The organism is Bacillus sp. BB081 (assembly GCF_008368895.1).
GTDB classification, from domain to species: domain Bacteria; phylum Bacillota; class Bacilli; order Bacillales; family Bacillaceae_G; genus Bacillus_A; species Bacillus_A wiedmannii.
This window is the reverse complement of the sequence record NZ_QOZX01000018.1, coordinates 1-230,686: the sequence shown is the minus strand read 5'-3', so window position 1 is coordinate 230,686 and position 230,686 is coordinate 1. Positions and strand designations below refer to the sequence as shown.

Genomic DNA, 230,686 nt, shown 5'->3' with positions numbered 1-230,686 from the left:
ATATGGGTAGAATATTACTGGCTTTTCTAAAATACAATAATCCAAGAAAACAGAAGAATAATCTGTTATTAAAATATCAGTAGATTTTAATAATGTTTCCAAATCATCAACGCCAGTAACATTAGTAACACTACCACCATACTTACTTAAATCATTTTTAAGATTCCTTACATTCGGATGTAGTCTAATTAATAAATTTACCTTATCAAATACTCCTTTATTCTGTAAGTCATCTAAATCTATCGGTAAATCAAACGATTCCAGGGTTTCTTGTCGAAAGGTTGGGGCATATAAGATATTTATCTTATTACGATTTTCTTCCTCCTTTTGTACTGCATATAAAGAATCATTACGCGGTAATCCCATATTCAACAACTTTTCCTTACTAACATTTAAGGCTTTCGATAAAATTTCGCCCCAAAAATCATTAGGAACTACAAGATAATCGGTTTGTTCTCCTTCTTTAATCCAGCTATTTACTAATTCCTTATCAATTTGTTGAAGCCCTATATCTAAACCGATTTTCTTTAAAGGAAGCCCATGCCATAATTGAATATAAGTAATTCCTTTTTTCTTCTTTAAAAATGCTTCTTTATTACAGTTATCTATCCAAATCTTAGAAGTATACATATGGTAAAAATATCCTATACTTTTCCTTCTGACAATTGTAATATTCTCATATTCATTTGGAATTTTAGCCTTATCATCTAATACCCAAACATATTTTAAGTCGCTCCTCTTTTTATACATTTCTTCAAAAACATATCGAGGACTACATGAAAAATGCTCTCCTCGATACGATGTATACATTACCTTCTTTTTATTTATAGGGAACATATAAAAAAGAGCATATACAACCGAACTTATCAATCGATAGACTTTATATTTAAAATTAGCTTTCAAATTAATTTCTCCTCATCAACTAATAATCTAATTCACTATCTCATTTCAACCTTCAAATAATTTTAAAAATAATACAAAAAGAGCCTTACAATAATAAAAAGGCCCTTTTTCCACTCTATAATTTATGTTTTATATCAAAATCTTCAACGTAACGTTTCTTAATTAAAAATAACAATACAAGATATACAACAATATCATTATCATAACCTAAATATTGCAAGGACATTATTAATACTAACGGTAAAATAAAAACTATACAAAATTCACCCTTATATCCTCTTAAACCTAATATTAGTTTCCTAAACAATCCCAAAAGGAAAAGAATATATATACACACTCCAATAATTCCTGTTTCCATGGCAATATTTATAATGAAATTATGCATATTAGTATTAACTAAATAATGAGGTACATATTGCATTAAAAAGCCATAACTGGAATATATACCGTTTCCAATCATATAGTGAGTCTCATTAAAATGCTCAAAGAAGGCTTTCCATAATGAAATTCGGGAGGCACCCCCATCTGTACTTGGATCCCCTATTCTTAGAATAACATCTGTAACAACTTCAATAAATCCAAATAACAACATAGGGATTAAACATATAACAAAAAATTTAATATAATTATTCTTTATATATATTTTTTTATAAAAAAGATATATAAACGGAATAATCATCGCCATTTGAGCTGTTCTGGACAACAGAAGCATTACATTAATAACAAATATAGAAAGCATTAGAAACTCCCTAATTTTAATCTTATCATTTAGTATAAAATTAAAATACAACAGTTGTACTAAGAATAATTTTGAGGCCCAAATATTTTTATTACTATGACCAAATATTGGATCTGCCCCTCTACTGATAGCATAAGCATCAATAGAGTTTTGTATATTCAAGAAGTAGCTTAAGGACAGATTTTGACTCATATATACATATATTATTTGTATAAAACTTAAAATAATTATTAACTCTAAACACAATTTAAACCGCTTATTAAATTCGGAATCTATTTTTACCTTCTCAATAAAGTTTGGAACCACTAGTAAAAATGCAAGGTTTACAATAAACTTTATATATAAGTTTATTTCAAAATTATTAAAGTAAAAAACATTTAATAATCCCCCATATAATAGGAAGAACAAAAGGTATATTTGCCATCTATTAACTTGTTTAAAATATGGTAAACACATCAAAGTAATTAAAAGAAATAACGGTATATATATTTTCATTTCCAAAAACAAGCTAAATGTTGCAACCATAATAAGATATATAATTATTTTATCATAATTTTTCATTTTCTTTCCTTCCATAGATTCAATACTTTATTTATATAGTTAGTGCTTATATCATTTATTGATTTTTCCCCAGATATTTTTATAAAATAATATATATATATTATTTTTTATTAAAAATATTGATATCCTATGTTTAAGCGGCAAAAATTCACTATTGTCTTTTAAAGTAATAATATCTTTCCTTAAAGCCTCTATATTTTCTCCGTTATCTATTAAGTAATTTAATTTATAGATTTTTAACCTCAACTCTAAAGCACCCATATATTTCACTAAACTCGGATCTTTTTTAATAAAATCTCCTATTAACCTTATTGTATTAGCCAGTGACTGTTCAATTATCGGATTATAACTCTTAGTAATTGAACCTTTTCTTTGTACATAGTAATATGGGGCAAAATCTATACTATCAATGGATTTTGTATAGTATAAATATCGTGGCATAAAACCTACATCTTCAAAGAAAGCACGATTTTCAAAGTATAGTCCATTTTGTTTAATTATTTCTGTCCTATATAACTTGTTCCAAGCTACAACAAAAGGCTCATCATGTTTACACAGAAAGTTCTCTAGAATATTACCATTTAATAAATCTTTATTAAAATAACATTCTTTCTCACGTATCTTACTTGCATCCTCATCTAACCAAACCTTTTTAAATCCACTAATCACCAAATCAAGACTGTCTGCAATAATTTTTTTATACAAAATCTCATACATAGATTTATCTAAATAGTCATCACCATCTACAAACGCTATAAACTCTCCACTAGCATGATTAATTCCCGTATTTCTTGCGGCACTTAAGCCTCCATTTTCTTGAGAAATTATTCGTACACGTTTATCACACTTTGTAAACCTATTAGCGATATTTACTGTATTGTCACTTGAACCATCATTTATAACTAATATTTCAATTTCCTTAATACTCTGCGCAATAAGACTTTCCAAACACTTTTCAATATAATCCTCAACATTATATGCTGCTACAACTATACTAATCTTAGGCTTCTCCATAGTTTACCTCCTTCCATTGATTATATAATTCAATAAATTCTTTATTATATTTGGAATCATTGGACCAAGGACCCATTAAAATATGATTTTCATATAAAGAGTAATCCACCTGAAAAATATTTGCACTATCTTTAAAATAATTTAAACTTGCAAATTTAATTTCCGTTTCAGTATACATATTCCCTAAGTATTTTACCACTTGACTAGCTGTGTGCCCTGTGTCTACTGAATCATCTACAACCAAAATTTTATTTATATTCTTCATCTCTTGTTTATTCATATCAAAATAAATTTCTCTATCTACATTTTGATTATGAACTCCAGATTGAATTTCTTTACGTCTTAAATATTCTTTAAGGGATTTAGGAATAATTTTTATTACAGGTTTTATAAATTCTTTTAACTTATTTCCCTTACGTACTGCTTGAATTTCTAATAACGGCACTCTTAAGTACTCGCTTATTGTTTGTCCTATTAAAAATGACCCCTTAGCTATAAATATAACTACATCTGGCTGAAAATCCTGTTCAATTTTAGTTGCTAATTTTTTGCTTTCTATTTCCAAATTTCTTATTGATAATTCTACACAATTCACTGTATTTACCTCTTTTTATTAATTTAAAAACTCTAGCAAACTTAGTTATATGATGGGCCACCTGTAGGCATTCTTTTTGAACATATTTTGCCCTTTTCAAATTTTCTTTGAATTTCTGTGGATCACCATTAAATTCTTCCATAACATTGTAATTTCTACCTAATTCTATAAATGTATGCGCATCACTACCTATAGCCTTAGTTGTATTATATCTGTTCGCAATTTCTAACTGAATTTCTGAAAAATACCTCTTTATATTTCTACCATTGTGAACTTCAATGATATCAATTAAATCTAGGTTTTTTTGAATCTCTTCTTCCACCAAAACTGTTTTATATCTTTTTTCATCATACGGATGAGGAATATATACTATTCCTCCTTGTTTTTTTATCTCTAACATTGTATCCCTTGGGGATTTTCCCGGGCTTATCTTTTCATTTATAAATAATCCTATTATTTCACCCTTACTAGAAAATATTTCTTCTCCAATAATTACCCTAATAGAATGTTTCTCAAGAAAAGGTTTGAATTTTAGCGCACCCTCAATTTCATCATGATCCGTAATCGCTACCACATTTATTCTTCTTAATTTTAACATGAGCAAATAGAACCACTTGCCTAAAGTACTATCATGCGAATGGCAAGTATGGGTGTGTAATTCGACATTTATTCCCATATATTTCTCCTACTTTCTAAACAACTTAAAAAATTTAATATGCCCCTTTGCCCACTACAACATCCTTGACAGTTAATAGCAAAATCTTAATATCCAACCATAATGATGCATTATAAGCATAATATAGCTCTAAATCTACCCTCTCTGGATATCCTACATCACTTCTCCCGCTTACTTGCCAATAACCTGTAAGACCTGGCTTTACAGATAAAAACTCATCTTTTCTTTCTCCATACTCTACCAACTCTTCTTGGACCACTGGTCTTGGACCAACAAGGCTCATATCACCTTTTAAAACATTTAAGAATTGTGGAAGTTCGTCTAAGCTAGTCTTCCTTAAAAATTGGCCTACTTTTGTTATGCGTGGATCTTCGCTCGGTTCTAATTTATAATTATTATCTATATATTTTTTATATAATACTTCATTACTTCTTAATTTCTCTTCCGCATTTACAATCATTGATCTGAATTTATAAATGTAGAATTCTTTTCCATTCTTCCCCATACGAATCTGTTTAAAAAAGACAGGACCTTTATTATCCCCTGTCATATATAAAATTGAGATTAAAAGAAAAATTGGAGAAAAGATTATCAATCCAACTATTGCTCCACTTAGGTCCATTACTCTTTTTAAACATAAATATATACCACTAGGTTTTCTTATTTTCAACGTACTTTGTTCTAATGGCTCACTTACTATTTCACGATTCCCCAAATATATCACCTTTCCTTTATACAGTTACCTTTTCTCTTTTTATAACTTCATTCATGTAATTTATTAATTCTTCATTTAAATTTTCATGCTGTAACGCCATCTCAATCGTCGTCTTAATAAACCCAAACTTCTCACCAACATCATAACGAGTACCTTCAAAATCATAAGCAAATACACGTTGAATTTCATTTAATCTTTGAATCGCATCTGTTAACTGAATTTCCCCACCAGCACCTGTTTGTTGATTCTCAAGGAACGTAAAAATTTCTGGTGTTAATACGTAACGACCCATAATCGCTAAATTCGATGGCGCTGTACCTTCTGCCGGCTTTTCCACAAATTGACGTACTTGATAACGACGGTCATCTTGTTCAACTGGATCGATAATACCGTAACGATGTGTTTCATTTTCTGGCACTGTTTGTACACCAATAACTGATGACTGTGTACTTTCATATTGATCCATTAATTGACGTAAACATGGCGTTTCTGCTTGTACAATATCATCACCAAGTAATACCGCAAATGGTTCATTTCCAATAAACTTACGTGCACACCATACTGCATGTCCTAAACCTTTTGGTTCTTTTTGTCTTATGTAATGAATGTTAATTTTTGATGAAGCTTGTACTTTTTCAAGGATTTCTAATTTTCCTTTTTTAAGTAAATTTTGTTCTAACTCAAAAGAATGATCAAAATGATCTTCAATCGCGCGCTTTCCTTTTCCAGTAACAATAATAATATCTTCAATTCCTGATTCTATTGCTTCTTCTACTATGTATTGAATTGTTGGTTTATCGACGATAGGTAACATTTCTTTCGGCATCGCTTTCGTTGCTGGTAAAAATCTTGTTCCAAGACCAGCTGCTGGAATAATCGCTTTTCTTACTTTTTTCAATTGTATTCCCCCTACATCCTTTTATTTGTATGTAACAATAACAAAAACCCTACCTATAGAGTCATATTTATAACTCCATAGGTAGAGTTTCTATCATAAATAAATTATGGGCATCCAACCCATCCTCACGCCATACTCCCGACGACAAGCGTCTAAGGTAGGTTCGAAATAAAAATTTCTACCCACAGCACGACCGAGTGCCTCCGTTGATAACGGTTAGGAGACATCACCAGTTCTTTATTTAAAAAATACCGAACAATTTTTTACGACGAATTTGTTCTGGATCTTCTTTATAAATTGCTTTCCCGCTAATTATTAAATACGGATTCTCTCTTAAATCATTCATAACACTTGCGCCAAATTCTTTCTCTATTAGTTCATAGCTTTCTGCTAGATGAAATCCTCTTGATGTTATGTTATGTGCATCTGATGCAACCATATGAGTTAAATTATGCTCCACAAGCTGCAATGAAAACCTTTTAATTTTTTTACCAAACTTACCTAGTAAACTACCTGCCGTCACCTGTGTTAATGCACCTTTATTGACAAGGTTATATAACTTATCTGGCCGCTCGATTAACTCGGCATTACGTTCGGGATGAACGATAATTGGGATCATTCCTTTTACACGTAGTTCATAAAATAGTTGTTCTGCATAACGAGGTACGTGATTAGATGGAAATTCAATGAATATGTATTTGTTTGTTTCATTTAAGGTAACAATTTTACCAGCTTCATAGTCTTCTAATAAATCACCGTATAACCTGACCTCTTGTCCTGGTAAAATGGTAAGTGGGATATTATGTTGTTGCAGTTCATCATTTAGTTGTTTTACTTGATGAATAATTGAGGTACGTTCATTTATATATTTTCCATTTTGATGATGCGGTGTTGCGACAATTGTATGTATTCCTTCTGCCACTGCTTGCTGTGCCATCGCTAAACTATCCGTTACTGTTTGTGCACCATCATCGATACCAGATAAAATATGGCAATGTAAATCGATCATCTGTTGCATCCTCCCTATCTTCTAATAATCCTTTTTCACGTGATCACGATCATTCAGGACAACGCCTAACAGTTTACCTTTTGCAGACTCTAATAAACCTTTCGCTTTTACTGCTGTTTCTTTCTCTGTCGATTCACTACGAACAACAAGAATAGAAGCATCACATACATTCGCCATAATTTGCGCGTCAGTTACAGCTAAAATTGGTGGTAAATCGAAAATAACCAAATCGTACATACTATACGCTTGCGCAAGCAGTTCTTGCATTGATTTCGAACCTAACAGTTCTGCTGGATTTGGTGGGATTGGACCACAAGCTAAAAAGTGTAAATTATCAACTGAAGTCGTTTGTACACATTTTTCTAAACGTTCACTATGTGTTAATACGTTCGTTAATCCGAAAATATTATCGACTTGAAACATTTGATGCATCGCTGGTTTACGCATATCTGCATCAATTAATAATACTTTCTTTCCTTGTTGGGCAAACACGACTGCCATATTTGCTGTCGTTGTTGTTTTCCCTTCACTTGGGTTCGCAGATGTTACCATTAATGAATGTAAATTCGTATCAACAGCTGCAAACTCAACATTCGTTCGAATATTACGATATTGTTCTGAAATTGGTGATTTCGGTTGTTGATGAGCAATTAATTGACGGCGTTGACGATGATTCTTTTTCTTTTTAAATAAATTAAGAGCCAATTGTTTGTCCCCTCACTTTTCTTGATGATGTAGCGTGTGATTTCACGTTCATTGTTTCTTCATCCATACGAGCTACAATACCTAACACTGGTAAGCCAAGTAAGTTTTCTACATCTTCTTCTTTTTTCACTGTGTTATCTAAGTATTCTAGTAAGAATGCTAGACCAACTGAAGCCATTAAACCAACAACAAAGGCAATTACTACATTTAACATTGGGCGTGGTTTAATTGGAGATTGATTTTCTGCAACTTCTGCTTTAGATAGTACTGTTACGTTGTCCACATTCATAATTTTTGCAACTTCACCTTTAAATACATCTGCAGTTGCATTTGCAATATCGCGAGCTAGTTTTGGATCTTTATCCTCAGCTGTTACAGAAATAACTTGTGAATCTTTTTCATTCGCAACATTAATCTTTCCTGTTAACGCTTGCGCTGTCATATTTAAGTTTAATTTTTCATTCACTTGATCTAAGATTACTGGACTTTTAATAATAACCTTATATGTATTCGTTAATTGAATATTCGTTTGAACTTCACCAGCTTGGATCATTGCACCTTCTTGTTTCTTCTGGTTAACAAGAATTTGCGTCGAAGATTGATAGATTGGTGTCATAAAGAAGAAGCTAATGATAGCACTTACAATAGCTGCACCAAAGGCAATTACGAGGATCATTGCTAAACGTTTTTTTAAAATATGAAATAACTCTTTCAAACTAATTGTTTCTTCCATAAGTTCCTCCAACTTTCTAAAATTTGCACATAAGAAAAATTATAACATATAAATCTTACATTTTTTATTTTGAATAATTTAGTTCTACATTTATTCACATCAAGCACATATAATCTTACAAAATAATCTTAAATATGACAACACATTCCATCAATTTTCCAAAATTTCCATTATATTATGCTTTTTATATAATGCAATGCTAAATTTTATAAAAATTCAAAAAAGCCAATAAAATTATTTATCGGCTTGTAAATTTATTATTCTATACACTATTTTCTAATAATATCCATATTGTTCTTTTTCTGCTCTTTTATCGTTTAGGACGACACCAAGTAATTTACCAGACGCTTTGTCTAATATTTGCTTCGCTTTTACGATTTTTTCTTTTTCTGTTTTTTCACTGCGTACGACAAGTACGATTCCATCGCATTTATTCGCTAGTATTTGTGCATCGGTAACCGCAAGAACGGGTGGTGTGTCGATTAAAATAATATCAAACATGTTATATGCTTCCAGCAATAGCTCGTCCATTCCCCGGCTACCTAGTAGTTCAGCTGGGTTTGGCGGGATTGGACCTGCTGCCATTAAGTATACGTTCTCTATATCTGTTTTTTGAATGCATTGCATTAGTTTCGCTTGTCCTGATAATAGGTTCGTTAACCCATTTGAATTATGAATGGCAAATAAGTTTTGAATCGTCGGCTTGCGCAAGTCAGCTCCGATTAATAAAACTTTCTTTCCTTGTTGGCCGAAAACAACTGCTAAGTTTGCGATTGTTGTTGTTTTTCCGTCACCTGGATCTGCCGAGGTAACAATAATAGAACGAACATGATTATCTACAGATGTAAATTCAATATTTGTACGAATGTTGCGGTATTGTTCTGCAACACGTGATTTAGGCTCTTTATGTGTAATTAATTGTCGTAATGGTTTTCTTTTCTTTCTTCCGAACATATTCATAATCTCCTTTTGTGAAATGCGACATTTCCCCTTTTTCTCTCTATGCTCGATTTCATACGTCTAATTAATATTTTATATTGCTGATTTCCCTACATCTCATCATAATCACTAACATTCTACTTTGTCTTATATAAACGCCTTAACAATATGACAATGGCTTTACTTCTTTTCTATCCTTATCATTTATCCTATTTTTCGTATAAACAATAAAGTAATTATATGGCAATTACCTTCCATATACAAGTAATTTTCTGACTAGTTTGCATTTTAATAATTATAACGATATATAGTGGAAATAAAAAAATCCCCTTGCATTTTCACAAGGAGATTTTTTATTTCTGTTATTCTTTTTTATCACCAATCGCAAATGTAATTTCAGCTTCACATGCAACTTCACCATCTACTGTTGCGATTGCTTTTCCTTTTCCGATTGGACCACGTACACGTGTCATTTCTACTTCTAGACGAAGTTGATCACCTGGACGTACTTGTTTTTTGAAACGACAGTTGTCGATACCTGCGAAGAAAGCAAGTCTTCCTCGGTTTTCTTCTTTCTTTAATACCGCAACTGCTCCGACTTGTGCTAACGCTTCTACAATAAGTACACCGGGCATAACTGCATAATCAGGAAAGTGCCCGTTAAAGAATTCTTCGTTTGCGGATACATTTTTAATTCCAACCGCTCTTTTTCCTTCATCTACTTCTAATATTTTATCAACAAGTAAAAATGGATAGCGGTGAGGAATGATTTCTTTAATTTGTTCTATATTTAGCATACAATAATCGCCCCTTTTATAATATTGGTCTTACCACTTGGACATATTGTTATTATCCCATTTTGTTTATTATTTGTCATTATAAAGTACAACCTTAACATCCATTCAGCTTTATATATAAAAAAATGCACACACTCTATTCTCTTAAAATAGCTGCAAATACTTGCAACTGACACGGAGGTAGAAAAGAGTGTATGCCCAAATTAGGGAAAGGCAATATGTATTTGAACATGATTTGCCTTAATGTCGTATTCGACTCATTATATTATAAACGTTTTCAAATAAGGAAATATTAAATTTAACCATATATATGAATATTTTACCTATTTCCTTCGTTTTTCTTTATTTTTCTTCTATTTTCTCAATAAATCAAAATAAAATAAAAAAATGAAAGAATAAAAAAACAAAAAAGAACTACGGTTAATACCTTAGTTCTTCTCATCTTCCCCGCCTTTTGCGAGCTAATAATAAGCGGGGGATGCCCCCACTTATTAAAGTTTCACTTTATCGTAAAGCACGCTTTGGTAATTTATCGATATTCTCTAACATAATACCTGTACCAACCGCAACACATTGCATTGGGTTTTCAGCAATTAATACTGGTACTTTTAGTTCTTCTGCTAGAAGCATGTCGATACCGTGTAGTAAAGCTCCACCGCCTGTTAGAATAACACCGCGGTCGATAATGTCCGCAGATAGTTCTGGTGGCGTGCGCTCTAGTACGCCTTTTGCAGCTTGTACAATGATAGCCGCGTCTTCTTTTAGTGCTTCTGTAATTTCTTCAGAGCATACTGTAATTGTACGTGGTAAGCCCGTTACCATGTCACGTCCGCGAATTTCAAGCTCTTCGCTACGTGCACCTGGGAATACTGTACCAACTTTAATTTTAATATTTTCTGAAGTACGTTCTCCAATTAATAGCTTATACTTACGTTTAACGTAGTTTAAGATCTCCATATCAAACTTATCGCCAGCCATTTTGATAGAGGAAGAGGTAACAATATCACCCATAGATAGTACAGCGATATCCGTTGTACCTCCACCAATATCAACAACCATGTTACCGCTTGGTTGGAAGATTTCCATACCAGCACCAACCGCGGCTACTTTTGGTTCTTCTTCTAAAAATACTGTTTTACCACCTGAACGTTCAGCAGCCTCACGAATTGCTTTTTGTTCTACTGATGTGATATTTGTTGGACAACAAATTAAAATGCGAGGTTTTGAAAAGAAGCTCTTCACGTCCAATTTGTTAATGAAATACTTTAACATTGCTTCTGTAATTTCGAAATCTGCGATTACACCATCTTTAAGCGGACGAATTGCTACAATATTACCAGGTGTACGTCCCACCATACTTCTTGCTTCTTCACCTACTGCTAATACTTTACCTGTGTTACGATCAATTGCCACAACAGATGGCTCATTTAATACAATACCTTTGCCTTTAACATGAATTAATACATTAGCCGTACCTAGGTCAATTCCGATATCTCGCGCAAACATTCCCGTCATTTCCTCCTCGATATTCAAAATCAGGTTACACCCGAATTCTTTTACACCTAATTTCTGATTTTATCATAAATTTAACAGAAACGTAATATTCGCAAAAAGAATTCTTCTGAAAAATATTACCGAATTGAAACGGAATGTTTGCGATCGCATATTTATTGACGGACCGGCTTTTCTACATCTTCTTTTCTATACTTTTGCTTTGTTGCTTCTCCGCCTCTTAAATGACGAATAGACTTATGATAATCAAGAATTTCTTTCACTTCATTTGCGAGCTCTGGATTAATTTCTGGTAGACGTTCCGTTAAATCTTTATGGACTGTACTCTTTGATACCCCAAATTCCTTTGCAATGACACGCACTGTCTTTCTTGTCTCCACGATATACTTACCAATCTTGATAGTTCTCTCTTTGATGTAATCGTGCACACCACTCGCCTCCCTAAATTGGATGTGAGAAGTGTGAAATGAGCCTCGCTGCATACGACTAAGAAGTAAGTGTGAGTGCTGTTTGTAAGCGTTAAACATTCTTGGATTTATAATGAAATGATTCACGATTTCTCACCTCAAACACTCTCTTTGCTTTGGTTTATACCATTGTATTGCCCGCACTACTGATATATGCTACATGTTCACTATTTTTGCGGACTAAGTTAAGAAAAATTACGTTTTTTTGTGAGAAATACGTTAACATTGACTATTTTGACGAAAAAAAATGACACCTTGTATATAAGGCGTCATTCTTCTCGTTCCAATTCTTCTTCTAACAATTGATGGTGGGGAACCTCTTTCTTACCGGCGATATAATAATATAAAGTGAATAAAACAAACAATAAAATAATAGCAGTCGACAGAACAAACAAAAATGACACAGTATCCCCTCCCTTTTGTAATATATATTCGAGAATCTCGTCATTTTTCCTTGTTATTGCAACTTTTTTCTCGAAATTGAGTATTTTTATATAAAAATAAAAAAATCAGCTCTCCTAGTGAGAACTGATTTTTTCATTTTCTTATTCTTGTGAAGAAGAACTGTTAGATGATTCTGTAGAACCATTTGTTGATTTTTCTTCTTTCTTCGGCTCTTCTTTTTTGTCACTAGTCGCACCGCTTGTTGATTTCTCTTCTTTTTGAGACTTGTCTTCTGTTTTATTTTCTGGTTTCGTGCTCGTTGACTTCTCTTCTTTTTGAGATTTGTCTTCAGCTTTTTTACCAGAAGCGTTCGTTGCCTTTGCAGCACCTGCATCAGCTTTAATTTCTGCTACTGACTTATTTAAGTAGCGCTCAGGGTTCACAGCCACGTTGTCTTTACGTACTTCAAAGTGAACGTGAGAACCTGCTTCTTTATTCATTGCACTTAGACCGGATTTTCCTAATACTTCACCTTGTACAACTCGTGCACCTTTTTCTACTTTCACACTGCCTAAGCTTTGATAAGAAGCTGCTACACCATTTCCACTATCAACTGTTACAACATAACCAAGAAGTGAATCTTTTTCAGCTTTCGTTACTGTACCACTTAAAGCAGCTGTAACATTGAATTCTTTTCCATTCTTCGCAGCAATGTCAATTCCTTTGTTTGGGGAATATGTGTTGTTATAAAAGACAAGTGCTTTTTCTTGTTCCGCCTCAGTTGCTGCATCTTCATAGAATTTCTTCTGTACGACTACTTCCGCATTCGCGGCTGCTGGCATTTTCACTACTTCTGAAGATTTCGTTACTGGTACTGCTGGATCTTCCGATTGTGTATACGGTGTTGCTTGATCTTGGTTCGGAGTCTTCTTCGGATTAGCTCCTTGGAACCATAGCGCAACCATTAAAATTACCGCTGCACAAGCAATGTATAGTGCCGGAAACACCCATCTTTTTTGAAATAAATGTACTACCTTTTGCGACTTTTTATTATTTCTTCCTCGCATTCCATCATCACCTCAGCAATCATTTTGAACAATATTCACGTATCCTATACAACGTATAACTAATTACTTTTCGACAAAATCTGTAAAAATATGTATAGGAATTGTAAGATTTCCGAGGAAATGATAGAAAAAATAAAAAACTGAGCACTTTCGGCTCAGTTTTTAGTCCAATTGTTTCTTTTTATATACGATTAAACATGCAATAAGTGAAATAACTAGCCACACTCCAACATTTAGCATATGCCCACTAATACTACTAAACCCAGCACCCTCCACTAAGATTTTAATCGCTTTTTCAAGATGAGATGTTGGAAGATAACTAATCATCGTCTTAATTACTTTATTTTCAACCATTGGCTCAAATTGTACAGCTAAATACATCGTCATTAATATTGGCATTCCAATTAGTGATGTTTGCGGGACAGACTCAGCTAATAATCCAATCACTGTTCCAATTAAAATGAATAGAATTGTTCCACATAAGAAAATAAATGCTAGCAATAAGAGATTGCCACTTAATTGATCTAAGATGAATAAGTTTACAATGGAAATACCCAACGTTAAACATGCTGTTAATATACTTTTCCCAAGAAGAACTTCAACAGAAGAAGCTGGTGATAGCATTAACACACGTAACGTATGTTTTTCTTTCTCTTCTGCAATTACCATTGATTGAACAAACCCTGCTACAAATAGAAAGGACATTAAAGTAATAATGCCAACTCCTGCCTGCCCTTCTCCAAATCGGCTAAATATAAATGCAAATATAATTGGTAAAGATGCCATTAACAAAACTTGTGAATTTGTCTTAAAATCCTGTACTTCTTTTCTAAAAATAGCTGATACACGTCTCATTGAAAATGTCATTATAATCCCCTCCCAGTAACTTCAATAAAGATATCGCCTAACGTTGGCTCATAAGAATGAATGGATAATAGTTCTCCATTTTTCATCCACTCTGAAATGCGTTTTGCACCTAATTCATCTTTTTGTACCGTTTCTTTCTTCTTATCCTTTAACACGACTTGTATTTGATCTTTCGCGTATTGTAAGCGAAGGTTCTCCGGTGTATCAAGCGCTACAATTTCTCCGCTACATAGAAAGGCAATGCGGTTACAAAGCGTTTCTGCTTCGTCCATGTTGTGCGTCGTTAAAAAAATCGTCGTTCCTTCTTTATTTAAGTCTTTTAAGATTTTATGAATGTTTTGTACGTTTACTGGATCGAGTGCAGATGTTGGTTCGTCTAAGAAGAGGATATCTGGTTTATGAAGAATTGCTCTTGCTAGTGTGACGCGTTGCTTCATTCCTTTTGATAGTTTCTTTACTGGTGTTTTTTTATCATCTAATAGATTCACTTGCGCTAGTACTTCATCGATTCGTTCTTTTTTACAATCGTATAAGTCACAAAATAATAGTAAGTTATCATAAATGCTAAGTCTCTCATATAAACCGCTGTTGTCTGTTAAAATACCAATTCGTTTATAATCGATGCTGCTTGGCCCTGTAATATCTTTGCCTAATACTCTTACTGTTCCAACACTATGAAGCAATTGAGAAGTTAAAATCTTTACTGTTGTTGTTTTTCCAGAACCACTCGGTCCGAGGAATCCGAAAATCTCTCCTTGCTTTACCTCAATATTTACATTTCTAAGTGCCGTTTTTTCGTTGAAACTTTTCATTACATCTTTCATTTCAATTGCCAATGTCATCTCGTCATCCCCTTTGTTTTTCTCTTTTATAAATGAAAGTCGCTTTAGCGCTTTTCGTTTGTTTGTTTCGCTTTTCTTGACTCAATCATATGAAAAACAAAAGGGTTACGCAGTAAAATACCGGTAAAAGGAGTATTTTTACCGGTGAATGAATCGTATTTTGAGCTTATTGGAGTAATTTTTATAGCCCAATCACACCTTTTAATTCATCCATTCGTCCTTTTGAAAGCGGGATTGAACTTTTTCTTTCGTCATCCAAAATTAAACTAAAGCTATTACGAGTCCACGTAATGACTTCTCGTACTCTTTGTAAATTCACAAGGTACGAGCGATGACATCTAAAGAAACCAAAACCTGTTAATCTCGTTTCTAATTCACTTAATGTTAATGCACATACGAAATCACCTTCGCGCACATGGATATGTGTCACTCCGTTTTGCGTTTCAATAAAATGAATTTCCATCGGATCAAGTAAAATGATTTTATCGTTCACTTTCGCTGGAATTCTTTCAAGTTTCATTTGCGGAATCATTTGAACAACCTTTTCTTCATCCACCTCTTCAATTTCTTCTTGTTCGATTTCTATTTTCTTCACACCATCATTGTTTAATATGTATACATCTTCTGTTAACGAAAGGGCGTCCGATAAGAAAGATGACGTAATAAAGATTGCCTTTCCTTGCTCTTTCATTTTCATGATTGCTTTTCGAATAATAATCGTACTCTCTGTATCTACATTTTGCTCTGGCTCTTCCAAAATAACTAAGTCTGGATTATGAATCATAACACGCCCGATATGAAGGCGACGTTTCTCTGAAAATGATAGTTTTTCTATTTTAACGTTTAACTTATCTAAGAGGCCGACATATTGCACTACTTCTTCCGTGCTCATTTTTGATTCATAAAGCCCTATTAAGAACTTAAAGTATTCCTTTACCTTCAAACGGTCGTATGCTTCATCTTTCAAAAAACAAAAACCGATGTGAGAATACTTTTTCTTTCCAATCGATTCTCCCTCAAACAGCACGTTGCCAGTTGAAGCTTCTTCCTCACCAATAATAATGCGGTGCAACACTTTCGCTGTATGGTTATTACATTGCAAAACAACGCATTGTCCCTTCTCAACCTTCAGTTCAACTGCCGGTAACTGGTTCGTCTTCCCTAATTGTCTCAACTCGAGTAACGCCATTCTGTCTCCCCCAAATACTTTTTATCCTATTATACCAAACAGTTAATGGAAGATTTAGATATTTTATGAAGTATCATAAAAAGAAGGCTATCCAAATGAAAGGATAGCCTTCTTCTCTAGTTTTGCTCTATATACGTCTTGAGTTGATCACGCAGCGCTCGTTTTAGAAACTTCCCTGCAGATATTTTCGGAAATTCAGCTTCTAGTAAAGCATACAGTTCTTCTCTTTCTACTCCTTGTCCTTCTTTTAATACGACGCAAGCTTGCCATTTTTCATACGGCACCGCCACAACAGATGCTTCTAACACTGTATCGTGAAACATTAAAGCATTTTCTAAATCTACGGAAGAGATCCATTCGCCTCCGCTTTTAATTCAGTCTTTCGTACGATCAGCAATTTTAATAAATCCTTCCGAATCAACCGTGACAATATCTCCTGTGTAGAGCCAACCGTCTTTCATTGATTCTTCTGTACGCTTATATTTATAATAGCTACCTGCGATCCATGGGCCCCTTAAACAGAGTTCTCCCATCTCTTCTCCATCCCACTTAATTTCACCGCCTTGTCCAATCACTTACATTTGTTTTCTACAAATAATGACAAAAGGAGCTAATTAAAATTAGCTCCTTTTCCCCCTACTTCTTCACCATTAACTTTCCTTCATAATCATTCATCGACTTTATTTCGACACCTTTATAATAATGAGCAACGATATCTGTATATTTCTTACCTTCCGCTGCCATGCCATTTGCTCCGTATTGGCTCATGCCAACGCCGTGACCGAATCCCTTCGTTGTAACGACGATTTTATCCCCTTCTTGTTTCCATGTGAAGTCAGAAGAGCGTAAATCTAACTTTTCACGAACTTGCTTTCCTGTTAATGTTTTCCCTTGAAATGCTACATCTTTTACTCGCTTTCCTTCCGTAAGATCTTTAATATTTCCAACCTTCCCGTCTGCCAACACCTTCACACCGAGACGTTTTTGAAAGTCAGCTACTGTAAAGGCTTGCTCGCTCGTAAATTTTGGAGAGGCTTGATCCCACGGACTATCTACGCTCTTTAAGTACGGATAATCATTTCCCCAATAATCAGCTGCATTTTCTGTCCGGCCATTACTCGTTGAGAAGAAGGATGCTGAGATTGGTTTTCCATCATACGTTAAAACTTGTCCTGCGGTTTTCGAAACGGCTTCTTCGATTTTCTTCAAATTATTTTCGTAGTTATTGCCCCATTGTTTCTTCAATTCTTCTTTACTTTTGTACACTTGATCTTTCACCGTATCGGTCACGTCCGCATTGTTTTTCTTACCTCCGCTTAGCATACGCTGTACCACAAATGTTCTCGCTGCTAATGCCTGCGCCTTTAGCGCCTCTATTTCAAAGCTGGCATTCATCTCAGAAGCTACTACACCGGTCACATACTCCTCCATAGGTAATGTTTCTACCTTCTTTTGCTGATCACGATATACAGCAACTTGAACCGCTGTATCCACTTTCCCTGGAGCTGGTATACTTTCTATCGCTGGAGGAGTTTTAGAAGCTGCTTTTTCTCCTACTTTTGCTTTCGCAAACGGAATAACAAGAGCAGCAGGTACAATGATAACGAGCGCTATTAGAAGCGCTACTGTGATAAAAAGCGGCTTTGAAAATTTCATCTTATTTCCCCCAATATCCAAAAGCTTTACTCCATTCATTCTTATGGAACAACTCTTTCTTTTAGAACATACTTAAGGGGAACCAGCTAAAACAAAAATTTTCTAAATATTTTTACTGGTACGTGCATAAGTATAGAATTTATTGACTATAACAGTAATAACCCAAAAAAATAGTCCCTACGTCAAAAGACGTAGAGACTATTTCAATTAAGCGTGAAGATCAGAAACTTCTTGTTCTTTCACTTCTTCTACTTTTTCGTTTACACGTTCAATAGTTGCACCTAATGCAGCTAATTTCTTATGGAAATCTACATAACCACGGTCAAGATGCTTTAACTCAGTTACACGAGTGTAACCTTCAGATACTAAACCAGCTAAGATTAATGCAGCAGCAGCACGTAAGTCAGTTGCGCCTACTTCAGCACCTTGTAAGCTATTTGGACCGTTCATAATAACAGAACGACCTTCGATTTTAATATCAGCATTCATACGACGGAATTCTTCAACGTGCATAAAGCGGTTTTCGAATACCGTTTCTGTAATCATACTTGTTCCATCAGCTTGTAGTAATAATGCCATCATTTGTGATTGCATGTCTGTTGGGAAACCTGGGTGAGGCATAGTTTTAATATCAACCGCTTTTAACTTATCTGGGCCGATAACACGTACACCTTCATTTTCCTCAATAACTTTAACACCCATTTCTTCCATTTTCGCTGTAATTGAGCGTAAATGTTCAGGTACAGCATTTTCAATTAAGATGTCTCCACCAGTAATTGCCGCTGCAACCATGAATGTTCCCGCTTCAATACGGTCAGGAATAATAGAGTGGTTTCCACCATATAATTTATCAACGCCTTCGATACGAATCGTTCCAGTTCCAGCTCCGCGTACTTTCGCTCCCATCGCATTTAAGAAGTTAGCTAAGTCAACGATTTCTGGTTCTTTCGCTGCGTTTTCAAGGATTGTTGTCCCTTTTGCTAATGTAGCTGCAGACATAATGTTTTCTGTCGCGCCCACGCTTGGGAAGTCTAAATAAATTTTAGCCCCTTTTAGTTCTCCCTCAACGTATGCCTCAACAAAACCATTACCAACCTGTACTTTTGCTCCCATTGCTTCGAAGCCTTTTAAATGTTGGTCAATTGGACGTGAACCAATTGCACATCCACCAGGAAGTGCAATACGAGCACGGCCGTTACGTGCAAGTAATGGTCCCATTACTTGAACAGATGCACGCATTTTACGTACATATTCAAATGGTGCTTCAATGTTTAGTTCTTTAGAAGCATCGATTGTTACTTGGTTATTTTCAAATACGACTTCAGCATTTAAATGACGTAATACCTCATTAATTGTGTATACATCAGACAAAACTGGTACTTCAGATAGTACATTCTTTCCATCACTCGCTAATAGGGCTGCAGCGATTATAGGTAATACAGCATTTTTTGCGCCCTCAACACGCACTGTGCCGCTTAACCGCTTTCCGCCACGGACGATGATCTTTTCCAAATTATTCCCCTCCGTGTCCTTTTTTCAGTATCTATTCACTCAATACTCAGAAGTTATGATCGGTGTGCCAACCACAATTGTATCTTTGTTGTCTGTAGAACGTATTGCTATTTGCACATTTATTTTCTCTCTATTTGTTGAAAGAGCGTCATCCCACTTTTTATTGTATGCGGAGACTGATACAAATGCTCTTTCTTCTATCTGTTCGATCGCTCTTGCTGAAAGATCTTTCAAAAACTGATTGGTTTTATTTTGCAAAACACCTTCAATCTTATCATTCAGTACACCTTGAACACAAGTGTAAATTATAGGTTTTTCACTAAAAATTTTATTTGTTTTCTGAATGTACTTCGGGTCCCATTTCGCCCCGCTTACTTCAAAAATAATGAAAGTGTTTTCTTTAGTATTTTCCTTACTCCATGTTACTACTACTCGTTCTTCATAAGAAGAAAATTTTTTATAGGATGTAGCTTTATATCCATCTGGAGATTGCTCTAATTCCCACTTTTGAATATTCGCCTTGTCCTTCACATCGTTTAACAACTTTTGAAACATATGTATATTAGAAATTGTTTTTTTTTCTCGCGCTAACCATGACCACTTCTCTACTTTAGCATCATTTTTCTCTAAAGTTGCAATCATGCTCTCCATTTTCTGTTCATCGCTGATCGGTTTCATCTCTCTATATCCAACCAAAAATAAAACAACACTTATCACAACAATAAGAATGGCTTTAAGCTTCAATTTCATCCCCTCCTATCCCCATTGTTAACGGAGATATGAGGTTCTATACACTTACTTTACTAAATACGTTAAACTCTTTGAATAGCCTAAATAATCAAGGAAAAAGTTACTTACAGATGTCCCAATTGCAATTGTAATTAGGATGAGTAACACTCGCGTCTGCATCACCTTTCCAGACTTCATTAAACGCTCAATGTGAACACCTTGTAAGGCCCACCACGTAATGGTAATAAACAATAAATGCGAAACAATGGCAATCAGTGCTTGTTGCCCTAAAAGATGTGCCAAAAAATCGACCCCTTTTTACCCAGCTACTACTTACGAAATACTATAAAAACGATACCATAATAAGTAGGAGCCACACTTTTTCAAATACAAATAAGCATCTTACATTTCACATCATAATTCGCTCTCAAAAAACATATACCTACATGCATTTTCAATTGTAATTCACACAAAATAAAAAGCGCAGAGTAACAACTCCACACCTTTTATTTTCACTATTGTACCACGTTCCCTAAGAAGAAGAAATCCTTCATTAATGGAAAATATTCATAAAAGAAATTGTATCCAATCATCGGCATAATCCCTAGTATTACAATCGAGATTGCACAAAGGCTCATAACAACCTTTATATTCAATGGCAAACGAATTTTCTCTTCCACTTCTCCCGTCCGGAAAAACATTTGCTGTAGAATACGGAAATAATATACGAATGAGATGACTGTCGTCCCCATCATAATAGAAGCTAGTACGTAATGAGCTGGCTCTACATGCAGTGCACCTAAAAAGATGTTAATTTTCCCGATGAAACCAGCTGTTCCTGGTATCCCGGCCAACGATAATATAAAAATCGTCATCACTATCGCTGTAAATGGCGACCGCTTATATAATCCGGTAAAAATAGTAATATTTTCTTTGTCGCTTTGTAAGATTAAGCCGTGAATAATTGCAAATGCGCCTATATTCATAAGCATATACGCAAGCATGTAAAACCACATGCTATCCATCGTAAATGGTGATAATGCTACAAGCGGAACGAGTAAATACCCCGCATGCGCGATTCCCGAATAGGCAAATAGGCGTTTTACGTTATATTGCTTTAACGCTACTACGTTTCCAATAATCATCGTAATACTCGCTAGTACCGCAATGTATATGCTCATACGTCCGTATAAAGATTGCATGTCTCCTTGCACCGATACACTTGCAAAAACCATGAGAAACAGACGAATAATGAGTAAGAATCCAGCAATTTTAGAAATCGTCCCGAGAAAAGCAGTAACAGGTGTAGCCGCTCCCTCATACACATCTGGTGCCCACATATGAAACGGCACTGTCGCAATTTTAAACGAGAGTCCAACGAGTAATAGTAAAAATGCGAGAGCTAACAATAACTGAATACCACCAGCAAGCTCCCCTGCGAATACTTTTTGCATATCCACGATATTAGTTGATCCTGTAATACCGTATAAATAACTCATTCCAAAGAGCGTAATTGCCGTTCCAATTCCTCCGTTAATGACATATTTCATGGCCGCTTCGTTTGATGCACGGTTCCTTTTTCGTATTCCTACTAAAATATATGAAGAAAGTGAAAGCAATTCTAAACCGACGAAAAGTGTAATGAAGTCGATACTAGAAGCCATAAACATAGCCCCAAGAAGTGCCATTAAAAATAAGTAATAATATTCTCCCTTATCTTCAATTGGATTCTTCTTATCATCGCTCATGGCGGTGCATAAGATGAGGGCCGCTCCGCCTAATAACAACGTTTTAAACCCTTTTGAAAACCCATCTAACACAAACGATCCATTTAAAATATCTCCTGTCGGTTCACCGTATAGCGTGATTAACGACACGATTGCTAATATGACGGCTGCGATTGCACTAAGCGCTACATATCTATGGTTCAGCTTAAAAAATAAATCACATATGGAAAGAAGGATGGCTGCTCCGAGAATAATGAATTCTGGCACCATGAGATGCCATGATAAGCTAAGTAACGTATTCATATCCATCCTACTTCACCCCCAATGTTTTCAATGTATTTTGAAGCGGATCCCCTAGTATTTCTGGCATTACTCCAATTGCAATAATGCAGAAGATAAGTAGCAATATAGGGACATACTCCCATCCGTGTATATCAGCTTTCGCCTCCCACTCTTTCTTACCAAAAGTTACTTGAAGCGTTGCCCTTAATACGTATACAGCGGTTAAAATGATTCCGAGCACACCGACTGCAGCAATGACTGGCTCCCCTTGGAATAAACCGAGAAAGGCAAGAAACTCGCTAACAAATCCAGACATTCCTGGCAATCCAAGCGATGCCATTCCTCCTGCTAAGAAGAATCCGCTAAGTACCGGGACACTTTTTGCGAGTCCGCCAAGCGCTGTAATGTCCGACGTTCCAAAGCGCTGTTCTATAACGCCAAGTAAGAAGAAGAGTAAGGCCGCAATTAAACCGTGAGAGACAACTTGGAATAGTGCCCCTTGTATACCTGGTGCATTTAACGCCGCAAGACCCATTAATACGATGCCCATATGCGAAATACTAGAGTAAGCAAGCACCTTCCGAAAATCCGTTTGGATGAGCGCTAAGAAGGCTCCGTACAATAAATTGATGACTCCTAAAATCGCAATAAGCGTTGCAAACTCGCGAAAGTATTCCGGGAATAGCCCCTTTCCGAAACGAATCATACCGTATGCCCCAATCTTCAGTAAAACGCCCGCGTGAAGCATAACTACAGCCGGATGCGCTTCAATATGCACATTGACCATCCAGCGATGTAACGGGAAAATGGGTAGTTTAATCGCAAAGGCAATCATTATGGCAAGAAACAATCCGAACTGTAAGCTACTTGAGACAGCCATTCCTCCCCCAGCACCTACGCTCGTTAATATTTCTTTAAGCTCTGTAATATTTGTTGTACCTGTTTTTGCAAATAAAACTGAGAAAACGATGAGTAAAATAGCAGAGCCAATACCGTTATATATTAAATAACTATAAGCAGCCTTTTCACTCGACAATTTCCCCCACTTTCCAATTAATAAAAACATTGGCGGCAACGTAATTTCAAAGAAGATAAAGAACAACATTAAATTTTGAGCAGCGAAGACGCCGAGCATCCCTATTTCTAACATGAGTAGCAGCATATAAAAGGCTTTCAAGTTTCTTTTAATAGTAAATGCCGCAATTGCTGCAAGCATCGCTAGAAGGGCTGTCAGCACCATCATAACGAGCGATAAACCATCAATGCCGAGCTCGTAATAAATGGAAAACCATCTTTTATCCACCGCTGCAAAATCCCCAAATTTAATCCATTTCACTTTTTCATCGAATAGCGACAAACTCTTTCCAGAAGCATATGTACAAGCGAGGACGATAGCGATTCCAAATGGAAGCGCCGTCCCAAATAAACCAAGTGCTCGCACAGTACGCGATTCTTTTTTTGGCGTTAATACAAGTAAGAGAATTCCTAAAAGCGGGGAAAAAATGAAGAACGTTAATAACAAATCATTCATCGTAAATCCCCTCCCGTATAGAGCAAAATAATGACGAGTACTGCAAGCGAAACAGCTGTTACAGTGCCGTACACTTGTACATTTCCGTTTTGGAGTCTAGAACCGAGTCCGCTTATCCCTTTAACTAGACTCCCTATTAAAACGGCAATTCCTTCGACTACATACACCTCAAATAAGCGAAGCACATGAGCGATTCCCTTCGTAATAGGGAGCACCGTCATATTGTATAGTTCATCCACATAATATTTTTCTTTCAAAAGGTTATAAAGAGGTGTTCCATCGCCCCCAGCCCAATCTCTAGAAATAGATTTCTTGCCATATATGAAATATGCAAGAGCAATCCCAGCCAAGGAAACGAGCGTCGCAACAATCATAATCCAAACTGGTCCATGTGCCTCTCGCGCTTTAAATGCTACATCTTTCGTAAGCCAATCCCCGAGAAACGTCCCAAACCACGGTGTATTTATATAACCTGCCACTACTGCAAGGACCCCGAGAACGATCATCGGATACGTCATAATGCGGGGCGATTCATGCACATCTTCCTTTGTCTTTGCTTCCCCAGTAAAGACAAGGAAGTAGAGCCGGAACATGTAGAATGCTGTTAAAAATGCTGCAATTACTGCTAATATGAATAAAACGTAATTGCCATTCATCCAAGTCACCGCTAAAATTTCATCTTTACTAAAGAAACCAGAAAGGAGCGGAACCCCACTAATTGCAAGTGTACCGATTAAAAATAGTGCACCCGTTACTTTCATCTTCTTCTGTAAACCACCCATTTTATTAATGTCTTGCGTATGCACTGCATGAATGACACTTCCTGCTGCCAAAAATAGTAGCGCTTTAAAAAAGGCGTGTGTCGTTAAATGGAAAATACCAGCTACATAACCAGCAGATCCTAATGCGAGCATCATATAACCTAGCTGGCTAACCGTAGAATAAGCAAGCACTCTCTTTATGTCCGTTTGTACAAGACCGATAGAAGCCGCAAAGATCGCAGTGAAAGCTCCAACGATTGCCACCGTCTGCATCGCCACCGCACTTGCTGAAAATAGCGGAAACATCGTCGCCACTAAATATACGCCAGCTGCGACCATCGTCGCCGCATGAATAAGTGCCGAAACAGGCGTCGGCCCTTCCATCGCATCTGGTAACCACGTATGAAGCGGGAACTGACCTGACTTCCCCATCGCCCCGATAAAAATTAATATCGCTGTTATTGTAATCATGGTAGGGGTAAGATCACCCGTACGAATCGCCCTAAATATTGCGTCATATTCAAAACTACCCGCGTGCCAAAAAAGTAAGATCATCCCTATAAATAAACCGACATCTCCAATACGAGTCATAATAAAAGCCTTTTTCGCAGCAGCCTTCGCTTCTTCTTTAAAGAAATAAAAACCGATGAGTAAAAATGAACCAAGGCCGACTAACTCCCAAAATATATAAAGCTGTAATAAATTCGGTGATATAACGAGCCCGAGCATCGCAAATGTGAAGAGCCCTAAATAGGCATAAAAGGTTGGTAATCTTTCATCACCTTTCATATAACCTTTCGAATACACATGTACAAGTAAACTCACAAGTGTAACGATAAACAGCATTAAAGCCCCTAATGCAGTCACTTCAAAGCCAAATGATATATCAATATCTCCCGTTCTAAGCCATACCCACTTATGCTTCAATCCTACTTTCGAAAACCGTTCTATTAATACAAGTACCGCAAATATAAAGGAGAGAAAGACGAGGAAAATACTAAGTACACTGCTTCCTTCTCTAATTTTCTTCCCGAATATAAGTAATAAAAAAAACGAAACAAGCGGGAAAAGCGGTATGAGCCATGCATAATCGATCATTGTTTCCTTCCCCCTTTTCGGTCACAATGTTATCCTTTGAGCGTATCCATTTCATCTACATGAACCGTCGTACGATTACGATACAAAGCAATTAAAATGGCGAGTCCTACCGCCGCCTCCGCTGCTGCTACAGCCATCGTAAACAGAGAGAAAATTTGCCCTGTTAAATTTGGGAACAAACCTAATTTACTAAACGCGACTAAATTTAAATTGGCCGCGTTAAGCATTAATTCAATACAAACTAATACAATCACTGTATTTCGCTTCGTTAAAGCTCCAAACAAACCGATGCAAAACAAAATAATCGCAAGCGTTAAATATGCAGAAGCTGGAACGCTACTCATTGGAATCCTCCTCTTTCTCATCCTTCTTCGCAAGTATAATCGCGCCAACAAGTGCTACAAGTAAAATGACTGAGGTTAACTCAAATGGAATAATATATTTCGAATAGAGAAGTGTACCGATTTGAAGTGTGTTTTTTTCATGGAGAGGTAAACTTCCTTGTGTGCTTTCATTTGCAAAATCAATATTGTTAACAGCGAAATACATAACTGCCCCAAATGCTACAACCGCAAAGAAGATAATCCATTTTCGAAGAGTAAGACGCGATTCATTTTCTGCGTTATGTTGCGTTAACATAATGCCAAAAATCATAATAATTGTAATTGCACCGGAGTAAAGTAAAATTTGTGCAACTCCGATAAATTCGGCCGATAAAAGAAAGTACAAACCTGCGATACTAAGAAATGTCAGAACGAGAGCTAGCATCATATGCATGACTTTCGTTAAGTTCAACATAAGAACACCGCCGATAATTGCAGACAAGGATAGTATAAAGAATGCTACAAACTCGCCATTCATGCTTTATTCTCCTTCCTGACGTTTTCGTCGTTTTCGTCAAGCCACTGCAAATTTTTAAATAAATCATCACGTGAATATTCCGCGAGCTCAAAGTTATTTGTCATAACAATCGCCTCTGTCGGACAAACTTCTGTACATAAATCACACAGAATACAAATTTCAAAATTAATATCGTACGTGTCGATAATTTTTCCTTTTTTCGTAGGATCCGGATGTTTTTTTCCTGTTAACTGAATACAGTCTGTCGGACAAATGTTGGAGCATTGGTTACAAACAATACACTTTTCCGGATAAAACTTTTGAATACCTCGAAAGCGGTCTGGCAACGGCAACGGTTGATTCGGATAATCGTAGGTCACCTTCTTCTTACTCAAATTGCTTAATGTATATTTTAATCCTTTAAATAGTCCTTTCATCTCTTACTGGCACCCCCCTCATAGATTAGAAGAATAACTCCTTAATCAATGCCGTTAAGAAAATATTCGCAAGTGCAATTGGCAATAATACTTTCCAGCCAAACTCCATTAACTGGTCACCTCTTATACGCGGAAACGTAACGCGGAACCAAATTAATAGAAAGACTACACTGCTAAATTTCAAAGCAAACCATACAGCTCCTGGGATAAATCCAAGGAACATAACTGGATTCCATCCGCCTAAAAAGAGCACTGTAATTAAAGATGACATTCCGAAGAAATATACGTACTCTGAAAGCATGAAAAACGCCCATCGAAACCCTGAGTATTCCGTATGATATCCAGAAACAAGTTCCGATTCTGCTTCTGGTAAATCAAACGGCGTCCTATTTAACTCTGCTACCGCCGCGATTAAGAAAACGACGAAACCGATTGGCTGCACGAAAATGTACCAAACATTCTCCTGTGCCGCTACAATTTCATTTAAATTCAGGCTACCAGCTAACAAAACGACGCCAATTACACTCATTACGAGCGGAATTTCATAAGAAATCATTTGCGCCGCCGCACGCATCCCTCCTAAAAGGGAATATTTATTATTTGATGCCCATCCTCCGGTTACGACACCAATCGTCGTAATGCCAGAAACAGCAATGTAATACAGTAAGCCTACGCCAATATCCGCGAACTGAAATTTATCAGTAAACGGGATGACTGCAAGCACCATAAATGCCGGTGCGAATGCAATGACAGGCGCTAATATAAACAACGGTTTATCTGCCGCTTTCGGAATACTATCTTCTTTCAATAATAGTTTTAAAACATCAGCTACCGTTTGCAGTAAACCGAACCGGCCCCCAACTTGGTTTGGTCCAATCCGCCCTTGCATAAAACCCATTACTTTCCGTTCTGCCAAAATACCATATGTAACGAAGCCAAGGACTGCAAATAATAGAAGCACCGCTAATCCGAAAAAAATGAAGAAATTCGTCCAGCTTGAAGGTGATTGTAAGAGCGTTTCAATCATTAGCCATCAACCTCCCCAAGTACAATATCAACTCCACCTAAAATCGTAATTAAATTGGCGATGTTTTCACCTTTCAATAACTTCGGTAAAATTTGCAAATTGTAAAAAGACGGCCTGCGAAACTTCAAGCGATACGGCTCTTTCTTTCCATCACTAGCAATATAGCAACCAATCTCTCCTCGCGGCGATTCTATACGGACGAACGCTTCCCCTTTAGGCGCCTTAATGATTTTCGGCACTTTCGCTAGCACAGCTCCGTCTTTCGGGAACTGCTGGACAGCTTGCTCAACAATTTTTAATGACTCCTCAATCTCTTGCATGCGGCAAACGTAACGATCCCAAGCATCTCCCACACTCCCAACAGGAATATCGAAATCAAAACGATCATAAATGGAGTACGGTTCATCCTTGCGAAGATCCCAGTTTACTCCGGTACACCGCAAATTCGCTCCGCTTAAAGAATACGAAATCGCTTCTTCCGCGCTATATATACCAACGCCTTTTACGCGATTTAAGAAAATCTCATTACCGCTAACGAGATCATGATAACCTGCCAATTGTTCTCGCATATACGGAACAAACTCTTCCACTTTTTCAATCCAACCGTCCGGCGCATCCCACTTTACACCCCCGACTCTCATATAGTTAAAAGTAAGACGGGCACCGCATAATTCGTTTAATAAATTTATAATCATCTCTCGTTCACGAAAAGCGTATAAAAACGGGCTGACCGCTCCTATATCAAGAAGATTTGTCCCCCACCAAACGAGGTGGCTCGCAATCCTTCCAAGCTCCATTGCAAGTACTCGTAAGTATTCGGCCCGCTCCGGGATTTCAAGCCCCATCATCGTCTCTACAGCATGGCAAATGACGTAATTATTCGTCATGGCCGATAAATAGTCCATTCGATCTGTATAAGGGATAATTTGCGTATACTGTAAGCTCTCGGCAATCTTTTCGGTCCCGCGATGCAAATATCCAATAACTGGTGTAGCTTCTTTAATAATTTCCCCGTCAATCTTAATAACAAGCCTGAACACACCATGCGTACTCGGATGCTGAGGCCCTACATTCAAAAGCATTTCTTCCGTACGGATCATAAGCTACACCTCCACATCATACGGTTCATAATCTTTCCGAAGCGGATACCCTATCCAATCATCAGGCATTAAAATACGTGATAAATTCGGATGCCCCTTAAATACAATGCCGAGCAAATCATACGCTTCTCGCTCTGGCCAGTCCGCTCCTTTCCAAAGCGCTGCAACCGACTCTACTTCTGGTGCTTCCCTATCCAACTTCACCTTCACCGCTACTGACTGTTTCTTTCCATATGAAAATAAATGGACATACACTTCCATATGTGTCACAAAATCCGTCGCATGTAGCTCTGACATATAATCAAAAGCAAGTCCCTCATGGAATCGCAGTAACTCCATTACTTCATAATATTTTGAGGGCTCCACCACAAGAGTTGGCACGTCTTTTGAAAGTTTATTAATGTAGGAATCTACTAACGTATCCTCTCCAATTTTCCCCTTAATAACTTCAACATACTGATTTAAATACGGCTGATTCACGGATGGCTCTTCCTGCTTCGGCTCCTCTTCCGCTTTACCTTCAGCGCCCTTTGTCTTCGCCCTTTCTGCCGCTTTTGCCTTCGCTGCTGCAATTGCCTTCGCCTTTTCATCTCCCGATTTCCCATCACCTAGCGAGGCCTTCTGCTTCGCTAAAGCCGCTGCCTTTGCCTTTGCTACCGCCACGGCCTTCGCCTTCGCTTTCGCTTTGGCCTTTTTTTCTTCCGTTACTTCTTCGGTTCCTTCTCTTTTTTGCTTCGCTAACGCTGCCGCTTTTGCTTTTGCGGCTGCTGCTGCCTTCGCTTTCGCTTTGGCCTTTTCTTCTTCCGTTACCTCTTCGGTTCCTTCTCTTTTTTGCTTCGCTAACGCTGCCGCTTTTGCTTTTGCGGCTGCTGCTGCCTTCGCCTTCGCTTTGGCCCTTTCTTCTTCCGTTACTTCTTCGGTTCCTTCTCTTTTTTGCTTCGCTAACGCTGCCACTTTTGCTTTTGCGGCTGCTGCTGCACGTCGTTTTACTTCTTCCACAGTCATACCATCACTTTTTGGTAGCGCTTTCTCTTTTTCTCGATTTTCTTCCTCAAGTTTACTTATTTCCGCATCATGTTTCGCAACGAGACGCTTTCTCGCCTCTTCTTTCGCATGCCTAGCCGCTTCTCTTTTCAAATCCTCTAGATCTTTATTTGGATCACTCATTTATTCGTCACCTGCTTTCCCGTCTTTGCCTCGTAACGAATTTTTTCTTTCAATTTATTAATTCCATAAATTAAAGCAGCAGGATTGGGTGGACAACCAGGAATATACACATCCACTGGTACAATTTGATCCACACCTTTCACAACAGCGTATGAATTTACATATGGGCCACCTGCTGTCGCACAAGATCCCATTGCAATAACCCATTTTGGTTCAGGCATTTGATCGTATAAACGCCGAACAATAGGAGCCATCTTCTTCGTTACTGTTCCCGACACAATCATAACGTCCGATTGCCTTGGCGATGTCCGAAAAAATGACCCAAATCGATCTAAATCGTAATGTGATGAACCTACTCCCATCATTTCAATTGCACAGCATGCCAGTCCGAATGTCATCGGCCATAAAGAATTGCTTCGTGCCCATCCTTTTAACTGCTCCAATGTAGAAAAAAAGATATTTCGTTCTAATTCCGCCCGCTCATTTGGATGTAATTCCTCAAAATTTATAACCATTGTAACACCTTCTTTTTCCAAGCATACGCTAATCCAACTAGCAACATTACAACAAAGATGAGCATTTCAATCAGTGCAAATAAACCGAGCTTGTCATATGCAACAGCCCATGGATATAAAAATAAAGTTTCTACATCAAAGATGACAAACAATAAAGCAAAAATATAATAACGAGCATGAAACCGAATATTTGCATCATGAAAAGGCTCAATCCCACTCTCATACGTCGTCGCTTTCGCTGCACTTGGTTTGTTTGGACGCAGCATCTTTCCTAATGTAAGAGCCACTACCGGCAGCAATATACCTAATAGCAAGAAAATCAAAACGATCATATAACTATTTTCATATACACTTGCCATTGTGAAACCCTCCCCCCTGAATTAAGAACAAGTTCACTTAGTAAACAATATGTCCTAGTTGCAGTAATTATTATTTTTAAATTTTTCTAAATAATGCAACTATTTTAATCATTATAGCAAACTTCAAATTCCTATGTCGATATATTGGGGACCGAAACGAGAATTATTAAAATCTATTTTTATAACTCGCTATATCTGTGTAAAATAAGTATAGAAATTATATATATGTTTCAAGAAACAATAAAAAATAAAAAGAGGAATTTATATGTATATACCGTGGGTGAGATAAATGAAAAAACAAACACATGTAAGTATTCTTATAAGCATTATATTGTTATCTATAGCGATTCATTACGTGGCAATGCCTTTTCTATATGAATACTCATTTCCTTTTCAAATATTAATTGGAATGAGTACCTTATTCATTGATATTATCGCTTGTAGTTATATACTTTATTTTTCAAATAGGAAAGAAGGGTTACCTCGTTTATTTTGGACCATTTTATCTGTTGGAACCCTCTCTTATTTCATTGGTGATATGGTCGTTGCCTATCAACGTTTAATTTTAAAGGACTACTATACATTCGTTGATCCGTCCGATTTTTTTTACTTACTTTTTTTAATTAGCTTTGCATTTGCCTTTCTATATGAAATCATCTATAACCGCGATTTATTAGAAAAGCTTTTTATGATATGTGATATTTGTATTATTGTTACAGCACAATTCACTTTAAGTTACTACTTACTTATTGAACGCACCATTCACGTTTCTTCAACATCCTATATCGACATATTTGTTCAACTTACCTATCCAATGGCCGATTTGCTCTTTCTTCTCATAGGAATCAATCTGTTATTCAAGCCATTATCCTTATTATCCAAAAAAGTTGGTGCGCTTCTTGGCAGTGCTTTAATTTTATATGCTACTACAGATGCGATTTATGCTTATATTAAATACTTCACACCCGAGTATTCTATGTTTACAGTTACTCCTCTCTATCAAGTAACTTTAGTACTAGTAGCAATCGCCTGTATTCTGCATACAAAAGAACCTGAAAGACAAGAGCAAGTACTATTAACACCTAAACTTGGGGAATCGATCAGATTGTCATTACCTTATATTTCTGTAGTAATGCTTATTGTTTTTATACTAGTTGAATATATTTTTGCACCTATTGTAGTAATCGGGCTTATAATAACTTTCTCCTTCGTTCTCATACGCCATAGTTTAGTTCGAAAACAAAATAAAATATTATTACTAGCCCAAATGCAATTCAACTCGGAACTCGAAAAACAAATTGAACTACGTACAGAAGATTTAGTAGAACAAAAAAATGAACTATATCATAACCAACAGATGTTTAAATCTTTATATGAGCATCATCCAGATCCAATCTTCACCTTAGATTTGTACGGTAATTTTCTCAAAGTGAATAACGCTGGTACTACTTTGCTCGGTTATCAAACGAATGAATTATTAAATCAACCTTACTATTCACTTATGTATGAAGAAGATTTGGAAGAAATCATTAGTGCCTTTCATCGGGTAAAAAAGGGGAAATCTATTTCTTTAGAAGTACGGGCATATCATAAAAATAGGGATATTTACTACTTGCATGTTACAGCAGTTCCTATCTTTTTAAAGGATCATATTTCTGGTGTTTATTTAATGATTAAAGATATTACGGAAAGCAAACAACAACAAGAACAAATTAATTTTCTAGCATATCATGATACTTTAACAGAGCTTGCAAATCGCCGTGCATTTCATCAATATGTAGAACAAGCAATTGCTCGATCCGAAATATCAAAAAGGCCTTTTGCTGTTATGTTTCTCGACCTAGACCGCTTTAAGGTTATTAACGATACCCTCGGTCATAGGGTAGGAGACCTTCTATTAATTGCCGTAGCAAAAAGACTAGAAAGACTATCGACACCAAATATGAAGCTCGCCCGGCTAGCTGGGGATGAGTTCACAATCCTTATCGAAAATTATAAAAAAAGACCCGATGTAAAAAAAATGGCTGATACGATTGTAGCAGCCATGAACGAACCATTCGAAATTGAAAGTCAACATTTACAAATCTCACCGAGCATCGGGATTGCAATATATCCTGAAGCAGGTGAAGATCCATTGTCCATTTTACAGCATGCTGATATGGCCATGTACGAAGCAAAAAATAAAGGAAAAAATGGTAGCTCTCTGTACACGAAAGAATTGTATAAAAAAATGGAACGAAAAGCTCGAATTGAAAAAGATTTACCACTCGCTTTAGTAAACGAAGAGTTTTATCTCGTCTATCAACCACAAATTGATATTACGACGAAAAAGATTATTGGTGCTGAAGCATTAATACGCTGGAAACACCCACTCCTAGGTGACATTCCGCCATGTGAGTTCATTCCAATTGTAGAAGAGACGCCTCAAGTCGTTCCACTCGGTCATTGGGTATTAAAAGAATCTTGTCGCCAGTTAAAAATATGGCATACTTTCGGCTACACAGATTTAAAAATAAGTGTGAACTTATCTGCAAAAGAGTTCCAGCAAGATCATTTAATCGAGAACATTTCACAAATACTAACAGACATTAAAGTCGATCCAAAGCATGTAACACTTGAGCTAACAGAACGAATTGCAATGATCAACGAAAAAGAAACATTATCAAGACTAAAACAATTAAAGGAATATGGTATTCAAACGTCCATTGATGACTTCGGTACCGGCTATTCCTCTCTCGCTTATTTATCAATTTTCCCTATCGATACGTTAAAAGTACCGAGAGAATTTACACAACTAGCCGATCATCGGCCTGAGGAACGAGCTATTGTTTCCACTATCCTTTCCCTTGCAAATACTTTAAACCTCTCTGTCGTTGCTGAAGGAATTGAAACAGAAAAACAACTTAAGTTTCTACAAAAGAACAACTGTAAATATATGCAAGGTTACTATTTCAGTAAACCACTTACTAGTCATCAATTTATAAAATTTCTACAAAAAACACCCAGTATGAACCAATAGCTCATACTGGGTGTTTTTATAGTGTCGGAATTGTTTTCTCGTAATACTCCTCTGCAATTTCTTCATAAAAAGCTGCTGACGTCGTATAAAAATATGGAATTAGCCATAGGAATCCAATCCCTAACGTAATACAACTTAATATAAACCAACCAATAAAGCTTAAACATAAAATGAAATACTCCATCTTATGTCCATTCATCATACGACGACTTTCTGTAATAGCTTGATTTATGGAATACTCAGGATGATCATTTATTATAAAGTACGTCATCGCATAAGAAAATGATTTAATAATGCCTGGAATAATAAATAGTAAAAACCATAAGAAAATATAAATGTTCACTACTATATATAATAAAAATGACTTTATAAACTTACTTCCTTCTGTAAACCATCTGAATATATGCCCAATACTCGCTTCTTTTTCACGAATGATATGTAGTGCTAAATGATAACCACCTAGCGTTAATGGACCTACCATCAATATTGTAATAACGTCTACTGAAAGTGAGCTATTTACTTCTTTCCAATCCCAAAATTGAGAGAAAATGAAATCAATACTAAAACTAAAAGCTGAAATAAGAATCGAAATCAGTAATGTTGCCCCGACAGCTAATCCCCATTTCCCTTCTAATGAATCTAGCGCTTCTCCTTTTAAATCACTAATCATATTGTTCCTCCTATACGTAATAACTCTATTAGTATAGCATGTTCCTACTACAATTCGTCTTTTGAAAGATAACGATAAAAATGCGCTGTCGTTGTACTCATATACGGGCTAAGCCAAAGAAAACCAATTCCAAGTGTAAGAATCGCTAAAATACCCCATCCTATAAAACTAAGCCATAAAAGAAACAAATCTAACTTATGTCCCTTCATAAGATGCTTACTTTCTTTCATTGCTCGTGACACACTATACTCTGGATTTTCAATCATTACATAGTACGTCATCGCATAAGAAAAATACATCACAATCATAACAACGATTGAAATAGCTAATAATACAAAGAAAGCGATAGTAAACGACGTATTTCCTTCTTCACCGAAAAATGCGAATAAGGCTACTAGCAACATTGGAATCCATGTACCTGTATATAATAAAATCGCAAGCATTGCCCACATCGTTTTCATCATTCTTTTAAAGCCACGAAATCCTTCGAATAAGTGATCTACTTTAGCACCTTCTCGTTTACTAATCTGTAAAAATACATTTGTATAACCGTATGATGTAATTCCATACGATGCGTTACTCAAAATTATTATGATGCAATAAAAAATACCAAATGTAATACCTGCTCCGATTGACATCGTTTCCTCTTCAACTGATCCAGTTAAGCTAACAACTAAGAAAAATATAATAATTCCTGGAATTAACATTATAAGCATTGCAGCCATTGAAACAACATAACTTAAAATAAAATATAAAATCGTTGATCCAACACCTAGCCCCCATTTTCCCTTTAAAGAGTGCAACGCTTCTCGTTTCATTTCACCGATCATTTCTTCATCCCCTTTATAAATTGTTGTACATTCTCTACTTATACAAGCATCAATATAATTATACCATTTTTGTAAAATTATCCATGAACTGCACAAAAAAAATCCGTAAAGGCAAAGCCTTTACGGATTTTTTATTTCATATCAGAAACGTTTAAACGGTTCACAGCACGTTGTAATGCCATTTCTGCACGTCTAAAGTCAACATGTGCTTGTTTATCTTGCATACGTTGTTCAGCGCGACGCTTCGCTTCATTTGCACGATGGATATCGATATGGTTTGCTTCTTCAGCAGATGATGATAATACAGTTACTTTATCTGGACGAACTTCGATAAAGCCACCGCTTACTGCTACATAATCAGTGTGTCCACCATGTTTCAGACGAACTGCACTAATTTTTAATGGTGCAACAGTTGGAATGTGACCCGGTAAGATCCCCATTTCCCCACTCTCTGCTTTTACGCTTACCATTTCTACTTCTTTTTCGTAAACCGGTCCATCAGGAGTTACAATACTGACTGGAAATGTCTTCATAATTCGTCCCTCCTAAGGCCTTACGCCATCATTTTCTTCGCGTTTTCAATAACTTCTTCAATACCACCTACAAGACGGAATGCATCTTCTGGAAGGTCATCATATTTTCCTTCTAGAATTTCTTTAAATCCGCTAACTGTATTTTTTACAGGTACGTAAGAACCTTTTTGACCTGTAAACTGCTCAGCTACGTGGAAGTTTTGAGATAAGAAGAATTGAATACGACGAGCACGATGTACAACTAACTTATCTTCTTCAGATAACTCATCCATACCTAAGATAGCGATGATATCTTGAAGCTCTTTATAACGCTGTAAAGTTTGCTGTACTTGACGAGCTACTTCATAATGCTCTTCTCCTACGATTTCTGGAGAAAGTGCACGAGATGTAGATGCTAATGGATCTACGGCTGGGTAAATACCCATTTGTGTTAAACGACGCTCTAAGTTTGTTGTTGCATCTAAGTGAGCGAACGTTGTAGCTGGTGCTGGATCCGTATAGTCATCGGCTGGTACATATACCGCTTGGATAGACGTGATAGACCCTTTATTTGTAGATGTAATACGCTCTTGTAATTGACCCATTTCTGTTGCAAGTGTCGGTTGGTAACCTACCGCAGATGGCATACGACCAAGAAGGGCAGATACTTCAGAACCTGCTTGCGTGAAACGGAAGATATTATCGATGAACAATAGTACGTCTTGTCCTTGCTCATCACGGAAATGTTCAGCCATTGTTAAACCTGTTAATGCAACACGTTGACGTGCTCCAGGTGGCTCATTCATTTGTCCGAATACCATCGCAGTTTTCTTAATTACGCCAGAATCGCTCATTTCGTGGTATAAATCGTTACCCTCACGAGTACGCTCACCTACACCAGCGAATACAGAGATACCACCGTGTTCTTGTGCGATGTTGTTAATTAATTCCTGAATTAATACAGTTTTACCTACACCGGCACCACCGAATAGACCGATCTTACCACCCTTAATGTAAGGAGCAAGTAAGTCTACTACTTTAATACCAGTTTCAAGAATTTCTACTTTAGTAGATAATTCTTCGAATGCAGGTGCTTGACGGTGAATTGGATCACGGTGTACATCCGCAGGAACTTCACCATCTAAGTCAATTGCATCACCTAATACGTTAAATACGCGACCAAGTGTTACATCACCAACTGGTACAGAGATTGCTTTACCAGTATCTTCTACTTCTGTGCCACGAACAAGTCCATCTGTGGAAGACATTGCAACTGTACGAACTGTATCATCACCTAAATGAAGTGCAACTTCAAATGTTAAGTTAATGCTTGTTCCGTTTTCGTTGCTTTGTTTTACCGTAAGGGCGTTGTAGATTTCTGGTAGCTTTCCGCCATCAAACTTAACGTCTACAACCGGACCCATGATTTGCGTAACGCGCCCTTTATTCATCGGGTTCCCTCCTAGCTTTCTTTTAATTAGCCAACTTTCTACGAGCAGTTAGCTTTTAATTTTTTATTAGTGTAGCTTTCGCAGTTCTCCTGAAAGAACCGCTTCCGCTTTTTAATACTATTCTAACGCTGCTGCTCCACCAACGATTTCCGTAATCTCTTGCGTAATCGCTGCTTGACGCGCACGGTTGAATGAAAGTGTAAGTGAATCGATAACTTCCATTGCGTTGTCTGTAGCACTCTTCATTGCTGTCATACGCGCTGCGTGTTCACTTGCTTTACCGTCTAGTAATGCACCGTACACTAAGCTTTCTGCGTATTGTGGCAATAATACTTTTAAAATTTCTTCTTCAGAAGGTTCGAATTCATAAGCTGTCGTCGGTTTGTCAGACGCCACATCAGTAAGCGGTAAAATTTTATTTTCCGTTACTTCTTGTGAAATTTTACTTACGTAATGGTTGTAGTAAATATACAGCTCATCATAAGCACCATCTGCGAACATCGCAATTGCTCGAGAAGCAAGGTCTTTAATATCAGTAAATGATGGGTGGTCAGATAATCCAACTACTTCATCAATGATGTTAAAGCCGCGACGTTTTAAATAATCACGTCCTAGTCGGCCAAGCACAATAATTGAATATTGGTTTGAATCCATATTATGACGTTCACGAATTACGTTACTTACTGTACGTAATACGTTACTGTTATAACCACCTGCTAGTCCGCGATCAGATGTAATAACGATGTATCCTGTACGCTTTACAGGGCGCGAATTTAGCATTGGGTGATTAATCCCTTTACTTCCTTGCGCAATGCTCGCTACTACTTCTTGAATCTTTTCCATATACGGAACGAAAGATTTAGCATTTTGCTCTGCACGGTTTAACTTAGATGCAGATACCATCTCCATCGCTTTCGTAATTTGGCTCGTTTTCTTTGTCGAGGTAATCTTCGCTTTTATATCGCGTAAAGATGCCACAGGTTTTCACCACCTTTTTTCCAGAAGTTGGCACGATTAGTAAGAATCCTCTTCCTAATCTACGTTGCAAGATATTCTTGCTCATGATTGAAGGAAAAGAATAGGTGCACCTACTCTTTTCCTTTACATAACCGTCAGCAATCTCAAATCTTGAGATGCCTTTTATATGATCTAGCTAAGCCACAATCGGCTTCACTTTTATTTATTATTCAGAAGCTACGAATACTTTTTTAAATCCGTTAATTGCTGCTGCAAATTTGTCGTCATCCGCAAGTTTCTTAGTTGTGCGGATTTCTTCTAATAAGTCAGTCGCATTAGAATCTAACCAAGCATGGAATTCTTCTTCGAAACGAGTGATATCTACTACTGGGATATCATCTAGGAATCCACGTGTTAAAGCGTAAAGAATGATAACTTGTTTCTCTACACGTAATGGTTTGTGTAATCCTTGTTTTAATACCTCAACAGTACGAGCACCACGGTTTAGTTTCGCTTGAGTTGCTTTATCAAGATCAGAACCGAACTGAGCGAACGCTTCTAACTCACGGTAAGATGCAAGGTCAAGACGAAGTGTACCTGATACTTTACTCATTGCTTTAATCTGAGCAGATCCACCTACACGAGATACAGAAGTACCCGCATCGATCGCTGGACGTACGCCAGAGAAGAATAGGTCAGATTGTAAGAAGATTTGTCCATCCGTAATAGAAATTACGTTTGTTGGGATGTAAGCTGATACGTCCCCTGCTTGTGTTTCGATGAAAGGTAGTGCAGTTAAAGAACCGCCGCCTTTTGCATCACTTAATTTTGCTGCACGCTCTAATAAGCGAGAATGTAAGTAGAACACATCCCCTGGATATGCTTCACGACCTGGAGGACGACGTAATAGTAATGAAAGCTCACGGTAAGCCGCTGCTTGTTTTGATAAGTCATCATATACTACTAATACGTGTTTACCATTGTACATGAACTCTTCACCCATTGTTACACCAGCATAAGCAGCTAAGTATAATAATGGAGCTGGTTGAGAAGCTGATGCAGTTACAACGATTGTGTAATCTAATGCACCGTGCTTACGTAGTGTTTCTACTACGTTACGTACAGTTGATTCTTTTTGTCCGATAGCTACATAGATACAAATCATATCTTCATCTTTTTGGTTAATGATTGTATCAAGTGCAACTGCTGTTTTACCTGTTTGACGGTCACCAATGATTAACTCACGTTGACCACGGCCAATTGGTACAAGAGCATCGATCGCTTTAATACCTGTTTGAAGTGGCTCATGAACAGATTTACGATCCATTACACCTGGTGCTGGACTTTCGATTGGACGAGTGTTTGTTGTATTGATTGGGCCTAAACCATCAACTGGTTGACCTAATGGGTTTACAACACGACCGATTAGTTCTTTTCCTACTGGTACTTGCATGATGCGACCAGTACGACGAACTTCGTCACCTTCACGAATTTCTGTGTAAGGTCCTAAAATAATGATACCTACGTTGTTTTCCTCTAAGTTTTGTGCTAGCCCCATAACGCCGTTAGAGAACTCTACAAGTTCACCAGCCATAACGTTATCAAGACCATGAGCACGCGCAATACCGTCACCAACTTGGATAACTGTACCAACATCACTAACTTCGATTTCAGACTGATAGTTCTCGATTTGTTGCTTTATCAGTGCGCTAATTTCTTCAGCTCTGATGCTCATGTGCTTCACCCCTATCTATTCTTCATTAATTCACGCTGAATACGTGCTAATTTTCCTTGTAAGCTTCCGTCGTAAATGCGATTTCCAATACGTACTTTAATGCCGCCTAGTAAATCTTCATCTACAACATTTTTTACGCGAATTGCATCTTTTCCCGTTCTCTTTGCAAATGCTTCTGCAATGTTAAGCTTCTCTTCTTCTGATAGAAGACGAGTAGAATATACAGTTGCGTCGGCTACGTTACGTTCTTCATTAGCAAGAACAACATATTCATCTGCAATTTCAGGTAAGATATCAATGCGTTTGTTATCAATTAAAATATATAGCGTATTTAAAATAGATTCAGAAACAGATCCGAATACGTTTGCAAGAAACGTTTTCTTTTGTTCCTTTGAAATGTTCGGTTGCGTTAAAAAGCTATGTAGTTCTTCGTTCTTTACATAAACGTTTTGTACAAGGCGTAATTCCTCTTCAAACATTTCTAATACGTGTTTTTCTTTTGCAATTTTAAAAAGAGCGACAGCATAACGTTTTGCTACAATCCCATTGCTCATCGCGCTTCTCCTACTTCTTTAATATAATCGCGAATTAACTTAACTTGATCTTCTTCTTTTAACTCTTTTTCAATTACTTTAGAAGCAATTTGAACAGATAAAGAAGCGACTTGTTCTTGTAAAGCAGCAATCGCTTGCTCTTTTTCGCGTTGAATTTCTTGTACAGCAGATGCTTTAATTGATTCTGCTTCTTCTTTCGCAGCAGCAACAATAACATCCTTTTGATCTACAGCTTGTTTTTTCGCTCTTTCGATTAACTCTTGTGCTTCAACACGCGATTGTTTTAACATTTCACGTTGTTCTTCTACTAATTTCTTCGCTTCAGCATTACTTCTTTCTGCAGCGTCGATTTCATTAGTAACATGCTCTTCACGTTCTTTCATAATTCCCATTAAAGGACCCCACGCGAATTTGCGTAGCATTACTAATAGAAGTAAGAAAATGAACAATGTATAAGCAATCGTTCCAAATGGAATGGAAGCCCCTAATAATAAAGTTGGCACAAGGATTCACTCCCTTCAAAATATCTAAATTGATCATATGAAAAAAAAAGACATACGTTTCGTTCATAAAGCAATGGCGAAGAAAGTTCGGAAAAACACTCTTCGCCATCTATGTAAGGGGAGTCTCCCTTATTTGTTCATTACGATGAATGCAATAACTACACCGATGATTGGAAGTGCCTCAACTAAAGCAACCCCGATGAACATAATTGTTTGAAGTGCGCCTTTTAATTCTGGTTGACGAGCAACACCTTCGATTGTACGTGATACGATAAGACCGTTACCAATACCTGCACCTAATGCTGATAAACCAATTGCAATTGCAGCTGCGATTACACCTAAACTCATTTAATTTGTCCTCCTTTGTATTATAAAAAAATAAATTTTTTCTTACTTAAATTATATTAATGGTCATGGCTTACTTTATGAGCCATATAAACCATCGTTAACATAACGAAAATAAATGACTGGATTGATCCAACGAATACACTGAATCCCATCCATGCTAACATTGGTACAAGCGCACCTAATGCTCCAAGGAATGATGCCCCGCCTAACTTAGCAAGTAATCCTAATAAGATCTCACCTGCATAAATGTTACCGAATAAACGAAGACCTAACGTTAATGTGTTAGCAAACTCCTCAATAACCTTTAATGGGAATAAGAATTTCATAGGTTGGAAATAACCTTTTACGTATTCTTTCGTACCCTTCATCTTAATTCCATAATAATGGGTGAGGGTAACTACCATCACGGCTAATGTTAATGCAACTGCTGGATCAGACGTTGGTGATCTCCACCATGCAATATGTTCGCCAGCCTCAACTGTTGAATACATGAATGGTAAACCAAGGAAGTTCGATACGATGATAAACATGATAAGCGTAACGCCAAGCGTTAAGAAACGTCCACCTGTTTTCCAATCCATCGTACTATTGATAATCCCTTTCACGAAGTCAAACACCCATTCCATGAAGTTTTGCATCCCGGTTGGGCGAAGGGCTAAACTGCGAGTTCCGATAACAGCGATTAAGAAAACAATAACTGCTGCTACAGTAACCATCATAACTGATGACAAATCGAACGTTAAACCTAGAAATTCAACTAATTTACCGTGTTCCACTAGTAATTCACCTCTCTTCCCTGCTCTTATACTCTAAATAAAGAAAATCTATGATCATGACAAGGTATCCTGTCAGCAATCCTACACCTAGGCCCCACATCGCAATTAACTCTTGATATTTGGCTGCAAATAAAATTAATAACCCAATCGTGGCGAATCTCGAATATGTACTTACCGCTGTCGCCTTAAACTTCACGTTTTCTCCATTTGTTACGCGATCCAACAGCTTGTCTGTTCTACGTGCAATGATGCGCAAACTAAGAAAACTGAAAATCGTTCCGATAATCAGTCCAAGAAATACATCCTTGTAAGAGGTGAATCCCCATCCTAGCACTAGAAGCGCAAGCAAGTAGTACATATATTTCTTTTGTCTTTGGACAAGTCCATGTACGTCTATCATCATTGCTCTCCCGAATAGTAATGTCGAATGAGTCGAATCATTGCGTATATCCCTGTTCCTAATCCGAGTAATAACCCTATAATAAGAAACAACGGAAACGTTCCAACCTTACTATCAATCCACTGCCCACCAAAGATTCCAATAAGAATAGAACCGACTAACTGAGCAAGAATACCTGACATTAAAGCATAAGCTTTTATATGGCTGCGATCGTTTTTTTGCAAGGATTCATCCCTCCAATATGTAACCCTCATTCATGATGTGTTAATAATAACTCATTTTTTTGCATAAATCCTATACAAAATAAAAAGTTTACATTTTCGTCACGGAATAGATGTATTTTTGTCACTGAAAGCCCTACCATCTATCCCCGTTGTTAGCATACAATAGGGTATTAACAGTGTCAACGAGAAATCGTAAAAAATCAAAAAATTTGAGTATCAGGTATTTCCTCCCAAAAATGAAAACGTTACCCTTCTAAATACTGGTTATAGATATGCAATTTCTAACAGTTTTCTATTTATAATAGAAGATAATGTTCACAAGTTTGTCACTATTATATTTTTAAAATATAACGCTCCCCTTCCATATATAGTGTTGGCTAGACGTAAGACTTCTATATTATATGTGGTGTGTATACAACTTATGTTGTATATAGCCTGTATATTTATCTCCCTCCCCTACTTACTCGGAACAAAAAAAACGAGAGGGGAATCCCCTCTCGTCAGTTGTCTTACTTCGTTCCGAATAAACGGTCACCAGCATCACCAAGACCTGGTACTACATATCCGTGGTCATTTAATTTCTCATCTAATGCTGCTACATAAATATCAACATCAGGATGTTCTTCTTGTACTACTTTTACTCCTTCTGGAGCTGCAACGATACACATTAATTTAATTTGTTTTGCACCGCGCTTTTTCAGAGAGTTAATTGCTTCAGCTGCAGAACCACCTGTTGCTAGCATCGGATCTAGTACGATAAAGTCACGTTCTTCTACATCCGTTGGAAGTTTCACATAGTATTCTACCGGTTGCAATGTTTTAGGGTCACGGTATAAACCAACGTGTCCTACTTTTGCTGCTGGAATTAATTTCAGAATTCCATCAACCATTCCTAAACCTGCACGTAAAATCGGAATTAAACCAAGCTTTTTACCAGCGATCACTTTTGTTGTCGCTTTGCTTACAGGTGTTTCAATTTCAATGTCTTTAAGTGGAAGATCGCGAGTAATTTCGAAAGCCATTAAACTTGCTACTTCGTCCACTAATTCACGAAAATCTTTCGTACCTGTATTCTTATCGCGAATATATGTAATCTTATGTTGAATTAACGGGTGATCAAATACATACAGTTTTCCCATGTGAATCTCTCCTTTAGATGATATTCATGCGTTTGCACGCTTTTTTACACTATTTACGATTGTAAAGAAAACGCTACTAATATTCAAGGGCAAATTTGGCAAAATCATGATTTTACGATGAATCTATCTAGTATCTTTACCAATTATGGGAGCTGTATCCTTCATTATATCGCCAAAATTTATTCATCATTTGTATACATACTTAAAGAACAATATATGTCCAAAAAAAAACTGCCAAAACAATTACGTCTCAGCAGTCTTCTTTAATCTATTATAGGTCTGTGTACATTGGAAATTTGCTCGTTAACGCTTCTACACGCTTACTTGCTTCTTCTAATGCAGATTCATTTTCATGATTTTTTAATGTGTAAGCAATAAGTGACGCAATTTCATCCATTTCTTCTAAACCGAAACCACGAGATGTTACAGCTGCCGTACCGATACGTACACCGCTTGTTACAAATGGGCTTGCTGTTTCAAATGGAATTGTATTTTTGTTCACTGTAATACCAACTTCATCTAATACGTGCTCTGCTACTTTACCTGTAATTTCTAAGTTACGAACATCAATCAGGATTAAATGATTGTCTGTTCCACCAGAAACAAGTGTAAGTCCTTCTTTTTGAAGACCTTCAGCTAAGCGGTTCGCATTATTAATGATATTTTGTGCATATGTTTTAAAATCATCTTGTAGCGTCTCACCAAATGCAACAGCTTTTGCAGCAATTACGTGCATAAGTGGACCACCTTGAATACCAGGGAAGATTGATTTATCAATTTGTTTTGCAAATTGCTCTTCACATAAAATCATACCACCACGTGGACCACGTAATGTTTTATGTGTTGTCGTTGTAACGAAATGTGCGTGTGGTACTGGGTTTGGATGTAAACCAGCAGCTACTAAACCAGCGATATGTGCCATATCAACCATAAAGTATGCACCCACTTCATCTGCAATCTCACGGAATCGTTTGAAATCGATAACACGAGGATATGCACTTGCACCTGCAACGATTAATTTTGGTTTATGTTCTTTCGCTTTTGCTAATACATCATCGTAATTAATACGGTGAGATTCAGCATCCACGCCATATTCTACGAAATTATATTGTACTCCACTGAAGTTAACAGGGCTTCCGTGTGTTAAGTGACCACCATGAGATAAATTCATACCAAGTACTGTATCGCCTTGCTCTAAAATCGTAAAGTATACTGCCATGTTCGCTTGTGCACCAGAATGTGGTTGAACATTTACATGCTCTGCACCAAAAATTTCTTTCGCGCGATCACGTGCGATATCTTCCACTACGTCTACGTGCTCACAGCCACCATAGTAACGTTTTCCAGGATATCCTTCAGCATACTTATTCGTTAAAACAGAACCTTGCGCCTCCATTACTGCTTCACTTACGAAGTTTTCCGAAGCAATTAACTCAATCTTTGAACGCTGTCTTCCTAGTTCTGCCTCAATTGCAGCAAATACCTTTTCATCTTGACGTTTTAAATGATCCACCAAAATCCCCCTTTTCTGAACGAATTACATCGATTCCCAATAGTTTTTTCTCATTTATTCAGAAAAAACGAAAATTCAGGTTGTAATTCTTTCGAACCTTCATGTTTTCAACTACATTCTAACATGACTTTCTATATCATAAAAGAAAAAAAAGACCGAAAATCGGTCTTTTCTTTCTTCTATTATAAAGTCAGACTACATACCTTTTATCTTTCGATATAAAGCTATTATGCGACTTTATAATTTTTCATGTCTAACGGCAAGTTATAGTCTCTTCCTTCGCCGCATAAACAGCACGTGCTCCACCAATTAGTTTTCCACGTGTCGTTGCCATCGTTACATGCGCACTTCCAATTTCCTTCACACCTGTACGAACCGGAACAGCTACATGCTTTAAATGCATACCGATAAATGTATCACCAATATCCATTCCTGCATCTGCTTTAATAAACTCAATTACTACCGGATCTTTCAAATTGTGATACGCATATGTTGCTAATGCACCACCTGCTGATCTAACAGGCGTAACTGTTACAATTTCAAATTGATATTTCATCGCCAACTCTCTCTCAACTACTAAAGCACGGTTTAAATGCTCACAACATTGAAACGCCAACTCAATACCTGTTTGCTCTTGAAATTGTTTTAACTCAGAAAAAATCGCCTCTGCTACTTCCATCGTTCCTGATGTCCCAATTCTTTCTCCTAGCACTTCGCTCGTGCTACACCCCACTACAAAAATTTGACCACTTTGTAATGAAGCTTGTTCTTGGAAATCAGCAAGCGAAATTTGTAACTGTTCTCTTACCTTTACGATTTCTGTCATTACGCCTCTTCCTTTCACAGGTTGGTTCACCAAATTATATTTCATACTACTTCTAGTTAGAATCTATTACTTTGTTTCGTATGTTTTAATTTTTCCTACGCGGTTTTCATGACGACCACCTTCATAGTCAGTTGTTAACCAAATTTTTGCGATGTCACGTGCTAGACCTGCACCAATTACACGCTCGCCCATTGCTAACATGTTCGTATCATTATGCTCTCTCGTTGCTTTCGCACTGAAAGTATCATGAACTAATGCACAACGAATACCATTTACTTTGTTTGCTGCAATTGACATACCGATGCCTGTCCCACAAACTAAAATACCACGATCTACCTCACCACTCGCTACCATTTCCGCTGCTGGAAACGCAAAATCAGGGTAATCAACAGAACCAGCTTCACATTCACAACCTAAATCAATATATTCAATATTTAACTCTTCTAATAAACTTACAAGTTCTTTACGGATATTCATACCGCCGTGATCAGATGCTACTACTACTTTCATTTTTACCCCTCCAAAGTTTCAATCAATTATCTTCATTTCTCACTCGTTACCTTAACGGAACGAAGTAATCTCCAATATCGTATTATACACGAAACATCAACCTTCTGAATGTTTTTTCAGTAAAGTTTGTACAAGTTTTTCCATCTCTTCTAACGTTTCTTTATAAATAGAAAGTGCCCCGCCAAATGGATCTGAAATATCCTTACTTATCCCCTCAGTTACTCCATATAATGTATCTACTTTCTTTTCAACACTCGGATAATGCCCAAGTACAATTTGCTTATGGTTTTCCGTCATTGTTACTACAATATCTGCCCAATCAATCAAAGCTTCATTTACCTGCTGCGAAGCATGATCGATTGCAATTCCCTTTTCAGCTAAAGCTTCCTTTGCATATATCGACGCATCACTACCAGGATAGGCGAAAACACCAGCAGATTGCACTTCAAACTTACCTTCTCCATGATGACGAAGTAACGCCTCAGCCATCGGGCTACGGCATGTATTTCCAGTACAAATAAATAACACTCGTTTCATCCAAACCCACCCCTTTTCTTTTTTTCCTACCTTTCATCATAACGTACATAAGAATAGAAAAAAAGAAATGTGAATATACAAAAGGCGCATTTCTCTTATATTTTTTCTAAGAAAAATGCGCCTTATCCACATATATGTGAAACCCTATTTCCAAGTGCCTAGAGTATTTTAACATACATAGCAAGCGTACTACAAAACAAAATAAGGAATCCATTTCATATGAAACGGACTCCTCTTATACAATAATTATTTCATTGTAACTTTCATTACTTCTGTTGAACCTTTTGTAGCTGTTACGCCTACAGTTGTTTTAATAGACTCAGCTGCATCTGTGTTTGTAATAACGATTGGGGTAATTGTACTTTTCGCTTTTTCACGGATTAATTCTAAGTCGAATGAGATTAATTTATCTCCAGCTTTTACAGCTTGGCCTTCAGAAACGTGAGCTTCGAAACCTTCGCCTTCCATTTTTACAGTTTCTAATCCAACGTGGATTAAAATTTCTGTACCGTTTTTCGCTTTAATTCCTACAGCATGTTTTGTGTGGAATAACTGTACGATTTCACCATCAACTGGAGATACAACTACACCTTCAGTAGGATCGATTGCAACACCTTCACCCATCATACGACCAGCGAATACTGGATCTGGTACTTCTTCAATATTTTTCACTGCTCCAGTTAATGGAGCTACGATTGTTTCTTCATTTGTTTTTGAACCAAAACCGAATAATTTTTTAAACATAGGATAGTCCTCCTCATAATTTACCTAAAAGTTTATAGGGCAATCCCTAGTAAAACTCGGGATACATGTAAGACTTCATACTTCGAATATTATACTGTAAAAACGCTTTCGAAATAAATTACGTCATTACTAATAGACTCTTATTGTAGCTCTTTGCAAAATTCCAGTCAATTCTGATTGTCTGAATAACAATAAGAAGTTAACTTCTACTTATATTTTCTCTTTTTTTACCCAACTTGTCTAGAGGTCTTTACTACATTTTGTTTTTTGTTTTTAATTTGTAAAATTTTTTTCAAACTTTTTTCAAAATCCGCTTGACTAAAGTAAGTAACTATTTTATTATTACTTACATAAGGTAAGTTAATAACTTTTAGGAGGTTTTCAAAAATGATGGATTTCGGTCTTCTTATTATTCGTCTTATTATAGGTATTACATTCATGGGTCATGGTGCTCAAAAATTATTTGGTTGGTTCGGTGGTTACGGTTTAAAAGGAACAGGTGGCTGGATGGAATCAATCGGTTTACGCCCTGGTGTATTTATGGCATTTATGGCTGGCGCAACTGAATTATTAGGTGGTTTCTTATTCGCATCAGGCATTTTCACTGCAATCGGTTCATTATTTATCGTCGGAACAATGTTAATGGCAATCTTCACTGTTCATGGGAAAAATGGTTACTGGGTAACCCAAAACGGATATGAATACAACTTAATGTTAATCGCCGTTGCTATCGGGGTAGCTTTAATCGGACCTGGTGCATACGTTTTATTATAATTTTTATCTCGAATTCGAGATTATTTAGACGGAACTTACTTCAATCACAATGAAGTAAGTTCTTTTTATGTAATAAAAATATTATTTTCAGCAGGAGTTTTCCACTAACATCTTGTAAACAAACAATAAGTCGTCATATTTAGAAAGGGGATTTTACGCATGTTATCCATTAATCCAAATGAACAAACGGAAAAAGAGAATTACAAATTATTAACGGGAAGTATCATTCCACGCCCTGTCGCATTCGTTACTTCTGTAACAAAAGACGGCGTATTAAACGGAGCACCGTATAGCTATTTCAATATTGTCGCTGCTAATCCACCACTTATCTCAGTTTCTGTACAACGAAAAGCCGGAGAAAGAAAGGACACTTCCCGAAACGCAATTGAAAAAGGTGAATTTGTCGTACATATCTCTGATGAATCTTACGTAGAAGCAATTAACGAAACAGCGGCTAACCTCCCGCCAAATGAGAGCGAAATTGAACTAGCAAAACTAACACCAATTGAAAGTGATGTTATCTCCGTTCCAGGTGTAAAAGAAGCAAATATTCGAATGGAGTGCGTACTAGAACGCGCAATCCCTCTTGGCGGAACAGAAGACTCACCAGCTTGCGATCTACTAATCGGACGCGTCGTTCGTTTCCACGTCGCAGAACACCTATACGAAAACGGCCGCATTCATGCAGAAGGACTAAAACCAGTAAGCCGCCTAGCAGGACACAACTACGCTAAACTAGGCGAACAATTTGAATTGGTGAGGCCAATCTAAAGGCGGAAGCGGCTCGTTCAGAATCGCAGGGCATTGGAGCTCTCGACCTTGAAGCGCTTTTTGCTTCATGCGAGAGAGCGAAATGACCGGAGATTCTAGCCGCTGGAGCTGGATAATATCTAAAAGCAGAAGCGGCTCGCCCAGAATGGGAGGGGGATAGAGCTTCTGACGTAGAGGCGATTTTTGCCTCGTTGGAAGACGCGAAGCCACCGGAGATTCTAGCCGCTGGAACTGGATATATCTAAAAGCGGAAGCGGCTCGATTCCTTCCATCACTTAAACATAAAATCCCCTGCTAAATAGCAGGGGATTTTATCATTGTAATTCTTCCTTCTTTTCTTCTAAAGTAGGCACTTTCTCTTTTTTCGGTTTCCCAAGCTTAATAACTAAGAAATACAGGGAAAGCAATGTAACAAGAAAAACAATCAAAAACGGGTATGGAGAATAAAAAGCACGCGCTGCCTCCGTTTTTCCCGCCACAAACTTCAATGACTCAATATCTAAAAACTCAGCAAACATTTGTACACCGAGCATACTAAACCAAAAAACAAAAAAACTAATAATAATACCAAAAACTTGCTTCAATCTCGTCATTTATCTCATCCTTTCTATATCTATAATTTTTTAGTGTAATCAGTATAGTATAAATAAAACTATGCACAGAAAGGAACTATCTTACCATTCGCGAATTAACTTCATCCAACCTAAAATTGAAATTTGCAAAATAATACCCCAAATAACAAGCCGTCTTAACCACCTAGGGAAAAAAGTTAAAAATCGAATATACCATTCCAATAATTTATTCATAACTCCCTCCTATTTAAAATTATATAGGAAAAAGGAGATATAATCCAAATCCAACCAAAATGATACCACCTACTATCTCACCATATGTACCGAGCATATCTTTCGCATGTCTACCAATTAATAAACCAATCCACGCTAATAACATACTAACAAATCCAAAAAGTAATATCGTAATAATTGTCTGCGCCCCGTAAATACCAAGACTAAGGCCTACTGAAAAACTATCTATACTAACGCCAAATGCAAATACGAATAAACTAATTCCAATAGGGGCCGTTCTAGTCTCTTCATTCTCCAAAATAGATGAATATATAATATAGAATCCTAGTCCAATTAATAAAATAGCACCTGCAAAATGCGCAATTTCTCCATACTGTTCTGATAAAAAGCGACCTAATACCATTCCTATAAATGGCATGATAATATGAAATATCCCTATCGTCATACCGATATACAGAATTTGTCTTACCTTTAAGGTCATCATTCCCATACCAAGACTCACCGAGAACGCATCCATCCCTAAGGCGAATGCCATAATTGTTAAAGGTATTAGCTGTTCAAACGTCATTCATGTCCCTCCTCGGACGTGCTACTTCAAAATATGCTTATCCGAGGAGAAATATTCTGTTTGCTAATCGTACCTTATGATTCAGTAATAATCTGATGTCCTGCTGCTTTCGTTAAGCGATTCATAATGGCATTCCCTATTCCTTCATTTGGGAATGATTCACTAAAAATAACATCCACTTCACTTGCATCAAACGTTCTAAGTACATCATATAATTTAGTCGCAACGCTAGCTAAATCGCTTCGAACACCACAAGATAATACAACATCCGCGCTATATACATGCTGATATTCTTCCGTCGTTAATACACCTACTTTAAATCCTTCTTCCTTTTTCTTATCCACAATAAGCTGAATAAATTCACGTGAGCCCTCAACAATACTAAGCGGCGCTTTCGGTGCATAATGTGTATATTTCATTCCAGGTGATTTCGGTTTTTCCTTCTCGTCCTTTAAAGCCGGATCTAAAGAAACAGTACCGATTACCGCTTCTAATTGTTCTTTCGTAATCCCACCTGGGCGTAATATCGTTGGAACCTCGCTCGTACAATCAATTACAGTCGATTCAACACCTACTCCCGTCGCACCACCATCTACAATACCTGCAATTTTCTCATTTAAATCTTCATATACGTGAGAAGCTAGTGTCGGACTTGGGCGCCCAGAGCGATTCGCACTCGGTGCTGCAACAGGTACATTTGCCTCTTCAATAAGAGCAAGCGCTACTGGATGATCAGGCATTCTTACTCCAACCGTATTAAGTCCTGCCGTCACCTTCTCTGAAATCCCTTCTTTTCTAGGTAAAATAATTGTTAACGGGCCTGGCCAAAAATGCTCCATTAACTTCTCTGCAACTGGCGGGATTTCTTTCACAATCCCATCTAACTGTGATTTTGTACCGATGTGGACAATAAGTGGATTATCACTCGGTCTTCCTTTCGCTTCAAAAATTTTCGCGATTGCTTCATCATTCATCGCGTTTGCACCTAGTCCATATACCGTTTCTGTAGGGAAGGCAATCGCCTCGTTTTCCCTTAATAATTTTGCTGCTTCTTGTAACTGTGGATAATATTTTTTTCTTTCCACAACATTATCCACAACCCACATATTTGTATGCATTTTTTCCCACGTCCTTTTCTACCCTGAAATACTTGTCTATTTTTAGTTTACTATGAGATTTATCCAAAAGACAAACAAGGTTTATCCACAAAATGTGGATAAACCTAATTAATCCGTGGATAACTTTGTGAATAGCTGACAATTTAGTATTATTGCATTTGGCTCTTTTATATTTTTACAAAAGTGTTCTAACTGTCGAATTCCCTCTGGTACGTTTTCTTTCTCTATAGTAACAAAGTCAAAAAACTGAAAGATTGTTATAGATTGTGGATGATTTGTTAGTAAGTACAATTGTCGAATATTTTTTTCGTTCATATACTGCAAAAACATTTCGAAAAAATATAAGAAAGTCTGTTTATCCACATTAGGTGTGAATAAACAAGAACGAATCAGTGCGTGTTCTTCACTTTGTTCATATCCGATGACAGCCCGTATTTCTTCCGCCTCTTCCAAAATCATAAATTGCGCGTACAACTCATTTATTTTATCATCTTTTTTATTAGCTTGTCCGAAAAAAGAATGCAATCTTTCCACATCTGCTTTCGTAGCAAAATATACTTTCTTCATAGTAAATCCCTCCTCTTTGTTATATATGAGAAGGGATTTACGAATAGTACTATTTAGAGAATAAAGATGTAAAAGCTTCTACAATAAATAACTTAACTTCTGGCTTTTCTTCTTCCTCCTCTACTTTTACATACTCATTTTGTTTTTCTTGTTTTTGTTCCACAGGTTTCTCCACTTTTTCCACAGTTTTTGTTTCCTCTTTACTTACAGGTTGTTCTTCTACTTTCGTTTCATTTTTTACTACTTTCTTTTCAGAAGCTGTTACTTTTTTTGCGACTTCCTGCTTTACAGCTTTCTTTTCTTTCACCTCATCCTCTTTTTTCTCTTCTGTATTTACTACTTCTTCATCATCTATTTGTTTTACTTGCTCCTCTTCAGGAGATTCAGCCTTCACAACATGTTCTTCTTTCCTTACAGCTGTACCACTTGAAAAATCTAAGAAACACATCGGTGGAAATAATACACACCACCAGTTTGCCCCTTCCCCTTCCCCAATTGTAATCAATACCGCCTCATATTCCCCTGCTGGATAAATAAAATTACCATATACCTTTGTAGGGAACTTTACATTCTTACTAAATCTCACTTGAAATGAATCTTTACTTCCTTCTTTTTTCAACGTATTTGCCACTGTTTTTTCGATTTCTGGAATATGACTTTGAATGACTTTACGTGCCTCTTCAAATGAAGTTAAATCTGCTACCCATCCATCAATTTGTGCTTTTACTTCATCACGCACTTTGCGCTTTAAAGCCTGATCTTTATCTGAATCACTATTTGCTAAAATCCGTAATCGAACGGCCTCTTTCGGAATAACTGAAGGCCCTTTCGCATCAGCTTTCATATATCCAAACTGCACAAGCAACTGTGCACCAATTAATAATAGAAGAAGATAAGCAATAACTTGTTTTTTCATTTCCTCCACCGTCCCTTCTACAAACAGTGTGGACAGACTTTCATCTTTCTAAACTATTAAATTCAAAATCTATATAAATTTTTCCACAAAAAAATAGAGTAAGGCATAAACCTTACTCCATCTCTGCAAATACCATACGATCTTTTCCATTAATATCAAAAACAACCTCAACATGAGCATGTGGAAAAGCTTGTTGTAACAACCCTTTTACATCCTCACCTTGCCCTACTCCAATTTCAAATGCCACAATTGCTTTCTTCTGCAACACATTCGGCAACTCTTCCATAAAACGGCGATAGAAATCTAATCCGTCTTCACCGCCAACAAGTGCTCTCTTTGGCTCATGCTCTTTCACCACAGGAGAAAGGCCACGCCAATCCTCTTCCGGTATATATGGAGGGTTTGAAACAACAACATCTAACTTTTGACTTGTTTTATAAAATGGTGACAATAAATCACCATGATAGAACGTTACTTCTGCGCCCAAAGTTTTTGCATTTTCTTTTGCAACTTCAATCGACTCTTGTGCAATATCTACCGTATACACATGAAGATTTTTATTTTCTAAAGCAAGCGTAATAGAAATCGCTCCACTACCTGTACCAATGTCCGCCACATGTAGTTTCTCATCGCCAAAATGACGCTCGATTCTTTCTAACACTCCCACTATAAGCTCTTCTGTTTCCGGTCTTGGTATTAATACTTCTTCATTCACAAAGAACGACCGTCCATAAAACATTTCATAACCAATCATATATTGAATAGGAATACCTTCTACATGCTTGTGAATAAACTCCGTAAAACTTGTTTCTTGTTCCACAGTTATTTCTTCACGCATATTCATGAGCATTCCGGTTCTGTTCGTCTTTAATACATGACAAAGGACAAGTTCTCCCGCATTTTCATCTCGTCCATTTTCCTGTAAAAAAGAAGAAGCCCATTTCAGGGCTTCATAGACACGCATTACTCAGCTGCCTCCATCTTTTGAGCCTGATCTTCCATCACTAAGGCATTGATGAAATCATCTAACTTACCTTGTAAGATTTGATCTAGCTTTTGAATCGTTAAACCGATTCGATGGTCTGTAACGCGGTTTTGCGGGAAATTATACGTACGAATACGCTCTGAACGATCACCCGTACCAACAGCTTGTTTACGGTTTTGATCATACTCAGCTTGCGCTTCTTGTCTAAACTTATCATAAACACGTGCGCGTAATACTTTCATCGCTTTTTCTTTATTCTTGATTTGTGATTTCTCATCCTGACACGATACAACTACACCAGTCGGTAAATGCGTTAAACGTACCGCTGACATCGTTGTATTAACACTTTGTCCACCAGGACCACTAGAAGCAAACGTATCAACACGAACATCTTTTTCATGAATACTAATTTCTACTTCTTCTGCCTCTGGTAATACAGCTACAGTTGCTGTAGATGTATGAATACGTCCACCAGATTCCGTTTCAGGAACACGTTGTACACGGTGAGCACCATTCTCGAATTTCAGCTTCGCGAAAGCACCTTTACCGTTAATCATAAAGATAATCTCTTTATATCCACCTAACTCTGTATAGCTCGCTTCGATAATTTCAGTTTTCCAACCTTGTACCTCAGCATAACGGCTATACATACGATATAAATCACCAGCAAATAAAGCCGCCTCGTCACCACCAGCAGCACCACGAACCTCAACGATAACGTTTTTATCATCATTAGGGTCTTTTGGAACAAGTAAAATTTTCAGACGCTCTGACAATTCTTTATCTTGTCCTTCTAATTCAGAAACCTCTTCTTTTACCATGTCACGCATATCAGCGTCTAACTTATCTTCTAACATTGCTTTTGCATCTCTTAATTGCTCACGAACATCTTTATACTCACGGTACACCTCTACCGTTTCCTGCATATCAGATTGTTCCTTTGAATACTCACGAAGCTTATTCGTATCGCTAATAACCTCTGGATCACTTAACAATTCATTTAACTTCTCATAACGATCTTCTACAGCCTGCAAACGATCTAACACACCATTCACCTCTACATCCTAGTATCTAATACAAATAGTATATGGTACTTAATCAAAAAAACGCAAATTATATTTAAAAGCGCAAGCGGCTTGCTCAGCTCTGACTGCCTAAAGTTCTTAGCTGTACGAAGAGCCGGCCACCAATCTTCATCTATTTTCGAAAAAAACCCGCTCTACATAGCGAGTTTCATTTATCTTTGTTTTGTAGGTACTGCATGACAATGACGACAACGTGGTTCATATGATTCTGAAGCCCCAACTAAAATAATTGGATCATCAAATGCCGCTGGTTCTCCATCGATTAAACGTTGCGTACGACTTGCAGGAGATCCGCATGCAGAACACACTGCCTGCAACTTAGTTACATGTTCAGCAATCGCCATCAGCTGAGGAACTTGTCCAAATGGTAGACCACGGAAATCTTGGTCTAATCCAGCTACAATGACACGATAGCCACGATTTGCCAATACTTGCACCACTTCCACAATGTCCCCATCAAAAAATTGTACCTCATCGATTGCAATAACATCCATTTCTTCTGCTACATGGTTAAATATATCTTTTGAAGCTGAAACAGGAACTGCTTTAACCTTTAATCCATTATGTGATACAACATCTTCTTCACTATAACGATTATCAATACATGGTTTAAATACAATCGCATGTTGTTTCGCAAATTGCGTACGGCGTATACGGCGGATGAGCTCTTCTGATTTTCCAGAAAACATACTCCCGCAAATCACTTCAATCCAACCATTTTGATTCATTAAGTACATTGAGCTCTCCTTTCATCTACTTTCCTAATCCAAAGTAGGGTAAAGGTTTAATATTTTTGCAAAAAAAACAGACAAGCGAATACATACACTTGCCTGTTTTATGTTCTTTATTACTTGATACCGTATTTCTTATTGAAGCGGTCAACACGTCCGTCTGCAGTAGCAAACTTCTGACGTCCAGTGTAGAATGGGTGAGAATCAGAACTGATCTCAATTTTTAGTAATGGATAAGTGTTACCATCTTCCCACTCAACAGTTTCGCTAGAGCCTTTAGTAGACCCGCTTAAGAATTTGAAGCCTGTGTTCGTGTCCATAAATACAACTTTATTGTAATTTGGATGGATTCCTGCTTTCATTCTTTTCATCTCCTTCCGCCCTGAATCATTTTCGAAACAGAGTTTTTCATCTTCAGCTGCTTACACAACTATATTGATGAAACACATATGATGAAATTATAACAAGGCTAACTCCATTTTGCAACTACCTGTTTTTGTCTTTTTAAAAATTAAAAGCACAAGCGGCTCGTTCAGAATCGCAGGACATTGGAGCTCTCGACCTTGAAGCGCTTTTTGCTTCGAGCGAGAGAGCGAAATGACCGGAGATTCTAGCCGCTGGAGCTGGATATAATTAAAAGCACAAGCGGCTCGTTCAGAATCGCAGGACATTGGAGCTCTCGACCTTGAAGCGCTTTTTGCTTCATGCGAGAGAGCGAAATGACCGGAGATTCTAGCCGCTGGAGCTGGATATAATTAAAAGCGCAAGCGGCTCGTTCAGAATGGGAGGGGGATGGAGCTTCTGACGTAGAGGCGCTTTTTGCCTCGTAGGAAGAAGTGAAGCCACCGACCATTCTAGCCGCTGAAGCTGGATATAATTAAAAGCGCAAGCGGCTCGTTCAGAATCGCAGGACACTTCAAACTCTCGACCCAAATATGATTTTTATCTCAAAAAACAAAATTTTTCCCATATATTACTCTCTCTAATATTCCCTTAAAAAACATAAAAAAACTCGCTTACCACAAAATAAGCGAGTCCCAATCTTTTCCCTTTACTTAGTTGTTACATATCTTTTTGAGTCTGCAACAATGTTTTGTAAAAATTCTTCATTTGTCTTTGTTTGACGAAGTTTACGTAAGAAACCTTCGACAAAGTCTGGTGTATCACGCATTGTTTTACGAATACCCCATAGCTTGTCTAAATGTTCTTTCGGAATTAATAGATCTTCTTTACGTGTACCAGAACGGCGAATATCAATTGCCGGGAAGATACGACGCTCAGCTAATGAACGATCTAAGTGAAGTTCCATATTTCCAGTTCCTTTAAATTCTTCGTAAATTACATCGTCCATACGAGATCCTGTATCAACAAGCGCTGTTGCTAAAATCGTTAAGCTACCGCCTTCTTCAATATTACGTGCAGCTCCAAAGAAACGCTTCGGTCTATGGAAGGCAGCTGGGTCGATACCACCCGATAATGTTCTACCACTTGGTGGAATAACAAGGTTGTAAGCTCGCGCTAAACGGGTAATACTATCCATTAAAATGATAACATCTTTTTTGTGCTCTACAAGACGCATTGCACGTTCTAACACAAGTTCCGCTACTTTAATATGATTTTCTGGTACTTCATCAAAAGTAGAGCTTACAACATCTCCTTTAACAGAACGTTCGATGTCTGTTACTTCCTCTGGACGCTCATCAATTAAAAGTACAATTAATTCAGCTTCCGGGTGATTTGTTGTAACACTGTGTGCGATTTCTTTTAATAGACTTGTTTTACCAGCCTTTGGAGGCGCGACAATTAAACCACGTTGTCCAAATCCAACTGGTGCGATTAAATCCATGATGCGTGTCGGTAACTTTTTCGGTTCCGTTTCCAATTTCATTTGGCGATCTGGGTATAATGGTGTTAATGCAGGGAAATGCACACGCTCTTTTGCTGATTCTGGATCATCTCCGTTTACAGCTTCAACTTGTAATAATCCAAAATAGCGTTCATTTTCTTTCGGAGGTCGTACTTTACCAGAAACCTTGTCTCCATTACGTAAATCGAAACGACGAATTTGCGAAGCTGAGATATAAATATCTTCTGAGCTTGGAGAGTAGTTAATAGGACGTAGGAATCCAAATCCTTCTGATTGAATAATTTCTAATACGCCTTCCATGAAGAAGAAGCCTTCTTTTTCTGCTCGAGCTTTTAAAATGGCGAAGATTAACTCTTTTTTCGTTAATTTGCTATAATACGAAATCTTAAATTCCTTCGCAAGCTCGTATAACTCTTTTAATTTCATGTTTTCTAATGCTGCAATTGACAAATTCATTCAGACACCACACTTTAACGTTATTCTCTTTTCACATGGGTAAAGGGAAAAAATACGGAAGGCAAATAATTAATAATGAAAGGCAATAAGTTCAAGTAGGGTAATATTCACTATTGTAACCCTTTTATCTAGTTTTAATCAATACGTTGAAACACAAATACAAGAAGCGAAGACAAGAAAATTTGTCTTCGCTTTTATTTAACCTAGTTCCAGTAGCTAGAATGGTCAGGAGCTCCATCCCCCTCCCATTCTGAACGAGCTGCTTACGCTTTTTATTTAATCCAGTTCCAGCGGCTAGAATCTCCGGTCATTTCACTCTCTCGCTCGAAGCAAAAAGCGCTTCAAGGTCCAGAGTTCCAATGCCCTGCGATTCTGAACGAGCCGCTTGCACTTTTTATTTAATAACCAAGTTTGGTTTTTTATTCAAGCTATGACGTCCGTCTACGAAGCGTACTGTGCCTGATTTTGCACGCATAACAAGGGATTGTGTTGTTCCTACGCTGCCTTTAAATTGAACGCCGCGTAATAGTTCTCCGTCTGTTACGCCTGTTGCCGCAAAGATTGCATCGTCACCTTTTACTAAGTCTTCCATGCGAAGGATACGATTTATATCTTCAATACCCATTTTTTTACAGCGAGCTAATTCAGCTTCATTTTGAGGCAGAAGCTTTCCATGGATTTCTCCACCTAAACATTTTAATGCAACTGCTGCTAATACACCCTCAGGTGCTCCACCAGAGCCGAATAAAATATCTACACCTGTGCGATCAAATGCGGTGTTAATTGCTCCAGCCACATCTCCATCGTTAATTAATTTAATACGAGCACCAGCTTTACGAATTTCTTCGATAATCGCTTGATGACGTGGACGGTTTAAAACTGTCGCTACAACATCTTCAATATCTTTATTTTTCGCTTTCGCAACCGCACGTAAGTTATCGATAATAGGCGCATCAATATCGACCGCCCCAACCGCTTCTGGGCCAACCGCGATTTTATCCATGTACATGTCAGGAGCATGTAACAAATTACCATGATCTGCAATTGCAATAACAGCAAGAGCATTCCATCCACCAGCTGCTACGATGTTTGTCCCTTCTAAAGGATCAACCGCAACGTCTACACGTGGTCCATACCCTGTACCTAATTTCTCCCCGATATACAGCATTGGTGCTTCGTCCATCTCGCCTTCACCAATTACAACTGTACCTTTCATCGGGATTGTATCAAATACATCACGCATAGCTGATGTTGCTGCACCGTCTGCCTCATCCTTTTTCCCGCGCCCCATCCAACGCGCTGATGATAATGCTGCAGCCTCTGTTACACGTACTAACTCCATAGATAAACTTCTTTCCACGATAATCCCTCTCCTTTAAGTCTTTATATTTCTGCCGTATTTTGTGAACCGTGTTTCTCTACAAAGTATACTTCCGCAAGTAGTGATGCTTCGCTTCCCCCTTGCGGAAGTATCACTTATGCGTTCTTCATCTCTTCAATTTCTTGACTTGTCATTTGTTCTCGCCAAATGTTTGCGCCAAGACCTTTAAGCTTGTCTACTATATTTTCATAACCTCGATCAATATGCTCAAGTCCGGTTACTTCTGTAATTCCATCCGCCATTAACCCTGCAATAACAAGGGCCGCTCCAGCTCGCAAATCACTCGCTTTCACTTTTGCACCTTGTAATAAAACAGGACCAGTTACAATTGCCGAACGACCTTCCACTTTAATTTGTGCATTCATACGACGTAATTCATCAATGTGTTTAAAGCGTGCGCCGTAAATCGTATCCGTTACAACACCCGTTCCGTGCGCCTTTGTTAAAAGCGTTGTAAATGGTTGTTGTAAATCTGTTGGGAATCCTGGATATACAAGCGTTTTTATATCAACTACTTTTAACCTTCTATTACCGTTCACTGTAATTTGGTCATCGTTCGTTTCAACTTGGACACCAGCTTCTCTTAACTTCGCTGTGACTGACTCTAAATGCTGAGGAATCACATTATCAACCGTTATTTCTCCTCCTGATGCAGCTCCTAAAATCATATACGTACCCGCTTCAATACGATCCGGAATGATCGTATGGTGACAACCGTGCAGTGAATCCACACCATCAATTCGGATTACATCTGTGCCCGCACCTTTAATGCGTGCACCCATGCTTGTTAACAATGTAGCTACATCAATAATCTCTGGTTCTTTCGCTGCGTTTTCAATAACAGTTCTACCTTTCGCTCGCACAGCTGCTAGCATAATATTAATTGTAGCTCCTACACTAACAACATCTAAATAAATACGTGCCCCGCGCAATTCATCTGCTCTTAAATAAATCGCACCCTGTTCATTCGTAACATGTGCACCTAACGCTTCAAATCCTTTAATATGCTGATCAATAGGCCTCGGTCCTAGATGACATCCACCTGGAAGCCCAATAACAGCTTTTTTAAAACGGCCAAGCATCGCACCCATTAAATAATAAGAAGCACGCAATTTTTTCACTTTCCCATTCGGTAAAGGCATTGCAACCATGTTAGAAGGATCGACTATCATCTCTTCCTCCTGTCCATAAGCTACTCTTCCTCCAATTTCCTCTAGCAAGTCTCCTAACATTTTCACGTCCGAAATATTAGGGACACCACCAATAGTTACTGGAGTATCTGCTAAAATTGTCGCTGGAATTAGTGCAACGGCGCTGTTCTTTGCACCGCTCACTCGAATTGTTCCATTTAAAGCTCTTCCGCCTTCAATTAGCAATTTTTCCATATTGAGCTCCCTTCTTGTGAATGTATTTACTTTCTATATCCTTATAGAAAGCTCCCCTTAAGAATCTCAATCACTCTTTCCACCCTAACACTCAATAAATAGGAAACCATTATCTTCATTTCTCCCGTAGTACGAATAGATAAAGATGAACTATTCATCGAATTTACTTTATCAATTTAGATACATTATCACATTTATTAATAGGACTATGCACATTATTTTCTATTTCAAAAACAAAATGATAAAAATCTTTAGACTTGTTCACGCTTTCATTATACAACGAAAGGAAACCGTCTAAAAGACTAGACGGTTTCCAAAACGGAATTTTATTCTTACGCTTTACCGTTAGAACCGAATTCACGCATTTTACCAGCAACAGTTGCTTTAATAGCGTCGCGGCCAGGTCCAATATATTTACGAGGATCGTAAACTTCTTGGTCTTTGCTTAATGCTTCACGAACAGCTTTTGTAAACTCAATTTGGTTCTCAGTGTTTACGTTAATTTTTGAAGTACCTAAAGAAATAGCTTTTACGATATCAGCAGTTGGGATACCAGTACCACCGTGTAATACTAAAGGTACGCCAGTGAAGTCACGAACTTGTTCCATTTCAGCGAATCCTAAGTTAGGCTCACCTTTGTAAGGACCGTGTACAGAACCTAAAGCTGGAGCTAGGCAATCGATACCTGTTGCTTCAACAAGGTGCTTACACTCTGCTGGATCAGCGTAAATTACGCCTTCAGCGATGATGTCGTCTTCTTGTCCGCCAACTGTTCCAAGCTCAGCTTCAACAGATACGTTACGAGCGTGTGCGTATTCTACTACTTTTTTAGTAGTTTCAACGTTTTCTTCGAATGGGTGGTGAGAAGCGTCGATCATTACAGATGTGAAACCTGCATCGATTGCTTCTTTACATTTTTCGAAGCTTGAACCATGGTCAAGGTGAATCGCTACAGGAACAGTGATGTTCATTTCTTCGATTAAAGCTTTAACCATAGCTACAACTGTTTTGAAACCAGTCATATGACGAGCTGCACCCTCAGATACACCTAGGATTACAGGAGACTTTTCTTCTTCCGCAGCAGCTAAGATAGCTTGAGTCCACTCTAAGTTGTTCATGTTGAATTGACCAACTGCGTATTTTCCTTCTAGTGCTGTGTTTAGCATTTCTTTCATAGAAACTAAAGGCATGGTGAATCCTCCTAAAAAACGTTTTTTGTATCCGATAAGTTCTTATCGCTGGTAGTATGACCAGAATAAGGTAAAATATGTATATTTACATACCGGACTTTTTTCTACACTCAATAGGATAACAACTTGTACTCAAAAACTCAACCGTATTCACCTGCTCATTAGTCCATGTAAACGCTTTTTTCCATATTTTTTATAAAAAATTCATTTTTTACGCCTCTACAGCAAGCTGTTCTCTCACCGCTTGACGAATCTCATCAATATCAAACGGTTTAGCAAAGTGCATTAAAGCTCCTAAATCTTTCGCTTCTTGGATCATATCAAGCTCTCCATAAGCAGTCATTAAAATTACTTTAATACTCTCATCAATTTCCTTTACATGTTTTAAAATCTCTATACCATCCATACCTGGAATTTTCATATCTAACACTACTAAATCTGGATTATCTTTTTTCACGATATCTAAAGCTTGAAATCCATTCGCTGCTTGGAATGTCTGATAACCTTCTTTTTGGAACACTTCATGTAATAACACACGAATGCCATATTGATCATCAACGATTAAAATTTTACCTTCCATAACTCCCAACCTTTCTGTATAAATACAAGATTTAAAGCTTCTTATATCTTAACGATTAATTTTCGCTATTCTTTGGCAAATCCCTTCCTATTCTTTCTTATTTTACCGTTTCCTATTTTGTTATGCTACCCTTCGATTTCACCTTTCTAAAAAAATAAACTATAATGAAAGCCGGTAAACACGTACGAAAGGGAGTAACATTATGTTAAAAATTTTTTCAACTCAATTAAGTGGTTATTTCTCCAGAGTTTCTCAAAAAGAAGAAATGAATATAGAAGATAGCGCCCGTCTACTTGCTCAAGCATTAGTTGGCGACGGTTTCATTTATTTACATGGTACAAATGAAATGGAGGGCGTTGTTGCTGAAGCATTATTCGGTGCTGAGCCAATGAAGCAAGCAAAACGATTATTTGAAAATGGTAAAGAAGTAGAAGTAACTTCTGCAGACCGCGTACTTCTTATTAGCCGTTTTTCAACAGATGAAGAAGTTGTAGCAATGGCAAAAAAACTTCAAGCTGATGGACACTCTATTGTCGGCATCTCTGCTATTCAAGAAGGTACTGAATCACTAGAACAATATACAGATGTACATATTGATACTAAGCTGTTAAAAGGCCTTATTCCAGACGATGAAGGCAATCGCTACGGATTCCCAAGTTTAATGATAGCTTTATTTGCATATCATGGAATCAAATTTACAATCGATGAAATGTTAAATGAATATTAAAAAAAGCGCCCTATTTCAGGCGCTTTTTTTATTACTTGCTCTCTTTATTCGTAATAGAAGCACTTACGAAGTCATGGAACAATGGTTGTGGACGATTTGGACGAGATACAAGTTCTGGATGGAACTGTGCTGCCACGAACCAAGGGTGGTCTTTTAATTCAATGATTTCAACTAGACGACCGTCTGGGCTTGTACCAGAGAATACAAATCCTGCTTTTTCCATATCCGGACGGAATTGATTGTTGAACTCATAACGATGACGATGACGCTCATATACAACCGGCTCGTTGTAAGCATTGTAAGCATTTGTTTCTTCAGCAAGCTTACATGGGTATAGACCAAGACGAAGTGTGCCACCTAAGTCTTCTACATCTTTTTGTTCTGGTAATAAGTCAATGATTGCATAAGGTGTATCAGGATTAATTTCAGAAGAGTTAGCTCCTTCTAATCCTAATACGTTACGTGCAAATTCGATTGATGCAAGTTGCATACCTAAGCAAATTCCTAAGAATGGTACTTTGTTTTCACGAGCATATTGAATTGCAACGATTTTACCTTCTACACCACGATCGCCGAATCCACCAGGTACAAGGATACCATCTGTATCACCAACTAATTCTTGTACGTTCTCTGATGTTACGTGCTCAGCGTTTACCCATTTCACTTCTACATCTGTGTCGAATGAATAACCCGCATGACGAAGTGCTTCTACAACAGAAATGTATGCATCTTGAAGCTCTACGTATTTACCAACAAGAGCAATTTTTGTTTTCTTAGAAAGGTTACGTACTTTATTAACTAGCGCAGTCCACTCTGTCATATCTGCAGCTGGATTGTCTAATTTTAAGTGATCGCAAACGATTTGGTCCATATTTTGCTCTTGGAGAGATAATGGAACCGCATATAAAGTATCTGCATCGCGTGCTTCGATAACTGCTTTTGTATCAATGTCACAGAATAATGCAAGCTTGTCTTTCATATCTTGAGAAACAGGCAATTCTGTACGAACAACGATAATATTTGGTTGAATACCTAAACTGCGAAGCTCTTTAACGCTATGTTGCGTTGGTTTTGTTTTCATTTCACCCGCTGCTTTTAAGTACGGGATTAACGTACAGTGAATGTACATTACATTGTCACGACCGATGTCGCTCTTAATTTGACGGATTGCTTCTAAGAATGGTAGAGACTCGATGTCACCAACAGTTCCACCAATTTCTGTAATAACAACGTCCGCGTTTGTTTCGCGACCAGAACGGTATACACGCTCTTTAATTTCGTTAGTAATGTGAGGAATAACTTGAACTGTTCCTCCTAGGTATTCACCACGACGCTCTTTTTGAAGAACTGAAGAGTAAATTTTACCTGTTGTTACGTTGCTGTATTTGTTTAAGTTGATGTCGATGAAACGCTCATAGTGACCAAGGTCTAAATCAGTTTCTGCACCATCATCTGTTACGAATACCTCACCGTGTTGGTATGGGCTCATAGTCCCTGGGTCTACGTTAATGTATGGATCAAACTTTTGAATCGTTACGTTTAAACCACGATTTTTTAAAAGTCTTCCAAGAGATGCTGCTGTAATACCTTTTCCTAGAGACGATACTACACCGCCTGTTACAAAAATATACTTAGTCATGAAAAAGCTCCCTCCTATTTTGCTGTTATATAATCACCGTTGCAAAGCGCAACGTATGTAGATAACACTGTATCCATCTTATTGTTAGACTCTTTTTATTTTCTAAACAAAAAACAAAAAAGAAAATTGCTCCCCTCATCACATAAAGTAATAAGTAGGGAGCAATTTTCTTTTATATTTACACTTTAAAAGTATTATCGTCCTTTTTTAAAGAGCCCAAAAATGATTCTACATGGACGATAATGAAAAGTCAAGAACTACAGTTCTTCCTCTTCTTCTTCTTCAGCTTCATCGTACTCAAGTTCTTCTTCGGCGAAGTCATCTTCATCATCTTCATCTAAATCATCAAGATCATCGTCATCTCCGTCTTCTTCTTCAAGAACCTTGTCCAAATCTTCTACCTCTTCTTCACTTGCGTCTGCATCGTCGAAATCTTCATCTTCTTCGATGTAGTCGTCAAAACCGTCCTCTTCAACTTTACGTTTCTTCTTCGGTTTTGGCTGAGGTAAGATTTCTTCATCAATTTGCTCATATGGGTACCAGCTACGTAGTCCCCAACGATTTTCTCCTAAATTAATGAAACGTCCGTCGATGTTTAAATCTGTATAAAATTGTGCGAGTTTCGCATTAACTTGCTCTTGAGATAGTCCCAGCACTTGAGCGATTTCTCGAACCAACTCGTTGAATGTCGTTGCTTGTCTTTTATCCCCTAAAACGCTATGTACAACTTCAATCATTGAACATTCTTTTAGCTCTTCTGGTGAATATTGCTTAAAATTCACTTATGCGGCACTTCCTTTCTTCAAATATAACCTTATATATAACGGTCTGCTTAAAAAAATCCATACTATTCATTATAAACAAAAGTCGCACAAATATGCTACAAAAAAAACGGGAAACTTTAATATGGTAATAAAATTATAATTTGTCTATTCCTTATTTCGGAAACATATGCGCTCCTTGCAGTACATACCTAATTTGCATTTCTGTATATTCTTCAAGCGTATACAGTTTTTGCAGGGCCCAACGTCTAAATCCCCACATTTGTCCTTGTATGAAAATGTTATGTGCAAGAAGCTGTATCTCTTTTTTATTTAATGTAAATGTCCCATTTTCTGTACACTGCTCTAAAATATTCTCAAACATCCCGACCATTTGAAACTCTTTTTCTAATACATATGGGAGTGATTCTTTCGGTAAAAAACGTACCTCTTGATACATAATTAATACTTCTTCTTGCAATTCATCCATCACTTTAAAATAATTCGTTATCGCTATCTTTAAGCTTTCTATACTTCCCTTCTCTGTACACACTACTTCCTCTAATCTTTCTTTTACATGTTCATAAATACTATCACAAACTAAATATAAAACATCATCTTTTGTACGAATGTACTCATAAAGTGTTCCAATACTAAACCCAGCCGCCTTCGCAATCTCTCTCGTTGTTGTACGTGGGAACCCTTTTTGCTTAAACAATTGCACCGCACCTTTAATCATTTGTTCACGTCTTAACGCAACTAATTTTTCATCTTTCACGGACGCATGTACATTGTGTTTAACCATCCCCTTCACCTCTCCCTATTATTTTTTGGAAGGAAAAAGCGTAGGAAAATACCTACGCCTTTGATCCTACTTCGTTAACATACGAGAAATTACAAGCCTTTGAATCTCTTGTGTTCCCTCATATATTTGTGTAATCTTTGCATCGCGCATATAACGCTCTACTGGATAATCTTTCGTATAACCGTAACCACCAAATACTTGTACCGCTTCAGTCGTCACCTTCATCGCTGTATCCCCTGCAAATACTTTTGACATCGCTGACTCTTTCCCATACGGAAGCCCTTCCGATTCAAGCCAAGCCGCTTGGTATGTTAGAAGACGTGCCGCCTCCACATCCGTTGCCATATCTGCAAGTTTAAAGCCAATTCCTTGCTGCGCCGCAATTGGTTTCCCAAACTGATGACGCTCTCTTGCATATTCTACAGAAGCATCTAAAGCCCCTTGCGCAATACCGACTGCTTGCGCGGCAATACCATTACGGCCGCCATCTAATGTTTGCATCGCAACTTTAAATCCTTGGCCCTCTTCCCCGAGTAGGTTCTCTACAGGAATACGACAATCTTCGAACATAATTTCAGTTGTTGGTGAAGAGCGAATCCCTAACTTGCTTTCCTTCTTCCCAACTGAAAATCCTGGTGTATCACTCTCCACAATAAACGCGCTCGTACCACGCTGCTTCGATTCGGGATCAGTTAACGCAAAAACAACATAAATATCAGCAATACCGCCATTTGTAATAAAGATTTTCGATCCATTTAAAATGTAATGGTCTCCATCTCGTTTCGCAGTTGTCCTCATTCCGCCAGCATCTGAACCAGAACTTGGTTCCGTTAAACCGTATGCGCCAATTTTCGTTCCTTCCGCCATCGGTCGTAAAAACTTTTGCTTTTGTTCTTCCGTTCCAAATTTAAAAATTGGCCAACCAGCAAGTGAAGTGTGTGCAGACAGCGTTACACCTGTTGAAGCACAAACACGAGATAATTCTTCGATAGCAATCACATACGCTAAGTAATCGCTTCCAATTCCACCGTATTCTTCAGGCCACGGAATGCCGGTTAAACCAAGCTCTGCCATTTGATCAAATAATGCACGATCAAATCTCTCTTCTTCATCACGCTCAGCTGCCGTCGGTGCTACTTCGTTCTTAGCAAAATCCCGAACCATTTTTCTTATCATTTCATGTTCTTCTGATAGTTTAAAATGCATTCCCGTCTCCCCCTTGTCCTTTTATAAAGCTCGACTAATAACAAGTTTCTGTATCTCACTCGTTCCTTCATATATTTGCGTGATTTTCGCATCACGGAAAAATCGTTCTACTGGATAGTCTTTCGTATAACCATAACCGCCAAATACTTGCACCGCTTCAATCGCAACTTCAACAGCCGTCTTAGAAGCGAATAATTTCGCAATAGAAGCTTCTTTACCGCATGGTAATCCTTGCGCTCTTAGCGATGCCGCTCTGTATACAAGTAATCGCGCCGCTTCCACACTAGTCGCCATATCTGCAAGTTTGAATCCGATTCCTTGCTGCGCCGCAATTGGCTTGCCGAATTGCTCACGCTCTTTCGCATAATCAATCGCACATGCAAGCGCCGCTTCCGCGATTCCTAATGCCTGCGCTCCGATTCCAATTCGTCCAACATCTAAATTCGCCATTGCCACCTTAAATCCTTGTCCTTCTTCACCAAGTAAATTCTCGGCCGGCACTTTCATATCTTCAAATGTAAGTTGTACCGTGCGAGAACCAAGAAGTCCCATTTTATGCTCATCTTTGCCGATAATTAAGCCTGGTGTATCTTTCTCTACTATAAATGCAGAAATCCCACTTTTTCCTGCCTCTGGATTTGTAGAAGCGAATACAATGTATGTACTTGCTTCACCGCCATTTGTAATAAATACTTTCGATCCATTAATAATGTAGTGATCGCCTTTCTTTACAGCTCTTGATTTCAAACTCCCTGCATCTGATCCTGCACTTGGTTCTGTTAATGCAAATGCACCTAAATATTCACCAGTCGCAAGTTTAGAAACATATTTCTGCTTCTGTTCTTCTGTTCCAAAATATAAAATCGGGTTCATTCCAACTGACGTATGTACAGCTAAAATTACACCAACCGTTGCACTTACCTTTGAAATTTCCTCAATTGCTAAAATGTAAGAAATAAAATCCATTTCTGCCCCGCCATATTTTGCAGGCGCTGGAATACCCATTAGTCCAAGCTCACCCATCTTCTGCAAAATCTCTTTTGGGAACACCCCTTGTTCCATACTAGGAACAAAGGGAGCTATTTCCTTCTGCGCAAAATCTCGAACCATTTTCCTCATCATTTGTTGCTCTTCAGTAAAATGAAAATTCATGTACTCCGCCTCCGTTTGCTATATATCTTTTTAATAATTTGGTAAGACCACTATTTTAATAAAAGGAGGACTTTATTCGTAAACGTAGAAACCACGGCCTGTTTTACGTCCTAACCATCCTGCGTTCACATACTTGCGTAATAATGGACATGGGCGATATTTACTATCTCCTAATCCTTCATGCAACACTTCCATAATGTATAAACATGTATCTAAACCGATAAAATCAGCTAATGTAAGTGGTCCCATCGGATGATTCATACCTAGTTTCATTACTTCATCAATCGCTTCTTTCGTCGCTACACCTTCATATAACGTATAGATCGCTTCGTTAATCATCGGTAATAAAATACGGTTCGATACAAATCCTGGGAAATCATTTACTTCAACTGGCACTTTCCCGATTTTTTTCGTAATATCTTCAATTGTTTCGTACACCTCATCATCTGTAGCCAAACCACGAATAATTTCAACAAGCTTCATAACCGGAACGGGATTCATAAAGTGCATACCGATTACTTTCTCCGGACGTTTCGTTACCGCTGCAATTTCTGTAATTGGTAGAGATGACGTATTCGTCGCTAAAATTGCGTGATCTGGAGCAATTTCATCTAAATTCGCAAAGATTTTCTTTTTTATATCCATTTTCTCAACAGCCGCTTCAATAACAAGATCCGCTTCCTTCACACAATCTAAATCAAGCGTTACTGTAAGGCGATTTAACGTCGCTTCCTTCTCTTCTTCCTTCATGCGTCCTTTTTCTACTTGGCGCGCTAAGTTTTTCGTAATAATAGCCAATCCTCTGTCTAATTGCTCTTGTTTTAAATCTTGTACCTCCACATCATATCCTGCCATTGCACATACTTGTGCGATTCCCGAACCCATTTGTCCTGCACCAATTACAACTATTTTTTGTACACCCATTATTTCTTCCCCCTTAATATAAATTGTTAATAAATCAAAAATCACCTACACGTAAATTAACGAACTTCAATCATAATTGCGTCACCTTGACCGCCACCGCTACAAATAGAAGCAATTCCAATTCCGCCGCCACGCTGCTTCAGTGCGTGGATAAGTGTAACGATAATACGCGCTCCACTTGCTCCAATTGGATGCCCCATTGCTACAGCGCCGCCATTTACATTCAATTTGTCTGGGTCAATTCCTGCAATCTCTGTACTTGCAATTGCTACCGCTGCAAATGCTTCATTAATCTCGAATAAATCGATATCTTCAATTGTCTTGCCTGTTTTTTTCAACAATTCGTTAATTGCATAACCTGGCGTTCTTGGGAAATCTTTAGACTCCACTGCAATTGCTGTATGTGCCAAAATTGTTGCTAATGGCTTTCTTCCTTCTTGCTTCGCTCTGTCTTCGCTCATTAATACGAGCGCAGCACCGCCATCATTTAGTCCAGGAGCATTACCCGCTGTCACTGCCGACGTCTTATCAAATACAGGTTTTAATTTCGCTAATTTTTCAATCGTTGTATCCGCGCGTGGCGCCTCATCTTTTGCAACGACGATAGGATCGCCTTTTCTTTGCGGAATCGTTACTGGCACGATTTCCTCTTCAAAACGTCCTTCTTTATGCGCTGAAACCGCACGCTGATGGCTACGATATGCCCATTCATCCTGCGCTTCGCGAGAGATTCCATCTTCCTTCGCAACTTCTCCGCCATAAACACCCATGTGTATACCTGAAAATGCGCATGTTAAGCCGTCAGCAACGTTTAAATCGATGATTTCGTTGTTCCCCATTCTGTATCCCCATCTTGCACCTCGTAAAATGTAAGGACTGTTACTCATCGACTCCATACCGCCAGCTACAATTAGTGATTGATCGCCAGTACGAATAATTTGATCCGCTAACGTAACCGCACGAAGCCCTGATGCACAAACTTTATTCACTGTTTCCGTCTGTACTTCCCAAGGGATTCCAGCAGCCCTCGCAGCTTGGCGCGATGGAATTTGCCCCTGTCCCCCTTGAATAACTGTTCCAAATATAACTTCCTCAACATCACTAGCAGAAACATTTGCTCTCTCAAGCGCTGCTTTAATTGCAATTCCCCCAAGTTCTGTCGCCTTCACGTCTTTTAAAGATCCTCCAAATTTCCCAACCGGTGTTCTTGCAGCACTTAAAATAACTGTTTTACTCATATCTATTTCCCCCATCTCTTTTTTTAGCACCGAGCGCTCGCTCGGTGTTCTTACGTTGAGAAGAGGTGCAATGATTGCACCTCTCTCTAAAGTTGTATTCATGCTTGCAGATTACATCGCTTCTTTCTTCTGTCCGATAACAGAGCGTTCTAAAATCTCTGTTACATCAAGAGTTTGAACCTTCTCTTCTACTTCTTTCGCTTTCGTCCCATCGCTAATCATCGTTAAGCAATATGGACAACCTGTACCGATAATGGATGGTTGCACAGCTAGTGCTTGTTCTGTACGAGCAACGTTAATACGTGAACCTGCTGTCTCTTCCATCCACATTAAGCCACCACCTGCGCCACAGCACATTCCGGTTTCACGGTTACGTGCCATTTCTACAAGATTCACACCAGGAATTGCTTTCAAAATATCGCGTGGCGCTTCGTATACTTCGTTGTATCTTCCTAAGTAACAGGAATCATGGTACGTAACTGTTTCCTCAATAGCGTGAACAGGTTTTAAGCGTCCTTCTTTCACCCACTGAGCTAACAATTCTGTATGATGATAGACTTCTGCTTGCAAGCCAAAGTCTGGATACTCATTTTTAAATGTGTTATAAGCGTGAGGATCAATCGTAACGATTTTCTTCACTCCTGCTTTTTCAAATTCCTCGATATTCTTTGTCGCCATCTCTTGGAAGACAAATTCATTTCCAAGACGTCGCGGTGTATCTCCAGAATTCTTTTCTTTATTACCAAGTATCGCGAATGAAATGCCTGCTTCGTTCATTAACTTCGCAAACGATATCGCAATCTTCTGACTACGATTATCATATGATCCCATTGAACCAACCCAGAATAAATATTCGAACTCCTCGCCAGCTTTCGATTTTTCTTTTACAGTTGGAACCGTTACTTCATCATCACCTTGACGCCAAGTTTCACGCTCTTTACGGTTCAGTCCCCACGGATTCCCTTGACGCTCGATATTTGTCATCGCACGCTGCGCTTCCGCGTCCATCTTTCCTTCTGTTAAAACGAGATAGCGGCGTAAATCAATAATTTTGTCAACATGCTCATTCATAACCGGACACTGATCTTCACAGTTACGGCACGTTGTACAAGCCCAAATCTCTTCCTCTGTAATAACATCTCCGATTAAACTCGGATCGTAAGCAAGCGTTGTAGCCGCTGATTCTTGTTGCCCTTTCCCAGCTGCCATCATCGCTAACTGATTTCCTTGTGTATTATTAAAAGCAACTACTGGAACCCACGGTGCTTTTGATGTCACTGCTGCTCCTTTATCAGTTAAATGATCGCGAAGTTTTAAAATTAAATCCATCGGCGATAACATTTTCCCTGTCCCTGTTGCCGGGCACATATTTGTACAGCGACCACACTCTACGCAAGCGTATAAATCAATAAGCTGATTTTGTCTAAAGTCTTCGATTTTACCAACACCAAATGTTTCTTGCGTTTCATCTTCAAAGTCAATCTTTTCAAGTTTCCCTGGATTTGAAAGACGTCCGAAGAAAACGTTAACTGGTCCCGCAATTAAATGCGCGTGTTTTGATTGTGGAACATACACTAAAAACGTTAACAAAATTAGTAGATGCACCCACCAAGAGAAATAGAACACAGAAATGGCTGCGGTTTCATTTATTCCCGAGAAAACGTAAGCGATTGCAGAAGCGATCGGTTCACTCCATGAAAGCTCCTCGCCGTGCCATATAATTCCCATCCCATTACCGAGTAGCACAGAAATCATTAAGCCACCAATAAAGATAAGAACAAGGCCTGATTTGAAATTACGTTTTAAACGAACTAGCTTCTCAACATAACGTCTATGAAAAGCCCAAAAGACTGCAATTAAAATAACAAGTGTGACAATTTCCTGGAAGAATGTAAATGCAGGGTATAGTGGTCCAAGTGGAAGATGTGATCCTGGTGCGAGTCCTTTCCAAACGAAGTCAATTGCTCCAAATTGGACAAGAATAAATCCGTAAAAGAACATAACGTGAATAATGCCGCTCTTCTTATCTTTCAGCAGCTTTTTCTGACCGAAAACATTGACCTTAAGGAGATCCCAACGCTCTTTAAAACGACGGTCAAATTCAATCTTTTTTCCTAACTGTATGTAGGCCATCCTCGTCCGTATAAGATACACAAACAAATATCCTGCATAAGCAATAACAGCAATGGCAGCCAGCCAATTAATGATCAGTAAGCTATTCATTTTTATGCTACCCCTCTCTTTGTAAGCCCTCTTTCTTTTTTAGAATCTTCAAAAACATATAATTTTCTGAATTTTATCCCCTGTCTTCATTATATAATGAGTGAGCATTCAGTCAACAGTTTTTTGTTATACAACAACATATTTTTTAATAAAGCTGTTTATTTCGGTGAAACTATAAAGTGAAACTTTAATCCGTAGGGGGTTGTTTCCTCTCGCCTGATCCCTTTAAGTAAGCCTAATTTTTAAGTAGGAGGCTTACCGCCCCTTAATATGGGATAAGGTGAAGCCAATCGGGATTTTCCGGGCAGCCAGTAAAATGAAGGCGAAAAGAATGCAAAGGAGGGAATTCACTTATGTTCTTCTTATCTCTCTTGTTAATATGCGTTACTCTTTGGATCACAATTGACCTTTTATATGGGAGGATTCTTCATTTAAAGCGTGTGCGCTCTCGTACTTTGCCTTTACGTCAAAGTAATTTTCAACTTTATACATACGGGCAAGATTTATATGATGCTTTATTTACTGATATACAACAAGCAAGGCACCATGTGCACGTTTTATTCTTCATTGTAAAAAACGATAAAATCAGTCGTGAATTTTTAAAGTTACTTATCGATAAGGCACAGGAAGGAATTGAAGTAAGACTTTTACTCGATCGATTGGGAAGCCATTATTTATCAAACGAGGCAATTCGTTCCCTACAAAAACATGGCGTCTCTTTTTCATTTTGTCATAAAGTGAAATTTCCTTTTCCGTTCTTTTCTGCAAATCAAAGAAACCATAGAAAAATTACAGTTATTGACGGGAAAATTGGTTATATTGGTGGGTTTAATATTGGAGAAGAATATTTAGGGCATAATCAAAAATTAGGATTATGGCGCGATTATCATTTACGCCTTACAGGAGAAGGAATACAAGATTTACAAAAGCAATTTTTACATGATTGGCTCGACGATACGAAGCAAAATTTATTAGATTCACCTCTTTATTTTCCTAAGCAACAACCAGGAATCATTCTACATCGTTTTATCCCTACTGATGGTGCCTATTTGCAAAATACATTTTTACATTTAATCGAAAGTGCGGAAAAAGAACTCTTTATCGGTACACCATATTTCATTCCTGGGAAGAAAATTATGAATGCATTATTAAAAGCGCGAAAACGTGGGGTTCAAATCACGGTTCTCGTTCCAGAAAAAGCGGATCACGCCCTTGTTCGCGAAGCAAAATTCCCATATTGCCGAAAGTTAATACAAGCTGGGTGTAATATTTACGCATTTCAACAAGGGTTTTTTCACGCTAAAGTTATTATAGTCGATGATTATATTTGTGATATTGGAACTGCAAACTTTGATATGAGAAGTTTATATATTAACCATGAAATCAACTGCCTTTTATATGATAAACATTTTATACAAACAGTAAAAAACAAATTCCATGAAGATCTAGAAAATGCGTCATTACTTTCCTTTAAAGATGTTAGCCCCCTTTCTCTTATTGATAGAGGGAAAGAATGGGTAGGAACGATACTTGCTTTCTTTCTATAGGAAAGATAATGGATAAAGGAGATGTATTCATTATGATTATGCGTTTCGGATATGTCTCACATGCAATGGCACTCTGGGACTGTTCTCCGGCTAAAACGATGACATTTACAAGCTTTCAAAAGCTTAGTAAACAAGAACGAGAAGATAAATTATACGATGTTACACGGCAAAATCTTGAGCATACAATACGTATTCTTCATTACAATATAGCTCATGAAATTCCGTTATATCGTTTATCCTCTTCCATCGTCCCACTTGCAACGCATCCCGAAGTCGAGTTTGATTATATCGGGTTGTTCACACCGCTTTGGCGTAAAATTGGGGCATTAATTAAAGAACACAATTTACGAGTAAGTTTTCATCCAAATCAATTTACGCTATTTACAAGCGACAAGCCACATATTACAACTAACGCTATTACAGATATGGCCTATCATTATAAAGTATTAGATGCAATAGGAATTGCAGATTCTTCTTATATTAACATCCATGTAGGTGGTGCCTATGGAAATAAAGAACAGGCAGTTGGACGTTTCCATGAAAACATAAAAAAACTTCCTACACATATAAAAGAGCAAATGACGCTTGAGAATGATGATAAAACATATACAACTGCTGAAACTTTATCGATTTGCCAAAAAGAAAAGATTCCATTCGTATTTGATTATCATCATCACATGGCAAACCTTTGCGAGGAACCGCTAGAAGTATTACTCCCTGCAATTTTTGAAACTTGGTCACATACAAATGTCCCTCCTAAAGTTCACATTTCCTCCCCTAAATCAAAAAAAGAATTTAGGGCTCACTCTGAATATATTGATTTAGAGTTTATTAAGCCTTTCTTACACATTGCAAAAAAAATCAACCATAATTTCGATATTATGATTGAAAGTAAACAGAAAGATTTAGCAATGCTGCAATTAATACATGAATTATCCTCTATAAGAGGGATAAAAAGAATAAATAGCTCAACATTACAATGGTAAATTGTAATGTTGAGCTATTTTTTTCAAAAAAAGTAATTTTTATAGTAAAAAACAACCTATTGTATATGCTATGATTGGAATTAGCATTTTCCACCTGCGATTCAACTTTATTGAAACGGAGCCATAATATGATTAATCAAAAAAAATATGTACACTTTGTCACGATGTATATAATTATATTTTCCCTTTGGATATTTCTTATCCCTAAGGACTTGAATATAAAAGAAATTGGAATTCTCTTCTTATTTTGTTTTGCTGCACTCTTTTCTTGCTATTGCTTATATAAAGCTATTAAGAAAATGAAGCGTAGTGATAAATTATTTTGGGTTTTATTACTCTGCACTTGCATATGCGGACTAACTATGGAAATAACTTTATTCCTTCATTCACTTTCTATATATGATCAAGTCATATTCTCATATAAGGCACTACCTTTTTTCATCATACAATATATTTTGCTCTTTTCTGGGTTTGCTATCAAATTCATAAAACATTATTCTATTAGAGGCCTTGCTCAATTTTCATTCGATAGTATCTTTATTGTTATTATGAATATTTATTTTACCTTAACTTTTATTTTGGACCTCTCAAGCTTTCGTATGTTAACAACAGATCACTGGGTTTTAATTGGATACTTTATTGCACAAGCATTAGTAATTTACGCCGTTATTAGCCTATATAGACGAGAACAATATTCTGCTAGCAGAATTTCATTAATTATCGGTTTTACTATCATACTTGTGTACGGGTATATACATCTGTTCCAACTAAACATGGGGATGAAAACTTCTTCTGAAGTCTCTTATTTAGTACATACTGCTTCAATTTTATTAATTGGTTTATCTTCCATACTATACATTTTGGACAAACCAATGCAGCATGAAACGAAAACAAAGTATTATCGATTTGATTATGTGCGCTTTATATTACCCTATTTCAGTATAATCATTACTTTTTCCTTTATTCTTATTCAACCTTGGGATGATAAGTTCATGCTAATCGGTCTAGTATTATCACTCATCTTATTATTCCTACGACAACTTTACATGTGGAAAGATAATCAAGCACTAATCGATACATATGAACAGTTGACTACACAACTAGAAGGCAAAGTAGAAGAGGGTGCATCTGCGTTATCAAAGAGTGAACAACGCTATAAATCGTTATTCGAAGATCATCCTGATGCCGTTTTCTCTTTAAATATGGATGGTATTTTCCAACAATCTAATACAGCTTGTGAAAGCTTATTTACTGCCTACTATTGTGAAGTAGAAAGCTATTCTCTTCTACACTTTATTGACTCAAAAGACCATGATCTACTAAAGAAAGCTTTACAAATAACAAAAGAAGGTAGACCACAAACTTTAGAAGTTCGCACAAAAGAAAAAGAAGGCTATTACTATTATCTTCACGTTACACTCATCCCTACTTTCATAAACAAAGAAGTTGTTGGGATGTTCGGCATAGCACGTGATATTACAACTTTATATGAAAAACAAAAACAAGTAGAACATTTAGCCTTTCATGATGCACTGACTGGATTACCAAATCGCCGAAAGTTTGAAAAAGATTTAAAAAACATTTTAAATACAGCTCAAACTAGCGTGAATGATGTTGCCGTTATGTTCCTTGATTTAGATCGATTCAAAAAAATTAACGATAGACTTGGTCACGATGTCGGAGATCTATTATTAATTGAAGTAGCAAAAAGATTACGTGGTTGCTTGCGTTCAAAAGATATCGTTGCTCGCCAAGGTGGAGATGAGTTTACAATTCTATTACCAGATATGTACTCAGAAAAAAGTGCGGCTTTTATAGCTGAACAAATTTTAACCGTTTTAAACAAACCATTCTCCATTAAAGACGAAGAACTGTCTATTACACCGAGTATCGGAATTGCCATGTATCCTGATTACGGGACCGATGTTACTGAATTAATGAAAAATGCTGATATGGCTATGTATCGCGCGAAAGCAAATGGAAAAAACAGATTTGTTTTCTTCTCAAAAGAAATAAGTATCGCCCAAAATGAAATCCAATTCTTAGAAGGTGAACTTACAAAAGCATTACAACAAAATGAATTTTTCCTAGAATATCAGCCACAAGTAAGCACAAAAACAAAACAAATTATCGGTTTTGAAGCATTAATTCGTTGGAAGCACCCAAAACTCGGCATCGTGTCTCCTGCCCAATTCATTCCTCTAGCGGAGGAAACCGGATTTATTATTGAACTTGGAAATTGGATTTTACGTACCGCTTGCTTAGAGGCAAAAAGATGGCATAATCAAGGGTTTTCTCACTTAAAAGTTGGTGTGAATTTATCTGTTGTTCAATTTAACCATGCAGATTTAATCCCTACTATTTCAAAAGTGTTAGAAGAAACCGAACTAAAATCAGAAGCACTAGATATCGAAATCACAGAAAGTATCGCAATTAATCAAAATCAATCTGTCATTTCCAAACTAGAACAGCTTCAAAATCTCGGTATTCAAATTTCAATCGATGACTTTGGAACTGGTTATAGTTCTTTAGCTTATTTAACAAAATACCCAATCAACACATTAAAAATTGCTCGAGAGTTTATTTGCGGAATTACAAATAGTCCTTTAGAGGAAGCGATTATCTCCTCCATCATTACACTATCTAAAGAACTAAACTTAGAAGTTATTGCAGAAGGTGTAGAGACGGAAGAACAATGGACGTTTTTATATGAACAAAACTGTGACCACATTCAAGGATTCCTTATTAGCAAGCCCGTTTCTAGTAAAGACGTTTGGATGTTACTACACAAAAAAACAACCGTCTAAGTAAGACGGTTGTTTTTTAATATTCAAAAGGTAGATCTCCAGCTAATTGTACCTCTTGATCATTATGAGAAATTACTTGGCTTTTCTCTAATGCTGTATCACCTAATGAAATACCCCATGCCATTGCTAACGTTAATAGGCTACCAATAAGTAGTTTCTTCATATTCCATCACCCACATTTTTTATTTTAATATATCATGAAATTTTATCCATATCCTATGCAATTATGCATATCCATTTTTTGGTTATCTATCTACTGATTTTATCTGCGAGCGCTTCTTTATATGCATGCATTTCTAATATATCAAAAAAGAAACTTGCCTTTTTATATGCATCTTCAATCTCTGGCTCATCATACCCCAATTTTCCTAGGCATTCGCCTCTTTGATAATATAGCTGTCCAATTAATGCCATACTATTAATTCGGCATGATATTTCAATTGCTTTATTTACTTGATAAAGTGACCCTTCATATTGCTCGTCTAAGTATAATGCTTTTGCATGATTATATCTTACCTTCACGTCGAATTCTTCATTATCATGCAATGTCTCTAATTGTTTTAATATATCTTCAAATAACTCAATACTTTTCTTAAAATAATTATTTTCAGCATAAATATTTGCAATTGCATTCTCTATATAGAGATTTTGGTATACGTCTATTCCAGCTAATTGTTGGTTTAACAATTTTTTTAATTCTAAAATACAATATTCGTAATCGATTTTCTTCAATATGTAAGCTGCTACATGATATTGCCATTGAAGAAACTGCTGGAATTCAGGATGATATTCTTCCTTTTTTAGCTCATTCCATACTCTATTATAAATCTCTTTATATTTTTTTTGCTTACACAGCATAATGACTTGATCTTTAAACTGTTTTTTTCTTTCAATATCAGAATAAATAAGTACCTCATAAAAGTGAATAATGGGAACTTGTAACTTTGCTGCGATACCTTGTAATATATCCATACTTGGGTATACCGCGCCCGATTCAATTCGACTCACTTCCGATTGATGACATATGTTATCGGATAACTGTTTTTGTGTTAATCCCCTCATTACCCTAATCTTCTTAATTTCACTTCCTAATTTTTCTGCGTGCATACTTACTCACCATCCCATTATAACAATCTAATTTGTTAAGTTGTCATACCACTACAATAATGTGCATTCGACAATTTTTGATATGAAATAATGCATAATATATATAAAATTCGGCAAATTGTTCATACAATCCATCTCACATACAATAATAGATTAGTAGTTTTATAGATAAATTATAGAAAATTTGCCCGTGCCTTCGTTACATTCGGTCTTCTTTATCCTTTATCAGCAGAAGCTATTTACACCCAAGAACTAGATAAAAATGAAGTGAAAATTGAAATTGCTTAGCCTAGTTTAACGCTTTAAAAATGACACAACCTCAAAATGATACGAAAAAATATGGCGAAAAAGTATTTAAGGGGTGAGATAAATGAGGCTAAAGCTCAACAAGGGTGAATGACAACTGAAATGAATGTAGATTCCCAACCTACAAATAAAGAAATAAAAGAAAATTAAACCGAAGTTCGCCTTGCACAAACTTACAAAAACTATAAAATATATAGTCAAGATTTCATTGTAAAAGTAGATAAAAATGGAGTAATTACAACTGTTAGTGGCAAGGTTGTCCAAAATTCAGACCAATAACCTAATCTAACTATAACAAATTTTTTGTCGAAAAATGAAGTAAAATCTAAATTACGCGATATACTTCAAATTCTGAGCGATGCGACTGCGACGAAACTCTCTATTGAAATACTTGTTTATAAGAAAAAAGAAGCTTACCACTCATAGGTAAACTTCTTTTTCATATCCATCCCTTTTCTTCCGCAATTGTAATTGCCTCAATTCTATTTTTCGCATCGAGCTTCGTTAATACTTCAGAAATGTAATTACGTACTGTGCCGGGTGAAAGATAAAGTGCCTTCGCAATTTCATTTGCCGTCTTTCCTTCTTTCGCAAGTAACAATACTTCTTTTTCGCGATCTGATAACGGATTTTGCTCCTGCCATAAGCCGAACATTAAATCTTGAGAGATCTCTCGCTTTCCTTTCATTACATTACGAATCGCTGCAGCTAAATCTTCACTTGGACTATCTTTTAATAAATATCCGTGCACGCCAGCTTTCATTGCTCGTTCAAAATATCCAGGGCGCGCAAATGTTGTTAAAATCATTACTTTGCATGCTGATTTTTCTTTCTGTAACGTTTCCGCAACATCTAATCCGCTTTGAATTGGCATTTCAATATCCATAATGCTTACATCCGGTTTTAACGATTCAATTAGTTTTAGCGCCTCTTCCCCGTTCGCAGCTTGCCCAATTACTTCAATATCATCTTCTAGATCAAGCAGGGCCCCTAATGCACCACGAAGCATCCGCTGATCTTCTGCAATAATAATTCGAATCATGCCCTCACCTCATCTTTTCCTGTTCGAATAACAACTGGAACTTTTACTGTTAATAGTGTCCCTGGATTAATCGTACCCAGTTCAACAAATCCATCAATAAGAGCGATACGCTCTTTCATACCACGAATGCCATTTCCATCGTGGTTTTGATCCGCTAAACCAATTCCATTATCTTCTACTGTCAAAATTAATTCACCTTGTGATTCTAGTACAGAAACTGTACAACGCGTCGCCTTACTATGCTTTACAACATTTGTCACAGCCTCACGTAAACACATTCCTAAAATATTTTGTTCAATGGGTGATAACGAACTTGCACTCGTTTCTTGTTTTATTTCTAATTCAATAGTAGCAGCTTGTAATATCGCTTTTATTTGCTCAAGCTCTTCTTCTACTGTAATCATACGCATATCAGAAATTAGTTCCCTTAGCTGCTTTAAAGCGGTACGAGATGTTTGCGTAATTTCCTTTGCTTCCACACTTGCACGCTCCGGATTTTTTACAATTAACTTTTCCACGAGCTGACTTTTTAAAGTAATGAGTGATAACGTATGCCCTAACGTATCATGAAGATCCCTTGCAATCCGTTGCCGCTCTTCACGTTTTACTAAGTCCTTAATTTGTTCGTTTGCTTCGTCTAATTGATTTCTTAACATCTTTTTCTGATTAAAATTACGCATTCCAAATGGCGTAAGAAGCATTAAAATAAACATCGGAACAATATTTACTAAACTTGTAGTTGTTAGTTGATTCATATTTACAAATAAAAATGCCCCAAGCATTATAACTAACAAACATAATAGCACTCGAAACACTTTCTTATTTGGCGCAAATCCCATCGCACTTGCAGTGAAAAAGCCAAAGAATATCATGAAAGGATTGTAAAATAAAGCAAATAAAAAGATAAGTACCATTTGAATACATGCCCAAAAAACGAACGTCCTCTGCACAAAATAAAGCTGACGGTATGTGATAATAAAAACTATCAACATACCGCTTCCAATTACAAGCTTCCACCCTGACGCCTGCACTAAATGGTAAATTGGAAATAACAGATACACGAACCACATATACGGGAAGAAACCCATATGTTTCGGAAAAATCTCAATCCTCTTCTTCTCTATCATTTATACCGCTTCCTGTCTTTTTCTTATATATATTGATATTACAACAAACATAAGGAAATAACCTCCTAGTACCGCGATATTTTCCCAACCAACTGATTTTCCAGCTACAATATCCCATGCACCGCTTCCGAAGTGATATGTTGGTGTCCATTCACCAATAGATCTTAATATTTTCGGAAATACTTCGATTGGCATCCATAACCCGCCAAGAATTGCTAAACACATATTTAAAATATTGGCTAAACCAGCAGCAGCATCAACCTTTTTAATAGAACCGACTATCGATCCAAGCGCTAAAAACGGTGTTACACCTAGTAATAACCATAAACCAGCGCCCATCCATTGACCGAACGTTAACTGAACATCATTAATTAAAATACCTGCTATAAAAATAACTACGATTGAAAACACATTTACTACTGTTTGTGAAACAATTTTCGCAGAAATATATGCCCCTTCTGGCAAAGGTGTAATTCTCAACAGTTGTGCCCACCCTTTTTGTCTTTCCTCAGAAAGACGAACACCAAAGCTAAAAAGTGCTGTTCCAATAATACTGAATGAAGTCATAGAAATTAAATAGTGAGCTTTCCATTCATTCCCGTTCTGTGGCACTTGAACAACATTTGTGAAAATGTAGTAAAACATAACTGGCATTAGTAATGAGAAAAAGATAAATAATTTATTGCGAAACGTACGTAATATCTCCATCTTACATTGCATCAAAAACGCTCTCATGCGATTTCCCCCTTCTGATTTGCGACAAACTGTTCAAATGCTTCATCAAGACTTCCACGTTCGACTGAAACATCTGTTACAGGTAAGTTCTTTTGATAAATTGCTTTTAAAGTTGCATCTGTATCTTCAGTTGTTAAAGTGAAGTGCCCTTCGTTTGACTGTACTTCTGTTACGTTTGGTAATTCTTTTAGTAATTTTGCAGGAATACTTTCCTTCGAATAAAACGTAATAGTTTTTCGCGAAATCGTCGCCTTCATCGCATCTGGTGTACCATCTGCGATAATCTTTCCGTTTGCAAACAATAAAATACGATCCGCCAACGCATCCGCTTCTTCTAAATAGTGTGTCGTTAAAATAATTGTTTTCCCTTCACTTGCTAACTTTCGAATTGTTTCCCAAAACGTTCTTCGAGACGTAATATCCATTCCAACTGTCGGCTCATCTAAAAATAACAAATCTGGATTACCTGCAAGTGCGAGTGCAAAGTTTAACCTTCTTTTTTGCCCACCTGATAATTTCTCACACCTTTGCTTTCGCTCCGATTCTAAATTTGATAACTGTAGCAACGTTTCTTTCGCTACCGGATTCGTATAATAACTACGGAATAACTCAATTGCCTCTTCCACTGTAATGCTATCAATGACACTTACTTCTTGTAACATCGCACCGAGGCTATTACGAACATCTCTATGTTTGGGACTCTTTCCAAATATAGAAACAGTTCCTTCCGTCGGATCCTTTAATCCAAGCATCATCGACATCGTCGTCGTTTTTCCTGCACCGTTCGGTCCAAGTAGTGCTACTATTTCTCCTTTATTCACATGAAATGAAACGTTATTTACTGCCCTTTTATATTTAAATGTTTTAGAAACACCATTTACTTCTATAATCTTTTCCATCTCTCCACCCCCGCTGTTTCTTATATTTACATTGTATGTGTTGGAAAACTTAGGAAACAGTATGATGCGTCATGACATCGATATGACAATTGTCATGTATTCCTTATGAGAGGAATCAACCTACATACCGCAAGCGAGTAGCAGGACGAAAATAAACATGATACAATCGGGTAAGATATATATTCGAGGAAGGACAGTGGTTTTCATGATTATTCGTAATGAACAAGATTTAGAAGGCTTACGAAAAATCGGCCGCATCGTTGCACTTGCACGTGAAGAAATGAAAAAAGAAGCGAAGCCAGGTATGACAACGAAAGAGCTTGATTTGATCGGTAAAAAAGTATTAGATGAGCATGGTGCTATTTCTGCACCTGAAAAAGAATATGATTTCCCAGGTGTAACTTGTATTAGTGTAAACGAAGAAGTTGCTCACGGTATTCCAGGAGATCGCGTATTAAAAGACGGCGACTTAGTAAACGTCGACGTATCTGCTGCACTTGATGGCTATTATGCAGATACAGGTATTTCATTTGTACTTGGAGAAGATGAAGCAAAAGAAAAGCTTTGCCAAGCAGCTGTTGATGCATTTTGGGCAGCAATGAAAAAGGTTAAAGCTGGTTCAAAGCAAAATCAAATTGGTCGTGCTGTTTCAAATTTCGCACATAAAAATGGATACAATGTGATTCAAAACTTAACTGGTCACGGTATTGGTCTTAGCTTACATGAAGCACCAAATCACATTTTAAGCTACTTTGACCCAATGGATAATGCACTTCTAAAAGACGGTCTTGTTATCGCTGTAGAGCCATTCATTTCTATGAAAGCTGATCACATTATTGAGCGCGGCGATGATGGTTGGACATTCGTTACACCTGATAAAAGCCTTGTTGCACAATGTGAACATACAGTTGTCGTAACACGCGGCGAACCGATTATTTTAACAGAAATATAAAAAATAGCCGTTTGGTAGCAGAAACCTACCAAACGGCTATTTTTTATTACTTTTAGGTATGCGTTTGGTAGCAGAAACCTACCAAACGGCTATTTTTTATTACTTTTAGGTATGCAAAAATTTATATAAATAAAAGGTGGTGCATCAAGGCACCACCTTTTTAACGGGGTGAGGCTGCCCAAAAGTACGGAAAACCTTTGAACAGCCTCGTATTTTCATATGGATGCCTTACATATATCACTGATGATAATTATGAAATGCGGAAACATATTTATCATCACATGATTCAAACACGAGAAAAGAAACCCTACAGTGGATTCTTTTCTCTACATAATCTAAAGTTTGGGTACACTAGATTCATGCAATGTAGGAGCTTTCCAAACAGAAAGCGAACCTTCATTTAAAATGATAGCATACATATCTCCACCAAAAATATGCAAATATGCATATAGTATTTTTTATTTCTCAATGTCAGAATATTGAAAAATAAAAAATGTAAAGGTAAAATAAAGTCGTTATCCGTCTTCTTTTGTCAGTCAGAGAGAATAGAAGAATAGGAGAGGAAAAAATGAAAAAATCTTTAAAACAAAAAATAGTAAGCTCTTTGCTTGCTGTATCACTCGCTGTTAGCTTGGCTCCAATTGGACAAGCCAAAGCTGATTCCACGTCAGAAATCACACAGACTTCACCTATCACAAAACAAGTTGATGCAAGCCGCGCCATCGAACACATCCGTTTCTTATCCGAAACAATTGGTCCTCGCCCTGGTGGGACAAAATCAGAAGAATGGGCTTCTCGCTACGTTGGTATGCAACTTAAATCAATGGGCTATGAAGTAGACTATCAACCATTTCAAGTGCCAGATCAGTACGTTGGCTTTATTGAATCCCCATTATCCACAAAGCGTAATTGGCAAGCTGGCGCTGCTCCTAACGCACTAATTTCTACAGAAGCTGTTACAGCTCCTCTTATCTTTGTTCAAGGTGGGACAAAATTAGAGGATATTCCAAATGAAGTAAATGGAAAGATTGTTCTATTTGAAAGGGGAACAACAGTAGCAGACTACAATAAACAAGTTGAAAATGCTGTTAGCAAAGGAGCAAAAGGTGTTCTTTTATACAGTTTAATTGGTGGACGCGGAAATTATGGACAAACCTTCAATCCCCGCCTAACGAAAAAGCAATCTATTCCTGTCTTTGGTCTTGCTTATGCGCAAGGAAATGCATTTAAAGAAGAAATCGCTAAAAAAGGGACAACAATTCTTTCCCTAAAAGCGAGACATGAATCTAATTTAAAATCCTTAAACGTCATCGCTAAAAAGAAACCAAAAAACAGTACAGGTAATGAAAAAGCTGTCGTTGTAAGTTCGCACTATGATAGTGTAGTTGGAGCACCTGGAGCAAACGATAATGCTTCTGGTACAGGATTAGTATTAGAGTTAGCTCGTGCTTTTCAAAATGTAGAAACTGATAAAGAAATTCGTTTTATTGCTTTTGGTTCTGAAGAGACTGGCTTACTTGGCTCCGATTATTACGTTAATAGTTTATCCCAAAAAGAACGCGATCGAATTTTAGGTGTCTTTAACGCAGACATGGTTGCAACAAATTACGATAAAGCAAAGAATTTATATGCTATGACGCCTAACGGTTCTCCAAACCTTGTAACAGACGCAGCCTTACAAGCAGGTAAACAATTAAATAATGACCTCGTACTGCAAGGGAAATTCGGCTCCAGTGATCACGTGCCATTTGCTGAAGTTGGTATTCCTGCCGCCCTATTTATTTGGATGGGTGTCGATAGTTGGAATCCATTAATCTATCATATCGAGAAGGTATATCACACACCTCAAGATAACGTATTTGAGAACATTTCACCTGAACGTATGAAAATGGCATTAGAGGTTATTGGTACAGGCGTCTATAATAGCCTTCATTCCACCGTAAAAACAGGAGAGAAAGCCGCTTAATACTATTTCAAGCCACCGATTAATCGGTGGCTGTTTATTAAGAAAAAATGAATATGCATAAAAGCATATTCATTACATGGTATTATGGTGTATAATTAAAATCGTAATATATAAATAAAGGATATCAATCACATAGCATTATGTAGAATAAAAAATTTAAATACTATTGATTACATCTAATGAGAAGGTTTTTCAATTATAAAAAGGTGCTCTTGCAGTTGTGTTAACTTGAACTTCAGGAACTAATGCCTTCATTCCTAAAATAAACGTTGCATCAGCTACTCAAGAACAAAGCTTTACAATATGCTATTTCTAAATTAGCCATAAAAATGGCTATGCATTCATCCAAAACTTAATGAAACATAGCATTGACCTTAAATTACATGAGATACCACGCTCTAAGCTTATGGTCCAATGATAATGTGCTTCTTAAAAACGGTTTTGTTATCGTTTTAGAGCCACTGATTGAGTCCACCTTGAAATTGTTCCCTTTTTTCTATAAAAAAAAACCCTTCAGGCTGCATTCTTCCCTTCACCTTATTGTGAAGTGTTTTTGAATACTTACCTAAAGGGAGCAATATCAATAGTAATTTTTTAATTTGTCAGCTACTCAGTTTACAGTGTAATCAATAATCTAAAGCTTTTTTATTATTTAATTCGCTGACGAGCGAGTAGGATTCCACCTAAAAGGAACAATACCATACCTCCAAGAATTGAACTCATTCCTGCTGATGTTCCTCCTGTGTTAGGAAGTAATGTTGGCTTATCATTTTCTGTAGTAGGTGGAACTTTTGAATCGCTATTGTTGCCTGTATTTGTGTTTGGATTTTTCGGATCTGTACTTGGATCTTTCGGATCTGTGCTTGGATCTTTCGGATTTGTACTTGGATCTTTTGGATTTGTACTTGGATCTTTTGGATCTACATTTGGCTCGTCCTTGATTTTTGTATTTGTGATGTCATAACCTTTTACTTTGGATTCATACCCAGCTACTGGTTGTTCCTTCACTTCATACTTGTACGCTACTCCATTTTCATCGTATGCTTGGAGCTTTTCAAACGTGTACTTCCATTCTGTTGCCGCTGTTACTTCTTTTGTGTCTACTACTTTACCGTTTTGTAGTAAGTCTACTTTAATCGAACTTGGACGATCTGTTGCATTGTTATCGTTCCACGTTTTTGTTCCTTCTACTTTTGTTTCGCCTACTTTTGTATTCGTGATGTCAGTACCATTTACTTCGGATTCATATCCTGCTAATGGTTGTTCTTTTACTGTATACTCGTAAGCTTTTCCTTCCGCATCATATGCTTCTAAATCTGTGAATGTATATTTCCAACCCATTACTGCGAATACGTCTTGTGTTTGAATCACGTTCCCGTTTTGTAGTAAGTCTACTTTGATCATTGTCGGACGGTCTGTTGCATTTCCGTCTTTCCACGTCTTTATTCCTTCTACTTTTGTTTCGCCTACTTTTGTATTCGTGATGTCATAACCTTTTACTTTGGATTCATATCCTGATACTGGCTGTTCTTTCACTTCATACTTGTATGCCACTCCGTTTGCATCGTATGCTTGGAGCTTTTCAAATGTGTACTTCCATTCTGTTGCCGCTGTTACTTCTTTTGTGTCTACTACTTTACCGTTTTGTAAAAGATCTACTTTAATCATTTCCGGACGATCTTTTGCGTTATCGTCTTTCCATGTTTTCGTTCCTTCTACTTTTGTTTCGCCTACTTTTGTATTTGTGATGTCAGTACCATTTACTTTGGATTCATATCCTGGTACTGCCTGTTCTTTCACTTCATACTTGTACGCTGCTCCGTTTGCATCGTATGCTTGGAGTTTTTCAAACGTATACTTCCAGTTTGTTGCCGCCGTTGCTTCTTTTGTATCTACTACTTTACCGTTTTGTAGTAAGTCTACTTTAATCGAGCTTGGACGATCTGTTGCATTGTTATCGTTCCACGTTTTTGTTCCTTCTACTTTCGTTTCGCCTACTTTTGTATTCGTGATGTCAGTACCATTTACTTTGGATTCATATCCAGCTACTGGCTGTTCTTTCACTCCATACTTATATGCCTTACCTTCTGCATCGTAAGCTTGGAGCTTTTCAAACGTGTACTTCCAGTTTGTTTCTGCTGTTACTTCTTTTGTATCTACTACTTTACCATTTTGTAAAAGGTCTACTTTGATCATTGTCGGACGATCTGTTGCGTTATTATCGTTCCATGTCTTCGTTCCTTCTACTTTTGTTTCGCCTACTTTCGTATTTGTGATGTCATAACCGTGTACGTCAGATCCGTATCCCGTTACCGGCTGTTCCTTCACTTCATACTTGTACGCTACTCCATTTTCATCATATGCTTCTAAATCCGTGAATGCATATTTCCAGTTTGTTGCCGCTGTTACTTCTTTTGTATCTACTACTTTACCATTTTGTAAAAGGTCTACTTTAATCGAGCTTGGACGATCTGTTGCTTGGTTATCGTTCCACGTTTTTGTTCCTTCTACTGTCAATTTCGCTACTTTTGTATTCGTGATATCAGTACCACTTACTTTGGATTCATATCCTGCTACCGGTTGTTCCTTCACTTCATACTTGTATGCCACTCCATTTTCATCGTATGCTTGGAGCTTTTCAAACGTATACTTCCAGTTTGTTTCTGCTGTTACTTCTTTTGTATCTACTACTTTACCATTTTGTAAAAGGTCTACTTTGATCATTGTTGGACGATCTGTTGCGTTATCGTCTTTCCATGTTTTCGTTCCTTCTACTTTTGTTTCGCCTACTTTTGTATTTGTGATGTCAGTACCATTTACTTTGGATTCATATCCTGGTACTGCTTGTTCTTTCACTTCATACTTGTATGCCTTACCTTCTGCATCGTATGCTGCTAAATCTTTGAATTCGTATTTCCAGTCTGTTGCTTTGCTTACTTCTTGCGTCGCAATCACTGTACCATTTTGTAAAAGGTCTACTTTAATCATTTCCGGACGATCTTTCGCGTTATCGTCTTTCCATGTCTTTGTTCCTTCTACTTTTGTTTGACCTACTTTTGTATTTGTGATATCAGTACCACTTACTTTAGATTCATATCCTGGTACTGGCTGTTCTTTCACTTCATACTTGTATACCACTCCGTTTGCATCGTATGCTTGGAGCTTTTCAAATGTGTACTTCCATTCTGTTGCCGCTGTTACTTCTTTTGTATCTACTACTTTACCGTTTTGTAAAAGGTCTACTTTAATCATTTCCGGACGATCTTTCGCGCTATCATCTTTCCATGTTTTCGTTCCTTCTACTTTTGTTTCGCCTACTTTTGTATTTGTGATATCAGTACCACTTACTTTGGATTCATATCCTGCTACCGGTTGTTCCTTCACTTCATACTTGTACGCTACTCCATTTGCATCATATGCTGCTAAATCTTTAAATTCATATTTCCAACCTGTTGCTTTGCTTACCTCTTGCGTCGCAATCACTGTACCATTTTGTAAAAGGTCTACTTTAATCATTTCCGGACGATCTGTTGCGTTATCATCTTTCCATGTCTTCGTTCCTTCTACTTTTGTTTGACCTACTTTTGTATTTGTGATATCAGTACCACTTACTTTGGATTCATATCCTGGTACTGGCTGTTCTTTCACTTCATACTTGTACGCTACTCCGTTTGCATCGTATGCTTGGAGTTTTTCAAACGTGTACTTCCAATTTGTTGCCGCTGTTACTTCTTTTGTATCTACTACTTTACCGTTTTGTAAAAGATCTACTTTGATCATTTCCGGACGATCTTTCGCATTATCGTCTTTCCATGTTTTCGTTCCTTCTACTTTTGTTTCGCCTACTTTTGTATTTGTGATGTCATAACCGTTGACTTTGGATTCATATCCAGCTATCGGTTGTTCCTTCACTTTATACTTGTACGCTACTCCATTTGCATCATACGCTACTAAATCTTTGAATTCATATTTCCAATCTGTTACTTTGCTTACTTCTTGCGTCGCGATCACTGTACCATTTTGTAAAAGGTCTACTTTAATCATTTCTGGACGATCTGTTGCGTTATCGTCTTTCCATGTCTTCGTTCCTTCTACTTTTGTTTGACCTACTTTTGTATTTGTGATATCAGTACCACTTACTTTAGATTCATATCCTGGTACTGGCTGTTCTTTCACTGTATACTCGTAAGCCTTTCCTTCCGCATCATATGCTTCTAGATCTGAGAATATATATTTCCAACCCATTACTGCTAGTACGTCGTGTGTTTGAATCACATTCCCGTTTTGTAGTAAGTCTACTTTGATCATCGTCGGACGGTCTGTTGCATTTCCGTCTTTCCATGTCTTCGTTCCTTCTACTTTTGTTTTGCCTACTTTTGTATTTGTGATATCAGTACCACTTACTTTGGATTCATATCCTGGTACTGCTTGTTCTTTCACTTCATACTTGTACGCTGCTCCGTTTGCATCGTATGCCTGAAGTTTTTCAAACGTGTACTTCCAATTTGTTGCCGCTGTTACTTCTTTTGTATCTACTACTTTACCGTTTTGTAAAAGATCTACTTTGATCATTTCCGGACGATCTTTCGCGTTATCGTCTTTCCACGTTTTCGTTCCTTCTACTTTTGTTTCGCCTACTTTTGTATTTGTGATATCAGTACCACTTACTTTGGATTCATATCCTGGTACTGCTTGTTCTTTCACTTCATACTTGTACGCTGCTCCGTTTGCATCGTATGCCTGAAGTTTTTCAAACGTATACTTCCAATTTGCTGCCGCTGTTACTTCTTTTGTGTCTACTACTTTACCGCTTTGTAAAAGATCTACTTTGATCATTTCCGGACGATCTTTCGCGTTATCGTCTTTCCATGTTTTCGTTCCTTCTACTTTTGTTTCGCCTACTTTTGTATTTGTGATATCATAACCATTGACTTTGGATTCGTATCCATCTACCGGTTGTTCTTTCACTTCATACTTGTATGCTTTTCCATTTGCATCGAACGCTACTAAATCTTTAAATTCATACTTCCAGCCTGTTTCTTTGCTGACTTCTTGTGTCGCAATCACTGTACCGTTTTGTAGTAAGTCTACTTTGATGGCTTTATGCTCTTCCTCTGTGCCACCTTTCCACGTCTTCGTTCCTGCAACTGATGTCTTGCCTACCTTTGTATTCGTGATATCATAACCATTGACTTTGGATTCGTATCCGTCTACTGCTTGTTCTTTCACTTCATACTTATATGCTTTTCCGTCTGCATTGGTTATCGCCAAATCTTTAAATTCATATTTCCAACCTGTTGCTTCGCTTACTTCTTGCGTCGCAATCACTGTACCGCTTTGTAGTAAGTCTACTTTAATCATCGTTGGACGACCTTCCGCATTTCCGTCCTTCCATGTTTTCGTTCCTTCTACTTTGGTTTTTTGTACCACTTTTGTATTTGTAATATCATAACCGTTTACTTCTGTTGTGTATCCATCTATCGGTTGTTCTTTTACTTCATACTTGTACGCTACTCCATTTGCATCATACGTTGCTAGGTTGTCGAATTTGTATTTCCAACCATCTGCCGCTGTTACTTCTTTCGTGTCTACTACTTTCTCATTTTGTAGTAATTCTACTTTGATTGAACTTGGACGATCTTTCTCGTTATCGTTTTTCCACGTCTTCGTCCCTGCAATAGATGTAGTTTTCACCTTATTCGAAATTGGCAACTTAACTCCATTTACAGCATCTGATTTAACTTCAAAAATTACTTTTGCTTGAGGATCGAAATCAACATAGTCTGGAGCTGAAACTTCTTTCACATAATATTTACCTGGTTGTAAATTAGGGATTTCAATTATCCCTTTTTCATCTGTTTTATATACATCTCCAACTTGTTCATCAGGCTCTTTATACAACTTAAACGAAACATTTGGGATTACTTTTTCTTCATCCCCTTCAATATGCTTCACAATTTTTAGTGTTCCTTTTGGAGTCACGTTACCTTCAGCACCACCGCCAGCTGTCATATTTTCGACTGGATGAGTACCCGATTCATTAACTGGTTCCTTGTTTAGAACTTGGTAATCAATCGTATAATCATTCTTAAAAAACTCTTGCTTCTTCCCAGCTTCCGTTATAGTAGATGTATAACCAATCGAAAAGGAGGCAAGACGCGCTTTATCCTTATTAAGCACAACTTTAAATGATTTGTCTCCAGTAAAGGTAATCGTTCCGTAACCTTGCTTTTCAAGCTCTTGTAGCGTTAAAGATCGACGACCTATATAATCATCTACAATTATATAGAAACTATCCTTATTAAGTGTTTGACCTTCCTGTAAATTATCAGTCACAACAATATCACGGCTTAACTCTTCTTTAGCCAAGTTTATATTCAAGAACCAACGTACTTCATCGCTCTTACCTGAGTTCATATCACCAGTTTTATAAAAAAATGGTGGCTTTCCAGGATCTGTACCCCCACCACTGCTTGGGCCGGTAATTGTTACAGATTGCTTATCTACATTTGTACCGAAATTGGTTTCAATCTCTTTCTTTTCATCCGTTCCTACATTAGCAGCTTCCACAAAAAAGTTTAAATACCCTTTAATATTTTGATGTGTACTCACTTTATCATTAAATGTACATACCACAGTACCTGCAGTGACTTTACAAGTACCATAATCATCTAATAGAAACTCTGTATTTAATCCTTTTAATTCTGGAGGCAGTGTTAATGTTAGTGTGTCTCCAGACTTCAGCTTAAGACTATCTTTTTCACTGAAGTTTATAGTTACTTTAGTCCGTTGTCCGATAGAAAGATCTGTTTTATCAATCTTAAAACTATCCACAAGTCCTAATGTATTTAATTCTTGTGCGTTTGCTACTATAGGTAAAAGACTCTGACCTATAGTAAACATGAAAATCATTATAATCGAAAAAATAGAAGTTATTCTCTTTAAATACATACTTTATGTTAGCCTCCTCATAATTTAAAATATAAATAGTTTCTGGTACAAACATGTTATGATGAAAATTCTATTATCCAACTATTTCACCTACGTATTTTTAATAGCTATTATGATTTCTCTTCCCCCTTTCACTACTACTTAACAACTTGAAACTTGATTTTTTATAAGTGTATCTAACATTTTCGACACGCCTACAATTATGTACTTTTGACCTATATTTTTTAATAGGAACATAGATAAACTTTGACAAAAAAGTTTAAATAATAAATACATATAGGCGACAGATACTGGAATACATTTAAAATCAGGAAAAAATGATTTAAAATGCATTCCAGACGAAACTCATGACAACCATTCTTCTTTTTGTGCCTTAGGGATTATAAAATGATTATTCTATGTGTAAAAGATTTTAGTGCGGGCAAATATAGACTAACTACTTCACAGCAAATATGCATCCTATCAACTTCCATACTTATCATTCTGAAAAATAACGAAAATTACGGATTATAGTCGCACTCAGCATACCAGCAAAAAAGCTTATAAATGTGGAACGAGTTAAAATACTCATATTTTACAGGATATCATTAGAAGATAAGCTTTCTGTCATCATAAGTACGGCTGACAATGTCCATGTATTAAAACATTTGATATTTAGTTAAATACCGAAATAAATTGATGCAAAAAACATTTTAACATCAGCGCTATATGATTAAAATATTACGGACGAAGTATTATTTGTCTATGAAGATAAAAGAAATATTCTCCAAATCTGAATAAAGTGAAACAAGTTTGGGGGTAACTAAAAACGATTGTGATTTTCAACTGATTTCATGTGAATTTTGCAGAAATACGGGAATCAGTCTTTTCATTTTTGGAGTATATAAATGGGTGTCGAGAAAAAGGGTTTCTCCTGATGGATCTGATTCTAGAGCTATGTCAAAAAATTAAAATAAACCTACATATCATCTATCCGCTAAAAATTTTTAATTTCTTTACGAATAATAAAATATTTATATATACTTATATACGTTTATGTATTAATATATATATATATAAATGATGTTAAATCAAAAATAAGAGTTGTATATCTCCTCATTATTTTTATCGAATCTAAAAAATCAAGTTGATTAGCACCAAATCCTTGACTCCTTAAATAAGAAGTTTTGAGGATTACCTACTCAGTTGTTAGATAGATTATAATTTTAAGTACACTTACCTTGATTGTAATAACATGATTTAAAGCAATTACAACATTCCCTATTAGCATTTCATCAATAAATAATACAGACATGCCTTTTTTCGTAATTCCCCCAAAAAACAACAAATTTTTTCCATAGTCTATTATTCTAGAATTGTTACCAAAAATCAATAGTTAATTGTTGCTCCCCATTTTTACTTCATTATTATAAGGCATCTTTAGGTTAACCAATTATCCTATTTTACATATCATATTCTGGCTAAGGTTGACCACCCTCATATAATTCTCCTTAATTTACACAACATTATATGTTTAGGTTTTTCAGAAAAAGCCACCTTTCTTTTAAAAGTGATAACATCTATATCCTCATTAAAAATATACAAATAATTCAGGTTGCACTTTTCTATTTCTCAATACAAATTAATTTTTTAAAAAAAACAGATATAAAGCCTTTATCCGTCTTCTTTTGTCAGTCCAAAAGAAAAAAACAATTAGTTATAACAAAAATCACCTACTTTAAAGTGGTGATTTTTTATTGAGAAAATACATATATGCATAAAAGCATATTTTCTCCTACTCCTTATCGTATAAAATATTAACTGTAACAAAAGTGATTACAACTAATAAGGAGGTTTTTTCTACTATGAAAAAAATGATTTTAGCCAGTGCTTTAACTTTAGCAGGAATTACTGGCGCTACCGCTTTTATTCCTGAAACAAAAGTCGCTGCTGCCACTCAAGAACAAAGTTTTACAAAATTTTATTCTTTACAAACTGGAAGTAGTTCTGAACAAGAACCTATTTTCCTTCAAAAAGGACAGGAACTAACAATTCAACCTAACAGTAAAACTCCTAGTTACAGTGTTTATGACTCAAGTCATAACCTTATTGGGCGCTATTCTGATGGTTACGGCCGAATTTTCACTGCAAAAACAGATGGAAATATGTATGTTCAATTTCATGCACCTTTCGTTTACTATAGTCCTGTTAGCTTTTCTGTTACGTATACAATCCAATAAAGTGAAACTTTAATCAGTGGGGGTTTTCTTCATCCCCCACTGATTATTAGTTGAACCAATCGGACTTTTATGGGCAGTTGATCCCCCACCTAAATCCTTTGCTTTCGCTGAATTTTGAGGTGGGGGTCTTACTGCCCATTAAAGCGGGATAAAATAAAGGGCCTTTCTCAAGGCCCTTTATTTTATTTCCCAATTCACTTTTACAAAACCATCTTTCACCAATACACCACTTATATTAAATACATACTTTTCATTTGCCTTTAATGTAGCTTTGAAAGTACCTTTTTTCGATTCACAGATCTCTTTTAACTCTCTTATACCTTCTCCTTGTCTTTCATACAAGCTAAAGCATAAATTCCCACGTTTTGCATCTGTCTCATAAGAAAATGTTACTTCTGTATCTTTCGCATACTCTAGTTCAATATCTTTCCCAGCAATATCCCATGATAAGAATTTTGCCTCGTAGCTGGTCTCCCCTTTCTTCTCATTTTCTAAATATATATCACCAGCTCTCCACATATCATCTAACGTTTGAACGAAAGCAAAGCCGCTCAGTAATACAAACATCGTACTTGCAAATATGACAACTAATGTTATCTTTTGTTTTTTCATAGCCTTCATCGTATGTTCTCCTTCTATTTTCTTGTTACTTCTTCGTATCATATATAACAAAACTCCAATAAAAAATGGTAATACAATCGCTATAACACTCCACCACTTACTTATCCCACGCGTTTTCGCATCTGTATACACCCATGATGCTACACATACTAAAAGTGCTATAAAAGTTAAAAGCATTGTAATCCCAGCTATCTCAAATACTACAAATGGCTTAGCGAACTCTATCATGTAATTTATACTCCTTCTTTAAAAATGACTGTATGACAACATATATAGGAACGTATAGATGCATCATAATCACACTTGCTATCAACATAGGGACTTTATGATTCAAATGAGTGACAAACTGCTCCATAACAATTGTTAATAAAATAATCCAAATCGCATGAATACAAATAACCCATCTTTTCTCTAATTTTCGAGCATTTCGTACGCTCTGTTTCGTATTATTTATCAGCTCTTCGCTTGGAATCATGTCTTCAGCTAAGCTGCTCCTTATCTTCTGATCAAACTTATCTTCCGTCATAAACGAACCCCTCCAAATGTTCCCGCATTTGCTTCTTCGCATAATTAAGGCGGTATTTCACCGTACCAATCGGTATATTTAATATTTCGCTCATTTCTTTATAAGAGTATTGTTCATAATAGTAGAGTACGAGCACGGTTTTATATTTTTCATTCAATAGCTGTATAACTTCCCGTATCATTTCCGCTTCCACTTTTTGAATAAATTCTTCTGATATATTCACTTCATCTGCGAAATCGATTTCTCCACCATCCTCTTTATGAAACAAATCCAATACGCGATCTTTCCACCTTTTCTTCTTACGATAAAAATCATAAAACGCACGAACACAAATTGTAGTAATCCATTTTTTATAATTTTCCACGCAAGAAAGCTGGTGCCGAGAGGAAAAAACTTTTATCCAAGTCTCTTGAAAAATATCTTCTGCATCTTCTTTCGTTTTCGCTAATTTATAGCATAAAGAATATATTTGCTGCTTATATATATCAATTAATTCTTCTACCTTTTCTTCCATCGGAAACCTCCTGTCATTTATATAAGACGACGCAAATTCTCCTTTTGTTTGATAAAATTTTATTTTTTATTATCTCCATACAAAAAGGCAATCACAACATCGTGTGATTGCCTTTTACTGAAAACGAAAAATCGGTTAGAATACTCGGTGGCTTCGCGCCTTCCTATTCTGAACGAGCCGCTTCCGCTTTTTTTATTACATTTTTTCTGGTGCAGATACTCCTACGATTGCTAATGCATTTTGAAGTGTAGTGCGTACTGCTTTCATTAACTCATAGCGAGCTTTACTTAATTCTAAGTTATCTTGGTTTAATACTTTTTCTGCATTATAGAAGCTGTGTAATGCTGCTGCTAATTCAAATGCATAGCTTGTAATGCGGTGTGGCAGACGTTTTTGTGCTGCATCCGCAACTACAGCTGGGAATTCACCAAGTTTTTTCAGTAACTCTACTTCTTTCTCCGAAGTAACAAGCTTGTAATTCACGTCTCCGCCTGCAGCTAGTCCTAACTCTTCACCTTGACGAAGGATACTGCATACGCGAGCATGAGCATACTGTGCATAGTATACTGGGTTTTCATTAGATTTTGATACAGCTAAGTCCATATCGAAGTCTAAATGAGAATCACCGCTACGCATTGCGAAGAAGTAACGCATTGCGTCCACGCCTACTTCTTCCATAAGCTCACGAAGTGTAACTGCTTTACCTGTACGCTTACTCATCTTCATTTTTTCACCATTTTGGTACAGTTGTACCATTTGGATGATTTCTACTTCAAGTGTTTCTTTATCGTAACCTAGCGCTTGAATAGCAGCTTTCATACGAGGAATGTAACCGTGGTGATCAGCACCCCAAATGTTGATTAACTTATCGAAACCACGCTCTAATTTATCACGATGGTAAGCGATATCTGGCGTTAAGTATGTGTAAGAACCGTCGTTTTTAATTAATACACGGTTTTTGTCGTCACCGTAAGTCATAGAACGGAACCAAGTTGCACCGCCTTCTTCAAAGATCTCGTCACGCTCTTTTAATACTGCAAGTGCAGCATCGATTTTTCCGTTTTTGTATAATGATGTTTCTGAGAACCATACATCAAACTTAACACGGAAGCTTTCTAAGTCTTTTTGAAGTTTTGCTAACTCATATTTTAAACCGTATGAACGATAGAACTCATAGCTTTCTTCAGCATCAGCTTTTGCATAACGATCGCCAAACTCTTCAGCTAAACGCTTACCGATTCCAATGATGTCCGCACCATGGTATCCGTCTTCTGGCATTTCTTTCTCTAGACCTAAAGCTTGCATGTAACGAGCTTCAACAGAAAGAGCTAAGTTATGAATTTGGTTACCAGCGTCATTAATGTAGTACTCACGAGATACATCGTATCCTGCTTTTGCTAATACGTTACATAAAGTGTCACCCACTGCCGCACCACGTGCATGTCCTAAGTGAAGGTCACCTGTTGGGTTCGCAGATACGAACTCAATTTGTACTTTTTCACCTTTACCAGTATTCGTTTCACCGTAAGCTTCGCCAGCGTTAACGATTGTTGGGATTAAGTCTGTTAAGTAGCTATTATCCATGTAGAAGTTAATGAAACCAGGTCCTGCGATTTCAATTTTTTCAATAGAAGCTTTTGCTTTATCGAAGTTTGCAACTAATTCTTCTGCAATCATACGAGGTGCTTTTTTCGCAACGCGTGCAAGTTGCATTGCCATATTTGTAGAGAAGTCACCATTTGTTTTATCTTTTGGAGATTCTAATACAACGTTTGGAATCTGTTCTTCTGTCGCTAATTCTGCCTTTAATACAGCAGCTTGAATTTCTTCTTTAATTAATCCTTTTACTTGTTCTAAAGAATTCATTATTTTGCCTCCTTCAAATTAAGTGTAATTGTATATCTGCCAGCTTCTTGTTCACTTAGAAGCAATGCGTACGTTAAGAAAAGTTGTCCTTTTTTCTTTTCATCCGACCATTTAAAAAGAACATTATCAGTTTTCGTTTGCAATGCAAACGTACCAAGTTCACTCGTATACGTACCAGTTGTCCATTCACCTTTCACATGCGTTTGACGCATTGAAACAGCACCTGAACGCATAATGAGAACTTGTTCATCTTGAATTTTAATAATTGTTTTCACTTCGCCCTGTTCGTTCGGCTCTTGGAATGTTACATATGTACCTTGACCTTTTACATAGTATTGACCATTTGCTTCAAAAGCAACGGTTTCCTTCCTCGCCCCTTCACGGATTTCTGTTACGAAATGAACGTGTACCGGCAAGCCTGCAAGTTGTTTCTCCACGTCTTGCACACCCTTCACATGTTATAGATATTAAATAATGTATATAATAAATCACTTTTCCTATCATATCAAAAAAAACCTCTGTCTGTCTGCTGAAAAATCAGGAAAACTCCTTTTCAAAAGATAATTCACTTTCACTTTATTTCATATGATAAAATGTTTTTTAAATCTAAATATTCTTTCATTTGAAGAGGTGAGTTATGTGCTACCAACAAAATTGAAAAAAGGTGATGAAATTAGAGTTATTTCACCATCTTGTAGCTTAAGTATTGTCTCAACTGAAAACAGAAAGCTTGCTGTAAAAAGATTAACTGACATGGGCTTTCAAGTTACATTCTCAACATATGCCGATGAGATAGATCAATTTGCTTCCTCTTCTATTTCTTCACGCGTTCAAGACCTCCACGAGGCATTTAGAGACCCTAATGTAAAAGCCGTTTTGACGACACTTGGCGGATACAACTCTAATGGTTTATTGAAACATCTCGATTATGATTTAATTCGAGAAAACCCGAAGTTTTTCTGTGGCTATTCTGATATTACTGCTTTAAATAATGCAATTTACACAAAAACAGGACTTGTTACATATTCAGGACCCCATTTCTCTTCATTTGGGATGGAGAAAGGTCTCGAATATACGACTAATTACTTTTTACAATGCTTAACTTCTAATAAGCCTATTGAAGTCCTGCCATCTGAAACGTGGAGCGATGATTCTTGGTATATAGATCAGGAAAATCGAGAATTCATTACAAATGAAGGTTATATTTCGATTCATGAAGGCGAAGCAACTGGAGAGATTATCGGTGGTAATATGAGTACATTGAATTTACTACAAGGTACACCATATATGCCAAACTTGCAGGGGAAAATATTATTTCTTGAGGAGGATAGTTTAACTGGAAAAGCTACCCTTAACACTTTTGATCGTTATTTACATTCTCTTATGCAGCAACCTGACTTTGAACATGTAAAAGGCATCGTTATAGGAAAGATGCAAAAAGGTGCAGAATGTACGATAGAAGACATTCAAGAAATGATTGCTTCAAAGCCTGAACTTACACATATACCTATCATTGCAAACGCAAGTTTCGGGCATACAACCCCGATTTTCACTTTCCCAATTGGTGGACGTGCAAAAATCATTTCTAATAAAGAGAATTCAGCTATCACCATTTTAACGCACTAAAAAAGGAGCGAACGATTCGCTCCTTTTACGGTTTTTCTATTTTTTCCAACGCTTTTTGCGGAATTGATTCTTTTGGGATTTCAGCCCATCCTTTTCCTTGCATACCTTTTGCATAAATTTTTATAAACGCCCCCGTATGCAATTCACGGTTCATCATTCTTTTCACAACTTGTAACTTTCCGTCTTCTGTATACCCTTTAAATGTATACAAGTATTCACCGTCTTTTTTCTCACCTTTATTTATAACCGCATAATAATCTTGTATTTCTTTATTTGAAAAGAAGTTGTCTACAAAAGCATGCACACCTTCTGTTTTCGTGTTTAAATAGTACGCTGTTCCACCTAAAATAATGGCGAATACAGCTAAAACTTTAATTACCAATTTCATACATGCGCCTCCTGTTTGCACTTCTTTCTCACTAATCTTATGTCTATACCTGTATTATACGGAAAAAGGCATACTATACTCTATTGAAAAGTCTTACACTTTCCTTACATTATTGTAAGGGTTTTTCAACTTATAGCAATTTCCCAATAAAAAATTTTTCCGTTTCATGAACTTTTATATTATTATTGAATGATACAAATTTTTATTACAAAAATCAAAGGAGACAGTTTTCAAATGGCTATCTTGCAAGGTTTAGCACTATTACTTGTTGTACTTTGTCTATTTACACTTTTTAGTTACCGTGCTCCTTACGGAATGAAAGCAATGGGTGCTTTAGCTAATGCAGCAATCGCAAGTTTTCTTATTGAAGCATTTCACCGTTATATCGGTGGAGAGATGTTTCATAATGACTTTTTACAATCAGTAGGAGAAGCTTCTGGTAGTATGAGCGGTGTCGCAGCGGCAATTTTAGTCGCACTAGCAATCGGTGTTTCACCCGTATATGCTGTTTTAATCGGTATCGCTACTAGCGGATTCGGTATTTTACCAGGATTTTTCGCTGGATACGTTTGCGCTTTCGTCGTGAAATTTCTCGAAAAGAAATTACCGGCTGGTGTAGAGTTTTTAGCAATTTTATTTATTGCCGCACCAATCTCACGCGGAATGGCCATGCTTATGGATCCGCTCGTGAACGCAACGCTCGGTAAAATCGGTTCTATGATTTCAGTTGCAACTACAGAAAGTCCTATCATTATGGGTATTATGCTTGGTGGATTAATAACAGTTATTTCTACCTCTCCATTAAGTTCTATGGCACTAACTGCGATGCTAGGATTAACAGGTTTACCAATGGCAATTGGTAGTCTTGCCGTAGCAGCCTCAGCCCCAATGAACTTTATTTTCTTTAAACGACTAAAAATTTGTTCAAAGAAAGACACAATCGCTGTAGCAATCGAGCCTTTAACACAAGCCGATGTTGTTTCAGCAAATCCAATTCCAATTTATGCGACAAACTTCGTTGGCGGTGCGCTTGCTGGTATTATTACATCTCTGTTCCAGCTCGTTAATAATGCGCCAGGAACAGCATCACCAATCCCAGGACTTCTTGTCTTATTCGGATTTAATGACGTTGTAAAAGTAACAATTGCTGCTGTATTATGTGGAATCGTTACCACTATTGTTGGATACATCGGATCAATCGTATTCCGCAAATATCCAATTCGTTCTGCTGATGAAATTCGCGGCATTACTTCGGAAGAAAAAGTTGCATAAGAAAAAGAGCTATTCTCATTGTTTGAGAGTAGCTCTTTTTCTTGTCATGTAACGGTAAATGAAATTATATTAGCGATTTTTTTAATATATCGACTTACCGACACATAACGACAAAATAAGAACTCCCTATTCATATAGGAGGCTCTTATTTTATCCAACTACAACGGAACGGCCAGAATCTCCGGCCATTTTACACTCTCGGTCGAGCGTTCCAATGACCTACGATTCTGAGCGAGCCACTTCCGCTTTTATTTCACCCAACCGAGCAGCATTTCCCGCACGAATTTGCTTGCTGCGACTGGTGTTTGATCACTATGGTCGTAGACAGGAGCTACTTCTACTAAGTCTGCTCCAACTACATTTATATTTGAATTTGCAATTGCCACGATGGAATCTAATAATTCTTTAGATGTGATACCTCCAGCTTCTAACGTTCCTGTTCCTGGGGCGTGAGCTGGGTCTAATACGTCAATGTCGATTGTGACATAAACTGGGCGTCCAGCAAGCTTCGGTAATACTTCTTTTAACGGTTCTAATACGTCAAATTTATATAAGTTCATACCTACTTCTTTTGCCCATTCGAATTCTTCCTTCATTCCAGAACGAATACCGAAAGAATATACGTTTTCCGGACCAATTAAATCGCACACTTTACGAATAGGTGTAGAGTGGGATAAAGGCTCCCCTTCATACGATTCACGTAAATCAGTATGGGCATCCATATGGATGATTGCTAAATCCGGATATTTTTTTGCCATTGCCTTAAAAATTGGCCAAGACACTAAGTGCTCACCGCCGAGACCTAGTGGAAACTTATCGGCATCTAAAAGTTTTGATACATACTCTTCAATCATGTCTATGCTACGCTGTGGATTTCCAAATGGTAATGGAATATCACCCGCATCAAAATATTTTACCTCTTCTAGTTCACGATCTAAATATGGGCTATATTCTTCAAGACCGATTGACACTTCACGAATACGTGCAGGGCCAAAACGAGAACCTGGACGGTAGCTTACTGTCCAATCCATTGGCATCCCGTAAATAACTGCCTCTGACTCTTCAAAACTTGGATGACTTTTAATAAATACTTTACCTGAATAAGCTTCATCAAAACGCATACTCTTTTCCTCCTTGTGTGGAACTTAAGGTATCCCAACCTTTCATTATTTCTCAAATTTGGAGCCTATAACTCCTCTTTCTCGATTTACCTGTGCCTTCTTCTTACAAGAAGACTACTTCATTTGTAGCAGTGTAAGTAACTAGCATGTTCAAGTCTTCTGGACAAACACCTTAAATGAGCTACCTACACTATATTTGTTCAAACTCGATTTCTTACTTAATTAAATCGCCAACAAATTTCGGTAATGCGAATGCTGCATTGTGTAATTCTTTTGTGTAGTATTTCGTTTCGATTTCGTGGAAACGCTCTTCACTCACTTCTAATGGATCATGTTTTTTAGATCCAATTGTGAACGTCCAAAGACCACTTGGGTAAGTTGGAATGTTCGCTGTGTATAAACGAGTAATTGGGAAGATCTCCTTTACGTCTTTAAACACAGTTGTAATTAGTTCTGGTGTGAACCAAGGGTTGTCCGTTTGTGCAACGAAAATACCATCTTCTTTTAACGCTTTAGAGATTCCAGCGTAGAATCCTTTTGTAAATAGATTTACTGCTGGTCCTACTGGCTCAGTAGAATCTACCATAATTACGTCATATTCATTTTCGCTTTCTGCAATGTGTAGGAAACCGTCTCCTACTTTTACTTCTACACGCTCATTATCTAGTGCGCCTGCAATTGATGGTAAGTATTGTTTAGAGTACTCAATTACTTTTCCATCGATTTCAACAAGAGTTGCTTTCTTTACGCTTGGGTGTTTTAACACTTCACGAATAACACCGCCATCGCCACCACCTACAACTAATACGTTTTCAGGGTTTGGATGTGTAAATAAAGGTACGTGCGCTACCATTTCATGATAAACGAACTCATCTTTTTCTGTTGTCATAACCATGCCATCTAAAATAAGCATGTTTCCGAACTCTTCCGTTTCAACCATATCAAGTTTTTGGAATTCTGTTTGCTCCGTATGTAATGTGCGGTTAATACGCGCCGTAATCCCAAAATGTTTTGTTTGTTTTTCAGTGAACCATAGTTCCATCGTACAATCACGCCTTTCAATGCAAATTTATAATAGGGACATCATTAATGTCCCCTAACAAAAATAAAACAAAACATCCAAAAAGTATAGTTAAAAGTACAAAAATACCGAAAATATATTTTAGTCAGAGGGTTCTAACATATGTACGAAAAGGGATTGCCCTGTAATAGGAAAGAAAACCCTTTCTTAAGAAAGGGCTTTTGTCTCTACTTCTACTGGTTTTCGAACCGGAATTAAAATCATTACACAACCGACTAACACAACAATTCCACCGACTAAAAACGGACTTTGCGGTGAAACAGTGTGGCCGATGATTCCTGATAAGATTGGAGCAATTGCGCCACCTAACCAACGAACGAAGTTATAAACACCTGATGTAACAGATCTTTCATAAGGTGAAATATCCATTACATAACTTGTAAATAATGCATTATTTAATCCAGATGCTAATCCCGATAGAACAATTAATACAATTTGTAACCACATAACTTTCACGAAGAATAGTGCGATTAAGAAAAGCGCAAATACGAGTAAACTACCTTTCAACAATGCTTTCGGTTCATATTTCCCTTCTAGCTTATGGGCCAAAATTGCAGAACCGTAAGCTAACGCTAATCCCCATCCGCAAAATACAAACCCTAATTGAATAGCAGATAAATGCATAATAAGTGGTGAATATGCTAGCACAACGAAAAATCCGTAGTAGTATAACATTCCTGAAATCGCACCTTGCATAAACGGTTTATATTTCACCAGGTTAAGTAATTCCCCTACGCCTGCCGCTTTACGTTTCACTTTTCGCTCCGGTTCTTTTACAAAAAAGAAAACTAAAATAAATGCTAAGAAAATTAAAATACTCGTCGCAAAAAATGGGTAACGCCAAGAATGTCCACCTAATATCCCGCCTAATAACGGTCCGCCTGCCATCCCTAAACCGATAGCTGCTTCATATAGTCCTACTGCTTCATGAACTTCTTTACTTAATGCAATCAATAATGTCATCGCCGTTGCGAAGAACATCGCATTTCCTAATCCCCACCCCGCGCGGAAAATAGATAATTGGGCAATCGTTTGCGATATACCGCATATAAACGCAAATACAGTTACAATCGCAAGACCGATCGTCATCATTCGTTTATCACCAAATCTTGATGCGAATATTCCAGCTGGTAACATCATAATTGCCATCGTTAAAATATATGCTGTAAATAACATCTCTACTTGCCAATGCGATGCACCAATTTGCTCAGCAATACTTGGTAAGATTGGGTCGACTACCCCTATACCCGAAAAGGCAAGGAAGGTAGCCACCACTGTAATCAATCTCCCTAATTTTTGTTTGCTCTCCATTTTGATCATTCTCCTTTTGTACTCTCTAAAAATGTCGCTGCACGATGTAGGCTATCTTCGAGTTCCGCCTTTACACGCTGCATTTGCTCCATTTTCTCGTCTAGCGTTTGCACTTGTTTTTCAAGCATCTCTTTAATTTCTTGAATCACTTCGCGGTCACGAGGATTCTCACTATTTCTTCTTTGCTCCATTCTTTCTTTTAACGATAAAAAATGTTGCATTTCTTGAAGTGTAATCCCTAATACTTCTTTCGCTTCTACAATCCTTTTAATTCTAGCGATGTCCTCGTCCGTATACAGGCGAATGTTCCCCTCACTACGTTCAGGGGGATGAATTAAACCAATTTCCTCATAATAACGAAGTGTACGTTTTGTTAAACCAACTTGCTTTGTGACTTCATCAATTTTATACATGTTTATTCCTCCCTTCACTCGATTATTACATTTTACGTTAACGTTAACTTTTGTGCAACTGTTAGACTTTTGTAAATGTTTATCCCATTCAATTGTATTTTTCCAAAAGCAGTTTCATAATGAAAGAAAAGAAACGATAAGGAGATTTCCGTATGAATAAACCACTTATTTTCGCCCACCGCGGGGTAAAAGGAACACATCCAGAAAATACGATGATTGCCTTCCAAGAAGCAGAACGCATTGGTGCCCACGGAATTGAGCTTGATGTCCACCTATCAAAAGATGGTGAACTTGTCGTGATTCACGATGAAACAGTAGATCGCACAACAAATGGCATAGGTCTTGTTTCTGAAAAAACGGTAGCGGAATTACAAGCTTTAGATGCTGGTAGCCATAAAGAACCTTCTTTCCATGAAGCAAAAATCCCAACGTTACGTGAAGTATTCATTTGGTTATCTACGACAAATTTACAGCTCAATATTGAGTTAAAAACAGATGTTATCCACTATCCAACTATTGAAGAAAAAGCTGTTGCTCTCGTTCGTGAATACCATCTATCTAATCAAATTGTATTCTCATCATTTAACCACGACTCTGTTTCATTATTAGCAGAAATAGCTCCTGAAATCCCGAGAGCAATTTTATATGACACACCACTTGCTGATCCGATTGCTGAAGCAAAAAATAGAAACGCAACTGGTTTACACCCAAACTTTCAATTATTAACAAAAGAATTTGTCCAATTTGCACAAAATCAAGGGTACGTTTTCCGCCCTTATACGATTAACGAATACAAAGATTTACAAACTATGATTGACTATGGCGTAGATGTCATTATTACCGATTGGCCAGCACGTGCCCTTGAGCTCCTTTCTTAATTGAAGGAGCTTTTTGTTTTCGAAATTTCATTGTTTAAAATAACCGAAAACCCTCAATACTAATACAATAATGTTTGTATTAGTATTGAGGGGCTGAAAAAGATGGATCAAACTATGAATCCGAAACTTAAAAAATATAAACGTCTTTTCTTCACCGTAATGTTTTCTTCTGTTCTTTTTTTCGTTTTTTCCTTTTTTGTTATTATTATAGTTGCAAAAATTATGGGACCTCCTCCTGTTGCTGTCCCACAAACGAGTGTCTTTTATGCTAATGATGACACTGTTATCGGACAAAGTAATGAAATGCAAAAACGTTACAATGTATCTCTCAATGAAATCTCTCCTTATGTAAAAGAGGCGACACTATCTATCGAAGATCAACGATTCTACAAACATCATGGCTTTGATATAAAACGTATTGCTGGTGCTATTGTTGCCGATTTAAAAGCGATGGCAAAGGTCCAAGGTGCTAGTACGATTACACAACAGTATGCTCGTAACCTATACTTAGATCATGATAAAACGTGGAAACGTAAACTATTAGAAGCGATGTACACAATTCGCCTTGAAGTGAACTATAATAAAAATCATATTTTAGAAGGATATTTAAATACAATTTATTACGGGCATGGTGCTTACGGAATCGAAGCTGCGTCTCGTCTATATTTCGATAAAACAGCAAAAGAATTAACATTAGCGGAAGCTAGTATGCTCGCAGGTATCCCGAAAGGACCTAGTGTCTACTCTCCCTTTTTAAAAGAGGATCGTGCGAAAGGACGACAATCTCTCATATTAGACGAAATGGTAGAACAAGGTTACATTACGAAGAAACAAGCAACGTCAGCAAAGAAAGAGCCACTAACTTTTTCCTCATTAGATACAAAAAAAGTTGCAGAGATTGCACCTTATTTCCAAGATGCTGTACAAGCTTCTCTTCTTCGTGATATCGGATTAGATGAACAAGCCTTACAAAAGGGTGGTTTGCGTATTTATACAACGCTAGACCCTAAATTACAATCGGTCGCAGAGCAAGCTGTAAAAGATCACATACCTGACACAACAAACATACAAACTGCGCTCGTCTCTATGAATCCAAAAACAGGTGAAGTAGCTGCCCTTGTTGGTGGAACTGATTATAATACGAGTCAATTTAACAGGGCTACACAGGCCGCTCGACAGCCTGGATCTACGTTTAAGCCATTCCTGTATTACGCGGCATTAGAACGAGGATTCACCCCCGCTACGCGCTTAAAAAGCGAATACACTGTGTTCACTTTAGGTGACGGTGTTTCAAAGTATAAACCGAAAAACTATAAAGACTATTATGCAGACGATTTTGTAACAATGGCGCAAGCTCTTGCGGTCTCTGATAACGTATATGCCGTGAAGACCAATTTATTTTTAGGCGAAGACATTCTTACAAAAACAGCGAAGCAATTCGGTATTACTACCGCATTAAAAGATGTTCCGTCTCTCGCTCTCGGTACATCTCCTGTAAAACCAATTGAAATGGTTAACGCTTATAGCATGTTCGCAAACGGCGGAAAAGAAGTAAAACCGATGTTTATTCGCCGCATTATGGACCAGGAAGGAAACATGCTATACGATGCTCATTTGGAGAGTAAACAAGTTCTCGATAAAAGCAAAGCGTTTGTAATGGAAGAAATGATGACAGGTATGTTTAATAAAAACCTAAGTAGTTATGCCGCTGTAACCGGCCAATCAATGTTATCAAAGCTATCAAGAACATATGCCGGAAAGTCTGGTTCTACAGAAACAGATAGTTGGATGATAGGGTTTACCCCGCAACTTGTAACTGGTGTGTGGGTTGGATACGATCAACCTAAATCGATTTCAAACGTAGCAGAACAAGGATATGCGAAAAAAATATGGACCGATACGATGGAAAAAGGCTTAGATGGACAACCTCAAAAAGAGTTTAAACAACCAAGTGACGTCGTTGCAGTCGATATTAACCCTGAAAACGGAAAAATCGCTACAAAAAATTGTCCCATTTCAGTGAAAATGTATTTCGCAAAAGGTACAGAACCGACTGAATATTGTATGGATCATGTTGATGATAAAGAAGAATTTGAAAAGACAACTGAAGAAAAGAAGAAAACAAGTTGGTGGAAAAAATATCTTCCTTGGTAAAAAAAATAGCTGACGGGTATCCGTCAGCTATTTTTTATTCACTTAATAATGCACGGCGCAATTCTTCACTAGATTCGTTCCAAATCGCTTCATTATGTTCTTTCAAGAACGTACCAAGTACTTTTTTAGATGATTCATCCATATGGTCAACCATAATGTGACGCTTCATTGATTTATCCATTTTGTTTACGTGCTCTGGAAGTGATTTATATCCGCGGCGAATTTCACGGTCAACTGTCATTTCACAAGCTGTTACACCTGCATAATAAGCTCCTGTCGCCGTTCTTTCAACCGTTACCCACACAAGCCAAAATGGTTTTCCGTTTGGAACTTCATCTTTATTTGTTAAAAACTTAATACCTTTTTCGACTGTACTACGCGCATGCATCGCACCGATATCAACAAATGCTGTTTTCTCTAGTACATCGACAAATACAGGTGAAATGTTTTCTAGACTTAATGCTCCAACACCAAAACCACCATGTCCATCTGTTGAATCATTTTTCACGATATTAAAACCGATTTTTTTCTTTTTCTCTGTCATATGTAAACTCCTCCTCACTTAATGATTATAAAAGGCCAAAAATAGGCGCAATGATACTGTCTAAAAATACAAATACATATGGAATGACAACATTAAAAATAGGTTGAATTGTATAATTGCTAAGCGGTGTAATAACAAGAATTAATAACGCTATTGCTCCATACTTTTCATACTGTGTCATTTTCGCACGAATATTTGTTGGTGCTAGATCTTCCACAACTCGATACCCATCAAGTGGCGGAATTGGCAATAAGTTAAATACAAGTAATACGATATTAAGCATAATAAAAATTCGGAAGAATTGAGCCAATGTATCCGCTACTGCAAATGGAATTGAGTCTAATACACCAAATGTTAATAGGCTATACCAAATGATTAAACCAATTGCACTTAAAATTAAGTTACTAATTGGGCCTGCAATTGAAACTAATATACCTGCAAGACGCGGCCTTTTAAAGTTATATGGGTTAACAGGAACAGGTCTTGCCCAACCAAAACCAAGAATTAATACAGCGATCATCCCAATAGGATCTAAGTGCGCCATCGGTGATAATGTTAAACGGCCTTGCTTCTTTGCTGTATCGTCTCCAAATTTATATGCAACATATGCATGCGCAAATTCATGCACTGATAACGCAATAATAATGGCCATTGCTACCAACGGAATTTGTTGCAATGGGTATCTAAATAACTGATCCATGATTCATCTCCTCTTCAATCTGTCAAAAAAAGAAATTATTTGTTTTTTCGATTGTTCTTCCCCATAATCCGCTATAATAAGAGTGTAACTTACATAAAAGGAGCGATTATATATGCCATACGTAACAGTGAAAATGCTAGAAGGACGCACAGAGGAACAAAAGAAAGCTCTTGCTGAGAAAGTAACAGCAGCAGTAAGCGAAACAACTGGTGCTCCTGAAGAAAACATCGTTGTTTTCATCGAAGAAATGTCTAAAAACCATTATGCAGTTGGCGGAAAACGCTTAAGCGACAAATAATTTCAAGTTCTTTCATAAGAAGCAGCCCTTAGCTGCTTCTTATTTTTTTCCTTCTAGTAACTCGATGATTCTCTCTTTATATTTTCCTTTTCTTCCATCTTCATAGATTAAATCATGCGGATAGAATAATTTTTGATCCCTTCTCTTCTTACCAGTAATCGCCTCAACGATATCCGATTCACGTGAAAGCTCTCTAAGCTCTCCATTTGGCATAAGAAGTAAGATTGGCAGACGCTCTTCTTCTTCGCCAGCACGGTAAAAGTCATACGGTAAGTCTGATGTTGAATCAACTACTAAATAGTATTCTGGATCAAGTCCAATCTTTTTGAATAAGCTACTTAATTCCATCCAATTATCTAAACCGTGCTTATCTGTAAACTCTACGTATTTAAATAGGTTTCGATTCATAAAACGGCGGCATAAGTCACTTAAAATTGGATCTTCTTCGTCTTGCCATACTTGGAAGTAATAATACATAACGTTCTCGTCTAACTTTAAATAATCCTCTACTGTTACTTCTTCTTCAAATAAAGAATAGAAATGAACCGGATGATTTTTAAATGTATAATACTTCTCGTGCAATGATTTTGCACGGTGTAAAATCTTCGTTAAAATAACTTCGGCACTGCGCGTTACCGGATGGAAATATACTTGCCAATACATTTGATAACGACTCATAATATAATGCTCAACAGCATGCATACCACTATTTTTAATGACTACTTGATTCCCATATGGACGCATGACACGTAGTATACGTTCCATATCAAAGTTTCCATACTTTACGCCAGTGAAATACGCATCTCTTAATAAATAGTCCATACGATCTGCATCAATTTGACTGGAAATCATGCTAATCGCTAATTTATTCGTAGATGTTTTGGCGATTACATCGGCTACCTTTTGCGGAAAGTCTTTATCCACACGACTTAATATGCGATTAATTTCCGTATCTCCAACGATAATCTTTTGCGTAAATTTCTCATGATCTAATGAAAATACTTTTTCAAACGAGTGAGAAAATGGGCCGTGACCGACATCATGAAGTAATGACGCACATAAACATAACAATCTATCTTCAGCATTCCAGTTCGGTCTGCCATCAAACACATCATCAATCATACGACGAATAATTTCATATACACCTAACGAATGAGTAAAGCGACTATGCTCTGCACCGTGAAATGTAAAAAATGTCGTTCCAAGCTGCTTAATACGGCGCAAGCGTTGAAATTCTTTCGTTCCGATTAAATCCCAAATAACACGATCGCGTACGTGCACATATTTATGTACCGGGTCTTTAAACACTTTTGTTTCGCTGAGTTTGTCGTTTAAATATACCACCTTCCGACATCCCCCTTTCTTTACTGCATTCTTACTATATATTATAAACGAAATAGGAAACAGAAAGAAATGAAAGACTATATTAATTGCCCTTATATAAAGAAAAAATCACTTTTACCGAGGTAAAAGTGATTTCTGTTTATACATTATTTCCCTAAAACGAATTCAGCAACTTCATCTAAGATCATTTCTTTACCTAGAGGGAAGTACCCTTTGTTTACGTCTTCGTTTTTAATTGTAAATACGTGGTTGTTTTTAACAGCGTTCATGTTTTTCCAAATTGATTCTTCTTGGAATTCTTTTAGACGTTGAGAACCGTCACCAGTTGTAAATACGAATAAGTAATCCGGGTTGTAATCGATTAAAGCTTCTTTTTGTACTTGTACTAGTGGTTTATCCGTTGGTGTACCTTTAACTGCTGGTAATTTTAAATCATTAAAGATTACGCTACCGTAACCGTAGTCACCGTATACGCGGAAAGCATTTGGATATGCAGCCATTTTCATAAATTTAGCATCGCCAGTTTTCGCAACGATTTTATCATGTAATTTGCTTGCTTTTTCATCATACTGTTTGAACCATTCTTTTGTTTCTTTCTCTTTACCGAAGATTTGACCTACTTCTTCGAATTTTGGACGCCATTGATCTAATGGAGTTTTTAACATAACTGTTGGTGCAATTTTAGATAATTGATCATAAATCTTTTCTTGACGATTGTTTACAAGAATTAAGTCTGGTTTTGCAGCAGCTACTGCTTCGATATTAATTTTATCGCCCCAAGCAGAACCAACTGGTTTTACGTCTTTTAATTTCTTTTCAATATGTGTATCAATTTTTTCTTGAGATGTATTAGCAGTAATAATTGGTTTCATACCAAAAATTAATAATTCTTCTGTTGAACCACTAAGGTCAGCAATTTTCTTTGGATTTGCAGGGATTTTAATTTCCCCTTTTGCATGTTGTACAGTGCGCTCTTCAGTCTTCGCATCCTTCGCATCTGCTTTCTTCTCTTCTTTGTTAGAACAAGCTGCAAATAGTACAGAAGTAACGACTAGTACCATTGCTAATAACACCATTTTAAAATTCTTCATGTTCCCACTCCTTCTAGCTGTATTTCTCTTATAGGTTACAATGAACTATAAGAAACAAGATTAACAATTAATAAATATATATTGATTAATTGTTACTTATGCCCCGTTCTAACGGGTGTTCAACTTCCTATTTACTAATAAGAAGCTCAACGTCCATTAGAAGCCCCCCTCTTTACGAGGGGGATTCTACTTATGCTTTTTTACGCAATTGATTACTAATCATCGCTAAATCATATGTTAAACAAATTGGTTTACAGTTTACTGGACACGGAACGATTTGAGCTTCAATCTCAAATACACTGCGAAGTGTTTCACTTGTCATCACTTCATCTGGCGTTCCTTGTTTCATTAACTTACCTGCTTTTAATGCAATCATATGATCTGAGAAACGAGAAGCATGGTTTAAGTCATGGATAACCATAACAATCGTTCTACCTTCTTCTTCATTTAACTTTTTCAATAAATTTAATACTTCTAATTGATGCGCCATATCTAAGTACGTTGTCGGTTCATCTAATACGAGTAATTCTGTTCCTTGTGCAAGGGCCATCGCAATCCATACACGTTGACGTTGCCCGCCTGATAACGCCTCTGCTGAACGATTTGCAAATTCTGTCATTCCCGTCACTTCAAGTGCCCAATGAATGTAACGATAATCCTCTTCTTTCAACGTTCCAAATCCTTTTTGATGAGGAAAACGTCCATATGAAACAAGTTCAAACACAGTAAGGCCAGTTGGTACTTCTGCAGTCTGTGGTAAAATCGCCATTTTCTTTGCGATTTCTTTCGTTGGTTGTTTCTCGATTGCTTTTCCGTCAAGATAAACAGTACCTTTTTTCGCCTTCAAAATACGAGAAGCCGTTTTTAATAATGTGGACTTCCCACAACCATTTGGTCCAATAATTGTTGTAATTTTCCCTTCCGGAATTTCAACTGTTAATCCATCAATAATTAACCCTTCATTATAGCCAACAGATACCGCATCAACTGCTAAAGTTGCCATACAAAAAGCCTCCCTTTATTTTGTCCTCATAAGTAAATATATGAAATATGGTGCACCAATTACAGAAATAACAAGACCGACCGGTATTTCTGAAGTTGTTAACACACTTCTTGAAATTACGTCTGCGAATAAGAGTAAAAACGTCCCTATTAGTGCAGCGGTAGGCAGCATAATTTGATGTTTACCACCAACAAGGCGCCTCGCTAAATGCGGAGCCATTAAACCGATAAAACCAATTCCTCCGGCAACAGCGACAGATGCACCAGCTAAGCAAACTGCAATAAATAATAATTTACGTCTTTCTTTTTCTACATTTAGACCAAGGCCAACAGCTGTGGAGTCACCTAGATTCATTACATTTAATATGTGTGCCTTACTAATAGCAAGTGGCAAGAAAATAACCATCCATGGAAGTACACTTAGCACGAACTTCCAATCTGTGCCCCATAGACTTCCTGCTAACCAAATCGTAGCAAAGCGGAAATCGTTAGATGTCATCTTCATAGAAAAAATTAAACTAACAGCACCAAACCCGGCTGCAACAGCGATACCAACTAGTATTAATCTCGTTGATGAAACGCCGTCTTTCCATGCTAGTAAATAAATAATAACCGCCGCTAATATTGCACCAACTAACGCGAAGAATGGAAGGATAAATACAGATAAAAATGTACCAGTCCCAACTTTTCCGAAGAAAAAGTAGACGAATATAACAACTGTTAATCCCGCTCCAGCGTTAATACCGATAATACCTGGATCAGCAAGTGGATTTCGTGATAACCCTTGCAAAATCGCACCTGACATCGCTAAAGCGGATCCGACTAATATAGCAATAACCATACGCGGCATACGGAATTCAAATAAAATAACAGACTGATCTTCAGCCCCAAGTCCAACCAATGACTTTAATACGTCCATTGGCGGTATTTTAAATGTCCCTGTATTTAAACTTACTAAAAATACAGTAACGATTAATCCTACTAAGATTGTTAAAACAGAAACGTTCTTTTTTGTTAAGACACTTGTCCTCACATTTTCCCTCTCCCTTCGTTACGTGCTAAGTAGAGGAAGAATGGAACCCCAATTAGCGCTGTAATTGCTCCAATTGGCGTTTCAAACGGCGGATTAATAACGCGAGATAACATATCTGCACATTCAATTAACAGCCCACCTAAGACCGCAGAACATGGAATAACCCATCTATAGTCTGAGCCTACAAGGAAACGAGTCATGTGCGGGATTACAAGACCAACAAATCCAACCGATCCTGCCATAGAAACCGCAGAACCTGTTAACACAAGAACAAGTACTGTTCCGATAAATTTAATTAATGTCGTATTTTGACCAAGTCCAATCGCAATTTCTTCACCGAAGCTTAAAATTGTAATATACCTCGACATCATAATTGCAATAAAGAGACAAACAAGGCCAATTGGTACTAACATATTAATACTTTCCCATTTCACTCCCGCAACTCCGCCTGCATTCCACATACTCACCTCTTGGGCAAGGTTGAAATATAGCGCAATTCCAGATGAAATGGCCCCTAATAAAGCACTAATTGCTGCACCCGCTAAAGCTAACTTCACAGGTGTTAATCCACCTGGTGAAGAAGACCCAATTCCATATACAATGCTCGCTCCAAACGCAGCCCCAATAAAAGATGCGATAACGAACATTAAATAAGGTGAATTAGGGAAGAATGCATACATAATTGCAATTCCAAATACAGCTCCATCTGTAATTCCCATTAACGATGGTGAAGCAAGTGGATTTCGCGTCATACCTTGCATAATTGCCCCTGATACCGCTAAAAAGGCACCTGCAACTACGCCCCCTATTGCTCTAGGCATGCGAAGTTCTTGAATTACGTTATGATGCGTAATAGAACCGTCAAACTGAAACACAGCTTGCCATACAGTCTTTAAACTAATATCTGCAGCACCAAACGAAATAGAAACTGCCATGCTTAAAGCTAACAAAACTGTACCTGCTACTAAAATAATAGAAGCAACGAGCGGTCTGCTCTTAATCTCTTTAACATTCACATCTTGCTGTTCTATACTCCTTGCGCTCGCTTCCATACCTCAACCATCCTAACCAACAACATATATTTAATGAAATGAAATTTATTCTCAAATAGTAATAAAAAAATTAGGTTAATTGACCTTTCCTTGATAATGATTCTCAGAATCAGACACTTTCTATTCTACCTATCGCTTCAAAAGACTGTCAACCATTATTTTGAAATATAAATTTATATTTGAATGAATAGATGATGCCCCTCCTTCATTGAATGTTAATCTACTCAATTGTATTTTCGTAGAATAACTCATTCCTCGTATGGGCATAAAAAAAGAAGAGTAATCTGTTCACTCTTCTTTTTCTTACTTATTTAACTTTGCTTCAATTTTTACAATTAATTCATCTTCTGTTGGAGCCGCGACTGGACGATTATTTACAAATGCGAATGATTTTTTACGACCAGGACCACAGTAAGACTGACATGCAACTTCAATCGTTGCACATGAATCTACTTTTTTTAACTTTGGAATCAACGTTTTAACGTTCGTTGCCTGACAATCATCGCACACACGAAATTCGTTTCCCATTATATATAACACTTCCTCTATTTTAAACTTTTCACAAGTACATTTAAAAATAAACACTAAATGGTATTTTACCGCTCTTTGAAGCTCGTTGCAAGTGTCCTTACAACGCTCTTTCTTCATATAATGTTACATATTTATATGCTCTCCTTCATAAGCTCTCATCATTCATAGCAAAATTTATACCTTTCATCGAAATCTACCATATTTTTAAAAGCTTTGTATAAAAGCTCATTTTTTTGCCCATTATAAAAATAGGAAGTTCATAAAAAGAAAGGGAGTTGAATCTATGAAAGTAAGACAAGATGCTTGGACGGATGAGGATGATTTATTACTTGCTGAAACTGTACTTCGTCACGTTCGAGAAGGAAGTACTCAATTAAATGCATTTGAAGAAGTGGGTGATCAATTAAATCGTACATCGGCTGCCTGTGGTTTCCGTTGGAATGCTGTTGTTCGCTATAGCTATGAACAAGCTCTTCAACTAGCAAAAAAACATCGTAAAGATAAAATGCGTGCTGCAAGCGGTGAACAAGCGAAAAAACGTTTACTTTATACACCACCAGCTTCAGATTCGATAACTGACTATGAAGAATTCGTACAAGAGGAATCAATTGTGCAATATAAAGAAGCTATTCCATATCAAGAACCTACTGTTCCTGCTGCAAAAGGCTCTATGACAATGCAAGATGTTATTTATTTTTTACAAACGGTCGGATCTTCAAATATAAAAGTGACAGCTCTTGAAAACGAGAATACGAGATTGAAACAAGAAATTAAATCACAAATCCTTCGAAATGAAGAACTAGAAAAGAAACTAGAAAAATTAGAAAAACAATCTCATACTGTACAAGAAGATTACGAAACACTTATGAATATTATGAACCGTGCTCGTAAGCTGGCAGTCATGGATGACGAAGAACGTTCTCAAACATCTTTCCGAATGGATCGAAACGGTAATTTAGAAAAAATTGCAGAATAAAAAGGATGCATTGTATGCATCCTTTTTATTATTCACCTTTAAACTTTCCCTTTATATATGAAAAAACCCGTTTCTACATTTTTTGCTATAATAGAGATTGTCATTTTAAAGATAAGGGGTTAGTTATATGAGCAATTCCCGTTCCATTTTATCTCAGCCAGAGTGGCGTATTGTAGATCAGTCTAGTTTGGGACCAACATTCCATGCATTGCAGTCATTCGCAATGGATGACACACTGTGCACAAGCATTGGAAATGGTCAATCAGCTGCAACAATGCGTTCTTGGGTTCATCACAATACAATTGTTCTTGGCATTCAAGATTCACGCCTACCACACTTGGAAGAAGGTATTTCCTTTTTACAAGAAAACAACTTCAATGTTATCGTTCGTAATTCCGGTGGACTTGCAGTCGTACTTGATGAAGGTGTTTTAAACATATCACTTTTATTCCAAGAGACAGAAAAAGGTATCGATATTGATCTTGGATACGATACAATGTGGCATTTAATTAAGGAAATGTTAAACGATTACGATGTTACAATCGAGGCAAAAGAAATTGTTGGCTCTTACTGTCCTGGTAGCTATGACTTAAGTATTCGCAATCAAAAATTTGCTGGCATTTCACAGCGCCGTATTCGCGGTGGTGTCGCTGTCCAAATTTATCTCTGCGCTACAGGAAGTGGCTCTGAGCGTGCCGCACTCGTTCGTGATTTCTACAACCTAGCCATTCAAGGAGAAGAAACACGCTTTACGTATCCTGAAATTGTACCGAGTACGATGGCTTCACTTTCAGAATTACTTGGCGAAACCATTACAGTACAAGATTTAATGATGCGCCTTTTAAAAACACTGCAGCAATTCGCTCCAAAGTTAACACCATCTCAATTAACAATAGATGAAATACCTTTATATGAGACGAATTTACAACGTATTATTGATCGTAACAATAAAGCACTTGGTTTAGAAAAATAAAGACCGTCGCTATAATAGCGACGGTCTTTATTTCGATTCATTATAGAATTAAAGTGCTTGAGCTGCTGTAATTAAAGCTAACTTGTACACTTCTTCTTCGTTACATCCGCGAGATAGGTCATTTACAGGCATATTTAAACCTTGTAAAATTGGTCCTACTGCTTCGAAGTTACCTAAACGTTGAGCGATTTTGTAGCCAATATTACCAGCTTCTAAGCTTGGGAATACGAATACGTTAGCATCACCTTTAATTGTAGAACCTGGAGCTTTTTTCTCAGCTACAGATGGTACGAATGCAGCATCGAATTGGAATTCTCCATCTAAAGTTAATTCTGGAGCCATTTCTTTTGCAATGCGAGTTGCTTCTACAACTTTTTCTGTTTCTGGAGATTTCGCAGAACCTTTTGTAGAGAAGCTTAACATAGCAACGCGTGGATCAATACCGAATAGTTCAGCAGTTTTCGCACTCTCGATACCAATTTCAGCTAAATCTTGGCTGTTTGGTGCAATGTTAATTGCACAATCAGCGAATACATATTTCTCTTCTTCACGTACCATGATGAATACGCCAGAAGTTTTTGTAACGCCTGGTTTTGTTTTAATAATTTGAAGTGCTGGACGAACTGTATCAGCTGTAGAGTGAGCTGCACCACTTACTAAACCGTGTGCTTTGCCCATGTATACAAGCATTGTACCGAAGTAGTTTTCGTCTTTAAGGATTTTGCGAGCGTCTTCTTCAGTTGCTTTACCTTTACGGCGTTCAACGAAAGATGCTACCATTGCATCCATTTCTTCGTATGTAGCTGGGTCATAAATATCAACGCCTGCTAATGTTAAATTCATGCTAGCAGCTTTTGCGCTAATTTCTTCTTTATTACCAACTAAAATTGGTTGTACTAACTCTTCTTTTGCTAAACGCTCTGCAGCGCCTAAAATTCTTTCATCAGTTCCTTCAGGAAGTACGATAGAAATGCCTTTTCCTTGAACTTTTTCTTTTACTGTTGTAAATAAGTTGCTCACGAATAAACCCTCCTACTTATGTTAAAAAAACTCTATCTTTAAGAATACTGCTTTTCCTCTATATTTTAAACTTATAGCTCCCAAAAAATAGATAAAATGAAAATGATTATATTTTCATAAAATTCAGCCTAGAAATAAATCCCCTTTAAGCCTTATCTTCTCCTATTTTCAAGTAAATTTAAATGTGACAATTTTATGCGCTAAGGCTTTATATAGATGATTTTAAAACTATATATGCTATAGTTAACGTGTAAAACTATCATTAACTGAGGTGAATAGAATGAGTGAAGCAACAACAACGTTAGATGGCTGGTATTGTTTACATGATTTACGTTCTATTGATTGGGCTGCATGGAAAACATTATCTAGCGACGAACGCGGACAAGCTGTGTCTGAATTTTTAAATGTCGTTGAAAAATGGAACGAAGTATCTACCGCGAAAAAAGGTAGTCATGCAATGTATACTGTTGTTGGCCAAAAAGCTGATATTATGCTTATGATTTTACGTCCAACAATGGAAGAGTTAAATGAAATTGAGACAGAATTGAATAAAACAACATTAGCTGAATATATGGTTCCTGCATACTCTTACGTATCTGTTGTTGAACTAAGCAACTACCTTCCAGCTGATGAAGATCCATATCAAAACCCACAAATCTTAGCTCGCTTATATCCAGAACTACCAAAAGCAAATCACATTTGCTTCTACCCAATGGATAAGCGTCGCCAAGGTGACGACAACTGGTACATGCTTCCTATGGAAGAACGTAAAAAAATGATGTACAGTCATAGTAAAATCGGTCGCCAGTACGCAGGTAAAGTACGCCAAGTTATTTCAGGATCAGTTGGATTCGACGATTTTGAGTGGGGCGTAACATTATTCGCTGACGATGTTCTTCAATTTAAAAAACTTATATATGAAATGCGCTTCGATGAAGTAAGTGCTCGTTATGGTGAATTCGGAACATTTTTCGTTGGAAACATTTTACCAGACGAAAAGGTAGAGAAGTTTTTACACATATAAATCGTAAAAAAGGAACGAATTTCGTTCCTTTTTTTATTATCCTCTATATTTCTCCTCAAAATACTTCTTTTCTCTGTAAATTTGAACAAAAATCGACAAATTCTTTTCAATTTCCTTACAAAATTGTAACCTTTCTATATCCAAATTTATGCTAAAATGGTACGAGCTACATGCTAATAACGATGCGAAGGTGATAATCTATATGAAGAAAATCTTGTCTATTTTACTAGCGCTTTTATTGTCAATTTCTTCCTTAGTAGTAACAACATCCCATGCGGAAGAAAAAATACACATTGAGGCGGCAGCTGCACTTTTATTTGATGCGGATACAGGAAAAATACTGCATGAACAAAATCCAGATGAATTACTAGCTATTGCTAGTATGTCAAAATTAATTGTTGTTTATGCCGTATTAGAAGCAATTAAAGAAGGAAAAATTACTTGGGATACAAAGGTAAACATTTCTGATTATGCTTATGAAGTTTCACGTAATAATGAATTCTCTAACGTTCCGTTTGAAAAGGGACGTCAATATACTGTAAGAGAATTATATCATTCTATCGTTATCTTCTCTGCAAACGGATCTAGTATTGCCTTAGCAGAACTTCTTGCAGGAAGTGAGAAGAACTTCTTGAATCTTGCAAATGAACATGCAAAAAAACTAGGGTTAAAGAAATATAAATTTGTAAACGCTACTGGGTTAAATAACGCTGACTTAAAAGGAAAACACCCTGAGGGAACGGATCCGAATGGAGAAAATTCCATGTCAGCTCGCGATATGGGTATGCTTTCAAAAGCAATGATTACAAAGTATCCAGAAATGCTAGAGGATACAAAACAAAGATTTAGAAACTTCCCAGATAATCATCCGAAACCAATTCGTATGGAAAACTGGAACTGGATGTTACCAGGTGCTGCTTTCTCTTATGAAGGAACAGATGGTTTAAAAACTGGTAGTTCTGATACCGCTGGATATGGATTCACTATTACTGCTAAACGTGGTGATGTACGTCTTATTTCAGTTATTATTAAAACAAAATCAATGGACGAGCGCTTCACAGAATCTCGTGAATTAATCGAATACGGGTTTAATAACTTCGAAAAACAAAAGCTAAAAGTTGATAAAAATAATACAATCTCTGTAGTAAAAGGTAAAGAAGATCAAGTAACTGTTGTACCGGAAAAAGAAATAACAGTAATCGCGAAAAAAGGTAGCAAAGATCCTTATAAAATTGGGACTGAAGTAGATAAATCTCTTGCTGAAGATGGACATTTAGTTGCTCCTATTAAGAAAGATGCCAAAGTAGGCTCAATTACTTTAGAATCAACTGATAAATATGGTTTCTTAAACGGTAGTAAAAGTATGAAAGTTACTGCAAAAACGACAGAAGAAGTTGAAAAGGCAAATTGGTTCGTATTAACAATGCGCTCTATCGGAGATTTCTTCTCAAACTTATGGTCTAAAGTATTTTAATGATGTAAAGCTAGCTCACGCTAGCTTTTTTTATTTTCCTCTCTCCATGTAAAACTTCGTTTGGTTGTCATATCTGAGTCCTTTTTCTCATACGTATGAACTAGTAATCGTTACACACTTCATCTAGAAATAAACCTCTTTCCACAAGGTATTCCAAAAAGAGAGGTGACACATAATGGGTGTTATTGCTTATAACGAAGAAGATGTAAAGTTATTAGCTAGACTGATGCGTGCTGAAGCCGAAGGAGAAGGACAACAAGGAATGTTAATGGTCGGAAACGTAGGGGTAAATCGTGTCCGCGGAAATTGTTTAGATTTTAAAAAAATACGTAATTTACGTCAAATGGTTTATCAAAATCCTGGCGGTTTTGAGGCAACGCAAAAAGGGTATTTTTATCAGCGTGCAAGAGAACAAGATATCGCATTAGCAAGGCGAACGATTCAAGGACAACGTTTTTGGCCTGCAAATTTCGCCTTATGGTTTTTTAGACCTGAAGGTCCTTGCCCACCAACTTGGTATGACCAACAAAACTCTGGACGTTTTAAAAAGCACTGCTTCTTCCAACCATCTGCCGGGGATTGCCCTAGCGTATATTAAGGAATGAAAACGAGGAGGGATTTTTGAATGGCACAGCAACAAAACCCGTATTATGGAACAGGTTTTTATCAACCATCTGGAACTTATGCACAACAGCAACAAATGACCCCACAGCAACAGCAACAACAGCAAGCGATGCAACAACAAGCTGCGCAAGCTCAATATGCCGTTTCTCAAGGCATGTTACCGTTAGAACAGTCGTATATTGAAAATATTCTTCGCTTGAACAAAGGCAAGCAAGCCACCGTAGTAATGACTTATGAGCGTGGTAGTTCACTCGGTACACAATCTTATACAGGTATTATTGAGGCAGCTGGACGTGATCACATCGTTATTAGTGAACCGCAATCGGGGAAACGTTTTTTACTACTAATGATTTACTTAGATTATGTAGAATTCCCAGAAGAAATTATGTATTTACCTAGTCAACAAGCAACTTATGCTCCAAGACCATAAAAAAAGCTGGCATATGCCAGCTTTTGTTTTTTTATAAACCTTTTACAACTGCAGTTCCGACTAAGATCCATGCCACGATAAACGCTACACCACCAAGAGGTGTAATTGGGCCAAAGAACTTAATACCTGTCGTACTTAATGCATACAAACTACCTGAAAACATAATAATCCCAGCTACCATAAGCCAGCCAGCAGTAGTTAAAAGTGATGATTGAATTTTATCCATTAATAAAGCAACTACGAATAGTCCACCTGCATGAAACATTTGATATGTAACGCCTGTTTTCCAAACTTCTAACATTTTTGCAGAAACTTTATTTTCTAAACCGTGTGCTCCAAAAGCCCCTAGCGCAACAGATAGCCCTGCCGCAATACAACCTAGTAAAAAGAAAATTTTCATCTTAATTCCCCTTTTTTTACCTTTATCATAAGCAATTTTTTCATATAAGCCAAACGATTTATCTTCTAAAAATCAAATAAAGAATTACCGTTTGCGCCTTCTTCTTTTATATACACAGGTTCTCCAGAAACCGGCATAACTGGTTGAACTGTCGTCATAGGCTGAGATCCAATTACTTGTGATGGAATCTCAGGTTCTCTATACATAGAAGGCTCAGCTTGTTCATCTAATAATAAATCACATAACGCTCGCACAACTAATAAATGCGCTTTTGATTGTTGCCCTTCACTGCTTTTTGCCTTTGCAATTTCATTCGCCATTTTATTTAAAATCTTATCGCTCGATATTTGCATTCCTTGTCACCTCTTACTTTGTAGTTCTTTCTCCAATTGTCCTAGCTTCTCTACTGAACCAAACACTATTATCATATCATGTTCTTGTAGTTTTTCCTGCCCCGTTGGATTATGTATAACATCCCCATTTCTCAAAATCGCTAAAATTGTTACATCAAATTGATTTCTCACATCACTCTCTAGTAACGATTTACTAGCTAAAATAGAACCCTTGCCGACTGCAATTTCTTCAATTACAAATGACTGTTCCATGCCATATAGTACTGTATCAATATAATGAACTGTTAGCGGATTCGCAATACCTTTTGCAATATGAATTCCTGCCATGCTAGATGGATTAATCACCTTATTTGCCCCAGCACGCTTTAATTTGTCTTCGGTTTCTGGTTTTTCCGCCCTTGCCACAATTTTAATTGCATCGTTTAGCCCTCTTGCCGTTAATGTAATAAATACATTTTCAGCATCATTTGCTACGATAGCAACTAAACCAGCTGCCTTTGAAATTCCAGCATGATGTAACACTTGGTCTTCCGTTGCATCTCCGTGTACAAATAAAAGCTTTTCCTGTTCCAATATACTCTCATCTTTATCAACAACGACAAATGGGATTTTCTTTTCTTGCAATTCATGTACAACTTGAAGCCCCACTCTACCGCAACCACATACGATAATATGATTTTGTAACTGTGCTATTTGTTTATCCATCTTCTTCCTCCGTACTGCATGAAATAAATTCCCTTCAATAATCATAGCTGCCACTACACCAATTGCATACGTAACAATACCGACACCAACAGGTATAATAAGGAGTGCAAATACTCTCCCCGCTTGCGTTACAGGAACGGCATCTCCATATCCAACAGTCAATACAGTAATCATCGTCATCCAAAATGCTTGAAACAAACTAATCTCTTCAATCATCATAAATCCTAGCGTTCCTAGAATTACAACAAAAGTCATACATATAACTGCTATCCATAATTGCTTACGTGCATTCATATTGCGCTTCAACTCTTTTCTCTATCTACAATCTTTGCCAGTGGAAATGAAATACATATATACTAGATACGGAATCTATGAAAGAGGTTGATATAATGAAAACATTTCTTTCCGCCTTACAATGGGCACTATTTATTTTAGCTGGAAGCCTTATTGTACCAATTAGCGTCGCAACTAATTATGGTCTCGATGGCGCTGAAGCTATTGCATTCGTACAAAGAACATTATTTGTTCTTGGCTTTGCTGGCCTACTGCAAGCTATATTTGGGCATAAACTTCCTATTCAAGAAGGTCCTGCTGGACTTTGGTGGGGTATTTTCTCCCTTTATGCAAGTTTAGGTGTCGTATTATTTGGATCCAGCAATGAAACGCTTAAAGTCCTTCAGTACGCTTTCCTATTAAGTGGTATCATTTGTATTATTCTTAGTGTTTTTGGACTCATCGATAAACTAGTCCGCTATTTTACACCGACAGTCATTGGAACATATTTATTTCTTCTTGTCGCGCAACTTAGCGGGTCCTTCTTAAAGGGAATGTTCGGTCTTGACGGACAACATACAGAAGTACAAGCTGACGTATTTATTCTTTCACTCATTGTTATTTTACTATCCTTTTTCATCATGAAGCTACCTATTATTGGACAATATTCCGTTCTTTTCAGTATCGTCTGCGGCTGGACATTATTCGCATGCTTCGGATTATCTAATCCAGTAACGCCTGTGACAGATATAATCCGTTTTCCGTCTCTATTTGTTTTCGGAATGCCTCGCATTGAATGGAACATGGCAATTACGGTAGTTTTCGTTACACTATTACTTCTAACAAATATGTTAGCAAGTATTCGCGTTGTGCAAAGGATTGTCTCTAAGTATGAAAAGGATGCCGCACCAGATCGCTTCAAACAAGCCGGCATTATAACAGGGATCAATCAATTATTAGGCGGTCTATTCTCAGCTATTGGACCTGTCGCGATTTCTGGATCAGCAGGATTTATTGCAACGACTAATATTTATAAACGACTCCCATTTATGTTAGGGTCAAGCTTTATTATTTTCGTTAGTATATTCCCGAAGATTACTTCATTCTTTGCGGCGATACCTGTCGCAGTCGGATATGCTGCCATTTACCCTGTATTTGCAAGCATGATTGGTCTTGCCTTTCGCGAATACGAAACAGTACAGGATAAAGAACGATTATTTAAAGTAGCGGGTCTTTCGATCTTTACAGGAGTCGGAGTTATGTTTGTTCCAGCAGGAGCATTTTCTACACTCCCGCCGTTTCTAGCATCGTTTTTAAGTAACGGTCTTGTTCTCGGATCTGTAATGGCAATTTTGCTCGAAATACTATTTTCTCGTTCTACAGAAAAACAACCATCGTAAATTGGAAAACTTCCATTATTGCACTCTATCTTTAGAGTTGTTACGATAATGATAAAGTGCAACTTTGATCAATGAGAGCCACTCATCTTTACTAATGATTAGCTCTCATCGATCGGGCATTAGCAGTATAAATTATCATGGGCAACGTGCTCGTGATAATTTATACTAAAAATACAGAACTTCTCCTAGCTTCACATAAAGAAGTTCGATGTCTTACTATATATTCCCCAATATCTTCATAAAACTTTATTTCTATTTCAACAAAGAGAGGAATTTTCAATATGACTTATAAAATGATTGTTTTAGACTTAGATGATACTTTATTACGTGACGACCATACCATTTCACCTCGTACGAAAGAGGCTCTAATGACTGCACAAGAGCAAGGTGTAAAAGTTGTACTTGCTTCTGGACGTCCAACGTTTGGTATGCGCAATGTAGCGAAAGAACTTCGTTTAGAAGAATACGGTAGTTTCATTCTATCTTTTAATGGCGCAAAAATTATTAACTGTAAAACAAACGAAGAAATCTTTAGTAGTACGCTATCTCCTGAAATCGTTCACAACCTATTTAAAATTAGTAAAAATGAAGATGTATGGATTCATACTTACATTGGCGATGATATCGTAACGGAAGAAAATAATCCTTATACTGAAATTGAGGGCGATATTACTGGTATGCCAATTGTTGTAGTAGATGACTTTAAAGCTGCTATTAAAGAGCCTGTAGTAAAAGTATTAATGAATAAAGAAGCTGAACGCCTTGTTGTAGTAGAAAAGAAACTACAAAAACAATTAGAAGGTCAATTAAGCGTTATGCGTTCGAAACCATTCTTCTTAGAATTTACTGAAGCTGGTGTTACAAAAGGAACGAGCTTAAACCAATTAATTCAAAAGCTAGGCATTAAGCGTGAAGAAGTTATCGCAATGGGCGATAGCTATAACGACCAGGCAATGATCGAATTCGCTGGTCTTGGTGTTGCAATGGGCAATGCACCAGATGATATTAAAGAAATTGCAAACTACGTAACAGATACAAATATGAACGATGGTGTTGCAAAAGTTGTAGAGAAATTTGTATTAAAAAGAGAAGCGCTCGTTTAATATTTTCACCCATAAAACCTATTTGAAGTCAAACACTTCAAATAGGTTTTTATTTAAATTCTCATGTTTTTGTGACTATATTTTGAACTTTGCACTATTCTCGTAGTGTAAACTTTCTTTTTGTATATAATGAAACAAAATAGACTATTTTATTTTGAAAAAGAATACAAATTTACTATAAACAAGCATACGTTAAAGGAGGCTACTTTATGTTATCTACACCAATCGGACGATTAAGAGCAATCGGCTTAATTGAGGGGATTTCTTTCCTATTACTATTATTTGTAGCAATGCCATTAAAATATTTTGCAGGATTTGCAACAGCCGTTAAAATTACAGGTATGGCTCATGGTGTTTTATTTATTCTATTTATCTTTGCGGTAATTCAAGTAACAATCGTACACCGCAAATCAATTGCATGGGCACTTGGGGCATTTGTTTCATCAGTTATCCCATTCGGTACTTTTGTACTAGATGCAAAATTAAAGAACGAACAACAATAATAATAAAAAGGTAGTTAACGACTGTTAACTACCTTTTTTATTTACAAATTTGGAATTTCCCAATCAATTTCTCTCTCGCCCATATTAGCTAAAATCGTATTTACTTTAGAGTATGGCTTACTACCAAAGAAACCACGTCTTGCCGATAATGGGCTTGGGTGTACAGATTCGATAATATGATGATTCGGATTCGTAATTAACTTCTTCTTCGCCTGCGCATGGCGCCCCCACAATATGAAAATAACTGGCTTTTCACGTTCATTCAACAGTTCAATCACACGATCTGTGAAGTGTTCCCATCCTTTTCCCTTATGAGAATTTGCTTCACTTTGACGAACTGTTAATACTGTATTTAGTAGTAATACTCCTTGCTCTGCCCACTTTACTAAATAACCGTTATTCGGAATTTCATAACCATATTCATCTCGAAGTTCTTTATACATATTTAACAATGATGGTGGTGTTTTAACACCAGGTTGTACAGAAAAACTTAAACCATGCGCTTGATTCGGTCCATGATATGGATCTTGTCCTAAAATAACAATCTTTGTATTTTCATAACTTGTATACTGAAGAGCGTTAAAAATATCTTCTACCTTCGGATAAACAACATGTGTACTATACTCTTCTTTCAAAAAATCAGCCAACTTGCGATAATATTCTTTCTCAAATTCTGGTGCCAATAATGGTCCCCAATCATTTTTTAAAACATTTTCCATACTTTCACTTCCTGTTCAATTAATTCACCATATCCTGTTTTGTAAATACTACAAATGAAATAATAAGGGATACAACTGCCCAAACCGTTAAATTCATTAAAGAGAACCCCATCGATAAGCCTTGTAATGCAGGTAATTTTCCTGATAAATAATCTGTTAATGATAAATTCACACTAAAAATATATTTCGCGCCCTCCCAAGATGTTGCAAACGAGCTTAAAATGCCACCTGCGATTAATGCGGCTAACATAACGCCCATACCAGCTGGTGTATTTCGAATTAAAACAGACACCATAAATGATATAGTTCCGACAACGATAGCAACGAACCAAGCTAATCCGTACGCCATTAAGATGTATTGCCACTGCGGAATAAGATGCACAAAGTTTGTATTTAACGTTTCCTTATCAATGACGAATCCTGTTAACACAGGTAAATTCCATCCTGAGTATCCAAATACAAGCCCTGATAATACGTAAGCAAACAGACCAACAAGAAACAGTATGAATGAAATGAAAAATAACATCGTCACGTACTTACTAAGAAGTATTTTCCAGCGCCGAATCGGCCGTGTAAGTAGCATCTTCATCGTTCCATCACTTCGCTCTCCTGAAACAATATCAATAGCGACAATCATTACGAGAAGCGGAATAAACAATGTAATTCCTTGCTCAATAAACGCCCTTACAAAAGTGGGTGCGCCCGGTGCCATCGGGTTAATATCATGATCTAAATAATATTGTTGCTGCTCCACTCTTACCTTTAGCCAATCACGCCATTCTTCTGGTAATCTAGAGTTGTTCAAGCGGTTTTGAGAATCAACAATTTGTTGTTGTAATGAAACTTTCCAATCCGTTGTACCGAGCCTTTTTTGTGTCGTTTCTACTTCACGATACTGCGCATACACGAAAAGTGGGATCAAGATTGCTAAAATAAGCATGACAACAACAATCCGTTTCTTACGATAAATCTTTTCTGATTCGTTTAAAACTAGATTCGCAAATTCACGCATGTTGCTCACCCCTTGTGAGTTCAATAAATAAATCTTCTAGCGTAAATACGAGCTCCTTAACGCTATGCACATCTATCCCATTTTGAACAAAATGTTTATTCCAACTGCTTATAGATGCAATATCCATGCGGCATAGTAATCGATCGCCTTCTATACTCACTTCTCTTACTTCCTCAGCATCTTCTAGCATATCTTTCGCTTTAAAAATCGGTGTAACAATCCATTCTACACGATCACTTGCTGTTTTAATTAACTCTTCAACCTTGGCAACTGTTATCATTTTTCCTTTATGAATAATCGCAACCCGATCGCATATCATTTGTACTTCACTTAGCAAGTGACTTGAAATAAACACACTCATGTTTTCTTCTTTTACAAGCTTATGTATAAATTCCCTAAGTTCCCTAATTCCAGCTGGATCTAAACCATTTGTTGGCTCATCTAATATGAGCAATTTTGGATTTCCAAGAAGCGCTTGCGCAATGCCAAGGCGCTGTTTCATACCGAGTGAGTACGTTTTTACCTTATCGTGAATTCTTTCATCTAAATGAACCATTTGAGCAATTTCAATAATACGTTCATCTGATATACCACCTAGCATACGGGCAAATTGCTTTAAATTTTCCCATCCCGTTAAATATGTATACAGTTCTGGGTTTTCAACGATACTCCCAATTTGACGCATCGCTTCTCTGAAATTTTCCTTAATAGAATAACCACCGATAGAAATCGTACCTTCTGTTTCTTTAATCAATCCAACTAACATTCGAATAGTAGTTGTTTTTCCGGCACCATTCGGTCCTAGGAAGCCAAACACTTCTCCTTGTTTTACATCGAAGGAAATATTCTCTACAATTGTCTTCTTTCCAATTACCTTCTTCACGTCTCGTACGGAAAGTATCGTCGTCATTTTACCCCTCCTTGTTCTAGTTTTAATTTACTCGCAACATTTTGAACTAATCGTTCCGCCATATATGTATACCCTACTTCATTCGGATGGAAATGATCGGAGTATAATAAATCTTTCCCGCGGTTTTGGAATAAATCAAATGTCGGTGTAATATATACATTTTTATCATTTAACGCTAATTTTTCTAAAGATGCATTCCAGTCTACAACAATGTTTGAAGAACCTTTTAAATCTTCTACATCTTCAAAAGGATTATATAAACCTAGCCAAAAAATAGGACTATCTGTATTTAACTTACGAATTTCTTCTATAATTTTCTTTGCTTCATTCTGGAATGTTTCTGTATCAGGACGGTATGTTTCTAAATCTACCTTTCCAAGCGATTCCCAACCTGGAAATAAATCATTTCCTCCAATCGTTAAAACGATTACATCTGCTTGCTTAATTGAATATTGAGCGCCACTACTCTCCATTTGTTTTAATAAGTCAGGCATTTTCGCACCACTAACAGCTAAGTTCGTTAAAGCAACCTTTTGCTTATAATCTTTTTGTAAATCTTCTTTCACCCTTCCAATATAGCCAATTCCTTCTTTATCACCAACACCGCGTGTTAATGAATCACCTAAACTAACGATTTTTAACGTTCCCGTTTTCTTTTTCTCTTTTGCCACTACATCGGTCTTTTTAATTAAATTTGAAGCTTTCGGATTTAACACATCATTTACACCTGAAACAAAGCCATATGCAAATAAACAGAAAGATGCAATTGTAATGAGTAGAATTACTTTTACTACTTTTGATCTCATATCAAAACCCCTTTTAGCCCTCATAGATTGTCCATAATTATACCAAACGCAATTTTGAAAAGCGATTTTCACACCTTATCTATTATGTTGTTTCCCTATGTACTAATTCTGGCAATAGCTCTACATGCTTTATATCGATTTTCTCATCATTAATCTTGTCATATAACAATTCAAATGCCTTCACACCAACATTTTTACTACAATACGAAATCGTCGTAATACCTAAAATGTCCGCCACATCTTGATCATCACAACCGATAATCGTAATATCTTCCGGAATACGAATTCCTTGTTTTTCCGCTTCCGTTACCATTCCCGCCGCAATATGGTTGCAAGATACAAGAAACGCGGTTGGTTTTACTGACATATGGACCCATTCCCTAATCACATTACGCCCATCTTCCACTGTAAAACAGCCTTTAAACTTCCAGGCCTCCATCGGTGTTACAGCAATCTGTTGAAGCGAATCCTCATACGCTTGTTTTCTTCGCTGACTATTAATGCTATTACTTCTTCCAATGCAATACCCAATACTTGTATGGCCGGCATCTATTAAGCTCTTCATCCCGCGCGAAAAGACTTTATAGTAATCAATATGCACACTCGAAATGAAATTCGAGTCTATTTCTTCACACATAACAATTGGACCAAATTTCGTATATTCTTCAAGCTTTTCCTTACTATTTGCTCGGGAACATATAATAACCCCATCAAGCTTTTTCATTTTTAACATATTCAAAATTTCTAATTCTCTTTCCTCACTATAATTCGTCTGACAAAGCATCATATTATAGTTATTCTTTGCTGTTTCCTTTGATATTCCCTCGATAATAGCGCTATAATATTGATCATTTACGTGCGGTAATAAAACACCAATGACATTCGTTTTTCCTTTCACTAAATGAATTGCATTCACATTTTGCGTATAATTTAATTCTTCTATAATTGCTAAAATGTCTTTTCGTTTCTGTTCATTCACATATGGATGATTATTCAGTACACGTGAAACAGTTGAAACAGATACCCCAGCAAGTTCAGCAATCTTTCTTATATTCGTCATCTCACTTTCCCCTTCTCACAAAAATTCTCCCTTGACCTGGTAAGCTTTCCACAATATATCCTTTCCTAGCAAATACATTTTGAAAGGATATACAACTATGCTTCGATTCAAACTAGAATATATATTTTTCATTGGCGGTCTACTTATTCTCGCCATCGGTATTAATATGATGACGACAATTACTTCCTTTGGACTTAGCCCTTATGATTCCTTCTTTATTGCACTATATCAAAATTTTGGGATAAGTATCGGTTTTTGGATTTTCATGATTAACTTAGCTTTTACCTTTATCGTACTCTTTTGGAATAAAAGACAAATAACAATTGGTACAATCGTAACGATGGTTCTTATTTCTCTTTTTGTTGACTGGTTCGGTTCCATTACAACTATTATGGACGCTATCCGCTCTCTTCCAAAATATATAACACTTATTTGCGGAAATCTATTCGTTGGAGCTGGGATTGGTCTTTACGTCTCTACAAACCTTTGCGCAGCACCTCAAGAAGCTTTCGTTTTAACCGTTGCTGAGAAAAAGAAATGGACATTTAGAAGAACAGAAATTTCGTTAGCGTTTTTATTTTTAACATTAAGCTTCCTATTAGATGGACCTATCTATTTTGGAACAATCATCTTATCCTTTACAACAGGCTGGATTATCCAAGCATTTATTCAAATTGGTACGAAGATTTTAAATAGAAAAGAGCCTATTAAGCAAGCTGCTTAACAGGCTCTTTCTGTTTTATGATAAGAGATACTACTTAGCATCCCCTTCAATTCGATAGTTTGCTTTCAAACAATCTATTTCTTCATACCCTTGCAACGTATGTAAAATATAATCATAATCAGCAAGAGACGCACGATGCGTCACAATTACAATTTCAGCCTTCCCTTTCTCTTCAAGCGGCATTTGAATAATTTTTTCAAAGCTAACGCCACGCTCAGAGAATAATGAAGTAATTTTTGCAAATACACCAATTTCATCTTTTACATGAAGTCTTAAAAATTTCTTCACAACAATTTCGTCTGGCTCTTTTAATACCTTTTTATACTGCGGGGATACCGCACTATTTCCGTTTACACCTAATCGAATATTTTGCATTACAGCTACTAAATCTGAAACAACAGCTGTTGCTGTCGGTAAACTTCCTGCACCTGGTCCATAAAACATCGTTTCTCCGACCGCTTCACCATACACATATACAGCGTTATATTCGTTTTGTACGGCCGCAAGAGGATGTGTATTTGGAAGTAGTGTCGGTTCAACTGTCACCTCTAATTTTTCACCATCTCGCTTCGCAAGACCGATTAATTTAATCGTGTATCCTAAACTCTTACTGTATTCAATATCTTCTTCTGTAATAGAAGTAATCCCTTTTACCTTCACATCTCCAAGCTCTACATTTGTAGAAAAACCAAGGGTAGCCAAAATCGTCATTTTTCTCGCTGCATCTAAACCTTCCACATCTGATGTTGGATCTGCTTCTGCAAATCCAAGTTGTTGGGCTTCTTTTAACACGTCGTTATATGCTCTCCCTTCATCTGACATTTTCGTCAAAATAAAATTTGTCGTTCCATTTACAATTCCCATTACTTTCGTAATAAGATCTGAAGAAAGTCCTTCTACGATACTTCGTAAAATCGGAATCCCTCCGGCTACACTTGCTTCATAAAACAAATCTGCTTTATTATCTTTTGCTACCGCTAAGAGTTCCGCCCCATGTAACGCCATTAAATCTTTATTGGCAGTTACAACATGCTTTCCACTTTGTAAAGCTTGCAAAATATATGCTTTTGCATCATCAATGCCACCCATCACTTCGATGACAACGTCAATATTTGGATTATCTAAAATTTCATTTACATCTTGTGTTAATAGAGTAGAAGGTACCTCTACCTCTCTCTCTTTTTCAATATTTTGTACTAGTACTTTCGTTACTTTTACAGGACAACCTACTTGGTGGATAAGTCGCTCTTGATGATCTGTAATGATACGAACTACACCACTCCCAACTGTCCCAAGACCTAATAAACCAACTTGAATTTCTTTCATAATACTGTCCACCCCTCAAAAATTGTGTTTAGATGAAATTATATGAGTAAAAAATCTGAAAAACAATGTTTTTTGAACATTCGGAAAAATATAAGTTAATCTTTACAAAGAAAACGTTGCCACGTGTTACACAATCTTTTTTTATAATACATAAGGGGTTTCTTGATACACGTAATAATTCAGCCAATTAGAGAATAATAGATTCCCATGGCTTCTCCACCTTACAAGTGGTTTCTCATCTGGATTATTATGCTTAAAATAATTTTTCGGCACATCAATATTTAACCCTTTTTGGCGGTCCCGTTCGTATTCTTGCTTTAACGTATCACAACTATATTCACTATGCCCGAGCGCAAACACTTGCCTTCCTTCTTGCCCAATGACAAGGTGAACACCCGCTTCCTCAGAATTTGCTAATAATGTTAAGTCTGTCACCTCTCTAATATCACTCTCTCGTACTTCTGTATGACGAGAATGCGGGGCAAAAAACAATTCATCAAACCCTTGTAACAATTTCACATGTTGCTCACGAACTTCATGTTCAAATACACCGAACATTTTTTCCTTAAGAGGATACTTTGGGACACCATAATGATGATACAAGCCAGCCTGTGCCCCCCAGCAAATATGAAGCGTAGATGTTACATTCTTTTTTGAATACTCCATAATACGTTTAAGCTCTTCCCAATAATCTACCTCTTCAAAAGAAAGAGTTTCAACTGGTGCTCCTGTAATAATAAGTCCATCAAATTTCTCATTCTCAATATCACGAAATGTTTTATAGAAACTCGTTAAATGGTCCTGCGCTACATTGCGAGACAAATGTGATTCCATATGAAGTAAGTGAACATCTAATTGCAACGGTGTGTTGCCAATTAAACGAAGTAATTGCGCCTCTGTTTCTTGCTTTGTAGGCATTAAATTTAAGATAGCAATTTTCAATGCCCGGATATCTTGTGTTTCTGCTCGCTCCTTCGTCATTACAAAAATATTTTCCTTCTGCAACACTTTGCGAGCTGGTAAATCTCTATCAATTATGATCGGCATGTTCTTTGCCTCCGACTAGCGCTGCTTCTAAATCTGCAATAATATCAGAAACATCTTCTATACCAACCGATAAACGAATTAAATCTGATGTAACGCCAGCTAGACGCTGATCTTCAGCACTTAATTGTCTATGCGTTGTGCTAGCAGGATGTATAACACAAGTTCGTGCATCCGCTACATGCGTTACGAGAGTTGCTAGTTTTACATTTGCGATAAATTCTTTCGCTGCTTCTAATCCGCCCTTAATGCCGAATGTTAAAACACCACTAGCACCTTTTTTCAAATACGTTTGTGCTAACGAGTAATTTTCATTACTATCTAATCCCGGATAATTCACCCATTCAATACGTTCATGGTTAGCAAGCCACTTAGCAACTGCGAGAGCATTTTCACTATGACGCTCCATTCTTAAATGCAGCGTTTCTAAGCCGATATTGCTAATATACGCATTGAATGGGCTCATACAGTTTCCGTAGTCTCTTAATAATTGAACACGCGCCTTCACAATATAAGCTGCTGCACCAAAATTTTGAACGTAACTTACGCCGTGATAACTTGGATCCGGTTCAACAAGTTCAGGATATTTCCCATTTGTCCAATCGAAGTTCCCTCCGTCAATGACAATACCGCCTAAAGAGCTTGCATGACCATCAATATATTTCGTCGTAGAATGAACGATAATATTTGCTCCGTGCTCAAATGCTTGGCATAAATAAGGAGTTGCTAATGTATTATCCACGATAAAAGGTACTTCTAACTCTTTCGCTGCATCTGAAAATTCTTTGAAATTTAAAACGTTCATCGCTGGATTTCCTAACGACTCTGCATAAACAAGTTTCGTCTTATCATTAGCAAGGGCCACAATTTCATCAGCACTTAAATTCGGATTAAAGAACGTAACGTCAATACCAAGCTTACGCAAACTCACTCCAAATAAATTAAACGTTCCGCCATAAACTGTGGAAGAACAAAGCAAGTGGTCTCCGCTACTACAAATATTTAAAACAGCAAGCATAATAGCAGCCTGCCCAGAAGCCGTTGCAACAGCTCCTACACCACCCTCTAAATCCGCTAACTTTTGCTCAAATGCAGCTAAAGTAGGGTTTCCAATACGCGTATATATATATCCTTCTGCCTCTAAATTAAATAGCGCTGCTAAATCATCTGAAGTATCGTATTTATACGTTGTACTTTGATAAAGTGGTAAAACACGCGGTTCACCATTCTTTGGTGTATAGCCACCTTGCACACAAATTGTTCCTTTTCCCCATGATTCTCCCATCTCTCATTCTCCTTTCTTTTATACAAAATAAAAAAACTGCTCCTTTCCTGAAAACAAGAAAGGAGCAGTTTGAAAACACGCTCTAAAGGCTCTTTCTTATCTTTCAGGATTATTACCTGCAGGATTTGGCACAATTCCGTTATACGGCTGTTGCCAAGGTTTCATCGGGCCTGTCCCTCCACCTTTTCTTGATAAGACTATGCAATTACCGTTGATTTTATAGCAATAATTTCCTAATGTCAATCAGTTTTTCTGAATGTTCTAAATTAAATACAAATAATTTGACATGCATAACAAAAGAAATATATTCCATATCCATTTGAAAAAGACCTTTTAAAACCCACGATTACTATATAAAATTAAGTAAGTAGTTTAACTGTATACATTTCAAATTCTCACGAGACCTCAATATATTGAATAAGCCCACCTCTCAAAAAGATACTATACATATTCATTTCACAGTAGCATATTTAATCCTTTTGACATTAAAACTTACATAACGGAGGTATAACATGACAAACACAAAGGACATGCACTATATACTCATCCTATACGGCATTCTTTTAGGCTCTATAGTAGGAGCTACAGTCTGGCTATTTTTAGTTACAATAAATATCGGCATTCACTTTATTTGGGGATACTTACCTACTATTTTCTCTTCTCCCCCGTATTACACTATTTGTGTAACAACTATCGGTGGTATTCTCGTTGGTTTAACCCAAAAATACTTCGGCACATATCCACGTCTTATGCCGGAAGTGATGAGTGAATATAAAAAAACAGGTAGAATTGAATACCTTTTTGTACATAAAGCTACTTTAACTGCGATTATCGTTTTAATATTTGGAGCTAGCTTAGGTCCCGAAGCAGCACTTGTTGGAATTATCGGTGGACTTTGTACATGGGTAGGGGATCGCTTTACATTCGCCTTAAAAGGAATGAATGAACTAACAGAGGTTGGAATTGGTGCTACTTTAAGTGTAATTTTTAACGCGCCATTATTCGGTTATTTAGCGCCAAATGAAAATGAGGGTGAGCAAATTAACGAATTTTCTAAAGGAAAAAAAGCAATTGTATATTTAGCTACCACTTTCGCTGGCTTTTCTGTTTATTTATTACTTAGTAAATTCGATAATCGCGGATCCTTTATCGTTGATTTTGGGGAAGGTTCCCTTTCTCTTAATGAATGGATCGCCTTTCTACCACTTGCTAGTATTGGTGCTATAGTTGGTTTCTTTTATTTCAAATTTGAATTCACATTAGAGAAGTTAATCCATCCCTTCAGGGAATACAAACTATCACTTGGTATTATCGGTGGTATTTTATTAGGAATTACAGGAACTGTTCTCCCGTACACATTATTCTCAGGAGAACACCAATTAAAAGATTTAGTCGTTGAATGGAGTCATTTATCCTTCTGGGTATTACTTCTTTCAGGTGTTTTAAAATTATGTATTACTGCCGTTTGTTTAAATACAGGTTGGCGCGGTGGACATATTTTCCCAATTATATTTGCTGGATCTAGTATCGGATATGCTATAGCTTCCATTATCCCGATAGATCCAATCGCTTCGGTAGCCATCGTCACGACAGCAATTTCAAGCTATGCATTAAGAAAACCAATTGCTATAACATTACTATTACTCATGTTTTTCCCGCTCAATTTACTATTACCGATGCTTGGAGCGGCAGCGATTGGTAATGCATTTCCACTTCCTAAAAACAACGAAGCTACAAACGAATAAAAATAGGCAGTAGGGACAAAAGTTCCACTGCCTATTTTTATTACACACGTTGCTTCAATAACGCATATAACTCTTCAAAATTTTGCACTTCATATGTTGGCACAATCTCGCTATTATTTGATTTCTTTTCTGGATTAAACCAACAAGTATCAATTCCCGCTACATATCCACCTTTAATATCAGCACTTAACGAATCCCCAATAATGAGTCCTTCTTCAAAGGAAAAATTAGGAATTCGTTCAAAAACATAATCAAAATATTCTTTCATCGGCTTTTGGAATCCCGTATCTTCAGAAACGAAAATATCTTTAAACAAGGCATGTAATCCTGCATTACGTAAACGTTTATCTTGCGTCTTAGAAATACCGTTTGTCACTATATATAAATCGTACTCACTTTGAATTTGATTTATAAATTCAAACGCACCTTGCATAAGTTGGTCTCCTTCTTCTAAGTAGCTACGATAATTATTTTCGAATAATATCCCGTCTACTTCTTCCCCGTATTCTTTAAACAAAATCGAAAACCGTGTACTTACGACTTCATCACGGTTTATTTCACCTTCTTCAAAAGCATCCCAAAGGCTTTTATTAATTTTTTTATACCGCCTTTCAACCTCGCTAGTTAGATGGATCCCTTTCTCTTCAAAAAGCATGCGTAACGCCATTTTCTCCGCCTTCTGAAAATCTAACAATGTATCATCTACATCAAATAGCAATGTTTTATATTTTTTCATAAGCCCTTCACACTCTCTTTTCTACAAAAACAAATTTACGTAAATCGTATCATTCCTTCTTGTAAAAATAATAGGAGATATCTCATACTAAACATGAGGTGAAAATATGAAAGTCAGCAAAAATAGCGAAGAAATCTCTCATTACATGCAAACTTACAACTTCCATACTCTTTTTTCTTTTGATGTCTTACCGTATGCTGAACTACATTCCTTTCAAAAGAGAGAAAGGATATGTAATGAAGGTGTTGATGTCCCCTATCTTTATTACTTAATTTCCGGAAAAGCGAAAATATATATGAGTCACAAAAACGGGAAGGTCTCCTTAATTAACTTTATTCAAGCACCTTCGTTCATTGGAGAATTAGGGTTAATTGGCGTAGAATCCGTTACGAAAACGGTGGAAGTGATTGAAGATTGTATGTGCTTAGCGCTTCCTCTTAAAGATTGTCAGCATCTTTTATTGCAAGATGCTACCTTTCTACAGAAACTATGTAAATTTATCGGCGAAAAAACAATTAGCCGAACAGAAAGTTACGCCAAAAACAATAGTTATCCGTTCGAAAATCGATTAGCGGCTTTTATTCTATTAACAGAACAAAATAACAGTTATACAGAAAAACATACCGAGGCTTCGGAATACTTAAATGTCAGCTACCGCCATCTTTTATACGTATTAAACCAGTTTTGCCAGCAAAATTACTTAAAAAAAGACGGAAGAACCTATTACATACAAGATCGAATTCAATTAGAAAAACTGGCTGATGAACTTAAAATATAAAAAAAGTAGCATTAACGTTTACCTGTTAATGCTACTTTTTTCGAGTGACGATTCTATTTTCAATTAAAATTTGCTTGCTACTTTAGCTGCTTCTTCAAGACCAGCTGTAATAATCTCTTCTGCTTTATCTGGGAATTGGTTATGTCCTTCAATAACTACTGTTTCCATATTTGTTGCACCGAAGAAGCCCATCATGCTTGCTACATATTTAACAGCCATTTCTACTTCAGCTGCTGGACCTTCAGAATATACGCCGCCGCGCGCATTTAATAATGCAATCTTCTTATCTCCAATTAGACCAACTGGACCTTCTGGCGTATATTTAAACGTTTTGCCAGCTCGGTTTAAATAATCAATATATGTGTGTAGTACTGCTGGAATCGTTAAGTTCCATAATGGGAAACCGAAAACGACTTTATCAGCTTCTAAAAATTGATTTAAATACTTATCAGCAACTGCTACTGCTTTTGCTTCCTCTTCAGTTAAATCAAATCCTTTACCTGCTTTAAACGTACCATTAATCATATCTACGCCTACATATGGTAATTCTTCTTTATATAAATCAAGTTCTACTACTGTATCATTTGGATGTGCTTCTTTATAGTTTGCTAAAAATGCCTCGTATAATTTCACACTAACTGCTTGTTCCGCTGGGCGGTTGTTTGCTTTTACAAATAAAACTGTTGCCATTGTTTTTCCTCCTAGTACTCACTCTTCTGTTGTTATATGCTTTCAAAAAAGGTATCCCTTGTAATTGTTGTTTTGTTGCTTACAAACATATTTTATCTTTATATCAAGACAATTTCGTCCTCACATAGACGTATTTTTCCATAAAAAAAGTCCACCTTCTAAAGGCGAACTAGGTCTTACGACTTTTGTCTTATACAATTCCATTTTTCACTGCATATAATGCTGCTTGCGTGCGATCAGATAAATTCAACTTACTCAAAATACTACTTACATGAGCTTTTACCGTTTTTTCTGTAATAACTAAAACAGAAGCGATCTCTTTATTACTCATCCCTTTCGCTAATAGCTGCAACACTTCATTTTCTCTCGCCGTTAGCACATCCACTTGAATAGAAGGTTCTTCTTCCTTTTCTTCCACAGGTAATGTTTGAGAGAGAAGAGTATTTGCTATATCTGGATGTAATTGAATATTACCTTTATATGCGCTTCGAATAGCTTCAACAAGTTGATCCGGTTCTACATCTTTTAAAATATACCCACTTGCCCCCGCCCTTAACGCTGGTAAAACATGCGCCTGATCAGAAAAGCTTGTTAATACAATTACTTTCACATCAGGATATTCTTTTTTGATACACGCTGTCGCCTCAACGCCATCCATCTCGGGCATATATAAATCCATTAGTACAACATCAGGATTTGTTTCTCCTACTTTCACTAATGCTTCTTTCCCGTTATTTGCCTCTCCAACTAACTCTAAATCTTCCTGTGTACTTAAGAAAAATGCTAATCCTTTTAAAACGACTGTATGATCATCAACTAATAATACTTTTATTTTCACAAACTTCCCTCATTTTCACATCATAATGGTACATTTATTTTTATACTTGTTCGTTTTTTTTCACTTACAATTTTAATTGTTCCACCAATTAGTTCTACTCTTTCGCGCATCGTTGTCATGCCAAGTGACTTCTTCTCTTTTATGTCCTTTTCTATAAACCCATTACCTTGATCCACTATTTCTAATGATACATTGTTCTCAGTTACTTTAAAATAAATCGTCGCTTCCTTTACACCTGCATGCTTACTCACATTGTTTAGCGCCTCTTGTCCAATGCGCCACAGTGCTTCTTCTACTACACGAGGTAAGTCACGAACACCAGTAACTTGCTCCCTAATCTTCAATCCTAAGTTTTCACCGTACTGCTTTAGAGCAGGTAATAACCCTTTCTCTAATCCTGCCGGACGAAGCTGCCAAATTAATGTCCTCATTTCTTTTAAAGCTCCTTGTGCTAATTCACGCATCTCATGCAAAGATTGATCTACCTTTTCATTTTGACCTTTTAAAACTGCCTCAGCGCCTTTTGTCATAAAGGTTAACGAAAATAGCTTTTGTGAGACGGAGTCATGTAAATCTCTTGCCAACCGATTCCTTTCTTCCATTCGTACAAGTTCACGGCGCTGCTCATTTAATCTTAAATTCTCGATTATTAACGAGACATGATTCGATAGCGCTTGGATTACATCTATTGTGTTAACATCAAATTCTCCATTATTCAAACTAACACATAAAACACCAAATATATGATTTTGAATATGTATTGGTGTAGCAATAACAGCTCTATTTAGATGTACACTATGCCCAATTTGATGTTTTAGTAGCACCGGCTCATCTTGTTCTAACGCCTTCTTTGCCGCTTCTTTTACATCCTCTTGTAACTCTTCCTGACTATAGGACGCTCGCAAAGATAATTCCTTTTCTTCCCTAATAAAAAAAGCCACTTGATTCCATTGAAATACTTCACCTATATGATTTACCACTTTTTCAGGTAATACATTAAATTTATGAATCGTTTTTAAATCTTGAATAAAACGTTCCAATTTCACATAATAATGTGCTCTTCGCTTTTCATTTTCATATAATTTTGTTCGCTTTAAGGCCGTCCCAATTTGGAAAGCAACCGATTGAAGTAATACTAATTCTTCTTCCGAAAAATGCGTTTTACCAGGACTTGCTACATTTAACACACCAAACTTTTCTCCTCCAGCCTTTAAAGGAACCGTAGCATGATGAAGAATGCCTTCTGTATCTCCCCAATTATATTCAATTGCATTATTAATTCTTTTACATTCAATAATATTAACGGCTCTCTCCAATTTCCCATCCACAAAGCCACGTAAACACCAACATTCCCCTTCACACATCGGACGTTTATTTTCATATGTAAGTGCCTCTGGCAACTGGTAATCAATCAACTTCGTATACTTCCCATTTTCATCCGCAAGAAAAATCCATCCTGTCGTTAAACCTGTTACACTAAGCAATTTTTCTAGCACCGCTTGCAATACATGGTATGTATCATTTGATGTATTTAGTGTTTCTGCAATTTCTTTTAATATAACTAATTCATTTGTGCGATTATCTCGAAACATAATCAGTCTCCTACACGCAAAATTTTAAATAGCTCCTAAAATAAATCATCTACTTTTCACTTTGTACTTATTCGTAACATTGATATAATGGTGAAAACATAGTTTTCATTATATCACTTGAGGGGGCTTTCATAATGACATTAAATAAAGCACTTACTATCGCTGGTTCTGATACAAGTGGCGGTGCTGGTATACAAGCAGATTTAAAAACATTCCAAGAACTTGGCGTATACGGAATGACATCTCTTACGACAATCGTAACGATGGATCCACATAACGGTTGGGCACATAACGTATTCCCAATCCCAGCTTCTACATTAAAACCACAATTAGAAACGACAATTGACGGTGTTGGAGTAGATGCTTTAAAAACAGGTATGCTTGGATCAGTAGAAATTATTGAAATGGTTGCTGAAACAATCGAAAAACATAATTTCAAAAATGTAGTAGTTGACCCTGTTATGGTATGTAAAGGTGCTGATGAAGCATTACATCCTGAAACAAATGACTGCTTACGTGACGTTCTTGTGCCAAAAGCATTAGTTGTAACGCCAAACTTATTTGAAGCTTACCAATTAAGCGGTGTGAAAATTAATTCTCTTGAGGACATGAAAGAAGCAGCGAAGAAAATCCATGCTTTAGGTGCGAAATATGTCCTAATTAAAGGCGGAAGCAAGCTTGGTACGGAAACTGCAATCGACGTCCTATATGATGGAGAAACATTCGATCTTCTAGAATCAGAAAAAATTGATACGACAAATACACACGGCGCAGGTTGTACATATTCTGCTGCTATCACAGCAGAACTTGCAAAAGGAAAATCCGTAAAAGAAGCAGTAAAAACTGCTAAAGAATTTATCACAGCGGCTATCCGCTATTCATTCAAAATTAACGAATACGTGGGCCCAACACATCACGGTGCATATCGTAAATTCGTTGTATCAAAAGAACTTGTCTAACATATGAATAAAAATACCCACAGAGTTCTTACATTGCCTCTGTGGGTATTTTTATGGGGCTTTACATCTTCTGGTCATCTTACCTTTAAGATGCAGAACTGACCTGATTTCTTCCATTTCTTTTAGAGTAATATAATGCATCATCAGCTGCTTGAATAAATTGATTTGGTGATGACTCAAACTCTGAAATCCCTACTGAAACCGTAATTTTTATTTTTGTTCCATCTAACAATTGAAATGAATGTTTTTCAACAGCTGTACGAATTTGCTCCCCCATACAAATTCCATAAGCTATTTCCCTCTTCGGTATCAAAAGTGCAAATTCCTCTCCACCCTTTCGAAAAGTCAAATCCGGAAATGTTGAAATTTCTCTTAAAATACGCCCTACTTGTTTTAATACTTCGTCTCCTGCAGGATGTCCATACGTATCATTTACATGCTTAAAGTGATCAATATCGATAAGTAGTAAACAAAGTGAATCATTTTTCATACGTTTATTACTAATATGACGATTCATCTCTAAATCAAATTGCCTTACGTTTCCTAGACCTGTTAATGCATCTACCGTTGCGTATTGCTTCATCGTTTGAAATAACTCATTAGATTGCAATACGTAATTTGCACTAAAAAATGTGATATATCCTGTAACAATACTAGAAAATAAATATAATCCCACTATGTGGATGTCTTTAATTAACCATATATATAGCGCTGGGATTAGAATAGATAAAATATATGTATGTAACCATGCCCACTTTTCTGCTAAAGAAAGCTTCATACGCGAAATAAAGATACTACCTATCCCTATCGCAATGATTGTATAAAAAGCTACTTGAGAAGCTAATGAATAATCCATAAATAATAATCTAGTTACTAAAATCATACTAACAGCTATAGTACTCGCTATTGGTCCTCCAATTATAACGGCTAGAATGACGGCTAAGTAGCGTAAATCCAATAGGATAGTACCAACATGAACACCGAAATACATTAGTAATATACCTAATATTCCAGTAAAAACACCTACTACACATTTCTGCCAAAAAGAGAACCCTTCTTTTAATGGCTTGTCTCTTAAAAGCTGACCTCCAATAAAAATAAAGGAAAGAATAATTGTTGTGTTTACAAATAAGTCCCTTAACATAAAATAATCTCCCTACTTTTCTATCTATCCCTTTCCTTATTTTATTGTATACGAAATACCTATAATTCCCAAAGATTTTTATTTATTTTTTGCTGTTCCACGTGAAACAGCAAAAAATAAAAAAGGACGAAAATTCGTCCTTTTTGTTAACAGCAACGTGATATCTTTCCGCCTTTTGCATTAAACCTAGCTTCTTGCGCCTCAGCAAAAAATTGTTTTTGACATACAACCTCTTCTTCTGGATGATGCTTTTTCATATGCTCTACATATGTTTCATAGCTTGGTACACCAACAAGCAAACTAATAAAGTGCTTCCTTTTTCCCCATACTTGCCGCAGTCTTTTAAGCATAATAGTTCCTCGACTCACTTTCATCTCTAGAAATATATGGCGCCTCTTTTAACGGCATCGGCCTATTTCTTAATACTTGAATCCAAATTCGAATTGCAGAAATTAATACAGCGATTACAACTATCATAAAAATCCCACAAAGCGCTGCATCAATATAATCATTGAAAATAATTTGTTTCATTTGAGCGACATTTTTAGCTGGTGCTAACACTTTTCCCTCATCTAATGCTCCCTGAAACACCTTTGCATGAGATAGAAATCCTATTTTAGGGTTTTCATGAAATAGCTTTTGATAACCCGCCGTCATCGTTACAATAAGCAATCCGACAGTTGGAATAAGTGTCACCCAAACATATGCCTTTTTCCCCATTTTGAACAAAATTGTCGTTCCAAGTAATAATGCAATACCTGCTAACATTTGATTTGCAATACCGAAAAGTGGCCATAATGTATTAATTCCACCAAGCGGATCAACTACCCCTTGGTATAAGAAATAACCCCATCCTAATACACATAACGTTGTAGCTATCACATTCGCTAATGTAGAATCCGTTTTCCCAAATGGCTTATATACATGTCCTAAAATATCTTGAATCATAAATCGGCCTACACGCGTTCCAGCATCAATTGTCGTTAAAATGAATAGAGCTTCAAAGAGGATTGCAAAATGATACCAAAAGGCCATCATGGCTGTTCCACCTATTACTTGTGAGAAAATATACGCCATACCTATCGCTAACGTTGGTGCACCACCTGTGCGTGATAAAATCGTTTGCTCTCCAACGTTTACAGCGAGATCTTTTAGTTCATTTGGTGTAATAGCAAATCCCCATGAGGAAATAACTTGAGCTGCCTGCGAGACATCCGTACCGATAAGTGCTGCGGGACTATTAATCGCAAAATAAGTTCCTGGTGTTAATACACAAGCTGCAATCATCGCCATCGCGGCTACAAATGATTCCATTAACATTGCCCCATAACCAATTGGCTGTGCGTGTCCCTCTTGTTCAATCATCTTTGGTGTCGTACCTGATGAAACGAGAGCATGGAATCCAGACACCGCACCACATGCAATTGTAATAAATAAGAACGGGAATAAGTTTCCAGAGAAAACAGGACCTGTTCCATCGATAAATTTCGAAACTGCTGGCATTTGTAAATCTGGTGCTACAATTAAAATACCAATTGCTAATCCAACAATTGTTCCGACTTTTAAAAATGTGCTTAAATAATCACGTGGTGCTAAAAGCATCCAAACTGGTAAGGCCGATGCGATAAATCCATATACAATAAGCATAATAGCAATCGTTTCACCGCTAAACGTGAACATGCTTGCAAGCGTTGGATGCTCTGCTACATACTGTCCTCCAATAAGAGACAGTATAAGTAGAATAATTCCGATTACTGACCCTTCTCCAACCCGGCCAGGCCTAATGTAGCGCATGTACACTCCCATTAAAATAGCAATAGGAATCGTTGCTGCTATTGTAAACATTCCCCAAGGACTTCCGACAAGCGCCTTTACTACCACTAATGCTAATACCGCTAATAAAATAATCATAATGCCTAAAATGCCTATCATTGCAATAAGCCCTGTAACAGGACCGATCTCATCTTTAATCATTTCTCCTAAAGATTTACCATTCCGTCTCATCGAAGCAAATAAAATTACAAAATCTTGTACAGCTCCAGCGACAACTACCCCAACAATAATCCATATTGTCCCTGGTAAATATCCCATTTGCGCTGCCAAAATCGGTCCTACTAAAGGGCCTGCCCCAGCAATTGCTGCAAAATGGTGCCCAAATAATACCCACTTATTTGTCGGAACATAATCTTTTCCATCGTTTAATGTATGGGCTGGCGTTTGCCTATTATTATCTAAACCAAATACCTTTCTCGCTATAAATCTACTATAAAAGCGGTAAGCAACTGCATACACACATACCGCAGCTACTAAGAGCCACACGGCATTAATAGTTTCACCTTGTGATAAAGCTATTACACCAAAAGCACCTGCGCCTACTGCTGCAATAACTCCCCATAGTAAAATCGACTTCAATGTTTTCACATACAATCCCCCCAATACTATCGCTTAGTGGGATTGTACTAAATTTTCTGAATATTTAATTTGAATCCTCCTTATCATGAAGGATTTTTAGTTTATCATGTTAAAAAATTCGCATTACCTACTATAATTCAATCTTATTTCGAAGTCGTTTCACATAATTACGACTAACTGGAATCGGTTGCTCATCATATTTATCTAAATACAGATTATATGTGCCATTATAATAAGGTTTTAGTTCTTGTACATATGACATATTAATTAAATAACTTTTATGCACACGTAAAAAATCATATACATTTAGCTTATTTTCCAGCTCCTGAAGTGTATATGTTGAAATATATTGATTATTTGTTGTATAAATTGAAACCGTTTTGTTTTCCTTATTTTTGCTTACATATACAATATCTTCAGGGAAAATATACCGAATTCCCTCTTGACCTTCTATCGGTAGTTTTCGCAAATAACTCTTTGCTTTCTCGCTTTGCTCTTTACACATTCTATATAAAAGGAATTGCAAATCTTCCTCACGAAATGGGCGTAGTAAATAATAAAATGCTTGAAAACGAAATGCCGTAATCGACTCTTCTATATCTTCACCCATAAAAATCAATTTCGTATAACAATTTACTTCCCGTAATAAACTCGCATATTCAAAACCAGTTCCATCTAGTAATTTTGAATTCAAGAAAACAAAATCTGGTGTATGCTTTTTCATGATAAATAATGATTCTGTTCCCGTATTCGCTTCAAAACATTCTATATTCCTTATATTTTCAGTAAATTTTTCAGCTAAACTTCTTCGCTCTTCTGCTTCTTCCATGATCAGTAAAATTTTCATTTCTTCAACCACCTAATTCTTTTGTCCATATGTCTTGTTGTATACATTCGCTTTTATAAGAAACATTCCCTTTTTCTTACTATACCATTATTTATCTAAAAAAACAGAAAAAAGGAAACCACGACGGTTCCCCCTGCCCTTTTATTCCATTATTTGTATGAAGTAACACGCACTGAATGCGAAGAAATGAGTGTTACTTCCCCAAAAACACAATTGGTGCTGGCTAATAATCAGCGAGGGATAAATCCCTCACCGATTAAACTTTCACCTTATACTAATTCTCGTTGCTTCGTTTCTTGCCCAAGTACAATTACAGCAACTACGCCAATTAAAATTGATCCACAGAAAATCGTAAATATTAGTGATAGTGAAGCCTGTGAAGCAACTAAATATCCTACTAATAGCGGCCCAAGAATACCACCAATACGACCGAATGCTGCTGCCATCCCTGCACCTGTACCACGAATAACCGTTGGATACTGTTCCGGTGTATAAGCGTATAATGCACCCCAAGCACCTAAATTAAAGAAGGATAGTAACATGCCTGCTACGATTAATACCGTTAATGACTCCGCCACTCCAAACAAATAAGCACTACATGCTGTACCGATTAAATACGTAACTAAAACGAACTTACGACCAAGTCGTTCAATAAACCAAGCAGCCGTGAAATATCCTGGCAATTGAGCTAACGTCATAATAAGTACGTACTGGAAACTTTTTATTAAACTAAATCCTTTTAATACCATCACACTAGGTAACCAAAGGAACATCCCATAGTACGAAAAGACAACAGAAAACCATAGAATCCATAACATAATTGTTGCCTTACGATATTCCCCAGACCAAACTGACTTTACATTTTCGATAACAGATGGTCTTTTTTCAGCCTTTTGAAATCTCGGAGAATCCGGTAAATTCCATCTTAAATATAAAGCATATAATGCCGGAACCGCGCTCAATACCATTGCAACTTCCCAACCATATTTCGGAATAACAAAATACGAGATAAGGGCTGCAATTAGCCATCCACCTGCCCAAAAGCTTTCTAATAGCACAACTATTTTGCCACGTTCATGCGCTTCAACGCTCTCTGATACTAATGTAGACGCAACTGGAAGCTCTCCGCCAAGCCCCATACCAATTAAAAATCGTAAAACAAGGAACATCGCAAGTGTCGTCGTTAAAGCAGTTAAACCACTACCGATAGAAAATAGTAATAATGTAATAATAAAGACTGATTTCCGCCCTATTTTATCTGATAGTATTCCAAAAACGAGTGCTCCGACTGCCATACCAATCGAATTAATGCTGCCTATCCAGCCCATTTCTTGCGTACTTAATCCCCAATCTTTTTGCAGTGCTACCATTACAAATGAAAGCATTCCAACATCCATTGCATCAAATAACCATCCAAGCCCTGCTATACCAAGTAGCTTTCGCTTCGAAATTTCTTTAACCCTGCCCACAAGAAGTCCTCCTTACACAGCTGTCTTTACACATCATTTTACATGTGTGAATTGTATAAGTAAAATACTTTCGTTCAAAAAATTCTCCTTCATCATTCCCCAAAAATAAAATACTTATCACACTATTTGAGGGCAGTAAGACTCCCACCTCAAAATTCAGCTGAAACAAAAAGGTTAAATTGAAGACCAACTGCCATTAAACGTCCAATTGGTGAGGGTTAACCATCAGTGATGGATGAGCAAAACCTCACTTTATTAAAAATGACCAAATAAAAAAGTAGCGATATTCCGCTACTTTTTCGAACGCATGACTTCTTTTAAAAATTCCGCTAATACTAACTGACGACGCCAGCGCGTTGGATTACTACACAATCTATAAAACCACTCTAAGTTAATTGCTTGAATCCATTTTGGTGCACGTTTTACCTCTCCAGCCCATACATCTAAACTTCCGCCCACTCCAACAGCCATCTTCGTTTCTAAACGATGCTTATTAGTTTGGATAAAGTTCTCTTGTCTTGGGAAACCAAGCGCGACAAGTAATAAATCTGGTTTTGCTTCTTGAATACGAGAAACGATACTCTCTTCTTCTTCTTGTTTAAAGTACCCATCTTGTGTACCCACAATAGATACTGCTGAATATGTCTTCGTTAAATGATCTGCTGCAGCTTGTACAACATGCGGTTTTGCACCAAGTAAGAAAACAGATACCGGTTTATTCTCCTCTGATAACTTTGCAAATAGATTACACATTAAATCAAAACCTGCTACACGTTCCTTTACAGGTGTACCTAACATACCACTTGCTTTTACAACTCCAATACCGTCAGGTGTAATTAAATCTGTATTTAATAATGTTTTATGGAATGTTTCATCCTTTTTTGCACACATAACAATTTCAGGATTTGCTGTTACTACCTGAAAAGTATGAGTTCGCTCCAATTCTAGTTGTCCCTTCAAATATTGGATCGTTTCATCCATTGTCATTGTAGAAAAAGGAACACCTAGAATATCAACCGTTTTTACTTCCATGATTAACTATCCTCTCTATTTCAGTAAAAGTTTTTTATATGCATTATAAGTATCTTCATACAAATTCTTTAGCGAGAAATGAGTAGATGCATGAGTATATAAACGATTTCCCATCGCTTCTAATTCACCATTCAACCATTTTTCATAAGCATTTTCTAACGCGTTTGCTAACGAATCCGCATCACCAATCGGTACAATCCATCCATACGTATCATCAACTATTAACTTCTTCATATCACCTACATTTGTTGCAATAGATGTTAAGCGTTGATTAGCCGCTTCTAATAAAACAAGAGGGAAGCTTTCGCTATAAGAGGTTAACAAATTAATGTGTGCAGATGCATATAATTCTTTTGAATCTGTACGAAAACCTAGAAAAATCACCTTATCCTCTAAGCCCTTTTGTTTCACCATCTCTTTTAATTCTGCTTCTATAGGTCCATCACCAAGCAAGAGCACCTTTATATTTGGAATTTTAATTTTTTGTAACGCTTCAAATAAAATATCATGACCTTTAACAGGATGAAGACGCGCTACTTGAACAGCTGTAAATACTCCTTCATCAATGCCAAATTCACTTTTATCATAAGGTTTTGCTGGAGTATTATCATACTCGATTCCATTATAAACCGTACAAATCTTCTCTTCTGGTACACCTAGTTTTATTATATTTCTCTTAAAGTTTTCCGTAATTGCAAAAAACAAATCTACCTTCCTGAAAGAACGTAAATTTAATTTCGTAAATACCCATCCTTTTAATCCCCCCTTCATAAAATCTAAGGTTGGATCACTATGAACGGTCATTATCCATTTCGCTTTTATGCCTTTTTTCAAGAGGGAGAGGTAGAAATTCGCTCGTGCGCCATGTGTATGCACAATGTCAAATTGATTTTCATTAATAAATGATTTTATTTTTGAAAGAATTGATAGGTCGTACCGAGATGACTGAGTAAAAACATGTACTTGAATACCAAGGTTCCTCGCTTCTCTAGCAATCGCCCCTTCTTCAAATACCATTAATTCCACTTCTTTCTGTGGAAACTGAGATAAAAGTGAAATAATATGTGTTTTTCCTCCGCCCTCTTCTGCACCAGCATTTATATGTAACACTTTCATTTCCTATTTCCTCCACACTTTTTATTTTTACTTACTATAACAAAAATAAAAGCTAACATGCGCTAGCTTTTATTTTTTAATCATTCAATTTCCAAATCAACAAGTAGGTATGCGCTAATAAGGGCTAAATAAAAACTTACACCCGGTGCCATTAAAACATGACCAGCTATAAATGAAATACCTAAGGCTAAACCTATTCCGGTCATTACTAATACATATTTCACAGTGAATAATTGTTTAAATTTAGTCAATGCAAGTCTAATAATTTTAAATCCAAAGTATACAAAAGGTAGTAAAAGTAACACAAGTCCACCAATTCCAAATGAATAGAACCAATCATGGAAATCTCGTTCAATTAATTTCGGCTCACCTTTATAATTACCTGAATAACCCATACCTAATACTTTTTGAGAAAGAGGAGCTTTTTCATAGTACTCTTTATACTGCTGTTCAAATAATTCCCTGCCACTAAAAATAATAGCCTGTGTTTCCTCTTTCTGTTCTTTTTCTTTTTCAATTTCTTTCTCTTTTTCCGTCTCAATAACGTGAGGTTTATGTTCTTTCAATTCTTCTACTTGTTTCGCATTTTCTTCCTTCTTCTCATTTTGCAGCTTCTCAATTACTTGAAAATGTAGCCCCATATTTTTCATAAATGGTGAGAAAGGAGTGTATGCCATTATCCCTAGAAAAACAGTCATTGCAATCATACCATTTAATACATATGCATTTTTCTTTGCATCTTTACGTTGCATAAATGCCTGAATAAAACACATGATGAACGCAATAATCATTGTAGCAAAAATCGCTCCAAATCCAACCTTTGTACCAACGGCAAACAATGAAAAAATAATCAAAATAGAAGGAATCCAGCAATATATTTTAGACATACTAGTTGTTTTTTCAATAGAATATAAAACAACTATTGGACAAATAATCGCCAGAATTGAACCTAATTCATTCCCTGCATAAAACCATCCACGTGAACCAACCTTTAACCAACCATAACTGTTATAATCTGTTCCTGTTACAACCGAAACTACCATTACTATATTTATAATTAATGCTGCATAGGCAATATTGTTTCGCATTTTAAAATGCCTATTTTCTTTAAGTGATTTAAAGACCAAAATATAGCAAGTAAACATGATAAACGGATATAAAGATTTCGCTATAAACTTAATCTCTTCCCCTAATACGATAGGATCCTTAACCAATTTATTATTAATTAGTCCTATAGTGAAAAAAGCACCCATTCCAATTATATACAGCAAGTACTTAAGATTCCCTCTTTTCCTAGCTTGGAATACAATGTATATTCCTCCTAGGCCCATGACAAATAGACGCGCAAGAACTCCAATGGTTGTATCAATTTTTAAAACCATTATACAAAATGCCGTGAGTAAATCTAGAATTGGCTGTAACATTATAAAAATCAGTAAGAAATTTTCAAATTTACTACTTATACTGTTTTCCTTTAACATTTAAAGCCTCCATAACTATTACATAATTTCAACCTATAAAATAAACATTTTTTATTCATCTCAAATGTTTATTATAACATAACCTTATTGTTAAACTATCCGATTTATATACCAATTTTTATAATAGAAAAGGTAATAAATTTGTATTTTCAAACGCTTTCTTTCCTAATTTATTCTTTTTTTTTACACGTAAAGAAAATACATTGTTATTTCCAAAACTTTAGTGTATATTTTTTCTCTGGAACATCTTTATAAGGAAGGAATTAGAGCCATGTTATTAATCGATATATTTACGTTTCTTGGCATTATCGCCGCTGCCATTTCTGGTACATTAGTTGGTTTGAAAAAAGATTTAGATTTATTCGGTGTCCTTTGTTTAGCTGTAGCTACTGCGCTCGGCGGCGGTATTATTCGTGATATTATGATTGGTAACCTGCCTCCTGTCGCATTTGTAAAACCTATTTACTTTTTCGTAAGCGTATTATCAGCATTATTTACTTGTATGTTTTTTGAGCGCATCAATAAACTTCAAGTCGTTATTATGCTTTCTGATGCTGTTGGTTTAGGTGTATTTACAGCTATTGGTGCAAATGCAGCAATGTCACATCACGTTGACGCCTCGTTTTTAGTAGTTTCAATGGGCGTCATTACAGGTATTGGAGGCGGTATTTTGCGTGACATTTGCGCTCAAGATATCCCTTACGTATTCCGAAAAGAAATTTACGCAATCGCTTCTATCTTAGGAGCAATTAGCTTCCTAATCACACATGCAATGGGCGCGCACGTATTAGCCTTCTATGTTTGTTTATTAGTAACATTCGTTATTCGTGTCGTGACTGTAATATATAATGTACATTTCCCAGTTTTCTTTAAAACACACGCTAAGATTAATAAAGGCCATTAAGAGGATTCTACATAGAATTCTCTTAATTTATATACAATTCCATATACTGTAGAGTAATTTTATATAACAATATATAATTACATTAGAATACAAAATTGAAAACGCTTTACAAACAGGGGGAAGAATGATGCTTGGGGTTTTTAAAAAAAATAAAACAAACACCAGTATAATTGAGTTAAGTAAAGGCCAACAAATAATATTTAATGTGCCTGCTAATTCTGAACTAAAAACTCAAATGGATATGCTACATATTTCGAAGGAAGATTTACAAATTGTAAAAGTATTACAGCCGTTTATTTATGAGGAAATAGATTGGATCACTGAAAAATTCTACACCAACATCACAAAACAACCTAATTTAATTGCCGTTATTGAACGCTACAGCTCTATTCCCAAATTAAAACAAACGTTAAAGACACATATTAAAGAATTGTTTAGCGGTAATATGTATGAAGATTTTATTGAACAACGTGCTAAAATTGCAAGAAGACATGTACAAATTGGTTTACATAGAAAATGGTATACTGCAGCCTATCAAGAATTATTCCGTTCCGTCATGAAGATTTTGCAAACTAAAATTTCAACAATAGAGGATTTTTCTTATTCTATAAATGTAATAAACAAATTATTTACATTAGAACAAGAACTTGTTATTGCGGCTTATGAATCCGAATATGAAAGAATTCAAAAAGAACATGAAAAAGAAAAAGAACTGACAGCTATGACGATTACACATATTGCAACAGAACTAGCAGCAGTATCTGAAAAAACAAGTTCTTCTATTCAACAGTTAACATCTAAATCAGAAAATATTGTAGGAATTGCAAAAACAGGTACATCATTAGCCACAACATCAGAAGAAAAGGCTAATAAAGGAAAAGAACAATTAAATCTGCAAAACAAACGTATGGAAAGCATTCAAACAAATATGGAAACTATCATTACTGATACTCGTGAACTTCTCGATACTTCTAATAAAATTAACGAAATCATTGATATCGTAAAATCAATCGCTGAGCAAACAAATTTACTAGCATTAAATGCTGCTATTGAATCTGCACGTGCTGGTGAATTCGGTAAAGGTTTTTCAGTCGTAGCGGGAGAAATTCGAAAGTTATCAGAGCAAACGAAAGAATCTATCTACAACGTTACAAAGCTCGTTGAAAAAACTAATAAACAAATTATCCACGTCTCTTCCTCCGTAGAACAAATTAGCTCTCTCGTATCTGAAGGGACAGATAGTATGCATGCGACAGATCAATATTTCCAAGAAATCGTAAAAGATATGTCTAACTCTAAAGACCAGAATAAAAAAATTGAAAATGAATTAGAAGTTATTTCACAGGTAATGAAGAGTATTCAAGACGACTCCTCAAAAATGGCCTTAACAGCGGATAGTTTGCAGCTAGAACTAAACCGATAAAGCAAACAAATATAAGGGTGGAGATTCTTCATCTCTCCTTTGCATGAACTCTAATCATCCATCTACAAAAAAAGAATCCAAAATGGATTCTTTTTATTTTCTGAAAAATATTTTTTGACAGTAAACATAACTCATATAAACACCAAAGCTTTGTAAAATAAACAAGGCTGGCACAATCATATTGTAATATGCCATATGTACTTGGAAAAGTCTTAACAACACATATCCACTAATTAACAATAAGAACAACATATATCCTTCATTTTGTCTTGTCTTAATAAGGAAATGTAATAATGCTATAGCCATAAATAATGTTACCGTTATATATATAAGTTTTTCACATTTAAATAGAATAGAATTTACTCCCTCATCTGAAAACTGATTAATCACTGGTTTTAAAAGATTAAATCTCTCATCTTCAATCTCTTTTAACTTTTGATTAATGTGCTCTGATACACTTTGATTTTTCGTTATTTTTTCCTCACTTTGATTTTTCCCAATTAAAACAGATTGAACATACATCTCATTCGAAATCGTGTATTGGGACATTCCCATTGCCTTAATTCCGTAATTCACACAAAAATGAGCACTATAAAATAGAATTAGTATGCCTATCATCTTTAATAGCACTTTTTGTTTCGTTGCTGATTGAAAAAATTCAATTAACAACACATATACAGTGATAAAAATAGGAAGAAATAATCCCATTGGGAAAATCATATTGCTAAATGCAAAGAAGATTGCTGAAAACACCCACATATAAGGATGATCTAATCCTTTATATAAAAGTATGTAACAAGCAAAATAAAATAGAAATATTGCGAGCGATTCTTGTGTTAATAAGGAACTCATAAATATATTTGGGATATATAAAGCATAAAATACAGATGCAATACGACCACACTCTTCCCCAAAAATCATTGACGTAATGCGATAAATGAAGAATGCGGTCCCTGTACAAAATAAAACATTAAATAGCTGTAAAGCAAATACCGTATCACCAAATATACGAATAATAATCGATTCATAAATGATAAAAGGTAACTGAGCTACATTCCCTATGTTATTACCAATTGCAACCTGCTTTGCAGATTCATACATTGCTTTCATATCACCAATCATTGGAACATCTATAAATATAACCATACTAAGTCTCACAACTATAGATGTGCCTATAAGAAAAATAAGAAATTGTTTATCTGTAAAACGATATTGTAAAATCGATGTTACTAACAAAATAAGGATAATAAAAATTACTAATATAATTGTTAAACTCATTGTACTTCCTTCAAAAAATTGCTTACTCGTTTCAAATGCTGACCAGCAACTATAAATAAAAAATGCGAGCATCGTACCAACCATTATTTTACTGAAGAAAGATGAAAAATTTGTTTGTATATGATTCATATGTCCATTGCACCTCTATTTCCATTCATAACACAACGATTCTATCATGAATGGGCACACAGCTGATAGGGAATTTATATAACAAATATGTATTCTTCACTTTTCACTTGCAATGTAAGCGAATCCTCTTTTACACTACATTTTAGACAAAATAAATTTTCTTTCAGTTGCATGAATATACTTGCAGAAGTATTCCTCCCCCTCTATCCATACCTTTTACTCATTTGAATATCTGGTAAAATCCAATAGGAACTAATACTCCTTTTATGTCATAAAGAACATGTCACTCTGATTGAAAACGTAACCTAGGGGCTGATTATATGGAAAAGAAATTTATGAGAGAATCAAAAGCAATTAAAACAACACGTGTTTTCCCAAACGATTTGAACAATCATCAAACTTTATTCGGTGGAAAATTATTAGCGGAAATTGATAGTATTGCTTCTATTGCAGCTGCCAGACATAGCAGAAAGCATTGCGTTACAGCATCTATTGATTCTGTTAATTTTTTAACACCAATTCAACAAGCTGATTCTGTTTGTTACGAAGCGTTTGTTTGTTATACTGGTAAATCATCTATGGAAGTATTTGTGAAGGTTATCGCAGAAAGCTTATTATTAGGAGAACGTCGCATCGCTGCTACTTGCTTTATTACATTCGTAGCTCTAAAAGATGGGAAACCTTCTTCGGTTCCGCAAGTACTGCCAGAAACTGAAGAAGAACATTGGTTGCACAAAACTGGTCTAGAACGTGCAGAAGACCGAAAAAAAGGACGTCTAAAAAGTAAAGAAATGGCTGAAGTACTAACTTTAAATAAACCTTGGAGCGTATAAAAAACAATTTCCTTCTGAGCGAATATGTAGTATATATATTCGCTCATTGCTTTGTAAACAATTCAAACATCCACTACGATTTTTATAGTCACCCCTTAATATATATATCTATCTTAACTACGCATATCCATTCTTATTTTCTTTTTTATACAATTTATTTTATATTTATTTCTATACAAGCAATAGTTGATTTACAAAGTTTATGTAAGGTACACTTATACTCGTAATTAACAAATGAAGGTGATGATTTATTGCTCATATAAAAAACTATACCTTCAAAACTGTATATAAAATGTATTTCATTATACTAAAATTATTCACACTTCAAATGTATTTTATATGGAGCCAAATAATTATCTCTAATAAGGGTTCTTAATACGATATAAATGATATTTTGATTAAATCGTATTACTTTAATGAAAAGGTGAAATCATGCAAAAATCAATTGTATCTAATATCTTTTATAAAATACTGCTCAATACATTTAATATTATACTCCCAATCTTAGTTGGTCCTTACGCGTATCGAATGCTAGGAGCCAATTCAATAGGAACTGTTAACTATGCTGAAACTATTTTTAATTATTTTTTCATATTCGCAGTATTTGGTGTATATCAATACGGACTACGTGAAATGAGTTTAATAAAAAATGATAAAAGTAAAGTTTCTAAGTTATTTACAAGTCTTTATGTAATTAACTTTACGACTAGTATTTTGGCCTTACTATCCTTTTTACTCTTTAGTTACATTGGATACGGTAACGAAAACTTATTTCCTGTCCTTCTAATTTTCGGCTTCAATTTCATTTCAAATATATTTTATGTGGAGTGGTTCAATGAAGCTCATGAAAATTATGACTTCATTACAAAAAAAACAGTTGTTGTTCGACTTATCTATGTTGTACTTCTTTTCTCTCTAGTTCATGGAGTGAATGATTATAAAACATTTGCCTGCTTATTAGTACTATCAACATTCTTAAATCATTTTATTAGTTTTATATATGTGAAACGCCAAGTTAAATTTGATTTTTCTAACTTAACGATTATCCCGCATTTAAAACCTTTAGTATTAGTCGTTATTTTTTCAAATGCCAATATTTTATATACACAATTAGATCGACTTGTCTTAGGTGCATACGCAGGAAAAATTGAAGTCGCTTTCTATGTTATGGCTTTCCAAATTATGACTATCATCAATACCCTTATGTTAAGTGTTGTACAAGTCACGATTCCAAGGCTTTCGTATTTATCTGGAAACGCAGCTGAAAATGAATATGAATCTCTATTAAATAAAATTTCAAAGGTATATTTCATTACCTTATTTCCTGCGGCAATCGGTCTAATGCTCATTGCCCATAAGGCCGTCATTATTTATGGTGGAAAGGAATTCGCTCCTGCTGGTAACACCTTAATTATTTTTGCTTTTTATATGATCACAGTAGGTATTGAGTCTATTTTATCGAATCAAATTATTTATGTGAAAAAGAAAGAAAATATTTTGGTGCGCTTTTTATTTATTTGTGGATTCATCAACTTAGCGTCCAATATCGCATTAATATTTTTCGATATACTCACTCCAACAACAGCAATTTTCACAACGACTATTGCAAACATGGGGTTAATTACTCTCGAATATATGTATATAAAAAAGAAATTAAAAGTGAATTATACATTGTTTGATATTCAAAAACTTAAATACCTATTTTATTCTCTAACATTTTTACCAATAGCGTTTATTATAAACAAGTTAGTATCCGGACAAATCATACAATTCACCTTAGTAATATTAATATGCGGATTAACATACATTCTTATCTTATTTGTAACAAAAGATGAGATTCTATTAGCTCTACAAGGAAAGCTACAGGCGCGATTCAAAAAGGAGTAAATGCAACCTCTTAAAGGAGCTGTTAAAATTGAAATTTTCTTTGATTATGGCCACTTGTGGTAGACGTGATGATATTCTAGATCTACTAAAGTCACTTAAACAACAAACTTATAAAAACTTCGAACTTATTGTAGTAGATCAAAATGACATTCCAATCTCTGAGCTCTTTGAGGAATATACCAATAATTTTTCTATTAACTATATTTATACACCTATTAAAGGCCTATCTCGCGCAAGAAATATCGGCTTACAAGTAGCTGATGGCGATGTTATTGCTTTTCCAGATGATGATTGTATTTACGAAACGAATGTCTTAGAGAGCATAGTAGCAACGTTTAACTCAAATGCACATATTCAATTTATATCGACAAACACTACAAACGTTGAAAAAACAGGATCTTTAATACATGCGCCTGATAAAGATATCATTCTAAATAATAAGTATGGATTCATGGGCCCCTCTTTCGCTCTGTTTTTTACAAAACAATTTGTACAAGACGTTGGCACATTTAATGAAGATTTAGGTGTTGGATCTGGAACAATTTATGGCGCCGGTGAAGAGACTGATTTCGTACTACGAGGTATGAAAAAAAATTATATAGGTTTATTTAGAAAAAATCTTTTCGTGTACCATCCTGTAAAAGAGGATACTATAGATGAACAATCATTAAACAGAGCTATTTCTTACGCTGGTGGTTTTGGTAAAGTTATTCGTTTACATTATGGATTTCCTTACCTTGTACGTGCAGTCGTTGCCGCTACATTCCGCATGATGCAAAATATATTTAACAATAAACGTAAATTCCATGCAAATCGGGTAAGAGGCATTATCCGTGGATACTTTAAATAATTTTTATTTCCCCTAAAAAAGGTGCAATCATTTTTAATAAACTGATTGTACCTTCTATTTATCTATCTTTCTATTATAGACAAAATAGTCTTTTCTAACCCTTCACGCTACGACGTTTTTGGTACTTCTCCAATAAATCTCTCATACTTATCACCATCATATATATTTTTTTCAAAATAATGAAACATAATTTTTGAAAAAATATACATTTTGAAATGATAGCATTATACGAAAGAATTTAGTATCATGATTCAAGATACTATTTCAAGTTGGACGGAGGATATTATGAGCTTATTAACAGTCGAAAAACTAGGACATACATTTGGCGATCGTACATTATTTAAAGATGTATCTATGCGATTACTAGCGGGTGAGCACGTTGGATTAGTTGGTGCAAATGGTGTTGGTAAATCAACATTTATGAATATTATTACTGGTCAACTTATCCATGATGAGGGCCGTGTAGAATGGACACCTGGTACAAATTACGGTTACTTAGATCAACATACAATTTTAACACCCGGTCGCACAATTCGTGATGTATTAGCCGATGCATTTCTACCTCTATTTCAAAAAGAAAAAGCTTTAAATGAAGTTACAGAAAAAATGGGCACTGCTACACCAGAAGAATTAGAGGAACTTCTTGAGCAAATGGCAGAAATACAAGATGCTCTTGAAGCAGGTGGTTTCTATTTATTAGATATGAAAATTGAGGAAGCAGCTCGTGGTCTTGGAATTGATGCAATCGGTTTAGATCGTGATGTTGCTGCATTAAGTGGTGGACAACGTACAAAAGTATTACTTGCAAAGTTACTACTTGAACAACCAGAAGTATTACTATTAGACGAACCTACCAACTATCTAGACGTTGAACATATTCATTGGTTAACAAGTTATTTAAAAGAATATCCACATGCCTTCCTATTAATTTCCCATGATACGGAATTTATGAATAAATGTGTTGATGTTATTTTCCATCTAGAATTCACAAAAATGACGCGTTATACAGCGACATATGAAAAATTCCTAGAGCTAGCGGAAATCAATAAAAATCAGCATATAAACGCTTATGAAAAACAACGCGAATTTATTAAAAAGCAAGAAGACTTTATTGCGAAGAACAAAGCTCGTTATTCAACGACGGGTCGTGCAAAGAGTCGTCAAAAACAACTTGATCGCATGGAGCGTATTGATCGTCCTGAAACAGCAATTAAGCCTGAATTCTCTTTCAAAGAGTGTCGCGCAAGTAGTCGTTTCGTCTTTGAAGGTGAAGATGTAGAAATCGGATATACACATCCATTATTACCAAAATTAACGATGACAATTGAACGCGGTGAAAAAATTGCAATTGTTGGATGTAATGGTGTTGGTAAATCAACATTACTAAAAACAATTTTAGGCAAGATTAAACCATTAAGTGGTAAAACAAGCCTTGGTGATTTCCTAACGCCATCATACTTCGAACAAGAAGTAAAAGCTGATAATATAACACCGATTGATGACGTGTGGAATACATTTCCTAGCATGGACCAACATCAAATCCGTGCAATGTTAGCAAAATGTGGTTTGAAAAATGAACATATCTCTCGCCCTCTAAATCAATTAAGTGGTGGTGAACAGGCAAAGGTTCGTTTATGTAAACTAATGGGAGAAGAAAGTAACTGGCTACTATTTGATGAGCCAACAAACCACCTTGATGTTACAGCAAAAGAAGAGCTTAAGAAAGCTATGAAAGCATATAAAGGAACGATTCTACTTGTATGTCACGAACCAGACTTTTATGAAGATTGGATAACAAAAGTTTGGGACGTAGAAGAATGGTCTCAACAAAACTCTTAATTTCTTAAAACAAGCCCTATGCAGACCAAGTTAAGTTTGCATAGGGCCATTTTCATTGAAATAACTTATAAAATTCATTAAGGAGTTTAAACATATAATGCAAAATACATTTTCTCTAAAAGCCAATGCATTTTTTGTAAAGTGTTTATTACTACTATGCCTATTTATTTATGCAGCCATAACATGGTATTCCATATCCATAATCGGAAGTACTTCCGGTTCTCGTTTCCTTGCTATAGTCCCGCCCCTTATTATAGGTTTACTCCTTTTACTTATTGGTTACATTGCGAATAAATATATGTCAAAAATAGTATTTACTATTTCACTTATTACTTTAGCTTTTTCGATTCGATTGATCTGGATTCTCAATATTCCAACCCCTATCGAATCTGACTTTGCAATGATGTACTATAGCGCAGTCCAAGCCGCTAAAGGCGACTTTAGTTTTGCTCAAAATACATACTATACTTCATGGGTGTATCAACTTGGTTTTACAATGTATCAAGCTTTTATTATAAAATTATTCGGAGAATCCCCTACACTGCTGAAGATTCTAAATGTTGCATATTGTACAGGAACAACATTACTGGTTTACATGATTACTTCAAAGGTATTTAATGAATGGTCTGGACGTATTGCAGGTGTAATATACTCGCTATATATCCCAAGCATTATAATGAGCTCTGTATTAACAAATCAACACCTTGCTACCTTCTTCTTTTACCTTGGTTTTTATATATTAATTACAAAGGGATTAAGCCATAAATATATGTGGATTTTTATAGGAATCTTCCTATCTCTAGGAGATATCATCCGTCCACTCGGTGCCTTAATTTTGATTGCCGTAACTATTTATACCTTTTTACAAGGAATATTAGGAAAATCAAAACAGAGTGTTTTCCATTCTATAAAAAAACTTGTTGGTATTTTCATCATTTTTTACCTTGTACATTATATTATTAGCTACATACTTATATCCACCGGTGTTACACAATATCCGCTCTCTAATCGTGATCCGCTCTGGAAATTCACAGTAGGGTTTAATCATGACACAAAAGGCGGTTATTCTGAGGAAGATGCAGAATATATTACATCCATTGAAATTGGTGAGGAACGGACAGTCGCTGAAAAAAAACTTATTCAAGAACGCATAGCTGATCCGAAAAAAGTTTTATTTTTATTTAAAGACAAGTTCATACTTATGTGGGCCGATTACGATTCAGCTCCGATGTGGAGTTTATTTGGATTAGAAAATAAAGACAATGATATAATCACATTAAAAGACAACCTTATAAAATACGAAAGATATATTTATGTTACCACCTTGCTATTTGGTATATTGTCACTTCTTTATCTTATAATAACTAAACAAAATGAAACTCCTTATACATTATTTTTACTACTAATAATTGGTTATGTAGCTATTCATTTCTTAATCGAATATCAAACAAGATATCGTTATTTCATCGTTCCTAGCTTTACGATTATTCAAAGCTATGGATTGTATATATGTCATATCCTAATAACAAAAAGAAACTCAATACAAGGTTTAAAATAAAAAGATTATTGAACTTTATATACACAATACAGATTATCTTATCGAATAATATAAAAGTACACCAAACATGCACAATGCCATATCAGCCCTTTGAAATATTCACGTAATAACACCCTTACATGATTTACAACAATATAAGGAAGCAGTATTCGTTCATTAATAAAAAAGGTAACAATGAAAACTATCATTGTTACCTTTTTATATTGTAATACCCCATAAGTCGTAAGCGAAATTCTTTTAAATTTGGATGTTCCTCTAAATTAGATAACATCCCTTGAATGACTGGAATCCTTGGGTTTGGTAACCTCATTTCTGCCTCTAAAACATCTAGCGTAACAAGTAATTCATCACCTTCTAATTGATCAGCTAATGTACGCTTAAACACAATGATTTCTTTTAAAAAATGTTCCTTAACCTGTTCCTTAATAAGTTCTGATTTACAAAGAAACTCTCCAAGCCTTTCTTCATGTAAAACAGGTTCTTCCAAAGATTCTATGAGCCCATCTACTAAATGATCTACCCTTTTTAAAATAAAAGTTGATACATAAGACAAATCAATTTCTGGTGCTTGTAAAATAATTAATTCTAAATATCCACGGCATATCCCTTCCACCATAATTACTAAATCCAATAAATATGGAATGACCTTTTCACCATAAATAGACAATAAGCTATTTCGATAAAATGCATGGGACTCTAATTTCATCCGCATCATAAATTCTTCCACTTCTTTATTAAAAGGAATCGCATTTTCCCTTGCATGCATAATAATAAATTCCTTATGTTTCTGTATATCATTAAACTGACAGTGCAATTGTTTTTCAAATTTTTCACGCGGTAATAGTGATTCTTTTTCAATATCCATCATTTTATTTTGAATCTTGTCATAATAATATCGAAGTGTTGCTAATAAAAGCTCATCTTTCGATTTAAAATATAAATAAAAAGCTCCCTTAGATATACCACAAGCTGTCACAATTTCCTGCACTGATGTCGCATTTACACCCTTAGTCGCAAATAACTTCATAGCCATCTCTATAATTAAGCGCTCTTTTTCTTTCATGTCTTCTCTCCTACGTTTAATCTCGCATCATATTATAAACTTGAATTTGATTTTATTATACCATCTCTTTTCATTGACTACTGACCAATCAGTCAGTTATATTATGTGTTAGACTGACCAGTTGGTCAATACGATATAAAAGGAGCGCAAACATGAACAAAATCATCAATTTCTCATTAAAAAATAAGTTCGCAGTTTGGCTACTAACCATTATTGTTACCATTGCAGGGATATATTCTGGGCTTAACATGAAACTGGAAACAATTCCTGATATTACAACACCTGTTGTAACGGTAACTACGGTTTATCCTGGTGCTACACCAGAAGAAGTAGCTGACAAAGTTTCAAAACCGATGGAAGAGCAATTGCAAAATTTAAGCGGTGTAAACGTTGTTAGTTCATCATCTTTTCAAAACGCATCTTCTATTCAGGTAGAATATGATTTTGATAAAAATATGGAAAAGGCTGAAACAGAAATTAAAGAAGCTCTCACAAATGTGAAACTCCCAGAAGGTGTAAAAGACCCGAAAGTTTCACGTGTAAACTTCAATGCCTTTCCAGTTATTTCGTTAAGCGTAGCAAGTAAAAATGAATCTTTAGCTACCTTAACTGAAAATGTAGAAAAAAATGTTGTTCCCGGATTAAAAGGACTTGATGGGGTCGCATCTGTTCAAATTTCAGGCCAACAAGTAGATGAAGTACAACTTGTCTTCAAGAAAGATAAGATGAAAGAATTAAGTTTAAGTGAAGATACTGTAAAAAATGTAATTAAAGGATCGGACGTATCTTTACCACTTGGCTTATATACATTTAAAGACACGGAAAAATCAGTTGTTGTAGATGGAAATATTACAACAATGAAAGCATTAAAAGAATTAAAAATCCCGGCTATACCTTCATCACCGAGCGGTCAAGGTAGTCAAAATGCTGGAGCTGGTACACAACAAATGCCGCAAATGAATCCAGCTGCTATGAACGGGATTCCGACAGTTACATTAGACGAAATTGCTGACATTAAAGAAGTCGGAAAAGCAGAGTCTATTTCTCGAACAAATGGAAAAGAAGCAATTGGAATTCAAATTGTAAAAGCTGCTGACGCGAATACAGTTGATGTTGTAAATGCAGTGAAAGATAAAGTAAAAGAACTTGAGAAAAAATATAAAGACTTAGAGATTATTTCAACATTCGACCAAGGTGCACCTATTGAGAAATCAGTAGAAACAATGCTGAGCAAAGCCATTTTTGGTGCTATCTTTGCGATTGTTATTATTATGCTGTTCCTACGCAATATCCGAACAACATTAATCTCTGTCGTTTCCATACCACTTTCTTTATTAATTGCTGTATTAGTCATAAAACAAATGGATATTACGCTTAACATTATGACACTCGGAGCAATGACAGTCGCTATCGGGCGCGTCGTCGATGATTCAATTGTTGTTATTGAAAATATTTACCGACGTATGTCATTATCGGAAGAGAAACTGCGCGGAAAAGATTTAATTCGTGAAGCTACGAAAGAAATGTTTATCCCGATTATGTCTTCTACCATTGTAACAATTGCTGTATTTTTACCGCTTGGACTAGTAAAAGGTATGATTGGTGAAATGTTCTTACCGTTTGCCTTAACTATCGTCTTCGCTTTATTAGCATCGTTAATAGTAGCAGTTACAATCGTGCCGATGTTAGCTCACTCTTTATTTAAAAAAGAGAGCATGAGGGAAAAAGAAGTACATCATGAAGAAAAACCAAGTAAATTAGCAAACGGGTATAAACGCATACTTGCATGGGCTTTAAATCATAAAATCATCACATCAAGCATTGCTGTCCTTCTATTAGTTGGTAGTCTTGCACTTGTGCCAATTATCGGTGTAAGTTTCTTACCATCTGAAGAAGAAAAAATGATCATTACAACGTACAACCCTGAACCAGGTCAAACGTTAGAAGACGTTGAAAAAATTGCAACGAAAGCTGAGAAGCACTTCCAAGATAATAAAGACGTCAAAACAATTCAATTCTCATTAGGTGGCGAAAACCCAATGAGTCCTGGTCAATCAAATCAAGCAATGTTCTTCGTGCAATATGATAACGACACGAAAAACTTCGAAAAAGAAAAAGAGCAAGTCGTTAAAGATTTACAGAAGATGTCTGGAAAAGGCGAATGGAAAAACCAAGACTTCGGAGCGAGTGGCGGTAGTAATGAAATTAAACTATACGTTTACGGAGATAGCTCGGAAGACATTAAACCTGTCGTAAAAGATATTCAAAATATCATGAAGAAAAATAAAGACTTAAAGGATATTGACTCTAGTATTGCAAAAACGTATGCAGAATACACTTTAGTCGCAGATCAGGAAAAACTAAGTAAAATGGGTCTAACAGCTGCACAAATCGGAATGGGACTTTCTAATCAACATGATCGACCTGTTCTGACAACAATTAAAAAAGACGGTAAAGATGTCAACGTATATGTCGAAGCTGAAAAACAAAATTATGCAACAATCGATGACTTAACAAATCGTAAAATTACAACGCCACTTGGTACTGAAGTGGCTGTGAAAGATGTTATGACTGTAAAAGAAGGGGAAACTTCGAATACAGTGAAACACCGCGATGGCCGTGTTTATGCGGAAGTAAGTGCAAAACTAACATCTGATGACGTTTCAAAAGCATCTGCCGCTGTTCAAAAAGAAGTAGATAAAATGGATCTTCCTTCTGGCATAGATGTTTCTATGGGCGGTGTTACAAAAGATATTGAAGAATCATTCAAGCAACTTGGCTTAGCGATGTTAGCTGCGATTGCCATTGTATACTTCGTTCTTGTCGTTACATTTGGCGGTGCCCTTGCACCATTCGCAATTTTATTCTCGCTACCATTCACAATTATCGGAGCTCTTGTTGCCTTATTAATCTCTGGTGAAACGTTAAGTGTCTCTGCGATGATTGGTGCACTTATGTTAATCGGTATCGTTGTAACAAACGCTATCGTACTTATCGACCGCGTTATTCATAAGGAAAATGAAGGGCTATCAACACGTGAAGCCTTATTGGAAGCCGGTGCAACACGCCTTCGTCCTATTTTAATGACTGCAATTGCAACAATCGGGGCTCTTATCCCGCTTGCATTAGGATTTGAAGGTAGCGGCTTAATTTCTAAAGGACTTGGTGTAACAGTAATTGGTGGATTAACAAGTTCAACGCTATTAACACTTCTTATTGTTCCAATCGTTTATGAAGTATTAAGCAAGTTCAAAAAGAAAAAAGTAAAATAAAAAAATAACCTCGCTAATTGCGAGGTTATTTTTTATTCCCAAATACGACTAGAAAATCACCATATCCTTCTTTCTCTAATTCCTCTTTTCGGATAAATCGAAGGGCTGCGGAATTAATACAGTAACGAAGACCATTTGGTCCTGGGCCATCCGGGAATACATGGCCTAGATGTGAATCTCCCTCTTTGCTTCTCACTTCCGTACGCGTCATATTATGACTGACATCCATTTTTTCTTTCACACTTGCTGACATAACTGGCTTCGTAAAGCTAGGCCATCCACACCCGCTATCAAATTTATCTAAAGAAGTAAATAACGGTTCACCTGAGACGATATCTACATAAAGTCCTTCTTCTTTATGATTCCAATATTCATTTTGAAAGGGTGGCTCAGTTCCATTTTCCTGTGTTACATAAAATTGCATCTCATTTAGTTTTTCTTTTAAATGAGCATTATCTTTTTGCCAATGTTGTTTAATAAACGCATCCCGCCCTGACCCTTTACGGTATAACTCATAGCGGAATGTATTTTTCTTATGATATCCTTGGTGATAGTCTTCAGCTGGATAAAACGTAGCTGCTGGTAATATTTTTGTCGCAATTGGTTTTGAAAAGCGTCCACTCTTTGCAAGCTCTTCTTTTGAAGCATTTGCTTTTTTATGTTGTTCTTCATTATGATAAAAAATCACTGTTTCGTAAGACTGTCCGCGGTCGTGAAATTGCCCACCTATATCAGTCGGATCAATTTGTCTCCAATATATATTTAATAACTCCTCATACGGCATTTTATTTGCATCAAATGTAATTTGTACTGCCTCATAATGTCCAGTCGTTTCTGAACATACTTCTTTATATGTTGGACTCTCTTTATGACCACCTGTATAACCAGAAACAACCTTTATAATTTCTTCCATCTCTTCAAATGGCGAAACCATACACCAGAAGCACCCTCCAGCAAATGTAGCTAACTCTACCTTTTCATTTACAGCCATTATTTCACCCCTATTCTATCTTCTGCTTACAGTATGGCATAAAAAACATCATGTTATAAAAGAAAAAGCATCGAACATCGATGCTTTTTCTTTACTTCACCTTATTTTTTCTGGCTTCATTCTCCATTTCATCACTTGTCACATCTAAGACATCTAATAAGAAAATGAAGATTGGAATACCGATAATTAATCCCCATACACCTAAGAAGTGTTCTGAGAAGATTAATACCATAAATGTATAGAAAATCGGTAAGTTTGTTTTTTGCGACATGAACTTCGGATTTAACACGTAACTTTCAAGCGCATGAATTACTGTTACGATAATTAAAATATAAACAACGTACATAATACCGCCAATATTGTAAGCAATCATACAAAGCGGGAATAACGAAATGATAACCCCAGCTACTGGAATTAAACCAAGTAAGAAGATCATTAACGCTAAACCTAATAATTGCGGGAATCCTAATATCCATAGTGCAATAACGGATAAAACACAGTTAACAACTGCAATTAAAAATTGTGCTTCAATTACTTTTCCGAATGAACGTGCAAATTTCTTACCGAAGTACTCAATTTCAGTATAGAAAATTGCAAGTCGGCTTTCTTTAAATTTTGCAGTAAAAGCAACGATACGAGCTTTCTCCAATAAGAAAAATAAACTTAAAATTAAAGAAAGTAATACTTGAAGGCCAAATTTTCCAACATTCGTAATCGATTTATACAAAATGTCAACGCCTTGTCCTACATATTTCGAAAGTTCCATATGATTGACAGCGTTAACTGCATACTTAATTAATTCACTATCTGGTGGGTTTCTTAAAAACACGTTAAATTGATAAATCAATTGTGAAATTTGTATCGTTAATACTGGTAAATATTTGAATAATGTAATAACAATTCCACCTATTAACATTACATATAGAAATGCTATAATGAGCTTTCGATTAATGGGCATGAAGTGATCTAATTTGCGGGAAATAAACTTTTGGAATCGATCCATTAAATACGTGAGAATAAACGTAATTAAAATTAAATTCAACATACTTTGCAGCCCGTATAACACGAGAGCAAGTATTACTAATACGAGAAACCTCTGAAATCCTTTGCTTTGAAACAGGTTTTTTATTTGCATAATCGACGAGTACTCTCTCCTGTCCTATAAAGTAAAACGTTAATAAGTAGATTTTTTCTCTCTTCTCTACCTTTAATTATTTATTCATATAAAGATTTTTATAAACTTATTATAGATCTCTCTTAGCAGATCCTATAGTAGCTTACTTCTTATTTTACAATACAATGACCTAATTCAAAACGTATTCTACACAGTATTAATGAAGATTTAAGGAAACTTACATTTTTTTAAAATAGGTCTTACCAATACTGTAACATAAAAAGCAAGCTATCAGTAGAAATCTGTCCTACAAATAGCTTGCTTTTCTCATTTTTTTAAGTAAGTTTTATTAGCCAATGAATGGCATAAACATCGGTATGACAACTACAGTTACAACCCCTACTACTGTTACAGCAATACTTGCCATAGCTGCCTCTACTTCACCCATTTCAATTCCTACTGCCACTCCTAATGCGTGACCTGCTGTTCCAAGTGCTAAACCTTTTGCAATTGGATGTTTTACTCTAAATGTTTTTAAGAATAATGCTCCTAATGCGTATACAATAACCGCGTTAAAAATAACTGCAAACGATGTAATTGCTGGTATACCACCAATACTTTCAGAGATCGGTAATGCAATTGCTGTTGTTGCTGCTTGTGGTAACATTGAATTCATTACTGCTGTATCTAGACCAATTGCTTTTGCAACAATGAACACGACAATTACTGAGCAAATAGATCCAACCACGATAGCCGATAAAATTTGCCACCAATATTTTTTCAACTTATCCACTTGTTTATATAATGGAATTGCAAACGCGATTGTTGCTGGTTCTAAGAAGAAGCTAATCATTTTTCCGCCAGTATTATATTCTTCAAAAGTAAAGTTACCTACTTTTAGAAAGACAATCCCTAATACCATCGCTACGAATAATGGTGTAAATAAGAAGAATCCTTTTGAATGCTTAAATAATAATGTTCCGATTCCGTATGCGATTAATGAAACGACGATTCCGAAATATGGAGTCATTGTGCTTGCCATGTTCATTCCCTCCTAACAATATACACTAAATTGGTTACGCAACTTTTCCGTGCTTGCGTCCTTTATTTACTACTTTCAATTCTTTCGTATCTTCTATTTCTTTATCGTCTGTTCCTAAAATAAATTGTGCAAATAATCCTGTTACAGCGAGTAAAATAATTGTTGCGACAACAATTACAGTTAAAATTTGTACAAAATATTGTCCCATTACACCGAGAGAATTAATAACCGAAATACCTGATGGAACGAAAAGGAATCCGATAATACCTGTTAAAGCCGTTCCGAGTGATTCAACTTGTTCCAATTTAATAACTTTTAAACATAATAGGCTAAATAAAATAACTAATCCGATCACCGATGAAGGCATCGGAATTGGTAAATGCGTTGCAATAATATTAGAAACTAACATAATAGCTGAAAATATGAATGCTTGTGATAAGAAACTATATACTTTTTTCGTACTCATTTTGGCCACCTCTTTCGATTTGGTACCTTTATTGTATAAGATAAAAACAAAACTGTAAGCGTTTACATAATAGAACGTCAAATATACAAAATTAGTTACAAAAATAGGCAGACGAAATACAAAAAGCTACTTCTTAAATACGAAGTAGCTTTTTGAGTTCTTTTGCATATGTACGGCTAACAGGTACTTTTGATCCTTCTTTCATAATTAAATTATATGTAGAATTGAACCATGGTTGTATTTCCGTAATATGATTAATATTTGCAATAAAACTGCGATGGACACGCATAAAACTTGCTTGCGGCAACTTCTTTTCCAAAATGACAAGTGTATCATGTGTTACATACGTTTCTCTCATCGTTTTTACTGTCACTTTTCCGTCCACAAGTCCTACATATATAATATCTTCAATATTCACGAGTACAATCGATTCTTCAATTGGTAATGCTAATTTATGCATCTCGGTCGTTACGTCTACACTCTTTACTTCTTGTTTTGTTTCTAATTTTATTTGTTTTTGCTTTTTATATTTCTTTAATGTCTGTACGATACGTTCTTCATCAAATGGCTTTAAAATGTAGTCTAACGCATCTACTTCAAATGCTTGCAATGCATATTGATCATAGGCAGTAGCAAACACAATTGCAGGGGGATTTTTCATCTTCTTTAATATATTTGCAATTTCAAATCCGTTATCATCAGATAGCTGAATGTCTAGGAAAACAATATCTGGTTTGTTTTTCATTAATTCCTCTAATGCATCCTCTACACAATCCGCCTCACCAATTATCTCTACTTCTTTCGTTTGCTCTAATAAATATTTCAATTCATCACGCGCTAACATTTCATCATCAACTACTAATACTTTTAACACTCCGTTTTTCCTCCCCTACTTTTTTCGGAATTACAAAGAGGAACTTTGTCCCTTGCTCTAATTCACTTTCAATTTGAAGCATTGTCTCTTTCCCAAATAACCCGATAAGTCGTTCATTAATATTATATAAAGCTGTTCCAGTCCCTTTCTTTGATGGAACTACCATTTTTCCTAATTGTCCTAGACGTTCACTCTCGATTCCTTGTCCATTATCTTGGACTTCAAAATGCACCATCCCCTCTTTTTCAAACACATGTACTTCAACTTCGCACACCGGCTGCTTTTTCGGAAAAGCATGGCGCAATGCATTTTCAACTAATAGCTGCAGTACAAATGGTGGAACTAAGGTCGTCTTTAACTCTTCCTCAATGTACATCTTCACTTCATACTTATTCGGAAACCTCGCTTGTTCTAACGATAAATATGCATGTACATGATTTAACTCTTGTTCTAATGGAATAAGCAATTGGCGTGCCCCTTGCAAATTACAACGAAAATAAACGCTAAGCTGCAATAATAATTTTCTCGCTTTTTCTACATCTGTTCGGCATAAAGCCGATACAGTATTAATTGCATTAAATAAAAAATGCGGATTGATTTGTGCTTGTAACGCTTTTATTTCGGCATCTTGCAATAACTTACTTTGTAACTCTGCTTCACCTAACTCAAGTTGTGTAGAGAATATTTTTGCTAACCCTTCTGCTAATTCCTCTTCCACACGACTTAACTGGCTAGAATTTTTAAAATATAATTTTAATGTCCCAATTGTATTTCCATGTGAAGTTAGTGGAATAACGATTGCCGCCTGCAAAGGGCAGCCTTCATGTTGACAATTAATAACCTCACGCGATTTCGCTTTCATTATTTTTCCTGTGTTCAACACTTCTTTCGATAAACCAGTTATTAAACTATGTGAAGGAATATGGTGATCTGATGCTAATCCAACGTGAGCTAATATTTTCTCTGTATCTGTTAAGGATACCGCATCTGTTCCCGTAAAGCGGTGAATAATTTGTGCCACATGTTTACAAGAATCCTCTGTTAATCCGCGGCGAAAATATGGTAATGTTTTGTCAGCAATTCGTAATACTTTATGCGTTTGTAAAGCTTTCGCATTTTCTTCCTGGCGCAAAATAGCTTGTATCATAGAAAGTAAAATAAAACTTCCGAAACTATTTACAAGTATCATTGGTATCGCAATTGTTTTCACGATACTAATTCCATCCTCTACGATTAATAGGATCATAATCATCTCTAAAGAAACGATAAACACACTTAAAATCGCTGAAAATTTAGGCGTAATTGCACGATTATATTTTTTAAAAATGTATCCAATATACCCCGTTATAACACCTGCTAAAATTGATGAAATTGCACAGCTTAGCGCTGTCGTCCCGCCAAGCATATAACGGTGAATGCCAGCAATCGATCCCACTCCAATGCCGACGATAGGACCACCAAGCAATCCACTAATTCCAACACCCATAATACGTGTATTCGCAATTGTACTAGATGACGAAACACCTTGTAGCCAATTTTCTTTCATAATTGTATTCCCGGCAATTTCAATTCCTGTGTAATTGCTTACAATTGTAAACACTGAAAAAATACAAATAAGCTTAAGCTTATCTACATATCCATCTTGTCTATGAAGAAGGCGCCTGAACGTTTTAATATGAGAAAGTAAAAATCCTAAAATAACAATAAGTCCGACACGTTCAATCATCATAAGTACTAAATTTAGCATCTGTGATTCATTCCTTTTTATATGAGTTAGTTTTATTATGGGAAAATAATGAAGTGGGCGTCAAGGAGAATGAAGTATCTTTTGAAATATTTTACACATAACTATCCCCTCTTTATTTGACAATCTAATAGAAGAGTGCTAAAAATAAAGTAATATAATACAGTCCTTTAACCCAACCCCGTGAGGTTGAGAAGGAAGTCGGAATATACTATACGTATGGTCTTTTTTAGGGATACGTATGCTTTTTTGGCCTTCTCATCATATCAGGTGAGAAGGCCTTTTGTTATTCTTCCATAGCGACTGTAGAAGAAAATAAGGAGGAGTAATGATGAACGTTACTACTGATGTACAATCAACAACAGAGGAAACGAAGGAGAAAAGATATAAAACATTGTTTGGTTCTGCGCTAGGATATGCAGCAGAAGGTTTAGATATGTTGCTCTTATCTTTCGTACTCGTCTACATTTTAAAAGAATTTCATTTGAGCCCTGTTGAAGGTGGAAACTTAACATTAGCTACCACAATAGGAATGCTAATCGGGTCTTATTTATTCGGATTTATTGCTGATTTATTTGGGCGTATCCGTACGATGGCCTTCACAATCTTACTATTTTCACTCGCAACAGCACTTATTTATTTCGCAACAGATTATTGGCAATTATTAATTCTTCGCTTTTTAGTTGGAATGGGAGTTGGTGGTGAATTCGGGATTGGAATGGCCATCGTAACTGAAACATGGTCTAAAGAAATGCGCGCTAAGGCGACATCCGTTGTTGCACTTGGATGGCAATTTGGCGTACTAGTCGCTTCACTCCTTCCAGCATTTATCGTCCCGCATTTCGGATGGAGAGCTGTTTTCTTATTTGGACTCATTCCCGCTCTACTAGCTGTTTACGTCCGCAAAAGTTTAAGTGAACCGAAAATATGGGAACAAAAACAACGATACAAAAAAGAATTGTTACAAAAAGAAGCTGAAGGTCATTTAACAACCGCTGAGGCAGAACAACTAAAGCAAATGAAAAAATTCCCACTTCGAAAGTTATTTGCCAATAAAAAAGTAACGATAACAACAATCGGTCTTATTATTATGTCATTCATCCAGAACTTCGGATATTATGGAATTTTCACATGGATGCCAACTATTTTAGCGAATAAATATAACTACACATTAGCAAAAGCGAGCGGTTGGATGTTCATCTCTACAATCGGCATGCTAATTGGAATTGCAACTTTTGGTATTCTAGCCGATAAAATTGGCCGCCGTAAAACTTTTACAATCTATTATGTCGGTGGTACTATATATTGTCTCATTTACTTCTTCTTATTCACAGACTCAACATCATTGTTATGGGGAAGTGCACTGCTTGGATTCTTTGCCAATGGCATGATGGGGGGATTCGGAGCAGTTTTAGCTGAAAACTACCCTGCTGAAGCTCGCTCGACAGCAGAGAACTTTATTTTCGGTACAGGACGTGGGTTAGCTGGATTTGGACCTGTTATTATCGGCTTACTTGCTGCAGGTGGTAATTTAATGGGAGCACTATCTCTCATCTTCATTATTTATCCAATTGGTTTAGTTACAATGCTATTATGTGTCCCAGAGACGAAAGATAAAGTATTAGAATAGATTGAAACTGTACAGGGTACTATCTCCTTCGAGAAAAGTAGTTAAATAAATAGTAAAGAGGAAGCATTTCATTTGAGATGCTTCCTCTTTTTATATAAATACAATTATTTATTTTGATTTACTAGCTTTTTGGAACAAGAAGGAAGTTTTCTCTTCTTCTTTTACAATACCTTGTTTTAAGGCTAATTCCCCTGCAACTTTAGGCGCTAGCCATAGCATTGGGAATAACAGAATGGATACTGGAACAGCCGTCACTACAATGAAGGATTGTAAGGCGTTAATACTTCCCTCACCCATGTATAAAAGAATCGCTGCAACTGCACCCATAATAAGCGACCAAAAAACTCGCAAGCTAATTCTAGGATCTCCATCTCCAGTCACTGCCATTGAAATCGAATAAGCCATTGAATCTCCTGTTGTTACTACAAATAAAATTGTTAATAAAAGAAATGCAGGTCCAATAATATTAGATAGTGGCAGTTGCTCTGTAATTGCAATCATAGCCGCTGGCATACCAGATTCACTTAATGCCACCGAGATAGAACCAGGATTCATTAACTCATAAAACACACCTGATCCCCCTAGTATAGTAAACCAAAACGTTGTAATAATAGGTGCAATAATTCCAATTGCAACGATGATTTCTCGGATTGTTCTTCCTCTTGAAATTCGGCTCACTAAAATTGCCATCATCGGTCCGTATCCAATAAACCATCCCCAGAAAAAGATTGTCCACGATCCTAACCAAGCCGTATCACCACGATATGTGCTCATTGGAATAAATTCATTTATATAAAATCCAAACGAAGAAACAAATGAATCAATAATAAATCCACCTGGTCCAAACAGTAATACGAATACCATTAATAAAACTGCTAACCTAACATTTAAATTACTTATAATTTGAATCCCTTTATCAATTCCCGTTACCGCAGATATAGTAGAAACAGCTACTACACAAACAATAATGGCTAATTGAGTAGTAAACACATCAGGAATGTTAAACAATGCTTGTAACCCATAACTTGCTTGTAGTCCTAAAAATCCGATTGGACCAATCGTCCCTGCAGCTACCGCAATAATGGCAAACACATCGATCATTGTTCCAAGCCAACTCTTTCGCAATCTCTCCCCAAAGATAGGATATAAAAGCGTTCGAGGTTTTAACGGCATATCTTTATGATAATGCCCGTACATCATAACTACCGCACTAATTGTACCTAAAATCGTCCAAGCCAGGAAACCCCAGTGCATATAACTTTGTGCTAAAGCAGGCATTACCGCTTCTTTCGTCCCAGCCGTTATACCTTCATGTATTGGTGGCACCGTCATCAAATGGTACATCGGCTCTGCTGCTGCCCAAAAAACGCCACCTCCAGCAAGTAATGTAGACATAATAATAGCGAGCCATTTTGTCGTACTAATCTCAGGTTTTTCTAGCCCCCCAAGTTTAACTCTCCCATATTTTGAAAACGCCATACACATTGCAACAACAAATGTACCAATTAATAAAACCTGCCAAAAGGCACCAAAATATTTAATTGAAGCTGCAAAACTGCTATTAATGGCTCCCTCTACGTAACTTTTATTTAAAATAACTGCAATTACAAATAATAAAAGTGAGCCACCACTAATAAGAAATACAGGCCAATCCGTTTTTCGACTCTTCATCCTCATTTACACTTCCTCCTTCCTCAGCAATCTAAAAAAACAACTTTATTATGTTTTCTTGTTTACACCCAAAACACAATGATTATATAAGCATAATAATTCATCAATTTCCTACACACTTATGTTGTCCCTAAAAATATGCTAAATCCCTTATTTAAAAGGAAATTTCTATTCCTATTACATAAAAAAGCAAAACAAAAGACCTTATATTTCTATAAGGTCTTCGAAACAGAAATTTGATTATAACATAAGGAACTCCTTGGTTCAAAAAGCCCTTTCCAAAAATAACCGAGAGTAAAGGCTTCCATTTGCTACGTAACAGTAATTAAAAAAAATTATACTAGCTATTATTTATGAAAGAAATTCGGCTTCAAAATTTCATTTGGATACGGTTTATGATAAATATGAGTGGTAGCTGGCGACAACGGTGGAATGAGCCACACCCAATTACCTGTTACAACCCGTCCACATGCCGCTTCCTGCTTCTCAAATTGTTGAAATTGTTGTGCAGCAGTATGATGGTCAACAATACTAACTCCTTGTTTTTTAAAGGAATGTAACACAGCTACGTTTAATTCAATTAACGCCTTATCTTTCCATAACGTACCGTTTCTCGATGTATCGAGCTTCATCATCTCCGCAACAGCCGGCAGTAAATTATAACGATCATGATCCGCTAAGTTACGCGCCCCAATCTCCGTCCCCATATACCATCCATTGAACGGGGCAGCTGTATAGGAAATACCGCCAATTTCTAAGCGCATATCTGAAATCATTGGAACCCCATACCATTTTGCTCCTAAAGATGAGATTGGGTACTCTGGATGTTCAATTGGTACCTCTTTCACTTCTTTTTTAGGAATTTCTTTATATACAGGTTCTTTTCCATCGACAGAAAAAACAAGTGGCAATACATCGAAATTCGTACCTTCTCCTTGCCAACCAAGTTCCTGGCAAAAATCTGTAAACGCAGTGGAATGAGAGTCACCAATCACTCCCATTTCTGTTTTATATCCTGCATACCGAATCAATTGGTGATTATAAATTCGTATATTATTTTCTTCACCTTGATATTGCTTAAAAATTGTAATTGTCGGTTTAACTTTCCCATCGTTCGTTGCATATTTAATATGATGAATTAATGCATTGTATACACCTTCCTCATCATTTACTTCACGTGCATCTAATATGTGCATCTTACTCCAAAATAGTCTTCCAATACATCGATTACTATTGCGCCATGCCATTCGTGATCCATGAACAAGTTCTTCAAATGTATGCTCATACATCCCCGTCTTCTCTATCTCAACTTGAATTTCTTTTACTCTCTCTTCTATGAATTGTTCTTTATTAAGCTCTTTATAGCAAACCGTAATAAAATGACTCGCTTCCTCTATTAATTGTTTCGTTTTACTCATAAACGATCTCCTTCTATTTCAACAAAACGTTACTACTTTACAGTATAAGCAAAAAGAATGAGAGTCACAAATGAAAGTCGAAGTGTTACTTTTATTGTAATATTTTTCAGAAAATTAAAGAGATTACTATTGACTTGTATAAAAAATAGGTGTATTTTTGACTCAGGTAAATTATTTTTACCTAGACCAACTTTTTAATAAGAAAGGAGGGAATGTTATGTCTTCATTTCAATTGCCAGAGCTTTCATATGACTATGATGAACTAGAGCCATATATCGATAGCAACACGCTTTCTATTCATCATGGAAAGCACCACGCGACATACGTAAATAACTTGAATGCCGCTTTAGAAAACTATACGGAATTACATAATAAATCTTTAGAAGAGTTACTATGTAATTTAGAAACTTTACCAAAAGAAATTGTTACAGCTGTCAGAAATAACGGTGGTGGACATTATTGTCATAGTCTTTTTTGGGAATTAATGAGCCCGCGAGGTGGCGGTGAGCCTAATGGAGACGTTGCAAAAGTAATTGATTATTATTTCAATACCTTTGACAACTTAAAAGATCAACTTTCCAAAGCAGCTATTAGTCGTTTTGGAAGTGGCTATGGATGGCTTGTTCTGGACGGTGAGGAACTTTCCGTTATGAGTACACCCAATCAAGATACACCTTTGCAAGAAGGTAAAGTTCCATTACTCGTCATCGATGTATGGGAACACGCCTATTATTTAAAGTATCAAAATCGGCGTCCAGAATTTGTTGCCAACTGGTGGCATACGGTGAACTGGGACCGGGTAAATGAAAAGTACTTACAAGCAATTCAATCACAAACACATTAGTCGTGCGTATAAGGTAAATTTGGTAATGTAAAATTAGTATTGTCGAAATCCTCCAGAATCCCCCGGATTGCCACCGGGGGATTTATGATTATTTCATTGCATGTATGTAATAACGTAATACTTGTTCTATTTCTATTTTCAATTCTCGGAACGGGAATCCTAATTCACTAGCTTTTCCATTATGTAATGTACAATTAATCACTTCATTATAAGGCGCTACATTATCTCCTACTTCTTGAACGAGTGCTTTTATTCCCGTATTTTCTTCTATGAAATGAATAACTTCTCGAGTAGAAACTACCCCATTGCTACAAGCATTAATTGGCCCTTCTATGTCCTTCATCCCGCACCAAGCTAAAAATTCTCCTGCTTCTTTTTCATGTATAAATGACAACTCTCCATCTAGATCATTCACGGCGACAGGTTCTTGCCTCACAATATGTTCAACGTAAAATTGTAACCTTTTCGTATAATCGTTTTCTCCAATAACAACCGGAAAACGTACTGCAACAACTGGGAATGTTGCTTGTTGAAATGAAACCGCTTCGGCTACTCTCTTTCCTTCACTATAAGTAAAATCCTTCCTACCACCATACGTAATAGCATACTCGTACGGATTAAAGTTCTCTTCTAACAAGCCTATCGCTGGCTCGTAAACAGCCATTGAAGATGTCATAATGTATTTCTTCGTTTTTCCTTGTAACACTTCACATATTATCTTTGCCGCATTCGAGCTATAGCATAAATTATCGTATACGATATCATAACTTTTATCTTCTAGACGCTCAGCTAGTTGTTTTTCGTCTTCTCTATCTACAATCAATCTGTTTACTACACTTCCAAAAGAATCTTCAGTAATGCCTCTCGTCGCAATTGTTACATCGTGTCCAGCTTGCAAAAGTGCTTCTACTAAATGTTTACCAAAAAATCTTGTTCCCCCTAGCACCAATACTTTTTTCAAATTCATCATCCCCATTTTGATAAATTGTAAAATACTACCTCTCTATTATAAATGCTAATATAGAAAAAGCATGGAATTCGTTTACATGATTCCATGCTTCATATACGAATCCCTCTCCCCATACTCCCATAAAATAAAAGAGTGAAGGCAACGTCAATGTTACCCATGATTGTACGAAGGCAATTCTTCCAAGGTATTGATTGATATTCTTCTTTTGTGTATTTAATACAAAGAATAAATACCAAAGTAATGCCCACATAAACCACGTTAATGCATTAACAACATCGTGAAATTGAACAAATGAAACAACCATATAGAATAAAGCAATAATTGCTACCCAAATACAAAACCAACCTAAACCGCTACTATCCATTCCTTTTATAAAGGTAACACCTACATATAAATAGGTTAATCCAAATAAGAAAGTAGCTGCATATGAATACACTGTCCAATTGCTTTGGTCAGAAATCATGATCAAATAGAACGGAATAATAATTTGTAGTGCACCCACAAATAAATTAAAAACACCCGCACTTTTCATCTCTGCTTTCCCTAATATAACAAGACTATTTAAAAATAAAGCTGCACCCGAAAGTAATAATCCTACATACCCCATATATCCTCATGTGAAAACCTTATATTTTCACACTGTACCCTCCCCGTCTTGTAAAAATTATATTATTCCTTATTCTCCTTCTTACTTACAACTACATACAAAGTTTTTTCGAAAATAAGTCAGACTTCCTACCTTAAAAAACGATAGAAAAACCCTTTTCATACAGTAATGATGTCAATCAAAATATATCACGCAATAAAAACGCTTTCAATAATACGTAATTCAAGCAAATAGCCAATAAGATTATTTGATTATAAACGCACTTTAACAATGATACAAGTATTGGAGTACTTTTCAATAGAACCGGTTGCTATTCAAATGCTATGGTCAGTAATATTTTATTACATTCTCTTTCCTAAGTTGAACATATTACTGACCCCAAGCAACATAATAAAGAATACAATTTATTATATACATAAAATATCCTACAAATTAATAAGAGAATGCTTTACTAACTACCTTAAATCATTTGATAGCCGTTTTTATTATTTACCTGCCATCTCCAAGAATCTAAGCACATCTCTTCTAACCCATATTCCGCTTCCCACCCTAATTCTCGTTTCGCTTTAGATACATCAGCAAAACATACCGCTACATCACCAGGACGACGCCCGATAATTTTATAAGGTATTTTTTTGCCCGAAACCTTCTCAAAAGCATTAACCATCTCCAATACACTATACCCTTTCCCTGTACCAAGGTTATATGCATCTATTCCTGTAGTTTCAAGCACTTTCTCAAGTGCCTTTACATGTCCTTTTGCAAGGTCAACAACGTGAATATAATCACGAACACCTGTCCCGTCTTTTGTTGGATAGTCATTTCCAAATATATTTAATTCCTTTAACTTCCCTACCGCTACTTGTGTTACATATGGCATTAAATTATTCGGAATCCCATTTGGATCTTCTCCAATACGACCACTTTGATGCGCCCCAAATGGGTTGAAATAACGAAGTAACGCGATACTCCATTCACCATCAGCTTTTGCAACATCACGCATAATTTGCTCTATCATTAACTTTGTTTGCCCATATGGATTTGTCACGCTTAATGGAAATTCTTCCGTAATTGGTGATGTTTTTGGAATTCCATATACAGTTGCAGACGAACTAAAAATAAATTTTTTCACATGATGTTTTTGCATTACATCACATAATATAATCGTACTTATAATATTATTATAATAATATGTAAGCGGAATTGTAGTAGATTCCCCAACTGCTTTGAAGCCAGCAAAATGAATAACTGCTTCAATGTTATTTTCCAAAAAAATCTCATTCATTTTTTCACGATTTAAAACACTTTCATTATAAAATTTAAATTGTTTCCCTGTTATTTCTTTTACTCGGTTTAAAGACTCTATTGAACTATTTGAAAGATTATCTACGACTATAATTTTATAATTATTATTTAATAATTCTATACACGTATGACTACCAATATATCCTGCTCCACCCGTTATAAGTATCGCCATATATATAGTCCCCCACTTATCATCAATTATAAAATTTTATAATCTCAATACACATCTATCCTATCATATTCCAAGATATAAATTCTAAATATTTTAAATTTTCTTTTATATAAAAAAGCTACATAACCTTTAAGTTATGTAGCTCTTCAACATCTATATTTTTCTATATCATTTTTTATTACCCAAAAATTTTAGTAAAAGCTATCCAAACGTTCTGATTTGTTAAATTACGTAACAATATACACTTAAAAAGTGTGCCAGGCTTCCTAATAATACGAAAACATGAAAAATTTCATGGTGCCCCATATATTTAAACTCCAACCATTTTGGCTTAGCACCGTAAATAAACCCACCAATTGTATAAAAAATACCTCCAAGTACTAAGAAAAGGATACCTCCTGTACTTAAATTCTCAGCTAGCGGTGCAAAGAATAGAACAATTAACCAACCCATCAGAAGATAAATTCCTGTCGATAACCACCTTGGGCAATTAAACCAAAACATTTTAAAAACAATACCACAAATCGCAGTTGCATAAACTAAACAAAATAGTAGTACACCATTTGCCGAACTTAATGTAATTAAGCAAAAGGGTGCATATGTACCTGCAATTAATATAAAAATCATAGAATGATCTAACTTCCTAAAGAAATAAATAACACGTTCACTGGCTACAACACTATGATACACAGCTGATGCCATATAAAGGACCATCATCCCAATACCGAATAAAATAACAGCTGTAATTGCAGCAAAAGATGGCATCTTAACAGAAACTTTCACAAGCATAGCTAATAATGCAATAAATGCTAATACAGCTCCTCCTAAGTGAGTAAATGCATTAACCGGTTCTCTTACATAAGCATTCATATAAACACCCCTCATATAATTACATGTAGTTTTTATAACTACGTGTAATTATATACATATTATTTATACTAGTCAACATTTACAATTCACTTGTTTCGTAATACCATATTTAAAGATATACTAAACATTCAGTTCCACTAAGTTATAAAAGTGAGGGGTTTTACGTGGAAAATATAAATAAATTACTTGAATCATTACATTTAGAAAAAAATATTAAACTTGAGGATATCCCAAATGTCGACTTATATGTAGACCAAGTTGTTCAACTATTTGAGAATACTTATGCGGATTCAACAAGAACTGATGATGAAAAAGTATTAACAAAAACAATGATTAACAATTACGCAAAAGGGAAACTATTCATCCCTATTAAAAATAAAAAGTATTCAAAAGAGCATATGATTCTAATTAGCTTGATTTACCAATTAAAAGGAGCCCTTTCCATTAATGACATAAAAAGCTCCTTAGAAAATATAAATGTACCTTTACTAAACGATGATACATTCGAATTAAATACTCTCTATAAAGATTATCTTGCTCTTACTGAAACCAATGTGGAAACCTTTAAACAGGACGTAAATAACCGTATTAGGGAAGTAAATGAGATTTCCTCCTTAGAAGATCAAAAGCTAGAAAAGTTTTTATTACTAACATCCTTCGTGACGATGAGTAATATGTACAGACGATTGGCAGAGAAGTTAGTGGACGATTTAAAAGAATCGTAAATAAAAAAACTATCCACCTGTTACAGTGGATAGTTTTTTTATTTACTTAATTGCTTCATGGACTTTTAATTGTTTCCCTTTAATCGTTGTAGTTTTCATGGTCTTTAAAACAATTGGTCCTTTTCCATTTAATATTTCAACGTAAGAAACATTGTCCTGTATCGTAATAATTCCTATATCTTCTGCTGTAACACCTTTAATTTTAGCAATTGTGCCGACAAAATCTACCGCTCTAATTTTCTTTTTCTTCCCACCATTAAAGTACAGCTTCATAATCCCTTTGTTTAAGTCTGCACTTTTATCTTTCTTTATAATTGGTTTAGCATGTATTTTTTCCTCAAATACTGCCTTCCCTTTCATAACCTCTTCTTTTGAAGGTGCATATGCCTTTGGAATTTCAAAGCCGATGTACGCCTCAATTTCTTCTAAAAATCTATCTTCATACGGAGTTATGAATGTAATAGCTTTTCCTTTATTGCCAGCTCGTCCCGTTCTTCCCGTACGATGTACATAACTTTCTTTTTCTAACGGAATATCATAGTTAATAACATGTGTAATATTATCAATATCAATTCCTCTAGCAGCTACGTCTGTCGCTACTAAATAACGGAACTTTCCTTTTCTAAAATCGTCCATAACTTCAAAACGATCTTCTTGCACCATACCACCATGTATTTTGTCACAAGGATAGTTAACACGGTTTAACTGTCTAAATACGTGATCTACATTTTCTTGTGTACGGCAAAAAATAATACAACTATCTGGATTCTCAATTGTTGTTACATCTTTAAGAAGTGAAAGCTTCTCCTCTTCTCTCGTCTCAAAAAGTGTATGTTCAATTTTGTCTGTGGTAATCCCGGCAGCCTTAATTTCAATATGCGTTGGCGAATCCATATACGTACGGGATAACTTTTCAACATCTTCTGGAAGTGTTGCCGAAAATAGCATTGTCATTCGCTTTGTAGGTAATTCATCAATAATTGCCTCTACTTGATCAATAAAGCCCATATTTAGCATTTCATCTGCTTCATCAATGACTAAATACTTCAGACATTCTAAAGAAAGGGTACCTTTTTCAATATGATCTAACACACGGCCAGGAGTCCCCACTACGATATGTGTCTTTTGTTTTAACTCTAATTTTTGACGTGCAAATGGAGACTTACCATAAACGGCCGCAGCCTTAATTCTTTTGAAGCGGCCTATATTCGTAATATCTTCTTTCACTTGAACAGCAAGTTCTCTCGTTGGCGTCAAAACTAATGCTTGTGGCTTATTCTCTTCCCATTCCACCATTTCACAAAGTGGAATACCGAATGAAGCTGTTTTTCCACTTCCAGTTTGCGATTTTACAACAAGATCCTTCTTTTTCAATGCAACTGGAATAACCTCTCCTTGCACTTCTGTTGGATTTTCGTAGCCTAAACCAGTAAGTGCTCTTACAATTTCTTTACTTAATGCATAATTGGTAAAGCTTTTTTTATTCATATATTAACCTCATTTTATTCTGTATTATTTTCTTCTTTATCGTTTCCTACCACTGAATTATCATGTAGATACTATCACCTTATTCATTATACTTGAAAGCTCACATAAAAAGGCAAATCGTGCAAGATTCATCTTTTTATATAGGAATAAACAAAAGGTTTCTTTATTCCGAAAAAATTTTTAGAAATATTATTTCAGAATAAAAATAACCTCCGTCATTCCATCTAATGTTCAACTAAATGATAATGCCTTTTCTTTTTAATGTTTGCCTTCAATAAAATAGTTGTTATCACTGACAACACTCCTATCTAGGTTCTAATAAACGAACAATAAGGATAGAAAAATGTTTTAAATTCGCTTTTAACACTATTCCATCATATATATACTCTGTTTTTAAAAAAAATGTTAAGAAATACTTTGACTTCTTCATAAAAATGATGTAAATTATCCTATGGACGAACATTTTTAATTAATAGAAATAAAATATTCGTATTTTAGGGGTGTAAATGATGGAAAACGTATTCGACTATGAAGATATTCAATTAATTCCTGCAAAATGTATTGTGAACAGCCGCTCTGAATGTGATACAACTGTCACTTTAGGTAAACATAAATTTAAATTACCTGTCGTACCTGCAAATATGCAAACGATTATTGATGAAAGAATTGCAACTTATTTAGCTGAAAACAATTACTTCTATATCATGCATCGTTTCCAGCCAGAGAAACGTATCTCATTTATTAGAGATATGCAATCACGTGGATTAATCGCTTCTATTAGCGTTGGTGTAAAAGAGGACGAATATGAATTCGTACAACAATTAGCTGCTGAGCAACTTACACCTGAATACATCACGATTGATATTGCACACGGACATTCTAATGCTGTAATCAACATGATTCAACATATTAAAAAGCATTTACCAGAAAGCTTCGTTATCGCTGGAAACGTTGGAACTCCAGAAGCGGTAAGAGAATTAGAAAACGCTGGTGCTGACGCAACAAAAGTCGGTATTGGACCTGGTAAAGTTTGTATTACTAAAATTAAAACCGGCTTTGGAACTGGCGGTTGGCAACTAGCTGCACTTCGCTGGTGTGCAAAAGCTGCAAGTAAGCCAATTATCGCTGACGGTGGTATTCGTACACACGGCGACGTAGCTAAATCTATTCGATTTGGGGCGACTATGGTTATGATCGGTTCTCTATTCGCTGGCCATGAAGAGTCTCCAGGGGAAACAATCGAAAAAGACGGCAAACTTTATAAAGAGTACTTCGGTTCAGCTTCTGAATTCCAAAAAGGTGAGAAGAAAAACGTTGAAGGTAAGAAAATGTTCGTTGAGCATAAAGGTTCTTTAGAAGATACTTTAATCGAAATGGAACAAGATCTTCAATCTTCTATCTCTTACGCTGGTGGAACAAAATTAGATTCAATTCGTACTGTAGATTATGTAGTCGTGAAAAACTCTATTTTCAACGGGGATAAAGTATATTAATTTTTAAATTTAACTCGAAGGACAAGCATTTTTATGCTTGTCCTTCTTTTTCATATATAGAAATGTAAAATATTTTCATTTTACTGAATTTTCTAGTATCATGTTTTTAGATACTTATAATAAGGGGGATATAACAAATGAAAAATGTAATTGAGAAACGCCATATTCGTGCAGAAGTCCCTACTGAACTAACATGGGACCTCTCTGATTTATTCGAATCCGATAAAGATTGGGAAACTGCATTACGTGTATTAACAGACGATATAAAAAAACTTGATGCGTTTAAAGGACAATTACATACTAGCCCCACTACCTTATTACATTGCCTACTTTTAGAAGAAGAGCTTTTAATGAAGTTAACAAAACTATACTCCTATGCAAATTTAAAAGAATCAACTGATCGTACAAATCCAGTTATTCAAGCGAACTCTTCCAAAATTTCTGCTTTATGGACGAAAGTACATACTGCACTATCCTTTATCCATAATGAAATCCTCTCATTCGATGAAGGAACAATTGAAAAGTATTTACACGAAGAAACAAAACTCGAACCTTTCCGTAAATCATTACTAGACATACTACAAAAAAGGCAGCACACGCTCTCTCCTGAAACAGAAGAAGCTCTTGCTGCACTTGGCGAAGTACATAATTCTCCATACAAAATTTACGGTATGACTAAATTAGCCGATATGGATTTTACCTCCATACAAGACGAACAAGGAAACGAACTCCCTGTATCATTTGCATTATTTGAAAGCAAATATGAGTTCTCTCCAAGCGTAGACATACGCAGAAAGGCATACTCATCATTTGTGTCCACCTTGAAGCGATATAAAAATACAGTGGCAACAACATATGCTACCGAGGTAAAAAAACAAGTAACACTCTCTCGTTTGCGCAAATTTGAATCTGTTACTCATATGCTTTTAGAACCTCAAAAAGTTCCACTTGAAATGTATAACAATCAACTTGATATTATTTATAAAGAATTAGCGCCTCATATGCGCCGTTTTGCAGATTTAAAAAAGAAAGTATTAGGACTCGATCAAATGCTGTTCTGCGACTTACATGCACCTTTAGATCCCGAATTTAATCCAACCATCACATACAAGGAGGCTGGTAAATTAATTCAAGATTCTTTAAAGGTATTAGGCGATGAATATAGTTCCATTATCCAAAAAGGATTCAAAGAAAGATGGGTTGATCTTGCAGATAACGTAGGCAAATCAACCGGAGCATTTTGTTCAAGCCCATATGGCTCTCATCCATACATTTTAATTACATGGCAAAATACGATGCGTGGATGCTTCACATTAGCCCATGAATTTGGGCATGCTAGTCATTTTTATTTAGCAAATAAAAACCAGCGTATTATGAATGTACGTCCATCTATGTACTTTGTTGAAGCACCATCTACAATGAATGAATTACTATTAGCCCAGCATTTATTAGCAACTACTGACGACAAGAGAATGCACAGATGGGTGATTCTGCAACTACTTGGCACATATTATCATAACTTTGTTACTCACTTACTTGAGGGAGAATATCAAAGAAGAGTATATACCCTAGCAGAAGAAGGAGAAGCACTTACAGCTACAACTTTAACTGAAATAAAAACAAATGTACTTTCGACATTCTGGGGAGATTCTGTAGAAATTGACGAAGGTGCTGGCTTAACTTGGATGCGTCAACCTCATTATTATATGGGCTTATATTCTTATACCTATTCCGCAGGCCTCACTGCATCTACTGCGGTAGCTCAAATGATTAAAGAGGAAGGACAACCTGCCGTTGATCGCTGGTTAGATGTACTTCGCGCTGGTGGTACGATGAAACCACTTGAATTAATGAAACATGCCGGAGTCGATATGTCAAAACCAGATGCAATCCGCAGGGCTGTTTCTTACGTCGGTTCCTTAATTGATGAATTAGAACGCTCTTATCAAGAATAAAAAATAAGCCCTCGCTTTATGAGGGCTTGTTTCATATTTATTTTCCAAATCTTTTACGGTATCCACATTTCCTACATAGCTCTTCTACTGCAACTCTTTTCGAAAATCCATCGACAATGTTTGTTGCTCTTTCACCTTCTATAATGTTAGAAAATGAGTCATTATTAATATTCCCGAGGTTAATAATCCCTTCACCATCTAAACAACAAGGAATAACCGTTCCATTCGCTAAAATACCAGCTTGATTTCGAAGACCATGACAGAATCCTTTTCCGTCATCCTCCTCTTCATGTAATGCCGGCCACTGAAATTCATAGTCTTGATTAATAAAGACACGTTCCGCAATTTTTATACCTTTTCCTGGTGTAAGCTTCTCTTCGATTTGATAAGATAGGCCAAACTCATTTTCAATGATGGATAATAAATCTCTATTTTTCTGGATTTCAGCATTTGTTTTATTATCCTGAGTTAAATTCCATAAACGTAGTGAAACAATTAAATCCGATTGACTTGTCGCCTCTCTAATGAAGGAAAGTATACTCCTTACATAACCTTCTTTATCTTGCGAACCTGGATGCCCATCAAAACTGTGCAGTGAAAAATTCATTTGTCTTAAAGCAGGCTTATTTAACAGTCTATGCCTTCTCTTATTAATTAACGTTCCGTTCGTTGTAATATTAACTTTAAACCCTTTTTCATGGCTCAAATCTAACAGTTGATCTATTTTTGGATGGAGCAATGGCTCACCCTTCACGTGCAAATAAATGTAGTCTGTGTGAGGTTTAATTTGGTCTAATCTTTTAGCAAAATCCTCCACAGAAATGAATTGCTTCTGCCTTTCCGTCGGCGGACAAAAGCTGCACGCAAGATTACATACACTCGTAATCTCCAAGTAAAACTTTTTAAACTTCTTCACCTTTAATTCCTCACTTCTATGACTACTTATACTTTTTCCTCTTCATATTACAACACACTTTTTTATAAATAGAAACATACTTATTTTAGGAAACCTTCGTACTACCTATTAATGTTTAAAAGACCATCGGTTTTTTTCCAATGGTCTTTTTATATACAAAAAGTAATTTTATTTATGATACGGTTCTCCACGATTAATACGAAACGCTCTATACACTTGCTCAAGCAATACTAATCGCATTAATTGGTGTGGTAATGTCATCTTTGAAAAAGAAAGAGATTCGTTTGAACGCTTCATTACTTCTGAACTTAGTCCAAGTGATCCACCAATTACAAAGGCAACTTTACTCTTTCCATATGTAGCAAGACGATCTAAGCTTATTGCAAATTCTTCTGATGATTTTTGTTTTCCTTCTATCGCTAACGCAATGACATGCGTATCGTCAGAAATTTTATCCAGTATACGTATACCTTCTTTTTCTTTTACAATTAACATTTCTGCTTCACTTAAATTTTCTGGCGCCTTTTCATCTGGCAATTCAATTACTTCTACTTTTGCGTATGCAGATAATCGTTTTAAGTATTCTGCTATACCTTGTTTTAAATATTTTTCTTTTAATTTCCCAATTGAAATAATCGAGATATTCACACTCATTCCCCACCTTACAAACATGTTATCCACATAACTTATCCACATATCCACAATTGTTACCCACATATTGTGTGAGAATCTGTGTTCGATACAACATATGTCGCCTCGTTTTGACAAAATTCACATGTTTTTTTCTCTTTTTCTGAGTTATCCACATTGTTGATAACTGGTGCAACTTCACACTCATCCACAATAATATCTAAAGCTAATTCAACATGTTCTAAACAACAAGGTAAATTCATATTCTTCACCTCACTTTTCTACAATAGAAAACAGGAGGTAGGCCCTCCTGTTTTTAATACTTTTGAATGCCTAGTTTAACCGTTGTTGTTGCTCGTTTTGTACCACGATAAAACGTAAGAGTCATTTTATCATTAATTTTTTTATCATATAAGGCCGTACGGAATCCGATAATATCGCGAACCGGTTTTCCATCTACTGCTACAATCACATCGTGTTCTCGTAAACCAGCATCTACACCTGGCGAAGGACTCTTCACATCTAAAATGCAAACTCCCTCTGTTACATTGCCTGGTAAATGCAATGTTTTTGACCAATGGTAATTTGGAATCTCATTTAACGATCTAAGTTCAATTCCAACATACGGTCTCCTTACTTTTCCGTACTTCTCTAATTCATTCATAATTGGAACAGCTCTAGTAACTGGAATAGCTAGTCCAATTCCCTCTACTTCTTTTGCTGCAATTTTCATTGAGTTAATGCCTATTAATTGACCTGCCGCGTTTACAAGCGCACCACCACTATTACCTGGATTAATCGCTGCGTCTGTTTGCAAAACTTCTACTTGCCAATCATAATGTCCATCTTGATCTAAATCTACAGGGACAATACGTTCATTAGCCGAAATAATGCCTTGTGTGACAGTTCCAGAAAATTGCAGCCCCAGTGGGTTTCCAATCGCAATGACCGGCTCCCCTCTACGAACAGTATTAGAATCGCCAATTTCAATTATTTTTTTCACATGCTTTGCATCTATTTCTAGTACAGCTAAATCTGTGACTACATCGGTTCCTAATACTTTCCCAGGAACCTTCTTACCGTCACTTAAACTTACTTCAATACGATTTGCTCCAACAACAACATGATTATTCGTTACAATATAAGCTTGGCCATCTGTCTTTTTATAAATTACACCCGATCCTGTACCAACTTCTGAATCTGCCTCTGAAAAATTATCTCTTTGAATATTAATAACGCCAACAACAGCTTCAGACGCACGATCAACAGCATCAACGAAGCTAATCTGTTTAATTCCTTGAGCTTCAGCCATATTACTTCCGCTTGCTTCAGCTTGCGGAAGCGCCCCCGCATCATTTGCAAATAAAGGAGCTCCAAATGCAAATAACGAAGCTCCTACAATTGTTCCTGCTATACTAGAAATAACAATACCTTTATGCTTCTTTTTTCTTGCACGTTTCATACGATAATTCTCTTCATCAATAAAGGACATATTTGTTCACCCATCTTCCTGAAAACAACTATATTCACCTTTATTGTTTACTAAAATGAAGAATTATACGTATTGAATTTTTGTAGGCATTTTCGGATCTGTATCATGAATTTCGAAGGCTTCTCCCACTCCAAATCCTTTTTCCTCTAATACTTGTGATACTGACATACGTGCTAGTTCTTTCATGTTATTATCTAAACTTAAATGGGCTAAATAAATATGTTTTGTCTCATCTGTAATTACATCCGCCATCGCTAATGCAGCGTCCTCATTACAAACGTGACCCACATCACTTAAAATACGTCGCTTAATACTCCATGGATAACGTCCCATACGAAGCATTTCCACGTCATGATTACTTTCAAACACGAAAGCATTAGCACCCTTAATAACACCTTTCATACGGTCACTCACGTATCCCGTATCTGTAATAAGGGCTAACTTTCTATTATTGTTATGAAAAGCATAGAACATCGGCTCTGCCGCGTCATGAGAAACCCCAAATGACTCGACCTCAATATCACCGAATGTTTTCACATCCCCAACTGAGAAAATAAACTTTTGCTCAGTTGGGATATTTCCTATTAAATGTTCCATTGCATTCCATGTTTTCTCATTTGCATAAACAGGTAAATCATATTTACGTGCCAATACACCTAACCCTTTAATATGGTCACTATGTTCATGTGTTACAAGAATACCTGATACATCATTTATATTTAGTTCTGCCTGTTTAAATAAAGCCTCTGTTGCTTTACCACTTAAACCTGCATCGACGAGTAATTTTTTTTCATCTGTTCCTACATATAGCATATTCCCTGTACTTCCACTTGCAAGTACGCTAAAATGCAACCCCATTATTTCTCACTCCAGTATGTTCATCAACCACTTGATTTTCCCTTTCCCCTAATTCCATAACTTGTCCTTCAATTGCATTTACAAAGAAGTCCTGCTTCTGCTCCGTTTTTAAATTCCATGTTGGAGCAAGTACTTGGTTATTAGAAGTAGATGCGGTAAGGGTGGCATAACCAATTTGTGCTTCTTTTACATGTGTATTCCCATGAACTTTATTTTTTAAATACAGATTTTCTAAAGCTGTTTGAGCAGTAATAATTTCTTGCTGTTTCGTTTTTTCACTTTCGCCCATTTCTTTTAAATCAGTTAGCATCGTCTGCGTGTACGACACAAGTTCATTTTTTTCATTTAATTCCACAACAATCATTGCCTGATCGTTATAGAAAATAGGCTTATCTTTATATTTTTGGAAGAAGTAAATTTTAGAGTCTTTCATCGCCCCAAACTCATACTTTTGTCCATCCAATACATAGTTCTTCAAAAAATCACTATACTTATCTTTGGATAATGATTTTGTATTTAAAAAGGGCTCTTTTAGCTTACTTTCTATCTTGTACATATTTTGTATATGCACCGTTTGACTCTTTAAAGATTGTACATCTTCTTCTTTAAATGCCTTGTTTTCCGCCCTAATAAATGACTCTTTTTTCGGTTCTTTAGGGAAATTACCCATAGTAATTTTGTTTGCTTTTAATTCTTGATCTATCTTTGTTTCTGCAATAAGCTCCAATTGATTACTATCTTGCTTTTGAATGAATTGAAAAATGAGAAAGAGGTCCAAAACAAAAAAGGTCACAATAAATATGGTTTTAATCCGATCCCAATCCATTTAGTCCTCCCTCACTCCACTCATATATTTTTTGTTTACCCGCTTCATCTTCAACAAACTTTACATACCAAATTGGCTGTAGTCGAGCTACTTGCCCATCTAGTGATAATTTGTATCCAATACCAATGTCTTTAATGAATCGTTTATCTACCGCGGCATTATTTTCTAAGGATGCTATTACAACGTGACCTGATGGAAGAGTAACCTTCTGTTCTATACCTTTCGTATTTAAAGACAACAACGGTCTTTCATATTCCATTACTTCTTCTGATCCCCATACTTGTCTTAATTCAGCTAATCCATCTGTATTGAATACGGAATATCCATCTTCATGTAAACGGAATACCGTCTGTCCTTTATTCATATAGTCCAAACGATATGAATCCAAACTCCCACTGTGACCATTTACAAAATCAAAGCTTTTTTGTAAAAGCATTAAATTGTCTGTCGTTTTCTCACTTGAAACAGAAGAATTTTTATACTTTAGCATATGACGATCGTTTTCAATCTCCATGGACCTAATACCATCTGTAAATGTTTCTTTCGATTTCTCGGTAATAGGGCTTAAATAACGTGGGTCACTAAAAAGAGCATTCTTAAATGTGTCGACCGCTAAATTAGATGAAATATATGTTATATTACTTAATTCTGTCGTTCCATCTGGTAAAAATAGCTTTTTCATATCATTAATTTGATAGTCAAAATAAGGTTTTGCCGATACTATAAATTGATTTTGTGCATTTACAATATCTTTTAAATACACACCACTTAATTTTGCTTCATATATTCTAGAGTTATCGCCATCAGAAACAAAATTAATTTTAATTTCTTGATCCCTACTTCTAGAAGGGTCAAGAATAATTCGATTAAAATGTTTAGGCTTATCTATACCTTTTTCTTTCATATTAAACATAGATTTAACTGCATCAAATGGGATATTGGTAGGAAAAACAAGTTCCATTTTCCCTTCACCATGCACATAAGAAAGGAAATCAGCCTTAGCAATCGATATCTCTTTGAAATCATGTAATTCCCCTGCTTCCAAAGGTTTATAGATTGATTCTATATCGCCCTCTCTTTTGCTCCCGTAATGATTTTTATCTTTATGCACGATGATAGAAGTAGGACGGACAACATCAGCAATTTTAGTTTGAGTAGTTCCTTCATTCCCCTGCACAAATTTTGCGTTTTGCATAGACGTGGAATCTGGCACATACGTCCATAAGTTAAAAGTAAGAAATAGGCTAATTACAACTAAATTAATTAAAACTATCGTTTTAACATTTTCCATACTCATTCCCAATCGTCCTCTTCATCCGCTGCCATTGGCAATGTGAAGTAAATAGTTGTCCCTTTTCCTTCCTCACTCTTCGCCCAAATCGAGCCACCATGCGCCTCAATCATTTCTTTCGCAATTGCTAATCCAAGTCCTGTACCACCCATTTGTCTTGAACGTGCTTTATCTACGCGATAAAAACGTTCAAAGATTTTATCGACGTTTTCTTTTGGAATACCCATTCCTTGGTCACTTACACTAATCTCTAATAATTCCCCGCGATCACGTAAGCGATATGTTACTGTTCCACCTTCTGGTGAATACTTTAATGCATTCGAAATAATGTTATACAAAACTTGCGTAATTTTATCCGTATCCATATCAATAAATCGGGATTTCTTAGAGAAAGATCGTTTGAAGCTTACGTTTTGCTCTTTAGACATTTCAAAACGATCAATAATGTTATTAAAGAAGTCAGTAAAGTCGACCCATTCTTTCATTAAACGATGTTCTGTACTATCAAGTTTAGAAAGTTGCAATAACGCATTTACAAGTCTAATCATTCTTTCTGTTTCTTCTTGTGTAACTGTTAAAAATTGCGGTGCAATATTCGGATCTTGCCACGCGCCGTCCGTAAGCGCCTCTAAGTAACTGCGCATCGTTGTTAATGGCGTTCTTAATTCATGGGAAACGTTTGCCACAAACTCACGGCGTTCCCTTTCTATACGCTCCTGCTCAGTTACATCATATAATACGGCAATTAAACCATTTGCTTTCCCTGTCTCTTTTTGAATAACAGAGAAACTAGCACGTAAAATATATGGCTCATTTCTCGTACTAAAATCTAATAAAACGGAATCAGGCTCTTCGTATAAATGATCGAGCGTAAATTCTTCTTGTATCCCTAATACTTCTAAAACAGATTGATCGAGCGCCGTTTCACGCGAAACATTTAGCATCTTTTCCGCAGGATCATTTAATAAAATAATGTCCCCTTTTCGGTCAGTAGCAATTACTCCATCTGTCATATGTGATAAAACAGATGATAATTTACGTCTTTCACTTTCCGTTGAAGAACGAGCTTGTTGTAATTTTTTTGATAAATTATTGAAAGATAATGCTAATTGTCCTATTTCATCATGGCTATGCACTTTTACTTTTCTTGAATAGTTTCCTTTTGCCATTTCAATCGCTTGTCTTCGCATATCTGAGATTGGTCTCGTAATCGTTTGAGCTAACAAAATTCCAAGTACAGCTGTTACGAGTAATGCAATAACGGTTCCAGTCGCAAAAATTTGATTAATATCCTTCATCTGTTTATAAACATCTTCCATAGATGCAACAATGTAAATAACACCAAGTGCATCCTTGCCGTTATCATCTAGAATAGGAGTAAGCATAACTTGTACACGATGGCCTGTACGACCATCTTTCTCAATTTTCACTTCTGGCTTTTTTTGTACCAATACCCGCTGAACAGCTATATCAGTTGATGTTCTATTTACCTTATTTTGCTTTGACTCATCTGAAATAGCGAGTAACTTTCTATGCGAATCAAATACACTTACCTCTTGGATATCTTTCTTTCGATCAGAGGCAAATTTTCTAATTGAAGTTTTAATCGTTTCATCTGTTGATTCTGTTTCTGCTTTTGTATAACTTTTTTTAAACTCTTGTTTCAGGTTATATGATAATAAGTTCGTTTGCTGCGTTAAAGAATCTCTAAAGCCTTGTACAAGACTCTTTTCTAACTCTCTTACAAAATATACCCCAATAACCTGCATAGCTATTAATATTAATAGCATATATATGAGTACAAATTTTAAATGAATAGATTGAAAAAAACCAACTTTCTTCATATACTATTCCTGCTCTGGGTCACGCAAGTAATACCCTACTCCACGTCTAGTTACAATTAAAGTAGGATGACTTGGATTATCTTCAATTTTTTCACGTAAACGACGCACTGTTACATCCACTGTACGTACATCTCCAAAATAGTCATAACCCCAAACTGTTTGCAATAAATGTTCCCGAGTCATAACTTGTCCTAAATGTTTGGCTAAATAATGTAGTAGCTCAAATTCACGATGTGTAAGTTCAATATTTTCCTCACGTTTCGTTACACTATACGCATTTGAATTGATAACGATTGGTCCGATAACCATTTCCGTATTTTCTTCTTTTTCTGCAGCACCACCTTGTTGATGGCGACGTAAATTCGCCTTCACACGAGCAAGTAATTCCCTCGTACTAAATGGCTTCGTTACATAATCATCTGCTCCAAGCTCAAGCCCTAATACTTTATCAATTTCAGAGTCCTTTGCTGTAAGCATAATAATCGGCATTTCTGAGCTTTTACGTATTTCACGGCAAACCTCTAAGCCATCCTTACCTGGTAGCATAATATCTAATAAAACCATATCTGGCTGCTCTTCATTCGCTTTTTCAATCGCTTCATCACCATCATGCGCCATTACAATTTCAAAACCTTCTTTTTCTAGGTTGAACTTCAAAATATCCGCAATCGGCTTTTCATCATCAACTACTAAAATTTTCTTTCCCATCATCGTCTATTTCCTCCTTATAAAGTGAAACTTTAATCGGTGGGGTTCTTCATCCCACACCTAACTTCTTTACCTTCGCTGAATTTTTGGGTGGGGTCTTACCGCCCGGCAAATAGCGGGTAAAAATATGGTCAATATCCCTAAACACATTGATGTCTACATAGTATGTCCCTATATGACCGCATCTTTTGCTTAAGTACTTTCTCCTCTATTCTCACAGACTCATGTATGATCCACTTTTACACGGAATCCTATACGATCTATAGAAAAACCTCTAGCTTCAACTGCTAGAGGCTTCTCATTCTATTTTAAAATAACTACTCACTTTTGTAAAATTACACAAATAAAAAGGATATTAAGTGGGCCCACTTAATATCCTGAGAGTGGCTCGGGACGGAATCGAACCGCCGACACGAGGATTTTCAGTCCTCTGCTCTACCGACTGAGCTACCGAGCCAAAACTATATATAAAACCACTAATGGTGGTATAAACAAAAGTGGCGGTCCCGACCGGGGTCGAACCGGCGATCTCCTGCGTGACAGGCAGGCATGTTAACCACTACACCACGGGACCAAAAATGAACATAAAAAAAAACATGACCCGTACGGGATTCGAACCCGTGTTACCGCCGTGAAAGGGCGGTGTCTTAACCACTTGACCAACGGGCCACGAAAAATAAAATGGTGAGCCATGAAGGATTCGAACCTTCGACCCTCTGATTAAAAGTCAGATGCTCTACCAACTGAGCTAATGGCTCATACTCACCAACGTCATATTTTCGTGACGACAAGATGTATCATAACATGTTTTCTTTGTTTTGTGCAATACCTTTTTTTATTTTTTTTATAAAAGATAAGAAAAAACTCATGCGGACATGAGTTTTTTCTCAAAAATATCAATTAAGCTTCGTATACGTTACGAACAATATTTGTTTGGTTACGATCTGGTCCAACTGAGAACATAGATAATTGAATTCCTGTTAACTCAGAAACACGTTCTACGTATTTTCGTGCATTTTCAGGAAGCTCGTCTAATGATTTTACACCAGTAATATCTTCTGTCCAACCTGGAAGCTCTTCGTATACAGGCTCACATTTCGCTAAAATGTTTAAGTTTGCTGGAACTTCATCGATCACTTCGCCATTGTATTTGTAAGCAACGCAAATTTTAAGAGTCGGAATACCTGTTAGAACGTCGATAGAATTTAATGATAAATCTGTTAAACCACTAACACGACGTGCATGTCTTACAACAACGCTATCGAACCAACCTACGCGGCGCGGACGACCAGTTGTCGTTCCATACTCACGACCAACTTCACGAATTTGATGACCAATTTCATCATGAAGCTCAGTAGGGAAAGGACCATCACCTACGCGGCTTGTATATGCTTTACACACACCTACAACGCGAGTAACTTTCGCAGGACCAACTCCAGTTCCAACTGTTACACCACCAGCAATCGGGTTAGAAGATGTAACGAACGGGTACGTACCGTGGTCGATATCAAGCATAACACCTTGTGCACCTTCAAATAATACACGGTGATTGTTATCTAGTGCATCATTTAATACAACAGACGTATCACATACATATTGCGCGATTTGTTGTCCGTACTCGAAGTACTCTTCGAAGATTTCTTCTACACTGAAACCTTCTGTATCGTACATTTTTTCAAATAAACGATTTTTTTCTACTAAATTGCGCTCAAGCTTTTCTTTAAATGCTTCACGGTCTAAAAGATCAGCCATACGAATACCAATACGAGCAGCTTTATCCATATATGCAGGACCGATACCTTTTTTCGTTGTACCGATTTTGTTATCACCTTTACTTGCTTCTTCTAATTCATCTTGTTTTAAGTGATAAGGTAAAATAACGTGCGCACGGTTACTTACACGTAAATTATCAGTACTTACACCACGATCGTGTAAGTATTTTAACTCTTCAAGTAATGCTTTCGGATCTACTACTAAGCCATTTCCGATTACACAAATTTTCTCTTTATAGAAAATACCAGATGGAATTAAGTGTAATTTATATTTAACTCCGCCGAAAACAATTGTATGTCCCGCGTTATTTCCACCTTGATATCTTGCAACTACTTCCGCATGCTCAGAAAGAAAATCAGTGATTTTACCTTTTCCTTCGTCGCCCCATTGTGTTCCTACAACTACTACTGAAGACATTATTAAAGCACCTCCGCGATTTTCAAACGATCTATTCAAACAATATAATTGTACCAAAACCGAAAAAGAAGTCAACCAAAAAGCGAACATTTTTTTATTAAAAAACATTTTCGTTCGTAAGAATTATATTTTCACACTATGAAAGCCTTATCTTTCCTATAAAAAAAAAGAAACACATCTTATTATAAGAAATGCATTTCTTTTTTATACTATCTTTATGCAGGCGGCGCATGTCCATCCTCAAAGCGACGTTCTAAGTTAACGAACTTATTGAACTCTTTAACGAATGCGAGCTCTACTGAGCCTACGGGACCGTTACGCTGCTTTGCAATAATAATTTCAATCGTATTTTTATTTTCCGTTTCTCGGTCATAGTAATCTTCACGATATAAGAAGGCTACAATATCAGCATCCTGCTCGATACTTCCCGATTCACGAATATCAGACATCATCGGACGTTTATCTTGACGAGATTCTACACCACGAGATAACTGCGACAAGGCAATAACAGGCACTTGCAATTCACGCGCAATCCCTTTTAATGTACGAGAAATCTCAGATACTTCCTGCTGACGGTTTTCTCCTGATTTCCCGCTTCCTTGAATAAGCTGTAAATAGTCAATTAAAACCATCCCTAGACCTTGTTCTTGCTTTAATCTACGGCATTTCGCTCGAATCTCATTTACTTTAATCCCTGGTGTATCATCAATATAGATACCAGCATTAGAAAGGCTCCCCATCGCCATTGTTAATTTTGCCCAATCATCAGAAGTTAATGAACCGGTACGCAGTCTTTGCGCATCAATATTTCCTTCTGCACAAAGCATACGCATAACAAGCTGATCAGAGCCCATCTCTAGACTAAAAATCGCTACATTTTCATCAGTTTTCGTCGCTACGTTTTGTGCGATATTTAATGAAAATGCGGTTTTCCCTACTGATGGACGTGCCGCTACGATGATTAAATCATTTCGCTGGAAACCTGCGGTCATCTTATCTAATTCTGTAAATCCAGTTGGTATCCCAGTAACTTCACCTTTTTGATTATGCAAAAGTTCAATTTTATCGTAAGCATCTACAAGAACATCTTTAATGTTTTGGAATGCTTTTGCATTCGTTTGGTGAGATACTTCTAATATTTTTTTCTCAGCCTCATTTAAAAGACCATCCACGTCATCTTCTCTCTCATACCCATCAGACACAATATGAGTCGCTGTTCGAATCAAACGACGTAATAGCGCCTTTTCAGCGATGATTCGTGCATAATATTCTACGTTAGCAGCGGTTGGAACAACTTCTGCTAATTCTGCTAAGTAAGAAACCCCACCAACTTCTTCTAATAATCCTTGATCAGCCATTGCTGACGTCATTATTACTAAGTCAATCGGCTCTCCTTTATCAGATAACCCAAGCATGACTTCAAAAATCTTTTGATGTTTCGTTCGATAAAATGAGTCAGGTACCAATAATTCCGATGCTGACGTTAACGCATCTTGATCAATTAATATGGCCCCTAAAACCGCCTGCTCAGCCTCTATATTATGCGGAGGGGTACGATCAGCCATTACATCACTCATACGCAATCCTCCTTGCTTAACTTATTTTTATTGTTCACTAACATGAACTTTTACTGTTGCTGTTACTTGCGGATGCAACTTCACAGTAACGTTTGTATAGCCTAATGCACGAATTGCATCATCCATTTCAAATTTACGTTTATCAAGTTTAATTTTATGTGATTTTTGCATCGCATCTACGATTTGTTTACTTGTGATTGAACCGAACAGACGGCCACCTTCTCCAGATTTCGCCTTTACTTCTACAGTTAGTTTCTCTAACGTTTCTTTCAACTCTTTTGCATTTTCAACCTCTGCTGCTGCATCTTTTTCTTCTTTTCGCTTTTGAGCTTCTAAAGTTTTCATACTACTATTTGTCGCTTCAGCAGCTAATCCTTGTTTTAGTAAGAAGTTATTTGCATAGCCATCTGGTACGTTTTTTATTTCTCCTTTTTTCCCTTTACCTTTTACGTCTTTTAGAAAAATTACTTTCATGATTGTGTGCCTCCCTGTAAATAGTCATCAATAACAAATCGAAGCTTCTCCTCAGCTTCATCTACTGTAACATTTTTCATTTGTGTGGCTGCATTCGTTAAATGCCCACCACCGCCTAAATTTTCCATAATTAGCTGCACGTTCACTTCACCTAAAGACCTGCCGCTAATTCCAATGAAATTCTCGCCACGTTTTGCAATAACAAATGACGCAATAATTCCTGTCATTGTTAATAATGTGTCCGCTGATTGCGCAATAAGCACTTGATCGTAGTAATCATCACTATCAACTTTTGCAATCGCAATTCCATTTGTATAAATGTACGCATTTTTAATAGCTTTTGCAACCCGTAAATACTGATCCATATCTTCTTTTAAAAGCTCTTGTACAAGTACAGTATCTGCACCATGTGAGCGTAAATAAGAAGCGGCATCAAACGTACGAGCACCCGTCCGGAATGTAAAGCTTTTCGTATCAACAATAATACCTGCTAACAATGCCGTTGCTTCTAACATTGTCATTTTTAAATTTTTCGGTTGGTACTCAAGTAATTCTGTAACAAGTTCTGCCGTGGAAGAAGCGTATGGCTCCATGTAAACAAGCAATGGATCTTCAATAAAATCTTCTCCCCGGCGATGATGGTCAATAACAACTACATTTTCAATTTTATGTAACAGCTTTTCTTCCATCACCATTGAAGGTTTATGTGTATCAACAACAACAAGTAATGAATCATCATTTGCAAATTCCATCGCTTGTCCTGGGGTAATAAAGTGAGACCATAACTCTTCGTTTTGTTTTACTTTATCCATTAAACGCTTAATTCCCTTATCAGAATCATTTTCATCTAACACAATATATCCCTTGCGCTCATTTAATTGCGCTACCTTTAAAATACCAATCGCAGCACCAATTGCGTCCATATCAGGAGCCCTATGCCCCATTATAATGACATTACTACTTTCTAATACTAAATCCTTTAATGCATGCGAAATAACTCTGGCACGTACACGAGTACGCTTTTCAACTGGATTCGTCTTACCACCATAAAACTTAACTTTACCTGTCGCTTGTTTAATAGCTACTTGATCTCCACCACGGCCAAGCGCAAGGTCTAAACCGGACTGAGCCATTGCCCCAAGCTCTGATAAAGGTAAATCACCTGATCCAACACCTACACTTAAGGTGAGTGGTATATTCCTTTTGGATGTTTCTTCACGCACCTGATCTAAAATGCTAAATTTCCCTTTCTCCATCTGCGCTAAAATACTCTCATTTAGTACAACGAAGAATCTTTCTGAAGATGCACGTTTTAAATATGCTCCATACTTAACGGCCCATTCATTTAGTCGTGATGTTACAAGACTTGTGATATTCGTACGTAATTGATCATCTAACCCCTGTGTAACTTCATCATAATTATCTAAATAAATGACAGCCAAAACAGTCCGTTGATCCTCGTACATCTTTTCAATCTCTGTTTGTTCCGTTACATCAAAGAAGTAAATTAACTTTTCTTCTTTCCTTACAAAAACGCGAAACTTTCGGTTATTTAAAGAGACTATATCGTCGGAAGTTTCTCCCTTAATAAAAAGAAGCAACGTTTCTGATACATCATAAAGGTGCCATCCAGCTAACGCATGCTGTCCTAGACATGAAGATAAATAAGGATTCGCCCAATCAATCCCATAATCCTTATTGTATAACAAAATACCAATCGGCATTTGGTTAAATGCTTCATTACTCACTTTCTTTACTCTTGTAATCATATCTGTCGTATACTTTTCGAAATTCCTTTGAAAGGTCAGTTCAAAGCGTATAACAACAAAAAGTACAATGCAAAAAATAAAAAAGGTGGATATCCCCATAATTAAATGAAAATAACAGAGGATGGCAATGAGCACAAACACGAAAAATGCCAATACATAAACAGGATATAAAAACCACTGTTTCTTATAAAATTCAGGCATGTATACAACTCCTATAAAGTAAAACTAACTCACCTTCCAGTTAGTTAAACAGATTAAAATAGTATAAGGAATATTACTTTATCCTCCTATTTTAGAACGCAATGAAATCCCTAAATCAATTATACCTAAGATTGTCACAAGAGGAAACAACATCGGTATAAACATGCAGACAATAAAACTAATAATAGGAATCCCTTTCGTAAAACCTTTGCTATGCGCTAGAAAAGCGATAAATGTCAGACCTTGTATTACTAGTAGTAAAGCAAATATGACATATAGGTTAGAAAATACCATATGTAAATATGATGTCGGTTCTACTTTTATAAACGTTGATAGCAAAATAAATATAACGTAATACCAAACAATACTCTTTGGTAATTGTATATCTTTAAATTTAGGCCAAGGTTTAACGTCATGCTTTAGTTTTCTCAAAACACTACCTGATATCATAACTGTAATCCAAGAAAAACATACCGAGACCATTACAAGCAAACTTGGGAATAACGTTTGTAACACATCATTAAATTGTGCAAATAATTCTTTTTGCTCCTTACTAATAGGCATACCAGCAGCAGTGACTATCTTTTCACTTTGCGCCATACTTTCATTAAGCATATTTTGCATTTGCTTCATTAAATCTATGTTAAAAAACTTTATACTTGCAACATAAATGAGCATAATACCAATTAAGTACGCAAGCGTCCCCGCCATCAAAATTTCTATCGGTTTTTTTTGTTTTTTATACATATATCCTAAAACGATACCTATCAATCCAAACATAGTTGTCTTTACTAGGTTCATCGGTTGACTGACAATAACAGTAATAAAAAGTGCCGCCGTAAAAATTACAAAGTTGTTAGATAATCTATATCTTATCGTTAGCAATATAAACGGCAATGGCAACGCAAACGTTACAACTCTACCTAAAATTGGAACATACATAGATATAAGCAATAACATTGCATATATCGCTAGCAACGTTGCACCCTCAGTAATAAATTTCGTATTCTTCATTATCTAACCTCTCTTTCAAAAAAGAAAAGCATAGCAAAATGCACAGTAGAGTCCGACTCTACTGTGCATTTCATACGCTATTATTCACCAACATATGGTAAAAGTGCCATTTGACGAGCACGTTTAATTGCAACTGTAAGTTTGCGTTGGTATTTTGCGCTTGTTCCTGTTACACGACGAGGTAAAATTTTACCACGCTCAGAAACGAAACGTTTTAATAAATCAACATCTTTATAGTCAATGCGAGTGATGCCGTTAGATGTGAAGAAACACACCTTACGACGTTTCGCACGTCCACCTTTGCGTCCTGCCATGTCTATTCCCTCCATTCTTTGTTAAAACTAACTAATTTACTGTATTAGAACGGTAAATCGTCGTCGGAAATGTCGATCGGTTGACCTACATTTGAAAATGGATCGTCATTCTTCGTAAATCCAGAGTTCCCTTGGTTACCTTGGTTACCTGAATTACTAGATTGACCAAATGGGTTAGAGCTTTGGTTACCGAAACCAGCTCCTGATGGTTGCTGATTAAATGAACCACGTTGCTCCCCACCGCCATTACGCGGCTCTAAAAATTGTACGCTTTCCGCAAGAACTTCTGTTACATATACACGTTTACCATCTTGTCCATCGTAATTACGAGTTTGAAGACGTCCATCTACGCCTGCTAAGCTACCTTTTTTCAAATAATTTGCTACGTTTTCTGCTTGTTTACGCCATATTACACAATTAATAAAGTCAGCTTCACGCTCACCTTGTTGATTCGCAAATGCGCGATTCACAGCTAACGTAAAAGTAGCTACTGCAACACCATTGGGCGTGTAACGTAAGTCAGGGTCCTTAGTTAAACGACCAACGAGGATAACACGATTCATCAATCGAACCACTCTCCCTTATATATCAATTATTTTTCTTCTTCTTTAACAACGATATGACGAAGGATGTCTTCGTTGATCTTAGCTAAACGGTCGAATTCGTTAATCGCTTCTGCGTTAGAGTTCACGTTTAAGATCATGTAGAAACCTTCACGTAAGTCGTTGATTTCGTAAGCTAAACGACGCTTACCCCACTCTTTCGTGTTAATGATTTCTGCACCATTGTTTGTTAAAACACCTGCGAAACGTTCAACTAAAGCTTTTTGAGCTTCTTCTTCAACGCCAGGACGAATGATGTACATAATTTCGTACTTTCTCATTACACTTTCACCTCCTTTTGGTCTAAACGGCCCATAATGGGCAAGGAGCAATTAATTTATAGTAATTACTCACGAGTTTAGATTATATCATAGTAAGTTAGATGAATCAACTCACCCATGCATAAAAAACTTGGCAAACACATAATATATTTGCCAAGCTCATATCTTTATTTTTCCTAGGAAATATTAAATTAAACGTTGAAGCGGAAGTGCATAACGTCTCCATCTTTTACGATATACTCTTTTCCTTCTAAACGAACTTTACCAGCTTCTTTTGCAGCTGTCATAGAACCGTTTGTCATTAAGTCTTCGTAAGAAACTGTTTCCGCACGAATAAATCCACGCTCAAAGTCTGTATGAATTACGCCAGCACATTGTGGTGCTTTCATACCTTGTTTAAACGTCCATGCACGTACTTCTTGCACACCAGCTGTGAAGTAAGTAGCAAGTCCTAATAAATCATATGCAGCACGAATTAATTGATCTAAACCAGATTCTTCAATGCCTAGTTCTTCAAGGAATACTTTTTTCTCTTCCTCGTCTAGCTCAGCGATTTCTTCTTCGATTTTTGCACATACAACGATTACTTGAGCATTTTCATTTGCAGCAAATTCTTTTACCATTTGTACATATTTATTTTCAGAAGGATCCATAATATCATCTTCACTTACGTTTGCTACGTATAACATTTCTTTCGTTGTAAGTAAATGAAGGCCTTTAACAATCTTCATTTGTTCTTCTGTAAATTCAACAGTACGAGCTGGTTTTCCCTCTTCAAAAGCTTCTTTTAAACGAACTAAAATTTCATGCTCATATACTGCTTCTTTATCTTTTTGTCTTGCTAACTTCGCAACACGCTCAATACGTTTATCAACAGATTCTAAATCCGCTAAGATTAGCTCTAAGTTGATTGTTTCAATATCATCGATTGGATCTACTTTCCCTGAAACGTGTGTAATATTTTCGTCTTCAAAACAACGAACAACTTGGCAAATTGCATCTACTTGGCGAATGTGAGATAAGAATTTATTTCCTAAACCTTCACCTTTACTAGCACCTTTTACGATACCTGCAATATCAGTAAACTCAAATACAGTCGGAACAGTTTTTTTCGGTTCTACTAATTCCGTTAATTTATTTAAACGCTCATCTGGTACTTCTACAATCCCTACGTTTGGATCAATTGTACAGAATGGATAGTTTGCAGATTCTGCTCCTGCTTGTGTAATTGCATTAAATAAAGTTGACTTCCCTACGTTAGGTAATCCAACAATCCCAGCCGTTAATCCCATATTTTTCACTCCTATGTCTCAATCTTTCATCATTATAGATAGTAACGAAAAAAATGACAAGTTTCCTCCAAACGAAAAAAAGTAACAGCTACCCATTGCAACTGTTACTTTCTCTCTATTCTTCGTGCTTCACAAGTATTTTTTTCACCTTACGATCAAATTCTCTTCGAGGAATCATTACTGAATGGTCACATCCCTCGCACTTAATGCGGATATCCATTCCCATACGAATAATTTTCCAGCGATTCTCACCACATGGGTGGGCTTTCTTCATTTCCACAACATCGTACAAGTTATACTGCTTTTGCTCCATTCTCCAAACCCCTCTCCATACTAAATTGCTTTTCCACTCACCAATTCTTCACGATTATATAAAACCATACGTGGATATGGAATTTCAATCCCATGTAAATCTAGACGATTTTTAATTTCTTTACGAAGTGCTCTCGCAACAACCGCATGTTGCATCGGCTCTACTTCCGCAATAACACGTAATATAACTTCTGACGCAGCCAATGTTTGCACACCTAATAACTGAGGCTTTGCTACCATTTGCGTATACTGTGCAGGTAATTCTTCTAATAACTCTTCAATGACTTGCTCCGCTTTCGCTATGTCAGCCTCATATGAAATGGATACATCAACAAATGCTACACTATTACTAACTGAATAGTTCGTAACTTGAATAATACTTCCATTTGGTAAAGTATGAATTTCGCCTGTCCAACTCTTTACTTTTGTTGTACGAAGTCCAATTTCTAGAACGACACCTTCAAACTGACCAATTTTTACATAGTCACCTACTGAAAATTGATCTTCTAGCAAAATAAATAACCCCGTAATAACATCTTTTACTAAACTTTGAGCACCAAATCCGACTGCTAAACCAATTACCCCGGCACCCGCTAATAAACCAGATGCATTAATATTAAACACACCCAAAATCGCAATTAACATAATGAACATAACAACGTATGCCACAATATTTTCAAGTAACTTCGCTACTGTAACTGTACGACGTTCTGAAATTTGAATTGGCGAACGGCTTCCCATACGAAACGCATTTCGTACAATTGCACGCGCAACTCGCACAATAATTGCACCAAGTATTAAAATAACGACTATTTTTAGTGATTTCACACCTATATTCGTCCAATCAATGGACTCAAACCATTTCAACGCTAAATCCATGTACCTCTACCTCTCCAGCTAAAATTTCTTTTTAATCATCCTTCTTATTGTATCAGAAGTCACCCTGATTTCTGAAAAATTTTTATGACTTTAATTGCATTTGTTAACTTCCATGCAGGTATAAAATGGAACGAATATATATATACTAGTACTATTATTTCCGTTTTCACTCAAGTTTTACAGGAAGTACGCACTTATAGTTTTCCATTTTACTCACCATATAACATATTTTGAAAATTTATTAAAAGGATGGATGCTTCATGAATATTGGAAGTTTTCGCTTACCCTTTTTCGAAAAAGAAACTCAAAATGTTATGCACCAAGACGTAGAAGCCTCCGAGACAATTAGTAACTTCTTACTTTCCCATATCCCTATTAAAACGAATATACCGATTATTCTCGTTTGTATCGGAACAGATCGTTCTACAGGCGATGCACTCGGTCCGCTAGTCGGTACGAAACTAGAACAAGCAGGAATTAAAAACTTCCAAGTGTTCGGCACACTAGATGAGCCAGTGCATGCGCTAAATTTAGAAGAAAGAATTCAGAATATACAGAAAGATAGTCCTACTTCATTTATAATTGCGGTTGATGCCTGTTTAGGAAAGTCTCAAAACATCGGTTCCATCACTACCGGAATGGGGCCTAGTAAACCTGGAGCTGCGATGAATAAAAAATTACCTGCAGTTGGTGATTTACATATTCATGGCATCGTAAATCTAAATGGTTTTATGGAGTTTTTCGTCCTGCAAAATACAAGATTAAGTTTAGTCATGAAAATGGCTGATGTAATTGCACAAAGTATAAAAGAAACAGACCAAAAATTATCTGTATTAAAAAAAGCAAACCATCTATAAATAATAAGATGGTTTGCTTTTTAGTTTTTCTGCGCTAATAATTCTAAAATACGATTTAAATCTTCTTTATTAAAAAATTCAATTTCGATTTTACCTTTTTCTTTTTTCGTTTCTTTAATTTTCACATCTGTGCCAAACTTTTCTCTTAAGAACGTTTCGCGTTCTACGAAAAATATGTTTCTCTCTTTTTTCACTTGTTTTGTTTCACGTGAAACGCGTTGATTAATCTCCTGAACAATTTTCTCTAATTGACGAACGTTTAATCCTTCTTTTTCGATTCGTTTTAATAAAGATTTCAATTGTTCTTCATCTTTTATAGTAAGCAAAGTTCTCCCATGGGCCATTGAAAGTCGACCATTTGCAATCATATCTTGCACAAAAGAAGGGAGGCTTAATAACCGCGTATAATTTGCAATGTAAGGTCTGCTCTTACCAAGACGTTTTGCTAATTGTTCTTGCGTTACATTTAGCTCATTCATTAACATTTGATATGCCATTGCTTCTTCCATTGGGTTTAAATCTTCTCGTTGTAAGTTTTCAAGCAATGCAAACTCCATCATTTGCTGCTCATTTAATTGTCTTACAACAGCAGGTACCTTTTCGAGCCCTGCCTCTTTGGCAGCACGATATCTTCTTTCACCTGCAACAATTTCATATCCTTTAATACTCTTCCTAGCAATTAACGGTTGCAATATGCCGTGCTCTTTAATAGAGGCCGATAATTCTTGAATTGCCTCTTTATTAAAGTGTTTACGTGGTTGATATGGATTCGGTCTTAATTCAGTTATCACAATCTCCTGAATTGCCTCTTCTTCTTTCACATCTAAATCAGGAAAAAACACATTAATTCCTCTTCCTAATCCTTTAGCCACCTGCAATCACTTCCTCTGCTAAATCTATATATACTTCTGCCCCTCTTGATTTAGCGTCATACTGCATAATTGGTTTCCCATGACTTGGTGCTTCACTTAAACGAACATTACGAGGAATAATCGAACGGTATACTTTATCCCTAAAGTATTTTTTCACTTCATCTATAACCTGAATCCCTAAATTCGTACGGGCATCCAACATCGTTAACAATACACCTTGAATTGCTAGATTTTTATTTAAGTGCTTTTGCACAAGTCGAACTGTATTTAATAGCTGACTTAATCCTTCTAGTGCGTAATATTCGCATTGAACAGGAATAATAACAGAATCTGCTGCGGTTAATGCATTAATCGTTAATAACCCTAAGGACGGGGGACAGTCGATAATAATATAGTCATATTCATCACGAACTGGCTGTAATGCCCTTTGTAAACGTACTTCCCGGGAAATAGTCGGTACCAATTCAATTTCAGCTCCTGCCAATTGAATTGTAGCGGGTAGAACATCTAAGTTTTCAGTTGCGGTTTTACGTATAACCCCTTGAACATCTGCATCTTCCACAAGAACATTGTAAATACATTGATCTAATTCGGATTTTTCAATTCCCACACCAGTCGTTGCATTTCCTTGAGCGTCAATATCTACAAGAAGGACTTTTTTACCTACTTGTGCCAATCCAGCCCCTAAATTAACAGATGTTGTTGTTTTTCCAACGCCACCTTTTTGATTGGCAATAGCAATGATTTTTCCCATGATGTCACCTACTTTCAACCTTTCTATCTTATTCTAGTAACAATTATGTTTATTGTAACATGAAATAAAAGTTTTTCTTTTACGTCCTTATTAAACTTCAAAATTTATTTCTAAACTCCTTCTTCATCTAACAAGAAAATATAGTAAAAGAGACCTATCCAATAGGATAAGGTCTCTAACACGCCATTATTATTTTTTCTTCGGAATTTTAATTGTAATTTGATAGTACTCATCAAATTCTTCTTCCGCAGAATTAACATTTAAACCACTGTCAGCAACCATTTGTAATGACTGCCTAATTGTATTCATGGCAATTCTCGTATCTCGACTTACTGCTTTTTGCTTTGCCTTACGCTTCGGTTTGGCTTCCTCTAGTAATTTCGCAATTCGTTCCTCTGTTTGCTTTACATTCAATTGTTTCTCCACAATTTCCTGTAAAACCTTCAGTTGTAATTCCTCATTCTTTAAAGGAATGAGAGCGCGGGCATGACGTTCTGTAATACTTTTTTCTAATAACGCACGTTTTATTTCTTCAGGCAACTTTAACAATCGCAACTTATTTGCGATTGTGGATTGTCCTTTTCCAAGTCGTTGTGCCAATGCTTCTTGTGTTAAATTATGTAACTCAATTAGCTTTTGATATGCCACAGCTTCCTCGATTGCTGTTAGTTCCTCACGTTGCAAGTTTTCAATTAAAGCTACAGAAGCTGTCTCTGTATCATTTAAGTTCTTTATAATTGCAGGAACCTTTTCCCACCCTAACTTTGTTGCCGCACGGAAACGCCTTTCTCCAGCGATAATCTCGTACTTGTCATCCTCATATTGCCTCACAACAATCGGCTGAATCAGCCCATGTGTACGAATCGTTAGTGCTAGCTCTTCAATTCGTGCATCATCAAAAACTGTTCGTGGTTGATAACGGTTAGGGGTAATATTTACTATCGGAATTTCTTGTATTTCTTCATATACCTTTTTATCTATTTCTTCATGGCTTTCGTCTTGTAATTCGAATTCGCTCTCTTTATCTCCAAAGCCAAATAAACGAGAAAACGTATTTTTCATACATATTCCACCACCTTTTAGGCCTATTGACTATTCTCCATAAAATGTTTCCTATGAAACATTTACGTTTTCATTTATATAATTTAATCTTACGTCTAATAAGATTTATTTTTCAATAGGTAATTTATTGGGTGTTCCCGGTTTGCGTGGATATTTCTTTGGTGTCTTGCGCTTTTTCTCGATTAATAAAATATTACGTTCACTTTCTTCAAACGGTAATTGGAACGTAGACATTTCTTTTAAATTCCCGCCTAGCACCTCTAAAGCATACTTGCCATTTTCAATTTCTTCGTTTGCTGCGGCACCTTTCATTGCAATGAATGTTCCCCCAACTTTTACAAGTGGTAAACATAGCTCACTCAATACCGAAAGACGCGCAACTGCACGTGCCATTACAATATCGTACGATTCACGTACACCTTCTTTTTTCCCAAATGTTTCCGCACGATCGTGACAAAACGCAACGTCACCTAATTCCAACTTTTGTGCTAAATGATTTAAGAAGTTAATACGTTTTTGCAATGAGTCTACAATTGTTACTTTTAAGTGCGGGAAACAGATTTTCAAAGGAATACTTGGGAATCCAGCTCCTGCGCCAACATCACAAATTGAGAATGGCTCTGAAAAATCATAATAAAAAGCAGCTGTAATGGAATCAAAAAAGTGTTTTAAATATACTTCCTCTTTCTCCGTAATAGCCGTTAAGTTCATTTTTTCATTCCACTCTACTAATGTTTCAAAGTAGATTTCGAACTGCTCTAACTGTCTAGAAGAGAGGGTGATACCCTTCTCTTCTAGCATAGATTGAAATTGTTCTATGTTCATCTAACAATATCTCCTTACTATTTATTGGTTCGATACTCGCGCAATTTTTCCTTGTTCAATATACACAAGTAAAATAGAAACATCCGCTGGATTCACGCCAGAAATACGTGAAGCCTGCCCCATTGAAAGTGGACGAACATCTTTCAATTTCTGTCTCGCTTCTGAGGCAAGGCTAGAAATCGCATCATAATCAATATCCACAGGGATTTTTTTGTTTTCCATTTTCTTCATACGCTCTACTTGCTGTAAGGATTTTTCGATATATCCTTCGTACTTAATCTGAATTTCAACTTGTTCTGTAATTTCATCACTTAATTCTACTTCACTTGGTACTAAAAGATGAATATGTTCATATGTCATCTCTGGACGACGTAATAAGTCACTTGCACGTATTCCATCTTTCAATTCACTTCCGCCAATACTACGAATTAATTCTTGAACTTCAGGACGTGGTTTAATAATAATGCTGCTTAAACGTTCCTTTTCCTGTTCAATTTTTAATTTTTTATTTGTAAATCGCTCATAGCGCTCTTCTTTAATTAATCCAATTTCACGACCAACTTCAGTTAAACGAAGATCAGCATTATCGTGGCGTAATAATAGGCGATATTCTGCACGAGATGTTAATAAACGATATGGTTCATTTGTACCTTTCGTTACAAGATCATCAATTAAGACACCAATATAAGCATCCGCGCGACCTAAAATAACTTCTTTTTTACCTAAAGAACGACATGCTGCATTAATCCCAGCCATAAGCCCTTGTCCTGCCGCCTCTTCGTAACCAGAAGTTCCGTTAATTTGTCCTGCTGTATATAAATTCTTAATTTTTTTCGTTTCAAGTGTTGGCCATAGTTGTGTTGGCACAATTGCATCATATTCAATTGCATAACCTGTACGCATCATTTCAACGTTTTCTAGGCCAGGTATTGTTCTAAGCATATCACGTTGTACATCTTCTGGTAAGCTTGTGGATAAACCTTGTACATACACTTCTTGTGTATTACGTCCTTCTGGCTCTAAGAAAATTTGATGACGTGGTTTATCATTAAATCTTACTACTTTGTCTTCAATTGAAGGACAATATCTAGGTCCTGTTCCCTTAATCATACCAGAATACATAGCTGAGCGATGTAGGTTTTCATCTATTAAACGATGTGTTTCCGTACTTGTATACGTCAACCAACATGGAATTTGATCCATAATAAATTTTGTCGTTTCAAAAGAGAAAGCTCGTGGTTTATCATCACCTGGCTGAATTTCTGTTTTACTGTAATCAATCGTATTACTATTTACACGCGGAGGTGTACCTGTTTTAAATCTAACAAGATCAAATCCAAGCTCCTCTAAATGCTCGGATAAAGTAATAGATGGTTGTTGATTATTCGGACCGCTCGAATATTTTAAATCTCCCATAATAATCTCACCGCGTAAAAATGTTCCAGTCGTAATTACAACTGTTTTGGCTGTATATTCAGCACCAGCTTGCGTAACTACCCCTTTACATTCGCCATCTTCAACGATTAAACGCTCAACCATTCCTTGGAACAACGTTAAATTTGGTGTTTCTTCAATTGTTTTCTTTAATTCATGCTGGTAAGAAAACTTATCTGCTTGTGCGCGAAGCGCGCGTACAGCTGGTCCTTTACCTGTATTTAACATACGCATTTGAATATATGTTTTATCGATGTTGCGTCCCATTTCTCCGCCTAATGCATCAATTTCCCGAACAACAATCCCTTTTGCTGGTCCACCAACAGAAGGGTTACATGGCATAAACGCTACCATATCTAAATTAATTGTTAACATTAATGTTTTGGAGCCCATTCGTGCTGCCGCAAGACCTGCTTCACATCCTGCATGACCTGCACCGATTACTATGACATCGTATGAACCGGCATTGTATCCCATTGTTTATTCCTCCTAAAAATCTCTATCTTTCTAAAACATCGCTATATTATTTTCCTAAACAAAATTGAGAGAACAACTGGTCAATTAGGCTTTCATGGACGGTATCACCAGTAATTTCACCAAGTATTTCCCACGTTCTTGTTAAATCAATTTGCACCATATCAATTGGAACACCATTTTCTATTGCCTCAATTGCATCTCCAATTGTTTTTCCTGCTTGTGTTAATAATCCAATATGTCTCGCGTTAGAAACATATGTCACATCTGCAGAATCAATTGTTCCTTCAAAGAATAAATCAGCTATTGCCTTTTCAAGCTCATCTATTCCTTGTTCCTCAATTAACGATGTTGTAATAATACGATTTCCCGCTGCCAATTCTATAACACGTTCCATATCGATTACTTGCGATAAATCTGTCTTATTTACAATAACAATGAAATCTTTTCCTTGTACGGCACGGAATAGATCTTCATCCTCATGCGTTAAAGCCTCGCTATAATTAACGACAACTAACACTAAATCAGCTTGACTCATCATTTCCTTTGAACGCTCTACACCAATTCGTTCAACAACATCTTCTGTTTCACGAATCCCGGCTGTATCTATAAGTTTAAGTGGTACACCACGCACATTAACGTACTCTTCAATAACATCACGAGTTGTTCCTGCAATATCAGTTACAATTGCCTTTTTCTCCTGAACAAGACTATTTAATAGCGATGACTTCCCAACGTTAGGTCTACCGATGATTGCAGTAGCAATACCTTCACGTAAAATCTTTCCTTGCTTCGATGTTTCTAATATTTTTGCAATTTCCGTACGAACATGTGTAGCTTTCTCAATTAAAATATTATGTGTCATTTCTTCCACATCATCATATTCCGGGTAATCTATGTTTACCTCAACATGAGCCAACGTTTCTAATATGTCCTGACGCAGACGGCCGATTAATTTAGATAATCGTCCTTCCATTTGATTAATCGCTACGTTCATTGCACGATCTGTTTTTGCACGGATTAAGTCCATAACAGCTTCTGCTTGTGATAAATCAATACGTCCATTTAAAAAAGCACGTTTTGTAAATTCACCAGGCTCCGCTAATCGTACTCCTTGCGCTAAAATAAGCTGCAATACTTTATTTACCGAAACAAGTCCGCCGTGACAGTTAATTTCCACTATATTTTCACGTGTAAAAGTCCTTGGTGCACGCAGAATAGATACCATCACTTCTTCAATAACCTGATTTGTATCTAAATCGACAATATGACCATAATGAATCGTGTGAGAAGGAACCTCTGTTAAATCCTTCCCTTTAAAAATACGATTAACTTTTTCAACCGCATCATCCCCACTTACTCGAACAATGGCAATTGCACCCTCTCCAAGCGCTGTGGAAATCGCGGCAATTGTATCAAATTCCATGTCCTTTCACCTCATTTGCTTATTTATCTCTATTTCAACATGATTATTTTCTTCACTAAATTATTAGAATACCATAACGAACCTATCTACAAAAGAATAATAACTCATTTTATTATGTCCTCATGTAAAAAACACTAAACTTATTCACAGTGGATAAGTTTAGTGTTTTTTAGTTATCCACACCTATTTTCCGCTCAAAAAAACCGGCACTCAATTGAGTAACCGGTCACTTGGAAGATATTACAACATGTCGATGTGGTTCTTTTCCTTCAGAAGTTGTAATGATATTTTGATGATTAGATAATGCTTGGTGGATAATCTTTCGTTCAAAAGATGGCATAGGCTCCAACACAACTCTTTTTTTCGTACTTACTACTTGTTTTGCTAATCGATAAGAAAGTGCTTCTAATGTACCTTTTCTTTTACTACGATAATTTTCAGCATCTAGTGTGATACCAATATACTGCTTCGTACTACGATTCGCCACAAGTTTTGTTAAATACTGCAAAGAATTCAAGGTGTTTCCTCTTTTCCCAATCAAAACACCTATATTTTCGCCAGAAATTGTAAATTTAATTTCGCGTCCTTTTACAATTTTACTAATCTCAGCTTCCACACCCATATCGTGAATAACATTTTTTAAATATTCTTCACATTCTTGAATCGGATCTTTCTTCAATACAACTTCTACTACTGCAGGTCGATTCCCAAATAAACCTAGGAACCCTCTTTTACCCTCATCGATAATATTTATATCTACTCGGTCTTTTGGAACATTTAGTTGCCTTAAAGCATCTTGTACTGCCAGCTCGACTGTTTGTCCTTTAGCAGTAATTACACTCACTTGCTTGATCCTCCTGCCTTACTAGCCTTAATTTCTGGCCCCTTGATCAAGTACATTTGAGCGATACCAAAGATATTACCAACAACCCAGTAAAGTGATAATGCAGCTGGGAAGTTAATTGCAAAGACTAAGATCATAATTGGCATAAGCCAAATCATCATTGCCATTTGCGGATTTTGACCAGCTGTTCCTGCCATTGCAAGCTTTTGCTGAATAAATGTCGTAATTGCCGCGACAACCGGTAAGATATAGTACGGATCTGCCTGCCCTAAATCGAACCATAAAAATGTATGCTTACTAATTTCAGCTGTTCTCATAATCGCATGGTAAAACGCGAATAAAATAGGCATTTGAACAAATATCGGTAAACATCCTGCTAATGGGTTTACACCATTTTTTTGATATAACTGCATCATTTCTTGTTGTAGTTTTTGCTGTGTTGCTTGATCTTTAGAACTATATTTCTCTTTTAACTTCACCATTTCTGGTTGTAACGCCTGCATTGCTTTCGTACTCTTCGTTTGTTTAATCATTAATGGTAATAATGCAAAACGAATGATAAGAGTTGTAACAACGATTGCTAAACCGTAATTACTACCAAATAAGTTGGCAAAATACGTAATTAACTGAGAAAGCGGGTATACGAAATATTCATTCCAAATTCCAGTGCTTTTCGGTGTAATCGGCTGCTTCACTTCACTACAGCCAGTAGCAATTGCCATTAATACAATAACCATGGCTAGTAAACCTATTTTCTTTTTCAAAGCCTGCTCCTCCTTGTTTCGGTATGTATATAGTGTAATTCATTTCCTTACGCTACTTTTTTATTCTTTTCATACCAGAGCGTTTAAAGACATGAATTAAGCTTTTCTTTAATTCTTCATATGTCATCTCTGCACAAGGCTTCCTTGCTATTATAACAAAATCTTTTCCAGAATCTATCTCATCTTTTAATTCTGTGATCGACTGGCGAATCATACGTTTAATTCGGTTACGCACTACTGCATTTCCTATTTTCTTGCTGACAGAAAGGCCAATACGAAAGTTTGGCTGCTCTCCCTTATCTAGTTGATAGACAACAAGCTGACGGTTAGCATTCGATTTTCCTTTTTGAAAAACCGTCTGGAATTCATCATTCTTTTTTATACGATATTTTTTCTTCATATCAATTGACACTCCTGTAGTTCATCAGTGGAAATTCACTATTATTAGAAAAAAAGACCACTGAACGATCAGTGGTCTACGCAGATAATACTTTTCTTCCTTTACGACGACGAGCTGCTAGCACTTTACGTCCGTTCGCTGTGCTCATACGGCTGCGGAAACCATGTACTTTGCTGCGCTTACGTTTATTTGGTTGGTAAGTTCTTTTCATTATATGACACCTCCCTGAGGAATATCTGTTAAAGACAGTCCTATAAATTATAGTTAATCAACTAGGAAAATGTCAATGGTTCTCGAAATTTTCATCAAATATTCATTTTGAACCTATTCACATACTTTTTCACAGACCCTATATTTCCTTGTGGATAAATGTTTTTTCTTGGTTTTTATATCCACAAACCCTTTTCGTACTTTTACACAGTATATCGTGTTGTGGACAAGTTTATTCCACAAGGTATTGATTTTGTGGATAACTTTCTTAAATTCATTGCTATAGCTACTTTTTTTTGATATTATAGTTGTGTTTTCACTTTGAATAAGTTTTCCACACCTTTATCTTATCCACAATTTGTGTATAACATGTGGACAGTTTTAATCACATGTGGGTAAATACTTATCCACATTTGCTTTTTTTGTCGAAAACCCTATCTCATATACAAACGACGTTTTTAGGTTTTAAAATACGTTTCGTATAAATATACATTTTATATTTATTTAGGTTGTACATTTGTTGCGCAACCTTATTCTTTTACCATCTTAGTAAAGGAGGGACACCTTTGGAAAACATCTCTGATTTATGGAACAGCGCCTTAAAAGAACTAGAAAAAAAGGTCAGTAAACCAAGTTATGAAACATGGTTAAAATCAACAACCGCACATAATTTAAAGAAAGACGTGTTAACAATTACAGCTCCAAATGAATTCGCTCGTGATTGGTTAGAATCTCATTATTCAGAGCTAATTTCGGAAACACTTTATGATTTAACGGGGGCAAAATTAGCTATTCGCTTTATTATTCCCCAAAGTCAAGCTGAAGAGGAGATTGATCTTCCTCCTTCTAAACCAAATTCAGCACAAGATGATTCTAATCATTTACCACAGAGTATGCTAAATCCAAAATATACGTTTGATACATTTGTTATTGGCTCTGGTAACCGTTTTGCTCACGCTGCTTCATTGGCCGTAGCTGAAGCGCCAGCTAAAGCATATAATCCACTCTTTATTTACGGGGGAGTTGGACTCGGAAAGACCCATTTAATGCATGCAATTGGTCATTATGTAATTGAACATAACCCAAACGCAAAGGTTGTATATTTATCATCAGAAAAATTTACAAATGAATTCATTAATTCTATTCGTGATAATAAAGCGGTCGATTTTCGTAATAAATACCGTAATGTAGATGTTTTATTGATAGATGATATTCAATTTCTAGCAGGAAAAGAACAAACTCAAGAAGAGTTTTTCCATACATTCAATGCATTACACGAAGAAAGTAAACAAATTGTAATTTCAAGTGATCGGCCACCAAAAGAAATTCCAACTTTAGAAGATCGTCTTCGTTCTCGCTTTGAATGGGGACTCATTACGGATATTACGCCACCAGATTTAGAAACACGAATTGCAATTTTACGTAAAAAAGCAAAGGCTGAAGGACTCGATATACCAAATGAGGTTATGCTTTATATTGCAAATCAAATTGATTCAAACATTCGTGAACTAGAAGGTGCACTTATCCGAGTTGTAGCTTATTCATCTTTAATTAACAAAGATATTAATGCTGATTTAGCAGCTGAAGCACTTAAAAATATTATTCCAAATTCTAAACCAAAAATTATCTCCATTTATGATATTCAAAAGGCTGTCGGGGACGTTTATCAAATAAAACTGGAAGATTTCAAGGCGAAAAAGCGAACAAAATCAGTTGCCTTCCCTCGCCAAATTGCAATGTATTTATCACGCGAACTTACAGATTACTCCTTACCTAAAATCGGTGAAGAATTTGGTGGACGTGATCATACAACAGTTATCCATGCTCATGAAAAAATTTCTAAGCTGCTTAAAACGGATACGCAATTACAAAAACAAGTTGAAGAAATTAACGATATTTTAAAGTAGTAGCTGAATAGTGTGAATAACTTCCCTTGTTTTACGCACAGTCTATCCACATGTAGATAGACTGTTTTTACATCGTTTAACGGGGTTATCCACATATCCACAGGCCCTATTACTATTACTACTATTTTTTATCTTTATTAATTAAATAAAATATTATACTTACCGGAGGTTTTTCTTTATGCGTTTTACAATACAAAAAGACTATCTTGTAAGAAGTGTACAAGATGTAATGAAGGCTGTTTCTTCTCGTACAACAATTCCGATCCTTACAGGAATTAAAGTTGTCGCTACGGAAGAAGGAGTTACGTTAACAGGAAGCGATGCTGATATTTCTATTGAATCTTTTATCCCAGTTGAAGACAATGGAAAAGAGATCGTAGAAGTAGCACAATCAGGAAGTATTATTTTACAAGCAAAATATTTTAGTGAGATTGTAAAAAAATTACCTAAAGAGACTGTCGAAATTTCTGTGGAAAATCATTTTATGACAAAAATAATTTCTGGAAAATCAGAGTTTAATTTAAATGGTTTAGATTCTGCTGAATATCCATTGTTACCACAAATTGAAGAACACCATGTTTTTAAGATTCCAACAGATTTACTGAAACATATGATCAGACAAACTGTATTTGCAGTTTCCACTTCTGAAACAAGACCGATCTTGACAGGTGTAAACTGGAAAGTATATAACAGCGAATTAACTTGCATTGCTACAGATAGTCACAGGTTAGCTCTTCGAAAAGCGAAAATCGAAGGAATCGCAGATGAATTTCAAGCGAGTGTTGTTATTCCAGGTAAAAGCTTAAATGAATTAAGCAAAATTCTAGATGAGTCTGAAGAAATGGTAGATATCGTTATTACGGAGTATCAAGTATTATTCCGTACAAAGCATTTATTATTCTTCTCAAGATTGTTAGAAGGTAATTATCCGGATACAACTCGTTTAATTCCAGCCGAAAGTAAAACAGATATTTTTGTAAATACAAAAGAATTTTTACAAGCAATTGATCGTGCATCTTTATTAGCAAGGGATGGTCGTAATAATGTTGTAAAATTATCAACTTTAGAACAGGAAATGCTAGAAATTTCTTCGAATTCACCAGAAATCGGGAAAGTAGTAGAAGAAGTTCAATGTGAAAAAGTGGATGGGGAAGAGTTAAAAATATCTTTTAGTGCAAAATATATGATGGATGCACTAAAAGCTTTAGATAGTACTGAAATTAAAATTAGCTTTACTGGTGCGATGAGACCATTCTTAATTCGTACAGTAAATGATGAGTCCATTATTCAATTAATTTTACCGGTTCGTACTTACTAAGTAAGAAGTAAGGGTTGCTAGTTTTCAGATACTAGTAGCCCTTATTTGATTTTTGGGTATTACTTTCCTAATGTTAGTTTATTTAGTACAATGAAAGAATGAACACTTTCAGAAAGTGAGCGATTTTATGAAACGTATTAAAATTTCAACAGAGTATATTACACTAGGACAATTTTTGAAGTTAGCCGATGTAATTGATACAGGTGGCGCTGTAAAATGGTTTTTACAAGAATATGAAGTGTACGTGAATCAAGAACTTGAAAATAGAAGAGGTCGCAAATTATATGCGAACGATATTATTGAAATTCCAGGAAGCGGAAGTTTCCAAGTTCAGGCATAAAGGGGGAGCCCTTTGTTTATTTCAGAAATACAATTAAAAAACTATCGCAATTATGAAAAGTTAGAGCTTTCCTTTGAAGATAAAGTGAATGTGATTATCGGTGAAAACGCACAAGGGAAAACGAATTTGATGGAAGCTATTTATGTTTTAGCGATGGCGAAATCTCATAGAACCTCTAATGATCGCGAGCTTATCCGTTGGGATGAAGACTTCGGTCAAATTAAAGGGAAATTACAAAAGAGAAATAGTTCTTTGTCTTTGGAATTAAATATTTCGAAAAAAGGTAAAAAGGCAAAATTAAATCAACTTGAACAACAAAAATTGAGTCAATATATTGGTATGATGAATGTTGTCATGTTTGCCCCAGAAGATTTAAATCTTGTAAAAGGAAGCCCTCAAGTAAGAAGACGCTTTTTAGATATGGAATTAGGCCAAATAGCTCCAATCTATTTGTATGAATTGAGTCAATATCAAAAGGTGCTCACGCAACGAAATCACTTGCTGAAAAAGATGCAAGGGAATAGTAAGAATGAGGAAACGATGTTGGATGTATTTACACTTCAACTTATTGAGCATGGTGCAAAAATATTGCAAAAACGGTTTGAGTTTTTGCATTTACTACAAGAATGGGCAGCTCCAATTCATCGCGGTATAAGCCGCGGATTAGAAGAATTAGAAATTGTCTATAAACCAAGTGTAGATGTATCAGAATCAATGGATTTGTCGAAAATAAAAGAAGTATACTATGAAAATTTTCAATCTGTGAAACAACGTGAGATTTTCCGTGGTACGACTTTAATTGGTCCTCATCGTGATGATTTACAATTCTTCGTTAATAGTAAAAATGTTCAAGTCTTTGGTTCGCAAGGACAACAACGAACGACCGCACTGTCCCTAAAATTAGCTGAAATTGAATTGATTTACTCAGAAGTTAAGGAATATCCGATTCTTTTATTGGATGATGTATTATCAGAATTAGATGATTATCGTCAATCGCATCTGTTAAATACAATTCAAGGAAAAGTGCAAACATTTGTGACAACGACGAGTGTCGACGGAATTGAACACGAAACATTAAAAGAAGCGAAAACAATTCATGTAACGAACGGCACGGTAGATTGTGAAATAGATAGGGCGTAATCCCTATTTAAATGGAAAAGTAGGTGATCTTTGTGTCAATGGAACAAAAGCAAATGGAAGAAAACTCATATGATGAAAGTCAGATACAGGTACTTGAAGGATTAGAAGCGGTTCGAAAACGCCCTGGGATGTATATTGGATCTACAAGTGGTAAAGGACTTCACCATCTTGTGTGGGAAATCGTCGATAATAGTATCGATGAAGCACTTGCAGGGTATTGTGATGAAATTAACGTTAGTATCGAAGAAGATAATAGTATTCTTGTAACGGATAATGGACGTGGTATTCCAGTTGGTATACAAGAAAAAATGGGACGTCCTGCTGTAGAAGTTATAATGACCGTTCTTCATGCTGGTGGTAAGTTTGGCGGTGGCGGTTATAAAGTTTCCGGTGGTTTGCATGGTGTTGGGGCATCTGTAGTAAATGCTCTATCAACAGAACTAGAGGTATTTGTACATCGTGAAGGCAAAATCCATTATCAAAAATACGAAAGAGGTATCCCGGTTGCGGATTTAAAAGTCATTGGTGACACAGATCAAACAGGGACGATAACTCGATTTAAACCAGATCCAGAAATTTTTCAGGAAACAATAGTATACGAATTTGATACGTTAGCAACTCGTATGCGCGAATTAGCATTTTTAAATCGTAATATTAAATTAACAATTGAAGATAAACGTGAACATAAACAGAAGAAAGAATTCCATTATGAAGGTGGAATTAAATCATATGTTGAACATTTAAATCGTTCAAAACAGCCAATTCATGAAGAACCTGTATATGTAGAGGGTTCAAAAGATGGTATTCAGGTTGAAGTTGCGCTTCAATATAACGAAGGATACACAAATCATATTTACTCATTTACAAATAATATTCATACGTATGAAGGTGGTACACATGAGGTAGGATTTAAAACAGCCTTAACTCGTGTGATCAACGATTATGGTCGTAAAAATAATATTTTAAAAGATGCGGATAGTAATTTAACTGGTGAAGATGTTCGTGAAGGTTTAACAGCGATTGTGTCAATTAAACATCCAAATCCACAATTCGAAGGACAAACGAAGACGAAACTTGGAAATAGTGAAGCAAGAACAATTACAGAGTCAGTATTCTCAGAGGCATTTGAAAAGTTCTTACTGGAAAATCCGAATGTTGCACGTAAGATTATAGATAAAGGGACGATGGCAGCGCGTGCGCGTGTAGCAGCTAAAAAGGCTCGTGAGTTAACTCGCCGAAAGAGTGCTTTAGAAGTTTCAAGTTTACCAGGAAAATTGGCAGATTGTTCTTCTAAAGATCCAGCAATTAGTGAAATCTATATCGTAGAGGGTGACTCTGCGGGTGGGTCTGCAAAACAAGGGCGTGATCGTCATTTCCAAGCAATTTTACCGCTGAAGGGTAAAATTATTAATGTTGAAAAGGCACGCTTAGATAAGATTTTATCAAATGATGAAGTTCGTACAATTATTACGGCGATTGGTACAAATATCGGCGGAGACTTCGCTATTGAAAAAGCACGCTATCATAAAGTTATTATTATGACGGATGCCGATGTTGATGGTGCGCATATTCGTACCCTATTATTAACGTTCTTCTATCGCTATATGCGTCAAATAATTGAGTGCGGTTATATATATATTGCACAGCCACCTTTGTTTAAAGTACAACAAGGTAAGAAAATTCAATATGCTTACAATGATAAGGAACTTGAAAAAATCTTAGCTGAATTACCAGCCCAACCTAAGCCGGGGATTCAGCGTTATAAAGGTCTAGGGGAAATGAATCCAACTCAGTTATGGGAGACGACAATGGACCCAGAAGTACGTTCATTACTTCAAGTTTCACTTCAAGATGCAATTGAAGCGGATGAAACATTTGAAATTTTGATGGGAGATAAAGTAGAGCCACGTCGTAACTTTATCCAAGAAAATGCAAAATACGTGAAAAACCTTGATATTTAAATGGGTAATGACAGGAATCTAAGTATTCCTGTCTTCTACATATAAATCAATGTATGTGTAACGGAAATGTAAGAGGAGGTGCTGGTTGATGTCAGACAATCAACAACAAGCACGAATTCGAGAAATTAATATTAGTCATGAAATGCGTACCTCGTTTTTAGATTACGCAATGAGTGTTATCGTATCTCGTGCATTACCAGATGTTCGTGATGGATTAAAACCTGTGCATCGTAGGGTTTTATATGCGATGAATGATTTAGGAATTACAGCTGATAAAGCGTATAAAAAATCAGCGCGTATTGTCGGTGAAGTAATCGGTAAGTATCACCCTCACGGTGATTCAGCTGTTTACGAGACGATGGTACGTATGGCGCAAGATTTTAGTCAACGTTATATGCTTGTTGATGGGCATGGTAACTTTGGTTCTGTTGATGGTGATTCAGCAGCAGCGATGCGTTATACAGAAGCAAGAATGTCTAAGATTTCTATGGAATTAATACGTGATATTTCAAAAAATACGATTGATTATCAAGATAACTATGATGGTTCTGAAAGAGAGCCAATTGTATTGCCAGCGCGTTTCCCTAATTTATTAGTGAATGGCACGACAGGTATTGCGGTAGGTATGGCAACGAATATTCCACCGCATCAACTCGGTGAAGTAATTGATGGTGTATTGGCACTAAGCCATAATCCCGACATTACGATTGCGGAATTAATGGAGTTTATTCCAGGACCAGATTTTCCAACAGCAGGTTTAATTTTGGGACGAAGTGGGATTCGAAGAGCGTATGAAACAGGTAGAGGCTCTATTATGCTTCGAGCTAAAGTTGAAATTGAAGAGAAGTCAAATGGTAAACAATCTATTCTCGTAACTGAACTACCTTATCAAGTTAATAAGGCGCGATTAATTGAAAAAATTGCAGAATTAGTTCGTGATAAGAAAATTGAAGGTATTACGGATTTACGTGATGAGTCAGATCGAAACGGTATGCGTATTGTTATGGAAGTACGCCGCGATGCCAATGCCAATGTACTATTAAATAATCTATATAAACATACAGCACTTCAAACAAGTTTCGGTATTAATATGTTGTCTCTTGTAAATGGAGAGCCACAAGTACTAAATTTAAAACAAAATTTATATCATTACTTGGAGCATCAGAAGGTAGTAATTCGTCGACGTACTGCTTATGAATTAGAAAAAGCAGAGGCGCGTGCTCATATTTTAGAAGGATTACGAATTGCTCTAGATCATCTAGATGAAGTTATTACGTTAATTCGTAGTTCGAAAACAGCAGATATTGCAAAACAGAGCTTAATGGAACGTTTCGGTTTAAGTGAGAAACAAGCACAAGCAATTTTAGATATGCGTCTGCAACGTTTAACAGGATTAGAACGTGAAAAAATTGAGCAAGAATATCAAGACTTAATGAAGTTAATCGCTGAATTAAAAGCAATCTTAGCAGATGAAGAGAAAGTTCTTGAGATTATTCGTGAAGAATTAACGGAAGTAAAAGAACGCTTCAATGATAAGAGACGAACGGAAATTACAATTGGTGGCATGGAATTTATTGAAGATGAAGATTTGATTCCAGAGCAAAACATCGCTATTACGTTAACTCATAATGGTTATATTAAGAGGTTACCGGCTTCTACGTATAAAACACAGAACCGTGGTGGACGTGGTGTGCAAGGAATGGGAACAAATGATGATGATTTCGTAGAGCATTTATTAACTACTTCTACGCATGATCACATTTTATTCTTTACTAATAAAGGGAAAGTATACCGTACGAAAGGATATGAAATCCCAGAGTATAGTCGTACAGCAAAAGGTATACCTATTATTAACTTATTAGGTGTAGATAAGGGTGAATGGATTAACGCCATTATTCCAATTCGTGAATTTGGTGATGATGAATTCTTATTCTTCACAACAAAACAAGGTATTTCTAAGAGAACGCCACTTTCATCATTTGCAAATATACGTACGAATGGTTTAATCGCCATCTCTCTTCGTGAAGAGGATGAAGTAATATCTGTACGTTTAACATCTGGTGATAAGGATATTATTGTAGGAACAAGCAATGGTATGTTAATTCGCTTTAACGAGCAAGATGTGCGTTCTATGGGACGTAATGCGGCTGGTGTAAAAGCAATTACATTAGGTGATGAAGATCAAGTTGTAGGCATGGAAATTGTCGAAGAGGATGTAAATGTTCTAATCGTAACGAAAAATGGTTATGGAAAACGTACACCTATTGATGAATACCGTCTACAAAGCCGTGGTGGTAAAGGTCTGAAGACTTGTAATATTACAGATAAAAACGGTAAATTAGTAGCCGTTAAATCTGTAACAGGTGAAGAAGATATCATGTTAATTACGGCAGCAGGTGTTATTATTCGTATGCCAGTTGATCAAATCTCTCAAATGGGACGTAATACACAAGGTGTTCGTCTAATTCGATTAGAGGATGAGCAAGAGGTAGCGACGGTAGCGAAAGCACAGAAAGATGAAGAAGAGGAATCTAATGAAGAGGTTTCTTCTGAAGAATAAGAGGGGGATTTTTCCTCCTCTTATTTTTTTATAATAATACTTGCATAGCAATGGAAAACTCTATATAATAGGCAGAGTCAGCAAATGAGAGATACAAATTATCTTAAAAAACTTGTTGACGAAAATAATATACTATGATATATTATGTAAGTCGCTGAAACGCGATGTTGAACTTTGAAAACTAAACGAAACAAACAACGTGAA

General features: G+C 36.3%; 218 protein-coding genes, 4 tRNA genes, 3 pseudogenes and 1 riboswitch (1 of these 226 cut by a window edge). Of the genes and pseudogenes, 50 read left to right on the top strand and 175 right to left on the bottom strand.

Annotated elements, in window-relative coordinates:
* The 35 genes and pseudogenes from DN394_RS10990 to nuoA all read right to left on the bottom strand — a co-directional run.
* A protein-coding gene (locus tag DN394_RS10990) for a CDP-glycerol glycerophosphotransferase family protein (RefSeq protein ID WP_149293789.1) crosses the window boundary here: on the bottom strand, positions 1 to 903 show its 5' portion. It extends 243 nt beyond the left edge of the window; 903 of the gene's 1,146 nt are visible here — the first part of the coding sequence; its start codon is at positions 901 to 903; the stop codon falls past the left edge of the window.
* Positions 904 to 1,018: 115 nt separating this feature from the next.
* Positions 1,019 to 2,203, bottom strand: coding sequence for an O-antigen ligase family protein (locus DN394_RS10985; RefSeq protein ID WP_179953647.1), 1,185 nt, complete (start codon positions 2,201 to 2,203; stop codon positions 1,019 to 1,021).
* 51 nt (positions 2,204 to 2,254) lie between these two features.
* Positions 2,255 to 3,217 (bottom strand): glycosyltransferase family 2 protein, encoded by a 963-nt coding sequence (locus DN394_RS10980; RefSeq protein WP_149293787.1) that lies wholly within the window; start codon positions 3,215 to 3,217, stop codon positions 2,255 to 2,257.
* Positions 3,204 to 3,812 (bottom strand): phosphoribosyltransferase, encoded by a 609-nt coding sequence (locus DN394_RS10975; protein ID WP_149293786.1) that lies wholly within the window; start codon positions 3,810 to 3,812, stop codon positions 3,204 to 3,206. The genes DN394_RS10980 and DN394_RS10975 overlap by 14 nt, the downstream gene beginning before the upstream one ends.
* Entirely contained in the window at positions 3,751 to 4,488 is a 738-nt protein-coding gene (locus DN394_RS10970) for a PHP domain-containing protein (protein ID WP_149293785.1), read from the bottom strand. The genes DN394_RS10975 and DN394_RS10970 overlap by 62 nt, the downstream gene beginning before the upstream one ends.
* Positions 4,489 to 4,522: 34 nt before the next feature.
* Positions 4,523 to 5,203, bottom strand: a complete 681-nt coding sequence (locus DN394_RS10965) for a sugar transferase (protein WP_149293784.1) — start codon at positions 5,201 to 5,203, stop codon at positions 4,523 to 4,525.
* A 16-nt stretch (positions 5,204 to 5,219) separates the two neighbouring features.
* Entirely contained in the window at positions 5,220 to 6,101 is an 882-nt protein-coding gene (gene bpsC, locus DN394_RS10960; RefSeq protein ID WP_149293783.1) for a UTP--glucose-1-phosphate uridylyltransferase BpsC, read from the bottom strand.
* 241 nt (positions 6,102 to 6,342) lie between these two features.
* A complete protein-coding gene (locus DN394_RS10955; RefSeq protein WP_149293782.1) occupies positions 6,343 to 7,110 on the bottom strand; it encodes a tyrosine-protein phosphatase in 768 nt (255 codons plus the stop codon).
* Positions 7,111 to 7,131: 21 nt separating this feature from the next.
* Positions 7,132 to 7,815: a CpsD/CapB family tyrosine-protein kinase gene (locus DN394_RS10950; protein WP_149293781.1), complete on the bottom strand. Its 684-nt coding sequence runs from the start codon at positions 7,813 to 7,815 to the stop codon at positions 7,132 to 7,134.
* Positions 7,805 to 8,548, bottom strand: a complete 744-nt coding sequence (locus DN394_RS10945; RefSeq protein ID WP_149236970.1) for a YveK family protein — start codon at positions 8,546 to 8,548, stop codon at positions 7,805 to 7,807. The genes DN394_RS10950 and DN394_RS10945 overlap by 11 nt, the downstream gene beginning before the upstream one ends.
* 276 nt (positions 8,549 to 8,824) lie before the next feature.
* Complete coding sequence (locus tag DN394_RS10940; protein WP_142311639.1) at positions 8,825 to 9,502, bottom strand: CpsD/CapB family tyrosine-protein kinase; 678 nt, start codon at positions 9,500 to 9,502, stop codon at positions 8,825 to 8,827.
* 347 nt (positions 9,503 to 9,849) lie between these two features.
* Positions 9,850 to 10,284 (bottom strand): 3-hydroxyacyl-ACP dehydratase FabZ, encoded by a 435-nt coding sequence (fabZ, locus tag DN394_RS10935; protein ID WP_000931959.1) that lies wholly within the window; start codon positions 10,282 to 10,284, stop codon positions 9,850 to 9,852.
* A gap of 504 nt (positions 10,285 to 10,788) precedes the next feature.
* The gene (gene mreB, locus DN394_RS10930; RefSeq protein WP_000457990.1) at positions 10,789 to 11,790 is read right to left on the bottom strand and encodes a rod shape-determining protein; all 1,002 of its coding nucleotides are present in this window, start codon (positions 11,788 to 11,790) and stop codon (positions 10,789 to 10,791) included.
* Between the two features lie 161 nt (positions 11,791 to 11,951).
* Positions 11,952 to 12,224: a sporulation transcriptional regulator SpoIIID gene (gene spoIIID / locus DN394_RS10925; RefSeq protein WP_000544012.1), complete on the bottom strand. Its 273-nt coding sequence runs from the start codon at positions 12,222 to 12,224 to the stop codon at positions 11,952 to 11,954.
* A 308-nt stretch (positions 12,225 to 12,532) separates the two neighbouring features.
* Positions 12,533 to 12,667 (bottom strand): hypothetical protein, encoded by a 135-nt coding sequence (locus DN394_RS10920; RefSeq protein WP_000008903.1) that lies wholly within the window; start codon positions 12,665 to 12,667, stop codon positions 12,533 to 12,535.
* Positions 12,668 to 12,808: 141 nt separating this feature from the next.
* Positions 12,809 to 13,714 carry a stage II sporulation protein SpoIIQ gene (locus tag DN394_RS10915; RefSeq protein WP_149293780.1) on the bottom strand — a complete coding sequence of 302 codons (906 nt, stop codon included), beginning with the start codon at positions 13,712 to 13,714 and terminating at the stop codon, positions 12,809 to 12,811.
* A 162-nt stretch (positions 13,715 to 13,876) separates the two neighbouring features.
* A complete protein-coding gene (locus DN394_RS10910; protein WP_000144454.1) occupies positions 13,877 to 14,581 on the bottom strand; it encodes an ABC transporter permease in 705 nt (234 codons plus the stop codon).
* Positions 14,581 to 15,423, bottom strand: a complete 843-nt coding sequence (locus tag DN394_RS10905) for an ABC transporter ATP-binding protein (RefSeq protein ID WP_149293779.1) — start codon at positions 15,421 to 15,423, stop codon at positions 14,581 to 14,583. The genes DN394_RS10910 and DN394_RS10905 overlap by 1 nt, the downstream gene beginning before the upstream one ends.
* Positions 15,424 to 15,604: 181 nt before the next feature.
* Positions 15,605 to 16,612 (bottom strand): LytTR family transcriptional regulator DNA-binding domain-containing protein, encoded by a 1,008-nt coding sequence (locus tag DN394_RS10900; protein ID WP_046960130.1) that lies wholly within the window; start codon positions 16,610 to 16,612, stop codon positions 15,605 to 15,607.
* A gap of 116 nt (positions 16,613 to 16,728) precedes the next feature.
* Positions 16,729 to 17,187: pseudogene (locus DN394_RS10895) on the bottom strand (AMP-binding enzyme); the annotation flags it as partial.
* A 61-nt stretch (positions 17,188 to 17,248) separates the two neighbouring features.
* Positions 17,249 to 18,268 (bottom strand): stage II sporulation protein D, encoded by a 1,020-nt coding sequence (gene spoIID / locus DN394_RS10890; protein ID WP_149293778.1) that lies wholly within the window; start codon positions 18,266 to 18,268, stop codon positions 17,249 to 17,251.
* Positions 18,269 to 18,475: 207 nt separating this feature from the next.
* On the bottom strand, positions 18,476 to 19,780 hold the full coding sequence (murA, locus tag DN394_RS10885; protein ID WP_098084732.1) for a UDP-N-acetylglucosamine 1-carboxyvinyltransferase: 1,305 nt from the start codon (positions 19,778 to 19,780) through the stop codon (positions 18,476 to 18,478).
* A gap of 39 nt (positions 19,781 to 19,819) precedes the next feature.
* Positions 19,820 to 20,524, bottom strand: a complete 705-nt coding sequence (locus DN394_RS10880; protein ID WP_370458309.1) for a YwmB family TATA-box binding protein — start codon at positions 20,522 to 20,524, stop codon at positions 19,820 to 19,822.
* Positions 20,525 to 20,575: 51 nt separating this feature from the next.
* On the bottom strand, positions 20,576 to 20,812 hold the full coding sequence (locus tag DN394_RS10875; RefSeq protein ID WP_000940744.1) for a DUF1146 family protein: 237 nt from the start codon (positions 20,810 to 20,812) through the stop codon (positions 20,576 to 20,578).
* 212 nt (positions 20,813 to 21,024) lie between these two features.
* The gene (nuoN, locus tag DN394_RS10870; protein WP_338119284.1) at positions 21,025 to 22,539 is read right to left on the bottom strand and encodes an NADH-quinone oxidoreductase subunit NuoN; all 1,515 of its coding nucleotides are present in this window, start codon (positions 22,537 to 22,539) and stop codon (positions 21,025 to 21,027) included.
* Between the two features lie 7 nt (positions 22,540 to 22,546).
* Entirely contained in the window at positions 22,547 to 24,049 is a 1,503-nt protein-coding gene (locus DN394_RS10865; RefSeq protein WP_149293776.1) for an NADH-quinone oxidoreductase subunit M, read from the bottom strand.
* Positions 24,046 to 25,908 carry an NADH-quinone oxidoreductase subunit L gene (nuoL, locus tag DN394_RS10860; RefSeq protein ID WP_149293775.1) on the bottom strand — a complete coding sequence of 621 codons (1,863 nt, stop codon included), beginning with the start codon at positions 25,906 to 25,908 and terminating at the stop codon, positions 24,046 to 24,048. Before nuoL ends, DN394_RS10865 begins: the two co-directional genes overlap by 4 nt.
* Positions 25,909 to 25,937: 29 nt before the next feature.
* A complete protein-coding gene (gene nuoK / locus DN394_RS10855; RefSeq protein ID WP_000100078.1) occupies positions 25,938 to 26,252 on the bottom strand; it encodes an NADH-quinone oxidoreductase subunit NuoK in 315 nt (104 codons plus the stop codon).
* Complete coding sequence (locus tag DN394_RS10850; RefSeq protein WP_001012824.1) at positions 26,245 to 26,769, bottom strand: NADH-quinone oxidoreductase subunit J; 525 nt, start codon at positions 26,767 to 26,769, stop codon at positions 26,245 to 26,247. The genes nuoK and DN394_RS10850 overlap by 8 nt, the downstream gene beginning before the upstream one ends.
* A complete protein-coding gene (gene nuoI, locus DN394_RS10845) occupies positions 26,766 to 27,185 on the bottom strand; it encodes an NADH-quinone oxidoreductase subunit NuoI (protein ID WP_000677191.1) in 420 nt (139 codons plus the stop codon). Before nuoI ends, DN394_RS10850 begins: the two co-directional genes overlap by 4 nt.
* Before the next feature lie 25 nt (positions 27,186 to 27,210).
* On the bottom strand, positions 27,211 to 28,212 hold the full coding sequence (nuoH, locus tag DN394_RS10840; RefSeq protein ID WP_000573438.1) for an NADH-quinone oxidoreductase subunit NuoH: 1,002 nt from the start codon (positions 28,210 to 28,212) through the stop codon (positions 27,211 to 27,213).
* Positions 28,212 to 29,312, bottom strand: a complete 1,101-nt coding sequence (gene nuoD / locus DN394_RS10835; RefSeq protein WP_000621434.1) for an NADH-quinone oxidoreductase subunit NuoD — start codon at positions 29,310 to 29,312, stop codon at positions 28,212 to 28,214. Before nuoD ends, nuoH begins: the two co-directional genes overlap by 1 nt.
* Positions 29,313 to 29,315: 3 nt before the next feature.
* On the bottom strand, positions 29,316 to 30,479 hold the full coding sequence (locus DN394_RS10830) for an NADH-quinone oxidoreductase subunit C (protein WP_098704969.1): 1,164 nt from the start codon (positions 30,477 to 30,479) through the stop codon (positions 29,316 to 29,318).
* Positions 30,476 to 30,994 carry an NADH-quinone oxidoreductase subunit NuoB gene (nuoB, locus tag DN394_RS10825; protein ID WP_000236331.1) on the bottom strand — a complete coding sequence of 173 codons (519 nt, stop codon included), beginning with the start codon at positions 30,992 to 30,994 and terminating at the stop codon, positions 30,476 to 30,478. Before nuoB ends, DN394_RS10830 begins: the two co-directional genes overlap by 4 nt.
* Complete coding sequence (gene nuoA / locus DN394_RS10820) at positions 30,985 to 31,353, bottom strand: NADH-quinone oxidoreductase subunit NuoA (RefSeq protein WP_000179270.1); 369 nt, start codon at positions 31,351 to 31,353, stop codon at positions 30,985 to 30,987. The genes nuoB and nuoA overlap by 10 nt, the downstream gene beginning before the upstream one ends.
* A 289-nt stretch (positions 31,354 to 31,642) precedes the next feature.
* Between nuoA and DN394_RS10815 the strand changes: the two genes are divergently transcribed.
* Positions 31,643 to 34,372: a putative bifunctional diguanylate cyclase/phosphodiesterase gene (locus tag DN394_RS10815; RefSeq protein ID WP_046960135.1), complete on the top strand. Its 2,730-nt coding sequence runs from the start codon at positions 31,643 to 31,645 to the stop codon at positions 34,370 to 34,372.
* 16 nt (positions 34,373 to 34,388) lie between these two features.
* Here the strand turns inward: DN394_RS10815 and DN394_RS10810 are convergent, their stop codons facing one another.
* The 19 genes from DN394_RS10810 to DN394_RS10720 form a co-directional block, all read right to left on the bottom strand.
* Positions 34,389 to 35,042, bottom strand: a complete 654-nt coding sequence (locus DN394_RS10810; RefSeq protein ID WP_046960136.1) for a DUF975 family protein — start codon at positions 35,040 to 35,042, stop codon at positions 34,389 to 34,391.
* A 47-nt stretch (positions 35,043 to 35,089) separates the two neighbouring features.
* The gene (locus DN394_RS10805) at positions 35,090 to 35,872 is read right to left on the bottom strand and encodes a DUF975 family protein (RefSeq protein ID WP_000578786.1); all 783 of its coding nucleotides are present in this window, start codon (positions 35,870 to 35,872) and stop codon (positions 35,090 to 35,092) included.
* A gap of 131 nt (positions 35,873 to 36,003) precedes the next feature.
* The gene (gene atpC, locus DN394_RS10800) at positions 36,004 to 36,405 is read right to left on the bottom strand and encodes a F0F1 ATP synthase subunit epsilon (protein ID WP_000847206.1); all 402 of its coding nucleotides are present in this window, start codon (positions 36,403 to 36,405) and stop codon (positions 36,004 to 36,006) included.
* 20 nt (positions 36,406 to 36,425) lie between these two features.
* A complete protein-coding gene (gene atpD / locus DN394_RS10795; protein WP_001032605.1) occupies positions 36,426 to 37,835 on the bottom strand; it encodes a F0F1 ATP synthase subunit beta in 1,410 nt (469 codons plus the stop codon).
* 117 nt (positions 37,836 to 37,952) lie between these two features.
* Positions 37,953 to 38,813, bottom strand: coding sequence for a F0F1 ATP synthase subunit gamma (atpG, locus tag DN394_RS10790; RefSeq protein WP_000157704.1), 861 nt, complete (start codon positions 38,811 to 38,813; stop codon positions 37,953 to 37,955).
* A gap of 205 nt (positions 38,814 to 39,018) precedes the next feature.
* Complete coding sequence (gene atpA, locus DN394_RS10785; RefSeq protein WP_000027510.1) at positions 39,019 to 40,527, bottom strand: F0F1 ATP synthase subunit alpha; 1,509 nt, start codon at positions 40,525 to 40,527, stop codon at positions 39,019 to 39,021.
* A gap of 11 nt (positions 40,528 to 40,538) precedes the next feature.
* Positions 40,539 to 41,081 carry a F0F1 ATP synthase subunit delta gene (atpH, locus tag DN394_RS10780; protein WP_046960138.1) on the bottom strand — a complete coding sequence of 181 codons (543 nt, stop codon included), beginning with the start codon at positions 41,079 to 41,081 and terminating at the stop codon, positions 40,539 to 40,541.
* Positions 41,078 to 41,584 carry a F0F1 ATP synthase subunit B gene (atpF, locus tag DN394_RS10775; protein WP_001142625.1) on the bottom strand — a complete coding sequence of 169 codons (507 nt, stop codon included), beginning with the start codon at positions 41,582 to 41,584 and terminating at the stop codon, positions 41,078 to 41,080. Before atpF ends, atpH begins: the two co-directional genes overlap by 4 nt.
* A gap of 129 nt (positions 41,585 to 41,713) precedes the next feature.
* Positions 41,714 to 41,932: a F0F1 ATP synthase subunit C gene (gene atpE, locus DN394_RS10770; protein ID WP_000052064.1), complete on the bottom strand. Its 219-nt coding sequence runs from the start codon at positions 41,930 to 41,932 to the stop codon at positions 41,714 to 41,716.
* A 56-nt stretch (positions 41,933 to 41,988) separates the two neighbouring features.
* A complete protein-coding gene (gene atpB, locus DN394_RS10765; RefSeq protein WP_000399874.1) occupies positions 41,989 to 42,708 on the bottom strand; it encodes a F0F1 ATP synthase subunit A in 720 nt (239 codons plus the stop codon).
* A 7-nt stretch (positions 42,709 to 42,715) separates the two neighbouring features.
* Complete coding sequence (locus DN394_RS10760; protein WP_000567600.1) at positions 42,716 to 43,108, bottom strand: ATP synthase subunit I; 393 nt, start codon at positions 43,106 to 43,108, stop codon at positions 42,716 to 42,718.
* Positions 43,108 to 43,332 (bottom strand): AtpZ/AtpI family protein, encoded by a 225-nt coding sequence (locus tag DN394_RS10755; protein ID WP_001171220.1) that lies wholly within the window; start codon positions 43,330 to 43,332, stop codon positions 43,108 to 43,110. Before DN394_RS10755 ends, DN394_RS10760 begins: the two co-directional genes overlap by 1 nt.
* Positions 43,333 to 43,358: 26 nt before the next feature.
* On the bottom strand, positions 43,359 to 43,472 hold the full coding sequence (locus DN394_RS10750; RefSeq protein WP_098705644.1) for a DUF4024 domain-containing protein: 114 nt from the start codon (positions 43,470 to 43,472) through the stop codon (positions 43,359 to 43,361).
* Between the two features lie 369 nt (positions 43,473 to 43,841).
* Positions 43,842 to 44,471 carry a uracil phosphoribosyltransferase gene (gene upp / locus DN394_RS10745; protein ID WP_000517539.1) on the bottom strand — a complete coding sequence of 210 codons (630 nt, stop codon included), beginning with the start codon at positions 44,469 to 44,471 and terminating at the stop codon, positions 43,842 to 43,844.
* A gap of 271 nt (positions 44,472 to 44,742) precedes the next feature.
* On the bottom strand, positions 44,743 to 45,984 hold the full coding sequence (glyA, locus tag DN394_RS10740; RefSeq protein WP_141545469.1) for a serine hydroxymethyltransferase: 1,242 nt from the start codon (positions 45,982 to 45,984) through the stop codon (positions 44,743 to 44,745).
* Positions 45,985 to 46,237: 253 nt separating this feature from the next.
* Positions 46,238 to 46,855 carry a TIGR01440 family protein gene (locus DN394_RS10735; protein WP_095205689.1) on the bottom strand — a complete coding sequence of 206 codons (618 nt, stop codon included), beginning with the start codon at positions 46,853 to 46,855 and terminating at the stop codon, positions 46,238 to 46,240.
* 21 nt (positions 46,856 to 46,876) lie between these two features.
* Positions 46,877 to 47,320 carry a ribose 5-phosphate isomerase B gene (gene rpiB, locus DN394_RS10730; RefSeq protein WP_098109926.1) on the bottom strand — a complete coding sequence of 148 codons (444 nt, stop codon included), beginning with the start codon at positions 47,318 to 47,320 and terminating at the stop codon, positions 46,877 to 46,879.
* A gap of 96 nt (positions 47,321 to 47,416) precedes the next feature.
* A complete protein-coding gene (locus DN394_RS10725; protein WP_097915528.1) occupies positions 47,417 to 47,857 on the bottom strand; it encodes a low molecular weight protein arginine phosphatase in 441 nt (146 codons plus the stop codon).
* A gap of 246 nt (positions 47,858 to 48,103) precedes the next feature.
* Positions 48,104 to 48,601: a PTS sugar transporter subunit IIA gene (locus DN394_RS10720; RefSeq protein WP_000473649.1), complete on the bottom strand. Its 498-nt coding sequence runs from the start codon at positions 48,599 to 48,601 to the stop codon at positions 48,104 to 48,106.
* Between the two features lie 387 nt (positions 48,602 to 48,988).
* On the opposite strand from DN394_RS10720, the gene DN394_RS10715 reads away from it, so the two are divergent.
* Entirely contained in the window at positions 48,989 to 49,375 is a 387-nt protein-coding gene (locus DN394_RS10715; protein ID WP_000968618.1) for a DoxX family protein, read from the top strand.
* Between the two features lie 159 nt (positions 49,376 to 49,534).
* On the top strand, positions 49,535 to 50,146 hold the full coding sequence (locus tag DN394_RS10710) for a flavin reductase family protein (RefSeq protein ID WP_046960139.1): 612 nt from the start codon (positions 49,535 to 49,537) through the stop codon (positions 50,144 to 50,146).
* A 314-nt stretch (positions 50,147 to 50,460) separates the two neighbouring features.
* Here the strand turns inward: DN394_RS10710 and DN394_RS10705 are convergent, their stop codons facing one another.
* The 15 genes from DN394_RS10705 to spo0F all read right to left on the bottom strand — a co-directional run bounded on the left by DN394_RS10705 (position 50,461) and on the right by spo0F (position 63,781).
* Positions 50,461 to 50,739: a DUF3935 domain-containing protein gene (locus tag DN394_RS10705; RefSeq protein ID WP_000197478.1), complete on the bottom strand. Its 279-nt coding sequence runs from the start codon at positions 50,737 to 50,739 to the stop codon at positions 50,461 to 50,463.
* An 81-nt stretch (positions 50,740 to 50,820) separates the two neighbouring features.
* Positions 50,821 to 50,952: a hypothetical protein gene (locus DN394_RS29375; RefSeq protein WP_001037624.1), complete on the bottom strand. Its 132-nt coding sequence runs from the start codon at positions 50,950 to 50,952 to the stop codon at positions 50,821 to 50,823.
* 19 nt (positions 50,953 to 50,971) lie between these two features.
* Complete coding sequence (locus tag DN394_RS10700; RefSeq protein WP_000142488.1) at positions 50,972 to 51,520, bottom strand: manganese efflux pump MntP; 549 nt, start codon at positions 51,518 to 51,520, stop codon at positions 50,972 to 50,974.
* A gap of 74 nt (positions 51,521 to 51,594) precedes the next feature.
* Positions 51,595 to 52,638 carry an L-threonylcarbamoyladenylate synthase gene (locus DN394_RS10695; protein WP_000557344.1) on the bottom strand — a complete coding sequence of 348 codons (1,044 nt, stop codon included), beginning with the start codon at positions 52,636 to 52,638 and terminating at the stop codon, positions 51,595 to 51,597.
* Between the two features lie 108 nt (positions 52,639 to 52,746).
* Positions 52,747 to 53,205 (bottom strand): GNAT family N-acetyltransferase, encoded by a 459-nt coding sequence (locus DN394_RS10690; RefSeq protein ID WP_000758432.1) that lies wholly within the window; start codon positions 53,203 to 53,205, stop codon positions 52,747 to 52,749.
* Between the two features lie 49 nt (positions 53,206 to 53,254).
* The gene (spoIIR, locus tag DN394_RS10685) at positions 53,255 to 54,121 is read right to left on the bottom strand and encodes a stage II sporulation protein R (RefSeq protein WP_098109932.1); all 867 of its coding nucleotides are present in this window, start codon (positions 54,119 to 54,121) and stop codon (positions 53,255 to 53,257) included.
* Between the two features lie 112 nt (positions 54,122 to 54,233).
* On the bottom strand, positions 54,234 to 55,085 hold the full coding sequence (prmC, locus tag DN394_RS10680; RefSeq protein WP_001267077.1) for a peptide chain release factor N(5)-glutamine methyltransferase: 852 nt from the start codon (positions 55,083 to 55,085) through the stop codon (positions 54,234 to 54,236).
* Positions 55,085 to 56,152 carry a peptide chain release factor 1 gene (gene prfA / locus DN394_RS10675; protein ID WP_002096180.1) on the bottom strand — a complete coding sequence of 356 codons (1,068 nt, stop codon included), beginning with the start codon at positions 56,150 to 56,152 and terminating at the stop codon, positions 55,085 to 55,087. The genes prmC and prfA overlap by 1 nt, the downstream gene beginning before the upstream one ends.
* 191 nt (positions 56,153 to 56,343) lie before the next feature.
* Positions 56,344 to 56,928, bottom strand: a complete 585-nt coding sequence (locus DN394_RS10670) for a thymidine kinase (RefSeq protein WP_000281084.1) — start codon at positions 56,926 to 56,928, stop codon at positions 56,344 to 56,346.
* A 110-nt stretch (positions 56,929 to 57,038) separates the two neighbouring features.
* On the bottom strand, positions 57,039 to 57,284 hold the full coding sequence (locus tag DN394_RS10665; protein WP_000643447.1) for a type B 50S ribosomal protein L31: 246 nt from the start codon (positions 57,282 to 57,284) through the stop codon (positions 57,039 to 57,041).
* Between the two features lie 689 nt (positions 57,285 to 57,973).
* On the bottom strand, positions 57,974 to 59,245 hold the full coding sequence (rho, locus tag DN394_RS10660) for a transcription termination factor Rho (RefSeq protein ID WP_001053898.1): 1,272 nt from the start codon (positions 59,243 to 59,245) through the stop codon (positions 57,974 to 57,976).
* Between the two features lie 394 nt (positions 59,246 to 59,639).
* Positions 59,640 to 60,605, bottom strand: coding sequence for a class II fructose-bisphosphatase (gene glpX, locus DN394_RS10655; protein WP_000442336.1), 966 nt, complete (start codon positions 60,603 to 60,605; stop codon positions 59,640 to 59,642).
* Positions 60,606 to 60,721: 116 nt separating this feature from the next.
* On the bottom strand, positions 60,722 to 62,011 hold the full coding sequence (gene murA / locus DN394_RS10650; protein WP_000413258.1) for a UDP-N-acetylglucosamine 1-carboxyvinyltransferase: 1,290 nt from the start codon (positions 62,009 to 62,011) through the stop codon (positions 60,722 to 60,724).
* Between the two features lie 332 nt (positions 62,012 to 62,343).
* Positions 62,344 to 63,201, bottom strand: a complete 858-nt coding sequence (locus DN394_RS10645; protein ID WP_001131858.1) for a class II fructose-bisphosphate aldolase — start codon at positions 63,199 to 63,201, stop codon at positions 62,344 to 62,346.
* Positions 63,202 to 63,412: 211 nt separating this feature from the next.
* Positions 63,413 to 63,781 (bottom strand): sporulation initiation phosphotransferase Spo0F, encoded by a 369-nt coding sequence (gene spo0F / locus DN394_RS10640; protein WP_000398593.1) that lies wholly within the window; start codon positions 63,779 to 63,781, stop codon positions 63,413 to 63,415.
* Between the two features lie 202 nt (positions 63,782 to 63,983).
* Here spo0F and DN394_RS10635 point away from each other — a divergent pair, with 202 nt between their 5' ends.
* Complete coding sequence (locus tag DN394_RS10635) at positions 63,984 to 64,508, top strand: DUF2529 domain-containing protein (protein ID WP_000912405.1); 525 nt, start codon at positions 63,984 to 63,986, stop codon at positions 64,506 to 64,508.
* A 31-nt stretch (positions 64,509 to 64,539) separates the two neighbouring features.
* Here DN394_RS10635 and pyrG read toward each other — a convergent pair whose 3' ends face one another.
* The 8 genes from pyrG to DN394_RS10595 all read right to left on the bottom strand — a co-directional run bounded on the left by pyrG (position 64,540) and on the right by DN394_RS10595 (position 74,456).
* Positions 64,540 to 66,147: a CTP synthase gene (pyrG, locus tag DN394_RS10630; RefSeq protein ID WP_098109927.1), complete on the bottom strand. Its 1,608-nt coding sequence runs from the start codon at positions 66,145 to 66,147 to the stop codon at positions 64,540 to 64,542.
* A gap of 257 nt (positions 66,148 to 66,404) precedes the next feature.
* A complete protein-coding gene (gene rpoE, locus DN394_RS10625; RefSeq protein ID WP_098109928.1) occupies positions 66,405 to 66,929 on the bottom strand; it encodes a DNA-directed RNA polymerase subunit delta in 525 nt (174 codons plus the stop codon).
* A gap of 154 nt (positions 66,930 to 67,083) precedes the next feature.
* Positions 67,084 to 67,713, bottom strand: coding sequence for a TetR/AcrR family transcriptional regulator (locus DN394_RS10620; RefSeq protein WP_000238598.1), 630 nt, complete (start codon positions 67,711 to 67,713; stop codon positions 67,084 to 67,086).
* A gap of 66 nt (positions 67,714 to 67,779) precedes the next feature.
* A complete protein-coding gene (gene acdA / locus DN394_RS10615) occupies positions 67,780 to 68,919 on the bottom strand; it encodes an acyl-CoA dehydrogenase AcdA (RefSeq protein ID WP_000545531.1) in 1,140 nt (379 codons plus the stop codon).
* A gap of 21 nt (positions 68,920 to 68,940) precedes the next feature.
* The gene (locus DN394_RS10610; protein ID WP_097915518.1) at positions 68,941 to 70,071 is read right to left on the bottom strand and encodes an acyl-CoA dehydrogenase; all 1,131 of its coding nucleotides are present in this window, start codon (positions 70,069 to 70,071) and stop codon (positions 68,941 to 68,943) included.
* A 72-nt stretch (positions 70,072 to 70,143) separates the two neighbouring features.
* Positions 70,144 to 70,995: a 3-hydroxybutyryl-CoA dehydrogenase gene (locus DN394_RS10605; RefSeq protein WP_097915516.1), complete on the bottom strand. Its 852-nt coding sequence runs from the start codon at positions 70,993 to 70,995 to the stop codon at positions 70,144 to 70,146.
* Between the two features lie 56 nt (positions 70,996 to 71,051).
* Positions 71,052 to 72,335, bottom strand: a complete 1,284-nt coding sequence (locus tag DN394_RS10600; RefSeq protein WP_002108940.1) for an acetyl-CoA C-acetyltransferase — start codon at positions 72,333 to 72,335, stop codon at positions 71,052 to 71,054.
* Positions 72,336 to 72,344: 9 nt separating this feature from the next.
* Complete coding sequence (locus DN394_RS10595) at positions 72,345 to 74,456, bottom strand: (Fe-S)-binding protein (RefSeq protein ID WP_001086763.1); 2,112 nt, start codon at positions 74,454 to 74,456, stop codon at positions 72,345 to 72,347.
* Between the two features lie 353 nt (positions 74,457 to 74,809).
* Here DN394_RS10595 and cls point away from each other — a divergent pair, with 353 nt between their 5' ends.
* From cls to DN394_RS10580, 3 genes are all read left to right on the top strand, one after another.
* Entirely contained in the window at positions 74,810 to 76,003 is a 1,194-nt protein-coding gene (cls, locus tag DN394_RS10590) for a cardiolipin synthase (protein WP_046958554.1), read from the top strand.
* A gap of 32 nt (positions 76,004 to 76,035) precedes the next feature.
* On the top strand, positions 76,036 to 76,989 hold the full coding sequence (uvsE, locus tag DN394_RS10585; protein ID WP_141545470.1) for a UV DNA damage repair endonuclease UvsE: 954 nt from the start codon (positions 76,036 to 76,038) through the stop codon (positions 76,987 to 76,989).
* A 128-nt stretch (positions 76,990 to 77,117) separates the two neighbouring features.
* Positions 77,118 to 79,796 carry a DUF4084 domain-containing protein gene (locus DN394_RS10580; protein ID WP_000609939.1) on the top strand — a complete coding sequence of 893 codons (2,679 nt, stop codon included), beginning with the start codon at positions 77,118 to 77,120 and terminating at the stop codon, positions 79,794 to 79,796.
* A 16-nt stretch (positions 79,797 to 79,812) separates the two neighbouring features.
* On the opposite strand, the gene DN394_RS10575 is transcribed toward DN394_RS10580, so the two are convergent.
* Complete coding sequence (locus tag DN394_RS10575) at positions 79,813 to 79,959, bottom strand: quorum-sensing peptide PapR (RefSeq protein WP_000734732.1); 147 nt, start codon at positions 79,957 to 79,959, stop codon at positions 79,813 to 79,815.
* Positions 79,960 to 80,045: 86 nt separating this feature from the next.
* A complete protein-coding gene (gene plcR / locus DN394_RS10570) occupies positions 80,046 to 80,903 on the bottom strand; it encodes a transcriptional regulator PlcR (protein WP_000542915.1) in 858 nt (285 codons plus the stop codon).
* A gap of 408 nt (positions 80,904 to 81,311) precedes the next feature.
* Here plcR and DN394_RS29790 point away from each other — a divergent pair.
* Positions 81,312 to 81,635: pseudogene (locus DN394_RS29790) on the top strand (bacillolysin).
* A gap of 13 nt (positions 81,636 to 81,648) precedes the next feature.
* Here DN394_RS29790 and DN394_RS10555 read toward each other — a convergent pair.
* The 4 genes from DN394_RS10555 to DN394_RS10540 are packed head-to-tail and all read right to left on the bottom strand — an operon-like array spanning position 81,649 to position 85,012.
* On the bottom strand, positions 81,649 to 82,251 hold the full coding sequence (locus DN394_RS10555) for a response regulator transcription factor (RefSeq protein WP_000619263.1): 603 nt from the start codon (positions 82,249 to 82,251) through the stop codon (positions 81,649 to 81,651).
* On the bottom strand, positions 82,248 to 83,378 hold the full coding sequence (locus DN394_RS10550; RefSeq protein WP_075309860.1) for a sensor histidine kinase: 1,131 nt from the start codon (positions 83,376 to 83,378) through the stop codon (positions 82,248 to 82,250). Before DN394_RS10550 ends, DN394_RS10555 begins: the two co-directional genes overlap by 4 nt.
* Complete coding sequence (locus tag DN394_RS10545; protein WP_149293774.1) at positions 83,379 to 84,113, bottom strand: ABC transporter permease; 735 nt, start codon at positions 84,111 to 84,113, stop codon at positions 83,379 to 83,381.
* The gene (locus tag DN394_RS10540) at positions 84,110 to 85,012 is read right to left on the bottom strand and encodes an ABC transporter ATP-binding protein (RefSeq protein WP_149293773.1); all 903 of its coding nucleotides are present in this window, start codon (positions 85,010 to 85,012) and stop codon (positions 84,110 to 84,112) included. Before DN394_RS10540 ends, DN394_RS10545 begins: the two co-directional genes overlap by 4 nt.
* A gap of 157 nt (positions 85,013 to 85,169) precedes the next feature.
* Here DN394_RS10540 and map point away from each other — a divergent pair, with 157 nt between their 5' ends.
* Positions 85,170 to 85,964 (top strand): type I methionyl aminopeptidase, encoded by a 795-nt coding sequence (gene map / locus DN394_RS10535; RefSeq protein WP_149293772.1) that lies wholly within the window; start codon positions 85,170 to 85,172, stop codon positions 85,962 to 85,964.
* 568 nt (positions 85,965 to 86,532) lie between these two features.
* Entirely contained in the window at positions 86,533 to 87,930 is a 1,398-nt protein-coding gene (locus DN394_RS10530) for a M28 family metallopeptidase (protein WP_000749135.1), read from the top strand.
* A gap of 648 nt (positions 87,931 to 88,578) precedes the next feature.
* Here DN394_RS10530 and DN394_RS10525 read toward each other — a convergent pair.
* Positions 88,579 to 94,881 (bottom strand): Cna B-type domain-containing protein, encoded by a 6,303-nt coding sequence (locus DN394_RS10525; protein ID WP_149293771.1) that lies wholly within the window; start codon positions 94,879 to 94,881, stop codon positions 88,579 to 88,581.
* 1,844 nt (positions 94,882 to 96,725) lie between these two features.
* On the opposite strand from DN394_RS10525, the gene DN394_RS10515 reads away from it, so the two are divergent.
* Complete coding sequence (locus DN394_RS10515) at positions 96,726 to 97,100, top strand: hypothetical protein (RefSeq protein ID WP_000738236.1); 375 nt, start codon at positions 96,726 to 96,728, stop codon at positions 97,098 to 97,100.
* A 177-nt stretch (positions 97,101 to 97,277) separates the two neighbouring features.
* Here the strand turns inward: DN394_RS10515 and DN394_RS10510 are convergent, their stop codons facing one another.
* From DN394_RS10510 to DN394_RS10490, 5 genes are all read right to left on the bottom strand, one after another.
* A complete protein-coding gene (locus DN394_RS10510) occupies positions 97,278 to 97,949 on the bottom strand; it encodes an ABA4-like family protein (RefSeq protein ID WP_000568887.1) in 672 nt (223 codons plus the stop codon).
* Positions 97,933 to 98,247, bottom strand: a complete 315-nt coding sequence (locus tag DN394_RS10505) for a hypothetical protein (protein WP_000133818.1) — start codon at positions 98,245 to 98,247, stop codon at positions 97,933 to 97,935. Before DN394_RS10505 ends, DN394_RS10510 begins: the two co-directional genes overlap by 17 nt.
* On the bottom strand, positions 98,234 to 98,761 hold the full coding sequence (locus tag DN394_RS10500; RefSeq protein ID WP_000391645.1) for an RNA polymerase sigma factor: 528 nt from the start codon (positions 98,759 to 98,761) through the stop codon (positions 98,234 to 98,236). The genes DN394_RS10505 and DN394_RS10500 overlap by 14 nt, the downstream gene beginning before the upstream one ends.
* 195 nt (positions 98,762 to 98,956) lie before the next feature.
* Positions 98,957 to 100,627: an arginine--tRNA ligase gene (argS, locus tag DN394_RS10495; protein ID WP_001086442.1), complete on the bottom strand. Its 1,671-nt coding sequence runs from the start codon at positions 100,625 to 100,627 to the stop codon at positions 98,957 to 98,959.
* Positions 100,627 to 101,064 (bottom strand): YwiB family protein, encoded by a 438-nt coding sequence (locus DN394_RS10490; protein ID WP_000414868.1) that lies wholly within the window; start codon positions 101,062 to 101,064, stop codon positions 100,627 to 100,629. Before DN394_RS10490 ends, argS begins: the two co-directional genes overlap by 1 nt.
* A gap of 202 nt (positions 101,065 to 101,266) precedes the next feature.
* Here DN394_RS10490 and DN394_RS10485 point away from each other — a divergent pair, with 202 nt between their 5' ends.
* The gene (locus DN394_RS10485; protein WP_046958567.1) at positions 101,267 to 102,253 is read left to right on the top strand and encodes a S66 family peptidase; all 987 of its coding nucleotides are present in this window, start codon (positions 101,267 to 101,269) and stop codon (positions 102,251 to 102,253) included.
* 25 nt (positions 102,254 to 102,278) lie between these two features.
* On the opposite strand, the gene DN394_RS10480 is transcribed toward DN394_RS10485, so the two are convergent.
* Positions 102,279 to 102,641, bottom strand: a complete 363-nt coding sequence (locus DN394_RS10480; protein WP_000779928.1) for a YxeA family protein — start codon at positions 102,639 to 102,641, stop codon at positions 102,279 to 102,281.
* Between the two features lie 234 nt (positions 102,642 to 102,875).
* On the opposite strand from DN394_RS10480, the gene DN394_RS10475 reads away from it, so the two are divergent.
* Entirely contained in the window at positions 102,876 to 103,913 is a 1,038-nt protein-coding gene (locus DN394_RS10475) for a PTS sugar transporter subunit IIC (protein ID WP_000996323.1), read from the top strand.
* Between the two features lie 248 nt (positions 103,914 to 104,161).
* Here DN394_RS10475 and speB read toward each other — a convergent pair whose 3' ends face one another.
* The 4 genes from speB to DN394_RS10455 form a co-directional block, all read right to left on the bottom strand.
* On the bottom strand, positions 104,162 to 105,034 hold the full coding sequence (speB, locus tag DN394_RS10470) for an agmatinase (RefSeq protein ID WP_001209823.1): 873 nt from the start codon (positions 105,032 to 105,034) through the stop codon (positions 104,162 to 104,164).
* 214 nt (positions 105,035 to 105,248) lie between these two features.
* Positions 105,249 to 106,076, bottom strand: coding sequence for a polyamine aminopropyltransferase (gene speE / locus DN394_RS10465; protein WP_000424696.1), 828 nt, complete (start codon positions 106,074 to 106,076; stop codon positions 105,249 to 105,251).
* Positions 106,077 to 106,262: 186 nt separating this feature from the next.
* Entirely contained in the window at positions 106,263 to 107,426 is a 1,164-nt protein-coding gene (locus DN394_RS10460) for an MFS transporter (protein ID WP_060487953.1), read from the bottom strand.
* A gap of 5 nt (positions 107,427 to 107,431) precedes the next feature.
* Positions 107,432 to 107,839: a MerR family transcriptional regulator gene (locus DN394_RS10455; RefSeq protein ID WP_000276564.1), complete on the bottom strand. Its 408-nt coding sequence runs from the start codon at positions 107,837 to 107,839 to the stop codon at positions 107,432 to 107,434.
* Positions 107,840 to 107,991: 152 nt separating this feature from the next.
* Here DN394_RS10455 and DN394_RS10450 point away from each other — a divergent pair, with 152 nt between their 5' ends.
* Positions 107,992 to 108,717 (top strand): glycerophosphodiester phosphodiesterase, encoded by a 726-nt coding sequence (locus DN394_RS10450; RefSeq protein ID WP_001039759.1) that lies wholly within the window; start codon positions 107,992 to 107,994, stop codon positions 108,715 to 108,717.
* A gap of 102 nt (positions 108,718 to 108,819) precedes the next feature.
* Positions 108,820 to 110,871 (top strand): transglycosylase domain-containing protein, encoded by a 2,052-nt coding sequence (locus DN394_RS10445; RefSeq protein ID WP_046958571.1) that lies wholly within the window; start codon positions 108,820 to 108,822, stop codon positions 110,869 to 110,871.
* A 34-nt stretch (positions 110,872 to 110,905) separates the two neighbouring features.
* Here DN394_RS10445 and DN394_RS10440 read toward each other — a convergent pair whose 3' ends face one another.
* Both DN394_RS10440 and DN394_RS10435 read right to left on the bottom strand, forming a co-directional pair.
* Positions 110,906 to 111,415, bottom strand: coding sequence for a YwhD family protein (locus DN394_RS10440; protein WP_000136686.1), 510 nt, complete (start codon positions 111,413 to 111,415; stop codon positions 110,906 to 110,908).
* Positions 111,416 to 111,440: 25 nt separating this feature from the next.
* Positions 111,441 to 112,115 carry a site-2 protease family protein gene (locus DN394_RS10435; protein ID WP_000372469.1) on the bottom strand — a complete coding sequence of 225 codons (675 nt, stop codon included), beginning with the start codon at positions 112,113 to 112,115 and terminating at the stop codon, positions 111,441 to 111,443.
* Between the two features lie 112 nt (positions 112,116 to 112,227).
* On the opposite strand from DN394_RS10435, the gene DN394_RS10430 reads away from it, so the two are divergent.
* Positions 112,228 to 112,413 carry a 2-hydroxymuconate tautomerase gene (locus DN394_RS10430; RefSeq protein ID WP_001147171.1) on the top strand — a complete coding sequence of 62 codons (186 nt, stop codon included), beginning with the start codon at positions 112,228 to 112,230 and terminating at the stop codon, positions 112,411 to 112,413.
* A 39-nt stretch (positions 112,414 to 112,452) separates the two neighbouring features.
* On the opposite strand, the gene DN394_RS10425 is transcribed toward DN394_RS10430, so the two are convergent.
* From DN394_RS10425 to DN394_RS10400, 6 genes are all read right to left on the bottom strand, one after another.
* Positions 112,453 to 113,757: an HD domain-containing protein gene (locus DN394_RS10425; protein WP_000262747.1), complete on the bottom strand. Its 1,305-nt coding sequence runs from the start codon at positions 113,755 to 113,757 to the stop codon at positions 112,453 to 112,455.
* A gap of 146 nt (positions 113,758 to 113,903) precedes the next feature.
* On the bottom strand, positions 113,904 to 114,848 hold the full coding sequence (locus tag DN394_RS10420) for an ABC transporter substrate-binding protein (RefSeq protein WP_046958572.1): 945 nt from the start codon (positions 114,846 to 114,848) through the stop codon (positions 113,904 to 113,906).
* Positions 114,849 to 115,038: 190 nt separating this feature from the next.
* The gene (locus DN394_RS10415; RefSeq protein ID WP_000212066.1) at positions 115,039 to 115,851 is read right to left on the bottom strand and encodes an ABC transporter ATP-binding protein; all 813 of its coding nucleotides are present in this window, start codon (positions 115,849 to 115,851) and stop codon (positions 115,039 to 115,041) included.
* A gap of 15 nt (positions 115,852 to 115,866) precedes the next feature.
* Positions 115,867 to 116,883, bottom strand: a complete 1,017-nt coding sequence (locus DN394_RS10410; RefSeq protein ID WP_001260774.1) for a FecCD family ABC transporter permease — start codon at positions 116,881 to 116,883, stop codon at positions 115,867 to 115,869.
* Positions 116,880 to 117,935 carry a FecCD family ABC transporter permease gene (locus tag DN394_RS10405; RefSeq protein ID WP_000388283.1) on the bottom strand — a complete coding sequence of 352 codons (1,056 nt, stop codon included), beginning with the start codon at positions 117,933 to 117,935 and terminating at the stop codon, positions 116,880 to 116,882. Before DN394_RS10405 ends, DN394_RS10410 begins: the two co-directional genes overlap by 4 nt.
* Positions 117,936 to 118,238: 303 nt before the next feature.
* Positions 118,239 to 118,463, bottom strand: a complete 225-nt coding sequence (locus tag DN394_RS10400; RefSeq protein ID WP_000526075.1) for a YuzB family protein — start codon at positions 118,461 to 118,463, stop codon at positions 118,239 to 118,241.
* A gap of 286 nt (positions 118,464 to 118,749) precedes the next feature.
* Here DN394_RS10400 and DN394_RS10395 point away from each other — a divergent pair, with 286 nt between their 5' ends.
* Together DN394_RS10395 and lipL are read left to right on the top strand one after the other, a co-directional pair.
* On the top strand, positions 118,750 to 119,442 hold the full coding sequence (locus tag DN394_RS10395; protein WP_000868353.1) for an RsfA family transcriptional regulator: 693 nt from the start codon (positions 118,750 to 118,752) through the stop codon (positions 119,440 to 119,442).
* Positions 119,443 to 119,569: 127 nt separating this feature from the next.
* A complete protein-coding gene (lipL, locus tag DN394_RS10390; RefSeq protein ID WP_000071958.1) occupies positions 119,570 to 120,415 on the top strand; it encodes an octanoyl-[GcvH]:protein N-octanoyltransferase in 846 nt (281 codons plus the stop codon).
* A gap of 48 nt (positions 120,416 to 120,463) precedes the next feature.
* Here lipL and pta read toward each other — a convergent pair whose 3' ends face one another.
* Positions 120,464 to 121,435, bottom strand: coding sequence for a phosphate acetyltransferase (gene pta, locus DN394_RS10385; RefSeq protein ID WP_000067226.1), 972 nt, complete (start codon positions 121,433 to 121,435; stop codon positions 120,464 to 120,466).
* A gap of 280 nt (positions 121,436 to 121,715) precedes the next feature.
* Between pta and hemQ the strand changes: the two genes are divergently transcribed.
* The 4 genes from hemQ (at position 121,716) to gerQ (ending at position 124,987) form a co-directional block, all read left to right on the top strand.
* Positions 121,716 to 122,459, top strand: coding sequence for a hydrogen peroxide-dependent heme synthase (hemQ, locus tag DN394_RS10380; RefSeq protein ID WP_001287602.1), 744 nt, complete (start codon positions 121,716 to 121,718; stop codon positions 122,457 to 122,459).
* A 202-nt stretch (positions 122,460 to 122,661) separates the two neighbouring features.
* Positions 122,662 to 123,933, top strand: a complete 1,272-nt coding sequence (locus DN394_RS10375) for a serine hydrolase (protein ID WP_098705214.1) — start codon at positions 122,662 to 122,664, stop codon at positions 123,931 to 123,933.
* A 175-nt stretch (positions 123,934 to 124,108) separates the two neighbouring features.
* The gene (gene cwlJ, locus DN394_RS10370; RefSeq protein ID WP_000538157.1) at positions 124,109 to 124,531 is read left to right on the top strand and encodes a cell wall hydrolase CwlJ; all 423 of its coding nucleotides are present in this window, start codon (positions 124,109 to 124,111) and stop codon (positions 124,529 to 124,531) included.
* Positions 124,532 to 124,558: 27 nt separating this feature from the next.
* A complete protein-coding gene (gene gerQ / locus DN394_RS10365; protein ID WP_000068635.1) occupies positions 124,559 to 124,987 on the top strand; it encodes a spore coat protein GerQ in 429 nt (142 codons plus the stop codon).
* A 31-nt stretch (positions 124,988 to 125,018) separates the two neighbouring features.
* Here gerQ and DN394_RS10360 read toward each other — a convergent pair whose 3' ends face one another.
* The 3 genes from DN394_RS10360 to DN394_RS10350 all read right to left on the bottom strand — a co-directional run bounded on the left by DN394_RS10360 (position 125,019) and on the right by DN394_RS10350 (position 126,739).
* Positions 125,019 to 125,387, bottom strand: coding sequence for a DUF423 domain-containing protein (locus DN394_RS10360; RefSeq protein WP_000688322.1), 369 nt, complete (start codon positions 125,385 to 125,387; stop codon positions 125,019 to 125,021).
* 65 nt (positions 125,388 to 125,452) lie between these two features.
* Entirely contained in the window at positions 125,453 to 125,740 is a 288-nt protein-coding gene (locus tag DN394_RS10355; protein WP_001167358.1) for a YwdI family protein, read from the bottom strand.
* A gap of 6 nt (positions 125,741 to 125,746) precedes the next feature.
* Complete coding sequence (locus tag DN394_RS10350) at positions 125,747 to 126,739, bottom strand: potassium channel family protein (protein WP_149293791.1); 993 nt, start codon at positions 126,737 to 126,739, stop codon at positions 125,747 to 125,749.
* Between the two features lie 95 nt (positions 126,740 to 126,834).
* Between DN394_RS10350 and DN394_RS10345 the strand changes: the two genes are divergently transcribed.
* From DN394_RS10345 to DN394_RS10335, 3 genes are all read left to right on the top strand, one after another.
* Positions 126,835 to 128,118, top strand: coding sequence for a purine/pyrimidine permease (locus tag DN394_RS10345; protein WP_141475181.1), 1,284 nt, complete (start codon positions 126,835 to 126,837; stop codon positions 128,116 to 128,118).
* A gap of 281 nt (positions 128,119 to 128,399) precedes the next feature.
* Positions 128,400 to 129,221, top strand: coding sequence for a Cof-type HAD-IIB family hydrolase (locus DN394_RS10340; RefSeq protein WP_098705216.1), 822 nt, complete (start codon positions 128,400 to 128,402; stop codon positions 129,219 to 129,221).
* A 209-nt stretch (positions 129,222 to 129,430) separates the two neighbouring features.
* Positions 129,431 to 129,724 (top strand): DUF3817 domain-containing protein, encoded by a 294-nt coding sequence (locus tag DN394_RS10335; RefSeq protein WP_000953389.1) that lies wholly within the window; start codon positions 129,431 to 129,433, stop codon positions 129,722 to 129,724.
* 41 nt (positions 129,725 to 129,765) lie between these two features.
* On the opposite strand, the gene DN394_RS10330 is transcribed toward DN394_RS10335, so the two are convergent.
* The 5 genes from DN394_RS10330 to DN394_RS10310 are packed head-to-tail and all read right to left on the bottom strand — an operon-like array spanning position 129,766 to position 134,231.
* Positions 129,766 to 130,443, bottom strand: a complete 678-nt coding sequence (locus DN394_RS10330; protein WP_098705217.1) for a uracil-DNA glycosylase — start codon at positions 130,441 to 130,443, stop codon at positions 129,766 to 129,768.
* Between the two features lie 19 nt (positions 130,444 to 130,462).
* Positions 130,463 to 131,455: an ABC transporter permease gene (locus DN394_RS10325; RefSeq protein ID WP_098705218.1), complete on the bottom strand. Its 993-nt coding sequence runs from the start codon at positions 131,453 to 131,455 to the stop codon at positions 130,463 to 130,465.
* The gene (locus DN394_RS10320) at positions 131,448 to 132,365 is read right to left on the bottom strand and encodes an ABC transporter ATP-binding protein (protein ID WP_087983391.1); all 918 of its coding nucleotides are present in this window, start codon (positions 132,363 to 132,365) and stop codon (positions 131,448 to 131,450) included. The genes DN394_RS10325 and DN394_RS10320 overlap by 8 nt, the downstream gene beginning before the upstream one ends.
* Positions 132,362 to 133,243 carry an SGNH/GDSL hydrolase family protein gene (locus tag DN394_RS10315; protein ID WP_141545440.1) on the bottom strand — a complete coding sequence of 294 codons (882 nt, stop codon included), beginning with the start codon at positions 133,241 to 133,243 and terminating at the stop codon, positions 132,362 to 132,364. Before DN394_RS10315 ends, DN394_RS10320 begins: the two co-directional genes overlap by 4 nt.
* A 10-nt stretch (positions 133,244 to 133,253) precedes the next feature.
* Positions 133,254 to 134,231: a LacI family DNA-binding transcriptional regulator gene (locus DN394_RS10310; RefSeq protein WP_046958580.1), complete on the bottom strand. Its 978-nt coding sequence runs from the start codon at positions 134,229 to 134,231 to the stop codon at positions 133,254 to 133,256.
* Positions 134,232 to 134,328: 97 nt separating this feature from the next.
* On the opposite strand from DN394_RS10310, the gene DN394_RS10305 reads away from it, so the two are divergent.
* Positions 134,329 to 134,955: a YczE/YyaS/YitT family protein gene (locus DN394_RS10305; RefSeq protein ID WP_046958581.1), complete on the top strand. Its 627-nt coding sequence runs from the start codon at positions 134,329 to 134,331 to the stop codon at positions 134,953 to 134,955.
* Between the two features lie 30 nt (positions 134,956 to 134,985).
* Here DN394_RS10305 and DN394_RS10300 read toward each other — a convergent pair whose 3' ends face one another.
* The 3 genes from DN394_RS10300 to DN394_RS10290 all read right to left on the bottom strand — a co-directional run bounded on the left by DN394_RS10300 (position 134,986) and on the right by DN394_RS10290 (position 138,610).
* Complete coding sequence (locus DN394_RS10300; RefSeq protein ID WP_046958582.1) at positions 134,986 to 136,281, bottom strand: homoserine dehydrogenase; 1,296 nt, start codon at positions 136,279 to 136,281, stop codon at positions 134,986 to 134,988.
* A 141-nt stretch (positions 136,282 to 136,422) separates the two neighbouring features.
* Positions 136,423 to 137,328 carry a homoserine O-acetyltransferase MetA gene (gene metA, locus DN394_RS10295; RefSeq protein ID WP_046958583.1) on the bottom strand — a complete coding sequence of 302 codons (906 nt, stop codon included), beginning with the start codon at positions 137,326 to 137,328 and terminating at the stop codon, positions 136,423 to 136,425.
* Positions 137,312 to 138,610 (bottom strand): bifunctional O-acetylhomoserine aminocarboxypropyltransferase/cysteine synthase, encoded by a 1,299-nt coding sequence (locus DN394_RS10290; protein ID WP_000504750.1) that lies wholly within the window; start codon positions 138,608 to 138,610, stop codon positions 137,312 to 137,314. The genes metA and DN394_RS10290 overlap by 17 nt, the downstream gene beginning before the upstream one ends.
* 93 nt (positions 138,611 to 138,703) lie before the next feature.
* Positions 138,704 to 138,808: riboswitch (SAM riboswitch) on the bottom strand.
* Positions 138,809 to 139,122: 314 nt separating this feature from the next.
* On the opposite strand from DN394_RS10290, the gene DN394_RS10285 reads away from it, so the two are divergent.
* The gene (locus DN394_RS10285) at positions 139,123 to 140,355 is read left to right on the top strand and encodes a chloride channel protein (RefSeq protein ID WP_149293770.1); all 1,233 of its coding nucleotides are present in this window, start codon (positions 139,123 to 139,125) and stop codon (positions 140,353 to 140,355) included.
* A gap of 40 nt (positions 140,356 to 140,395) precedes the next feature.
* On the opposite strand, the gene DN394_RS10280 is transcribed toward DN394_RS10285, so the two are convergent.
* A complete protein-coding gene (locus tag DN394_RS10280) occupies positions 140,396 to 141,091 on the bottom strand; it encodes a YjjG family noncanonical pyrimidine nucleotidase (RefSeq protein WP_000760167.1) in 696 nt (231 codons plus the stop codon).
* A 106-nt stretch (positions 141,092 to 141,197) separates the two neighbouring features.
* On the opposite strand from DN394_RS10280, the gene DN394_RS10275 reads away from it, so the two are divergent.
* Positions 141,198 to 141,869: a transcriptional regulator YeiL gene (locus tag DN394_RS10275; protein ID WP_046958586.1), complete on the top strand. Its 672-nt coding sequence runs from the start codon at positions 141,198 to 141,200 to the stop codon at positions 141,867 to 141,869.
* Between the two features lie 63 nt (positions 141,870 to 141,932).
* Here the strand turns inward: DN394_RS10275 and DN394_RS10270 are convergent, their stop codons facing one another.
* The 3 genes from DN394_RS10270 to DN394_RS10255 all read right to left on the bottom strand — a co-directional run bounded on the left by DN394_RS10270 (position 141,933) and on the right by DN394_RS10255 (position 144,989).
* Positions 141,933 to 142,559, bottom strand: a complete 627-nt coding sequence (locus DN394_RS10270) for an FMN-dependent NADH-azoreductase (RefSeq protein WP_000246726.1) — start codon at positions 142,557 to 142,559, stop codon at positions 141,933 to 141,935.
* 190 nt (positions 142,560 to 142,749) lie between these two features.
* Positions 142,750 to 143,397, bottom strand: a complete 648-nt coding sequence (locus DN394_RS10260) for a response regulator (RefSeq protein WP_000695802.1) — start codon at positions 143,395 to 143,397, stop codon at positions 142,750 to 142,752.
* A gap of 20 nt (positions 143,398 to 143,417) precedes the next feature.
* Positions 143,418 to 144,989: a GAF domain-containing sensor histidine kinase gene (locus DN394_RS10255; RefSeq protein WP_046955478.1), complete on the bottom strand. Its 1,572-nt coding sequence runs from the start codon at positions 144,987 to 144,989 to the stop codon at positions 143,418 to 143,420.
* 134 nt (positions 144,990 to 145,123) lie between these two features.
* On the opposite strand from DN394_RS10255, the gene pdxK reads away from it, so the two are divergent.
* The gene (pdxK, locus tag DN394_RS10250; protein WP_000174240.1) at positions 145,124 to 145,948 is read left to right on the top strand and encodes a pyridoxine/pyridoxal/pyridoxamine kinase; all 825 of its coding nucleotides are present in this window, start codon (positions 145,124 to 145,126) and stop codon (positions 145,946 to 145,948) included.
* An 85-nt stretch (positions 145,949 to 146,033) separates the two neighbouring features.
* On the opposite strand, the gene DN394_RS10245 is transcribed toward pdxK, so the two are convergent.
* The 8 genes from DN394_RS10245 to DN394_RS10210 all read right to left on the bottom strand — a co-directional run bounded on the left by DN394_RS10245 (position 146,034) and on the right by DN394_RS10210 (position 155,449).
* Positions 146,034 to 147,092 (bottom strand): GGDEF domain-containing protein, encoded by a 1,059-nt coding sequence (locus DN394_RS10245; protein ID WP_060487934.1) that lies wholly within the window; start codon positions 147,090 to 147,092, stop codon positions 146,034 to 146,036.
* 146 nt (positions 147,093 to 147,238) lie between these two features.
* Complete coding sequence (locus DN394_RS10240; protein WP_000919822.1) at positions 147,239 to 147,442, bottom strand: YbdD/YjiX family protein; 204 nt, start codon at positions 147,440 to 147,442, stop codon at positions 147,239 to 147,241.
* A complete protein-coding gene (gene cstA / locus DN394_RS10235) occupies positions 147,435 to 149,513 on the bottom strand; it encodes a carbon starvation protein CstA (RefSeq protein ID WP_048542787.1) in 2,079 nt (692 codons plus the stop codon). The genes DN394_RS10240 and cstA overlap by 8 nt, the downstream gene beginning before the upstream one ends.
* Before the next feature lie 121 nt (positions 149,514 to 149,634).
* Complete coding sequence (locus tag DN394_RS10230; RefSeq protein WP_149293769.1) at positions 149,635 to 150,351, bottom strand: LytR/AlgR family response regulator transcription factor; 717 nt, start codon at positions 150,349 to 150,351, stop codon at positions 149,635 to 149,637.
* 269 nt (positions 150,352 to 150,620) lie between these two features.
* Positions 150,621 to 151,820 (bottom strand): MFS transporter, encoded by a 1,200-nt coding sequence (locus DN394_RS10225; protein ID WP_149293768.1) that lies wholly within the window; start codon positions 151,818 to 151,820, stop codon positions 150,621 to 150,623.
* A 291-nt stretch (positions 151,821 to 152,111) separates the two neighbouring features.
* Positions 152,112 to 152,852 carry a WecB/TagA/CpsF family glycosyltransferase gene (locus tag DN394_RS10220; RefSeq protein WP_046955475.1) on the bottom strand — a complete coding sequence of 247 codons (741 nt, stop codon included), beginning with the start codon at positions 152,850 to 152,852 and terminating at the stop codon, positions 152,112 to 152,114.
* 15 nt (positions 152,853 to 152,867) lie between these two features.
* Complete coding sequence (locus DN394_RS10215) at positions 152,868 to 153,968, bottom strand: glycosyltransferase family 4 protein (protein WP_098110241.1); 1,101 nt, start codon at positions 153,966 to 153,968, stop codon at positions 152,868 to 152,870.
* Positions 153,969 to 154,048: 80 nt separating this feature from the next.
* Positions 154,049 to 155,449 carry an O-antigen ligase family protein gene (locus DN394_RS10210; protein WP_097914810.1) on the bottom strand — a complete coding sequence of 467 codons (1,401 nt, stop codon included), beginning with the start codon at positions 155,447 to 155,449 and terminating at the stop codon, positions 154,049 to 154,051.
* 271 nt (positions 155,450 to 155,720) lie between these two features.
* On the opposite strand from DN394_RS10210, the gene DN394_RS10205 reads away from it, so the two are divergent.
* The 3 genes and pseudogenes from DN394_RS10205 to DN394_RS29780 all read left to right on the top strand — a co-directional run bounded on the left by DN394_RS10205 (position 155,721) and on the right by DN394_RS29780 (position 157,776).
* Complete coding sequence (locus DN394_RS10205) at positions 155,721 to 156,353, top strand: trimeric intracellular cation channel family protein (protein WP_000924371.1); 633 nt, start codon at positions 155,721 to 155,723, stop codon at positions 156,351 to 156,353.
* Between the two features lie 124 nt (positions 156,354 to 156,477).
* Positions 156,478 to 156,972 (top strand): annotated as a pseudogene (locus tag DN394_RS29785) (protoglobin family protein); the annotation flags it as partial.
* A gap of 102 nt (positions 156,973 to 157,074) precedes the next feature.
* Positions 157,075 to 157,776, top strand: a complete 702-nt coding sequence (locus tag DN394_RS29780) for a methyl-accepting chemotaxis protein (protein WP_370458310.1) — start codon at positions 157,075 to 157,077, stop codon at positions 157,774 to 157,776.
* 93 nt (positions 157,777 to 157,869) lie between these two features.
* On the opposite strand, the gene DN394_RS10195 is transcribed toward DN394_RS29780, so the two are convergent.
* Positions 157,870 to 159,183 carry an ArnT family glycosyltransferase gene (locus DN394_RS10195; protein ID WP_149293766.1) on the bottom strand — a complete coding sequence of 438 codons (1,314 nt, stop codon included), beginning with the start codon at positions 159,181 to 159,183 and terminating at the stop codon, positions 157,870 to 157,872.
* A gap of 320 nt (positions 159,184 to 159,503) precedes the next feature.
* On the opposite strand from DN394_RS10195, the gene DN394_RS10190 reads away from it, so the two are divergent.
* The 5 genes from DN394_RS10190 to DN394_RS10170 all read left to right on the top strand — a co-directional run bounded on the left by DN394_RS10190 (position 159,504) and on the right by DN394_RS10170 (position 166,150).
* Positions 159,504 to 160,016 (top strand): acyl-CoA thioesterase, encoded by a 513-nt coding sequence (locus DN394_RS10190; RefSeq protein ID WP_000412137.1) that lies wholly within the window; start codon positions 159,504 to 159,506, stop codon positions 160,014 to 160,016.
* Between the two features lie 432 nt (positions 160,017 to 160,448).
* Entirely contained in the window at positions 160,449 to 161,903 is a 1,455-nt protein-coding gene (locus DN394_RS10185) for an oligosaccharide flippase family protein (RefSeq protein WP_046958596.1), read from the top strand.
* Positions 161,904 to 161,931: 28 nt separating this feature from the next.
* Positions 161,932 to 162,753 carry a glycosyltransferase family 2 protein gene (locus DN394_RS10180; protein WP_046958597.1) on the top strand — a complete coding sequence of 274 codons (822 nt, stop codon included), beginning with the start codon at positions 161,932 to 161,934 and terminating at the stop codon, positions 162,751 to 162,753.
* A gap of 246 nt (positions 162,754 to 162,999) precedes the next feature.
* The gene (locus tag DN394_RS10175; RefSeq protein WP_097914814.1) at positions 163,000 to 164,592 is read left to right on the top strand and encodes an ABC-F family ATP-binding cassette domain-containing protein; all 1,593 of its coding nucleotides are present in this window, start codon (positions 163,000 to 163,002) and stop codon (positions 164,590 to 164,592) included.
* A gap of 97 nt (positions 164,593 to 164,689) precedes the next feature.
* Positions 164,690 to 166,150, top strand: coding sequence for an ArnT family glycosyltransferase (locus DN394_RS10170; RefSeq protein WP_097914816.1), 1,461 nt, complete (start codon positions 164,690 to 164,692; stop codon positions 166,148 to 166,150).
* Positions 166,151 to 166,340: 190 nt separating this feature from the next.
* On the opposite strand, the gene DN394_RS10165 is transcribed toward DN394_RS10170, so the two are convergent.
* Complete coding sequence (locus DN394_RS10165; RefSeq protein ID WP_088123823.1) at positions 166,341 to 167,213, bottom strand: TetR/AcrR family transcriptional regulator; 873 nt, start codon at positions 167,211 to 167,213, stop codon at positions 166,341 to 166,343.
* A 152-nt stretch (positions 167,214 to 167,365) separates the two neighbouring features.
* Between DN394_RS10165 and DN394_RS10160 the strand changes: the two genes are divergently transcribed.
* The gene (locus DN394_RS10160) at positions 167,366 to 170,485 is read left to right on the top strand and encodes an efflux RND transporter permease subunit (protein ID WP_046958601.1); all 3,120 of its coding nucleotides are present in this window, start codon (positions 167,366 to 167,368) and stop codon (positions 170,483 to 170,485) included.
* A 25-nt stretch (positions 170,486 to 170,510) separates the two neighbouring features.
* Here the strand turns inward: DN394_RS10160 and msrB are convergent, their stop codons facing one another.
* The 6 genes from msrB to lytS form a co-directional block, all read right to left on the bottom strand.
* Positions 170,511 to 171,476 (bottom strand): peptide-methionine (R)-S-oxide reductase MsrB, encoded by a 966-nt coding sequence (gene msrB / locus DN394_RS10155; RefSeq protein WP_149293765.1) that lies wholly within the window; start codon positions 171,474 to 171,476, stop codon positions 170,511 to 170,513.
* A gap of 91 nt (positions 171,477 to 171,567) precedes the next feature.
* The gene (locus tag DN394_RS10150) at positions 171,568 to 172,611 is read right to left on the bottom strand and encodes an AI-2E family transporter (RefSeq protein WP_001165999.1); all 1,044 of its coding nucleotides are present in this window, start codon (positions 172,609 to 172,611) and stop codon (positions 171,568 to 171,570) included.
* A 328-nt stretch (positions 172,612 to 172,939) separates the two neighbouring features.
* The gene (lrgB, locus tag DN394_RS10145; RefSeq protein ID WP_000168869.1) at positions 172,940 to 173,632 is read right to left on the bottom strand and encodes an antiholin-like protein LrgB; all 693 of its coding nucleotides are present in this window, start codon (positions 173,630 to 173,632) and stop codon (positions 172,940 to 172,942) included.
* A gap of 34 nt (positions 173,633 to 173,666) precedes the next feature.
* A complete protein-coding gene (gene lrgA, locus DN394_RS10140; RefSeq protein WP_098626175.1) occupies positions 173,667 to 174,098 on the bottom strand; it encodes an antiholin-like murein hydrolase modulator LrgA in 432 nt (143 codons plus the stop codon).
* Between the two features lie 133 nt (positions 174,099 to 174,231).
* Positions 174,232 to 174,972, bottom strand: coding sequence for a LytR/AlgR family response regulator transcription factor (locus tag DN394_RS10135; protein WP_000921823.1), 741 nt, complete (start codon positions 174,970 to 174,972; stop codon positions 174,232 to 174,234).
* Entirely contained in the window at positions 174,950 to 176,719 is a 1,770-nt protein-coding gene (gene lytS / locus DN394_RS10130; protein ID WP_000933595.1) for a two-component system sensor histidine kinase LytS, read from the bottom strand. Before lytS ends, DN394_RS10135 begins: the two co-directional genes overlap by 23 nt.
* A gap of 328 nt (positions 176,720 to 177,047) precedes the next feature.
* On the opposite strand from lytS, the gene DN394_RS10125 reads away from it, so the two are divergent.
* Positions 177,048 to 178,346 carry an MFS transporter gene (locus DN394_RS10125; protein ID WP_046958605.1) on the top strand — a complete coding sequence of 433 codons (1,299 nt, stop codon included), beginning with the start codon at positions 177,048 to 177,050 and terminating at the stop codon, positions 178,344 to 178,346.
* Positions 178,347 to 178,454: 108 nt separating this feature from the next.
* Here the strand turns inward: DN394_RS10125 and DN394_RS10120 are convergent, their stop codons facing one another.
* Positions 178,455 to 180,023, bottom strand: coding sequence for a BCCT family transporter (locus DN394_RS10120; protein ID WP_046958606.1), 1,569 nt, complete (start codon positions 180,021 to 180,023; stop codon positions 178,455 to 178,457).
* Between the two features lie 341 nt (positions 180,024 to 180,364).
* Entirely contained in the window at positions 180,365 to 181,435 is a 1,071-nt protein-coding gene (locus DN394_RS10115; protein ID WP_098705226.1) for a nitric oxide synthase oxygenase, read from the bottom strand.
* Between the two features lie 217 nt (positions 181,436 to 181,652).
* On the opposite strand from DN394_RS10115, the gene sodA reads away from it, so the two are divergent.
* Positions 181,653 to 182,279: a superoxide dismutase [Mn] gene (gene sodA, locus DN394_RS10105; RefSeq protein ID WP_098705225.1), complete on the top strand. Its 627-nt coding sequence runs from the start codon at positions 181,653 to 181,655 to the stop codon at positions 182,277 to 182,279.
* 88 nt (positions 182,280 to 182,367) lie between these two features.
* On the opposite strand, the gene DN394_RS10100 is transcribed toward sodA, so the two are convergent.
* From DN394_RS10100 to trhA, 4 genes are all read right to left on the bottom strand, one after another.
* Positions 182,368 to 183,249 carry an NAD-dependent epimerase/dehydratase family protein gene (locus DN394_RS10100; RefSeq protein WP_097914837.1) on the bottom strand — a complete coding sequence of 294 codons (882 nt, stop codon included), beginning with the start codon at positions 183,247 to 183,249 and terminating at the stop codon, positions 182,368 to 182,370.
* A gap of 25 nt (positions 183,250 to 183,274) precedes the next feature.
* Positions 183,275 to 183,856 carry an AmiS/UreI family transporter gene (locus DN394_RS10095; RefSeq protein WP_149293764.1) on the bottom strand — a complete coding sequence of 194 codons (582 nt, stop codon included), beginning with the start codon at positions 183,854 to 183,856 and terminating at the stop codon, positions 183,275 to 183,277.
* 460 nt (positions 183,857 to 184,316) lie between these two features.
* Positions 184,317 to 185,333: a UDP-glucose 4-epimerase GalE gene (gene galE, locus DN394_RS10090; RefSeq protein WP_046958610.1), complete on the bottom strand. Its 1,017-nt coding sequence runs from the start codon at positions 185,331 to 185,333 to the stop codon at positions 184,317 to 184,319.
* Positions 185,334 to 185,555: 222 nt separating this feature from the next.
* Positions 185,556 to 186,203, bottom strand: a complete 648-nt coding sequence (gene trhA / locus DN394_RS10085) for a PAQR family membrane homeostasis protein TrhA (RefSeq protein WP_046958611.1) — start codon at positions 186,201 to 186,203, stop codon at positions 185,556 to 185,558.
* A gap of 164 nt (positions 186,204 to 186,367) precedes the next feature.
* Between trhA and DN394_RS10080 the strand changes: the two genes are divergently transcribed.
* Complete coding sequence (locus DN394_RS10080) at positions 186,368 to 186,928, top strand: DUF1836 domain-containing protein (protein WP_000427891.1); 561 nt, start codon at positions 186,368 to 186,370, stop codon at positions 186,926 to 186,928.
* A gap of 42 nt (positions 186,929 to 186,970) precedes the next feature.
* On the opposite strand, the gene DN394_RS10075 is transcribed toward DN394_RS10080, so the two are convergent.
* Positions 186,971 to 188,416: a DEAD/DEAH box helicase gene (locus DN394_RS10075; RefSeq protein ID WP_046958612.1), complete on the bottom strand. Its 1,446-nt coding sequence runs from the start codon at positions 188,414 to 188,416 to the stop codon at positions 186,971 to 186,973.
* A gap of 509 nt (positions 188,417 to 188,925) precedes the next feature.
* On the opposite strand from DN394_RS10075, the gene guaC reads away from it, so the two are divergent.
* Both guaC and pepF read left to right on the top strand, forming a co-directional pair.
* Entirely contained in the window at positions 188,926 to 189,909 is a 984-nt protein-coding gene (gene guaC, locus DN394_RS10070) for a GMP reductase (protein ID WP_000432444.1), read from the top strand.
* A 137-nt stretch (positions 189,910 to 190,046) separates the two neighbouring features.
* A complete protein-coding gene (gene pepF / locus DN394_RS10065; RefSeq protein ID WP_098705224.1) occupies positions 190,047 to 191,864 on the top strand; it encodes an oligoendopeptidase F in 1,818 nt (605 codons plus the stop codon).
* A 37-nt stretch (positions 191,865 to 191,901) separates the two neighbouring features.
* On the opposite strand, the gene DN394_RS10060 is transcribed toward pepF, so the two are convergent.
* The 24 genes from DN394_RS10060 to DN394_RS09945 all read right to left on the bottom strand — a co-directional run bounded on the left by DN394_RS10060 (position 191,902) and on the right by DN394_RS09945 (position 211,334).
* Positions 191,902 to 192,780 (bottom strand): radical SAM/SPASM domain-containing protein, encoded by an 879-nt coding sequence (locus DN394_RS10060; RefSeq protein WP_000713629.1) that lies wholly within the window; start codon positions 192,778 to 192,780, stop codon positions 191,902 to 191,904.
* Between the two features lie 168 nt (positions 192,781 to 192,948).
* The gene (rlmH, locus tag DN394_RS10055; protein WP_001027000.1) at positions 192,949 to 193,428 is read right to left on the bottom strand and encodes a 23S rRNA (pseudouridine(1915)-N(3))-methyltransferase RlmH; all 480 of its coding nucleotides are present in this window, start codon (positions 193,426 to 193,428) and stop codon (positions 192,949 to 192,951) included.
* 59 nt (positions 193,429 to 193,487) lie between these two features.
* Entirely contained in the window at positions 193,488 to 193,673 is a 186-nt protein-coding gene (locus DN394_RS10050; protein ID WP_001052827.1) for a CxxH/CxxC protein, read from the bottom strand.
* 53 nt (positions 193,674 to 193,726) lie between these two features.
* The gene (locus DN394_RS10045; RefSeq protein ID WP_149293763.1) at positions 193,727 to 194,902 is read right to left on the bottom strand and encodes a S1C family serine protease; all 1,176 of its coding nucleotides are present in this window, start codon (positions 194,900 to 194,902) and stop codon (positions 193,727 to 193,729) included.
* Positions 194,903 to 194,965: 63 nt separating this feature from the next.
* Positions 194,966 to 195,760, bottom strand: a complete 795-nt coding sequence (locus DN394_RS10040; protein ID WP_000522836.1) for an MBL fold metallo-hydrolase — start codon at positions 195,758 to 195,760, stop codon at positions 194,966 to 194,968.
* Positions 195,744 to 196,586, bottom strand: a complete 843-nt coding sequence (locus DN394_RS10035) for a two-component system regulatory protein YycI (protein WP_097914825.1) — start codon at positions 196,584 to 196,586, stop codon at positions 195,744 to 195,746. The genes DN394_RS10040 and DN394_RS10035 overlap by 17 nt, the downstream gene beginning before the upstream one ends.
* Positions 196,567 to 197,883 (bottom strand): YycH family regulatory protein, encoded by a 1,317-nt coding sequence (locus tag DN394_RS10030; RefSeq protein WP_097914827.1) that lies wholly within the window; start codon positions 197,881 to 197,883, stop codon positions 196,567 to 196,569. Before DN394_RS10030 ends, DN394_RS10035 begins: the two co-directional genes overlap by 20 nt.
* Positions 197,880 to 199,721 (bottom strand): cell wall metabolism sensor histidine kinase WalK, encoded by a 1,842-nt coding sequence (walK, locus tag DN394_RS10025; protein ID WP_000755378.1) that lies wholly within the window; start codon positions 199,719 to 199,721, stop codon positions 197,880 to 197,882. The genes DN394_RS10030 and walK overlap by 4 nt, the downstream gene beginning before the upstream one ends.
* 3 nt (positions 199,722 to 199,724) lie before the next feature.
* Positions 199,725 to 200,432 carry a cell wall metabolism DNA-binding response regulator WalR gene (gene walR, locus DN394_RS10020; protein WP_000971866.1) on the bottom strand — a complete coding sequence of 236 codons (708 nt, stop codon included), beginning with the start codon at positions 200,430 to 200,432 and terminating at the stop codon, positions 199,725 to 199,727.
* Positions 200,433 to 200,813: 381 nt separating this feature from the next.
* Positions 200,814 to 200,886 (bottom strand) — tRNA-Phe (locus tag DN394_RS10015).
* A 41-nt stretch (positions 200,887 to 200,927) separates the two neighbouring features.
* Positions 200,928 to 201,003: transfer RNA gene (locus DN394_RS10010), tRNA-Asp, on the bottom strand.
* 23 nt (positions 201,004 to 201,026) lie between these two features.
* A tRNA-Glu gene (locus tag DN394_RS10005) sits at positions 201,027 to 201,098 on the bottom strand.
* Between the two features lie 13 nt (positions 201,099 to 201,111).
* A tRNA-Lys gene (locus DN394_RS10000) sits at positions 201,112 to 201,187 on the bottom strand.
* Between the two features lie 142 nt (positions 201,188 to 201,329).
* Positions 201,330 to 202,619 carry an adenylosuccinate synthase gene (locus DN394_RS09995; protein WP_000100228.1) on the bottom strand — a complete coding sequence of 430 codons (1,290 nt, stop codon included), beginning with the start codon at positions 202,617 to 202,619 and terminating at the stop codon, positions 201,330 to 201,332.
* A gap of 215 nt (positions 202,620 to 202,834) precedes the next feature.
* Entirely contained in the window at positions 202,835 to 204,196 is a 1,362-nt protein-coding gene (dnaB, locus tag DN394_RS09990; protein ID WP_001286242.1) for a replicative DNA helicase, read from the bottom strand.
* Positions 204,197 to 204,223: 27 nt separating this feature from the next.
* Positions 204,224 to 204,670 carry a 50S ribosomal protein L9 gene (gene rplI, locus DN394_RS09985; protein ID WP_000864225.1) on the bottom strand — a complete coding sequence of 149 codons (447 nt, stop codon included), beginning with the start codon at positions 204,668 to 204,670 and terminating at the stop codon, positions 204,224 to 204,226.
* The gene (locus DN394_RS09980; protein WP_001113891.1) at positions 204,667 to 206,640 is read right to left on the bottom strand and encodes a DHH family phosphoesterase; all 1,974 of its coding nucleotides are present in this window, start codon (positions 206,638 to 206,640) and stop codon (positions 204,667 to 204,669) included. Before DN394_RS09980 ends, rplI begins: the two co-directional genes overlap by 4 nt.
* Positions 206,641 to 206,718: 78 nt before the next feature.
* Complete coding sequence (locus tag DN394_RS09975; protein WP_141542929.1) at positions 206,719 to 207,654, bottom strand: YybS family protein; 936 nt, start codon at positions 207,652 to 207,654, stop codon at positions 206,719 to 206,721.
* A gap of 80 nt (positions 207,655 to 207,734) precedes the next feature.
* Positions 207,735 to 207,968 carry a 30S ribosomal protein S18 gene (gene rpsR, locus DN394_RS09970; protein WP_000918874.1) on the bottom strand — a complete coding sequence of 78 codons (234 nt, stop codon included), beginning with the start codon at positions 207,966 to 207,968 and terminating at the stop codon, positions 207,735 to 207,737.
* Positions 207,969 to 208,012: 44 nt separating this feature from the next.
* Positions 208,013 to 208,534: a single-stranded DNA-binding protein gene (gene ssb / locus DN394_RS09965; RefSeq protein ID WP_000981963.1), complete on the bottom strand. Its 522-nt coding sequence runs from the start codon at positions 208,532 to 208,534 to the stop codon at positions 208,013 to 208,015.
* Between the two features lie 26 nt (positions 208,535 to 208,560).
* Entirely contained in the window at positions 208,561 to 208,851 is a 291-nt protein-coding gene (rpsF, locus tag DN394_RS09960) for a 30S ribosomal protein S6 (RefSeq protein WP_001233781.1), read from the bottom strand.
* Between the two features lie 191 nt (positions 208,852 to 209,042).
* Positions 209,043 to 210,143 (bottom strand): redox-regulated ATPase YchF, encoded by a 1,101-nt coding sequence (gene ychF, locus DN394_RS09955; protein ID WP_000524660.1) that lies wholly within the window; start codon positions 210,141 to 210,143, stop codon positions 209,043 to 209,045.
* Positions 210,144 to 210,258: 115 nt separating this feature from the next.
* A complete protein-coding gene (locus tag DN394_RS09950; protein WP_000436051.1) occupies positions 210,259 to 210,456 on the bottom strand; it encodes a DUF951 domain-containing protein in 198 nt (65 codons plus the stop codon).
* A gap of 20 nt (positions 210,457 to 210,476) precedes the next feature.
* A complete protein-coding gene (locus DN394_RS09945) occupies positions 210,477 to 211,334 on the bottom strand; it encodes a mechanosensitive ion channel family protein (RefSeq protein WP_000362298.1) in 858 nt (285 codons plus the stop codon).
* A gap of 260 nt (positions 211,335 to 211,594) precedes the next feature.
* On the opposite strand from DN394_RS09945, the gene yyaC reads away from it, so the two are divergent.
* Positions 211,595 to 212,191: a spore protease YyaC gene (gene yyaC, locus DN394_RS09940; protein ID WP_098953473.1), complete on the top strand. Its 597-nt coding sequence runs from the start codon at positions 211,595 to 211,597 to the stop codon at positions 212,189 to 212,191.
* Between the two features lie 20 nt (positions 212,192 to 212,211).
* On the opposite strand, the gene spo0J is transcribed toward yyaC, so the two are convergent.
* The 10 genes from spo0J to rpmH form a co-directional block, all read right to left on the bottom strand.
* Entirely contained in the window at positions 212,212 to 213,063 is an 852-nt protein-coding gene (gene spo0J, locus DN394_RS09935; RefSeq protein ID WP_098208984.1) for a stage 0 sporulation protein Spo0J, read from the bottom strand.
* On the bottom strand, positions 213,056 to 213,817 hold the full coding sequence (soj, locus tag DN394_RS09930; RefSeq protein WP_000516117.1) for a sporulation initiation inhibitor protein Soj: 762 nt from the start codon (positions 213,815 to 213,817) through the stop codon (positions 213,056 to 213,058). The genes spo0J and soj overlap by 8 nt, the downstream gene beginning before the upstream one ends.
* Before the next feature lie 189 nt (positions 213,818 to 214,006).
* The gene (noc, locus tag DN394_RS09925) at positions 214,007 to 214,879 is read right to left on the bottom strand and encodes a nucleoid occlusion protein (RefSeq protein WP_000799025.1); all 873 of its coding nucleotides are present in this window, start codon (positions 214,877 to 214,879) and stop codon (positions 214,007 to 214,009) included.
* A gap of 105 nt (positions 214,880 to 214,984) precedes the next feature.
* Complete coding sequence (gene rsmG / locus DN394_RS09920) at positions 214,985 to 215,704, bottom strand: 16S rRNA (guanine(527)-N(7))-methyltransferase RsmG (RefSeq protein WP_001019619.1); 720 nt, start codon at positions 215,702 to 215,704, stop codon at positions 214,985 to 214,987.
* Positions 215,705 to 215,725: 21 nt separating this feature from the next.
* A complete protein-coding gene (mnmG, locus tag DN394_RS09915; protein WP_000541059.1) occupies positions 215,726 to 217,615 on the bottom strand; it encodes a tRNA uridine-5-carboxymethylaminomethyl(34) synthesis enzyme MnmG in 1,890 nt (629 codons plus the stop codon).
* A 46-nt stretch (positions 217,616 to 217,661) separates the two neighbouring features.
* Positions 217,662 to 219,038: a tRNA uridine-5-carboxymethylaminomethyl(34) synthesis GTPase MnmE gene (gene mnmE / locus DN394_RS09910; protein ID WP_087981843.1), complete on the bottom strand. Its 1,377-nt coding sequence runs from the start codon at positions 219,036 to 219,038 to the stop codon at positions 217,662 to 217,664.
* A 226-nt stretch (positions 219,039 to 219,264) separates the two neighbouring features.
* Positions 219,265 to 219,882, bottom strand: coding sequence for an RNA-binding cell elongation regulator Jag/EloR (jag, locus tag DN394_RS09905; RefSeq protein WP_046955456.1), 618 nt, complete (start codon positions 219,880 to 219,882; stop codon positions 219,265 to 219,267).
* Positions 219,879 to 220,646, bottom strand: a complete 768-nt coding sequence (gene spoIIIJ / locus DN394_RS09900; RefSeq protein ID WP_000726766.1) for a YidC family membrane integrase SpoIIIJ — start codon at positions 220,644 to 220,646, stop codon at positions 219,879 to 219,881. Before spoIIIJ ends, jag begins: the two co-directional genes overlap by 4 nt.
* Before the next feature lie 52 nt (positions 220,647 to 220,698).
* Positions 220,699 to 221,046, bottom strand: a complete 348-nt coding sequence (gene rnpA / locus DN394_RS09895; RefSeq protein WP_000731505.1) for a ribonuclease P protein component — start codon at positions 221,044 to 221,046, stop codon at positions 220,699 to 220,701.
* 76 nt (positions 221,047 to 221,122) lie between these two features.
* Complete coding sequence (rpmH, locus tag DN394_RS09890; protein WP_000831901.1) at positions 221,123 to 221,257, bottom strand: 50S ribosomal protein L34; 135 nt, start codon at positions 221,255 to 221,257, stop codon at positions 221,123 to 221,125.
* 565 nt (positions 221,258 to 221,822) lie between these two features.
* Between rpmH and dnaA the strand changes: the two genes are divergently transcribed.
* The 6 genes from dnaA (at position 221,823) to gyrA (ending at position 230,482) form a co-directional block, all read left to right on the top strand.
* The gene (dnaA, locus tag DN394_RS09885; RefSeq protein ID WP_000428027.1) at positions 221,823 to 223,163 is read left to right on the top strand and encodes a chromosomal replication initiator protein DnaA; all 1,341 of its coding nucleotides are present in this window, start codon (positions 221,823 to 221,825) and stop codon (positions 223,161 to 223,163) included.
* Positions 223,164 to 223,341: 178 nt separating this feature from the next.
* Entirely contained in the window at positions 223,342 to 224,481 is a 1,140-nt protein-coding gene (dnaN, locus tag DN394_RS09880) for a DNA polymerase III subunit beta (protein WP_001212890.1), read from the top strand.
* A gap of 127 nt (positions 224,482 to 224,608) precedes the next feature.
* Positions 224,609 to 224,821 (top strand): S4 domain-containing protein YaaA, encoded by a 213-nt coding sequence (yaaA, locus tag DN394_RS09875; RefSeq protein ID WP_000821366.1) that lies wholly within the window; start codon positions 224,609 to 224,611, stop codon positions 224,819 to 224,821.
* 12 nt (positions 224,822 to 224,833) lie between these two features.
* Entirely contained in the window at positions 224,834 to 225,961 is a 1,128-nt protein-coding gene (gene recF / locus DN394_RS09870) for a DNA replication/repair protein RecF (protein ID WP_000470742.1), read from the top strand.
* Positions 225,962 to 225,999: 38 nt separating this feature from the next.
* Positions 226,000 to 227,922, top strand: a complete 1,923-nt coding sequence (gyrB, locus tag DN394_RS09865; protein ID WP_000435974.1) for a DNA topoisomerase (ATP-hydrolyzing) subunit B — start codon at positions 226,000 to 226,002, stop codon at positions 227,920 to 227,922.
* A gap of 88 nt (positions 227,923 to 228,010) precedes the next feature.
* Positions 228,011 to 230,482 carry a DNA gyrase subunit A gene (gene gyrA, locus DN394_RS09860; protein WP_001282861.1) on the top strand — a complete coding sequence of 824 codons (2,472 nt, stop codon included), beginning with the start codon at positions 228,011 to 228,013 and terminating at the stop codon, positions 230,480 to 230,482.
* Positions 230,483 to 230,686 lie beyond the last annotated feature (204 nt).

Coding starts and splice junctions, on each gene's coding strand:
- DN394_RS10985 (WP_179953647.1), bottom strand. CDS start 2,203: ATGAAAAATTATGATAAAATAATTATATATCTTATTATGGTTGCAACA.
- DN394_RS10980 (WP_149293787.1), bottom strand. CDS start 3,217: ATGGAGAAGCCTAAGATTAGTATAGTTGTAGCAGCATATAATGTTGAG.
- DN394_RS10970 (WP_149293785.1), bottom strand. CDS start 4,488: ATGGGAATAAATGTCGAATTACACACCCATACTTGCCATTCGCATGAT.
- DN394_RS10955 (WP_149293782.1), bottom strand. CDS start 7,110: ATGATCGATTTACATTGCCATATTTTATCTGGTATCGATGATGGTGCA.
- DN394_RS10945 (WP_149236970.1), bottom strand. CDS start 8,548: ATGGAAGAAACAATTAGTTTGAAAGAGTTATTTCATATTTTAAAAAAA.
- DN394_RS10940 (WP_142311639.1), bottom strand. CDS start 9,502: ATGTTCGGAAGAAAGAAAAGAAAACCATTACGACAATTAATTACACAT.
- fabZ (WP_000931959.1), bottom strand. CDS start 10,284: ATGCTAAATATAGAACAAATTAAAGAAATCATTCCTCACCGCTATCCA.
- mreB (WP_000457990.1), bottom strand. CDS start 11,790: ATGTTTGCGCGAGATATCGGAATTGACCTAGGTACGGCTAATGTATTA.
- DN394_RS10915 (WP_149293780.1), bottom strand. CDS start 13,714: ATGCGAGGAAGAAATAATAAAAAGTCGCAAAAGGTAGTACATTTATTT.
- DN394_RS10910 (WP_000144454.1), bottom strand. CDS start 14,581: ATGACATTTTCAATGAGACGTGTATCAGCTATTTTTAGAAAAGAAGTA.
- DN394_RS10905 (WP_149293779.1), bottom strand. CDS start 15,423: ATGACATTGGCAATTGAAATGAAAGATGTAATGAAAAGTTTCAACGAA.
- DN394_RS10900 (WP_046960130.1), bottom strand. CDS start 16,612: ATGGCGTTACTCGAGTTGAGACAATTAGGGAAGACGAACCAGTTACCG.
- spoIID (WP_149293778.1), bottom strand. CDS start 18,268: ATGAAATTTTCAAAGCCGCTTTTTATCACAGTAGCGCTTCTAATAGCG.
- nuoN (WP_338119284.1), bottom strand. CDS start 22,539: ATGAATACGTTACTTAGCTTATCATGGCATCTCATGGTGCCAGAATTC.
- DN394_RS10865 (WP_149293776.1), bottom strand. CDS start 24,049: ATGAATGATTTGTTATTAACGTTCTTCATTTTTTCCCCGCTTTTAGGA.
- nuoL (WP_149293775.1), bottom strand. CDS start 25,908: ATGATCGATTATGCATGGCTCATACCGCTTTTCCCGCTTGTTTCGTTT.
- nuoK (WP_000100078.1), bottom strand. CDS start 26,252: ATGAGTAGCGTTCCAGCTTCTGCATATTTAACGCTTGCGATTATTTTG.
- DN394_RS10850 (WP_001012824.1), bottom strand. CDS start 26,769: ATGAATGGCGAGTTTGTAGCATTCTTTATACTATCCTTGTCTGCAATT.
- nuoI (WP_000677191.1), bottom strand. CDS start 27,185: ATGAAAGGACTATTTAAAGGATTAAAATATACATTAAGCAATTTGAGT.
- nuoH (WP_000573438.1), bottom strand. CDS start 28,212: ATGATTGAAACGCTCTTACAATCACCTTCAAGCTGGACGAATTTCTTC.
- nuoD (WP_000621434.1), bottom strand. CDS start 29,312: ATGATCCGTACGGAAGAAATGCTTTTGAATGTAGGGCCTCAGCATCCG.
- DN394_RS10830 (WP_098704969.1), bottom strand. CDS start 30,479: ATGAGTGATCCAAATAAAGATCTAGAGGATTTGAAAAGAGAAGCGGCT.
- nuoB (WP_000236331.1), bottom strand. CDS start 30,994: ATGGTTATAAATTTTGAGGAATTACATCCAAATGAGCGGGCGGAATTA.
- nuoA (WP_000179270.1), bottom strand. CDS start 31,353: ATGGCAAGTGTATATGAAAATAGTTATATGATCGTTTTGATTTTCTTG.
- DN394_RS10815 (WP_046960135.1), top strand. CDS start 31,643: ATGAAAAAACAAACACATGTAAGTATTCTTATAAGCATTATATTGTTA.
- DN394_RS10810 (WP_046960136.1), bottom strand. CDS start 35,042: ATGATTAGTGATTTAAAAGGAGAAGCGCTAGATTCATTAGAAGGGAAA.
- DN394_RS10805 (WP_000578786.1), bottom strand. CDS start 35,872: ATGATCGGTGAAATGAAACGAGAAGCGTTGCACTCTTTAAAGGGAAAA.
- atpC (WP_000847206.1), bottom strand. CDS start 36,405: ATGAAGACATTTCCAGTCAGTATTGTAACTCCTGATGGACCGGTTTAC.
- atpD (WP_001032605.1), bottom strand. CDS start 37,835: ATGAATAAAGGGCGCGTTACGCAAATCATGGGTCCGGTTGTAGACGTT.
- atpA (WP_000027510.1), bottom strand. CDS start 40,527: ATGAGCATCAGAGCTGAAGAAATTAGCGCACTGATAAAGCAACAAATC.
- atpH (WP_046960138.1), bottom strand. CDS start 41,081: ATGAGCAATGGGATTGTAGCAAAACGTTATGCTGTCGCTCTTTTTAAA.
- atpE (WP_000052064.1), bottom strand. CDS start 41,932: ATGAGTTTAGGTGTAATCGCAGCTGCAATTGCAATTGGTTTATCAGCA.
- DN394_RS10760 (WP_000567600.1), bottom strand. CDS start 43,108: ATGATAGACGTACATGGACTTGTCCAAAGACAAAAGAAATATATGTAC.
- DN394_RS10750 (WP_098705644.1), bottom strand. CDS start 43,472: ATGGTAGGGCTTTCAGTGACAAAAATACATCTATTCCGTGACGAAAAT.
- upp (WP_000517539.1), bottom strand. CDS start 44,471: ATGGGAAAACTGTATGTATTTGATCACCCGTTAATTCAACATAAGATT.
- DN394_RS10735 (WP_095205689.1), bottom strand. CDS start 46,855: ATGAAATATAATTTGGTGAACCAACCTGTGAAAGGAAGAGGCGTAATG.
- rpiB (WP_098109926.1), bottom strand. CDS start 47,320: ATGAAAGTAGTAGTAGCATCTGATCACGGCGGTATGAATATCCGTAAA.
- DN394_RS10725 (WP_097915528.1), bottom strand. CDS start 47,857: ATGAAACGAGTGTTATTTATTTGTACTGGAAATACATGCCGTAGCCCG.
- DN394_RS10720 (WP_000473649.1), bottom strand. CDS start 48,601: ATGTTTAAAAAATTATTCGGTTTTGGTTCAAAAACAAATGAAGAAACA.
- DN394_RS10715 (WP_000968618.1), top strand. CDS start 48,989: ATGATGGATTTCGGTCTTCTTATTATTCGTCTTATTATAGGTATTACA.
- DN394_RS10710 (WP_046960139.1), top strand. CDS start 49,535: ATGTTATCCATTAATCCAAATGAACAAACGGAAAAAGAGAATTACAAA.
- DN394_RS10705 (WP_000197478.1), bottom strand. CDS start 50,739: ATGACGAGATTGAAGCAAGTTTTTGGTATTATTATTAGTTTTTTTGTT.
- DN394_RS29375 (WP_001037624.1), bottom strand. CDS start 50,952: ATGAATAAATTATTGGAATGGTATATTCGATTTTTAACTTTTTTCCCT.
- DN394_RS10700 (WP_000142488.1), bottom strand. CDS start 51,520: ATGACGTTTGAACAGCTAATACCTTTAACAATTATGGCATTCGCCTTA.
- DN394_RS10695 (WP_000557344.1), bottom strand. CDS start 52,638: ATGCATACAAATATGTGGGTTGTGGATAATGTTGTGGAAAGAAAAAAA.
- DN394_RS10690 (WP_000758432.1), bottom strand. CDS start 53,205: ATGAAGAAAGTATATTTTGCTACGAAAGCAGATGTGGAAAGATTGCAT.
- spoIIR (WP_098109932.1), bottom strand. CDS start 54,121: ATGAAAAAACAAGTTATTGCTTATCTTCTTCTATTATTAATTGGTGCA.
- prmC (WP_001267077.1), bottom strand. CDS start 55,085: ATGCGTGTCTATGAAGCCCTGAAATGGGCTTCTTCTTTTTTACAGGAA.
- DN394_RS10670 (WP_000281084.1), bottom strand. CDS start 56,928: ATGTACTTAATGAATCAAAATGGTTGGATTGAAGTGATTTGCGGGAGT.
- DN394_RS10665 (WP_000643447.1), bottom strand. CDS start 57,284: ATGAAAGCAGGAATCCATCCAAATTACAATAAAGTTGTATTTATGGAC.
- rho (WP_001053898.1), bottom strand. CDS start 59,245: ATGAATTTGTCAATTGCAGCATTAGAAAACATGAAATTAAAAGAGTTA.
- murA (WP_000413258.1), bottom strand. CDS start 62,011: ATGGAAAAATTGCTAATTGAAGGCGGAAGAGCTTTAAATGGAACAATT.
- DN394_RS10645 (WP_001131858.1), bottom strand. CDS start 63,201: ATGCCTTTAGTTTCTATGAAAGAAATGCTAAACACAGCACTAGAAGGA.
- spo0F (WP_000398593.1), bottom strand. CDS start 63,781: ATGGAAGGTAAAATTTTAATCGTTGATGATCAATATGGCATTCGTGTG.
- DN394_RS10635 (WP_000912405.1), top strand. CDS start 63,984: ATGTTAAAAATTTTTTCAACTCAATTAAGTGGTTATTTCTCCAGAGTT.
- pyrG (WP_098109927.1), bottom strand. CDS start 66,147: ATGACTAAGTATATTTTTGTAACAGGCGGTGTAGTATCGTCTCTAGGA.
- DN394_RS10620 (WP_000238598.1), bottom strand. CDS start 67,713: ATGGTTAAACACAATGTACATGCGTCCGTGAAAGATGAAAAATTAGTT.
- acdA (WP_000545531.1), bottom strand. CDS start 68,919: ATGCATTTTAAACTATCAGAAGAACATGAAATGATAAGAAAAATGGTT.
- DN394_RS10610 (WP_097915518.1), bottom strand. CDS start 70,071: ATGAATTTTCATTTTACTGAAGAGCAACAAATGATGAGGAAAATGGTT.
- DN394_RS10605 (WP_097915516.1), bottom strand. CDS start 70,995: ATGGGTGTACAAAAAATAGTTGTAATTGGTGCAGGACAAATGGGTTCG.
- DN394_RS10600 (WP_002108940.1), bottom strand. CDS start 72,335: ATGAATACAACTTTAGAGAGAGGTGCAATCATTGCACCTCTTCTCAAC.
- DN394_RS10595 (WP_001086763.1), bottom strand. CDS start 74,456: ATGAATAGCTTACTGATCATTAATTGGCTGGCTGCCATTGCTGTTATT.
- cls (WP_046958554.1), top strand. CDS start 74,810: ATGTTCTTCTTATCTCTCTTGTTAATATGCGTTACTCTTTGGATCACA.
- uvsE (WP_141545470.1), top strand. CDS start 76,036: ATGATTATGCGTTTCGGATATGTCTCACATGCAATGGCACTCTGGGAC.
- DN394_RS10580 (WP_000609939.1), top strand. CDS start 77,118: ATGATTAATCAAAAAAAATATGTACACTTTGTCACGATGTATATAATT.
- DN394_RS10575 (WP_000734732.1), bottom strand. CDS start 79,959: ATGAAGAAACTACTTATTGGTAGCCTATTAACGTTAGCAATGGCATGG.
- plcR (WP_000542915.1), bottom strand. CDS start 80,903: ATGCACGCAGAAAAATTAGGAAGTGAAATTAAGAAGATTAGGGTAATG.
- DN394_RS10555 (WP_000619263.1), bottom strand. CDS start 82,251: ATGATTCGAATTATTATTGCAGAAGATCAGCGGATGCTTCGTGGTGCA.
- DN394_RS10550 (WP_075309860.1), bottom strand. CDS start 83,378: ATGATAGAGAAGAAGAGGATTGAGATTTTTCCGAAACATATGGGTTTC.
- DN394_RS10545 (WP_149293774.1), bottom strand. CDS start 84,113: ATGAGAGCGTTTTTGATGCAATGTAAGATGGAGATATTACGTACGTTT.
- DN394_RS10540 (WP_149293773.1), bottom strand. CDS start 85,012: ATGGAAAAGATTATAGAAGTAAATGGTGTTTCTAAAACATTTAAATAT.
- map (WP_149293772.1), top strand. CDS start 85,170: ATGATACAATCGGGTAAGATATATATTCGAGGAAGGACAGTGGTTTTC.
- DN394_RS10530 (WP_000749135.1), top strand. CDS start 86,533: ATGAAAAAATCTTTAAAACAAAAAATAGTAAGCTCTTTGCTTGCTGTA.
- DN394_RS10525 (WP_149293771.1), bottom strand. CDS start 94,881: ATGTATTTAAAGAGAATAACTTCTATTTTTTCGATTATAATGATTTTC.
- DN394_RS10515 (WP_000738236.1), top strand. CDS start 96,726: ATGAAAAAAATGATTTTAGCCAGTGCTTTAACTTTAGCAGGAATTACT.
- DN394_RS10510 (WP_000568887.1), bottom strand. CDS start 97,949: ATGATAGAGTTCGCTAAGCCATTTGTAGTATTTGAGATAGCTGGGATT.
- DN394_RS10505 (WP_000133818.1), bottom strand. CDS start 98,247: ATGACGGAAGATAAGTTTGATCAGAAGATAAGGAGCAGCTTAGCTGAA.
- DN394_RS10500 (WP_000391645.1), bottom strand. CDS start 98,761: ATGGAAGAAAAGGTAGAAGAATTAATTGATATATATAAGCAGCAAATA.
- argS (WP_001086442.1), bottom strand. CDS start 100,627: ATGAATTCTTTAGAACAAGTAAAAGGATTAATTAAAGAAGAAATTCAA.
- DN394_RS10480 (WP_000779928.1), bottom strand. CDS start 102,641: ATGAAATTGGTAATTAAAGTTTTAGCTGTATTCGCCATTATTTTAGGT.
- DN394_RS10475 (WP_000996323.1), top strand. CDS start 102,876: ATGGCTATCTTGCAAGGTTTAGCACTATTACTTGTTGTACTTTGTCTA.
- speB (WP_001209823.1), bottom strand. CDS start 105,034: ATGCGTTTTGATGAAGCTTATTCAGGTAAAGTATTTATTAAAAGTCAT.
- speE (WP_000424696.1), bottom strand. CDS start 106,076: ATGGAACTATGGTTCACTGAAAAACAAACAAAACATTTTGGGATTACG.
- DN394_RS10460 (WP_060487953.1), bottom strand. CDS start 107,426: ATGGAGAGCAAACAAAAATTAGGGAGATTGATTACAGTGGTGGCTACC.
- DN394_RS10455 (WP_000276564.1), bottom strand. CDS start 107,839: ATGTATAAAATTGATGAAGTCACAAAGCAAGTTGGTTTAACAAAACGT.
- DN394_RS10450 (WP_001039759.1), top strand. CDS start 107,992: ATGAATAAACCACTTATTTTCGCCCACCGCGGGGTAAAAGGAACACAT.
- DN394_RS10445 (WP_046958571.1), top strand. CDS start 108,820: ATGGATCAAACTATGAATCCGAAACTTAAAAAATATAAACGTCTTTTC.
- DN394_RS10440 (WP_000136686.1), bottom strand. CDS start 111,415: ATGACAGAGAAAAAGAAAAAAATCGGTTTTAATATCGTGAAAAATGAT.
- DN394_RS10435 (WP_000372469.1), bottom strand. CDS start 112,115: ATGGATCAGTTATTTAGATACCCATTGCAACAAATTCCGTTGGTAGCA.
- DN394_RS10430 (WP_001147171.1), top strand. CDS start 112,228: ATGCCATACGTAACAGTGAAAATGCTAGAAGGACGCACAGAGGAACAA.
- DN394_RS10420 (WP_046958572.1), bottom strand. CDS start 114,848: ATGAAGAATTTTAAAATGGTGTTATTAGCAATGGTACTAGTCGTTACT.
- DN394_RS10415 (WP_000212066.1), bottom strand. CDS start 115,851: ATGGCAACTTTAGCAGTTGATGCGGTATCTGTTGGCTATAATGAAGGG.
- DN394_RS10405 (WP_000388283.1), bottom strand. CDS start 117,935: ATGGAAGCGAGCGCAAGGAGTATAGAACAGCAAGATGTGAATGTTAAA.
- DN394_RS10400 (WP_000526075.1), bottom strand. CDS start 118,463: ATGGGAAACGAATTTCGTGTGTGCGATGATTGTCAGGCAACGAACGTT.
- DN394_RS10395 (WP_000868353.1), top strand. CDS start 118,750: ATGAAAGTAAGACAAGATGCTTGGACGGATGAGGATGATTTATTACTT.
- lipL (WP_000071958.1), top strand. CDS start 119,570: ATGAGCAATTCCCGTTCCATTTTATCTCAGCCAGAGTGGCGTATTGTA.
- hemQ (WP_001287602.1), top strand. CDS start 121,716: ATGAGTGAAGCAACAACAACGTTAGATGGCTGGTATTGTTTACATGAT.
- DN394_RS10375 (WP_098705214.1), top strand. CDS start 122,662: ATGAAGAAAATCTTGTCTATTTTACTAGCGCTTTTATTGTCAATTTCT.
- cwlJ (WP_000538157.1), top strand. CDS start 124,109: ATGGGTGTTATTGCTTATAACGAAGAAGATGTAAAGTTATTAGCTAGA.
- gerQ (WP_000068635.1), top strand. CDS start 124,559: ATGGCACAGCAACAAAACCCGTATTATGGAACAGGTTTTTATCAACCA.
- DN394_RS10360 (WP_000688322.1), bottom strand. CDS start 125,387: ATGAAAATTTTCTTTTTACTAGGTTGTATTGCGGCAGGGCTATCTGTT.
- DN394_RS10355 (WP_001167358.1), bottom strand. CDS start 125,740: ATGCAAATATCGAGCGATAAGATTTTAAATAAAATGGCGAATGAAATT.
- DN394_RS10350 (WP_149293791.1), bottom strand. CDS start 126,739: ATGAATGCACGTAAGCAATTATGGATAGCAGTTATATGTATGACTTTT.
- DN394_RS10345 (WP_141475181.1), top strand. CDS start 126,835: ATGAAAACATTTCTTTCCGCCTTACAATGGGCACTATTTATTTTAGCT.
- DN394_RS10340 (WP_098705216.1), top strand. CDS start 128,400: ATGACTTATAAAATGATTGTTTTAGACTTAGATGATACTTTATTACGT.
- DN394_RS10335 (WP_000953389.1), top strand. CDS start 129,431: ATGTTATCTACACCAATCGGACGATTAAGAGCAATCGGCTTAATTGAG.
- DN394_RS10330 (WP_098705217.1), bottom strand. CDS start 130,443: ATGGAAAATGTTTTAAAAAATGATTGGGGACCATTATTGGCACCAGAA.
- DN394_RS10325 (WP_098705218.1), bottom strand. CDS start 131,455: ATGCGTGAATTTGCGAATCTAGTTTTAAACGAATCAGAAAAGATTTAT.
- DN394_RS10320 (WP_087983391.1), bottom strand. CDS start 132,365: ATGACGACGATACTTTCCGTACGAGACGTGAAGAAGGTAATTGGAAAG.
- DN394_RS10310 (WP_046958580.1), bottom strand. CDS start 134,231: ATGACGAATATAAGAAAGATTGCTGAACTTGCTGGGGTATCTGTTTCA.
- DN394_RS10305 (WP_046958581.1), top strand. CDS start 134,329: ATGCTTCGATTCAAACTAGAATATATATTTTTCATTGGCGGTCTACTT.
- DN394_RS10300 (WP_046958582.1), bottom strand. CDS start 136,281: ATGAAAGAAATTCAAGTTGGTTTATTAGGTCTTGGGACAGTTGGGAGT.
- metA (WP_046958583.1), bottom strand. CDS start 137,328: ATGCCGATCATAATTGATAGAGATTTACCAGCTCGCAAAGTGTTGCAG.
- DN394_RS10290 (WP_000504750.1), bottom strand. CDS start 138,610: ATGGGAGAATCATGGGGAAAAGGAACAATTTGTGTGCAAGGTGGCTAT.
- DN394_RS10285 (WP_149293770.1), top strand. CDS start 139,123: ATGACAAACACAAAGGACATGCACTATATACTCATCCTATACGGCATT.
- DN394_RS10280 (WP_000760167.1), bottom strand. CDS start 141,091: ATGAAAAAATATAAAACATTGCTATTTGATGTAGATGATACATTGTTA.
- DN394_RS10275 (WP_046958586.1), top strand. CDS start 141,198: ATGAAAGTCAGCAAAAATAGCGAAGAAATCTCTCATTACATGCAAACT.
- DN394_RS10270 (WP_000246726.1), bottom strand. CDS start 142,559: ATGGCAACAGTTTTATTTGTAAAAGCAAACAACCGCCCAGCGGAACAA.
- DN394_RS10255 (WP_046955478.1), bottom strand. CDS start 144,989: ATGTTTCGAGATAATCGCACAAATGAATTAGTTATATTAAAAGAAATT.
- pdxK (WP_000174240.1), top strand. CDS start 145,124: ATGACATTAAATAAAGCACTTACTATCGCTGGTTCTGATACAAGTGGC.
- DN394_RS10245 (WP_060487934.1), bottom strand. CDS start 147,092: ATGTTAAGGGACTTATTTGTAAACACAACAATTATTCTTTCCTTTATT.
- DN394_RS10240 (WP_000919822.1), bottom strand. CDS start 147,442: ATGCTTAAAAGACTGCGGCAAGTATGGGGAAAAAGGAAGCACTTTATT.
- DN394_RS10230 (WP_149293769.1), bottom strand. CDS start 150,351: ATGAAAATTTTACTGATCATGGAAGAAGCAGAAGAGCGAAGAAGTTTA.
- DN394_RS10220 (WP_046955475.1), bottom strand. CDS start 152,852: ATGGAAGTAAAAACGGTTGATATTCTAGGTGTTCCTTTTTCTACAATG.
- DN394_RS10215 (WP_098110241.1), bottom strand. CDS start 153,968: ATGAAAGTGTTACATATAAATGCTGGTGCAGAAGAGGGCGGAGGAAAA.
- DN394_RS10210 (WP_097914810.1), bottom strand. CDS start 155,449: ATGTTAAAGGAAAACAGTATAAGTAGTAAATTTGAAAATTTCTTACTG.
- DN394_RS10205 (WP_000924371.1), top strand. CDS start 155,721: ATGTTATTAATCGATATATTTACGTTTCTTGGCATTATCGCCGCTGCC.
- DN394_RS29780 (WP_370458310.1), top strand. CDS start 157,075: ATGACGATTACACATATTGCAACAGAACTAGCAGCAGTATCTGAAAAA.
- DN394_RS10195 (WP_149293766.1), bottom strand. CDS start 159,183: ATGAATCATATACAAACAAATTTTTCATCTTTCTTCAGTAAAATAATG.
- DN394_RS10190 (WP_000412137.1), top strand. CDS start 159,504: ATGGAAAAGAAATTTATGAGAGAATCAAAAGCAATTAAAACAACACGT.
- DN394_RS10185 (WP_046958596.1), top strand. CDS start 160,449: ATGCAAAAATCAATTGTATCTAATATCTTTTATAAAATACTGCTCAAT.
- DN394_RS10175 (WP_097914814.1), top strand. CDS start 163,000: ATGATTCAAGATACTATTTCAAGTTGGACGGAGGATATTATGAGCTTA.
- DN394_RS10170 (WP_097914816.1), top strand. CDS start 164,690: ATGCAAAATACATTTTCTCTAAAAGCCAATGCATTTTTTGTAAAGTGT.
- DN394_RS10165 (WP_088123823.1), bottom strand. CDS start 167,213: ATGAAAGAAAAAGAGCGCTTAATTATAGAGATGGCTATGAAGTTATTT.
- DN394_RS10160 (WP_046958601.1), top strand. CDS start 167,366: ATGAACAAAATCATCAATTTCTCATTAAAAAATAAGTTCGCAGTTTGG.
- msrB (WP_149293765.1), bottom strand. CDS start 171,476: ATGGCTGTAAATGAAAAGGTAGAGTTAGCTACATTTGCTGGAGGGTGC.
- DN394_RS10150 (WP_001165999.1), bottom strand. CDS start 172,611: ATGCAAATAAAAAACCTGTTTCAAAGCAAAGGATTTCAGAGGTTTCTC.
- lrgB (WP_000168869.1), bottom strand. CDS start 173,632: ATGGCAAGCACAATGACTCCATATTTCGGAATCGTCGTTTCATTAATC.
- lrgA (WP_098626175.1), bottom strand. CDS start 174,098: ATGAGTACGAAAAAAGTATATAGTTTCTTATCACAAGCATTCATATTT.
- lytS (WP_000933595.1), bottom strand. CDS start 176,719: ATGCTAAATTTAGTACTTATGATGATTGAACGTGTCGGACTTATTGTT.
- DN394_RS10125 (WP_046958605.1), top strand. CDS start 177,048: ATGAACGTTACTACTGATGTACAATCAACAACAGAGGAAACGAAGGAG.
- DN394_RS10120 (WP_046958606.1), bottom strand. CDS start 180,023: ATGAGGATGAAGAGTCGAAAAACGGATTGGCCTGTATTTCTTATTAGT.
- DN394_RS10115 (WP_098705226.1), bottom strand. CDS start 181,435: ATGAGTAAAACGAAACAATTAATAGAGGAAGCGAGTCATTTTATTACG.
- sodA (WP_098705225.1), top strand. CDS start 181,653: ATGTCTTCATTTCAATTGCCAGAGCTTTCATATGACTATGATGAACTA.
- DN394_RS10100 (WP_097914837.1), bottom strand. CDS start 183,249: ATGATGAATTTGAAAAAAGTATTGGTGCTAGGGGGAACAAGATTTTTT.
- DN394_RS10095 (WP_149293764.1), bottom strand. CDS start 183,856: ATGGGGTATGTAGGATTATTACTTTCGGGTGCAGCTTTATTTTTAAAT.
- galE (WP_046958610.1), bottom strand. CDS start 185,333: ATGGCGATACTTATAACGGGTGGAGCAGGATATATTGGTAGTCATACG.
- trhA (WP_046958611.1), bottom strand. CDS start 186,203: ATGAATGCTTATGTAAGAGAACCGGTTAATGCATTTACTCACTTAGGA.
- DN394_RS10075 (WP_046958612.1), bottom strand. CDS start 188,416: ATGAATAAAAAAAGCTTTACCAATTATGCATTAAGTAAAGAAATTGTA.
- guaC (WP_000432444.1), top strand. CDS start 188,926: ATGGAAAACGTATTCGACTATGAAGATATTCAATTAATTCCTGCAAAA.
- pepF (WP_098705224.1), top strand. CDS start 190,047: ATGAAAAATGTAATTGAGAAACGCCATATTCGTGCAGAAGTCCCTACT.
- DN394_RS10050 (WP_001052827.1), bottom strand. CDS start 193,673: ATGAATTTACCTTGTTGTTTAGAACATGTTGAATTAGCTTTAGATATT.
- DN394_RS10045 (WP_149293763.1), bottom strand. CDS start 194,902: ATGTCCTTTATTGATGAAGAGAATTATCGTATGAAACGTGCAAGAAAA.
- DN394_RS10040 (WP_000522836.1), bottom strand. CDS start 195,760: ATGGGGTTGCATTTTAGCGTACTTGCAAGTGGAAGTACAGGGAATATG.
- DN394_RS10035 (WP_097914825.1), bottom strand. CDS start 196,586: ATGGATTGGGATCGGATTAAAACCATATTTATTGTGACCTTTTTTGTT.
- DN394_RS10030 (WP_097914827.1), bottom strand. CDS start 197,883: ATGAGTATGGAAAATGTTAAAACGATAGTTTTAATTAATTTAGTTGTA.
- walK (WP_000755378.1), bottom strand. CDS start 199,721: ATGAAGAAAGTTGGTTTTTTTCAATCTATTCATTTAAAATTTGTACTC.
- walR (WP_000971866.1), bottom strand. CDS start 200,432: ATGATGGGAAAGAAAATTTTAGTAGTTGATGATGAAAAGCCGATTGCG.
- DN394_RS09995 (WP_000100228.1), bottom strand. CDS start 202,619: ATGTCTTCAGTAGTAGTTGTAGGAACACAATGGGGCGACGAAGGAAAA.
- dnaB (WP_001286242.1), bottom strand. CDS start 204,196: ATGAGTGATGTAATGGCTGATCGTACCCCTCCGCATAATATAGAGGCT.
- rplI (WP_000864225.1), bottom strand. CDS start 204,670: ATGAAAGTAATTTTTCTAAAAGACGTAAAAGGTAAAGGGAAAAAAGGA.
- DN394_RS09980 (WP_001113891.1), bottom strand. CDS start 206,640: ATGCCTGAATTTTATAAGAAACAGTGGTTTTTATATCCTGTTTATGTA.
- DN394_RS09975 (WP_141542929.1), bottom strand. CDS start 207,654: ATGAAGAATACGAAATTTATTACTGAGGGTGCAACGTTGCTAGCGATA.
- rpsR (WP_000918874.1), bottom strand. CDS start 207,968: ATGGCAGGACGCAAAGGTGGACGTGCGAAACGTCGTAAGGTGTGTTTC.
- rpsF (WP_001233781.1), bottom strand. CDS start 208,851: ATGAGAAAGTACGAAATTATGTACATCATTCGTCCTGGCGTTGAAGAA.
- ychF (WP_000524660.1), bottom strand. CDS start 210,143: ATGGGATTAACGGCTGGGATTGTTGGATTACCTAACGTAGGGAAGTCA.
- DN394_RS09950 (WP_000436051.1), bottom strand. CDS start 210,456: ATGGAGCAAAAGCAGTATAACTTGTACGATGTTGTGGAAATGAAGAAA.
- DN394_RS09945 (WP_000362298.1), bottom strand. CDS start 211,334: ATGGATTTAGCGTTGAAATGGTTTGAGTCCATTGATTGGACGAATATA.
- yyaC (WP_098953473.1), top strand. CDS start 211,595: ATGAATATTGGAAGTTTTCGCTTACCCTTTTTCGAAAAAGAAACTCAA.
- soj (WP_000516117.1), bottom strand. CDS start 213,817: ATGGGAAAAATCATTGCTATTGCCAATCAAAAAGGTGGCGTTGGAAAA.
- noc (WP_000799025.1), bottom strand. CDS start 214,879: ATGAAAAATACGTTTTCTCGTTTATTTGGCTTTGGAGATAAAGAGAGC.
- rsmG (WP_001019619.1), bottom strand. CDS start 215,704: ATGAACATAGAACAATTTCAATCTATGCTAGAAGAGAAGGGTATCACC.
- mnmG (WP_000541059.1), bottom strand. CDS start 217,615: ATGGGATACAATGCCGGTTCATACGATGTCATAGTAATCGGTGCAGGT.
- mnmE (WP_087981843.1), bottom strand. CDS start 219,038: ATGGAATTTGATACAATTGCCGCGATTTCCACAGCGCTTGGAGAGGGT.
- rnpA (WP_000731505.1), bottom strand. CDS start 221,046: ATGAAGAAAAAATATCGTATAAAAAAGAATGATGAATTCCAGACGGTT.
- rpmH (WP_000831901.1), bottom strand. CDS start 221,257: ATGAAAAGAACTTACCAACCAAATAAACGTAAGCGCAGCAAAGTACAT.
- dnaN (WP_001212890.1), top strand. CDS start 223,342: ATGCGTTTTACAATACAAAAAGACTATCTTGTAAGAAGTGTACAAGAT.
- yaaA (WP_000821366.1), top strand. CDS start 224,609: ATGAAACGTATTAAAATTTCAACAGAGTATATTACACTAGGACAATTT.
- gyrB (WP_000435974.1), top strand. CDS start 226,000: ATGGAACAAAAGCAAATGGAAGAAAACTCATATGATGAAAGTCAGATA.
- gyrA (WP_001282861.1), top strand. CDS start 228,011: ATGTCAGACAATCAACAACAAGCACGAATTCGAGAAATTAATATTAGT.